At 68.3% G+C, this 228,067-nt stretch carries 219 protein-coding genes (1 of these 219 only partly in view); 119 read left to right on the top strand and 100 right to left on the bottom strand.

Annotation, left to right across the window (positions count from 1 at the left end):
• Positions 1-962, top strand: partial view of a DNA-3-methyladenine glycosylase family protein gene (locus DFR69_RS13550; RefSeq protein WP_373867026.1) — the 3' portion only. 25 nt of this gene lie to the left of the window's left edge; only the last 962 of its 987 coding nucleotides appear in the window; its start codon lies off the left edge, out of view; the stop codon is at positions 960-962.
• Here DFR69_RS13550 and DFR69_RS33985 read toward each other — a convergent pair.
• The gene (locus tag DFR69_RS33985) at positions 959-1,096 is read right to left on the bottom strand and encodes a hypothetical protein (RefSeq protein WP_167456259.1); all 138 of its coding nucleotides are present in this window, start codon (positions 1,094-1,096) and stop codon (positions 959-961) included. The genes DFR69_RS13550 and DFR69_RS33985 overlap by 4 nt on opposite strands.
• Before the next feature lie 250 nt (positions 1,097-1,346).
• On the opposite strand from DFR69_RS33985, the gene DFR69_RS13545 reads away from it, so the two are divergent.
• The 4 genes from DFR69_RS13545 (at position 1,347) to DFR69_RS13530 (ending at position 2,925) form a co-directional block, all read left to right on the top strand.
• Positions 1,347-2,261, top strand: a complete 915-nt coding sequence (locus tag DFR69_RS13545) for a helix-turn-helix domain-containing protein (protein WP_244198235.1) — start codon at positions 1,347-1,349, stop codon at positions 2,259-2,261.
• The gene (locus DFR69_RS13540; RefSeq protein ID WP_110037869.1) at positions 2,258-2,476 is read left to right on the top strand and encodes a DUF397 domain-containing protein; all 219 of its coding nucleotides are present in this window, start codon (positions 2,258-2,260) and stop codon (positions 2,474-2,476) included. The genes DFR69_RS13545 and DFR69_RS13540 overlap by 4 nt, the downstream gene beginning before the upstream one ends.
• Positions 2,473-2,688: a DUF397 domain-containing protein gene (locus tag DFR69_RS13535; protein ID WP_110037868.1), complete on the top strand. Its 216-nt coding sequence runs from the start codon at positions 2,473-2,475 to the stop codon at positions 2,686-2,688. Before DFR69_RS13540 ends, DFR69_RS13535 begins: the two co-directional genes overlap by 4 nt.
• A gap of 99 nt (positions 2,689-2,787) precedes the next feature.
• Entirely contained in the window at positions 2,788-2,925 is a 138-nt protein-coding gene (locus DFR69_RS13530; protein ID WP_232995859.1) for a hypothetical protein, read from the top strand.
• 42 nt (positions 2,926-2,967) lie between these two features.
• On the opposite strand, the gene DFR69_RS13525 is transcribed toward DFR69_RS13530, so the two are convergent.
• Genes DFR69_RS13525 through DFR69_RS13515 form a run of 3 tightly spaced genes read right to left on the bottom strand, consistent with a single transcriptional unit; the run spans position 2,968 to position 6,512 of the window.
• On the bottom strand, positions 2,968-3,714 hold the full coding sequence (locus DFR69_RS13525) for a succinate dehydrogenase/fumarate reductase iron-sulfur subunit (RefSeq protein ID WP_110037866.1): 747 nt from the start codon (positions 3,712-3,714) through the stop codon (positions 2,968-2,970).
• Positions 3,715-3,716: 2 nt separating this feature from the next.
• Positions 3,717-5,651, bottom strand: a complete 1,935-nt coding sequence (locus DFR69_RS13520) for a fumarate reductase/succinate dehydrogenase flavoprotein subunit (protein WP_110037865.1) — start codon at positions 5,649-5,651, stop codon at positions 3,717-3,719.
• A gap of 30 nt (positions 5,652-5,681) precedes the next feature.
• Positions 5,682-6,512, bottom strand: coding sequence for a hypothetical protein (locus DFR69_RS13515; RefSeq protein ID WP_110037864.1), 831 nt, complete (start codon positions 6,510-6,512; stop codon positions 5,682-5,684).
• A gap of 209 nt (positions 6,513-6,721) precedes the next feature.
• On the opposite strand from DFR69_RS13515, the gene DFR69_RS13510 reads away from it, so the two are divergent.
• On the top strand, positions 6,722-7,903 hold the full coding sequence (locus DFR69_RS13510; protein ID WP_110038271.1) for a thiolase family protein: 1,182 nt from the start codon (positions 6,722-6,724) through the stop codon (positions 7,901-7,903).
• 57 nt (positions 7,904-7,960) lie between these two features.
• Here DFR69_RS13510 and DFR69_RS13505 read toward each other — a convergent pair whose 3' ends face one another.
• From DFR69_RS13505 to DFR69_RS13495, 3 genes are all read right to left on the bottom strand, one after another.
• Positions 7,961-8,251: a hypothetical protein gene (locus DFR69_RS13505; protein WP_110037863.1), complete on the bottom strand. Its 291-nt coding sequence runs from the start codon at positions 8,249-8,251 to the stop codon at positions 7,961-7,963.
• Positions 8,252-8,444: 193 nt separating this feature from the next.
• A complete protein-coding gene (locus DFR69_RS13500) occupies positions 8,445-9,377 on the bottom strand; it encodes an alpha/beta fold hydrolase (protein ID WP_110037862.1) in 933 nt (310 codons plus the stop codon).
• Between the two features lie 237 nt (positions 9,378-9,614).
• Positions 9,615-10,796 (bottom strand): AAA family ATPase, encoded by a 1,182-nt coding sequence (locus tag DFR69_RS13495; RefSeq protein ID WP_110037861.1) that lies wholly within the window; start codon positions 10,794-10,796, stop codon positions 9,615-9,617.
• A 109-nt stretch (positions 10,797-10,905) separates the two neighbouring features.
• On the opposite strand from DFR69_RS13495, the gene DFR69_RS13490 reads away from it, so the two are divergent.
• From DFR69_RS13490 to DFR69_RS13480, 3 genes are all read left to right on the top strand, one after another.
• Complete coding sequence (locus DFR69_RS13490) at positions 10,906-11,190, top strand: hypothetical protein (RefSeq protein WP_110037860.1); 285 nt, start codon at positions 10,906-10,908, stop codon at positions 11,188-11,190.
• 329 nt (positions 11,191-11,519) lie between these two features.
• Complete coding sequence (locus DFR69_RS13485) at positions 11,520-12,080, top strand: C40 family peptidase (protein ID WP_110037859.1); 561 nt, start codon at positions 11,520-11,522, stop codon at positions 12,078-12,080.
• A 3-nt stretch (positions 12,081-12,083) separates the two neighbouring features.
• Positions 12,084-12,476, top strand: coding sequence for an RNA-binding S4 domain-containing protein (locus DFR69_RS13480; RefSeq protein WP_110037858.1), 393 nt, complete (start codon positions 12,084-12,086; stop codon positions 12,474-12,476).
• On the opposite strand, the gene DFR69_RS13475 is transcribed toward DFR69_RS13480, so the two are convergent.
• Together DFR69_RS13475 and DFR69_RS13470 are read right to left on the bottom strand one after the other, a co-directional pair.
• Positions 12,473-13,603: a cation:proton antiporter gene (locus DFR69_RS13475; RefSeq protein ID WP_110037857.1), complete on the bottom strand. Its 1,131-nt coding sequence runs from the start codon at positions 13,601-13,603 to the stop codon at positions 12,473-12,475. The genes DFR69_RS13480 and DFR69_RS13475 overlap by 4 nt on opposite strands.
• Positions 13,600-13,977, bottom strand: coding sequence for a hypothetical protein (locus DFR69_RS13470; protein ID WP_110038270.1), 378 nt, complete (start codon positions 13,975-13,977; stop codon positions 13,600-13,602). Before DFR69_RS13470 ends, DFR69_RS13475 begins: the two co-directional genes overlap by 4 nt.
• A 169-nt stretch (positions 13,978-14,146) precedes the next feature.
• Between DFR69_RS13470 and DFR69_RS13465 the strand changes: the two genes are divergently transcribed.
• Entirely contained in the window at positions 14,147-15,070 is a 924-nt protein-coding gene (locus tag DFR69_RS13465) for an MBL fold metallo-hydrolase (protein ID WP_110037856.1), read from the top strand.
• A gap of 142 nt (positions 15,071-15,212) precedes the next feature.
• On the opposite strand, the gene DFR69_RS13460 is transcribed toward DFR69_RS13465, so the two are convergent.
• The gene (locus DFR69_RS13460) at positions 15,213-16,142 is read right to left on the bottom strand and encodes an NAD-dependent epimerase/dehydratase family protein (RefSeq protein ID WP_110037855.1); all 930 of its coding nucleotides are present in this window, start codon (positions 16,140-16,142) and stop codon (positions 15,213-15,215) included.
• A gap of 160 nt (positions 16,143-16,302) precedes the next feature.
• Here DFR69_RS13460 and DFR69_RS13455 point away from each other — a divergent pair, with 160 nt between their 5' ends.
• Complete coding sequence (locus tag DFR69_RS13455) at positions 16,303-18,678, top strand: lysylphosphatidylglycerol synthase transmembrane domain-containing protein (RefSeq protein ID WP_110038269.1); 2,376 nt, start codon at positions 16,303-16,305, stop codon at positions 18,676-18,678.
• Between the two features lie 8 nt (positions 18,679-18,686).
• On the opposite strand, the gene DFR69_RS13450 is transcribed toward DFR69_RS13455, so the two are convergent.
• On the bottom strand, positions 18,687-19,214 hold the full coding sequence (locus DFR69_RS13450) for a hypothetical protein (protein ID WP_110037854.1): 528 nt from the start codon (positions 19,212-19,214) through the stop codon (positions 18,687-18,689).
• A gap of 291 nt (positions 19,215-19,505) precedes the next feature.
• Here DFR69_RS13450 and DFR69_RS13445 point away from each other — a divergent pair, with 291 nt between their 5' ends.
• Entirely contained in the window at positions 19,506-20,273 is a 768-nt protein-coding gene (locus DFR69_RS13445) for a GntR family transcriptional regulator (protein WP_110037853.1), read from the top strand.
• 7 nt (positions 20,274-20,280) lie between these two features.
• On the opposite strand, the gene DFR69_RS13440 is transcribed toward DFR69_RS13445, so the two are convergent.
• The 5 genes from DFR69_RS13440 to DFR69_RS13420 all read right to left on the bottom strand — a co-directional run bounded on the left by DFR69_RS13440 (position 20,281) and on the right by DFR69_RS13420 (position 25,828).
• Positions 20,281-21,678 carry a threonine/serine exporter family protein gene (locus tag DFR69_RS13440; RefSeq protein WP_110037852.1) on the bottom strand — a complete coding sequence of 466 codons (1,398 nt, stop codon included), beginning with the start codon at positions 21,676-21,678 and terminating at the stop codon, positions 20,281-20,283.
• 137 nt (positions 21,679-21,815) lie between these two features.
• A complete protein-coding gene (locus DFR69_RS13435; RefSeq protein WP_110037851.1) occupies positions 21,816-22,934 on the bottom strand; it encodes an NAD(P)H-dependent flavin oxidoreductase in 1,119 nt (372 codons plus the stop codon).
• Between the two features lie 42 nt (positions 22,935-22,976).
• The gene (locus DFR69_RS13430; RefSeq protein ID WP_110037850.1) at positions 22,977-24,323 is read right to left on the bottom strand and encodes a WS/DGAT/MGAT family O-acyltransferase; all 1,347 of its coding nucleotides are present in this window, start codon (positions 24,321-24,323) and stop codon (positions 22,977-22,979) included.
• A gap of 151 nt (positions 24,324-24,474) precedes the next feature.
• A complete protein-coding gene (locus tag DFR69_RS13425) occupies positions 24,475-25,299 on the bottom strand; it encodes a hypothetical protein (RefSeq protein ID WP_110037849.1) in 825 nt (274 codons plus the stop codon).
• Positions 25,300-25,378: 79 nt separating this feature from the next.
• A complete protein-coding gene (locus DFR69_RS13420; RefSeq protein ID WP_110037848.1) occupies positions 25,379-25,828 on the bottom strand; it encodes a MarR family winged helix-turn-helix transcriptional regulator in 450 nt (149 codons plus the stop codon).
• A gap of 106 nt (positions 25,829-25,934) precedes the next feature.
• Between DFR69_RS13420 and DFR69_RS13415 the strand changes: the two genes are divergently transcribed.
• Both DFR69_RS13415 and DFR69_RS13410 read left to right on the top strand, forming a co-directional pair.
• Entirely contained in the window at positions 25,935-27,116 is a 1,182-nt protein-coding gene (locus DFR69_RS13415; RefSeq protein WP_110037847.1) for an MFS transporter, read from the top strand.
• A 124-nt stretch (positions 27,117-27,240) separates the two neighbouring features.
• Complete coding sequence (locus DFR69_RS13410) at positions 27,241-28,122, top strand: DMT family transporter (RefSeq protein WP_110037846.1); 882 nt, start codon at positions 27,241-27,243, stop codon at positions 28,120-28,122.
• A gap of 52 nt (positions 28,123-28,174) precedes the next feature.
• On the opposite strand, the gene DFR69_RS13405 is transcribed toward DFR69_RS13410, so the two are convergent.
• Positions 28,175-29,857, bottom strand: coding sequence for a cutinase family protein (locus tag DFR69_RS13405; protein ID WP_110037845.1), 1,683 nt, complete (start codon positions 29,855-29,857; stop codon positions 28,175-28,177).
• A gap of 305 nt (positions 29,858-30,162) precedes the next feature.
• Between DFR69_RS13405 and DFR69_RS13400 the strand changes: the two genes are divergently transcribed.
• Together DFR69_RS13400 and DFR69_RS13395 are read left to right on the top strand one after the other, a co-directional pair.
• Complete coding sequence (locus tag DFR69_RS13400) at positions 30,163-31,404, top strand: serine hydrolase domain-containing protein (protein ID WP_110037844.1); 1,242 nt, start codon at positions 30,163-30,165, stop codon at positions 31,402-31,404.
• Between the two features lie 3 nt (positions 31,405-31,407).
• Entirely contained in the window at positions 31,408-32,178 is a 771-nt protein-coding gene (locus DFR69_RS13395) for a class I SAM-dependent methyltransferase (protein ID WP_110037843.1), read from the top strand.
• 23 nt (positions 32,179-32,201) lie between these two features.
• On the opposite strand, the gene DFR69_RS13390 is transcribed toward DFR69_RS13395, so the two are convergent.
• The 3 genes from DFR69_RS13390 to DFR69_RS13380 all read right to left on the bottom strand — a co-directional run bounded on the left by DFR69_RS13390 (position 32,202) and on the right by DFR69_RS13380 (position 34,057).
• Positions 32,202-33,014, bottom strand: a complete 813-nt coding sequence (locus DFR69_RS13390; protein ID WP_110037842.1) for an alpha/beta fold hydrolase — start codon at positions 33,012-33,014, stop codon at positions 32,202-32,204.
• 106 nt (positions 33,015-33,120) lie between these two features.
• On the bottom strand, positions 33,121-33,645 hold the full coding sequence (locus DFR69_RS13385; RefSeq protein WP_146229282.1) for a hypothetical protein: 525 nt from the start codon (positions 33,643-33,645) through the stop codon (positions 33,121-33,123).
• Positions 33,646-33,688: 43 nt separating this feature from the next.
• Entirely contained in the window at positions 33,689-34,057 is a 369-nt protein-coding gene (locus tag DFR69_RS13380) for a winged helix-turn-helix transcriptional regulator (protein WP_110037840.1), read from the bottom strand.
• A 78-nt stretch (positions 34,058-34,135) separates the two neighbouring features.
• Here DFR69_RS13380 and DFR69_RS13375 point away from each other — a divergent pair, with 78 nt between their 5' ends.
• The gene (locus tag DFR69_RS13375) at positions 34,136-34,546 is read left to right on the top strand and encodes a Rid family hydrolase (protein ID WP_110038268.1); all 411 of its coding nucleotides are present in this window, start codon (positions 34,136-34,138) and stop codon (positions 34,544-34,546) included.
• A gap of 38 nt (positions 34,547-34,584) precedes the next feature.
• Here DFR69_RS13375 and DFR69_RS13370 read toward each other — a convergent pair whose 3' ends face one another.
• From DFR69_RS13370 to DFR69_RS13360, 3 genes are read right to left on the bottom strand one after another with little or no spacing between them, the layout of a single operon-like run.
• A complete protein-coding gene (locus DFR69_RS13370) occupies positions 34,585-36,081 on the bottom strand; it encodes a carboxylesterase/lipase family protein (protein ID WP_110037839.1) in 1,497 nt (498 codons plus the stop codon).
• Positions 36,082-36,121: 40 nt separating this feature from the next.
• On the bottom strand, positions 36,122-37,435 hold the full coding sequence (locus DFR69_RS13365) for an FtsX-like permease family protein (protein WP_110037838.1): 1,314 nt from the start codon (positions 37,433-37,435) through the stop codon (positions 36,122-36,124).
• Positions 37,432-38,205, bottom strand: coding sequence for an ABC transporter ATP-binding protein (locus tag DFR69_RS13360; RefSeq protein WP_110037837.1), 774 nt, complete (start codon positions 38,203-38,205; stop codon positions 37,432-37,434). The genes DFR69_RS13365 and DFR69_RS13360 overlap by 4 nt, the downstream gene beginning before the upstream one ends.
• 63 nt (positions 38,206-38,268) lie before the next feature.
• Between DFR69_RS13360 and DFR69_RS13355 the strand changes: the two genes are divergently transcribed.
• Complete coding sequence (locus DFR69_RS13355) at positions 38,269-38,829, top strand: TetR/AcrR family transcriptional regulator (RefSeq protein ID WP_110037836.1); 561 nt, start codon at positions 38,269-38,271, stop codon at positions 38,827-38,829.
• 27 nt (positions 38,830-38,856) lie between these two features.
• On the opposite strand, the gene DFR69_RS35550 is transcribed toward DFR69_RS13355, so the two are convergent.
• Entirely contained in the window at positions 38,857-39,285 is a 429-nt protein-coding gene (locus DFR69_RS35550) for an ATP-binding protein (protein ID WP_341867799.1), read from the bottom strand.
• Between the two features lie 734 nt (positions 39,286-40,019).
• On the opposite strand from DFR69_RS35550, the gene DFR69_RS13345 reads away from it, so the two are divergent.
• Both DFR69_RS13345 and DFR69_RS13340 read left to right on the top strand, forming a co-directional pair.
• Positions 40,020-40,976 carry an AAA family ATPase gene (locus DFR69_RS13345; RefSeq protein WP_110037835.1) on the top strand — a complete coding sequence of 319 codons (957 nt, stop codon included), beginning with the start codon at positions 40,020-40,022 and terminating at the stop codon, positions 40,974-40,976.
• The gene (locus DFR69_RS13340) at positions 40,973-43,588 is read left to right on the top strand and encodes a S8 family peptidase (protein ID WP_110037834.1); all 2,616 of its coding nucleotides are present in this window, start codon (positions 40,973-40,975) and stop codon (positions 43,586-43,588) included. Before DFR69_RS13345 ends, DFR69_RS13340 begins: the two co-directional genes overlap by 4 nt.
• A gap of 379 nt (positions 43,589-43,967) precedes the next feature.
• On the opposite strand, the gene DFR69_RS13335 is transcribed toward DFR69_RS13340, so the two are convergent.
• The 5 genes from DFR69_RS13335 to rpsF all read right to left on the bottom strand — a co-directional run bounded on the left by DFR69_RS13335 (position 43,968) and on the right by rpsF (position 49,350).
• Positions 43,968-47,063: a replicative DNA helicase gene (locus tag DFR69_RS13335; protein ID WP_167456258.1), complete on the bottom strand. Its 3,096-nt coding sequence runs from the start codon at positions 47,061-47,063 to the stop codon at positions 43,968-43,970.
• A 589-nt stretch (positions 47,064-47,652) separates the two neighbouring features.
• Positions 47,653-48,105, bottom strand: coding sequence for a 50S ribosomal protein L9 (gene rplI / locus DFR69_RS13330; protein WP_019050002.1), 453 nt, complete (start codon positions 48,103-48,105; stop codon positions 47,653-47,655).
• A gap of 17 nt (positions 48,106-48,122) precedes the next feature.
• A complete protein-coding gene (gene rpsR / locus DFR69_RS13325; protein WP_019050001.1) occupies positions 48,123-48,374 on the bottom strand; it encodes a 30S ribosomal protein S18 in 252 nt (83 codons plus the stop codon).
• Positions 48,375-48,405: 31 nt separating this feature from the next.
• Positions 48,406-48,963 (bottom strand): single-stranded DNA-binding protein, encoded by a 558-nt coding sequence (locus tag DFR69_RS13320; RefSeq protein ID WP_110037832.1) that lies wholly within the window; start codon positions 48,961-48,963, stop codon positions 48,406-48,408.
• A gap of 99 nt (positions 48,964-49,062) precedes the next feature.
• A complete protein-coding gene (gene rpsF, locus DFR69_RS13315) occupies positions 49,063-49,350 on the bottom strand; it encodes a 30S ribosomal protein S6 (RefSeq protein ID WP_110037831.1) in 288 nt (95 codons plus the stop codon).
• Between the two features lie 133 nt (positions 49,351-49,483).
• On the opposite strand from rpsF, the gene DFR69_RS13310 reads away from it, so the two are divergent.
• Complete coding sequence (locus tag DFR69_RS13310; RefSeq protein WP_110038267.1) at positions 49,484-50,854, top strand: glycosyltransferase family 87 protein; 1,371 nt, start codon at positions 49,484-49,486, stop codon at positions 50,852-50,854.
• 74 nt (positions 50,855-50,928) lie between these two features.
• On the opposite strand, the gene DFR69_RS13305 is transcribed toward DFR69_RS13310, so the two are convergent.
• Positions 50,929-52,035 carry a DUF475 domain-containing protein gene (locus DFR69_RS13305; protein ID WP_110037830.1) on the bottom strand — a complete coding sequence of 369 codons (1,107 nt, stop codon included), beginning with the start codon at positions 52,033-52,035 and terminating at the stop codon, positions 50,929-50,931.
• Between the two features lie 69 nt (positions 52,036-52,104).
• A complete protein-coding gene (locus tag DFR69_RS13300; RefSeq protein WP_019049996.1) occupies positions 52,105-52,680 on the bottom strand; it encodes a TerD family protein in 576 nt (191 codons plus the stop codon).
• 285 nt (positions 52,681-52,965) lie between these two features.
• Here DFR69_RS13300 and DFR69_RS13295 point away from each other — a divergent pair, with 285 nt between their 5' ends.
• The 4 genes from DFR69_RS13295 to DFR69_RS13280 are packed head-to-tail and all read left to right on the top strand — an operon-like array spanning position 52,966 to position 58,948.
• Positions 52,966-54,081 (top strand): hypothetical protein, encoded by a 1,116-nt coding sequence (locus DFR69_RS13295; RefSeq protein WP_110037829.1) that lies wholly within the window; start codon positions 52,966-52,968, stop codon positions 54,079-54,081.
• Between the two features lie 27 nt (positions 54,082-54,108).
• Positions 54,109-55,314 carry an HpcH/HpaI aldolase/citrate lyase family protein gene (locus DFR69_RS13290; RefSeq protein WP_110037828.1) on the top strand — a complete coding sequence of 402 codons (1,206 nt, stop codon included), beginning with the start codon at positions 54,109-54,111 and terminating at the stop codon, positions 55,312-55,314.
• Positions 55,311-58,112 (top strand): phosphoribosyltransferase, encoded by a 2,802-nt coding sequence (locus DFR69_RS13285; RefSeq protein ID WP_110037827.1) that lies wholly within the window; start codon positions 55,311-55,313, stop codon positions 58,110-58,112. The genes DFR69_RS13290 and DFR69_RS13285 overlap by 4 nt, the downstream gene beginning before the upstream one ends.
• 38 nt (positions 58,113-58,150) lie before the next feature.
• Complete coding sequence (locus DFR69_RS13280) at positions 58,151-58,948, top strand: HAD family hydrolase (RefSeq protein WP_110038266.1); 798 nt, start codon at positions 58,151-58,153, stop codon at positions 58,946-58,948.
• A 43-nt stretch (positions 58,949-58,991) separates the two neighbouring features.
• Here the strand turns inward: DFR69_RS13280 and DFR69_RS13275 are convergent, their stop codons facing one another.
• From DFR69_RS13275 to DFR69_RS13265, 3 genes are read right to left on the bottom strand one after another with little or no spacing between them, the layout of a single operon-like run.
• Entirely contained in the window at positions 58,992-59,756 is a 765-nt protein-coding gene (locus DFR69_RS13275) for an AIM24 family protein (protein ID WP_110037826.1), read from the bottom strand.
• Positions 59,757-59,760: 4 nt separating this feature from the next.
• Positions 59,761-60,465 (bottom strand): AIM24 family protein, encoded by a 705-nt coding sequence (locus DFR69_RS13270; protein WP_110037825.1) that lies wholly within the window; start codon positions 60,463-60,465, stop codon positions 59,761-59,763.
• A 9-nt stretch (positions 60,466-60,474) separates the two neighbouring features.
• Entirely contained in the window at positions 60,475-61,098 is a 624-nt protein-coding gene (locus DFR69_RS13265) for an AIM24 family protein (RefSeq protein ID WP_110037824.1), read from the bottom strand.
• A 168-nt stretch (positions 61,099-61,266) separates the two neighbouring features.
• On the opposite strand from DFR69_RS13265, the gene DFR69_RS13260 reads away from it, so the two are divergent.
• Both DFR69_RS13260 and DFR69_RS13255 read left to right on the top strand, forming a co-directional pair.
• Positions 61,267-62,628 (top strand): TerD family protein, encoded by a 1,362-nt coding sequence (locus DFR69_RS13260; RefSeq protein WP_110037823.1) that lies wholly within the window; start codon positions 61,267-61,269, stop codon positions 62,626-62,628.
• A gap of 28 nt (positions 62,629-62,656) precedes the next feature.
• Positions 62,657-64,213: a TerD family protein gene (locus DFR69_RS13255; RefSeq protein ID WP_110037822.1), complete on the top strand. Its 1,557-nt coding sequence runs from the start codon at positions 62,657-62,659 to the stop codon at positions 64,211-64,213.
• Here the strand turns inward: DFR69_RS13255 and DFR69_RS13250 are convergent, their stop codons facing one another.
• The 3 genes from DFR69_RS13250 to DFR69_RS13240 all read right to left on the bottom strand — a co-directional run bounded on the left by DFR69_RS13250 (position 64,214) and on the right by DFR69_RS13240 (position 69,400).
• Entirely contained in the window at positions 64,214-65,893 is a 1,680-nt protein-coding gene (locus DFR69_RS13250) for a glycosyltransferase family 87 protein (protein ID WP_110038265.1), read from the bottom strand.
• A gap of 81 nt (positions 65,894-65,974) precedes the next feature.
• Positions 65,975-68,185 (bottom strand): transglycosylase domain-containing protein, encoded by a 2,211-nt coding sequence (locus DFR69_RS13245; protein WP_110038264.1) that lies wholly within the window; start codon positions 68,183-68,185, stop codon positions 65,975-65,977.
• Positions 68,186-68,980: 795 nt separating this feature from the next.
• Positions 68,981-69,400, bottom strand: a complete 420-nt coding sequence (locus tag DFR69_RS13240; protein ID WP_186817370.1) for a DUF5318 domain-containing protein — start codon at positions 69,398-69,400, stop codon at positions 68,981-68,983.
• A 123-nt stretch (positions 69,401-69,523) separates the two neighbouring features.
• On the opposite strand from DFR69_RS13240, the gene DFR69_RS13235 reads away from it, so the two are divergent.
• Together DFR69_RS13235 and DFR69_RS13230 are read left to right on the top strand one after the other, a co-directional pair.
• On the top strand, positions 69,524-70,597 hold the full coding sequence (locus DFR69_RS13235; RefSeq protein ID WP_110037821.1) for a DUF1707 SHOCT-like domain-containing protein: 1,074 nt from the start codon (positions 69,524-69,526) through the stop codon (positions 70,595-70,597).
• Between the two features lie 7 nt (positions 70,598-70,604).
• The gene (locus DFR69_RS13230) at positions 70,605-71,396 is read left to right on the top strand and encodes a DUF1707 SHOCT-like domain-containing protein (protein WP_110037820.1); all 792 of its coding nucleotides are present in this window, start codon (positions 70,605-70,607) and stop codon (positions 71,394-71,396) included.
• Positions 71,397-71,481: 85 nt separating this feature from the next.
• On the opposite strand, the gene DFR69_RS33975 is transcribed toward DFR69_RS13230, so the two are convergent.
• The 6 genes from DFR69_RS33975 to DFR69_RS13220 form a co-directional block, all read right to left on the bottom strand.
• On the bottom strand, positions 71,482-71,955 hold the full coding sequence (locus DFR69_RS33975) for a hypothetical protein (protein ID WP_146229280.1): 474 nt from the start codon (positions 71,953-71,955) through the stop codon (positions 71,482-71,484).
• 13 nt (positions 71,956-71,968) lie between these two features.
• Positions 71,969-72,478 carry a hypothetical protein gene (locus DFR69_RS33970; protein ID WP_146229279.1) on the bottom strand — a complete coding sequence of 170 codons (510 nt, stop codon included), beginning with the start codon at positions 72,476-72,478 and terminating at the stop codon, positions 71,969-71,971.
• A 346-nt stretch (positions 72,479-72,824) separates the two neighbouring features.
• A complete protein-coding gene (locus DFR69_RS33965; RefSeq protein ID WP_146229278.1) occupies positions 72,825-73,277 on the bottom strand; it encodes a hypothetical protein in 453 nt (150 codons plus the stop codon).
• A gap of 32 nt (positions 73,278-73,309) precedes the next feature.
• A complete protein-coding gene (locus DFR69_RS33960; protein ID WP_146229277.1) occupies positions 73,310-75,784 on the bottom strand; it encodes a hypothetical protein in 2,475 nt (824 codons plus the stop codon).
• 586 nt (positions 75,785-76,370) lie between these two features.
• Positions 76,371-76,790: a hypothetical protein gene (locus DFR69_RS34835; protein ID WP_208643966.1), complete on the bottom strand. Its 420-nt coding sequence runs from the start codon at positions 76,788-76,790 to the stop codon at positions 76,371-76,373.
• On the bottom strand, positions 76,777-77,064 hold the full coding sequence (locus DFR69_RS13220) for a hypothetical protein (RefSeq protein ID WP_110037818.1): 288 nt from the start codon (positions 77,062-77,064) through the stop codon (positions 76,777-76,779). Before DFR69_RS13220 ends, DFR69_RS34835 begins: the two co-directional genes overlap by 14 nt.
• Positions 77,065-77,240: 176 nt before the next feature.
• Here DFR69_RS13220 and DFR69_RS13215 point away from each other — a divergent pair, with 176 nt between their 5' ends.
• The 4 genes from DFR69_RS13215 to DFR69_RS13200 all read left to right on the top strand — a co-directional run bounded on the left by DFR69_RS13215 (position 77,241) and on the right by DFR69_RS13200 (position 80,380).
• A complete protein-coding gene (locus DFR69_RS13215) occupies positions 77,241-77,984 on the top strand; it encodes a helix-turn-helix domain-containing protein (protein ID WP_110037817.1) in 744 nt (247 codons plus the stop codon).
• Positions 77,968-78,435 carry an NUDIX domain-containing protein gene (locus DFR69_RS13210; RefSeq protein ID WP_110037816.1) on the top strand — a complete coding sequence of 156 codons (468 nt, stop codon included), beginning with the start codon at positions 77,968-77,970 and terminating at the stop codon, positions 78,433-78,435. The genes DFR69_RS13215 and DFR69_RS13210 overlap by 17 nt, the downstream gene beginning before the upstream one ends.
• 285 nt (positions 78,436-78,720) lie before the next feature.
• A complete protein-coding gene (locus DFR69_RS13205; protein WP_110037815.1) occupies positions 78,721-79,278 on the top strand; it encodes a PadR family transcriptional regulator in 558 nt (185 codons plus the stop codon).
• Complete coding sequence (locus DFR69_RS13200; protein ID WP_110037814.1) at positions 79,271-80,380, top strand: inositol-3-phosphate synthase; 1,110 nt, start codon at positions 79,271-79,273, stop codon at positions 80,378-80,380. The genes DFR69_RS13205 and DFR69_RS13200 overlap by 8 nt, the downstream gene beginning before the upstream one ends.
• A gap of 67 nt (positions 80,381-80,447) precedes the next feature.
• On the opposite strand, the gene DFR69_RS13195 is transcribed toward DFR69_RS13200, so the two are convergent.
• The 8 genes from DFR69_RS13195 to DFR69_RS13160 form a co-directional block, all read right to left on the bottom strand.
• Positions 80,448-80,807, bottom strand: a complete 360-nt coding sequence (locus tag DFR69_RS13195) for a type II toxin-antitoxin system death-on-curing family toxin (RefSeq protein ID WP_167456257.1) — start codon at positions 80,805-80,807, stop codon at positions 80,448-80,450.
• On the bottom strand, positions 80,807-81,019 hold the full coding sequence (locus tag DFR69_RS13190) for a toxin-antitoxin system HicB family antitoxin (protein ID WP_110037812.1): 213 nt from the start codon (positions 81,017-81,019) through the stop codon (positions 80,807-80,809). Before DFR69_RS13190 ends, DFR69_RS13195 begins: the two co-directional genes overlap by 1 nt.
• 47 nt (positions 81,020-81,066) lie before the next feature.
• On the bottom strand, positions 81,067-81,498 hold the full coding sequence (locus DFR69_RS13185) for a GyrI-like domain-containing protein (protein WP_110037811.1): 432 nt from the start codon (positions 81,496-81,498) through the stop codon (positions 81,067-81,069).
• 2 nt (positions 81,499-81,500) lie between these two features.
• Positions 81,501-81,962, bottom strand: coding sequence for a GyrI-like domain-containing protein (locus tag DFR69_RS13180; RefSeq protein ID WP_110037810.1), 462 nt, complete (start codon positions 81,960-81,962; stop codon positions 81,501-81,503).
• A 169-nt stretch (positions 81,963-82,131) separates the two neighbouring features.
• Positions 82,132-84,435, bottom strand: a complete 2,304-nt coding sequence (locus DFR69_RS13175) for a transglycosylase domain-containing protein (RefSeq protein ID WP_110037809.1) — start codon at positions 84,433-84,435, stop codon at positions 82,132-82,134.
• A 119-nt stretch (positions 84,436-84,554) separates the two neighbouring features.
• Entirely contained in the window at positions 84,555-85,361 is an 807-nt protein-coding gene (locus DFR69_RS13170; protein WP_110038262.1) for a carbohydrate ABC transporter permease, read from the bottom strand.
• 92 nt (positions 85,362-85,453) lie between these two features.
• The gene (locus DFR69_RS13165; RefSeq protein WP_110037808.1) at positions 85,454-86,431 is read right to left on the bottom strand and encodes a carbohydrate ABC transporter permease; all 978 of its coding nucleotides are present in this window, start codon (positions 86,429-86,431) and stop codon (positions 85,454-85,456) included.
• Positions 86,432-86,476: 45 nt separating this feature from the next.
• Complete coding sequence (locus tag DFR69_RS13160) at positions 86,477-87,754, bottom strand: ABC transporter substrate-binding protein (protein ID WP_110037807.1); 1,278 nt, start codon at positions 87,752-87,754, stop codon at positions 86,477-86,479.
• Positions 87,755-87,952: 198 nt separating this feature from the next.
• On the opposite strand from DFR69_RS13160, the gene DFR69_RS13155 reads away from it, so the two are divergent.
• Positions 87,953-88,753 (top strand): DUF2786 domain-containing protein, encoded by an 801-nt coding sequence (locus DFR69_RS13155; protein ID WP_110038261.1) that lies wholly within the window; start codon positions 87,953-87,955, stop codon positions 88,751-88,753.
• 42 nt (positions 88,754-88,795) lie between these two features.
• Positions 88,796-89,320, top strand: a complete 525-nt coding sequence (locus tag DFR69_RS13150) for a TIGR04338 family metallohydrolase (RefSeq protein WP_110038260.1) — start codon at positions 88,796-88,798, stop codon at positions 89,318-89,320.
• Positions 89,321-89,470: 150 nt separating this feature from the next.
• Here DFR69_RS13150 and DFR69_RS13145 read toward each other — a convergent pair whose 3' ends face one another.
• Positions 89,471-89,893: an organic hydroperoxide resistance protein gene (locus DFR69_RS13145; protein WP_110037806.1), complete on the bottom strand. Its 423-nt coding sequence runs from the start codon at positions 89,891-89,893 to the stop codon at positions 89,471-89,473.
• Between the two features lie 8 nt (positions 89,894-89,901).
• Positions 89,902-90,333, bottom strand: a complete 432-nt coding sequence (locus DFR69_RS13140; protein ID WP_110037805.1) for a MarR family winged helix-turn-helix transcriptional regulator — start codon at positions 90,331-90,333, stop codon at positions 89,902-89,904.
• A 255-nt stretch (positions 90,334-90,588) separates the two neighbouring features.
• On the opposite strand from DFR69_RS13140, the gene DFR69_RS13135 reads away from it, so the two are divergent.
• Complete coding sequence (locus DFR69_RS13135) at positions 90,589-91,494, top strand: hypothetical protein (RefSeq protein ID WP_110037804.1); 906 nt, start codon at positions 90,589-90,591, stop codon at positions 91,492-91,494.
• On the opposite strand, the gene DFR69_RS13130 is transcribed toward DFR69_RS13135, so the two are convergent.
• The 3 genes from DFR69_RS13130 to DFR69_RS13120 all read right to left on the bottom strand — a co-directional run bounded on the left by DFR69_RS13130 (position 91,487) and on the right by DFR69_RS13120 (position 94,393).
• On the bottom strand, positions 91,487-92,452 hold the full coding sequence (locus DFR69_RS13130) for an o-succinylbenzoate synthase (RefSeq protein ID WP_110037803.1): 966 nt from the start codon (positions 92,450-92,452) through the stop codon (positions 91,487-91,489). The two genes, DFR69_RS13135 and DFR69_RS13130, sit on opposite strands and share 8 nt — an antisense overlap.
• Before the next feature lie 35 nt (positions 92,453-92,487).
• On the bottom strand, positions 92,488-93,126 hold the full coding sequence (locus DFR69_RS13125) for a Uma2 family endonuclease (RefSeq protein ID WP_110037802.1): 639 nt from the start codon (positions 93,124-93,126) through the stop codon (positions 92,488-92,490).
• 97 nt (positions 93,127-93,223) lie between these two features.
• Entirely contained in the window at positions 93,224-94,393 is a 1,170-nt protein-coding gene (locus DFR69_RS13120; RefSeq protein ID WP_110037801.1) for a thiolase family protein, read from the bottom strand.
• 93 nt (positions 94,394-94,486) lie between these two features.
• Here DFR69_RS13120 and DFR69_RS13115 point away from each other — a divergent pair, with 93 nt between their 5' ends.
• A complete protein-coding gene (locus tag DFR69_RS13115) occupies positions 94,487-94,999 on the top strand; it encodes a winged helix-turn-helix transcriptional regulator (RefSeq protein ID WP_373867027.1) in 513 nt (170 codons plus the stop codon).
• 97 nt (positions 95,000-95,096) lie between these two features.
• Here the strand turns inward: DFR69_RS13115 and DFR69_RS13110 are convergent, their stop codons facing one another.
• Positions 95,097-96,179 carry an ABC transporter ATP-binding protein gene (locus tag DFR69_RS13110; RefSeq protein ID WP_110037799.1) on the bottom strand — a complete coding sequence of 361 codons (1,083 nt, stop codon included), beginning with the start codon at positions 96,177-96,179 and terminating at the stop codon, positions 95,097-95,099.
• Positions 96,180-96,323: 144 nt separating this feature from the next.
• On the opposite strand from DFR69_RS13110, the gene DFR69_RS13105 reads away from it, so the two are divergent.
• From DFR69_RS13105 to DFR69_RS13090, 4 genes are all read left to right on the top strand, one after another.
• Positions 96,324-97,118, top strand: a complete 795-nt coding sequence (locus DFR69_RS13105) for an LLM class F420-dependent oxidoreductase (protein ID WP_110037798.1) — start codon at positions 96,324-96,326, stop codon at positions 97,116-97,118.
• Between the two features lie 68 nt (positions 97,119-97,186).
• The gene (locus DFR69_RS13100) at positions 97,187-98,983 is read left to right on the top strand and encodes an ABC transporter substrate-binding protein/permease (RefSeq protein WP_110037797.1); all 1,797 of its coding nucleotides are present in this window, start codon (positions 97,187-97,189) and stop codon (positions 98,981-98,983) included.
• A gap of 76 nt (positions 98,984-99,059) precedes the next feature.
• Complete coding sequence (locus tag DFR69_RS13095) at positions 99,060-99,785, top strand: amino acid ABC transporter ATP-binding protein (RefSeq protein ID WP_110037796.1); 726 nt, start codon at positions 99,060-99,062, stop codon at positions 99,783-99,785.
• A gap of 104 nt (positions 99,786-99,889) precedes the next feature.
• Positions 99,890-100,186 carry a hypothetical protein gene (locus DFR69_RS13090; RefSeq protein ID WP_110037795.1) on the top strand — a complete coding sequence of 99 codons (297 nt, stop codon included), beginning with the start codon at positions 99,890-99,892 and terminating at the stop codon, positions 100,184-100,186.
• A 16-nt stretch (positions 100,187-100,202) separates the two neighbouring features.
• Here DFR69_RS13090 and DFR69_RS13085 read toward each other — a convergent pair whose 3' ends face one another.
• From DFR69_RS13085 to DFR69_RS13070, 4 genes are all read right to left on the bottom strand, one after another.
• Entirely contained in the window at positions 100,203-101,453 is a 1,251-nt protein-coding gene (locus tag DFR69_RS13085; protein WP_110037794.1) for a CHAT domain-containing protein, read from the bottom strand.
• Between the two features lie 202 nt (positions 101,454-101,655).
• A complete protein-coding gene (locus DFR69_RS13080; RefSeq protein ID WP_110037793.1) occupies positions 101,656-103,170 on the bottom strand; it encodes a tetratricopeptide repeat protein in 1,515 nt (504 codons plus the stop codon).
• Between the two features lie 37 nt (positions 103,171-103,207).
• Positions 103,208-104,413, bottom strand: coding sequence for a hypothetical protein (locus DFR69_RS13075; protein WP_110037792.1), 1,206 nt, complete (start codon positions 104,411-104,413; stop codon positions 103,208-103,210).
• Positions 104,413-105,708 (bottom strand): hypothetical protein, encoded by a 1,296-nt coding sequence (locus DFR69_RS13070; RefSeq protein WP_110037791.1) that lies wholly within the window; start codon positions 105,706-105,708, stop codon positions 104,413-104,415. The genes DFR69_RS13075 and DFR69_RS13070 overlap by 1 nt, the downstream gene beginning before the upstream one ends.
• A 150-nt stretch (positions 105,709-105,858) precedes the next feature.
• Here DFR69_RS13070 and DFR69_RS13065 point away from each other — a divergent pair, with 150 nt between their 5' ends.
• The 3 genes from DFR69_RS13065 (at position 105,859) to DFR69_RS13055 (ending at position 109,413) form a co-directional block, all read left to right on the top strand.
• Positions 105,859-106,374 carry a lipoprotein LpqH gene (locus DFR69_RS13065; protein ID WP_110037790.1) on the top strand — a complete coding sequence of 172 codons (516 nt, stop codon included), beginning with the start codon at positions 105,859-105,861 and terminating at the stop codon, positions 106,372-106,374.
• A gap of 42 nt (positions 106,375-106,416) precedes the next feature.
• Positions 106,417-107,217 carry a hypothetical protein gene (locus DFR69_RS13060; RefSeq protein WP_110037789.1) on the top strand — a complete coding sequence of 267 codons (801 nt, stop codon included), beginning with the start codon at positions 106,417-106,419 and terminating at the stop codon, positions 107,215-107,217.
• Between the two features lie 132 nt (positions 107,218-107,349).
• Positions 107,350-109,413, top strand: coding sequence for a PhoX family protein (locus DFR69_RS13055; RefSeq protein WP_110037788.1), 2,064 nt, complete (start codon positions 107,350-107,352; stop codon positions 109,411-109,413).
• A gap of 54 nt (positions 109,414-109,467) precedes the next feature.
• Here the strand turns inward: DFR69_RS13055 and DFR69_RS13050 are convergent, their stop codons facing one another.
• Genes DFR69_RS13050 through DFR69_RS13040 form a run of 3 tightly spaced genes read right to left on the bottom strand, consistent with a single transcriptional unit; the run spans position 109,468 to position 110,795 of the window.
• Entirely contained in the window at positions 109,468-109,737 is a 270-nt protein-coding gene (locus tag DFR69_RS13050) for a type II toxin-antitoxin system RelE family toxin (protein WP_110037787.1), read from the bottom strand.
• The gene (locus tag DFR69_RS13045; protein ID WP_244198233.1) at positions 109,734-110,018 is read right to left on the bottom strand and encodes a type II toxin-antitoxin system Phd/YefM family antitoxin; all 285 of its coding nucleotides are present in this window, start codon (positions 110,016-110,018) and stop codon (positions 109,734-109,736) included. Before DFR69_RS13045 ends, DFR69_RS13050 begins: the two co-directional genes overlap by 4 nt.
• Before the next feature lie 33 nt (positions 110,019-110,051).
• The gene (locus tag DFR69_RS13040) at positions 110,052-110,795 is read right to left on the bottom strand and encodes a glycoside hydrolase family 25 protein (RefSeq protein ID WP_110037785.1); all 744 of its coding nucleotides are present in this window, start codon (positions 110,793-110,795) and stop codon (positions 110,052-110,054) included.
• 129 nt (positions 110,796-110,924) lie between these two features.
• Between DFR69_RS13040 and DFR69_RS13035 the strand changes: the two genes are divergently transcribed.
• The gene (locus tag DFR69_RS13035; RefSeq protein WP_110037784.1) at positions 110,925-111,608 is read left to right on the top strand and encodes a pentapeptide repeat-containing protein; all 684 of its coding nucleotides are present in this window, start codon (positions 110,925-110,927) and stop codon (positions 111,606-111,608) included.
• 1 nt (position 111,609) lies between these two features.
• Here the strand turns inward: DFR69_RS13035 and ggh are convergent, their stop codons facing one another.
• Both ggh and DFR69_RS13025 read right to left on the bottom strand, forming a co-directional pair.
• The gene (ggh, locus tag DFR69_RS13030; protein ID WP_110037783.1) at positions 111,610-112,950 is read right to left on the bottom strand and encodes a glucosylglycerate hydrolase; all 1,341 of its coding nucleotides are present in this window, start codon (positions 112,948-112,950) and stop codon (positions 111,610-111,612) included.
• Between the two features lie 54 nt (positions 112,951-113,004).
• Positions 113,005-113,508: a DUF6069 family protein gene (locus DFR69_RS13025; protein WP_110037782.1), complete on the bottom strand. Its 504-nt coding sequence runs from the start codon at positions 113,506-113,508 to the stop codon at positions 113,005-113,007.
• 256 nt (positions 113,509-113,764) lie between these two features.
• Between DFR69_RS13025 and DFR69_RS13020 the strand changes: the two genes are divergently transcribed.
• The 3 genes from DFR69_RS13020 (at position 113,765) to DFR69_RS13010 (ending at position 116,368) form a co-directional block, all read left to right on the top strand.
• Positions 113,765-114,454: an SDR family oxidoreductase gene (locus tag DFR69_RS13020; RefSeq protein ID WP_110037781.1), complete on the top strand. Its 690-nt coding sequence runs from the start codon at positions 113,765-113,767 to the stop codon at positions 114,452-114,454.
• Between the two features lie 398 nt (positions 114,455-114,852).
• Positions 114,853-115,650 (top strand): polysaccharide deacetylase family protein, encoded by a 798-nt coding sequence (locus DFR69_RS13015; RefSeq protein ID WP_110037780.1) that lies wholly within the window; start codon positions 114,853-114,855, stop codon positions 115,648-115,650.
• A 157-nt stretch (positions 115,651-115,807) separates the two neighbouring features.
• Positions 115,808-116,368 carry a hypothetical protein gene (locus DFR69_RS13010; protein ID WP_244198232.1) on the top strand — a complete coding sequence of 187 codons (561 nt, stop codon included), beginning with the start codon at positions 115,808-115,810 and terminating at the stop codon, positions 116,366-116,368.
• A gap of 187 nt (positions 116,369-116,555) precedes the next feature.
• On the opposite strand, the gene leuS is transcribed toward DFR69_RS13010, so the two are convergent.
• Positions 116,556-119,438, bottom strand: coding sequence for a leucine--tRNA ligase (gene leuS, locus DFR69_RS13005; protein WP_444980191.1), 2,883 nt, complete (start codon positions 119,436-119,438; stop codon positions 116,556-116,558).
• Positions 119,439-119,579: 141 nt separating this feature from the next.
• On the opposite strand from leuS, the gene DFR69_RS13000 reads away from it, so the two are divergent.
• The 5 genes from DFR69_RS13000 (at position 119,580) to DFR69_RS34820 (ending at position 121,529) form a co-directional block, all read left to right on the top strand.
• Positions 119,580-119,987, top strand: a complete 408-nt coding sequence (locus tag DFR69_RS13000) for an SdpI family protein (RefSeq protein ID WP_110037778.1) — start codon at positions 119,580-119,582, stop codon at positions 119,985-119,987.
• A gap of 82 nt (positions 119,988-120,069) precedes the next feature.
• Positions 120,070-120,369 (top strand): hypothetical protein, encoded by a 300-nt coding sequence (locus DFR69_RS35545; RefSeq protein ID WP_146229276.1) that lies wholly within the window; start codon positions 120,070-120,072, stop codon positions 120,367-120,369.
• A gap of 102 nt (positions 120,370-120,471) precedes the next feature.
• The gene (locus DFR69_RS34825) at positions 120,472-120,810 is read left to right on the top strand and encodes a hypothetical protein (RefSeq protein ID WP_186817496.1); all 339 of its coding nucleotides are present in this window, start codon (positions 120,472-120,474) and stop codon (positions 120,808-120,810) included.
• A gap of 33 nt (positions 120,811-120,843) precedes the next feature.
• A complete protein-coding gene (locus DFR69_RS12985; RefSeq protein WP_110037777.1) occupies positions 120,844-121,065 on the top strand; it encodes a hypothetical protein in 222 nt (73 codons plus the stop codon).
• Between the two features lie 95 nt (positions 121,066-121,160).
• Positions 121,161-121,529: a hypothetical protein gene (locus tag DFR69_RS34820; protein ID WP_110037776.1), complete on the top strand. Its 369-nt coding sequence runs from the start codon at positions 121,161-121,163 to the stop codon at positions 121,527-121,529.
• Here DFR69_RS34820 and DFR69_RS12975 read toward each other — a convergent pair whose 3' ends face one another.
• From DFR69_RS12975 to DFR69_RS12955, 5 genes are read right to left on the bottom strand one after another with little or no spacing between them, the layout of a single operon-like run.
• Positions 121,530-121,904, bottom strand: coding sequence for a cupin domain-containing protein (locus tag DFR69_RS12975; RefSeq protein WP_110037775.1), 375 nt, complete (start codon positions 121,902-121,904; stop codon positions 121,530-121,532).
• 22 nt (positions 121,905-121,926) lie between these two features.
• Positions 121,927-122,952, bottom strand: a complete 1,026-nt coding sequence (locus DFR69_RS12970; RefSeq protein WP_167456256.1) for a pyridoxal phosphate-dependent aminotransferase — start codon at positions 122,950-122,952, stop codon at positions 121,927-121,929.
• Positions 122,949-123,962 carry a 3-oxoacyl-ACP synthase III family protein gene (locus DFR69_RS12965; RefSeq protein WP_110037773.1) on the bottom strand — a complete coding sequence of 338 codons (1,014 nt, stop codon included), beginning with the start codon at positions 123,960-123,962 and terminating at the stop codon, positions 122,949-122,951. Before DFR69_RS12965 ends, DFR69_RS12970 begins: the two co-directional genes overlap by 4 nt.
• A 2-nt stretch (positions 123,963-123,964) precedes the next feature.
• Complete coding sequence (locus DFR69_RS12960; protein ID WP_110037772.1) at positions 123,965-124,624, bottom strand: SRPBCC family protein; 660 nt, start codon at positions 124,622-124,624, stop codon at positions 123,965-123,967.
• Positions 124,621-126,297 carry a thiamine pyrophosphate-binding protein gene (locus DFR69_RS12955; RefSeq protein WP_110037771.1) on the bottom strand — a complete coding sequence of 559 codons (1,677 nt, stop codon included), beginning with the start codon at positions 126,295-126,297 and terminating at the stop codon, positions 124,621-124,623. The genes DFR69_RS12960 and DFR69_RS12955 overlap by 4 nt, the downstream gene beginning before the upstream one ends.
• A gap of 152 nt (positions 126,298-126,449) precedes the next feature.
• Between DFR69_RS12955 and DFR69_RS12950 the strand changes: the two genes are divergently transcribed.
• The 3 genes from DFR69_RS12950 (at position 126,450) to DFR69_RS12940 (ending at position 128,829) form a co-directional block, all read left to right on the top strand.
• Complete coding sequence (locus DFR69_RS12950; RefSeq protein WP_110037770.1) at positions 126,450-126,977, top strand: EXLDI protein; 528 nt, start codon at positions 126,450-126,452, stop codon at positions 126,975-126,977.
• Positions 126,978-127,093: 116 nt separating this feature from the next.
• Positions 127,094-128,053, top strand: a complete 960-nt coding sequence (locus tag DFR69_RS12945) for an ATP-binding cassette domain-containing protein (protein WP_110037769.1) — start codon at positions 127,094-127,096, stop codon at positions 128,051-128,053.
• Entirely contained in the window at positions 128,050-128,829 is a 780-nt protein-coding gene (locus tag DFR69_RS12940; protein ID WP_110037768.1) for an ABC transporter permease, read from the top strand. The genes DFR69_RS12945 and DFR69_RS12940 overlap by 4 nt, the downstream gene beginning before the upstream one ends.
• Positions 128,830-128,883: 54 nt before the next feature.
• Here the strand turns inward: DFR69_RS12940 and DFR69_RS12935 are convergent, their stop codons facing one another.
• The 3 genes from DFR69_RS12935 to DFR69_RS12925 all read right to left on the bottom strand — a co-directional run bounded on the left by DFR69_RS12935 (position 128,884) and on the right by DFR69_RS12925 (position 130,793).
• Complete coding sequence (locus tag DFR69_RS12935; RefSeq protein WP_110037767.1) at positions 128,884-129,576, bottom strand: zf-HC2 domain-containing protein; 693 nt, start codon at positions 129,574-129,576, stop codon at positions 128,884-128,886.
• Entirely contained in the window at positions 129,573-130,082 is a 510-nt protein-coding gene (locus DFR69_RS12930; RefSeq protein ID WP_110037766.1) for a sigma-70 family RNA polymerase sigma factor, read from the bottom strand. Before DFR69_RS12930 ends, DFR69_RS12935 begins: the two co-directional genes overlap by 4 nt.
• Before the next feature lie 69 nt (positions 130,083-130,151).
• A complete protein-coding gene (locus DFR69_RS12925) occupies positions 130,152-130,793 on the bottom strand; it encodes a YqgE/AlgH family protein (RefSeq protein ID WP_110037765.1) in 642 nt (213 codons plus the stop codon).
• A 106-nt stretch (positions 130,794-130,899) separates the two neighbouring features.
• On the opposite strand from DFR69_RS12925, the gene DFR69_RS12920 reads away from it, so the two are divergent.
• Positions 130,900-131,649, top strand: coding sequence for a lysophospholipid acyltransferase family protein (locus tag DFR69_RS12920; protein ID WP_110037764.1), 750 nt, complete (start codon positions 130,900-130,902; stop codon positions 131,647-131,649).
• Here the strand turns inward: DFR69_RS12920 and DFR69_RS12915 are convergent.
• Positions 131,643-131,954 (bottom strand): GNAT family N-acetyltransferase, encoded by a 312-nt coding sequence (locus tag DFR69_RS12915; protein WP_110037763.1) that lies wholly within the window; start codon positions 131,952-131,954, stop codon positions 131,643-131,645. The two genes, DFR69_RS12920 and DFR69_RS12915, sit on opposite strands and share 7 nt — an antisense overlap.
• A 33-nt stretch (positions 131,955-131,987) precedes the next feature.
• On the opposite strand from DFR69_RS12915, the gene DFR69_RS12910 reads away from it, so the two are divergent.
• A complete protein-coding gene (locus DFR69_RS12910; protein WP_110037762.1) occupies positions 131,988-133,112 on the top strand; it encodes a glycerate kinase in 1,125 nt (374 codons plus the stop codon).
• 4 nt (positions 133,113-133,116) lie between these two features.
• On the opposite strand, the gene DFR69_RS12905 is transcribed toward DFR69_RS12910, so the two are convergent.
• Entirely contained in the window at positions 133,117-133,494 is a 378-nt protein-coding gene (locus tag DFR69_RS12905) for a winged helix-turn-helix transcriptional regulator (RefSeq protein WP_110037761.1), read from the bottom strand.
• Between the two features lie 144 nt (positions 133,495-133,638).
• Here DFR69_RS12905 and DFR69_RS12900 point away from each other — a divergent pair, with 144 nt between their 5' ends.
• Positions 133,639-134,520, top strand: a complete 882-nt coding sequence (locus DFR69_RS12900) for an NAD(P)-dependent oxidoreductase (RefSeq protein WP_110037760.1) — start codon at positions 133,639-133,641, stop codon at positions 134,518-134,520.
• A 99-nt stretch (positions 134,521-134,619) separates the two neighbouring features.
• Here DFR69_RS12900 and DFR69_RS12895 read toward each other — a convergent pair whose 3' ends face one another.
• Positions 134,620-135,264, bottom strand: coding sequence for a TetR/AcrR family transcriptional regulator (locus DFR69_RS12895; RefSeq protein WP_244198231.1), 645 nt, complete (start codon positions 135,262-135,264; stop codon positions 134,620-134,622).
• Between the two features lie 61 nt (positions 135,265-135,325).
• On the opposite strand from DFR69_RS12895, the gene DFR69_RS12890 reads away from it, so the two are divergent.
• Together DFR69_RS12890 and atpB are read left to right on the top strand one after the other, a co-directional pair.
• Positions 135,326-136,207: an alpha/beta fold hydrolase gene (locus tag DFR69_RS12890; RefSeq protein ID WP_110037758.1), complete on the top strand. Its 882-nt coding sequence runs from the start codon at positions 135,326-135,328 to the stop codon at positions 136,205-136,207.
• 165 nt (positions 136,208-136,372) lie between these two features.
• On the top strand, positions 136,373-137,164 hold the full coding sequence (gene atpB / locus DFR69_RS12880; protein WP_482805359.1) for a F0F1 ATP synthase subunit A: 792 nt from the start codon (positions 136,373-136,375) through the stop codon (positions 137,162-137,164).
• A gap of 258 nt (positions 137,165-137,422) precedes the next feature.
• On the opposite strand, the gene tnpB is transcribed toward atpB, so the two are convergent.
• Complete coding sequence (gene tnpB, locus DFR69_RS12875; RefSeq protein ID WP_110037755.1) at positions 137,423-138,895, bottom strand: IS607 family element RNA-guided endonuclease TnpB; 1,473 nt, start codon at positions 138,893-138,895, stop codon at positions 137,423-137,425.
• A gap of 240 nt (positions 138,896-139,135) precedes the next feature.
• Here tnpB and DFR69_RS12870 point away from each other — a divergent pair, with 240 nt between their 5' ends.
• A complete protein-coding gene (locus DFR69_RS12870) occupies positions 139,136-139,582 on the top strand; it encodes a nitroreductase/quinone reductase family protein (RefSeq protein ID WP_186817441.1) in 447 nt (148 codons plus the stop codon).
• Between the two features lie 53 nt (positions 139,583-139,635).
• Here DFR69_RS12870 and aroQ read toward each other — a convergent pair whose 3' ends face one another.
• Positions 139,636-140,082: a type II 3-dehydroquinate dehydratase gene (gene aroQ, locus DFR69_RS12865; RefSeq protein WP_110037754.1), complete on the bottom strand. Its 447-nt coding sequence runs from the start codon at positions 140,080-140,082 to the stop codon at positions 139,636-139,638.
• Between the two features lie 15 nt (positions 140,083-140,097).
• Positions 140,098-140,667 (bottom strand): hypothetical protein, encoded by a 570-nt coding sequence (locus DFR69_RS12860; RefSeq protein ID WP_110037753.1) that lies wholly within the window; start codon positions 140,665-140,667, stop codon positions 140,098-140,100.
• Between the two features lie 441 nt (positions 140,668-141,108).
• Here DFR69_RS12860 and DFR69_RS12855 point away from each other — a divergent pair, with 441 nt between their 5' ends.
• The gene (locus DFR69_RS12855) at positions 141,109-142,746 is read left to right on the top strand and encodes an NTF2-like N-terminal transpeptidase domain-containing protein (protein WP_110037752.1); all 1,638 of its coding nucleotides are present in this window, start codon (positions 141,109-141,111) and stop codon (positions 142,744-142,746) included.
• Between the two features lie 84 nt (positions 142,747-142,830).
• Positions 142,831-143,187: a DUF3054 domain-containing protein gene (locus DFR69_RS12850; protein ID WP_110037751.1), complete on the top strand. Its 357-nt coding sequence runs from the start codon at positions 142,831-142,833 to the stop codon at positions 143,185-143,187.
• Here DFR69_RS12850 and DFR69_RS12845 read toward each other — a convergent pair.
• A complete protein-coding gene (locus tag DFR69_RS12845) occupies positions 143,184-144,266 on the bottom strand; it encodes a lysylphosphatidylglycerol synthase transmembrane domain-containing protein (RefSeq protein WP_110037750.1) in 1,083 nt (360 codons plus the stop codon). The two genes, DFR69_RS12850 and DFR69_RS12845, sit on opposite strands and share 4 nt — an antisense overlap.
• A gap of 4 nt (positions 144,267-144,270) precedes the next feature.
• A complete protein-coding gene (locus DFR69_RS12840; protein WP_425271600.1) occupies positions 144,271-145,824 on the bottom strand; it encodes an adenylate/guanylate cyclase domain-containing protein in 1,554 nt (517 codons plus the stop codon).
• 39 nt (positions 145,825-145,863) lie between these two features.
• On the opposite strand from DFR69_RS12840, the gene DFR69_RS12835 reads away from it, so the two are divergent.
• From DFR69_RS12835 to DFR69_RS12810, 6 genes are all read left to right on the top strand, one after another.
• Positions 145,864-147,096, top strand: a complete 1,233-nt coding sequence (locus tag DFR69_RS12835; RefSeq protein WP_110037749.1) for an AI-2E family transporter — start codon at positions 145,864-145,866, stop codon at positions 147,094-147,096.
• Positions 147,077-148,255, top strand: coding sequence for a MacS family sensor histidine kinase (macS, locus tag DFR69_RS12830; RefSeq protein WP_110037748.1), 1,179 nt, complete (start codon positions 147,077-147,079; stop codon positions 148,253-148,255). Before DFR69_RS12835 ends, macS begins: the two co-directional genes overlap by 20 nt.
• A 14-nt stretch (positions 148,256-148,269) precedes the next feature.
• Positions 148,270-148,926 (top strand): response regulator, encoded by a 657-nt coding sequence (locus tag DFR69_RS12825; protein ID WP_110038256.1) that lies wholly within the window; start codon positions 148,270-148,272, stop codon positions 148,924-148,926.
• A gap of 59 nt (positions 148,927-148,985) precedes the next feature.
• Positions 148,986-149,651: a DUF1707 SHOCT-like domain-containing protein gene (locus DFR69_RS12820; protein ID WP_110037747.1), complete on the top strand. Its 666-nt coding sequence runs from the start codon at positions 148,986-148,988 to the stop codon at positions 149,649-149,651.
• Between the two features lie 636 nt (positions 149,652-150,287).
• Positions 150,288-150,863 (top strand): hypothetical protein, encoded by a 576-nt coding sequence (locus DFR69_RS35195; RefSeq protein WP_244198280.1) that lies wholly within the window; start codon positions 150,288-150,290, stop codon positions 150,861-150,863.
• Complete coding sequence (locus DFR69_RS12810; RefSeq protein ID WP_244198270.1) at positions 150,860-152,437, top strand: DUF2339 domain-containing protein; 1,578 nt, start codon at positions 150,860-150,862, stop codon at positions 152,435-152,437. Before DFR69_RS35195 ends, DFR69_RS12810 begins: the two co-directional genes overlap by 4 nt.
• A 75-nt stretch (positions 152,438-152,512) precedes the next feature.
• Here DFR69_RS12810 and DFR69_RS35190 read toward each other — a convergent pair whose 3' ends face one another.
• Genes DFR69_RS35190 through trmB form a run of 3 tightly spaced genes read right to left on the bottom strand, consistent with a single transcriptional unit; the run spans position 152,513 to position 159,441 of the window.
• Complete coding sequence (locus tag DFR69_RS35190; protein ID WP_244198230.1) at positions 152,513-157,900, bottom strand: MMPL family transporter; 5,388 nt, start codon at positions 157,898-157,900, stop codon at positions 152,513-152,515.
• Positions 157,901-158,596 carry an NYN domain-containing protein gene (locus DFR69_RS12795; protein WP_373867087.1) on the bottom strand — a complete coding sequence of 232 codons (696 nt, stop codon included), beginning with the start codon at positions 158,594-158,596 and terminating at the stop codon, positions 157,901-157,903.
• Positions 158,597-158,619: 23 nt separating this feature from the next.
• Positions 158,620-159,441, bottom strand: a complete 822-nt coding sequence (gene trmB / locus DFR69_RS12790; RefSeq protein WP_110037743.1) for a tRNA (guanosine(46)-N7)-methyltransferase TrmB — start codon at positions 159,439-159,441, stop codon at positions 158,620-158,622.
• A gap of 166 nt (positions 159,442-159,607) precedes the next feature.
• On the opposite strand from trmB, the gene DFR69_RS12785 reads away from it, so the two are divergent.
• The 3 genes from DFR69_RS12785 (at position 159,608) to DFR69_RS12775 (ending at position 164,309) form a co-directional block, all read left to right on the top strand.
• On the top strand, positions 159,608-160,717 hold the full coding sequence (locus DFR69_RS12785) for a hypothetical protein (RefSeq protein WP_110037742.1): 1,110 nt from the start codon (positions 159,608-159,610) through the stop codon (positions 160,715-160,717).
• Entirely contained in the window at positions 160,704-162,236 is a 1,533-nt protein-coding gene (locus DFR69_RS12780; protein ID WP_244198229.1) for a hypothetical protein, read from the top strand. Before DFR69_RS12785 ends, DFR69_RS12780 begins: the two co-directional genes overlap by 14 nt.
• A gap of 240 nt (positions 162,237-162,476) precedes the next feature.
• Positions 162,477-164,309, top strand: coding sequence for a phosphoenolpyruvate carboxykinase (GTP) (locus tag DFR69_RS12775; protein ID WP_110037741.1), 1,833 nt, complete (start codon positions 162,477-162,479; stop codon positions 164,307-164,309).
• 52 nt (positions 164,310-164,361) lie between these two features.
• Here the strand turns inward: DFR69_RS12775 and DFR69_RS12770 are convergent, their stop codons facing one another.
• Positions 164,362-165,117: an HD domain-containing protein gene (locus tag DFR69_RS12770; protein WP_110037740.1), complete on the bottom strand. Its 756-nt coding sequence runs from the start codon at positions 165,115-165,117 to the stop codon at positions 164,362-164,364.
• A gap of 115 nt (positions 165,118-165,232) precedes the next feature.
• Here DFR69_RS12770 and DFR69_RS12765 point away from each other — a divergent pair, with 115 nt between their 5' ends.
• Together DFR69_RS12765 and DFR69_RS12760 are read left to right on the top strand one after the other, a co-directional pair.
• Positions 165,233-166,183: a GlxA family transcriptional regulator gene (locus DFR69_RS12765; RefSeq protein WP_110037739.1), complete on the top strand. Its 951-nt coding sequence runs from the start codon at positions 165,233-165,235 to the stop codon at positions 166,181-166,183.
• Between the two features lie 276 nt (positions 166,184-166,459).
• Positions 166,460-166,639 carry a hypothetical protein gene (locus tag DFR69_RS12760; RefSeq protein WP_110037738.1) on the top strand — a complete coding sequence of 60 codons (180 nt, stop codon included), beginning with the start codon at positions 166,460-166,462 and terminating at the stop codon, positions 166,637-166,639.
• On the opposite strand, the gene DFR69_RS12755 is transcribed toward DFR69_RS12760, so the two are convergent.
• Complete coding sequence (locus tag DFR69_RS12755; protein ID WP_110037737.1) at positions 166,636-168,084, bottom strand: aldehyde dehydrogenase; 1,449 nt, start codon at positions 168,082-168,084, stop codon at positions 166,636-166,638. The two genes, DFR69_RS12760 and DFR69_RS12755, sit on opposite strands and share 4 nt — an antisense overlap.
• Before the next feature lie 211 nt (positions 168,085-168,295).
• Between DFR69_RS12755 and DFR69_RS12750 the strand changes: the two genes are divergently transcribed.
• Positions 168,296-168,592 carry a hypothetical protein gene (locus tag DFR69_RS12750; protein ID WP_110037736.1) on the top strand — a complete coding sequence of 99 codons (297 nt, stop codon included), beginning with the start codon at positions 168,296-168,298 and terminating at the stop codon, positions 168,590-168,592.
• Here DFR69_RS12750 and DFR69_RS12745 read toward each other — a convergent pair whose 3' ends face one another.
• On the bottom strand, positions 168,593-169,393 hold the full coding sequence (locus DFR69_RS12745; protein ID WP_110037735.1) for a class I SAM-dependent methyltransferase: 801 nt from the start codon (positions 169,391-169,393) through the stop codon (positions 168,593-168,595).
• Between the two features lie 99 nt (positions 169,394-169,492).
• On the opposite strand from DFR69_RS12745, the gene DFR69_RS12740 reads away from it, so the two are divergent.
• Positions 169,493-170,665 carry a glycosyltransferase family 4 protein gene (locus DFR69_RS12740; RefSeq protein WP_110037734.1) on the top strand — a complete coding sequence of 391 codons (1,173 nt, stop codon included), beginning with the start codon at positions 169,493-169,495 and terminating at the stop codon, positions 170,663-170,665.
• 3 nt (positions 170,666-170,668) lie between these two features.
• On the opposite strand, the gene DFR69_RS12735 is transcribed toward DFR69_RS12740, so the two are convergent.
• A complete protein-coding gene (locus DFR69_RS12735; protein WP_110037733.1) occupies positions 170,669-171,574 on the bottom strand; it encodes an RpnC/YadD family protein in 906 nt (301 codons plus the stop codon).
• Positions 171,575-171,610: 36 nt separating this feature from the next.
• Positions 171,611-173,572: an MmpA family trehalose lipid delivery protein gene (locus DFR69_RS12730; RefSeq protein ID WP_186817510.1), complete on the bottom strand. Its 1,962-nt coding sequence runs from the start codon at positions 173,570-173,572 to the stop codon at positions 171,611-171,613.
• A gap of 188 nt (positions 173,573-173,760) precedes the next feature.
• Here DFR69_RS12730 and DFR69_RS12725 point away from each other — a divergent pair, with 188 nt between their 5' ends.
• Positions 173,761-175,074 carry a polysaccharide biosynthesis protein gene (locus DFR69_RS12725; RefSeq protein WP_110037732.1) on the top strand — a complete coding sequence of 438 codons (1,314 nt, stop codon included), beginning with the start codon at positions 173,761-173,763 and terminating at the stop codon, positions 175,072-175,074.
• A 5-nt stretch (positions 175,075-175,079) separates the two neighbouring features.
• Here the strand turns inward: DFR69_RS12725 and DFR69_RS12720 are convergent, their stop codons facing one another.
• Entirely contained in the window at positions 175,080-175,661 is a 582-nt protein-coding gene (locus tag DFR69_RS12720; protein ID WP_110037731.1) for a TetR/AcrR family transcriptional regulator, read from the bottom strand.
• Positions 175,662-175,770: 109 nt separating this feature from the next.
• The gene (gene pgfA / locus DFR69_RS12715; protein ID WP_110037730.1) at positions 175,771-176,961 is read right to left on the bottom strand and encodes a cell envelope lipid trafficking protein PgfA; all 1,191 of its coding nucleotides are present in this window, start codon (positions 176,959-176,961) and stop codon (positions 175,771-175,773) included.
• 146 nt (positions 176,962-177,107) lie between these two features.
• Here pgfA and DFR69_RS12710 point away from each other — a divergent pair, with 146 nt between their 5' ends.
• Positions 177,108-178,304, top strand: coding sequence for an acyltransferase family protein (locus tag DFR69_RS12710; protein WP_208643965.1), 1,197 nt, complete (start codon positions 177,108-177,110; stop codon positions 178,302-178,304).
• Positions 178,305-178,356: 52 nt separating this feature from the next.
• Here DFR69_RS12710 and DFR69_RS12705 read toward each other — a convergent pair whose 3' ends face one another.
• From DFR69_RS12705 to DFR69_RS12690, 4 genes are all read right to left on the bottom strand, one after another.
• A complete protein-coding gene (locus DFR69_RS12705) occupies positions 178,357-182,571 on the bottom strand; it encodes an alpha-(1->3)-arabinofuranosyltransferase (protein WP_244198268.1) in 4,215 nt (1,404 codons plus the stop codon).
• On the bottom strand, positions 182,531-182,701 hold the full coding sequence (locus DFR69_RS12700) for a DUF2613 domain-containing protein (protein WP_022566695.1): 171 nt from the start codon (positions 182,699-182,701) through the stop codon (positions 182,531-182,533). Before DFR69_RS12700 ends, DFR69_RS12705 begins: the two co-directional genes overlap by 41 nt.
• A gap of 68 nt (positions 182,702-182,769) precedes the next feature.
• On the bottom strand, positions 182,770-183,879 hold the full coding sequence (locus DFR69_RS12695) for an isochorismate synthase (protein WP_110037729.1): 1,110 nt from the start codon (positions 183,877-183,879) through the stop codon (positions 182,770-182,772).
• A 124-nt stretch (positions 183,880-184,003) separates the two neighbouring features.
• Positions 184,004-184,471, bottom strand: coding sequence for a universal stress protein (locus DFR69_RS12690; protein ID WP_110037728.1), 468 nt, complete (start codon positions 184,469-184,471; stop codon positions 184,004-184,006).
• Positions 184,472-184,584: 113 nt separating this feature from the next.
• Here DFR69_RS12690 and DFR69_RS12685 point away from each other — a divergent pair, with 113 nt between their 5' ends.
• The 3 genes from DFR69_RS12685 to DFR69_RS34815 all read left to right on the top strand — a co-directional run bounded on the left by DFR69_RS12685 (position 184,585) and on the right by DFR69_RS34815 (position 187,892).
• Positions 184,585-185,760, top strand: coding sequence for a glycoside hydrolase family 3 N-terminal domain-containing protein (locus tag DFR69_RS12685; RefSeq protein WP_110038252.1), 1,176 nt, complete (start codon positions 184,585-184,587; stop codon positions 185,758-185,760).
• Positions 185,761-185,845: 85 nt separating this feature from the next.
• On the top strand, positions 185,846-186,445 hold the full coding sequence (locus DFR69_RS12680) for a TetR/AcrR family transcriptional regulator (RefSeq protein WP_110037727.1): 600 nt from the start codon (positions 185,846-185,848) through the stop codon (positions 186,443-186,445).
• Between the two features lie 118 nt (positions 186,446-186,563).
• Complete coding sequence (locus tag DFR69_RS34815) at positions 186,564-187,892, top strand: DUF5685 family protein (protein WP_186817349.1); 1,329 nt, start codon at positions 186,564-186,566, stop codon at positions 187,890-187,892.
• A gap of 7 nt (positions 187,893-187,899) precedes the next feature.
• On the opposite strand, the gene DFR69_RS12665 is transcribed toward DFR69_RS34815, so the two are convergent.
• Positions 187,900-189,774: a VanW family protein gene (locus DFR69_RS12665; RefSeq protein ID WP_110038251.1), complete on the bottom strand. Its 1,875-nt coding sequence runs from the start codon at positions 189,772-189,774 to the stop codon at positions 187,900-187,902.
• A gap of 335 nt (positions 189,775-190,109) precedes the next feature.
• On the opposite strand from DFR69_RS12665, the gene gnd reads away from it, so the two are divergent.
• The 7 genes from gnd (at position 190,110) to DFR69_RS12635 (ending at position 195,081) form a co-directional block, all read left to right on the top strand.
• Positions 190,110-191,141, top strand: a complete 1,032-nt coding sequence (gene gnd / locus DFR69_RS12660) for a phosphogluconate dehydrogenase (NAD(+)-dependent, decarboxylating) (RefSeq protein ID WP_110037726.1) — start codon at positions 190,110-190,112, stop codon at positions 191,139-191,141.
• Positions 191,142-191,399: 258 nt separating this feature from the next.
• Positions 191,400-192,101 carry a hypothetical protein gene (locus DFR69_RS12655; protein WP_110038250.1) on the top strand — a complete coding sequence of 234 codons (702 nt, stop codon included), beginning with the start codon at positions 191,400-191,402 and terminating at the stop codon, positions 192,099-192,101.
• 110 nt (positions 192,102-192,211) lie between these two features.
• The gene (locus DFR69_RS12650; protein ID WP_110037725.1) at positions 192,212-193,204 is read left to right on the top strand and encodes an alpha/beta hydrolase; all 993 of its coding nucleotides are present in this window, start codon (positions 192,212-192,214) and stop codon (positions 193,202-193,204) included.
• Positions 193,205-193,330: 126 nt separating this feature from the next.
• A complete protein-coding gene (locus DFR69_RS34440) occupies positions 193,331-193,567 on the top strand; it encodes a hypothetical protein (protein WP_167456254.1) in 237 nt (78 codons plus the stop codon).
• Positions 193,568-193,853: 286 nt separating this feature from the next.
• Entirely contained in the window at positions 193,854-194,054 is a 201-nt protein-coding gene (locus tag DFR69_RS35745; RefSeq protein WP_110037723.1) for a helix-turn-helix transcriptional regulator, read from the top strand.
• Positions 194,051-194,401, top strand: a complete 351-nt coding sequence (locus DFR69_RS35185; protein WP_244198228.1) for a HipA N-terminal domain-containing protein — start codon at positions 194,051-194,053, stop codon at positions 194,399-194,401. Before DFR69_RS35745 ends, DFR69_RS35185 begins: the two co-directional genes overlap by 4 nt.
• A gap of 2 nt (positions 194,402-194,403) precedes the next feature.
• A complete protein-coding gene (locus tag DFR69_RS12635) occupies positions 194,404-195,081 on the top strand; it encodes a type II toxin-antitoxin system HipA family toxin (RefSeq protein ID WP_244198227.1) in 678 nt (225 codons plus the stop codon).
• Between the two features lie 45 nt (positions 195,082-195,126).
• Here DFR69_RS12635 and DFR69_RS12630 read toward each other — a convergent pair whose 3' ends face one another.
• The gene (locus DFR69_RS12630) at positions 195,127-196,449 is read right to left on the bottom strand and encodes an acetyl-CoA C-acetyltransferase (protein WP_110037722.1); all 1,323 of its coding nucleotides are present in this window, start codon (positions 196,447-196,449) and stop codon (positions 195,127-195,129) included.
• A gap of 155 nt (positions 196,450-196,604) precedes the next feature.
• Between DFR69_RS12630 and DFR69_RS12625 the strand changes: the two genes are divergently transcribed.
• The 3 genes from DFR69_RS12625 (at position 196,605) to DFR69_RS12615 (ending at position 199,767) form a co-directional block, all read left to right on the top strand.
• The gene (locus tag DFR69_RS12625) at positions 196,605-197,963 is read left to right on the top strand and encodes a 3-oxoacyl-ACP reductase (protein ID WP_110037721.1); all 1,359 of its coding nucleotides are present in this window, start codon (positions 196,605-196,607) and stop codon (positions 197,961-197,963) included.
• Complete coding sequence (locus DFR69_RS12620; protein ID WP_110037720.1) at positions 197,963-198,832, top strand: MaoC/PaaZ C-terminal domain-containing protein; 870 nt, start codon at positions 197,963-197,965, stop codon at positions 198,830-198,832. The genes DFR69_RS12625 and DFR69_RS12620 overlap by 1 nt, the downstream gene beginning before the upstream one ends.
• 473 nt (positions 198,833-199,305) lie before the next feature.
• Positions 199,306-199,767, top strand: a complete 462-nt coding sequence (locus tag DFR69_RS12615; RefSeq protein WP_110037719.1) for a hypothetical protein — start codon at positions 199,306-199,308, stop codon at positions 199,765-199,767.
• A 70-nt stretch (positions 199,768-199,837) separates the two neighbouring features.
• Here the strand turns inward: DFR69_RS12615 and DFR69_RS12610 are convergent, their stop codons facing one another.
• Positions 199,838-200,227, bottom strand: coding sequence for a helix-turn-helix domain-containing protein (locus tag DFR69_RS12610; RefSeq protein WP_146229274.1), 390 nt, complete (start codon positions 200,225-200,227; stop codon positions 199,838-199,840).
• 326 nt (positions 200,228-200,553) lie between these two features.
• Here DFR69_RS12610 and DFR69_RS12605 point away from each other — a divergent pair, with 326 nt between their 5' ends.
• The 27 genes from DFR69_RS12605 (at position 200,554) to DFR69_RS12485 (ending at position 227,981) form a co-directional block, all read left to right on the top strand.
• Positions 200,554-201,300, top strand: a complete 747-nt coding sequence (locus DFR69_RS12605; RefSeq protein ID WP_110037717.1) for a hypothetical protein — start codon at positions 200,554-200,556, stop codon at positions 201,298-201,300.
• Positions 201,301-202,075: 775 nt separating this feature from the next.
• Positions 202,076-202,621, top strand: coding sequence for an ImmA/IrrE family metallo-endopeptidase (locus tag DFR69_RS12600; RefSeq protein WP_146229273.1), 546 nt, complete (start codon positions 202,076-202,078; stop codon positions 202,619-202,621).
• A 277-nt stretch (positions 202,622-202,898) separates the two neighbouring features.
• Positions 202,899-203,678: a PE-PPE domain-containing protein gene (locus tag DFR69_RS12595; RefSeq protein ID WP_110037715.1), complete on the top strand. Its 780-nt coding sequence runs from the start codon at positions 202,899-202,901 to the stop codon at positions 203,676-203,678.
• Between the two features lie 41 nt (positions 203,679-203,719).
• Positions 203,720-203,950, top strand: a complete 231-nt coding sequence (locus DFR69_RS12590; RefSeq protein ID WP_110037714.1) for a hypothetical protein — start codon at positions 203,720-203,722, stop codon at positions 203,948-203,950.
• A complete protein-coding gene (locus tag DFR69_RS12585; protein WP_167456253.1) occupies positions 203,940-204,224 on the top strand; it encodes a hypothetical protein in 285 nt (94 codons plus the stop codon). Before DFR69_RS12590 ends, DFR69_RS12585 begins: the two co-directional genes overlap by 11 nt.
• A gap of 234 nt (positions 204,225-204,458) precedes the next feature.
• A complete protein-coding gene (locus DFR69_RS12580) occupies positions 204,459-205,226 on the top strand; it encodes a peptidoglycan recognition protein family protein (RefSeq protein WP_110037712.1) in 768 nt (255 codons plus the stop codon).
• Positions 205,227-205,419: 193 nt separating this feature from the next.
• Positions 205,420-206,034 carry a hypothetical protein gene (locus DFR69_RS12575; RefSeq protein WP_110037711.1) on the top strand — a complete coding sequence of 205 codons (615 nt, stop codon included), beginning with the start codon at positions 205,420-205,422 and terminating at the stop codon, positions 206,032-206,034.
• Between the two features lie 98 nt (positions 206,035-206,132).
• The gene (locus tag DFR69_RS33950) at positions 206,133-209,111 is read left to right on the top strand and encodes a hypothetical protein (RefSeq protein ID WP_146229271.1); all 2,979 of its coding nucleotides are present in this window, start codon (positions 206,133-206,135) and stop codon (positions 209,109-209,111) included.
• A gap of 15 nt (positions 209,112-209,126) precedes the next feature.
• Entirely contained in the window at positions 209,127-209,954 is an 828-nt protein-coding gene (locus DFR69_RS33945) for a DUF6881 domain-containing protein (RefSeq protein ID WP_146229270.1), read from the top strand.
• A 380-nt stretch (positions 209,955-210,334) separates the two neighbouring features.
• Entirely contained in the window at positions 210,335-210,646 is a 312-nt protein-coding gene (locus tag DFR69_RS33940) for a hypothetical protein (protein ID WP_208643964.1), read from the top strand.
• A gap of 72 nt (positions 210,647-210,718) precedes the next feature.
• Complete coding sequence (locus DFR69_RS12570; protein ID WP_110037710.1) at positions 210,719-211,306, top strand: phage tail tube protein; 588 nt, start codon at positions 210,719-210,721, stop codon at positions 211,304-211,306.
• Positions 211,307-211,422: 116 nt separating this feature from the next.
• Positions 211,423-211,713, top strand: coding sequence for a hypothetical protein (locus DFR69_RS12565; RefSeq protein ID WP_146229268.1), 291 nt, complete (start codon positions 211,423-211,425; stop codon positions 211,711-211,713).
• Complete coding sequence (locus tag DFR69_RS12560; RefSeq protein WP_146229267.1) at positions 211,674-212,090, top strand: DUF5361 domain-containing protein; 417 nt, start codon at positions 211,674-211,676, stop codon at positions 212,088-212,090. The genes DFR69_RS12565 and DFR69_RS12560 overlap by 40 nt, the downstream gene beginning before the upstream one ends.
• Positions 212,078-214,345, top strand: a complete 2,268-nt coding sequence (locus DFR69_RS12555) for a hypothetical protein (RefSeq protein ID WP_146229266.1) — start codon at positions 212,078-212,080, stop codon at positions 214,343-214,345. The genes DFR69_RS12560 and DFR69_RS12555 overlap by 13 nt, the downstream gene beginning before the upstream one ends.
• A 35-nt stretch (positions 214,346-214,380) precedes the next feature.
• The gene (locus tag DFR69_RS12550; protein WP_244198226.1) at positions 214,381-215,241 is read left to right on the top strand and encodes a phage tail protein; all 861 of its coding nucleotides are present in this window, start codon (positions 214,381-214,383) and stop codon (positions 215,239-215,241) included.
• Positions 215,242-215,460: 219 nt separating this feature from the next.
• Positions 215,461-217,932 carry a hypothetical protein gene (locus DFR69_RS33935; RefSeq protein ID WP_146229265.1) on the top strand — a complete coding sequence of 824 codons (2,472 nt, stop codon included), beginning with the start codon at positions 215,461-215,463 and terminating at the stop codon, positions 217,930-217,932.
• A 23-nt stretch (positions 217,933-217,955) separates the two neighbouring features.
• A complete protein-coding gene (locus DFR69_RS33930; RefSeq protein ID WP_146229264.1) occupies positions 217,956-218,447 on the top strand; it encodes a hypothetical protein in 492 nt (163 codons plus the stop codon).
• 445 nt (positions 218,448-218,892) lie between these two features.
• Entirely contained in the window at positions 218,893-220,410 is a 1,518-nt protein-coding gene (locus tag DFR69_RS12535) for a Gp37-like protein (protein WP_110037704.1), read from the top strand.
• Positions 220,411-220,438: 28 nt separating this feature from the next.
• Entirely contained in the window at positions 220,439-221,494 is a 1,056-nt protein-coding gene (locus DFR69_RS12530; protein ID WP_110037703.1) for a hypothetical protein, read from the top strand.
• A gap of 6 nt (positions 221,495-221,500) precedes the next feature.
• Positions 221,501-222,577, top strand: coding sequence for a collagen-like domain-containing protein (locus DFR69_RS12525; protein WP_110037702.1), 1,077 nt, complete (start codon positions 221,501-221,503; stop codon positions 222,575-222,577).
• Positions 222,574-223,614 carry a hypothetical protein gene (locus DFR69_RS12520; protein WP_110037701.1) on the top strand — a complete coding sequence of 347 codons (1,041 nt, stop codon included), beginning with the start codon at positions 222,574-222,576 and terminating at the stop codon, positions 223,612-223,614. Before DFR69_RS12525 ends, DFR69_RS12520 begins: the two co-directional genes overlap by 4 nt.
• Positions 223,615-223,652: 38 nt before the next feature.
• Positions 223,653-224,936 carry a hypothetical protein gene (locus tag DFR69_RS12515; protein WP_110037700.1) on the top strand — a complete coding sequence of 428 codons (1,284 nt, stop codon included), beginning with the start codon at positions 223,653-223,655 and terminating at the stop codon, positions 224,934-224,936.
• Between the two features lie 248 nt (positions 224,937-225,184).
• On the top strand, positions 225,185-225,619 hold the full coding sequence (locus DFR69_RS12505) for a hypothetical protein (protein WP_110037698.1): 435 nt from the start codon (positions 225,185-225,187) through the stop codon (positions 225,617-225,619).
• 455 nt (positions 225,620-226,074) lie between these two features.
• On the top strand, positions 226,075-226,224 hold the full coding sequence (locus DFR69_RS34435) for a hypothetical protein (RefSeq protein WP_167456252.1): 150 nt from the start codon (positions 226,075-226,077) through the stop codon (positions 226,222-226,224).
• Positions 226,225-226,285: 61 nt separating this feature from the next.
• Complete coding sequence (locus DFR69_RS12495) at positions 226,286-226,720, top strand: helix-turn-helix domain-containing protein (RefSeq protein WP_244198225.1); 435 nt, start codon at positions 226,286-226,288, stop codon at positions 226,718-226,720.
• On the top strand, positions 226,717-227,082 hold the full coding sequence (locus DFR69_RS12490) for a HepT-like ribonuclease domain-containing protein (RefSeq protein WP_146229263.1): 366 nt from the start codon (positions 226,717-226,719) through the stop codon (positions 227,080-227,082). Before DFR69_RS12495 ends, DFR69_RS12490 begins: the two co-directional genes overlap by 4 nt.
• Before the next feature lie 362 nt (positions 227,083-227,444).
• Positions 227,445-227,981 carry a hypothetical protein gene (locus DFR69_RS12485; protein WP_146229262.1) on the top strand — a complete coding sequence of 179 codons (537 nt, stop codon included), beginning with the start codon at positions 227,445-227,447 and terminating at the stop codon, positions 227,979-227,981.
• The last annotated feature ends 86 nt before the right edge of the window (positions 227,982-228,067 follow it).

Genomic DNA, 228,067 nt, shown 5'->3' with positions numbered 1-228,067 from the left:
CGCAGAATGAGCGGGTGCGCGAACAGACCCTGGATGCCCACCCGGCCACGGCCGGGCTGTCCAGGACGGTTCGTTCGAGCAGGCCGTTCGATGTCGGGCTGACGATCATTCCGCTGCGGCGCGGGGGCGGCGACCCGTGCCACCACATCGACCGCGACGGCGCCCACTGGCGCGGCTCGCGGATGCCCAGCGGCGTGGTCACCTACCGGCTCGTCCAGGACGGCCGCGACGGCGCCCGTGCCGACGCGTGGGGCCCCGGCGCCGCGGAATTCCTCGACGGCCTCGACCGGATGCTGTGCCTCGAGGAAAACCTCGACGACTTCACGCCCGAGCATCCCAAGCTGGTCGAAGCCCATCGCGTGGTGCCGGGGCTGCGGATGCTGCGGACCGGGCTGGTGTTCGAATCGCTGGTACCCGCCATCCTCGAGCAGAAGGTGCACACCAAGTCCTCGTTCGCCGCGTACCGCACGCTGGTCCGCGAGTTCGGGACGAGGGCGCCGGGGCCCGCCCCGGCCGGGCTGATGGTCGCACCGGACGCCGAGACCTGGCGCCGCATCCCGTCCTGGAAGTACCACCGGGCCAATGTCGGGCCGCAGCGCGCGCAGACGATCGTGCGCGCCGCGCGGGTGGCCGACGCGATCGAGCGCACCGCGTCGGTCGCACCGGAGGAGGCCGCGCGCCGGTTGCGCAGCCTGCCCGGCATCGGTGTCTGGACGGTTGCCGAGACCGCGCAGCGCGCCTTCGGCGACGCCGACGCGCTCTCGGTGGGCGACTATCACCTCGCCGCGACGGTGGGCTGGAGCCTGCTCGGCCATCCGATCGACGACGACGCGATGGTCGAGTACCTGGAACCGCTACGCCCGCACCGCTATCGGGCCGTGCGGCTGCTGGCGCTCAGCGGCCAGGCGCACAAGCCGAAGTTCGGCCCGCGCACCCCGATCACCGACCACCGCCACCGCTAACGCAGAGCCCTTTGCTCGAGGACGCAGTGACCGGCGTCGACGAGGGTGGTGCGGGCCCGCCTGCGCACCCGGCACTCGTCCACCGTGCAGTCGAGGTGCAATTGCATTGCGGCGTGGGCCTGTTCGGCGTCCATGGGTCCCGGATCGGTACCGCAACCGAGTAGTGCAGCGGCAATATGCATGTTCACATCGCTCAATTGCATACGTCAAGAAGAGCACGCAACCACGCGGCTAACGGGGAGTACACGCCGATTCCGAGGTTTGGCGCCGAATTCCCAGCACAACATCCAACGGGGAGTGCAGGATTCCCCAGAGTGGACGAAACCGACCGCCGGACCGGGGCTGAGGACGCCGGCGGGTCGCGAATACGGGAGGAGTGGGGCTGTGGCAGCGAACGCATCGATCGGAGCCGGCGGACAGACGGGGGTCTCCTCGACCCTGCCGCGTCGTCAACTGGGCCGCTACCTACGGGATTGGCGTACCCAGGCCGGGATGACCATCGCCGAAGCGGCCAAGCTCATGGAGTGGGGAGCCAGCACCCTCCAGCGCCTGGAGAAGGGTCAGGCCGACCGCATCCGCACCATCGACATCCAGGAACTGTGCCGGATCTACGGCATCCCGGAGGCGATGTCGGAGGGCCTCACCGGCCTCGCCCAGCAAGCGGCGGTCAAGAGCTGGTGGCACGCGTACGGCGATCTGATTCCCGAAAACTTCGACATATACCTGGGATTGGAGGTCTCGGCGCAGCGACTCCGGCCCTATCAGTCCGAACTGGTCCTCGGTCTGCTGCAAACCGCCGAATACACGCGCGCATTGAATCAGCTGGCGTATCCCCGGGATTCGGACGACGAAATCGATCGTCGGGTCGCGCTGCGGCTGCAACGTCAGGCGCTGATCACCCGCAAGCAATCGCCCGCCGAAATCGATGTCGTTCTGCACGAATCGGTATTGCATCGGCTCGTCGGTAATGCGAAGGTGATGGCTGCGCAGTTGCGACACCTTGCCGACACGAGTACCCGAAGCAATGTGACACTGCGTATCCTGCCGTTTGCCGCCGGTGTTCCACTCGGAGTCTCCACCGGACCTTTCACGGTTCTCGAGTTCGGCGCCGACAGCAAAGGGCAACCGGTCGAACCGCCGGTGGTGTACGCCGAAGGCTTCACCGGCGACCTCTACCTGGAACGACGCGCTGATGTCAGCAGGTACGACCGGGCTCACGAGTGCCTCCAGCGTCATGCGCTGGATATTCAACCGAGCAGAGACCTGCTGCGGCGGGTCGCGAAGGAGTATGTGGCATGAGTTTCGATCTCGTCGACGCGCACTGGTTCAAGAGCACCCGCAGCGGTGCCGACAAGGACTGCGTCGAAGTCGCGTTCCTCTACGGCGGGCGCGTCGGGGTGCGCGACAGCAAGAACCCGGCCGGACCAGCGCTGGTCTTCGACGGCCCGAGTTGGGACGCGTTCACCGCCGGTATCGACAGCGGCGCGTTCGCCTGCGCGCTGGGCTCCCGGTGAACAGCAAGCGCGCCATCGACACCACCGGCGCCACCTGGGTGCGCGCCGGTACCGCGGGGGAGGGCAGCAGCGTCGAAGTGGCCATGCTCGACGACGGCTATGTGGCCCTGCGCGACGGCAAGAATCCCGATGGACCGGTGTTGATCTTCACCCCGAGTGAATGGTCGGCCTTCACCGCGGGCGTGCACGACGGCGAGTTCGATCGCCCTTGATCACGTTTGGATCAAGGTCCCACCGGGTAGCCCAGGTACATGGACCGAGGGTTGAAGAAGATGCCACCCCGGTACCGGAGGCTGGCGCCTGAGGACGGTGTGGAGCGCCTGATCGTGATACTGCTTTTCGCGGTGTCCGCGACGGGTATCTACGTGCTCACCGGCTCGTTTCTCGGCGCGCTGTTCATCGGATTACTGGTCGGATTAGTCGCGGTAGGGACTGTAGCTGTGTTGTAGTGGCGGTCGCTGCGGGGCCTCGCGCCCCGCAGCGTTTCCGTCTCACCGCCGGAACAGTTTGTTACCGAGCCACACAATGGGATCGTATTTACGGTCGACGACCCGTTCCTTCAACGGAATGAGCGCGTTGTCGGTGATCTTGATGTGTTCCGGGCAGACCTCGGTGCAGCATTTGGTGATATTGCAGTAACTCAGGCCCGCTTCCTCCTGGGCCATTTCGCGCCGATCCGCGGTGTCGAGCGGGTGCATCTCCAGCTCGGCGACGCGCATCAGGTAGCGCGGCCCGGCGAAGGCCTGCTTGTTGTCCTCGTGATCGCGGACCACGTGGCAGGTGTTCTGACACAGGAAGCACTCGATGCACTTGCGGAACTCCTGGGAGCGTTCCACATCGACCTGCTTCATCCGGTACGCGCCCGGTTCGAGCCCGGCCGGTGGGGTGAAAGACGGGATCTCCCTGGCCTTCTCGTAGTTGAACGAGACGTCGGTGACGAGATCCTTGATGATCGGGAAGGTGCGCATCGGCGTCACCGTGATCACCTCGTCGGCCGTGAAGGTCGACATCCGCGTCATGCACAGCAGCCGCGGTCTGCCGTTCACCTCGGCCGAGCACGAACCACATTTGCCCGCTTTGCAATTCCAGCGCACCGCGAGATCGGGCGCCTGGGTGGCCTGCAGGCGGTGGATGATGTCGAGCACCACTTCGCCCTCGTTCACCAGCACCGTGAAGTCCTCGAGACCACCGCCGTCGATGTCGCCGCGCCAGACCCGGAACCGGGCGTCGTATCCCATCGCTACGCCTCTCCTTCGACCGAGCCGGCGGCCGGATGATCGGCCAATTCCCGTTCGGTGTAGTACTTCTCGAGTTCGCTCAGTTCGAACAGGGCGAGCAGGTCCTCGCGCATCGGCGTCTGATCGGCCGGGGTGACGGTGATGCCGGGCACCCGCCGATCCGCGGTCGCCGGATCGAGCGCGCAGACCAGCAGCTTGTTGCGCCAGTCGGGGTTCATGCCGGGATGGTCGTCGCGGGTGTGCCCGCCGCGGCTCTCGGTGCGCAGCAGCGCGGCCTCGGCCACGCACTCGCTCACCAGCAGCATGTTCGCCAGGTCGAGGGCGAGATGCCAGCCCGGGTTGAACTGCCGCGAGCCGTCCACGGTCACGTCGGCGTACCTGGCGCGCAGCTGCGCCAGCTTCTCGATCGCCTCGCGCACCTCGTGTTCCTTGCGGATGATGCCGACCAGGTCGTTCATCGTCTGCTGCAGCTCGCTGTGCAGGGTGTAAGGGTTCTCGCCGGCTCCGGACGCGGGCGGATCGAACGGCGCCAGCGCGGTTTTCGTCGCCGCCTCGATGTCGGCGGGGGCGGGGGCCGGGCGCTCGGTGAGCTGCTGGACATAGGCCGACGCGCCGAGCCCGGCCCGCCTGCCGAACACCAGCAGGTCCGACAGCGAGTTGCCGCCGAGCCGGTTGGAGCCGTGCATGCCGCCGGAACATTCACCGGCGGCGAACAATCCGGGCACCACGGCCGCGCCGGTGTCGGGGTCGACCTCGATGCCGCCCATCACGTAGTGGCAGGTCGGCCCGACCTCCATCGGCTCGGCGGTGATGTCGACATCGGCCAGCTCCTTGAACTGGTGATGCATCGACGGCAGCCTGCGCACGATCTCCTCGGCGGGCATCCTGGAGGCGATGTCGAGGTACACGCCGCCGTGTTCGGTACCGCGCCCCGCCTTCACCTCCTCGTTGATGGCCCTGGCGACCTCGTCGCGGGGGAGCAGATCGGGCGTGCGGCGCGCGGAATCGTTGTCGCGCAACCACTGATCGGCCTCGGCCTCGGTCTCGGCGTACTGGCCCTTGAAGACCGGCGGGATGTAGTCGAACATGAACCGCTTGCCGTCGGAGTTCTTCAGCACGCCGCCGTCGCCGCGCACGCCCTCGGTGACCAGAATGCCCTTCACGCTGGGCGGCCAGACCATGCCGGTGGGATGGAACTGCAGGAATTCCATGTTGATCAGGGTCGCGCCCGATCGCAGGGCGAGCGCGTGGCCGTCGCCGGTGTACTCCCAGGAGTTCGACGTCACCTTGTAGGACTTGCCGATGCCGCCGGTGGCCAGCACTACCGCGGGCGTCTTGAACAACACGAGCCCGCCCGACTCGCGCCAATACCCGAAAGCGCCCGCGATGCGGCCGTTCTCGGTGAGCAGCTCGGTGATGGTGCACTCGGCGAAGACCTTGATCCTGGTCTCGTAGTCACCGGTGGCGGCGAAGTCCTCCTGCTGCAGCGACACGATCTTCTGCTGCATGGTGCGGATGAGCTCGAGGCCCGTGCGGTCGCCGACGTGCGCGAGGCGCGGGTAGGTGTGGCCGCCGAAGTTGCGCTGGCTGATCCGCCCGTCGGGCGTGCGATCGAACAGCGCGCCATAGGTTTCCAGCTCCCACACCCGATCGGGGGCCTCGCGGGCGTGCAGTTCGGCCATCCGCCAGTTGTTGAGGAACTTGCCACCACGCATGGTGTCCTTGAAATGGGTCTGCCAGTTGTCCTTCTCGTTGGCATTGCCCATCGACGCCGCGCAGCCGCCCTCGGCCATCACGGTGTGCGCCTTGCCGAACAAGGACTTACACACCACCGCGACCGAAAGCCCTTGCTCGCGTGCCTCGATCACGGCGCGCAGGCCCGCGCCGCCCGCCCCGATCACCACGACGTCGTAGTCGTGCTGTTCCAGCTCTGACATGGGTGAACAAGCTCCTCGAGTAGACGCGATTCAGTCGATGAACCGCAGGTCCGAAATGGTCTGGCTGGCAACCAACATCACGTAGAAGTCGGTGAGCACGAGGGTGCCGAGGGTGGTCCAGGCCAGCGCCATGTGGCGGGTGTTGAGCTTGGAGACCTGGGTCCAGAACCAGTACCGCACCGGATGCGCGGAGAAGTGCTTGAGCCTGCCGCCCGCGATGTGCCTGCACGAATGGCACGACAACGTGTACGCCCACAGCAGGATGACGTTGACCAGCAGCACGATGTTGCCGAGCCCGAAGCCGAAACCGCCGCTCTCGCCGTGGAACGCGGTGATCGCGTCCCAGGTGTTGATCAGCGAGACCACCACCGCCACATAGAAGAAGTACCGATGCGAGTTCTGGATGATCAGCGGCAGCCGTGATTCCCCGGTGTAGCGCGCGTGCGGCTCGGCGACCGCGCAGGCGGGCGGGGAGAACCACACCGACCGGTAGTAGGCCTTGCGGTAGTAGTAGCAGGTGAGGCGGAAGCCCAGCAGGAACGGCAATACCACGAACCCGAGCGGGATCCACATCGGCAGCTCGCCGAACGGAGTGCCGAAATGACTCGATCCCGGCACGCACGAATCGCTGAGGCAGGGGGAGTAGAACGGCGTCAGATAGTGGTACTGCGGCACCCAATAGGCCGTGCGCACAAACGATCTGACCGTCGCGTAGGCGACGAAGGCGCCGAGTCCGAGCGCGGTGAGCAGGGGTGGGAGCCACCAGCGGTCGGTGCGCAGCGTGCGCGCGGCGATGCGGGCGCGCGTCTTGCTGAAGACGCCCGTCCCGGTCGACGGGGTGGTTGTCGGTGCGGCACTCACGTGGATGCCTCGCTGATCGTCAGGTGGCGGCGGTTGATCATTCCCCACCGCGATGGATTGTGATGTGGAGCACCATACGCCTGTGTTCGCGCCGCTCGAGTCGGGTCCCGCGCAACCGCTCGCGACGCATGGCGGTGATCTCGGTCACAGCCGTCACGGCCGTGACGGGCGGTCACGCCGGTGCAACAAACGTGTGGTGCCCTGTGACCATGAGAAGAGCGGCGATCGTGGCGCCCGTTCGCACGCCGAGCGGGATCGAGGGCGGGGCACTGTCCGGGATGCCCGCGGAGTGGCTGGCCACGACCGTGGTGTCGGCGGTGCTCGAGCGGTCCGGCATCGACCCGCTACGGGTCGAGGATGTCGCGATGGCGTGCGTCGACGGCGGGCTCGCGGGGGTTCCCGCGCTCGGTGCGTTGGCCGCCCGTGGCGCCGGACTGCCGTTGTCGGTGCCGGGCTTCCTCACCGATCGGCACAGTGGCAGTGGGCTACAGGCCGTGATCACCGCGGCGATGATGGTGCAGACCGGCGCGGCCGACGTGGTCGTCGCCGGGGGCGTCGAATGCGCGGCGACCACCGCGGCACCGCCGGGCGGCGTCGCGGGACTGCACAACGCCGAGTGGCTGGCCAGGTACTACGGCATCGACCGCACCGCCGCCGACGAGTTCGCCGCCGCGAGCCACCGCAAGGCGTCGCGGGCGTGGCGACAGGGCGCGTTCGGGGCCGAGGTGGTGCCGGTCGCGGTCGCCGCCGGTTCGTTCGAACATCAGATCCGTCGCGACGAGGGCGTGCGCGAAGACCTGTCGACCCACACGCTTGCCGCCCTGCGGCCGCTGCTCGCCGACGGTGTGGTCACCGTCGGCAACATGAGCGCGCACCGGCTCGGCGCGTCGGCCTGCCTGGTGGTCGCCGAGGACCGGTTGATCGAATTGGGTCTCACGCCGATGGCGTTCCTCGCGGGCTGGGCCGCGGCGGGCTGCGACAGCGACGGCCCCACCCTCGGCGCCGCGCCTGCGGTGGCGAAACTGCTCGGCCGCACCGGGTGCGCGCTGGACGAGATCGACCTGCTCGAGATCAACGAGGGCTACGCGGTCGAGGTGCTGGCGCTGGCTACGGAGTGGGACCTGGACCCGCACGACCGGCTGAATGTGAACGGTTCCGACATCGCCCTCGGGCATCCGATCGGCGCGACCGGCCTGCGGATCATGACGACGATGCTGCACGAACTGGGCCGCACCGGCGGCCGCTACGGCTTGGAGGCCATCGCGCTCGGCCACGACCACGGCATCGCGGCACTGTTCGAGTCCGCCGAATTCGCGGAGCCGAGCGAAACCCCGCGCGGCGCGCGCTTCCACGGGGTTCGTGCCAAACGGCCCGGCAGGCATCGCGCCTGACAGGGGTCGGCGCGACGGCCCTGGGTGGCAGGACCGCCGCGCCGGTGAACAGGTCTGCTATTTGGTCCGCGGCCGCGAGTGGAAGCCGAGGCCCTCGTCCTGCGCGCCCATCCAGGCCGCCTCGTCGGACTTGCTGTCGGGGACGTAGATCGGTTCGGACCGCCGTGGCGTGGCGAGCTCCGGCGGTGGCGCCTGCTCGAACTCCTCGGCGTCGATGACCAGTCGCTCGAGGTCGTTCTCCAACCTGCGCACGGTGGCCGCGTCGCCGTAGTTGGTGCGCAGTGCGCCGATCGATTGCCGGAGTTGACCGACCGCGTAGCGCAGTTCCGCGATGTCGCTGCGTGTCATCGTTACCTCCTGTGTATACGGCGGGCGGACCGACTCATCGGATCACCTGGCACGCCCGTGAAACCCCGGGCCGCACTGCACCGAGTCGTGTGACTCACCACACAACGTGATCTCCACCACAATAACCGAGCTTTTCGGTTTGTGCCCGAAGTTGGCCAGGATTCCGCGGTTGCCGTCCGGTAACCATCGGGCCTCAGCCCGCGACCGCGTACTGCGTGCGCGCGCCCGCCCTCGCTCGCTCGACGAGGGCCGCGATCGAGGTCGCGACCTCCTCGGCCCGCTCGAGAATGACGCTGTGCCCGGCCCCTTCGATCCGCACCAGTTCGGCGCTCGCCAGTTGCGAGGCCAGGACGACGGAATGCGTGAACGGCACCATCAGATCGGCGGAACCGGCCAGCACCAGGGCCGGCAGCGTGCCGAGGCGCGGCAGCGTGCGCGCTTCGTCGAAGGTGAGCAGCGAGCTGAGGAAGCCCGCCATCGTGAGCAGCGGGGTCTCGCTGAGGATGGCGGTCGCGACCGCGGCGACGCGCCGGTTCACCCGGCCGGTGCCCGCGCTCGCCTCGCGCAGCAGCGGCCCGAAGACCCAGCGCGAGAAGCTCTTCGACGCCTGCATCACTCGAGGTGCGCGCACCACAGCCCGCTGCAGCGACGCGACGGTGTGCCGGTTCAGCAGTCGGCCGAGTCCCACCTCGGTGATGCCGCCCGCCGCGCCCGCGATCAGCCCGATCCCCGCGACGCGCTCGCCGATCGCGGCCGGGAACAGCCGGGCGTAGGCGAGCAGCACCATCGCGCCCATGGAATGCCCGACCAGCACGACCGGTCCGGTCGGTGCGACGGCGCGCAGGACAGCGTCGAGGTCGCCGGCGAGCTGGTCGATGGTGTAGGTCGCGTGGTCGGCGTGGCCGGATTCACCGTGGCCGCGGTGGTCGTAGAAGACCATCCGCACCTCGGCGCCCCAGTGCGGCAGCAGGTGCTCGCGCAGGATCGACCAGGATTCGGTGTGCAGGCAGTGGCCGTGCACGAAGACGACGGTCAGCGCGGCGGTGTCGGCGCCGTGCACGCGGACGGCGATGGGTGTGCCGTCGTCGGCGGTCACGGTGGCGCGGCGGCCCTCATGGTTCGACATCCCGCCTCCCTGCTGATCGTGTACCCGTGTTTCGGGACAGATTTCCGAGGCGTTAGCCCGTCAATCCTCGCGTTACGCAGCTGATGCGCAACCGAATCCGGAGGCGGCTCGACCGTTATGCAGGAAAGTATTCGGTTCTCTAGTGGAAAGGATAGAGAGCTGTAGATCATCATGAGGAAGGCGGTCGTCAGCTCTTTCTTCCTCTGTCTAGGGCGGACACTAGAACATTGCAGAGAGCTATACGCTCCGGAGATAGCGACCGAAATGGGGGACCGTGAACCCGATCGTGCCGCGCTCGGCCGAGTAGATCAGCCCCTTCTTGATCAGCCCGTCCCTGGCCGGTGAGACCGAGGCGGGCTTGCGGCCCAGCTCGGCGGCGACCGCCGCGGTGGCCACCGGACCGTCGTCGCCGGACAGGTCGGCCATCGCCCGCATGTACTCGCGCTCGGCGGGGGTGGCGCGCTCGTACCTGGACCCGAAGAAGCCCACCGCGAGTTCCTCCTCGGCGGTGGGCGAGGCCACCTCGACGTCCTCGGCGCTGATCGGGCTGTCGGGCGCCTGGTCCCAGGCCGCCTTGCCGTACGCCTGCACGAAATACGGGTAGCCGTCGGCCTTCTGGTACAGCGAGTCGAGCGCGTCCTCGGTGAACTTCACCTCCTCGCGTTCGGCAGGGACGATCAGCGCGAGATCGGCCGACTCCCGGTCCAGCCGATCGATGCGGTGATAACTGAACAGTCGCTCCGAGTAGCTCTTGGAGGCCGAGAGCACAGCGGGCAGATGCGGCAACCCGGCGCCGACGACGATCAGCGGCGCGCCGTCCTGGCTCAGCTCGTGGCAGGCGCCGCAGATCGCGGACACGTCGGCGGGGCCGAGATCCTGCATCTCGTCGATGAAGACGCCGATGCCGACGCCGATGTCGGCGGCCAGCGCCGCGGCCTCCTTGAACAGCTCGATCAGGTCGATCTCGATGTCACCGGAATCCGCGCGGCCGGTCACCGCGGGCACATCGATGCCGGGCTGCCAGCGTTCGCGCATGCCCTTGTCCGCGGTGGCGCGCAGGGCGAAGGCCTTGAGGATGCCGAGGAAGTCGTCGACGCGCTCGGGGTTGCGGTGCGCCATCGCGATCGCGCGCACCGCCATGTGCAGCGCCGAGGACATCGGGCGGCGCAGATCCTGGTCGGGCCGCGCCTCGATCTTGCCGGTGCCCCAGCCGCGCGAGATGGCGGCCGAGCGAAGCTGGTTGAGCAGCACGGTCTTTCCGACGCCGCGCAGACCGGTGAGCATCACGCTGCGTTCCGGGCGGCCGCGCGCGATCCGTTCCAGCACGATGTCGAAGGCGGCGAGTTGCTTGTCGCGCCCGGCCAGTTCGGGCGGACGTTGGCCGGCGCCGGGAGCGTATGGATTGCGCACGGGGTCCATGCCGGACAACCGTAGCGCGTTCGCACGGCAGAATCTCGGTAAGTCTGCGCTGTGTCCTAGATACTGCTAGCGAATCCCAGACGAGCGAATGGAACGAGAACGGAGCGGCATGTTCGACGAATCCCGCAACGGCGGTCACGACGCGACGCCTCCCTCCTTCGCGCAGATCGTGGCGGGCTGGGCGCTGCCGGAGAACGCGTATCTGGCCGACACGATCCGCCGGGACGTGCTGGCTCTCATCGCCTCCGGCTACGACGATCCGGAGGCGATCGCCGCCGTCGCGCTCGGGCCGCTGGTCATGGCGCTCGGCAGGCTCGAGGTCGACCTGGCCGACGCGCGCACCCGCATCGCCGAGCTGGAGCAGGCCGCCCAGCCGCGCAACAACCGCCATTGATAACGCACGGGGCGGCTCGGGAGATGTAGTCGTTACGCGCGCCGACACGCCGGGCGCGCGCCCGTGTTCAGGGCTTTCGCCGACGCGGGAAAAAGACTTGCGCGGTTGGCTGGACACCATGCATCACAGGCCGTAATCTTCTCGTGACTTAGTGGAGTCTGTCGCTTCGTCAGAGGAGCGGCGCCATTGAGTCACCGCCGAATCGTCGTAGTCGCCAAGCGATCCCGACACCGGTGGTGGAGTAGCAAGATCGGAGACTCGTCTCGGTGGGTAAACACAGCTTGCAGCGGGATTCTCGACTGCCGAATTCCGTCAAGGGTGCACTCGTCATGGGTGCGGTGGCCGCCACGACCGGTGCGATGCCCGCGATTTCGCAGGCTGCCACGATCAACATTCCCGGCCTCGGTAACTTCGATCTGCCGCCCGAGCTCGAGCAGCCGGCGCAGCAGGTGGAGAAGCAGCTCCAGGCCATGGTCGCTCCGCAGGGCCAGGCTGCTCCGCAGCTGCCCAGCGTGAACTTCGACAACCCGTTCCAGCAGCAGCAGTCCGCGGGCAACATCGCCCTGGACGCCGCGCGGACCAAGCTCGGCGCCGTCTACAGCTGGGGTGCCGCTGGCCCCTCGAGCTTCGACTGCTCCGGCCTCGTGCAGTGGGCCTACCGTCAGGCCGGCATCGAACTGCCGCGCACCAGCTTCGAGCAGTCGCACGTCGGCGCGCCGGTCTCGTTCGACAACCTGCAGGCCGGTGACATCGTCATCACCAACGGCGGCGGCCACGTCGGCATCTACGCCGGCAACGGTCAGCTGCTCAACGCTGTGCAGTCGGGCACCCCGGTGTCCTACACCCAGCTCAGCGCCGACGACGTCGTGACGGCTCGCCGTATCGTCTAAGGGGTGAGCCCCGCCGAACAACGCTCGGTCACCCAGGCCCGTGTCGATTCCTGGACCTGGGCGGTGCGGTTGTTCAAAACGCGCTCGGCCGCGGCGGAAGCCTGTCGCGGCGGGCATGTGCGTGTCAACGGTGTGACCGTGAAACCGGCCCACCAGGTGAAACTCGGCGACGAGGTCAGGATCCGGCACGCGGGGATCGAACGCATCGTCGTCGTCGAGCGGATCATCCACAAGCGCGTCGGACCACCGATCGCCGCGCAGTGCCTGATCGACCGCAGCCCGCCCCCGCCGCCGAAGGAAGTCCTGGCCTCCATTCCGCAGCGTGATCGCGGTGCGGGCAGGCCGACCAAACGTGAACGGCGCGAAACGGATCGGCTGATGGGTCGCGCGGACTAGGTCGTCGGCCGCGCCGCGAGCCTGCTCGCCGCCGCCGTCGCGACAGCGATCGTGCACAGCGTGGCCAGCATGATCGCCGAGCCCTCGCCGGGCACCAGGACGCCCAGCTGACTGCCCACCGTCACCGCCGCGACCGGCACCCCGATCTGTGCCGCCGCCAGTGCGCCGTACGCCACCGGCTGCCCGAGCACCCGCGCCGCGCAGTGCACCGCGACGGCGCCGAATCCGAGTACGAGCCCGAGCAGGATCAGCCGCGGATGCTCGCCGAGTTCGCGCAGATCCAGCCGGGCGCCGAGCCAGACGAAGAACAGCGGCGCCAGTAACCCGTCACTGATCGCGAACACCTGCTTGGCCACCCGCCGCGGCTCGCCCACCCCGGCCACCGCGAGTCCGGCCGCGAATCCGCCGAGCATGATCGACACGTGCAGCGCGCTCGCCACCCCGCACAGCGCGAACACCAGCACCAGGCTCACCCGCAGCTCGAGCGTGAACTTCCGTTCCTCCGAAACCTCGTGCACCTGACGCTGCGCACCGGTCTGCCGCAGATACCGCAGGATCAGGAACATCACCCCGGCACAGGCCGCGATCACCAGCGCGCCGACCGCGGCCCGCGCGGCGTTGCCCGGGTCGATCACCAGTGGCAGCGCCACGATGCAAGCGGTGTCGGCGATGGCGACCTGGGCGGTCAGCGCGAGCACGGGCGGGCCACTCAGGCCCAGCGAGTCGATGATCGGCAAGGCCATCGCCGCCGAGGACGACGCCAGCAGCACCGCGTAGATCGCCGCGTGTCCGGTGCCGAACGCCTGCGCCACCGCCCAGCCCGCGCCCGCGGCGACAACGCCGACGAGGGCGGCCCGTACGATCCCGGCGCCGAGCGCGCCGCGCACCGCCGGATCGCGAACCGGCACATGGGTGCCCGCCGCGAACATCACCAGCGCGAAACCCATGTCGGCCAGGAAGACGAAGACGGGGTCCTCGGCGTCGAGTATCCCGAAACCCGTGGTGCCGAAGACGATTCCGGCCAGCAGTTCGCCGAGGATGACGGGCAGATGCCACCGTTTCGGCAGGGCGAGCAGCGGACCGAGCAGCCCGAGCGCCACCACCAGCGCCAGGGTCGTGAAGGTCACGGCATCGAGGCGATCTTGGCCGGGATCTCGGCGTTCTCGTCGGCGAAGTACAGCGCGCACACGCGGTGGTAGCCGTCGGCGATCAGCATCGGCACGTTCCGGCGGCAGTCGCCGCGCACGAGCAGGATCGGCGACAGCTTCTTGCCCTCGTTGATCTTGAGCAGGTCCTTGCGCACGTGCGGGTTGTCGGGGGTGAGTGCGTCGAGCCGGGAGGCGCGCAGGATGTCCTTCGCCTTCTTCACGACCACCGGCGCACGGCGGAGTTGGGCCACGATCGCGTCGACGACCTGCGCGTCGCCGAGCAGATCGAGGTAGTCGGCGGCGGCCGGATAGTCGTGTTCCTCCGGCGCGTCCTTCCACTGCACCTGGATGATTTGCTCTGCCATCGGATCATCATCCGCCGCCCACGCGGCGTTAGCGGGTCGGTCGCTGGATGTTGTCGATTGTTTGCGCGATCGGTATGCGCGGGCAGGCCGGGAGAACTGCGGTGGTCGCCCCGGGCGCGGATCGCCTACGGTGGCAGATATGGGTGAGTGCGGGCCGATGTTATCGACGCTTCTCGCCTGCTGTGTCGCCACCGCCGCGACGGTCCCGCGCATGCTGCGCCCGCGCCCGGTCGATACCGCGTTCCTGGCCGGGCTCGAGTCCGCGCCCGCGCCGGCGGCCGGCGCGACCGTCGAACTGGTCGCGCTCATGCAGGCCGAGCTGTCCGCGCCGACGGCGTTGGTCGCCGAGGGCGTGCGGACGCTGCGCAGCACGCCGTTGACCATGTCGAGCTTCCTGGTGCGTCACCCATCGGCCACCTTCCTCGTCGACGCCGCGGTCTGCGCGGGCGTGCACGATCGGGTGCTGCCCGAGCTGCCGTTCCCGGTGCCGGTGTTCGTCGCGCCGGACGGGCCGGTGCACGGGCTGAGCGAGCTGCTCGCCGCGCACGAGCTGACCGGCGCCGACATCGACTTCGTTCTGCCTACCCACCTGCACTGGGACCACGTGTCCGGCCTGTACGAACTGCCGGGCTGGGTGCCGATCCGCGTGCCCGAGGTCGAATACCGCTGGGCGATGGGCGGATCGCACGCGCCGATCGGCGTCGCCCGCGGCCCGCTGCGCGGCCGGGTCTTCGACCTGTACGAGCTCGACGGTCCGCCGGTGCTCACCTTCGCCCGCAGCCACGACCTGTTCGGCGACGGCTCGGTCGTGCTGGTCGACCTGGCCGGGCACACGCCGGGCAGCGTCGGCATCCTGCTCGCCGTCGACGACGGGACCCGTGTGCTGCTGGCGGGCGACGCGGTGTGGAGCAAGCTCCAGGTGGAGCTGCTGCGGGAGAAGGCGCCGATGCCCGGCCAGCTCGTCGACACCGACCGCGAAACCGCCTTTGAGACGGTGCACCGCCTGCATGCCCTGCCCGCTGACATCGAGCTCATCCCCGGGCATGACCGCGCCGCTGTAGCTGCTCGCGCTCCACACTGAGCGCCCACCGATGGCGGTGCTGTCGTGTCGTGCGCGCGGTTCGGCCCGCCGCGCCGGATCTGCCTCGTCGGCGGCTGCCCCGGTCCCCTCGGGGTCGCGACAAACCCGCGACCGGGGTGGTGGTCACCTTCGGCGGGCTCGCTCAGTGCGCCGCCAGCCCCGACGCCACGCTCGCGTAGCGCGGCCGCCAGCCCAGCTCCTCGTGCGCCAGCTCGCTCGAGATCCGCATCGAGGTATCGGACATGAGCGCCCCGATATAGGGCACGGCGAGCCGGATCATCCACGCGGGCAGCTTGATCGGACGGGGCGTGTCGAGGTGGCGGTGCACCTCGGCGAAGAATTCGCGCCAGGTGATCGGGTTGTCGTCGGCGATGTTGTAGGCGCGCCCGGCGACTCCGCGTTCGAGCGCGGCGACCGTCGCGGCGGCCGCGTCCTCGACATGGATCCAGGTGTTCACCCCGCCGGAGCCGAGCGGGCCGACCGGGGCGTGCTTGCGCATCATGTCGGCGAACAGGTCGCTGAACGCGCTGGGACCGTAGAACAGCCCGTACCGCAACGCGATTCCGTCGACGCCCGGCGCGTCGAACACCTGCTGCTCCCCGGCGACGCAGGCGCGCACCACCTCGTCGGCCACGCCACCGTCGTAGACGCCGAACTCGTCGCGTTCGGTCACCGGCCGCGCGCCGTGGTCGTGGTAGCCGTAACCGAGGACGAGCGATTGGGCGATGAAGCGTCGGGCGCCGACCAGGTCGGTCGCGGCGAGCAGGTTGGCCGTGCCGACGGTGCGCAGCAGCCCCGTCGGATCGTCGGCGGGGATCCGGCGCTGCACCTTCGCGTCGCGCAGGGCGGTCGCCTCGTGGATGACCGCGTCGGCCGCCACACCGTCGAGCGCGCGCAGCAGGCTGTCGCGGTCGAGCACGTCGGCGGTGATCGGCTCGGCGCCGAGTTCGCGGACCAGGGGATGCGAGTCCGGCTTGCGGACGAGGGCCGACACGTCGTGACCGTTGGCGGTCAGCGCGCGGATCAGGGGGCGACCGATGGCGCCGGTGGCGCCTGCGAGCAGAACCTGCATGAGAGTTCCCTTCGGCGAGATGAGTGTTTCCCTGCTCCCTGGACGTGCGCGGCCGCGCCGATGTGACGGGCTGTGACGGGCTTCACCAGGCTCGACACGACCGTGTCATTGTCCGATGTCACGGCGGTTCGGCGGCGTGTCGGTGTGTATCGTGCGGCTCATGCGAGTCGACGGTCGGGAGATTCCGGTCACGGGAAGCCTCCTGCAGCCGCGGATCCGGCGTACCAGCGACATCGTCCGGGTGGTGCTGGCGGCGATCGGTGTCGGGGTGGTGATCGCGGGTTCGCTGATCACCCGGCCGGAGTGGCTGGCGCTGGAGGAGTCGGTGTCCGGGATCATCGGCTTCCTCAGCCCGGACCAGTCGAATCTGGTGTACCTGGTCTACGGAATGCTGATCCTGGCACTGCCGTTCGCGATCCTGATCGAGCTGGTGCTGCGCAGGCAGTGGAAGCTGCTCGCCGGGTACGCGGCCGCCGGGCTGCTCGCGGTGCTGGCGCTCTCGATCACCGGCTCCGGCATCTCGACACCGAAATGGCACATGCCGGTGCCGGACCGCTTCGACTCCTTCCTGTCGCAGTTCCTCGACGACCCGCGCTGGATCGCGATGCTGGCGGCCATGCTCACGGTGTCGAGCCCGTGGCTGCCGGTGCGGCCGCGGCGCTGGATGTGGTTCCTGCTGTTGATGTTCGCGCCGATCCACCTGGTGGTGAGTTCGGTGGTCCCGGCGCGGGCCATGCTCGGGTTGGTGGTCGGCTGGCTGGTCGGCGCGGTGATCGTCTGGCTCGTCGGCACGCCGGCGCTCGAGGTGCCGCTGGACGCGGCGGTGCGGGTGCTGGCCCGGCGCGGCTACACCGTGAAGAACTTCCGGGTCGACCGGCCTGCGGGCCGCGGCCCGCTGGTGCTGGCGACCGAGGTCGACGGGCCCGAATCCGAACTGATCGTCGAGATGTACGGCAAGAACCAGCGCAGCTTCGGCGCGATCAAGCAGGTGTGGCGCTGGATCACCTTCCGCTCCAGCGAAACCGCGCCGTTGCACGGCTCGATGCACCGGGCCGTGGAACACCGCGCGCTGCTCGGCATCGCGATCGGCGACCTCGGCATGGCCGATTCGCACCAGATCGCGGTCGCGAGCCTGGACCGCGGCTGGACGCTCTACGCGCACACCCTGCCCCGTGGCACCCCGATCAAGACGCTCTCGGCGCAGGTGCTGCCGGGAGTGTGGCGGTCGCTGCTGCGGCTGCACGAGAACCAGATCAGCATGGGCGACCTGCAGCCCGGCTATCTGCGAGTCTGCCAGGGCGACACCCTGTTCGGCGGTTTCGCGGCCGCCGAGTTCGGCGCCACCGACGCGCAGCGTCAGACCGACATCGCCCAGCTGCTGGTCACCACGACCTCGCTCTACGGCAAGCACGAGGCCGTCTCGGCCGCGATCGAGGCGCTCGGCGAGACCGCGGTCGTCACCGCGGCCCGGCGCCTCACCAAATCGGCCATGCCGAACGGCATCCGCAAGACCGTGCCGCAGTGGACCAAGGTGGTGGCCACCGCGCGCGAGGAGATCCGCGAGCAGACCGGGCACGACCGCATCCAGGCCGCCCAGCTCACCCGGTTCACGCGCAACCAGATCATCCAGCTGGTGCTGCTGTTCGCGCTGGTCTACGTGGCGTACCCGTTCTTCAGCCAGGTGCCGACCTTCTTCAGCCAGCTGCGCACACTGAACTGGTGGTGGGCCCTGCTCGGGCTGGTGATCTCGGCGATCACCTATGTCGGCGCGGCCGCCGCGCTCGGCGCGTGCGCGGGCTGGGTGGTGCGGTTCCGCGATCTGTTCCTGGAACAGCTGGCCAACACCTTCGTCGCCACCACCACACCCGCCGGCGTGGGTGGTTTGGCGCTGAGCGTGCGTTTCCTGACCCAGGCCGGGGGCATGACGGCGATCAGCGCGACCGCGGCGGTGGCGCTGCAGCAGTCCTCGCAGGTGATCACCCACCTGGTGCTGCTGGTGATCTTCAGCGTGGTGGCGGGCACGTCCACCAATCTCGCGCACATCGTGCCCGACGCGACCGTGCTCTATCTGGCGGCCGGCGTCGGTGTCGGGCTGATCGGCGCGTTCATGTTCGTGCCGAAACTGCGCAAGTGGGTCAATCATTCGGTGCGGCCGCAGTTGCGCGAGGTGCTCGGCGAACTGGCGGGCCTGGTGCGCGATCCGGTCCGGTTCTCGATGATCATCGGCGGCTGCGGCGCCATCACCCTAGGCCAGGCGCTGACGCTGTGGGTGAGCGTCGAAGCCTTCGGCGGCGGAACCGATTTCGTCGCCGTCACCATCGTCACCATGATCGGCGGCACGCTGGCCTCGGCCGCGCCGACACCCGGTGGCGTCGGCGCGGTCGAGGCGGCGCTGATCGGTGGTCTGGCCGCCTTCGGTGTCCCGGCCGAGATCGCGGTGCCCGCCGTCCTGCTCTATCGCGTGCTGACCTGCTGGATCCCGGTCCTGCTCGGCTGGCCGGTGATGCGCTGGATGGGCGAGAAGAACATGATCTGAGGCAGGAATCAGCTGGCGCGCAAGGCGATCAACAGCCCGTCCTTCTCGCACACCGACGGCGTCTCGGCCGACTGCTGCGCGTGGCACTGCCACCCGTCGACGGTCATCGCGTCCGAGGGGCTGATCGTGGTGACATAGGTGGTCGCCACCGTGATCGCCTCGGTACAGCCCGGCCGTCCTGCCGCATTGCCCACCGCGATGACGGTGCGCGAACCGCCGCCCGCGTCGGTGACCGGCCCACAGTTGACGTCCTCCGGATACGGCGGCGGCACGGGTGGCACGTCGCTGGTGGGCGTGACCGGCGGCGCTTCGCTGGTGGTGGTGACCGGGGACGGTTCGGGGGCGGGCGGATGGGTCGGGCTCGGCGAGGGCAGGGGAGCGGTGCCGGTGAGGTTCGCCCTTGTCGTCGTGGCGGCCTTCGTGGTGCTGGACGCGTGCGCGGAGTGGTCGTCCTTGGTGTCGTTGCCGCAACCGGACACGCCGGCGAGTACCGCGAGCGCGGCTACGGAGCCGGCAGCGAGCCGAATGGTCTGCACAGAACCTCCAGGAGTTGTAAATGCTGTCCAGTTGCCGTTCGCATTCAATCACGGTGGCGCACAAGGCTGTCTGATCCACGCGGCGGCGAAGTCCGGGAAGTTTCCCGCCGCTCACGGCGCGCAGTGAATGTTGCCTCTCGGTTGCCTAGCGGGCCGGTCGGTCGGTTCCACGGGGTGATCGGCGGCTCGACGTGAACCATCCCACAGCGCGGTCAGGCGCGTGCGGGGTGCCGTTCCAGCGCATAAACTGTCTGGGACGTGACCGGATGATGACCGAGAGGTGTTGTTTCGATGGGATCCCGGACGGTGGTCGCCGACGTCGCCGACGAGTTGGCGCGCCGGGTCGCCACCGGCGAATACCGGCCCGGCGAACTCATGCCATCGGTCCGCCAGGTCGCCGATGAATTCGGGATGAACCGGGCCACCGCGCAACTCACCCTCGGCAGGCTCGAGTCCTACGGATTCGTCGAGGCGCGCCGCGGCAAGGGCTTCACCATCCGGGACGTCAGGGAAGAGGGCGGCATGGACGCCTACCGGCATCTGTTCCGGTTCTCCGTCACCGCGCCCGCCGTCGCCGCCGAGATGTTCACCGACATCGTCGAGGTGGAGCGTGGCATCGTGCTCGAGGCACTGCTCGGCTACACCGAGGCGGAGAAGGTACTCGACCCGGCCGGGCTGGCCGCCGCCGTCGACGAGCTGGAGGCGCTGGCGCGCCAGAGCGTGCCCGATCACGTGCGCATCATCGAGGCCGAGATCGCCCTCGTGCGCAGACTGCTCGGCGTGCTCGGGATGAGCATGCAACGCGCCGTGCTGAATTCGGTTGCCGACATGGTCGTCGAGGTGCCGGAGGCGGTCGCCGCCTACTTCGCCGTCGCCCCCGATCTGCACGTGCTCGTCTGGCGCGCGCTGCTCGCGGTGTGGGACGCGGGCTCGGCGCCGACGGAGGCGCAGCTCGCCCTGTTCGAGGATCTGTTCGCGCTGTACCACGAGAAGGTCATCGCCCGGTTCGACGAACTCGTCGGCGTCGAGCCCGCCGAAACCACGGCCGCGACCGCCTGACCTGCGCTCAGCTGTCTGGGTCGGGCCGGTGGTGATGTCCGTGCGGCAGCATCGAGCCGATGAGCGTGCTCACCGGTAGCGGCCGGGTGGAGGTGAGCCCGGAGCCGACCATCACGCCCAGCGCGATCGACATCACCGAAAGCAGCGCCGACACCACCACTTCCAGCCCACTCGCGGCCGTGGTCCCGGTGGTGTGCAGGACCATTTCGGAGACCCCGGTGAGGCTGATGCCGCCGGGCACGAGCATCCAGAACGCGGGCAGGAACGCGACCTGCCGGGGCGGGGCGTTGGTCCGGCTCTGGATCAGATAGGCGGCGGGCACCGCGACGAGTCCACCGAGGAACGTGCCGGTCAGCGGGCCGGAGATCGTCTTGCCGAGGAATTGCGCCGCGTAGGTGACGTAGAGGACCAGCAGCAGCCAGCCCACCGAATTCTGCGGCGCGCTCGAGCGCCAGGAATGGCCGTACCCGATCAGCAGCACGCCGGCCAGCGGCGCCCACCAGCCCAGCTGCGCGGTGCTCACCGGCGCGTCGCTGAGCGGGCCGAGCAGGCTGATCCCCACGTAGAGGCCGAACGCGAGCAGGAACAGCATGTTGATCCCGTAGACCACCCGGCTGGCCCCGGCGACCAGCGAGCCGTTCGCCAGCTCGATGGTGCCGTTGGTGAGCATCGCCCCCGGCAGCAGGGTGGCGATGGCCGGAATCAGCAACTGGTTGGGCTGTCCGCCCGCGAGCGTGCCGGGAAAACCGAAGGCCAGCACCGCGACCACCGCCGCGGCCACCACCGGCAGGGCCAGCGAGACCAGCCGGATCTTGGCAGCGAGCTGGGTGAGCGTGCCGACGACGAGGCCGAGCACCACGTACCCGACCAGGGCCCGCGCTCCTGGATTCAGCATCATCCCGAGGCCGACGGTCAGCACCACCTGTCCGAGCAGGATCAGCCACGGCGGGCTGCCCGGCTTCGCCGACAGGATCGCGTCGAGCTCCTTCGACGCCTGCGCGGGCGGCGGGGCGTCCCTGTCGATCTTGTCGATGAGGCGGTAGAGCCCGGCGATCTGGTCCAGCGGCAGCGTGTCGACGGTGGTGTCGAGCATGTCGACGGTCGGGCCATCCTCGGTGCGGGTGCGGACGAACACCGCGGTGGGCAGCACCATGAAGTGGATGTTGTCGGTGCCGTAGCGCCGGGACAGCCGATCCAGGATCTCCTGCACCCGCGCCGAGGTCTCGCTGGCGCCAACCAGCGCGACGCCGATGCGGCACAGCAGGTTCAGCAGATCGGCGGGCACCGGCGGGTCCACCGGGCGCGGCGGCGGTGCGGCCGCGTACTCGGCGCGGGCCTTGGCGATGGCCGCGGCCACCCGGCGACTCGTCGCCGCCCAGGCGCTGTTCCTGCGCTCCGAAGCCATGTCACCGCCGTCCGCAACCGTGGGGCAATGATGCTCCACCCGGCACCCGGGTGAGATACCGCGAGTGTAGGGCAGGTACGGCGAGATTGCGCTCGATGACGGGTGCGGCCGGGGTTACCGGCCGGCACCCGATCCGCTCAGCTGTTGAGCTTGCTCAGCCGATCACAGGCGGTGACGTATTCCTCGACCAGCCGGTTGACGACGTCGGCGCTGCGCTCGATCTTGTTCATCATGCCGACCACCTGGCCGACCGGATTGAAGTTCACGTCCTTGGCGGCCTCGGGGTAGCGGTGGCCGCGCTTGACGCCGTCGAGGGCGACCATCATCTGCAGCGGCATCGGCAGCGGGTCGGGGGTGTCGGCCGACTCCCAGGCGTCGGTCCAGTCGTTCTTCAGCATGCGGCACGGCTTGCCGGTCCAGGACCGCGAGCGGACGGTGTCGTGGCTGGTGGCGTCGAGGTAGGTGTCCATCTGCGCGGGCGGCACATTGGCCTCCTCGACGGTCAGCCACAGCGAACCGGTCCACGCGCCCTGGGCGCCCATGGCCAGCGCGGAGGCCACCTGCGCGCCGTTGCCGATGCCGCCCGCCGCGAGCACCGGGGTGTCGCCGATCGCCTCGATGACCTGCGGCCACAGCACCAGCGAGGACACCTCACCGCAGTGCCCGCCACCCTCGGTGCCCTGACACACCACGAAGTCCAGCCCGGCCGCCTTGTGGTTCATCGCGTGCTTGACCGAACCGCAGAGCGCGCCGATGACCCGGCCGGAGTCCTGGATCTTCTTGACGACGTCCTCGGGCGGGGTGCCGAGCGCGTTGGCGACCAGCTTGGCCTTCGGGTGGTTCAGGATCACGTCGACCTGCGGGCCGGCGGTGGTCGCGGTCCAGCCGAGCAGCTCGTTGTGGTGCTCGCCGTCGGGCAGCGCGGGCACGTTGTGATCGGTGAGGATCTGCTGGGCGAAGTCGCGATGGCCCTGGGGAACCATCTGCGCCAGCTGCTTTTCCAGCTGTTCGGGGCTCAGGCCCTCGACGCCCTTGCCCTCGTACTTCGACGGGATCACCAGGTCGACGCCGTAGATGCCGTTCACGTGCTCGTCGAGCCAGGCCAGCTCCACTTCGAGCTGTTCGGCGGTGAAGCCGACGGCGCCGAGCACGCCGAGTCCGCCCGCGTTGCTCACCGCTGCGACGACATCGCGGCAGTGGGTGAAGGCGAAGATGGGGAACTCGATGCCGAGTTGTTCGCAGAAATCGGTACGCATACCGAACTGTAACACGTTCTAGTTTCCGCGAAAGGGGCAATTTCAGGCGGCAGCGTCCTCCATCGCCGCGAGCGAATCCTCCAGGTGGTCGAGCAGTCGATGCAGGTCCGGCAGGGTGCGGCGGCAGCCGACCAGGCCGAAATCGAGGTTGTCGCCGTTGGAGGTGAGGGTGATGTTCACGGCCTGGCCGTCCAGGGGGATCGACAGCGGGTAGCTCGCGTCCAGGCGCGAGCCGTTCCAGTACAGCGATTCCCGCGCGCCGGGCACATTCGAGATGACGATGTTGAACGGCGGCGTGCCCATCGACGCGAACCCGGGCAGCAACATCGCCGCCATCGGGCTCAGCATCAGCCCGGCCACGGCCAGGGTCTGCGCGGGCGTCAGCGAGCGGTAGACCTCCTTGTTGCGCCGCGTCGACTCGCTGACCGTCTGCAACCGCGCCAGCGGATCGGCGATGTCGGTGCCCAGATTGCACAGCAGCGCGGCGATCTTCACGCCCTGGGTGTCGGTGTCGTCGGCGTCCCGCAGCGACATCGGGACCAGCGCGATCATCGGCTTGTCCGGCAGGGCGTCGCGCTCGAGCAGGTAGCCGCGCAGCGCGCCCGCCGACATCGCGAGGACCACATCGTTGACCGTGGTGCCCGTCGCCTTCTTCACCTGCTTGATCCGGTCCATCGACCAGCTGCGCACCGCGCAGGTCCGCGCGCCGCCGATCGGCACGTTGAACAGCGTGCGCGGCGCCTCGAACGGCAGCGTCAACTGCTGCTGCAGCAGGCCGGTGCGGGTGGCCTTCATCAGCGCCGCCGTCGACGAGCTCGCCGCGGCCAGCCCGCCGAGCAGACCGCCGCGGTCCTTGCGCGGCGCCCGCGCGCGTTCCTTGCGGGGCAGGTTCCACGGTGGCATCGGCGCGTTCGACGGTTCGGTCGTGAGGGTGCGACGCAGCAACCGCTGCGCGGAGACGCCGTCGATCAACGCGTGGTGCATCTTCGAATACAGCGCGAACCGGCCGTCGGCCAGGCCCTCGACGAAGTGCAGCTCCCACAGCGGGCGGTGCCGGTCGAGCAGGGCGCTGTGCAGCGTGGAGGCGTGATCGAGCAGCTGCCCCATCCGGCCCGGCGCCGGTAGGGCGCTGCGCTTGACGTGGTAGTCGAGGTCGACCTCGGCGTCCTGGGTCCAGGCCAGCTGCGGTGCGCCGAGCCAGGTGGCCGGACGCTTGCGGAAGGTAGGCCTGCAGGTCTGGTCGGCGAGCAAGGTGTCGCGGAACTCGCGCAGATAGTTCGGCCCCGCGTCCTCGGGCGGCTCGAACAGCTGCAACGAGCCGACGTGCATCGGGTGCTCACGGGATTCCGCGAGCAGGAACAGCGCATCCAACGGTGCGATGAACTCCATGACAGATCGCCCCCTGACGAGAGTGGTTCGTGCATGTCTTCAGACGATCGACCACGCTGTCGGGTCGGCATGGTGACGCATCACATGCCGAGTTCCAAGTTACCCGGATCACCCGCTTCGCGTCAGGTGAACAGGGGCAACCGCGCGGCGCTCACACCTTGGCGGGTTCGGCCTGACGCGGGTCGGCGGGGTCCTCGGCCGCGTCGGCGAGGCGCAGCTGCGCGGTCTGCTCGGCCGCGGGTACCTCGGGCTGTTCGACCTGCTCGGGCTGTTCGGGCTCGTCGACGGCGGGCTCCGCCGCCGCGGCCTCGGCCGGCGGTTCGGCGACCGGCGGCGCGGGGGCCGGGACCGGCTGCACCGCAGTGCCTTTCGTGGGGATATCGATACCGAGCTCGCCGCGGGTCGTCTCCACCAGTGCCCGCTCCTGCTCGGCCGCGTGCCGCATCGCCTTCTGCCACAGCGAGGCCATCTCCTCGAGCTCCTCGACCGTGGCCTCGGGGTCGATGTGCAGCTTGAGCCGCTGCATCGTGATGTGCTGGGCGGCGGTGAGGGTGCGCAGCAGGTCTTCGCATTTGTTCGGGATGCGGCGGTGCGCGACGACCCGCAGCCTGGTGAGCATGGCGGTCGGGCGGTCCCAGATGACCTTGTGGATCTGCGCGCCGACCCCGTCGATCTCCTCCACGGTGACCAGGTCCCACTCGCCGCAGCTGGTCAGATCGGCGCGCACCGACGCCGAGGTCTCCAGGATCGAGGCGACCGCGGCCAGCACCGCTTCGCGGCGCCACGCCTCGTGATCACGTTGGTCGCCAACCATGTTCGACAGCTCGACGTGGCGCTGCGCGGCGTCCAGCGCCTGCCTGCCGCGCTCGTCGGCGGCCGCGATGCCCTCGCGGTGCGTGCGGTTGTTGACGATGACGCCGGCGAGAACTGCGGCGGCGACGGGGAGCGAGCCGAGGAGGGGGAGCCACTGAGTCACCCGCCGATCATTGCATCGAGGCACCGCGCAGTCACCATGATCGGCGCGTTGCCCGGGGATGTCACACGGAGTGTCGTGCTCAGCGCGGCGCGGGAACGCGGTGCAGAAAGTCCACGAGCGGGGCCAGTTCGGGGATCTCCTCGGCGTCGGCGAGCGCCTGCTCGAGGGTTCGGTCGTGCGTCGGGCGCGCCTTTTCGTAAGCGGCCCTTCCGGTTTCGGTGAGCTCGGTGTAGATGCCGCGGCGATCGTCGGCGCACAGCACCCGGACGAGGAAGCCGCGGTCCTCGAGCCGGTTCACCAATCGTGTTGTCGCGCTCGCCGACAGCGCGGCGGCGCGGGCGAGCTGGGAGATCCGCATGTGCCAGCCGTCCTGGCGGGCCAGCGCGTCGAGCACGGTGTATTCGACGACCGAGAGTTCGTGCTCGCGCACCAGCTCGCGCTCGAGCGCGGTCTCGATGTGTCCGTGCAGTGCGGCCAGGGTGCGCCAGCCGGTCGCCCGCACCTCGACGGCGTCATCAGCAATACCCATGTGCCGAGTATAGCTGGCGGTTGCAATAGAGCGCGTGTGCAACTATCGTCGCCTGCAGTTAGTTGCACACGCGGGTTATCGGCTTTTGATGAAAGGAAGCGTTCACATGCCACTCGGCCTCATCGCTCTCGCGCTCGGGGGCTTCGGCATCGGACTCACCGAGTTCGTGATCGCCGGGCTGCTGTCGCCGGTCGCCGCCGACCTCGGCGTCTCGGTGCCGACCGCGGGCTATCTCATCTCCGGCTACGCGCTCGCCGTCGTCGTCGGCGCGCTCGCGCTCACCCCGGTGGTCAACCGCTGGCAGCCCAAGCGGGCCTTGCAGCTGCTCATGGTGCTGTTCACGGTCGGCAACGCGGCCTCGGCGCTCGCGCCCGGCTATGCCGCCCTGCTCGGCGGCCGTGTGCTCGCGGCGCTCGCGCACGGTGCCTTCTTCGGTATCGGCGCCGTGCTCGCCGCGACACTGGTGGCACCGGAGAAGAAGGCGGGCGCCATCTCGATCATGTTCGGCGGGCTCACGATCGCCAATGTGCTCGGGGTTCCGCTCGGCACGTTCATCGGCCAGCAGTGGGGCTGGCGCGCGACCTTCGCCGTGATCACCGTCGTCGGCCTGCTCGCCCTGGCCGGTATCACCGCGCTGGTCCCCGACGCGCCCGCGAGCGCCACGCGCCCGGACCTGCGTGCCGAGCTGTCGGTCTTCCGCAACACCCAGGTCTGGTATTCGCTGGTCATGACCGTGCTGGTGTTCGGTGGCATGTTCGGCGCGTTCATGTACATCGAACCCCTGCTCACGCGCGTCACCGGCTTCTCCGATGAACTGGTGCCGTGGTTGCTCGTGCTGTTCGGGCTCGGCCTGTTCCTCGGCAACCTGTTCGGTGGCCGCTGGGCCGACCGCGCGCTGACGCGCACACTGATCGGACTCGCCCTCGCGCTCGCGGTCGCCCTGGCCGCCTTCGCGCTGCTGGCCGACAGCAAGATCGCGGCGCTGCTGTTGCTGCCGGCCATGGGCTTCTTCGGCTTCGGCGCAACGCCCGGCTTGCAGATGCGGGTGCTCGATCACGCGGGCGCCGCGCCGACACTCGCGTCCTCGGCCAATATCGCCGCCTTCAATGTCGGCAACTTCCTCGGCGTGTGGCTCTCGGGCCTGGCGATCAGCGCGGGGTTCGGCTGGGTCTCGCCGCTGTGGGTCGGTGTGGGCTTCGCGGTGACCGGGCTGGCGGTGTTGCTCGTGGCCACCAGGTCGCGGGCGGAATCGCCGACGGTCGCGGAACCCATTGCGGTCCAGGGGTAGTGGCGGGATATTGACGAAAGTTGTCATATCAGCCACTAGCGTGTGAGCCTCCTCGCCGAAATCATAGGATGAAATGGGTGAGTGCCGTGCTCCCCACGGGATTCGGAAATGGTGGGTGAGCCGGGTGAGTAGGCGCGGGTGGGTCCTGTTCCTCGCCCTCGGAGTGATCTGGGGTGTGCCGTACGCGATGATCCGCATCGCGGTCGAGAGCATCGACCCGGTGGTCGTCGCGTTCGGTCGCACCGCGATCGGCGGCCTGCTCCTCTTACCGATCGCCCTGTACACCAACGCCTTCCGCGGCGTCCTCGCGCGCTGGCGGATGCTGCTGGCCTACACCGCCGTCGAGATCATCGGCCCGTGGGTGCTGCTCGGCTACGCCGAACAGACCCTGCACAGCTCCACCGTCGGCATCCTGCTCGCCGCGGTGCCGCTGATCGCCGTCGTCCTGGTGACGACGCTCGGCCACGACCGCTTCGACGGCCGCCGCACGCTCGGCCTCGCCGTCGGCTTCGCCGGCGTCGCGGCCCTGGTCGGCCTCGACATCGACCTCACCGCGCCGGCTGCGCTGGGCGCGGTGGCCGTGGTGACCATCGGCTACGCCATCGGCCCGATCATCTACGACCGCACCCTCGCCGATCTGCCCGCGCTCGGCGTGGTCACGGCGTCGCTGCTGCTCGCGGCGCTGGTCTACACCCCGTTCACCGCGGCGTCCTGGCCAGAGCGCATCCCCGCCGACGCGGCCTGGTCGGTGCTCGGGCTCGCCGTGATCTGCACGGCCGCCGCGTTTCTCGTGTTCTTCGCGCTCATCGCCGAGGTCGGCCCGGCGCGGGCCACCGTGGTCACCTACATCAATCCCGCCGTGGCGATCGTCCTCGGCATCGCGGCGCTCGGCGAACCGTTGACCATCGGCATGGCGATCGGCTTCCCGCTCGTCATCATCGGGTCGATCATCGGCACCCGCAGCGCCACCGCTCCCGTGCGCGACGCGGTGCCCGTTCGTACCTGAACACACGAAAACCCCGGCGGGCAGTGCGCCCGCCGGGGTTTCGCGTCGGTGCCTAGTTCGTCGGGGCCGGCGTGGTGGTCGTCGGCGCGACGGTGGTGGTCGGCGCCACCGTGGTGGTGGGCGCCGGGGTGGTCGTCGTCGGGACGGGCGCTCCGGCCTGGTTGGTCGCGGGCTCCTGCACCACCGGCGCCTGCGTCGTGGTCGACGGGGTGGTCGTCGACGGGGCGACCGTGGTCGACGGAGCGGTCGTGCTCGTGCCCGTCTGCGAGGTCGACGACGGGGCCGTGGTCTTGGCCGTCGTCGTGCTCGACTTCGCGGTCGTGGTGCTCGGCGCGGCCGAGGTGGTGGTCGTCGCGGGCTTGGTCGGCGCCGCCAGCGCGGCGGTCACGTCGGCGTCCTCCGGCGCGGACTTGGTGTTCACCTGCTCGCCCGCCTGCGCCTGCTTGGCGAGGTGGGTCAGCCACGCCGCGGCGTACTCGGCCGAGGTGAGCGGCTTGCCGTTGGCGGCGTCGGAATCACGCCAGTAGTCGAAGTGGTGGCCGGTGCCGTTCGGGCCGAGGGTGAGCTGGTACGGATCGCTCAGCGCCACCGGGATCGTGTTCTGGTTCGTCACGATCAGCCCGACGATCTCGTTGAACACCTTCTGCGGCAGGTACGCCAGCGGCGAGATCTGCTCGGCCGCGATGGTGTCGGCCTTGGCGGGCGCCTTGGTCTCGCCCGGCTTGTAGTCCGGATCCGAGACCTTCAGCAGCACCTCGAGGAAGGTCTCGTCGCTGGCCATCCAGTTCGGGTTGGCGGCGATGTCGGCGAAGGCCGCCATCGCGATCCGGCCGAGCGTGAACGCCATGTCCTGGCCGGTGGCCGGGGTGAGGCCGTCGCGCTGCAGGTCGTCGACGTTGATCTGCCTGCCCACGTTCGCGGCCAGCTGCAGCAGGGAGATGTTCTCCGGCGCGGCGCAGGTGAGGTCGCCCTCGGAGCAGAACGAGGCGATCTTGCCGTTGAGCGCGCCGAAGCCGCCGCCGGTGGTCGCGCCCTGACCGGAGATCGGCTTGGTGCCGTTCTGGTACTTCTGGTCGAAGCCGTCGGGGTTGGCGAACGGGTCCTCGGCGCCGATGAACGGGCCGTCTCCGGCCTTACGGCCCGGGTCGGCGAACATCACGACGCCGAGCACGTCATCGGGGTCGACGGTGGCGTAGCCGTCGGCCGGGTCGTCGTTGCCGATGCCCTCGGCGACGCGGCGCACCACATCGGCGCCCTCGCTGTAGCCGACGATGGAGAACTTGGTGTCCGGGCAGGCCGCCGAGATCTCCCGCATCACCCGCTGGGTGTTGGCGACGCCGGCGTTCACCGCGTCCTCGTAGGTCGACATGTCGGCCGGGTAGGCGATGTACACGGCCGCGTACTCGCCCTCGGCGAGGTCGTCACGCGGCGCGTTCACCACCGGATCGACCCACACGCTGGAGTGATCGCCCGAGAGCGCGGCGGGCAGCGGATTGCCGTTGGCGTCGAGCAGCATCGCGGTGGTGCCCTCGACCGGGGTGTCGTTGCGGCCGGCGACGGAGATGGTCACCATCTCGCGGCACTCGGTGACCGAGGTGGTGAGCTCGTAAGTCGGAGACTCGGGTCCCGATGTCACCGCGAACGACGCGGCGACGATGGCCGCGACGCCCAGCGCGGCGGGCGCGGCGACAGCCGAGGCGATGCGATGTTTCGCAAGGAACTCGCGCAGATTCATAGTCTGATCCCGTTCGGAAAACCTACAGGTGGGCAGGCCCCCCGACGGGCCGTTTGTCACGGGGATTGTCGCGGCACCCCGCGAGATCGTTACTGGGGCGAACAGGAGTCGTCGTCGGGTCGCCCGCGCGATCGCGAGCGCGCCGGGAGCGACCGGCCCCGGGTCGCCCCGAGGTTGCTCGCTCGTCGGGTATCGACTGATCGACCGGCGGCACCATAGAATTGTCTATCGCTGTGCCGCGTTTTCCGGGTCCTCGGGACGATCGAATCTCCGCCTGTTCGAATTGGTATCCAAGAAGGTGACCGATGTCCGTTTCCCGGAATGTTCTGGCATTGATCTGCACGCTGGGAGTGCTTGCCGCGGCGTGCTCCTCGGACGAGAGTGCCCAGACACACGAAGACCCCGCACGGGCCGAGGCGATCATGCAGATCGTCGACGACTACATGCGCGAAGCGCACCTGAAATCGGTGATCGTGCGCGTGACGATCGACGGCGAGGAGATCGTCACCGAGGCGCGTGGCGAATCCATGACCGGTGTCCCCGCCACCACCGACATGCATTTCCGCAACGGCGCCGTCGCCATCTCCTATGTCTCGACGCTGTTGCTGATCCTGGCCGACGAGAAGAAATTGAGCCTCGACGACAAACTCTCGAAATACCTGCCCGACATTCCCAACGCCGACCGCGTGAACCTGCGTCAACTCGCCCAGATGACCTCGGGCTACCACGATTTCGTGCTGGGTAACGAGAAGTTCGCCGAGATCGCCTATGCCGACCCGTACAAGGCGTGGACCACCCGCGACCAGCTGGCACTGGCGATCGACGATCCGCTGTGGTTCGAGCCGGGCACCAACTGGGCCTACGCGCACACCAATTACGTACTCCTCGGGCTGGCGCTCGAGCGGGTCACCGGCAAGTCGCTCGCCGACGCCCTCCAGGAGAAGGTCCTCGACCCGCTCGACCTGAAGAACACCACCCCGAACCTCACCCCCTACATTCCCGAGCCGGTGCTGCATTCGTTCACCTCCGAACGCCGCGAATATTTCGGCATCGCGGCCGACGTCCCGTTCTACGAGGAGGCGACGTACTGGAATCCGTCGTGGACCCTCAGCCACGGCGCCATCCAGACCAGCGATATCCGGGATCTGGAGCGCAGCGCCGTCGCCATCGGCAGCGGCGAATTGCTCTCCGAGGAGTCGTATCGGGCGATGACGACCACCGATCTGCGCGGCAAGACGACGGCGGTCCCCGGCTGCGTGAATTGCCGACCGCTCGACGATTTCCAGACCTATGGCCTCGGCCTGTGGCTCACCGGTGACTGGTCGTATCAGAACCCGCTGTTCTACGGTTGCGCCGCGGTGAACGCCTATCTGCCGTCGAAGAAGATCGCGATCGCGGTCGCCGTCACCTATCTGCCCGAGGCGTTCAGTGCCTCGGGCGGCTACTCCAACGGCGGCGACGCGCTGTTCCGCAAGATCGGCGCGTACCTCGCCCCCGACGACGCGCCACCGGTCAAGCGCGAGGCCCCACCGCAGGGCGGGTCGTAGCCGATGGCCGATTGGGACGGCGCCGGCTATGCCCACATCAGCGGGCTCCAGCGCGCGATGGCCACCGCCGCGATGGAGTCGGTCTCGGTGACGGGTTCCGAGCGGGTGCTCGACATCGGGTGTGGCGACGGCTATGTGACGCGCCTGATCGCGGCGCGAACACCAGGCGGTTCCGTGCTCGGCCTCGACCCGTCACCGCGGATGATCGAGGTCGCGCGCTCCGCCGACGACCAGCTCACCAACGTCGACTTCCAGGTCGGCGATGTCACGACCATGACCTTCCCGCCCGAATTCGACCTCGTCGTCTCCTTCAACGCCCTGCACTGGGTCGCCGACCAGGAGACCGCGTACCGCGATATCGCGGCGGCGCTCGCGCCGGGCGGCCGGGTGCTCGTGCAGTACGTCTGCGACGGCGCGCGGCCCAGCGTCGAGGACGTCGCGACGGCGGTCACCGGCGAACCCCGCTGGTCGGCGGCGTTTGCCGGCTTCCCCCGTCCGTACGTCCACATCGACCCCGCTGCCCTGCCCGCGATCGTGACGCCCGCCGGCCTCGCGGTCACCGAACAGTCCGTCACCGACCGGGAATGGGACTTCGGTTCCCGCGCCGCCTTCGTCGGCTGGTGCACGGTCGGCTTCACGGACTGGACCGCCCGCCTGCCCGCCGCCGAGGTGCCCGCCTTCGTGGACGAGGTGGTCGACCGCTACGAAGCGGTGGTCGGCCGTCCGGGGCTGTTCCGGTTCCTGCAGTTGCGGGCCGAACTGGCGCGGGCATAGGGGTGCTCGCGGACCCGCTTCGCCTACCCGGCGTCCAGCCCGGCGACTTCCCGGACCGAATCGGCGATGGCACGAAAGTCCTTGCGCAGGATGGCGCCGTGGTTGCTCGGAACCTTCGCGCCGATCCGGATGTTCGGATTGCGCGTGGTCGCCGCGTCCAGGCCGCTCCGAATCTTCTCCTGCTCGTCCTTCTTGCTGCCGAACGAGGTGCCCGAGGCCACCACGTACCGCACCGGGACGGTGATCGCGTCGAGCACGGGACCGAGCGCGCTCTCCCGCGAGAGCTCGCCGAGCTCGATATTGCTCTCGGCCTGCTGCGCGGCGTTCATGCGCGGGACGAGCCCGGTCGGGCGCAGCAGCGGCATGAGCGGGCTCAGCCGCTTGAACAGCGTGCGGATCCGCTGCTCCATCGCGTCGTCGAGCCAGTCGTAGGGGAACGCGCCGTCGACGAGGACCGCGCCGATCGCGCGCTCCGGATTCCTGCGCGCCCAGTGCGCCCCGACGACAGCCCCGTAGGACCAGCCGACGACCAGCGCCCGATCGACGCCGCGGGCGGCGAGCACCGCGTCGACATCCCGCACGGCGGCCTCGAACGAATAATCGGCCGAGGTCCCGGACTTGCGGCCGCGCGCCCGCTCGTCGAAGGTGATGTGCCGGAACCCGGGACCGAGTTCGGCGATGGTCTTGCGCCAGTACCCCTGCGTCGCGAACTGGCCGTTGAGGTAGACCACCGGGATCCCGTCGCCGCCGGTGTCGGTGACGGCCAGCGCGGTGTCGTCCACGGCGACCGTGCCGGTCCAGGTGGTGTGGTCGGAAGCGGTGTGCAGTGCGGACATTCGCGATCAGCTCCTCGGTTCGTACTCGGTGAATGCGAGTACTCTCACGCCCCGCGCTGACACGGACCTGACACGTCCCTGACGCCCGCGCTGACACCGCGCCCGCTCACCAGATGTCGGCCCATCGCGGCCGTTCCGGCACGTCGTACCCGGCCGCGCGGCCGCGCACGAGCAGCGGCAGCTCCGCACCCACCGGCGAGCGCTCCACCAGGCGTTCGGCCGTTCGCCGGCGGAACTGGTTGAACGCGAACTCCTTGCTCATCGAGCGCGTGACTCCCGTTGCGGGATGGACGAATTCCACCGCGATCTTCACGTGGTGGAAGGAGATGACGTTGTTGGTCGGGTGGACGACGCGGTGCCGGAGCTCGGTCACCCGCGCGGTCACCGGGGTCGCGTACCGGCGCAGATACGCCCGCCGTGCCCACCAACCGAGCGCGAGCACGAAGGGCCACGTGATCAGCCCGAACAGCAGGCTGCCCAGCAGGGCGAACACCACGGCGGCATCGTTGCCGGACCACCGCGCCAGCCGGAACGCGATGTCCATCGTCACGGTGAAATAGGCGACCACCGCGGCCGTCGAGACCAGCCAGTACAGCGGCACCATCGAACTGAACAACGGCCTGCTACTCATCCCCACCCTCTTCCGATCTCACCGGCGATGGTAGCGAGGGCGCCTACGCGAGTTGCGATTCGTCGAACCTGGCCCTGGCCAGCTCGACCTCCGGAAGCGTGTCGGCGGTCCACAGCAGCAGCGCGTCGATGAGCCCCTGCAGGGTCCGGCCGACAGGCGAGATCCGGTATTCGACGGCGACCGGGCGGGTCTGGATCACCACCCGCTCGACCATCCCGTTGCGCTCGAGCCGCCGCAGCGCCGTGGTGAGCGACTTCTGCGTCACCACCGGGACAGCCCGGCGCAGCTCGTTGAACCGCAGCGGCTGATCGCACAGCGCCTCCATGATCTGCAGCGACCACTTGTCGAGCATCTGATCCAGCAGCTCACGGTGCCGTGCGGTGAGCTGCGGGGTGTCCTCGGTTTCCTGCATGACACCTAGTCTCGTTGAAGTGCCCTTCGAATACCACGTATACATCGGATACCTAGTCCGACAGTGAAGGGAACCCCCTTGTCCGTGCAGCTCATGACCCCGCCGAACATGTTCGGTCCCGTTCCGTACCACCATGTCTCGATCAGCACCGGTGCCCGGCACGTGCACGTCGCCGGGCAGATCGCGCGCGACGCGGAAGGCAACCCCGTCGCACCGGGCGACCTCGCCGGTCAGCTGGCATGCGCCCTCCGCAACACCGCCCGCGGCCTGGCCGGCGCCGGCGCGTCCTTCGCCGACGTCGTCCGGCTCCGCTTCTTCGTCACGAACTGGACCCCCGACAAGTACCCCGAGTTCCTCGACGGCATCAACCAGGTGGCCGAGGAACTCGCGCTGCCCGATCCGCTCCCACCCCTGTCCGCCATCGGCGTCGACTACCTCTTCGAGCCCGACGTCCTCGTGGAAGTGGAGGCCTACGCGGTTCTCGACTGACCGGCGCGGCACACGGACTCAGCGGCCAGCGCGGGGTTCTACCCGGACAGCAGGTCCAACGTGCCGAACCGGTGGGCGCTCCAGATTCTCCTGGAACGTTCCTCCGGGTAGGGGCTGACGGTGGCGGTCGCGTCGTAGATCTGCGTGCTGCGACCCTGTGGCGTGTAGGGATCCCAGCCGGGTTCGCCCGTCGTGGCGAATTCCACCCAGTCGGCGCGCAGAGCCCGGGACACGCCGCTGACCTCGTCGGCGGCGCCCGGGTGCGCGGCGCGGTGGCGGCGGATCTCTTCGGCGCCGAGGGTGCCGAAGAGGAGCAGGAAATCGAGGCAGTGGGAGGCGCCCTGCTCGGAGCTGAAACTCCAGCGCAGTTCATACATCCACGCGCGTCCGCCGCCCGCCCGCGCGGACTCGGCCAGATGCACGCTCGGCATGCGGAAGAGCCAGTCCGCGTTGAGGATTTCCCGCCGCTGTGCGGTGGAGGCGTCGGGATAGGCCGCCGCGTAGGCATCGCGAAGATCCGCGCCGGGCGAGAGATGGTCGAAGGGGTCGACTGTTTCGGTGCCCGGCCGCGAGGTGTAGAGCCGGAACTCGTCACGGGTGTGCCCGACGAGCAGGTCGATACCGCGGGCCGCCCCGCCCGCCAGCGCGCGCCACGGTGCGTCCGGGAGCACGAGTCCGTCGACGACCGGCGAGAATGGTGTCGGCGTCAACGCCATCGGTCCCCAGGACTCGGCGAATCGCGGCATCTTCGCCAGGACGGCCGCGGTCGCCGCGGTCAGCGCGCGGGGCGAGTGCCGCGCGAGGTCATCGAGATCGGCTCGCGCGCCGACCTCGCCGGCGATCGCCGCGGTGACGGCGGCGGCGAGCCGCTGGGAGAAGTAGGTGCCCGGCATGCTCTGGCAGATCGCCCGCCCGAACAGTCCGCGCGCGCTCGGCATCGTGAGCAGCGCGGCCACGCAGGCTCCGCCGGCTGACTGACCGAAGACGGTCACCCTGGCGGGATCGCCGCCGAACGCGGCGATGTTGTCCCTGACCCATCGCAGGGCGGCGATCTGGTCCAGAATCCCTCGGTTGTCCGGCGCGCCGGCGATATGTCCGAACCCATCGAGGCCGACCCGGTAGTTCATGCTCACCACCACGACGCCGGACCGAGCGAGCAGCGCGCCGTCGTAATGCGGGTTCGAGGTGTGGTTTTCGAGATAGGTCCCGCCCTGAATCCACACCATCACCGGCAGTGCGGCGGAGCCGAGGTCGGGCGTCCAGACATTGAGTGTCAGACACTCCGCCGACCCGTCTGTCGGTACCCGGGTGGTCGACGTCATCACCGAACCCGTCTGTCCCGCTTGCGGAACCGACGGCCCGAACGCCAGCGCGTCGCGGGTGCCCGACCACGGAAGAACTGCCACGGGAGCCCGGAAGCGGAGCGACCCGACCGGTGGTTGCGCGAACGGAATGCCGCGAAAGACGGCGACGCCGCCTTCCCAGCTGCCCCGCACCGTTCCGGGGACAGTGCGTATCTCGGTGAACTGGCTCATCGAAACAGCTTGCCCCCGAAAGGTTCGCGGCGTGCGCCGATCAGGTGGCGGCCGCCGTGATCACGCGGCCGCCCGTCAGCGTCGTTACGCCGAGGGTGATGGCGGCACCCGCGACGATGACGAGTACGTACGGCAGCGGTGCCAGGGCAGCCAGGGGATCGCCGGTCTTGGTGACCGCGAACGGCACGGTGCTCGCGAAGGCGCCGAGACTGCCGACGACGGCGCTCACGGCCACCGCCGCGGCGGTTTCACCGATGAGCATGCGCCGCGACTGCCCGGCCGTGGACCCGATGAGGTGCAAAGCGGCGAATTCGGCGTGGCGACGCGTGATAGAGGCGATCAGGTTGTTGGACAGGGCGATTGCCATGAACGCCGCGATGAGAGCGACCACCAGATAGTTGATCGCGGCCATGAGCTGCCCTTCGCCACCCGCGGCACCGTACTGATTCTCGATGCCCTGCATGGACAGGGTCCCCGCGGCGACGCCGATGAACAGCGTCAGGAAGGTGACCGCGGGCCGCACCCGCTCCGGGGCCGCGGCGAGATTCAGTGCGGCGAGGTGTCCCGCGGCGCCCGCACGCAAGGCCGGCACCTTCCCGAAAACCCACTCCGCCACCGAGATCAGCTCGGGAGCCAGCAGACTCAGCCCGACGGCCACGAGCACGCACCCGGGCCCGGTGAGCGCGGTCGTCAAGATATCGGCCGGATCGATGGCGAGGACGGTGAACGACGACGCGAGCCCGGCGACGAGGAGCGCCGCCGCCGCGATCGGTCGGGCGCGGCCCGGGCGAGCACGCGTCCGCGATGGTTCCCCGACCGGGCTGCGCGAGGCGACGGCGCGACTGCCGATCCAGGCCGCGGCGATGCCGGCGACGAGCATCAGCGCGGCCCCGACCAGCGGCAAGGTCACTCCGGGCGAATACCCCGTCGAATCCTCGACGAGGCCGCCCGCGCGGATACCCGCCAGCAGTCCCGCGCCGAGCAGTTGCCCGCCGCCGAGGCCGGGCAGCGCCGCGACGAGCCCCACCACGGCGGTCTCGGCGACAACCATCCGCCGCACCTGCGACGGCGTCGCGCCGACGAGCCGCAGTCCCGCGATCTCCCCGGCGCGCCCCTGCATGGCTACCCCGATCGTCGAGACCATGGCGAACAGGACGATCGCCAGCACCCACCCGCCGAGGATGAGCGGGAACAGCACGAGAAAGTCCCGATCGGCCGGGGTGTCCGCGGCGAGACCGGTGCCGAGCAGTCCCGCCATGGCGGTGACCAGTGCCGTCCCGGCCGCCGCGACGACCCCGGTGGTGATCACGGAAGCGCGATGATGCGCGAACGAGCGCAGAACCAGGCCGATCATCGCGTCCGCACCTCCGCGGCCCGCTCGGCCGATTCGACCAGCACGGCCATCCGATTCGCGACCTCCCGCGCCGAGGGCCGCGCGACCCGGTCGACCAGGGCGCCGTCGGCGAGGAACAGGACCTCGTCGGAATAGGAGGCCGCGACCGGGTCGTGGGTGACCATGATGATAGTCTGCCCCTGATCGGCGAGGCTCCGCAGCAGCGTGAGAACCTCACGGGCACTGCGGATATCGAGCGCTCCGGTCGGCTCGTCCGCGAACACCACCTCGGGGTCCGTGATCAGTGCCCGCGCGATGGCGACGCGCTGGCGCTGACCACCGGAGAGCTGATCGGGGCGGTGTCCGGCCCGCTCGCGGAGGCCGACCCCCGCGAGCAGCGCCAAGGTGCGGTCGCGGTCGGGTCGTCGCCCGTCCAGGCGCACCGGCAGTTCGACATTGTCGACCGTCGACAGTGCGGGCAGCAGATTGAACGACTGGAAGACGAAGCCGATCCGGCGCCTGCGCAGCTTCGCCAGCTCGGTCTGGTCCATCGCCTCCAGCGGCTGCCCGTCGAAGGCGATGTGGCCGGAGGTCGGCGTCTGGAGCCCGGCGGCGCAGTGCAGCAACGTGGTCTTGCCGGAGCCCGACGGGCCCATGATCGCGGTGAACGATCCCGCGGCCACGTCCAGGTCGACGCCACGCAGCGCGTGCACCGATCCGCTCTCGCCGGGATATTCGCAACGCAGCCCGCGCAGCCGCAGGACCGGCGGGCTCGAAGTGGTGGTGTGCATGGGCTTCCCCTTCGGTTGGGTAAACGATCGTTGTAAACGAACGTTTATCTATACTATAGCCGCATGAGCAACCGGGACAAGCTGCTGCAAGCGGCGCGCGACTGCCTCCTCACGCTGGGGTACGCCAAGACGACCGTGCGCGAGCTGGTCAAGGCCTCCGGGGCCAACCAGGCGTCGATCAACTACCACTTCGGATCGAAGGAACGGCTGCTCACCGACACGCTGCACGAGCTCAACCGCGAATGGGGCGACGTGCTCTTCGCCGCCATCGGCGACGACCCGCCGGGCCCCGCCGGCAACGAGGCTCGCTGGGAACGGATCGTCGCCTCGATCCGCGAGCACCGCGCCCTCTGGTACGTGAACTTCGAATCGGTCTCCGCCGCACGCGACGACGAGGAGATCCAGGCGATGCTCGCCGAAGGCCAGCGCGCCGCGCGCCGCTCCCTGGCCCACGCCTTCGGCGGCCTCGACCCCGACGCCGACGACCCCGACACCGTCGACGCCGTCGGCTCCCACTACTTCGCGCTGCTCGTCGGCGTCGCGAGCCAATGGCTGGCCGACCCCGACCACGCCCCCACCGCCGCCCGCATCGTCACGGCCGACTCGGGCGGCGCCGCTCGATGACGTCGCCGGGGCGCGGCGGTCGGTAGGTCAGGCCGGATGCCGGGGCTCGAGGTCCAGCTCTGCCCATACGGTCTTGCGGTCGCGCCCGGCGGTGCATGCCCACGCGGTGGCGAGCCGGTCGACCAGGATCAGTCCGCGCCCTCCGGTGCCCTGCGGCGCACGCGGCCGCGGCCTCCCGGGATCGGTGTCGTCGACTTCGACCCGGACCCGCTGCGGGCGGAGCCGGACGCGGCATCGCCGGGGTGCGGCTCCGTGCAGTCGGGCGTTGCTGGTGAGCTCGTCCATCACCTGGACCACATCGGCCACCACGGTCGGGGGCAGATCCTCCAGCAGCTCGCGTACCCGTGCCCGCGCCGATCCCGCCGCGACCGCATCCAGATCCAGGTCCAGCCCGGCGGAGCCGACCGGATACCAGTACCCGTTGGTCAGCGACCCGCCGAAGCGCTCACACAGCACCTTCAACGCGTATCCATAGGCCCATCCCTCGGTGCCACTGTCGGCTCCCCAAAGAACAACTCCCGCAACGCGGTGCGCGTCTCCGGGGAATCCAGCGCGGACGCATGCACCTCGAGCATCCACGCGAAGAAGTCCGCAGGGTCCGCCGTGAACGTCGAGGGCGCCCGCACAGCTCCTTGAGTTGCGCGCGGTGGAACCTGACTGCGACGAGTGAGCCTCGTCGGCCACGACTGCACATCGCCTCCCCCGAAGTTCCTTGATGGGCTTTATAACCTCGGGGAACGTCTGCAGTGTGCTGGTGACGATGTGGTCGCCCTCAAGAAGCGCCTTCTGCAGCTGCGGTGACTTTGCCCCGGACCTCTTGAGAGCGCACGAGACACGCTGACAGGCCTTGGAAGCGCGGATCGCGCCGCCGCGCGTAGCTCAGAACAGCACGACGGAGGTTGGCCGGGAGCTGAGGTATCCACATCGACAAATGCGCATTTGTCGAGGTGTGGCTGCGTCGTCAGCGAGGGCGAAGCGGTGAGCACCAGCAACTCAATCCGGACAAGATTGGACCGGCGGGTGCAGTGCGTGGGATGGGCGGGCTGTACCCTCAAGCCCTGCATGATCCTCCCGCTTCGGACGGCAGTACTGAGGCTGGGTCGTCGTTAACGTCTGCCGCTACTTCGAGTGTTACATGGCTTGCGGGTAGTCTCTGATTGAGTTTGGTCTAGGAAGGCGGTGGGGAGAAGATGGCTCGTTCTGACCTTCTGCTGGACTTGGTAGAGGCTGAACGTCGCGGTGATCGTGACCGGTTTCGGCTGCTGGTTGAGGCGTTGATCGCCGAGGAACGAGCCAATCAGCACCATCTGCTTGCTGACCGGTTGTCTGAGCTGATTACCACCACGGGGCACAGCAAGCCCCGCGACGATCACGCGGCCTCGGTCCGTGATCTTGTGCAGGAGATCGTTCCACAGCGACGCTTAACCGAACTTGAGCTCGAACCCACCACGCGACGTGTGTTAGGTGAGTTGGTAGAGGAACAGAAGCGGTCGGACCTGCTACGAAGTTTCGGAATCGAGCCCCGCAATCGCCTACTGCTAGCTGGACCGCCGGGTAACGGCAAGACCAGCGTCGCGGAAGCCATAGCCGCCGAACTGATGCTGCCGTTCTACGTCATTCGGTATGAGGGAGTAGTCTCAAGCTTCCTCGGTGAGACAGCTGCGCGGCTCGACAACGCCTTCGAGTTCGTACGCACCCGTCGATGCGTATTGTTCTTCGACGAACTCGATACGATTGCCAAAGAACGAGCCGACGAACACGAAACCGGTGAGATCAAACGCGTGGTCTCCACACTGTTGCTACAGGTCGATCGCTTGCCGCCGCACGTCATCCTGATCGGTGCGACCAACCATGGGGAATTGCTGGACCGAGCGGCGTGGCGGCGATTCCAGGTTCGCGCCGAACTGCGTTCTCCGAGCCGAGCACAAGCAACGAAGTATCTTGAGGTACTAGCTGGGAGGCTCGGTGGAGACCTCGGATATACACCCCGGACCATCGCCGACAAGCTCGCCGGATCGAGTTTCGCCGAGCTGGAAGAGTTCGCACTCGACGTCCGTCGCCGCGCCATCTTGGAGCTTCCGGACGCCGACCTCCGCCGGATCGTGCAAGAGCGACTTGAATACCGCCGCACACAGGCAACAGAGTGAGCACTGACTCGCGCCCGTTGCTGGCCTTACCGGTTCCAGAGGTCGGTCCTCGGGCGAAAGGATCACCAAGCGCAGGCCCACGGCTGAAGAAGCCCGGCGCCGAGCGCCAGGGCAACAAATTGACGCCCCAGTTCAACGCGCTCGTCCAAGCCTTCGAGAATCGGCGTGCTCAATTGTCTGACGGGCCTGTTGAGGAACTGGATCCTGAGCTCGTCGTCGTTTTTGATCTCGCGGGCAGCGTCAAAGACTTCCGCAATGCGGTGGCGAAAATCGACGGACTTGAGTTCCTTTCGGAGTATCTGGACGAAGACACTGACCCGGATGAAGATTTCTTCCTAGAAGATCGCGACGGACCCACTGATGGTGCTGTAGCCCACTCGTTATATCTGGTCATGTCCAACGCAGCCGCGGTGGCGCAGCTGCTCAACTTGTTCGAGCGTTGGAAGCTTGACCCGGGCGCCGCATTTGACCGTGGCTTGGCGAAGTTCAAATCCGTTTTCGCGCAGTTGCATTCGATACGCCGATGGGATGTGTCGGACCGTATTCGTGATACCGGCCTTATCGACGACTGGACACAGCGGCTGGCGCTGGTTGGCCAGTCTTACAGCCCTGCTGCGGTGGAGATCGAACTGTGGTTCCGACGTGACCGCGACCAGCGGGCAAGCTCGCAAGGACACGTCGAGGCGCTCATATCCTCAGCGGGCGGCACAGTAGTCTCCACTGCACAGATCACCGAGATTGGCTACCACGCCATACTCGCCGAAATACCGATACAACAAGTTCAAGCGGTCGTAGACACCGGCGCCGAAGCGATTCAGTTGCTCACCGCCGAAGAGATCATGTTCGTCAGCCCGTACACTCCGATGAGTGTGTCCGAACCCACTGTCGAATCCGTGCCGACACCGGACCTTCCCCGGCTCCCCGTCGGCGAGCGGATCGATGGTAAGCCGCGGATCGCTTTGCTGGACGGACTGCCTTTTGTAAATCACGATGCATTGGTCGGCCGTCTCAGTGTGGACGATCCGGACGATATCGGTTCGGGATACTCGGTAATGAGCCGCCGCCATGGCACCCATATGGCATCACTTATAGCTCATGGCGACCTGTCCAGCCCTGGCCCGGCTCTGGACCGACCACTCTACGTTCGTCCTATCATGGAGCCCAACGACTTCGGTGGCGAACAGGTTATCGCGACGGTACTTTTCCCCGACCTGCTTCACCGGGTGATACGGCGGATGTATGACGGAGAGGGTGGACAAGCCCCCACCGCGCCCAGCGTACGCATAGTCAACCTGTCTATCGGCTCAACCTCCCGAGCGCTCGTTCGCCATATGAGTCCAATTGGGCGACTGCTCGATTGGCTCGCAGTTGAGTACAATCTGCTGTTCATTGTCAGCGCGGGCAACCACGTAAAGAGCCCGGTCACGGTCCCGTCGGCGGCCATCGGCGACGTTCAACAAGTGCGCGAAGAGGCGCTCCGCGCCGCACGACAGACCGTGCGCAGCCGTGGGATTCTGCCTCCTGGCGACGCGCTCAATTGCTTGACCGTCGGCGCAACGCATGCCGATGCCGCAGGTGACGTTCAAATACCCGACACTGTTTTGGACATTGTCGAGCCTGGGATGCCGGCGTTGTACGGCGGGGTAGGACCCGGTGTCGGGAGATCGATCAAGCCGGAGATCTACCACACCGGAGGCCGCGCCCTTTATCTGCGACCGCCCAGCTCGTGTGACGGCGAGGGCGACATCCGCATGCAACTAGCCCCCACGGAGCAAACTGGACCCGGGAACCGCGTCGCCGCGCCGGCTCCGTTCGGTGCGTCCAACACAACCATATTCACCCACGGAACTAGTAACGCAACGGCGCTGGTCACCAGGGAAGCCAGCAAACTGTTCGATCTACTTGAAGCCGGGCCAGCAGACATCGACGACTTGCCGTTCCCGGATCCGCTCTATCACCCCGTGCTCGTAAAAGCGTTGCTTGTCCACAGTGGAAGCTGGGACCATCTTGAGCCGCGCCTACGCAGCGTCCTAGGCCTCGCCCCGCAAAGCGCGCGAAAGGCTCTGACGACATTGCTCGGGTACGGTCCAATCAACCCTGACCGGTTGGGTGTCGCTGCGGGGAATCGCGCGATGCTCGTTGCGGCCGGTTCTATCAGTCGCGACGAGCGCCATACTCACCAAATCCCGCTGCCCTCGTCGCTTCATGCACAAGCTCAGTGGCGCCGGCTAACCGTCACGCTCGCCTACACGACACCTACTCAGGTTCAGATCAGCCGTTACCGCGGCGCGAAGGTGTACGCCGAAGTTGAGCTCAACGCAGCAGTGGGCGCACGTGCCCAAGCCGATTACTGGGCTGTACGGCGCGGCAGCTGCCAACACGAGATAATTGACGGGAAGAAGCCGATGGCGATCGGCGCAGACAGCAGCCTGCCCATCCATGTCGAGTGCATGAACGACGCGCAGCGCCTGCATAGGTCTGACCGCATACGTTACGGGTTGGTGGTATCCGTAGAAACTGCGGCTTCCACGTCAACAACCATCCATGACGAGGTCAGGGCAAGGCTCCAGGCGCAATCCACGGTGCACGTCCCCGCCCGTTTGCGTTCCTGATCGACTGCGTATTTCATGTCAGATCTGGCCAGATGGGCGATGCCCCGCGCGATACGAGTCGCACTCGCCTCAATGATCTGACCGACTACACATCATCGCACTGCCTAATCACACCGGACGGACCTGTTGGCCTTTCAGCATGACCTGTCATCGTCGATGCCGCCTGCCTGGTCTAGAAGTAGTAGGCGGTAAGGCAGGTGTTGGGTTGGTCGGATCGCGTGGCCATACACGCTTGCTGGTTGGTTTCGTGCATGTTGGCGTGTCGGAACGGCCCGGCACGCTGCCCGTTCGTCCCAACAAATGCAAAACCGCAGGTCGCTGTCCCAAGATCCCAACGTGTTGCGCGTCTGTCCCAACATTTGCCGCGAGCGGCAAGCGGTCAGCCCCTGGCCATGTCCACGAAGCGGCTCAGGTGCAGCTGGTGGGCAACGGTGATGGTCGCGGTGGGGCCGTTACGGTGCTTGCCGACGATGAGGTCGGCCTCGCCGCCGCGGGGGTCGTCGCGTTCGAAAGCGTCGGGACGGTGCAACAGGATGACCATGTCGGCGTCCTGCTCGAGGCTGTTGTGAGCTGAAATGCCCTGCGCCACGAAGTTGTGCGTGCCGGGAACGGTTCCGTCGTAGACGTCCTGTTCGCCGAGGCTGGTGATTTCGACGATCTTGTCCCAGAACACATCGTTCGTGGCAAGCATGTCGATGTCGGCGTCGTCGAGGACGGCCGCGACACGGGCCAGCCGGGACCGACTGGGCGAGCGCTTCCACATCGTGCTGCCGCAGAAGCGAGAGCCCATTGCCGCGGAGAACTCGCGGTGCGTCATCTCCTTGTCGGCGAGCAGCGTTCGGACACGGTTCCACACCTCGCTCGGGACGGTGTCGACGTTCGTATTCCGGGTCATCGGTGCCAATTCGGCGAGCGCGGCCTCTGCGGACGAGCCCCGGGCGCCGTGTACGCCGACATCGCGCAGGAATTTCGTCTGGTTCTCGCCACCGTCGATCGTCAGGTGGAAGCACGGGCGGTAATCGCCCTTCCGAACGGTCTTGATGCGACCATGAACACCGAGGCGTAGCAGCAATTGGTTCACGTCGTCGACGAGACGACGGCTTGTCGACGCGTAGTACACGCGGGCCTGCCCGGCTTTGGCGTCCCAGCGCACCGACCCATCTGTCGCCCACAGATGTCGCAGAAACAGCGCGACTTGGTCGTTCGGCAGCGCGAATACCGGTTCGGGGATGAACTTCTCGTAGCTGCGAAGACCGAACAGACCGAGCGAGTCGAGCCACGCCGCGATCGGGTTCCGTTTGCCGTGGGTGAGCCGATAGGGCGCCGGCAGTCGCAGCGTGGTGACTCGGGCAGCCGCGTACTCGTCACGGACCGCCGTGACGCCGAAGTGCTCAGCAGCGCTGCTGACGGCGGCGAGGTTCTCCTCGTCGACACTGGCATAACGGACCGGCTGTCGCTTGACGCAGGAGCCGTCCCCGATCATGTGCGCGAGCATCACGATTTCCGCTTCGGGAAGGCGGGTCGTGTGTACGGGCTCGGGGACCAGCCGTGGCGTCGCGAGCCGATCACCAGGTTTCAGCTGATCGAGCGCGATCCAGCCGTCCACGGTGAGGAATGGGTGGTTGCCGGTGGCTTCGACCTCACGACCGGATGCCAGGCGGAGCCGGAACACCTCTTTGCGCCCGCTGGGGAAAACCTTCACCATCGGGCGGGCGACCATCCGCATGCGTTCGTCGAGCGACCACACGAGCGGCTGTTCTCCGCTGGACAACAACTCACCCAGGGTTACTTCCGCTCCGGTGTCGGCGCGCAAGATACGGGTCGACGCTGGCATGCAGCCTGATTCGCGAAGGTCGGAGACCATCGGCCGCTTATCGGTTCGTTGCTCGGGACCACGGTTCAGCTGGGAGATCGCGATCACCGGAACTTCGAGTTCCTTGGCGAGCAGCTTCAGATTTCGCGAGAAATCCGAGACTTCCTGCTGACGCGATTCGACCTTCTTGCCGGAGGTCATCAGCTGGAGGTAGTCGACAACCACGAGTTTCAGATCGTGACGCTGCTTGAGCCGCCGCGCCTTCGCCCTGATCTCCATCATGGTCAGGTTCGGCGAATCGTCGACGAACAGCGGCGCCTCGCTGATCTCACTCATGCGGCGTGCCAGCTTGGTCCAGTCGTCGTCACTCATCCGACCGGAACGCATATCGCCGAGTTTGATCTTCGCCTCAGCGGAGAGCAGGCGCATGACGATCTCGGTGCGGCTCATCTCGAGCGAGAAGATGACGCTGGCCAGTCCGTGCTTGATCGAGCAGCTGCGCATGAAGTCCATGCCCAGCGTCGAATTGTGTGTCGGCACCAGCGAGCGGCCGGCGAGGTACATGTGGTCGGCATTGTCGACCTCGACGCAGCGAACCGGCAGCGGGTCGATCTTGCGGACGTCGACGATCTGGCGGGCCCTGGAACGGGCGGTGCTCGGCACCGCATGGGTGTAGTTGTCCCGAGGCGTGCGCAGGCTGTGCGCGATCTCGCCGGTCGTTCGAACTGCGGGGTGGGGGGCCAGCGTGGGGGCCAGTGTCGTCCACTGGTGCTCCTCGTCGGCGACGATCACGGTGCCGTCCGAGAATTCGACCTCGTAGCAGGGGCGGTCGGACATCACTTCGGTGGTGGCGACGATGCGGGTGGGGCGCCCGTCGGGGCCGAGCAGTTCGTCCCCGACCCGAACCTCACCCATCGTGGTCCAGCCGGTCGGCGTCGGTAGTGGAGTGTCCAGCGCGAGCGCCTTACCCACACCGGGTCGCGCCGCCACGATGATCATCTGGCCCGGATGGAGGCCGTTGGTGAGTTCGTCGAGTTCGGTGAAGCCGGTGGGGACGCCGAGGGAGATGCCGCCGCGGGAGGCGATGGAGTCGATCTCGTCCATGGTGGGCTGGAGGAGTTCTTCCAGCGGCATGAAGTCTTCGGTGGTGCGGCGTTCGGTGACCTCGTATACCTCGGCTTGGGCGCGGTCGACGACCTCGGCGATGTCCTGGCCGTCGGCGCCCGCGTAGCCGAACTGGACGATGCGGGTGCCCGCTTCGACGAGGCGGCGCAGGATGGCCTTCTCGGCGACGATCTCGGCGTAGAACCCGGCATTGGCGGCCGTGGGGACGGTCTGGGTGAGGGTCACCAGGTAGGGGGCGCCGCCGATGCGCTTGAGCTCGCCGCGGCGGTCGAGACCGGCGGCGACGGTGACGGGGTCGGCGGGTTCGCCGCGGCCGTACAGGTCGAGGATCGTGTCGTAGACGGCCTGGTGGGCGGGGCGGTAGAAATCGCCGGGGCGCAGCACCTCGACCACGTCGGCGATGGCGTCCTTGCTGAGCAGCATGCCGCCCAGGACCGACTGTTCGGCGGCCATGTCGTGCGGGGGCTGACGCCCGAAGTCCTCGCCGGGCGGCTCGGGCGGAAAGTCGGTATGCGCGCGGTCACCGGTGGTAGTCACCAGAATCGACCGTCCTCTCTGCCCGCAGAACCGGGGGTTTCACATCGATGAACTCGTTGTACTCCCGGGCACCGACACGAATGTCAGCTATCGGTTGCCTGCGCGCTTCCCGGGGCCGTGCGCAGGGCGATGCGACGAACCTAGGCGACGATTTCGGGCGGCGCCAACCCGATATGTGCACACAACTGTGGATAACTTGGGGGTAGTTCACCCGGTGTTGTGCAGCTTCTGTGGAAAACGTGGGGAAAACCCAGGTCAGTGCGATGGAACGCCCTGCTAGCGCCCGTTTTACCCAACTTGTCGCCTGTGGATGAAAGAAGTTTCGGCGTGTCGGTCAAGGTGAACAGCCGGGCGTGTTGGGTAAACAGCGGAGGTGCACGCTATGACCGGAGTCACAAATCTGCCGGTTGGTTTCGGCAATCATCCACAGGCTGAATAACGGGAGGTCAGCGAGTTGCCGACCATCGGCCGCTACCGCCGACCTGCACGGGAAAGATCGCCGGTTACCGAGCAGCTATCGCCATTCGTCCCTGAAAAAGGCAATGAGAAACCACCCCCATGCGGAACAAGGGGGTGGTTCTCAGCGAACTCAGTTCGCGGCAACCTCGAGGTTGAACTTGGCAGCCACGTCGGGGTGCAGGTGCACCACGATGCCGTGCTTGCCGGTCGCCTTGATGTGCGACTTCGGCAGCTCGATGCTGCGCTTGTCCACCACGGGGCCACCGGCGGCCTTGATGGCGCCGGCCACGTCGGCGGTGGTGACCGAACCGAACAGCTTGCCGCTGTCGGCGGTCTTCACGGCCAGCGAGACCGACTCCAGGCCCTCGATGGCCTGCTTCAGCTCGTTGGCGTGATCGAGGTCGCGCACCTTGCGGGCGTCCTGCGCCCGGCGGATGCCCTCGACCTGCTTCTGGGCGCCACGGGTGGCCACGATGGCCAGGCCGCGGGGCAGCAGGTAGTTGCGGCCGTAGCCGTCCTTGACCTCGACGAGATCGCCCGGGGCACCGAGGTTGTCGACATCAGCGGTGAGGATGAGCTTCATCTGTCTGACTCCCTTTCTCAGCGAGCGGTCGACACGTAAGGCAGCAGGGCCACCTCACGCGAGTTCTTGACGGCCACAGCGATGTCACGCTGGTGCTGCACGCAGTTGCCGGTGACGCGGCGAGCGCGGATCTTGCCGCGGTCGCTGACGTACTTACGCAGGAGCGTGGTGTCCTTGTAATCGATATTGACGATGCCGGACTTGCTCTCCTTGCAGAAAGTGCAAGCCTTCTTCTTCAGCACCTTTTCGCGCGCGGGCGCTTTAGGCATGGTGTTCTCTCCGTACTATGAGTGCCGTTCCTCAGAACGGCGGTTCGTCATCCATGCGGCCGCCGCCCCCGAAGGAGCCGGCCGCGGGCGCGCTACCCCACGGATCGTCGTTGCCGGCGTTGCCGCCGCCCGACTGTCCGCCGCCACTGTTGGCGTTGTAGCCGCCTGCGCTACCACCACCGGCGTTACCGGAACCACCACCGAAGCCGCCGCCTCCGCCGCCGCGACCGGCCTTGGAGACCTTCGCCGTCGCATAGCGCAGCGAGGGGCCGACCTCGTCGACCTCGAGTTCGACGACCGTGCGCTTCTCGCCCTCGCGGGTTTCGTAGGAGCGCTGCTTGAGCCGTCCGCTCACGATGACGCGAGCGCCTCGGGTCAGGCTCTCGGCGACGTTCTCCGCTGCTTCACGCCAGATGTTGCAGCGCAGGAACAGGGCCTCGCCGTCTTTCCATTCGTTCGTGTTGCGATCGAATACGCGGGGAGTCGAAGCGACGGTGAAATTCGCCACCGCTGCGCCCGCGGGCGTGAAACGAAGCTCCGGGTCTGCCGTCAAGTTTCCGATGACGGTGATGACCGTGTCGCCTGCCATGTGGGGTTCCTCCTGCTCGGGGGTGCAGTCCGCGTCTCGGGATTTCGTGCTCGAGCCTAAAGCTAGGCTCTGACACGGAATTCGAGAAGAGGGTGCGGACTACTTGTCGTTGCGCAGAACCTTGGTGCGCAGCACCGTCTCGTTCAGGCCCAGCTGGCGGTCGAGCTCGCTCACGGTGGCCGGGGTCGCGGTCAGTTCGACGACCGCGTAGATGCCTTCGGCCTGCTTGCGGATCTCGTAGGCGAGCCGGCGGCGGCCCCAGATGTCGACCTTGTCGACTTTGCCGCCCTCGGTCTTGACGACGTTGAGCAGGGTATCCAGGGACTGCCCGACGATGCGCTCGTCCAGGCTCGGGTCGAGGATGACCATCACTTCATAATGACGCACGGACCAATCACCTCCTGTGGACTAGGAAACGGCCACGGACTTTCCGTGGCAGGAGGGTTCGTTGCGTCAGCAACCCGACAAGGCTACATGAGCGGGTCGTGAGCAGCGAAATCGATCGAATACTGTGGTCGCCATGACCAAGGCCGACACGTCGCAGCGGGCAACCCGCGGCGTGGCCACGGCCTCGGCGCTGACCTTCCTGATCGTGCTGCTGTGCGGGCTCACCTTGGCCCTGGCCTACGCCAACAAGGCGCGCTGCGCGGGCGGCGCGATCGACGAGATCGGCCGCAGCCTGGTGTTCGACGTCCGCAAGGACGCCGATGTCTGCTACTCGGACATCCAGTTCCTCTGGAGCGGCCGCGAGATCGACAATCACGTATTCCCGTACGTGCACGGCGGGATCACCGAGGAGGGCGCGCTCGTCGGCGGCGCCGTGGAGTACCCGGTGCTCAGCGGCCTGCTGATGTGGGCGGCGGCGATCGGCGTCGACAACGACGCCGACTTCCTGTGGCGCTCGGCCCTGCTGCTCACCCCGTTCGCGCTGCTCACGGCCTGGATGCTGGCGCGGATGGCGGGTCCGGCGGCGCTGCTGTGGGCGATCGGCCCGCCGCTGGTGCTCTACGCCTTCCACAACTGGGAACTGCCGGTGGTGTGCGCGGCGGTGGGCGCGGTCTACGTGATGACCGCGCTGACCGGCCTGACGGTGCGCACCCGCGGCATCATCGCCGCGGTGCTGCTCGCGGTGGGTTTCTGCTTCAAGATCTATCCGGGCATCTTCGTGCTCCCGCTGGCGCTGTACGTGCTCACCGAGGGCCGTCCGCGCGACGGGCGGCGGCTCGGCGAGCTCGACCTCGCGGGCGCCGCCCAGACCGTGCTCGCGGCGATGGGCACGGTCGCGGCGGTGAATCTGCCGTTCGTGCTGGCCGGGGTGGAGGGGTGGCGGGCCTCGATCGTCTTCCAGCGGCTGCGCCAGGCCGACATCACCACCAATTCGATCTGGTACTGGGGTCATCAGCTGATCTTCGGCCGCGCCGCCGAGACCTCGAACGACTGGCACGACATGGTCGCCGCCGCGTCCCCCACCCTGATCCTGGCCTCGTTCGCGCTGGCGATGTGGCTCGGATACCGCCGCTGGACGCCCACGTCGGCCTTCCCGTGGGTGGGTGTGAGCGGCGCGATGCTGTGCGGATTCATGCTGTTCCACAAGGTGCACTCACCCCAGTACACCCTGTGGATAATTCCGTTCCTGGTGCTGCTGGAGGTGCCGTGGTCGCTGGTCGCGGCCTATCTGGTGGCCGACGCGGCGGTGGGGATCGGCGTGTTCCGGTACTTCGCCGCCATGGGCGCGGGCGAGGACTACGACCTGCTGGAGGGGGTCGTCCAGTTCGGCGTGTGGACGCGTTCGGTGCTGCTCTGCATCCTGTTCTTCCTGTTCATCCGGGGCCGACGACGGGGCGCGACCGAACAGCTGGAACCGGTCCGGCTGCCGCAACCGGTGGTGTAGCGAGAAACGACAGCGGCGGCGAATCCCGAGGGACTCGCCGCCGCTGTGGCATTTCCGGCTTACTCCAACGCCTGTCAGCCGACCGGCGCGGTTTCCTTCGACTCGTCGACCGCGTCGGGCTCGCCCTTGCGGTTGCGCAGGATGGACGAGATCAGCGCGGCGCCGATGAACGCGACACCGACCAGACCGGTGATCAGCTCGTTGACGTGCACACCGATCGAGACCAGCAGGATCGTCGCCAGCGCGCCGATCGCCCAGTGGGCGCCGTGCTCGAGGTACACGTACTCCGAGAGGGTGCCCTGGCGGACCAGGTACACCGTGATCGAGCGGACGAACATCGCGCCGATGAGGCCGAGGCCGAGGGCGATGATGATCGGGTCCGAGGTGATCGCGAACGCGCCGATGACACCGTCGAACGAGAACGACGCGTCGAGCACCTCGAGGTACAGGAACAGGAAGAACGCGGCCTTACCGGTCGCCTTGACCAGCCCGGACGGACCGTGCGGGCCTTCTTCGAGCTCCTCGGTGTGGAACATCGAACCGAGGCCGTCGACCAGGATGTAGACGATCATGCCGAGCAGGCCGGCGACCAGCACGGTCGAGCGATCGTCGTCCTTGGCCAGGAACTCCGCGGTCAGCACCAGACCGGTGCCTGCGATGACGACCGAGAGCATGTCGAGCTTGCCCGCCTTGGCCAACGGCTTCTCCAGCCAGCTCAGCCAGGTGATCTCACGGTCCTCGAAGATGAAGTTCAGGAACAGCAGCGCGAGGAACATGCCGCCGAACGCCGCGATCTGCGGGTGCGCGTCGGTCAGCAGGGTTTCGTAGCTGGGGCTGCCGTCGGGGAAGTACGGCGCGTCGTTCTCCGGCGGGTTGAGGGCCAGATCGAAGGCCTGCACCGGATTCAGTCCGGCGGTGACCCACACGATGGCCAGCGGGAACACCAGTCGCATACCGAACACGGCGATGACGACACCGATGGTCAGGAAGATCCGCTGCCAGAACTCGCTCATCCGTTCCAGGACGGTGGCGTTGATGACGGCGTTGTCGAACGACAGCGACACCTCGAGGATGCCGAGGATCGCGCACAGCGCGAGGGCGGTCAGACCACCGTAGAGGTAGGCGACGACCAGCGACAGCACCGTGATGACGATGGACAGGCCGAAAATGCGCGTTATCACGCGGAGGGACCTTTCTGTGTCACGCGGACAGGGGGCCCGAGTCGACGAACCCCCCGTCCGAGATGGTGACTAGACGTTGACGCCGTAGTCGCGGGCGATACCGGCCAGGCCGGAGGCGTAGCCCTGCCCGATGGCGCGGAACTTCCATTCGGCACCGTTGCGGTACAGCTCGCCGAAGACCATAGCGGTCTCGGTCGAGGCGTCCTCGGACAGGTCGTAGCGCGCGAGCTCGGTGCCGTTGGCCCGGTCGACGACGCGGATGTAGGCGTTGCGCACCTGGCCGAACGACTGCGAGCGGGTCTCCGCGTCGTAGATCGAGACCGGGAAGAAGATGCTCTCGATGGTCGGCGGGGTGTTGGCCAGGTCGACGTTGATGACCTCGTCGTCGCCCTCGCCCTCACCGGTGGTGTTGTCGCCGGCGTGCTCGATGGCACCCTCGGGGGACTTCAGGTTGTTGAAGAACACGAAGTGCTTGTCCGAGACGACCTTCTTGTCCGCGCCGGTGGCGATCGCGCTGGCATCGAGGTCGAAGTCGGTGCCGGTGGTGGTGCGCACGTCCCAGCCGAGGCCGACCGCGACCGCGGTCAGGTTCGGGGCCTCTTTGGTCAGCGAGACATTGCCGCCCTTGGACAGACTGACACCCATGCGGGAATCCCTTCGGTTAGTCCGTTGTGTCGTTTCCCAGCATGTCCGAATCGCCGGGTACGGCTACGACAGTAATAGGTTTCGCGAAACTTGCGTAGGAACAAGCTGCAGCCCTGGTGAAGGCTGCGAATCTCCTACCATCGGGACTGTGCGTGGTCGGGTCGCCGCGCGGTTCGGAAAGGGGACGTGACGGTGACACCTCGCAGACGCGGATGGTTCAGGTCGGGGGCGGATCATGACTGGATCAGCGGAGCGCGGGCCGCGACATCGGCCGCTTTCCTCGACATGGATCAGCGGCAGACGGCGGCGGAGGCGGGTGTGCTTGCCAGCGAACAGGTTTTCCCCGACCGCGCGATCGGCGCGGTGTGGGAGCCGGTGCGTGCGCGCTGCTACGCGGCGGCGGGCGCGTACCTGGGTTTCACCGATGAGCTCGATGCCGCCGAGGCCGCGGGCACGTCGGTCGCCGACGGTCCGGCCAGGGCCGACGCGCTGGTGCGCCAGCTGACCGACGCGGCCCGCGGGGTCGACGAGTTCTATCACGCGCACAGCGCCGGACTGGCCGAGGCGGCCCGGGTACGCGGGGCCGTACCGCAGCTACTGGCGCAGGTGCGGACGGAGGCGGAGCGGGCGCTGGCCGCGGCGGAGTCGTCGGGGTACGGCTCGTATCCGTCGGTGGCCGCCGGCGTAAGGCGGCTGAATGACGATCTGATCACAGCGTCCGCGGTGGATCCGAGCACCTCCGTCGCCGCCGCGCGCACCGCCGCGGCGGCGGTGCAACAGGCCACCAAGGAATTGTCGGATGCGTTGGCGCAGGCCCCTTCTCGGGCCGGCGCGGCCACCAACGCGATCTCCTCCGTGACCACCAGACTGGCCGCGGTGCGCAACCGCGCGGACGCGCTCGGTCCCGCCTACTCGGCGCTGTTGCGCGAGTTCAACGCTGCGAGTTCGGCGGACTTGACCAACAATGAGCGAGAAAGCCGCCGCGATATCGACGCCGCGGACGCCGCGCTGGTCCGCGCGCGTGTCGCGGCGGCCGAGCACGACCCGGAGACCGCCCTTGATTTGACCGCGACCGCGCGCCAGCACCTCGCCGAGGCCGAGCAGTTGGTCGACGCCGTGACCCGGCGCCTCGAACTGTTGCGTGGCGTGCGGGCCGACCCCGATGCGCAGGCGCGCACCGTACGATTCCGGCTACGGGACGCGCAGATGCTCGCGGTCGATCGAGGACTGGTCGACGAGTGGGGCTCGGTCCTCGATGCGCAGGCCGAGCGGCTGGAGCGCATAACATCTGGACTGACGGGTCGTCATCCAGACTATTGGGCGTATGTTTCCGAACTGGATACCGTCGCGACATTCATCGCCGGCGTAGTCGAACGCATGAGAAAGCACGAGAAGAAGTGAGATGGCCCGACAGATGAGGTGGGGGGTATGACCGCGGGATACGCCGTCGCTACAGAGATCTGCCTGCGCAAACAGGTCCCGCTCCGTCACTTCCGGCAGCTGCACGGGCCGCGCGCCCGTGAGCTGTTCCTCGTCGAACCCGAGCCGATCGTCGACGATCGGGAACTGCTCGCGACCGCGCTCGGGGCCACCCTCTACGTGCCGGCGACCCGTCCCGATCTGGCCGCCACCATTCAGCGCCGGGCCGCGCGCGGGGTGTGCTCGATGGTGATCGACCTCGAGGACGCCGTCGCCGATCACCAGGTGGAGGCCGCCAAGGAACACGCGGTCGACACCCTCGACCTGCTCGCCCGCAGCGAGGATCCGAACCCGATGCTGTTCATCCGGGTGCGCGACCCGCAGACGGTCACCGAGGTCGTGGACCGGCTCGGGCGCGGCGCCGAGGTGCTCACCGGGTTCGTCTTCCCCAAGTTCGACACCGTCACCGGCCCCGCCTACCTGGCCGCGCTGGCCGACGCGCGGCGCAGGCTGGATCGGCCGATCTACGGCATGCCGGTGCTCGAGTCGGCGAACCTGGTGCACCGGCAGACCCGCGACGAACAGCTGTCCCGGATCGCCGAGCTGCTCGACGAATACCGCGATCACCTGCTCGCGGTGCGCATCGGCGCGACCGACATGTGCGCCACCTTCGGCATCCGTCGCGACCGCGACCTGACGATCTACGACGTGCGCGTGGTCGCCGACGTGATCGCCGACATCGTCAACTACCTCGGCCGCGCCGACGGCACCGGCTTCATCATCACCGGGCCGGTGTGGGAGTACTTCGCCGATCACGAGCGGATGTTCCGTCCGCTGCTGCGGACCGCGCCGTTCGAGGAATCCGACGCCGTCCCGTTCCGGCAGTACCTGGTGAGCCGCGACCTCGACGGGCTGCTGCGCGAGATCACCCTGGACCGGGCCAACGGGATACAGGGCAAGACCGTCATCCACCCCTCGCACGTGGCCGCCGTGCACGCGCTGTCGGTGGTGACGCACGAGGAGTACGCCGACGCACTGCACATCATGGAGGCCGATGTCGGCGGGGTCGCGGCCTCGGAGTACCGCAACAAGATGAACGAGATGCGCCCGCATCGCAGTTGGGCCCGCCAGACCCTGGTCCGGGCCCGCGCGTTCGGGGTCGCGAACAAGGGAGTGTCCTTCGTGGATCTGCTGACAGCGATGATCGCCGAATGAACGTGATCGAGAAGCCCTGGGCGACAGAGCATCTGGGGATCGAGCTGCATCACGGGGAGTCGTTCGCCGAGTTCACCATCGACGAGCTGGTCCAGCCCGGCCTGCGCCGCAACCCCCGCCGCGCGCACCTGCTGGTGTCGACGGTGCTCGGCAAACATCTGCCCACCGATCCGCGCGTGGTGATCGGCGCGGGCGATCAGCTGGGCGATCTCGTCCGCGACAAACTCGGTGACCGCGATGCCGTCGTGCTCGGATTCGCCGAGACGGCAACGGGTCTGGGTCACTGTGTGGCCGCGCGCCTCGACGCGGCGTGCTATCTGCACTCCACCCGCAGGCACGAACCGCGCGCCAGCACGCTGGCCGGTTTCGAGGAGGGGCATTCGCATGCCACCTCGCACCTGCTGCAACCGGCGCCGGCAGGCATCTTCGCCAACGACCTGCCCCTGGTGCTGGTCGACGACGAGATCTCCACCGGCGACACCGCGATCGACGCCGTGCGCGCCCTGCACGAGTTCGCGCCGCGCTCGCACTATGTGCTGGCCTCGCTGGTCGACATGCGGACCGCCGCCGATCGCGCCAAGTTCGAGGCGTTCGCCGCCGAGCTCGGGGCGCGGATCGACACCGTCTGCCTGGCCACGGGGCGTGTCGATCTGCCGGCCGGGTTGATCGAGAAGGTCACCGCGTTGCCCGACCCCGAGCTCAATCCGGTCGCAGCGCAGCGAGGTTCGTTCCGCAAGCTCGAATTGTCGTGGCCGAGCGATGTTCCCGAAGGCGGCAGGCACGGCATCCTCGGCGCGGACGCGGCGAACTTCGACATCGCGTTGAAAGTGGCCACCGGCGAGGTGCAGTCGGTGCTCGACGCGGAATTCGCGGGCCGTCCCGTCATCGTTCTCGGCCACGAGGAACTGATGTACCTGCCGGTGCGGATGGCTGCCGCACTCGCGGATTCGGGGACTCCCGCCCGCTTCCAGACCACAACGCGTTCACCGGCCTACGTCCTGGACGAACCCGGCTACCCCCTGCGCAGGGGCTTCCGCTTCACCGCGCCCGAGCCGGACCCGACCGCCGACCGCTACCTCTACAACGCCCAGTGGACCGACGGCGAGGCCGCCCCGGTCCTGCTGATCGTCCTCGACCCACCCGCCGACACAACGGAACTCGTCGCCACGGGTGGACTGGTGGATGTGCTGACGGCGGCAGGCGCCGATGTCCTGGCCGCGGTCGTACCAGGTGCCGACCCCCGCGCGCTGCACGCGGCCCGCTCCACGAGCACGGCGCTGTCGGCCGACGGTGGGCCGGCGGATGGGCGCACGGCCGTGGGCGCGGATGTGCCCGCCGCTGTCGTGCCGGGCGCCGACCCCCGTGCGCTGCGCACCGATCGCGCCGCGAGCCCGGTTCAGGCTGCCGGGACGACCGCAGGCTCCGGATCGAGCCCCGTTGGCGCGCCGAGTTGTTCGGCTGCTGTCGCCGAGCGGACAGGCCACGTCTCGGCGCCGACCACTGTGATCAGCTCCCCGCCGCCCACCGATGCGGAATCGGCCGCAGAGCGTGCCACGTCAACCATGGCGCCCGACGACAGCGGTGCTCCGGACTCGGCCGGGCGGTCGCGGCCGTCAGGTGCTCAGACGAACGGGGCGACGAGCGTGTCGGCGCCGAGCGGTGTCGACGCGGCGGCATTGCCCGACCCGCTGCACGGCCCCGAATTCGGTTCCTATGCGGCCGAAGATGTCTCGTGGTTGCTGAAGGATCTCTCCCACGCCGATCTCGAGGCCGATGTGGCCGAACGCGAGCGGCGGATCCAGGCCGGGGTCGCGCACTACGCCGAGTCGCTGCCGGTGGAGTACCAGCCCGACGCGCATTACCGCGAGTTGTTCGATCGGGTGCTCGCCGAGAGCGCCGAGCGGCTGGCGCTCGCGGTGGCGACCGTGGCCGAGCTGGTGGTGGCCGAGCGCGGCGAGGACGTGGTGCTGGTGTCGCTGGCCAGGGCGGGAACGCCGGTCGGCGTGCTGATGCGGCGCTGGTTGGCCAGTGGTGTCGGCAGGCCGCCGCTGACCGTGCCGCACTACGCGGTGTCGATCGTGCGCGACCGGGGGATCGACGCGGTGGCGCTGGATTATCTGGCGCACCACCATGATCCGGCGAAGATCGTGTTCGTGGACGGGTGGACCGGCAAGGGCGCGATCACCCACGAACTCACCGCCGCGCTCGACGCCTACCACGCGGCGGGTGGGGCGCGTTTCAACGACGAGCTCGTCGTCCTCGCCGATCCCGCCAACTGCGTGCGCACCTACGGCACTCGTGACGACTTCCTCATCGCCTCGGCCTGCCTGAATTCCACGGTGTCCGGGCTGGTTTCGCGCACCGTGCTCAACGACACCCTGATCGGGCCCGGCGACTTCCACGGCGCGAAGTTCTATCGCGAACTGGCCGGCGAGGACGTCTCGAACCAGCTGCTCGACACGGTCACCGCCGCCTTCGAGAAGGTGCGTGACCGGGTCCCCGCCGCGGTCGCCGAGATCCAGGCCTCCGATCGCACGCCGAACTGGTCCGGCTGGGCTTCGGTCGAACGGGTGAAGGCCGAATACGGCGTCACCACAGTCAATTTCGTCAAGCCCGGCGTGGGTGAGACGACGCGTGTGCTGCTGCGCCGCGTACCGTGGCGGGTGCTGGTGCGTGAAGCCGACGCCCCCGAACACGCACACATCCGGCTGCTCGCCGCCGCCAGGAATGTGCCAGTGGAGGTGGTACCCGATCTCGCGTACTCCTGCATGGGGCTGATCAAGGAGCTGGACCAGTGACCCCGACGGCGCTCGTCGCGACCGACCTCGACCGCACGATGATCTACTCCCGCAATGCCTTCGGCGGCGCGGAGGCGGTGGCGAAGGTGTGCGTCGAACACTACGAGGGCGAGCCGCTGTCGTACATGACCGTGACCGCCGTCGAACGCCTGCGGGCGCTCACGGAGGCCGCGGCGGTGGTCCCGACGACCACCCGCACGATCGAGCAGTTCCAGCGGATCGCGCTGCCCGGCGCGCCCTGGCGCTACGCGATCACCAGCAACGGCGGCAACATCCTGGTCGACGGTGTCGCCGATCCGCTGTGGCGGGCGGGGATCGACGCGCAGGTGCGCGCGAGCGGCGCGACGCTCGCCGAGGTCGGCGCCGAATTGCGCGCGCGGATCGACGAGTCCTGGGTGACGAAGTACCGCGAGGCCGACGAGCTGTTCTGCTACCTGGTGGTGCGCCCCGAGGCGGTGCCCACCGGTTTCCTGGCCGAGTGGGACGCGTGGTGCCGGGCCAACGGTTGGTCGGCTTCCCAGCAGGGCCGCAAGATCTACGCGATGCCCGACGCGGTGTGCAAGAGCATCGCCGTCGCCGAGGTCCGTGCCCGTCTGCTCGAAGCGGGTGAATTGGCCACGGGTGCGGGCACTTTCGCGGCCGGTGACGGGGCGCTGGACGCCGAGATGCTGCGCGCCGCCGACACCGCCGTCCGCCCGCGCCACGGTGAACTCGAAGAACTCGCCTTCACCGCGCCGAACCTCACCGTCACCACGGCCGCGGGCATCCTGGCGGGCGAGGAGATCCTCGAGTGGTTCCATGCCGCGGCGGCGCGGCCCGTCACCGCGTCGGCGTAGTCCGACAGGGGCCGGCCCCGCGAAGGGTGCGGCCCCTGTCGGCTCAGTAATGCTGCTGCTGGCCCGCCAGCTGCTGGGCCACCACACCTTGGATGCGCTGCAGCCCGCCCACGGTGATCCCGCTCTGGAGCTGGCCCTCGATGGTGCGGACCAGGGCGTTGTCGCTCATGACCTTTTCCGAGGACTGGATGAGCACGGTGCCCGCGCCGGTGAAGTCGAACTGGCGCTCCTCACCCGAGTTCGCGCCCATCCTGGCCGCGCCCGCCGCCAGGAAGCTGCCGATCCAGCCCTGGTCGTAGTGATGGCTGGGGGAGGGGCAGTCGGCCCAGCCGACCAGTGCCTCGGGATCGACGCGCAGCGGCGGCTCGGCGAACATCACCGGCCCGTTGGACGAGGCGAGGAACTTGCCGGTGCCGATCAGGGTGAGGAAGCCGGGCACGATCGACTGCTTGAGCGCCAGGCCCGGCTCGAAGGCGAGCAGGTTGGCGCCGCGGATGGTGAGGTTGCCGTCCTCGAGATCATAGGAATTGATGTCGTAGCCACGGTCGCCGATGATCAGCTTGCCGTGGCCCTCGGCCACCACGTAGTCGCCGGCGAACAGCGGCGCGGAGAACTGGCTGCTCACCATGTGCATGAGGTTGCCCTGCAGGCCGTGGGTGAGCATCTGGAACTGGATCTGCCCGTAGTAGGCGATCATCGCGCCCTTGCGCATGAACCACGGTGCGGTCAGGTCGATGCAGTAGGCGTAGCTGTTGCCCGGGATGTTGTCGCTGGCACCGAGAGTCATCGGCGAATGGATCTGGGTCATCGGCTCACAACTTCTCTTCGGAGGCCTGCACGTACACGACACCCTGTCCGTGGCAATGCAGCTGCATCGCCTCGCCCGCACCGCGGCCGACGGCGTCGCGCCAGCCCATGGCCGACTTGAGCTCGGTCTGCACATTGCCGTACGCGGCGACGAACGCCTGCGGGTCGACCACCACCGGATTCGGTCCGCCCACTTGCAGTTCCAGGAATCCGCCGTGCGCGAGCAGCACCGCGGCGCCCTGGCCGCTGAGCTGCGTGGTGAACATGCCCTGCCCGGTCACGACACCGGCGGCCGCGCCGCGCAGCGCGCCCATCAGACCGCCGCCGCCGCCACCGCCGCCGCCACCGGAACTCGCCACCGAGACCACCGAGGCCTGCAGGCCCGCGGTGTTGGCGAGCAGCCGAGACGCCTCGACGCGCAACACCGCGCCCGGCTGCATCTGCACCACGTGCACCTCGAGCCCGGCGAATCCGTAATGGACGGTGCCGTTTCCGCGCGCCAGCATGGTGCGCTCGTGCTCGCCCGCCATCATCGCGCCCGCCATGCGCATCAGTCCGCCGCCGCCCATGCCGGGCCCGGCGCCGGGGATCTGGTGCGGCGCGAAACCGACCTGACCCTGATAGAAGAGCATCGCGCCGGTCCTGGCGACGACGCCGCCCGCCTGGCCGACGTCGACCTTGACGACCTTGCTGTTGACCTTCTCGAACATCGCCGTCCCCTACCGTTCCGCCGGCTGGATCAGCACGACACCCTGGCCGTCCCACCGCAGTGAGAACGCCTCGCCCGCGTCCTGGCCGACCATCGTGCGCCAGGAGACATCGGTGACGAAGGACTGGTTGAGGTTGCCACGGGCCGCGACGAACGCGTCCGGGTCCACGATCAGCGGGAACTGCGGCGAGACCTCGAGATGGATCAGCGGACCGCCGGCCGACAGCAGCGCCACCTGGCCCTGCCCGGACACCGTGGTGGTGAACAGGCCGTTGCCCGCCGACATGCCGCCGACCCCGGCGAACCGCACATCGGTGCGCAGATTCCCGGCGAAGGCGAGCAGTTGCTGCGACTCGACCTGCAACGTCTCGTTGTTCAGGTCGACCACGGTGACGTTCTGGCCGTTCACGGCGAAGAACACCCGCCCGTTGCCGGTGCACTCCATCAGCGAGAGCTTCTCGCCGGTGGCGCGGCGCTTGAGCCCGGACAGCACGCCCTCGCCGCCACCGAAGCCGGCCGACTTGAACTGCACATTGCCTTCGTAGGCGACCATCGAGCCGGAGATCGCGCGGATGCTTGTCCCCGCGAGATGGGCCTCGATCACCTTCTTCGATTGTTCGAACAGCTGCGCCATGATCGGCCCTGGTGTCCCCTCTGCACAGGCGGGTGAAATGCCCGATACCTAACTGCGCGTCACCCTAGCGGATCGATCGGGTACACGCGCCGCCCGCGGAGCGCGGACGCTCGTCGCCGCTTTCTCGTAGAGTGGCAGACGACCGCACCGACAAGCGAAGGGTCGAACTTGTCTGCAACACTCGCCAAGGGCCAGAACGGTCCACTGGCCGTCAGTGACGTGGTGATCTCGCTCCAGCTCACCGCCCCTGCCGATCTGTCCGCACTATTGGTGACCGAGCAGGGCAAGGTCCGCACGGATGCCGACTTCGTCTTCTACAACCAGCCGAGTGGGCCCGGCGTCGATCTGCGCCCCGGCCCGGCGGGTCAAGCGGCCTCCCTTGCCGTTTCGCTGCCCGCGGTGCCCGCCGAGATCGACCAGATCCGCGCGGTGATCACCCTCGACGACGCGAACAGCAACTTCGGCCGCTTCGCCCCGCCCACCGCGATCGTCTCCGACGCGGCGGGCAATCAGCTGTTCGAGTACCGCATCGAGGGCCTCAACAGCGAGTCGATCGTGATCGCGCTCGAGCTCTACCGCCGCCAGGGCGGCTGGAAGGTGCGCGCCGTCGGTCAGGGCTACGCGGGCGGCTTCGCCGCGCTGGTCACCGATCACGGTGTGCAGGTGGATGATTCGCCGGCCCCGGCCGCCGCGCCGCAGCAGGCCGCGCCGCAGCAGGCTCCGCCCCCGCCGCCGCCCGCCTACCCCGCGCAGGCCGCGCCGAGCTACCCGCAGCAGGCCGCGCCCGCCTACGCGCCGCCCGGTGGCGGCTACCCGCCGCCGCCCGCGCCCGCGCAGCAGCCGCCCGCCGGTGGCTACCCGCCGCCGCCCGGTCAGGGCTACCCGCCGCCCGGCCAGCCGCAGCAGGCGCCGCCGCAGCCGACCGGAGAGGTGAGCCTGAGCAAGGATCGCCCGGTCAGCCTGCAGAAGGGGCAGCGCGTCACGCTCCGCAAGGAGGGTGGTGTCGCGCTGACCTTCGTGAAGATGGGTCTCGGCTGGGACCCGGTGCGCACGCGCGGCATGTTCGGCAACCGCACGGTCGACATCGACCTGGACGCGTCGGTCTGCCTGTTCGCCGACAACAACCTGGTCGATGTGGCCTATTACGGCCAGCTGTCCTCCAAGGACGGCTCGGTGCGGCACCAGGGTGACAACCTCACCGGTGAGGGCGACGGCGATGACGAGATGATCCTGGTCGACCTCACCAGGATCCCCGCGCACATCAACTCGCTGCTGTTCATCGTCACCTCCTACAAGGGGCACACGTTCGAGCAGGTGCAGAACGCCTTCTGCCGCCTGATCGACGGCAGCAACAACGGCGAACTCGCCCGCTACACCCTCGCCGGCGGCATGCCGTTCACCGCGATGGCCATGGCCAAGGTGTACCGGGTCGGCGCGGACTGGAAGATGCAGGCGCTGGGCGAGGGTTTCCAGGCCAAGCATCCCGGTGAGGCCGTGCCCCAGCTGGGCCGGTTCCTCGGCGGGAACTAGACCGCACCAACAGAGCAGGGCATACGACGTGATTCACCTGAAGGCGGGCCAGAACACCGCGCTGACCGCCGACACCGTGCGGTTCACCGCACAGACCACCGGCGCGATCGACCTCGGCGCGCTGGTGGTCGGCGAGGATCTGCGGGTCCGCGACGAGCATGATCACGTGTGCGCGTCGCGGCCCGGCGCACCCGGCGTGCGGCTGGCAGGCGGGGCGATCGAGCTCTCGCTCTCGCAGGTCAGGTCGGACGCGAACGCCGTGCTGCTGTTCGTCGCCGCGAGTCACGTGCTCGGTACCGTCACGGCGATGCTGGCCGAGAACGGCACGCCCGCCGCGGAATTCGTGATCGCCCCGAGCTCGGGGGAGAGCGCGCTGATCTGTCTCGAGGTGTACCGCCGCGGCGGCGCCTGGAAGCTGCGCGCGCTGGGGCAGGGCTACGACGGCGGCGCGGCGCGGCTGCTCACCGCGCACGGCGTCCCCGCGGCCGCCGCGCTGGCGGACGCGCCGACCGCGCACGGCGTTCCGGCCGCGTCGTCGCAGCCGACGGAGACGCTCGCGCAGCAGCCCGTCGGCGCGCCGGGCATCCCGCTCGAGGTCGACCACGGCCTGCAGCGGATGTGGATGATCTTCGAGGACGCCGCCCGCTCGGCCGCCGCGATGATCTCCGCGCGCGAGTACGCCACCAAGCGGCTCGATCAGGAGATGTCGGAAGCGGTCTCGAACCCGGCGACCCGCAACACCCCGGCCGCCGACGCGGCCAGGGCCGCGGCGCAGCGCCGTCACGACGAATTGGTCGCCGTCGCCGATGCCGACCACCGGCGCGACAGCGACCAGCTCGCGCGCGAGATCGCCGAGGCCGACGCCGTGATGCCCGCCGCGCTCGCGTCCTGGCTCGCCCCGGCGTGGACGACCAAAGCCGTACGCAGCGACGGCATCCGGCTCGGCGAGCTGTACGCGCTCGACCGGGGAACGCTGCGCGTGCCGTATTGCGTTCCGGTGCCGTTGAACCGGCCGCTGTGGGTCGACACCGAGTCCAGCGCCGCCGCCTCGCGGGTGGTCGGCGCGCTGGTGGCCCGGCTCGTCGCCGCGCTACCGGACAAGCCGACCAAGGTCGATCTCATCGACCTCACCGGCGGCCTGCGCGGACTCGCCGCTCCGCTGGCGCCGCTGCTCGCCGGTCCCGTGGTCAGCGACCACACCGAGATCGCGGCCCGTGTCGGCGAACTGGCGCACGCGGCCGAACTCGCCGAAATCGCTTACAACAGTGGGCAGGCCGTGCCGCCGTCGGAGCACCGCATCCTGGTGGCCGCCGATTTCCCGCACGGCTACCAGCCCGCCGACATCGTGCGGCTCGGTCAGCTCATGGTGCGCGGTGATCTCATCGGGCTGTCGCTGGTGATCGTCGGCAGCGGTGGCGTCGACTTCGGTGACGGGCCGCTGTCGCTGCTGGCCCAGTCGTGCCGTCATCTGCCGACGGTGCCGGGCACCCCGCTGTTCGATCCGTGGACCGGCAACGCCTGGGAGCTCGATCTCGACATGCTGCCCGCCGAGCCGGAACTCCAGGCCCGCTACCTGCGGATGTAGTCAGTCCGCGACGGTGGCTGGTCGCGCGGCCGCGTGCGCTTGGCGCGGTCGCAGGAATTCCGGCAGCCACGGCAGCAGCGGGTCGGGCGCCCGGTCGAGGATGCCGCCCGCCGGATCGTCGACGTAGTCGCGGCGCACCAGGTCGTCCTGCGGACGCAGGATCTGGTGGATGATCAGCGCGCACAGGCCGACGACGGCGAGATCGCGCAGCACGACGGTGCCGGTGAACCACTGCTCCGGCAGGCCCTTGGCGTCCTCGCCGAGGTAGTAGAACATCCGCGGCACCCAGACCAGGGCGTCGATCGTCATCCACGCCAACAGGATTCGGCGATGGGGCAGGGCGAGCACGGCCAGCGGCACCAGCCACAGCGAGTACTGCGGGCTCCAGACCTTGTTCGTCAGCAGGAACGCGGCCACCACGAGGAAGCACAGCTGGGCGAGGCGGGGGCGCCGCGCAGCGGTCAACGCCACGTAGGCGATGCCCGCGCAGGCGAGCACGAACAGCAGCAGCGAGACCGTGTTCAGGATGGTCGGCGGTTCGCCGTGCGCGAGTTCGCCGTCGAATCCGCTCCAGCCGGTGAACGAGGTGATCACGTTGTAGATCGAGTCCGGGTCGGCGTGCCTGGTGGTGTTGAGCCGGAAGAATTCGCGCCAGCCGTCCGGGTACAGCGCCGCGATCGGCAGGTTCACCGCGATCCAGGTACCCGCGGCGGCGACGATGGCGAGGGTGGCGGCGCCGAGCGGGCGCAGCGCGAAGAACTGTGTCCTGGCAGGGGTTTCGCGCAGCCAGGTGCGCGCGGAGGCGATGCTGTCGACATCGCGTAGTCGCAGGCCCGCACGGGCCGCGGGTAGTCGCTGCATCGGGTCCGCGCGTAGGCACAACACCAGGATCGGGCCGAGCAGCAGCAGCGGATACAGCTTCGCCGCACCGCCGAGGCCGAGCAGCACGCCGGCGAGCACCGGCTTGCGGCGGGCCCAGGCCAGCAGGCCGGTGGCCGCGAAAGCCGTTGCCAGCGCGTCGAAATTGGTGAACGCGTGCACGATCACCAGCGGCGAGACCGCGATGAGCGCCGCGTCCCACACCCGGCGCCCGGCCAGTCGCGAGGACGCCCAGATGGTGATCAGCCAGCCCACCGCCAGCCCGAGCGCGACGACGTTGAAGTAGACCACCACCGACAGCGCGCCGGGCAGCGGCAGGTGGTCCCAGACATTGCCGATCTGCATGGCCGCGTACTGATAGAGACCCGAAAGGACCGGATACTCCATGTATCTGACCTCGGTGCCGCCGTCGGGCGTGTCCTCGATCCACGACTTCTTGTACGGGAACGCGCCCTCGTTGAGCCGTTCCGCGCCGTAGAGCGGGACCGTGTCGGAGTAGCACATGGCCACGTACTGACGGCCGTCGGTCCAGTCCAGCATCAGGCCGCCCGCACCGTCGCTGGTCTGCTGGATGCAGGGCGCCTTCGCGAACCAGCCCAGCGCCAGGAAGATCACCGTGAAGGCGAACATCACCCGCAGCGGCGTCCAGAACCGCACCCGGCCGATCAGCGCGTGATCGCCGACCGGCCCGCCGATCACCGTCGACAGCTGTGCGGTCAGCGAGTCGTTGCGGCTGGGCCGATCGCGCGCGTCGACCGACCGCAGGTCGGGGGCCAGTTGGGCGGGCGCGACGTAGTGCACCGCGCGACCCTGCCGGGTATCACTCGACGCAGGCAGGTCCGCGAGTTGCTGATCGGTCACGACTTCCGAGGCTACCGGTGGTTACCGGGATCTCGTCGGCGTGGTTCCGGCGCCGCCCTCGTCGTCGTCGTTCCCGGCGCGTCCGCCGGGGCGCGAGCCCCCGCCGTTGCCGGTACCCGGCGTGGTGCCTTCCGGGCTCGCCGTCGGCTGACCCGGCAGCGGGCCGGTGGTGGTCTCCGGGGTCTGCTGCGAGGGCTGCTGCCCGGCGGGCTGCTGCACGCCGGGCACGGGGATCCGGATGCCGGGCAGGATCTCGACCTGCGACGGCACGATCGTCGGGACCTCGATCGTGGGTGCGGTGGTGGACGGGGGCGTGTAAGGCGCCGACCACTCCGGCACACCCGCCTGGCCCTTGATCGGAGCGGGCTTGGGGAACGACTCGTTCGGCGTGCCGGACAGCGCGCCGTCCATCGTCGCCTTCCAGATGTCGGACGGCAGTCCCGAACCGTAGATGCTGCCGCCGCCGTAGTTGCGCAGCGGCTCGCCCTGCTCGGTGCCGACCCACACCGCGGTCGACAGCGACGGCGTGTAGCCGACCATCCAGGCGTCGCGGTTGTTGCCGGTGTCGCCCAGCTGGTGGGTACCGGTCTTGGCGGCCGACTCGCGGCCACCGGCCAGGTTGTGGTTGCGCGAGTACGCCGCGATCGGCTTCATCGCCGCGGTGGCGTTGTCGGCCACGGCCGCGCTGACCCGCTGCTCACCGGCGGGCTCGCCACGATCGAGCAGCACCTGGCCGTCGGCGGTGACGACCCGCTGCACGAAGTGCGGCGCGTGGTACATGCCGGAGGCGGCCAGCGTCGCGTACGCCGACGCCATGTCGAGCGGACGGGTCTGGTACTGGCCCAGCACGATGCCGTTGTTGGGGCCGGCGCCGTTCGGCTCCGTCAGCGTCTCGCCGATGCCGGGCAACTCCTCGGGGATGCCGAGCTTGTAGGCCATCTCCCTGATCTTCTGCGGGCCGTTCTGCATGTCCAGCTGCATGCGGTAGAAGCTGGTGTTCAGCGACCGCTTGAGCGCCTCGGCGATGGTGCACATGCCGCAGGACTCGCCCTCGACATTGCCGATCTGGATGCCGTTGACGGTGATCGGCGAGCTGTCGTACAGCTGCGAGAGCGGAACGCCCTGCTCGAGGTTGGCGGCCAGACCGATCACCTTGAACGAGGACCCCGTCGGCAGGCCGGCGTTGGCGAAGTCGTAGCCCTGGCCGTCGTTGCCGCCGTAGTAGGCGCGCACGGCGCCGGTGCGCGGGTCGATCGAGACGACCGCGGTCCGCAGGTTCTCCGGCTCGCCCTCCAGCTTGGACTGCGCGGCGTTGACCGCGGCCGCCTGCGCCTTCGGGTCGATCGTCGTGGTGATCTGCAGGCCCTCGGTGTTGAGCTGCTGCTCGCTGATGCCCGCCGCGGACAGCTCCTTGAGCACCTGGTTCTTGATCAGGCCCTCCGGACCCGAGTTCTGGGTCTCGTCATCGTTGTCGGCCAGCGAGACCACCTGCGGGTACTGCATCGAGGCGCGTTCGGCCGCGGGCAGGTTGTTGCCCGCGACCATGCCGTCGAGCACGTAGTTCCAGCGCGACTTCGCGCCATCGGGGTTCTTCTCCGGGTCGAGCAGCGAGGGCAGCTGGATGGTCGCGGCGAGGACGGCGCCCTCGGCCACGGTCAGCTCCTGCACGGGCTTGCCGAAGTAGGCCTTGGCGGCGGCGTCGATGCCGTACGCGCCGCGGCCGAAGTAGATGGTGTTCAGATACGCGGCGAGGATGTCCTCCTTGCTCCACTGGCGGGCCATCTTGGCCGAGATCACCAGCTCGTGCATCTTGCGCTGCATCGAGCGCTCGTCACCGACCAGCGCGTTCTTCACGTACTGCTGGGTGATCGTGGAGCCACCACCGGCGCTTTCCTTGCCGAGGATGTTGTCGCGGGCCGCGCGGGCGAAGCCCGAGACCGAGAAGCCGGGGTTGGTGTAGAAGTCACGGTCCTCGGCGGCGATCACGGCATTGCGCACGTGCGGCGGGATCTGGTCGATCGAGACCTCGGTGCGGTTGCCCTGCGGCGGGACCACCCTGCTGATCTCGGTGGTGCCGTCGCTGGCCAGGATCGTCGCCACCTGGTTGGTCTCCAGGTCGCCCGGCTTGGGCACCGAGACCGCCGTGTAGGCGACGAGGAACACCGCGCTCGGCACGACGATGGCGAGCGCCATCAGCACATACATGGTCCGGCGAATGGCCCGCCACGGCATCTTCCTCACCGAACCACCATTACCGGAGCCGTCGTCGCCCCCGCCACCGTCGCGGCGGTTGCGCGGTCCGGTCGGCGGTGGGGTGCCGCCCGCGCCGGTGGCGCGTCGCTCACCGGTCGTCGGCCCGCCGGGACGACGACCCGCGCCGGGCCGGGCGGCCGCGCCTGCCCCGGCCGCGACGCGCGCGTTGCGGCCGGAATCGGGTCCGCCGGCGCGCACGGTCGACTCGTCGGGGCCGCCGGGACGCGGCAGCTTCTGGGTGGCGTTCGCGGCGGGCGCAGGACGACCCGGCTGACCCGGCCTGCCCTGCGGCGGCCTGCCCGCGCCGGGCGGGTTCTGCGCGGGCCCGCTCTGCGGCCCGCCGGGACGCTGCGGCGGCTGACCCGGCCTGCGCGGCGGCATGCCACCCGGCGGCGGACCCTGCCGGTTCGGCGGTGGACCGCCCTGCGGACCGCGTCCACCGGGGGCCGGACCGCGACCCTGCGCGGGCCCGCCCGGCTGACGCGGCCCGGGACCACCCGGCTGACGCGGACCGTCCTGCGGACCTGGCCTGCGCGGCGGCTGACCGCCGGAACGGGGAGGGAGACCTGGTTGCGCACCCCTGGCCGGACGGCCTTGCGGATCGTCACCGTAGGGGGAGGGCTCGTAGGGCGAACTCACTGACCAGATCTCCATAACTTGTAAGGTTCAACCGACACACGACATCCGCGCCGGACAACCGGCGCGGATACCTTGCACCTCGAACAGTGGCGCATCACACGCGGCCCGTTCGGCAGCGCGTCATTCGGCGGCGCGTCATTCGGCGGCAGAGCGCCGCCCCGCTCGCGGGCTCGACCGACGGCGGGCTGGTGCGGGTGCCTTCCCGAGCACATACGACTGCACCAGGTGGTTCCAGCTGCACGAGCGGCATACCTCCACCACGTGCACCGAGAACTCCTCGTTCGACTCTGCCATCCTGACCAGTTCCTCCGGCGTCCGCGCCGAACCGGCCGCTTGGCCGAGCCCGTCGCCGTACACCCAGGAAACCAACGTCAGCTGCTCTTTTCGGCAGATCGGGCAGGTCACCTCGCTGCCCCGGCCATGGAACTTGGCGGCCCGGAGCAGGTAGGGATTCGCGTCGCACACTTCGGCGACGCCGACCCGGCCCGCGTAGACGTCAGCCAGCAGCGACCTGCGCCGGAGCGCATAGTCGACCACCTGCCGCTGAATTCGCACGATCACCAGAGTAGCCGGGATTGATTTGCGGTGCCGGTGGCACCGCGTCTTCGGTGCTCTCGCCGTAAACTCCCGATACCGGGGTCGGCCCGGGTGTTTCCGCAGGTGAGGCGAGCCGTAACGATGGCTGATTCCGGGCAGGCTCGCAGAGCCGCCGATTCCGTGACGAGGGCGCGTGATATCGATCGCGCGCAGGTGTCGACCGTGCTTGACGCGGCCTACGCAGAGGGCCAGCTCGGCGCCGACGAGTACCACGACAGGTCAGCGCGAGCAGGGACCGCGCGGACGCTCGGCGAACTGGCGGCGCTCACCGCGGACCTGCAATCACCTGCGGTTTTCGGTGAACAAGCGTCGACCGAACGGAAACGCTTCGGCCGCAGGCACTCCGGCGAATACCCGGCGCGGACCCGCGCCCGCGACGCGGATCGCGCCCGCACCGTGGCGGCTCTCGACGCCGCCCGCGCCGACGGTCAGCTCGACGCCGAGGAGCATTCGGCGTCCACCGAGCTGGCCGAGCAGGCCCGCACCCTCGGCGATCTGTCCACTCTGGTCGCGGAGTTGCAGCAGCGACCGGTGGCGCCGACGAAACCGAAGGCCCGCAACACCTTCCGCATCGCCACCGTGGCGGCGGCGGTCGTCTTCGCGATCGGTGGCTTCGTGTGGACGGTCCGCGACGACAAACCGTCACCGGCGGCCAGGGAGGCCGCCGCCGTCAACTACAACGCGGCGGCGCCCCTGGTGATCCAGACGCCGAAGCTGACCACCCAGGCCGGCTTCGTCCAGTTCCGCGACGACTACCGCACCAAGTTCGGCGACACCCGCGTCGACGAGGCGGTCCTGCACGAGGAACACGCCTCGGCGGTGCGCCGCGCGGCGCCCGACGCCGACTGGACCGCCGACTGGACCTACCGTGGCGGCTTCGACCGCTCGAACGGGCAGGTCAGCACCCGTCAACGCGAGACCGTCGAGATCGACCTCGCCCAGATCGACGCCGACGCGCTCGGCGCGGCGCTGACCACCGCGGCGGCCACCCTGCTGGTGCGCGACGGGGTGGTCACCCACTTCCGGATCGCGAACGACAGCTGGGTCGGCAGACCCGCCATCACGATCTTCGTGCGCAACGAGGTCGCCCAGTCGGGGCACATGACCCTCGCGCTCACGGGCGAAGTGCTGCAGACCTACCCGTACAAAGGATGACCCGGCGATGAAGACCCCGTCCCCCGCGAAGAACCTGCGGGCCCGCGACGCCGACCGCGCCGACGTGTGCGCCCTGCTCGACGCGGCCCTGGCCGACGGCCAGCTGACCGAACGCGAGCACGAGAAGCGCACCGCGACCGCCATGCAGGCCGAGACCTTCGGCGCGCTCGACCGCCTCGTCGACGACCTGCAGATCCCCGGCAGCCTCGCCGCCACCCCGGTCGCGCGCGGCGTCCCCCGGATGCCCCGGCGCTGGTGGATCCCGGCGGGCGCGATCGTGCTCGCCGGTCTGCTCGGCGCGGGCGCCGGGCTGCTCGGCCGCACGGTGGGCGACGCGGTGCTCGACGACCCGCTGCCCGACCTCACCACCGGCAACGGTTTCGCGTACTTCCTGGCCGACTACCGCGCGAAGTACGGTTCTACCGAGGTCGACGAGGTGACTCTCTACCCCGACTACGTCGTCGTCGAACGCAAGTCCGACAAGCCAGGCAAGCAGGACGACCAGATCTATCGGGGTTCGTTCAAGGCGTGGGGTTCGCAGGGTTCGCGCACGCCCGACACGAAGTCCTTCGACCTAGCGGCCGTCGACATCGCCCGCTACGCCCGGCTCATGTCCGGCGCCCCGGTGACCACGAAGGTGCCCGGCGGCTGGGTCTCGCACGTGATCCTGCGCTTCGAGCCCGGCGGCGGCAAGGACGCCGAGCCCGAGATCAACATCTACGTCAAGAACGAGGCCGAGGTGAGCGGATACCTGAAGATCCGCCTCGACGGCGAACCGATCGCGGTGCACCCCGCCTAGCCCAGGCCCATCCGCACCCGTCCACACTCGGCCGCGCCCCGGTGCCAGTTCTTATCCCGCGCATTTGGACTACCTTCAGTCGGGCTCAACCGTCCGTATTCGCCCACTCGAGCACCACATCGCGGACGGGCAGCTTCCCCATGTCCCGGAGCCTTTTGAAGCGCTCCTCGAAACTGAGGTGTAACCACACTTCATTGTTGCCCGATTCCCACGATAATTCATCGAGTTGATCACCCGATTGAGTCACCGGAACATTTCGCAGTACGATAGTTTCACGAATCCCGACGGCATCATAAATTCGCCGGAGCGTTCCGGCGGCAAGCCACCTGATTTCGCCGTACCGATACGGAATCTGTGTCTTGCACGGTGTCCTGTTGTCGAGTAGGGCCTTGACGTATGGAATCAAGCGTGCATCTGGATTCGTTGATTTCTTTAGCGTTCGCAGCGTTATGGAGACATCGTCTGTGAAGCCATCGAAAGTTTCGGCAAGATACTTGAAATCCTCATCTCGTTGCGCTTTTGAATCATTCGTTGCCATTTCCTCTACTTCCATATCCATTGGTGATTTATTCCTATCTCCAGCTATCAACTCGAAGGAATTTGACACGCTGCAAGAGCTCGCTCTGGTGTGAGTGCGCCGTAGTGTACGCTCCATTGAAATTCGTTTGGTCGGACATTCCATCCCATCGTCTGCCCATGAAGTCGAACCCAGTTTGTCGCTCGAATGCCTTTAATGCTTTCACCTCAGATGCCTCGTGCACTAGGTAGCGAACGTCACCAATAGTGGCGTTTCCATTTCCGAGACGTGTCCACGCATTGTAGTTCTCGGGGCTGAACTGCAGGCCGCGACTGTTGAAGTTGTACTCCTTGATCTCCTGCAGCGTTCTGGTGTCAATATCGACACCACCCGCGCGCATCGACCGTCGGATTCGATCGATGTCATTCCGATTGATCACTTCTTGTCGCAGCCGCTCCACCGTATGATCGAGCCGTGGACCCGGGCCGACCGCGCCGACGTGTGCGCCCTGCTCGACGCCGCCCTGGCCGACGGCCAGCTGACCGAACGCGCGTTGTGGACACACATCGTCCGTGGAGCCATCGCCTGCCTGAGCCCGCCCGAAGAGGTCTACTCGCCCAAAGGCTCCCCGTCATCTCCCGGTGGATACAGCCTGTCGATGAGCAGATCCAACTTCATCAACTCATCGCCCTTGCCCTCATTTATCGGACCTTGGGCATACTGTCGAACCAATCGCCGTGTACGGCACTAGTGCAGGCACATCCGCACCCGTCTAAACTGGTTCGACCGCTGCAAGCTCCTATCTTGCGAACCTCGGAGGAAGTCGTCGGCTGATCCACCCCAAATCGTACGGCCGGGCGTCGGATCGGCGACCTCCTCGACTGCCGACGTCCGGTCGTCTGCAGTCGGACTCAACCGTCCACATTCGCCCACTCGAGCACCATATCGTGGACGGGCAGCTTACCCATGTCCCGAAGTCTTACATAGAGTTCCTCGGAGTCAAGATGAATCCATTCATCATGCATGCCAAGTTCCCACACGAGCTCACCGAGTTGATCGCTCGATTGTGTCATCGGAACATCTCGCAGCACAATAGTTTCACGAATTTCTAGAGCATCATATACTCGTCGGAGTGCTCCGGCGGCTAGCCACCTGACCTCACCGTATCGGTACGGGATGCCCGTTACGCACGGTGACCTGTCGTCGAGCGCAGCTTCGATATATGGGATTATCCGGACTTCGGGATATGGCGACTTCTTGAGTGTTCGCAGGGCAATGACTGTATCATGTTTCGACCCATTGAATGCATCGACAAAGTAGTTAAACTCCTCGTCTCGTTGCTCTTGCGAATTGCTTACGTTCATTTCTGATTACTTCCACTCCAAGGATGATATTTCTATCTCCAGCTGCCAACCCGGAGGAACTTGACGCGCTGTAGAAGTTCGCTCTGGCTGAGTTGAGTACCGCGCGGCAGGCCGAGCCTGCTTGCTCCGGAGCCTGTCAGCGTCACCAACTGGCTCCCCGCCATCTTCCACGCTGCGAACTGCGCGCTCTGCCCCAGCGGCACTTCGCCGACAAACATACGCTCTCGAGCCTCAGGGCGCCTGTCAATTGAAGCAGCGACTTCTGGTCTCATGCGAATGTTTCCGTTGGTCACATCGTTGATGGTATCGGTGAGGAACCGATACTCTTCGGCCAGTGCTTGTGAGTGTGCGGCGGTGTATGCCTCGTCAAAAGTGGCTTCCCAGCCTTTTCGCTGCGCGGGGGACATGCGATCCCATTCAGCACCCATGTAGTCGAATCCGGTTTGCTGTTGGTGCTTCTGCAGCGCTTTGACCTCCGATGCCTCGTGCACGATGTAGCGAACATCGCCGACGGTGGCCGATCCGTTTCCCAATCTGGTCCATGCATTGTAGTTCTCGGTGCTGAACTGTAACCCTCGGCTGTTGAAGTTATAATGCTTGATTTCCCGCAATACACTGGCATCGATATCGAAGCCAGCTGACCGAGCCGACTGGCGGATACGATCGATATCATTCCGATTCATAACCTCGAGTCGGAGCCGCTCCACGGCGTGATCGAGTCGCGGACCTGACAGGCTCGGAAACACGCTCTGCCAACCATTCTCGTCGATGCCCGATAGACCGCCTCGGTGCAGGCCCGTTCCGGGAGTTCTCACCTCCGCACGGGTTGAGATATCGGCGTGTGGCGCATCCGAGGGAATATCAGTGCTGGTGCGTTCGGCCTGAGGTCCAGGATCAGTGGGGCGTTCAGTCCTTCCGCTAACCGGTGACGGAACTTCCGATGGCCACCCTGCTGTTTCTGCGTGTGCGTCAGGCGAATGCGAACCTTCGGGCCGTGATGCCGGGGACGTGCTTGGTGTTCCAGGCAGCCCATCCTCGTGGACGGTTCGCTGCCGATAGTTGTCGACAGCGTCGGTGAGTTCGCGTTGCTGTGTGGTTCTGCCGATTCGTACCGCGTCGACAGCGTTGTCGGCCGCAGCAAGGGCTTCCCAGGTCTTGGGGGCTATTCTGCGGAGGCCGGCTTTTGCCGCTGCCCCGGTCAGGGTGACCAGACCGGGGATGATCGAGGCGGTGTTGATGCCGAGTTCGGCCGCTGCCCACGCGATTTCCGCGCCGCTGTAGTCGCCACGGTCGTGGGCGGCGTCCCACAGGATGAGCGCCGGTCCCACGGTCGCACCGACCAGGAAGCCATTGAGCCCTTGTTTCAGGTCGCCGGCGGTGAGTTCGGTGCGGCTTGCTTCGAGCGCTTGCCTGCGGAGCTCGGCCGGGCTGTACATCGACGGGCGGGTGTTGTCGACGGTGCTGTATGGGTCCTCGGCAACGGTGATCTGCTGCTGGTCGGTGACCCATGCGGCGATGGCCGGATCCAGCCACGGGATCCCGGCCTGGTTGAGGCGGGTGACTGCGGCGAATCGTTCTTCTATCTCCGCCTGGTTGCGGGGGACATGATTGGCCCAGACCAGATCGTTGAACTGTTCGCCCGGTGTGTACATGGCCGCGGTCAGCCGTGCTCGGGCTACGTCGTAGGCGGTCGGACCGTTCGGGCCTACCCACACGAGTTGCCCCGCTTCGAAGGCCTTCAGGTCGGCCTCGAGTTGCTCGCGGGAGTAGTTCGAGCCTGTTTGGAAGATTGTTTGTGGGTTGGTGATCGATGGTGGCAGGACCCCGGGCTGCGCGAGCGGGACCGGCACGGTGCATTCCACGGTGGCAGCGACCACCGGTTCTTCGGTGATCTTGGTCGTCGTGACTGGCGCCAGCCCGGGCGTCGTCACGGTTGTTTCCGTGACGCGGACACCGTTCGCTGCAGTGGATGTCTGCTGTATCGAGCTGCCTTCCGGCAGTGCTGTTGCCACCACAACGGGAAGCTCTGAATCCGGGGCGACGGCCGGGTAGTTCGGCACCGTCACCGGTTCTGTCCCACCTGGGAGAACGCCGAGCTGCTGCAGGACCATCGGTGCACCGGTCGTGGGTTCGCTGGTTGCCGGGGGCGGAGCGTCGGGGGTGGAGGCCGGTGTCGATGGCACAGTCGCCGGAGGCGGTGGCGTGTCGGCGCCTTTGGGGACGGCGACCTTCGGCGTCGCGGCCTTGTTCGCGCCCTTCTCTCCGCCGGTGGGGGTATCGAGTGGGGCGTCGATGGGATCGGCCTGCACGGGTGATTGCCGGGCATTGTCGAAGAGCCTGCGGCTGTTGTAGATCCGGTTCATTTGCCTGGCTGCATCAGCTGGGGATGACACCGAGATGTTGAATACGCGCGGCTCCCGATCGCTGGGTGTGGGGCTGTCCGCTGTTGCCGGTGTCAGCGAGTCGCGCCACTCGATGCCCCGGGTTGCCCAGTCCGGTGTCGTCACCGCGCGGCCTGTGCGGTGAGACGGCATCGGTAGTGCTGCGCAGCGGTGGCGTGGTGGTCGAGATGGGGGCTGAGGTGGTCCGTTTCGGACACGGGATCCTCCTGGATGCAGGCACGAAAAAGCCCCGGCCGATCGGCCGGGGCTTAGTGCTGTGAACGTTGCGATTGCCAGGGGCTCAGGATCGAAGCAGCAGCGCTGCGAGTTCGCGGTCGGCGATGGATCCGATTCCCTGGTGTCGGCGCAGGGCTACTTCCGTCGACTGCACCGGCTCGATAGCCGGTTCAAGAGGAGGCCTCTGCAAGGGCCGAACCGCGCATGCCACCAGCTGCACCACTGCAACCGGAGGAAGACAAATCCCCGACCGTCGAGAAAAGTTGAGGGGCAGGAGAATTGGGCACAGCGCAGCCCGACTGGTCAATTTAAGATCAAGTTGCGGCGTTGGTCAATGGTTGGGCATGTTTCCCCTGCTCAGGGATGAATGCGTCCGGATACCGGACCTGAAACCTCCGAATATTGCTGCGGCGTAAGCACACCCGCTCCTGCCTTCGCGGAGAATCAACATTTCGCGCGGGCGGAGCTCGTTTCACTACTGCATTGGGCCGCCGGGCGATTCCTCACCTCCCGCCGGGGTCCCGTGAGTGCTTGCTCGACGTCGACGGTAGTAGCGCCGCTGTCGCGGGCGATGCGCCCCGACCTCTAGAAGACGTTGTAGTGCAGGCGAATACAGTGGATCAACGTCGATGACCACGGGCTCACCGAGTGTGCCGAGTGCGGCAGCGGCGTCTGTGAGTACGTCGCCGTCGTTCTGGCCCTCGTCGACCGGGCCGACGGCGAACACAGGCCCGACCTTGCCGCGGTCATCGACTGGCGCCCACGATCCGTCCTCGCGGTGCAGCCAGCCCGCCACCTGGCGTGTGTGGGCGCCGACGATGCGCGAGGCGGCGTGTGCTTCGCGCATCGCCTCGGTGACGGCGTGGCGGGCGCGGTCGAGTTCAGTACCCGGCACGACGGTCCAACCGCATCACGCCCGCACCGACGAGCACGTTGACGGCGGCCATCTTGCGCGGGCAGATGGTGCGGTCGCATTCCCGGTGTACCTGCATCATCCGGTGCGCCTGGTCTAGCGTGAATCGCTTCTCCGGTGCAGAGTGCACTATCACCGTGGTCCGGCCGGTCTGCTCGTCGTCGCGAGCGATGGCTTCGCGGGTGTCCTCGCCGGCGATCCGCGCAACGATGGCGTCAACCGTCAGCTCGCTACGTTTGGGCTTCTTTCTCCACATCGTGAACTCCCCTCGTCGGTGGCTGCCCCGCCGCCGGGGATTCATGGTCGACCCGGCGGCGCGGCCGACACACAGATTCGCGCCGAAGACCGGGACGGTGGAACAGTCGCGAGGACGTTTCTGTGGACATCCGGGAACGTCTGATATGTCCCGTAAACGTCCCGTATCGTTCGGACATGGCGCAGCGGTTGGAATCGGCGATGCTGCGAGCTGGGCTCGACTCAGCTGGTCTCGCCGCTACGGTCGGCGTTGACGCGAAAACGGTCTCTCGGTGGTTGTCGGGCCGGGTTCCGCACCGGCGGAGCCGGATCGCGGTCGCGGAAGCGCTCGGCGAGACCGAGGACAGCCTGTGGCCGCAAGCCAGGCCCGACATGGCCGCAGGTAGTCCGGCAACATCGGAAGTGCTCGCCGCCTACGCACACCGTGCGGACATCCCCAACGACGTGTGGACCGGGCTGTTGCTCAACGCTTCCCAGCAGATCGACCTCGTGGGCTACGCCTACCCGTTCGTGTTCGAACTCCTGCCCAACGCCGCCGAGATCATTGCCAAGAAATGCACTGCCGGCGCAACAGCCCGGCTGGCGTTCGCCGACCCTGAATGCGCCCATGCCGCCGAACGCGACCAACTCGAACAGATGCAAGGCACCCTCCCAGGTCGCATCCGCAACGCGCTCTCGATGCTCGGGCCGCTGGCCTCGACGCCCGGATGTACGGTCGGGCTGCACCGCACACATCTCTACAACTCGGTGTTCCGGTTCGACGACATGATGCTGGTTACTCCGTACTTGGTGCGCGCGCGTGGATACCAGCATCCCGCGCTGCTGCTGCGCCGCCTATCGGCGCACGGCATATTCGAGTCCTACGCCGACCAGTTCGAACAGATTTGGGGGACGGTGAGTCGCTATGGGCCGCAGGACTGACTACTACCGCGATCCGGCCGCACCACAACCGAACTCGCTGGTGCCCGGCGGTTCCGCGCTTGTGGTTGACGATGCCGGGCGAATTCTGCTGCAACGTCGGGCCGACTCGGGCAACTGGTCATTCCCCGGCGGGACCATGAATCTCGGTGAAACCCTGGAACAGTGCGTGGTCCGCGAGACCCGCGAGGAAACCGGTCTGGAGGTGACGATCACCGGACTGCTCGGCATCTACACCGACCCGGCCCACGTCATCGCCTACGCCGATGGCGAGGTCCGCCAGGAGTTCAACATCACCTTCTACGCCGCGGTGACCGGCGGCCGCCTCGCTGTCTCGAATGAGTCCACCGCAGTGGAATGGATTGATCCCAACGACCTCGATGCGATGCCGATGCACGACACGATGCGGCTGCGAATCGCGCACCACTTAGCGGGCCGGACTTGGTTGGGGTAGTCGGTCGACTGCCCACAATGCCCCTCCTAGCGCACAGACCCGCCCGCGCCCTACCTCGGCTGACGTAGAGAGCGTGAAGCAAGCCGTCCGGCGTGTTCCGGGCGGCCTGTTGTGTGTTCGGCCGCCGAGATCGCCGTCGGCTAGCGGATGAGCGTCACGCCCCATCGCAGGGAAAATGCCCGCGCCTAGCCACCTGATGTATCGCTCCGATATAGTGGGAAGTCGCATCCATCGGTTAGGTCCATTCGGTCTGTCGGGCCGACACAGTCAGGGAGTGAGGTCGCGGTGCTCGAATTGGCGATTCTCGGCCTGCTCCTCGACGCGCCCATGCACGGTTACGAGCTGCGCAAGCGGCTGACGGGCCTGCTCGGTGCGTTCCGGGCCTTCTCCTACGGTTCGCTCTACCCGACGCTGCGCAGGATGCAGACCGACGGGTTGATCGCGGAGGAGATTCCGGAGGGCGCGACCGCGCGCCGTGCGCGCCGCGTCTACCGGCTCACGCCGGTCGGGCGGGAACGGTTCAACGAACTCCTCGCCGACACCGGTCCGCAGAACTACACCGATGACGGCTTCGGCGTTCACCTCGCCTTCTTCAGCCGCACCCCCGCCGAGGCGAGGATGCGGATCCTGGAGGGCAGGCGGCGCCAGGTCGAGGAGCGCCGAGAAGGGCTGCGCGAAGCGATCAAGAAGGCCAGCGGCTCGCTGGATCGCTACACCCGCCAGCTCCACCAGCTCGGATTGGAATCAAGCGAGCGCGAAGTGCGCTGGCTCAACGAGTTGATTGCGGCGGAGCAATCGACGAAGGCGGCACCACAGAAAGAGGGAAAGAGCGGCCATGAGTGATGTCAACAAGGTTGGGTCCGGCGAGGTTCGCGTCGCGATCGTCGGTGTGGGCAACTGCGCATCGTCGCTGGTGCAGGGCGTGCAGTACTACAAGGATGCCGATGAGAACTCCACGGTTCCCGGCCTCATGCACGTCAAGTTCGGTCCCTATCACGTCAAGGACGTGAAGTTCGTCGCCGCGTTCGATGTCGACGCCAAGAAGGTCGGCTTCGACCTGGCCGAGGCGATCTTCGCCAGCGAGAACAACACGATCAAGATCTCCGACGTGCCGCCCACCGACGTGACGGTCCTGCGTGGCCCGACCCTCGACGGCATCGGCAAGTACTACGCCCAGACCATCGAGCAGTCCGAGGCGCCCGCGGTCGACGTGGTCAAGGCGCTCAAGGACGCCCAGGTCGACGTCCTGGTCTCCTACCTGCCGGTCGGCTCCGAAGAGGCCGACAAGTTCTACGCCCAGTGCGCCATCGACGCGAACGTCGCCTTCGTCAACGCGCTGCCGGTGTTCATCGCCTCCGACCCGGAGTGGGCCAAGAAGTTCACCGACGCCGGTGTTCCGATCGTCGGTGACGACATCAAGTCCCAGGTCGGCGCGACCATCACCCACCGCGTGATGGCCAAGCTGTTCGAGGACCGCGGCGTGGTGCTCGACCGCACCTACCAGCTCAACGTCGGCGGCAACATGGACTTCAAGAATATGCTCGAGCGCGACCGGCTGGAGTCGAAGAAGGTCTCCAAGACCCAGGCCGTCACCTCGAACCTCACCGGTTCGCTGGCGGGCAAGGTGCACGACCGCAACGTCCACATCGGCCCCTCGGACTACGTGGAGTGGCTCGACGACCGCAAGTGGGCCTACGTGCGCCTCGAGGGCCGTGCCTTCGGTGACGCCCCGCTGAACCTGGAGTACAAGCTCGAGGTGTGGGACTCGCCGAACTCGGCGGGCATCATCATCGACGCCGTCCGCGCGGCCAAGATCGCCAAGGACCGCGGCATCGGCGGCCCCGTCATCCCGGCCTCGGCCTACCTGATGAAGTCCCCGCCGGAGCAGATCGCCGACGACGTCGCGCGCACCCAGCTCGAGGCGTTCATCATCGGCGCGGAGTAAGAGCAGCGAAAAGAGCCGGTGCGCACGAACTTTCGTGCGCACCGGCTCTTTCGGGTGGTACGTCCGTTCAGCGGGGACGGACCAGAAGCTGGTCCGCGATCCAAGCCACCTCGGTTCGTTCCGTAGCGATCGTGTCGATCAGTGTGACGACTGCGGCGGGTTCGATGGTGGGGACCAGACCGTAGCAATTGAGGAGGAGCCGGACGGCAACCCACGCCGTCATCTTGTTGCCCTCGGTGAACGGCTGGTCACGGATGACCGACTGAAAGACCGCTGCCGCCTTCAGTTCCGGTGTCGGGTAGGCCTCGCGACCGAGCGCGATCTGATCGGGTCGGGTGGCGGCCGCGGCTGCCAGACCCAGATCCCTGATCGCGCCCTTGCCCTCGGTGACTCGCTGATTGCACTTGATGAGGGCTTCGGGCCGCACTACTCGGACTCTCGGATCAGGGCGAGGAGTGCGGCGTCCTCCTGCATCACCTGATCGAGAATCGCATCTTCTCTGCGGCTCAGTGCGCGCACGGCCACCCACTCCCGCAGGGCATCACAAATCACACTGTTGAGCGACGTGTGCGCTGCCTCGGCCTCGGCGGTGGCAGCGCCGTGAAGGTCGTCGGGCAACCGCAGATTCAGATTCGGCATAGCACCAATCTAGCACCACTTGGTGGGTCCGACTTTTTTCGTGGATCTCAGTCGAGCGAGACATAGACCTCGACGCTGGTCGGGCCGGTGTAGCGCTCCAGTTCGGCGGTGTGCGAGCGGGTGATGGTGCCGGCGTTCTCGGCCTTGATCACCTGGGCCCACGCGGTGCGCAGCAGGTCGTAGGGCTTGTCGGAGACGACGAACTTGGCGTAGCGGCCCGCGGGGATGCGGGTGAGCACGTCGCCGGAGTCGATGTCGTCCAGGCCGGATACCTCGTAGCCGAGCACCGCGACCGCGTGGTCGTTCTGCCCGATGTAGGCCGCGGCGCGCGGCACCGTCTTCTCCCTGGCCAGGTAGCGGTCCCAGGTGAAGTTCACCAGGTCGAGGTCGTGCGCTGTCACCTCGCGACCGGCCAACGGGACGGTGAGTCCCGCGATCAGCCCGTCGTCGAGAGTCACGATCTCGAAATCGACAGTCATGGCTACTCGCCCCCCTTCTCGTCGATCAGCGAAACGAAGATCTCCACCGTGCGGTCGTCCGGGTACTGCTCGTAGTCGCCCGCGTAGGCGCGTTCGAACTCCCCGGCGGCCTCGGCGTCCCAGATCTGGCGCCACAGGCCGACGATGGTGTCGCCACGGTTCTCGCCGGTGGCGGTGAATCGGGCGTAGCGGCCCGCCGGGATGCGCGCGAGGACGTCACCGACCGCGAGATCGGCGAGGGTCTTGCACTCGTATCCGACGATGTGGGTCAGGTAGGAGTTGATCTCCGTCGCGAAATCGACGTATCCCGTCGCGATCGGTCCCGGTAACGAGGGTCTCGCCAGCAGGTGCTGCCACGCCTCCACCACCTTGGCACGGCGTGGCCCCTCCACGGCGAGCGCCGGACTGCGGAGCACTGTGCCCGCGATCAGCGTCTCGGGACGGTCAACGACATTGAAATCCACCTGCGTAGCCCCTATGTCTAGTCTCGTCGTCGCTCGAGCGCATATCTTCCCGCATCGATATGACAGGTTTCGCGCCGGGACTCCTCGACGCCGGTCGGGCGGCTCGCGCTCTGGCCAACGATGTTGCCATGAACGCGGGGGTGCCGGGTCGGGGTGGCCAATCCGTGATCTATCCACCGCCGAGACCGGGGAACAATTCGCCCGGCGAGCTGGACGGTCGCGGCGCAGGCGGCGGGATGATGATCAGCGGCGCGGGATTGCGTGAGGTCGCGGTCGGCGGGGTGAAGATGTCCGGCGGCGGCGTGCGCGGTGAGTTCCGCGGCGGGTTCAGAATGTCGTACGGACCGCCCGGCGCGGCGGGCGCGGGCGCAGGTCCCGGGATCGGCGAGCCGCCCCCGGGCAGCGCCGGGGTGGGGAACTGCTCGATCGGTGTGCCGGCCAGCGCGGTGTCCATCACCTGCTTCCAGATGTCGGACGGCAGCCCGGAGCCCCAGATCGCGCCACCGCCGCCGCCACGCAACGGCTGCGGTTGCTCGGTGCCGATCCACACCGCCGTCGACAGCGAGGGCGTGTAGCCGATCATCCAGGCGTCCTTGTTGTCGTTGCTCTCGCCGAGCTGGGTGGTGCCGGTCTTGGCGGCCGATGGCCTGCCGTCGGCCAGGCCGTGCCCGTTGGAGTAGTTGGCGATCGGGGCCATGGCCTGGGTGGTCGCATCGGCGATGGCGGCGGTGATCCGCTGTTCGGGCTCGGCGGGCTGCGCGCCGACCCGGTGCTCCGGGGCGCCGCGGTCGAGCAGCACGTGGCCGTCCCCGGTCGTGACGCGCTGCACGAAGTACGGCTCGTGGTACACGCCGGAGGCGGCCAGCGTCGCGTAGGCCGAGGCCATGTCGAGCGGCCGTACCAGGTACTGGCCGAGCACGATGCCGTTGAGCGGCGGTTCGCCCGCCTCGGTGAGGGTTTCGACGTCGAGGCCCGGGATCCGCTCGGGAATGCCTGCCAGGTGCGCGGCCTCGGCGATCGAGCGCGGCCCGTCGGCCATGGTCATGGTGAGCCGGTAGAAGCTGGTGTTGAGCGAGCGCTTGAGCGCTTCGGTGAGCGGGCAGCGTCCGCAGGAATCACCGTCGACGTTGGTGATCGTGGTGCCGCGGTCCTGCACCGGCGAGCTGTCGATGGCCCGCGTCGTCGGAATACCTTGGCGCTGCGCGGCGACGAGGGCGAACGGTTTGAACGAGGACCCGGTCTGCAGCGGCGCCTGCGCGAAATCGAAACCGGTGCCGTCCTCGCCGCCGTAATAGGCGCGCACCGCCCCACTGCGCGGATCGACGGACACGACCGCGGCCCGCAGCTCCGGCGGCTGCCAGCGCAGCCGCTGGCGCACCGTGTCGACGGCGCCCGCCTGCGCCACGGGGTCGATGGTCGTGGTGATCTGCAGTGCGCCGGTGTTGATGTCGGCGTCGGTCAGCCCGGCGTCGCGCAGCTCGCGCATCACCTGCGTTCGGATGTGGCCCTCCGGGCCGAGCGCGACGGGCTCGGTCGGGATGTCGGCGAGCGGGATGATCTCCGGGAACACCGTCGCGTCCCGCTCGCCAGGGGCGAGCACCCCCATCTCGATCATGCCGTCGAGCACGTACCGCCAGCGCGCCTTCAGCTGGTCGAGGTGCTTCTCCGGATCCAGCACCGAGGGTGAGCGGATCACCGCGGCGAGCACGGCGCCCTCGGCCAGGGTCAGCTCCGGCACCGGCTTGTTGAAGTACGCCTTGGCGCCCGCCGCGATCCCGTACGCGCCGCGCCCGTAGTAGATGGTGTTGAGGTAGGCGGCCAGGATCTCGTCCTTGCTCCACTGCCGCGCCATCTTCGCCGCGATGATCAGCTCGCGCATCTTGCGGGTGACGGTGCGTTCGGAGCTCAGGAAGGCGTTCTTCACGTACTGCTGGGTGATCGTCGAGCCGCCGCCCGCGTTCTCGTGGCCGAGCAGGTTGTCGCGGGCGGCGCGCAGGAACCCGCTCGTCGAATAGCCGGGGTTGGTGTAGAAGTTGCGGTCCTCGGCGGCCAGCACGGCGTCACGGACCGGCAGCGGCACGTCGGTGAGCGGGATCGGGATCCGATTGCCCTGTGGCGGGATGAATTTCGTCAGCACCGTGGTGCCGTCGGCGGCCAGCACCGTGGCAGGCTGTTCGACGGCGACCTCGGCGGGCTCGGGGATCTCCGAGCTCCAGTAGATCGCCACGAACAGCAGCACGGGCACGCAGACGAAGATCACGAACAGCGCGAGCAGCAGCCGCCGGATCTTCTGGCCCCTGGTGCGCGGCGGTCGCGGATCCTCGCCGTCGGCCGCCAGCCGGGCGGCCTGGGCTCGCCGGGCCGCCCCCTTGCGCGGCTCGTCCCGGCCGAGTGGGTCCTTGAAGCCGGCGATCGAGGAGTACGGCGCGTCCGCATCGGACCGCCGACGCCTACCCTCGGAGGCCACGACCATCTCCTTCCGGACCGACGGAAGAACACCTGCGCCGACGCGCGCATCGACGCAGGCGACTCTACCCGCGGTTGGTCACGGAATCGGGGAGGAGCGGCTGGGGGCGGCGGACGCGCCGTCCGTCAGCTCTTCACGCCGCCCGCGGTCAGACCCGAGATGATCCTGCGCTGGAAGATCAGCACCATGATCACCAGCGGCACCGTGACGATCACGCCGGCCGCCATGATCGCCGCGTACGGCTGCACCAGCGGATCGTTGCCGGAGAACTGGGCGATCGCCACCGTCACCGGCCTGGTCTGCTCACCGGAGAGCAGGCGGGCCAGCAGGTATTCGTTGATCGAGGCGATGAACGCCAGGATCGCGGTGGTGAACACCGCGGGCGCCGCCAGCGGCAGCATGATCAGCCGGAACGCCTGCCCCTTGGTGGCGCCGTCGATCCGCGCGGCCTCTTCCAGCTCCCACGGCAGTTCGGCGAAGAACGAGGCCAGGATGTAGACCGTCATCGGCAGCACGAACGAGATGTTCGGGATGATCATCGCCTGGTATTCGCCGATCCAGCCGAGATCGGTGAACAGCTGGAACAGCGGCGTCACCAGCACCACGGCGGGGAACATCGAGGCCGCCAGGATCAGCCCGGACACCAGGTACTTGCCCGCGAACGTCATCCGCGCCAGCGCGTACGCGGCGAGCACGCCGAGCACCAGCGCGATCGCGGTCGTCACCGACCCGATGATCACGCTGTTGAGCAGGGCCTGCCCGAAGTTGTTGCCGCGACTGGTGTCGAAGGCGTTGCGGAAGTTGTCCAGCGTCACGTGGGTGGGCCACGGGGTGCTGTCGAAGGTGTAGGCCTGGTCGCGGAACGCGACGACCGTCATCCAGTAGAACGGGCCGAGGCCCCACACCAGCACGATCAGCACGCCGAGGTACATCCGCACGGTGCCGAGGCGCTTGCGCCACGAGATCGGCTGCACCGGAGCGGCTTCGCGGGTCGCGGGCGACTCTTTCGTCGTCGAGATGCTCATCAGTTCGCCTTCCGCTGTTCTTCCTGCGTGCGAACGGCGTTGGCGCCCAGCACCTTCACCAGCACGAACGCGATCGCGAAGACGAGCAGGAAGGTGATCGTCGAGAGCGCGGCGGCGCTGTTGGGGCCCTGGCGCACCTGCTCGACCACCAGGATCGACAGGGTGTTCGTCGACGGGTTGCCCAGCGTCATGATCGCGGGCAGGTCGTAGATGCGCAGCGTGTCCATGGTGCGGAACAGCACGGCCACCAGCAGCGCGGGCTTGAGCAGCGGCAGCGTGATGTGCACGAACCGCTGCCACGCCGACGCGCCGTCGACCTTGGCCGCCTCGTACACGTCGGCCGGAATCACCTGCAGCCCGGCCAGGATCAGCAGCGCCATGAACGGGGTGGTCTTCCACACGTCGGCCACGACCACCGCGAACCGCGAGGCCCACATGTCCGAGGTCCACAGGATGTGGGTGCCGAGCACGCGGTTCACGACGCCGTCGTACTGGAACATGAACTCCCACAGCCGCGCGGTGACGGCGGTGGGGATCGCCCACGGAATCAGCACCGCGGCGCGCAGCAGCGCGCGGCCGCGGAAGGTCTTGCCCATCACGATGGCCATGCCGAGGCCGAGCACGGCCTCGATCGACACCATCACCACCGTGAAGAACAGGGTGACCCCGACCGCGGACCAGAACTGGGAACCGAGCGTGCCGGTGGGGCAGTCGATGACCCCGCCGAGCGAATTGCACTGCTGCAGCAGCCAGTGCGTGTAGTTGCTCAGCCCGGCGTTGCCGCCCTCGATGAACATCCCGGTGGCCGGGTCGATCCCCGAGTCCTTCTGGAAGGACATGACGACCGCCTCGACCACCGGATATCCGATGACCACGGCCAGCGCGACGAGCACGGGCGTGACGAAGAGCCACGCCTTGCCGGATCGTCGCAGTTCCAGCGCTAGCCCGCGCTGCTTGGCTCCCGAAGGATCCGACACCGTTTCTACTCTCCTACGGTCTGGTCGGGTCCGCTGCGCGCTCCGCTACGAACCGGCGGTCTCGATGCCCTTTTGCATGCCGGCGACGGCGTCGTCGACGGACTTCGTGCCGTTCAGGGCAGCATAGGCGTTGTCCTGGATGGCCTTCGACACCGCGGGATAGAACGGGGTCACCGGGCGCGGCACGGCGCTGGCGATGGACTCCTTCAGCGCGGGCAGGTACGGCATCTTCGCGATCAGGGCCGGGTCGTCGTAGAGCGAGGCGCGCACCGAGGGCAGGGCGCCCGAGGCGATGATCTGCTGGGCCTCCTCGCTGATCAGGAAGCGCACGAAGTCGGCAGCGGTGGCCTTGTTCTTGGAGAACGCGCTGATGGCGGCGTTGTAGCCACCCAGGGTCGAGGCGCCGACGCCGGTGTTGCCGGGCAGCGGGGCCACGCCGAACTTGTCCTTCACCGAGGAGGTGTCGGCGTTGGCCTGGGCGTAGAGGTAGGGCCAGTTGCGCAGGAACAGCAGCTTGCCGGACTCGAACGCGCTGGCGCTCTCGCCTTCCTTGAAGGTGATGGCTTCCTTGGGGATGTCACCGTTCTTGTAGGCGTCGACGAGGACCTTCAGGCCCGCCTTCGACTCCGGGCTGTTCACGGTGGGGGTCTTGCCGTCGGCGCCGACGAAGCTGCCGCCGAAGGCGTTGATGACCTCGGAGGTGTTCACGGTCAGGCCCTCGTAGGGGGCGAGCTGACCGGCGTAGCAGCCGATGTTGTTGTCGCGGGCCACCTGGCACTGGCCGATCATCTCCGACCAGGTGCGCGGCGGGTTGGGCACCAGATCCTTGCGGTAGTACAGCAGGCCGCCGTTGGTGTTGCGCGGGGCCGCGTACAGGGTGCCGTTGTAGGTGGCGCTGGCGACGGTGGGCGCGAGCAGCGGCGCCGTGTCGATGGCGAAGGTGTCCTTGAGCGGCTGGATCCAGCCCTTCGCGGCGAATTCCGCGGTCCACGGCACGTCGAGGGCGACGACGTCGTAGCCGTCCTGCTTGGCGCGGAAGTGCTCGGCGAGGTCGTCGTGCTGCTGGTTCGCGTCGGCCGACTGCTCCTTGAACGTCACCTGCTCGTTCGGGTGGGCGGCATTCCAGCGGTCGATGAGCTGCTTGACGACACCGGTCTCGGTGGTGTCCTTGCCTTCGACGTAGGTGATCGGGCCGCGGCCCGACAGGTTCTGGTCGAGTGCGTTGCCTCCGTTGTCACTGGAGCAGGCACTGGCGAACGATGCGGTAAGCAACGCAATCGAGGCAGCAGCCATCGTCGCTCTCGGGACAAACTTCAAGGCCATCGCAGACACTCCAGGGTCGAGACGTGAGCAGCAGCACACCCGTGCGGTGCACGGGTCAACATACATGGTGGCCGGTCCGCGCGCCCGATCGTCCTGCCACATCGCCTACTTTCGGGTCAGTTCCGCGCGGGCCCGTTGTCGGTGCGGTGTCCTACGCTCGAGTCCGTGACCAGTCCCTCGCCGCAGACGCCCGACCGGATGCTCACCCGCATCGGCGGTTTGCTGCGCAAGGCCGAGGCCACCGACAACGAGCACGAGGCCGAGGCGTTTCTCGCCGCGGCGCAGCGCCTGGCCACGAAGTCCTCGATCGATCTGGCGGTCGCGCGGTCCCATGTCGCCGACCGCGAGCGCAGGTCGACGCCGGTGCAGCGGATCATCCCGATCGGTGAACCGGGACGAAAAGGACTGCGCACCTACGTCCAGCTGTTCGTCGCGATCGCCTCGGCCAACGACGTGCGCTGTGATGTCGCCCGCAGTTCCGCCCAGGTCTACGCCTACGGCTTCGCCGCCGACATCGACACCTGCGAGGCGCTGTACGCGAGCCTGCTGATCCAGATGGTGCGCGCCTCCGACCACTACATCAAGTCCGGCGCCTACCGCGAGGCCACCGTGGTCAAGACCGTCGCCGAGAAGCGTTTCGGGCGCACGGTGCGCCGCAAAGTGGAGGCTCCCGTCGCGGGCGTCACAGCCCGCCTGAACTTCCAGATGGCCTTCGCCGCCCGCGTCGGCGCCCGCCTCGCGGAGGTGAAGGCGGAGGTCGTCGCCGAGGAGACGCCGTCGGAGTCCACCGGGACCGCGCTGGCCCTGCGCGACAAGGAAGTGGCGCTCACCGACTTTTACACGGCCACCTCCGAGGCTCGCGGCACCTGGCGTGGTCCCCAGACTTCCACCGGCCACTCCGCGGCGGCCCGGCGCGCGGGGGACCGGGCCGGTCGCGCCGCCCGCCTCGGCACGTCACCCGAATTGCCCGCGGCGCGAGGCAAGCTCACGGGCCGATGAGCGGCCCGGACAGTGGGACCCTGTCGGTCGGGGGCGGTGGCCGTGGCGTCCGATGAGACGGGGCGGCGCCGGGACGGGCAGCGCGCCAAGGTCTATGACGCCGAGCACCTGGTGCGTGGGGTGTTCGATCGCGCGGAGGAGTTCGGGCATCGGACCGTCGATGTGTACGGGTCGCAACTCACGCTGCCGGTCGAGCGGCGGTTCGGCTCGGTGGAGTCGGTGCAGTCCTATGTGGACAAGGTCCTGGCACTGAATTGGGTACGCGCGCAGTGGGAAAGGGCCGCGTTGCCGGTGCGTGTGCGCGCGCGGGCCGGTGGATCGGCCGCCCACTACGAACCGGCGGCGGGAGTGCTGGCGGTGCCGTTGCACACCGGGGCGACCGCGTGGGCGCTGCGCGAGCTGGTGGTGCTGCACGAGCTCGCCCATCATCTCGCCGACGATGCCGAGGCGGCACACGGACCCGAATTCTGTTCGCGCTACATCGAACTCGTCGACGGCGTGATCGGGCCCGAGGCGGCGCTGCTGATCAGGGCCACGTTCGCGGGGTGCGGTGTCGTAGTCGGCTGAGGCGGTGTGGGCCGCGCCAATCGTGATGCGGGTGCGACGGCAGTTTCGCCGTGTGGGTCGGCGGCGGTTCTGTGTCGCGCCCTGCCGGGCCGGTCCTGAACGCGCCGAATCCCGCCGGTGCGCGACCGGCGGGATTCGGGCGATCGGCGCTCAGTCCTCGGCGACCTGCACGTCGACGGCGATATTGCCGCGGGTCGCGTTGGAGTACGGGCACACCTGGTGGGCCTGATCGGCCAGGGCCTGCGCGTCCTCGCGGGACAGGTGCGGCAGGGTCACCTCGAGGGTGACGGCGAGCTCGAAGCCGCCGTTGTCGTTCGGGCCGATCGAAACCCGCGCGCCCACAGCGGAATCGGCGATGTTCGCGCCGGCCTTCTTGCCGACCAGGCGCAGCGCCGAGTGGAAGCAGGCCGCGTAGCCTGCCGCGAACAGCTGCTCGGGGTTGGTGCCCGCGCCGTCGCCGCCCATCTCCTTCGGCGGGGCGAGCACGACCTCGAGCTTGCCGTCGGTGGTGCGCGCGGTGCCGGTGCGGCCTTCGCCGCTGGCCAGGGCTTCGGCGGTGTAGAGGACCTGCATGGGAGCTCTCATTTCTCTGTGAGGGTGTCGGTGAGTTTGCGCAGCATCGAGCGCAGCGCGACGAATTCATCGGTGGACAGGCCGACGAGCTCGGCCATCTCGGCCGGGATCGCGCAGGCGTGGGCCCGCATCGCCCTGCCGTGTTCGGTGAGCACGATGTCGACGCGGCGTTCGTCGTCGGCGGCTCGCCTGCGCTCGAGGTATCCGGTCGCCTCCAGCCGCTTGAGCAGCGGTGACAGTGTTCCGGAGTCCAGATCGAGTGCCTTGCCGAGCTCGCCGACGCTGCGTTCGTCGCGTTCCCACAGTGCCAGCATCACCAGGTATTGCGGATAGGTGAGCCCGAGCCGTTCCAGCTTCGGGCGATAGACCGCCGTCATCGCCCGCGAAGCCGAGTAGATCGAGAAGCACAGCTGCTCGTCGAGGGTGAGTCCGTCGGTCATGCCATGAACTGTAGCGCACAATTAAGTTGTGCACAACCTATCCGAGTCGCGGGGTGCGCATCGGCTGCGGGTGGCCGCTCCGGCGTCGCCACCGGAGATCTGCTTAGGCAGCGAAATCATCGGTGACACAACGATGTCAGGGGCGCACAATCGATGTGTTGATCATCGGTCCCCGCAATTGGACGAAGGTGGCCGCTGCCGAGTGGTACGGGCGACGGCAGGGAAAAGCTGTGTCGACGATCGAAGGTGTGGCGGATGGAAATCAACTATGGCGACAACGTGCCGGACGACGTGCGCGGCGTCATCGAGAAATCGGTCGAGACTCTCGTCGGGCGCGCGGCGGAGCGAATGGAGAAGCAGCGCGGGCTGAGATCTCGGCACGCGGAATTCCGGGCGGCGGAAAAGGAGCACTACCGCCGTCAGATCGAGGCCGATCCGGAGTCCGCGCGCGCGTTCGACGCGGCACGCAAGCGGCTGAGCTCGGTCGAGCTGAACAATGGTCTCGCCGACGCGGAGCCGATGGACGCGCAGCTGGTGCGCACGGCGGGCATGTTCAAGTTCGGCAATGCCACGAAGATCTTCTGGGCGCCGTTCCATTACACGTGGCACTGGTCGAATCATGAAGGGACGTATTCGCTGTCGGACGGGATGGCCGTCGGCAGTCCCGGCAACAACGGATACGCCGGTATCAGCGGGGCGGTCAGCACGGATGTCGCCTGGCTCGACGCGCACGCGGGAGTGGGTGTCGCTTTCACTGTGGCCGATGTCAATTCGACGACACCGGTGTTCGTGATGGGGCGCTCGCTGCGCTGGGTGCGGAAGGAATACTCCGTGCTGGCGGCGCCGGGAAACGGCGATGCCACGACCGAGGGTGGTGTCGAGCTGACCGTCTTGGAGAACGGAAACCTCGTGACCGTCGCCTCGAACAAGATGTGGCGGCAGCGGCGCAGCAACGGAGAGGTCGCCCAGGGCGGCGGACTGGCGGAGGGCTTCCAGCTGGATCCGACGCTCGAGGTGCTGTGGACGATGCAACCCGGCCGCGTCTACACGATGAACCTGGGTGTCTGGACGACCGTCGATTGTGACGACGGCACGTTCGGCGACAGCGGCGCCTACGGATACATCGACTCCAATATCGGCGCGCTCAGCCTGTTCAAGTAGCGGTTTCGAGCAGCGCGCTGACCCGCTCGTACCGCCGCAACCACCACTCGGTCCGCGCGGGGTCGGGATGCCGGTAGCGGTCGAGCAGCGCGGGATCCGGTTCGGGTGCGCTGGTGGGGACCCTCAGCCACCCGTTCTCGGGCAGCAGCGAATCACGGACGAGATCACCCTCGAAGAGAGCGAGAGTGCCCAACCCACAGGCGAAGTCGAGCCGAGGCAGTGCCCCCGCGAGGGCGATCTGCGCGGCCAGCCCGACGCTGGTCTCCAGCGCCGACGACACCACCGCGGGCAGTCCGGCCGCGTCCGCGACCGCCAGCGCCCGCCGGACCCCGCCCAGCGGCGTGCATTTGAGCACCGCCACGTCGGCGGCCCCCGCGACCGCGACGCGCAGCGGGTCGTCGGCGCGCCGAATCGATTCGTCCGCCGCGATCGGCACATCGATCAGCTGACGCACCTCGGCCAATTCCTCGACCGTCCGGCACGGCTGTTCCACGTATTCGAGACCGCCGGCGGCGCGGTCGATTTCCTCGATGTGCCGGACGGCGGTCGCCACATCCCACACCGCATTGGCATCCACCCGGATCGCACCCGGCCCGATCGCCTCGCGCACGGCCGCCACCCTGGCCAGGTCCTCCGGCAGCGACTCCGGGTGATCGGCCACCTTCACCTTCGCCGTCGCACACCCGGATTCCCGGACGATCCGCCGGGCTCGCTCCGGATCAACGGCAGGCACAATGCAATTCACCGGAACCCGATCCCGCACCGGCGCAGGCCATCCCACCGTCGCCTGCTCGACCGCGGTACCGAGCCACCCAGCCGCCTCCCGATCGTCGTACTCGGGAAACGCGCAGAACTCCCCCCACCCCGCGGCCCCCCGGATCAACATCCCCTCACGCACAGTGATCCCCCGAAACCGCGTCCGCAGCGGAATCGCATACACGAAAGTCTCGAAGTCCACCCCCCGATCGTAGGGGGCGTCGTCTCGAACGAAGGTCAGTCGATCCCCTCGTCCAACTGTTGCCAGGTGAGGATGATCGGGAACGGTGTCAGCGTATCGATCGCCGCCGCATAGTCGTCGGTCCGATTGCGGAAGCCGTTGGAGACGTACCGGCCTTCGGAATTGAGCGTCAGCATTTCGATCGACACCGCGGGCCCGTCGTCGTTGGCCATCCTGACGATCCAGTAGTGCTGAATGCCGTAGCGCGCGTACTCGGAGCGTTTGTCGATCGTGTCCGCGGTGACGGTGGTCGGCGACACCACCTCCACCACGAGGATCGTGTCCCCGACGGTCGGCTTGGTCTTCCACCGACTGCGCGGAGTTTCGATGCACCGATAGACGATCGCGTCCGGTCGCTTGTAGTGGAATGGGACCTCGGAAACGAGCATGTCGATATCGCGATTGACACGCAGGCACGGCTCCCGTTGAACGCGTTTCGCCTCGCCGTCGGCCAGTGCGCGCTCGATCGCCCGCGACACCGCGTTGTGGTTGGGCGAAGGCGATTCGCAGAAGACGATCATTCCGTCTTTGACCTCGACGGAGCGCGCGACATCCTCCGGCATGGCCAGATAGTTGTCCATGTCGACGGGCTGGCTGTAGGTCTTCGGAACGGACCAGTCGAACGCTTCGGACACGATGCGACCCTTCGGCTCGGGGCAAGCATCGCCATCGTACGACGCCGCGGCCGGGAACCATCCGTGGCGGCGCCCTGGTGGACGCCGCCGGCGGGAGTTACAGCCTTTCGATGATGGTGGCGTTGGCGAGGCCGCCCGCTTCGCACATGGTCTGCAGGCCGTAGCGGGCGCCGCGCTGGTGCAGGGCGTGGACGAGGGTGGTCGTCAGGCGGGCGCCGGAGGCGCCGAGGGGGTGGCCGAGGGCGATGGCGCCGCCGTTGACGTTCACCTTGCTCAGGTCGGCGCCGGTCTCCTGGGCCCAGGCCAGGACGACGGGGGAGAAAGCCTCGTTGATCTCGATCAGGTCGATGTCGGACAGGTCGAGGCCCGCTCGGCGCAGCACCTTCTCGGTCGCGGGGATCACCGCGGTGAGCATGAGCAGCGGGTCGTCGCCCGCGACGGCGAAGCTGTGCAGCCGGGCCAGCGGGCGCAGGCCGAGCTGGGCGGCCCGCTCGCCCGACATGATGAGCACGGCCGAACTGCCGTCGCTGACCTGGCTGGCGGAGGCGGCGGTGATCTCCCAGCCGATCTGTGGGAAGCGGGCCGCCATGGCGGGGTCGTAGTAGGCGGGCTTCAGCTTCGCCAGCGTCTCGAGCGTGGAGCCGACGCGAATTCCCTCGTCGGCGGCCAGTCCGTTGAGTGGGGCGAGTTCGTCCGCGAAGAGCCCGTCCTTGGTTGCGCGAGCGGCTTTTTCGTGGCTGCCCAGCGCGAATTCGTCGAGCTGGGTGCGGGTCAGCCCCCATTTCGCGGCGATCAGTTCGGCGCTGATGCCCTGCGGAACGAGCTCGTCCGGATACCGTTCGGCGAAGGCGACGCCGGACAGGTCGGTGGCGCCGATCAGGTTGGCGCCCATCGGAACTCGGCCCATGGATTCGACGCCCGCCGCGACGACGATGTCGTACGCGCCCGCGATCACGCCCTGTGCGGCGAAGTGGATGGCCTGCTGGCTGCTGCCACACTGCCGGTCGACGGTCGTCGCGGGCACCGACTCGGGGTAGCCGGCGGCCAGTGCCGCCCGCCGGGTCATGTTCGAGCCCTGCTCGCCGACCTGGGTGACGATGCCGCCGATCACGTCGTCGACCAGGGCCGGGTCGATGCCGCTGCGCTCGATCACCGCGCGCAGGCTGTGCGCGAGCAGGTCGACGGGGTGGACGTCGTGGAGTGCGCCGTTCGGCTTGCCCCGCCCGATGGGGGTGCGTACCGCTTCGACGATGACCGCGTCTCGCATGGGAGTCCTCTTTCGGTCTGGCTATATCAGGCAATAGCCAGAGTAGGCGCTAACTATCATCTACTCAAGTCAGGGACGGGTATGATGTCGGTCATGGCAGCCGTGATGGAAGGACCCTTGGCCGATCTGAGCAGGTGGGAGACCGAGGGCTGTTCGATCGCCAGAGCCATGGATCTCATCGGCACCCGCTCGGCGGTCCTCATCCTGCGCGAGGCCTACTACGGCACCACCCGCTTCGACGGCTTCGCCCGTCGCGTCGGCATCACCGACGCCGCCGCCGCGAGCCAGCTCCGCAAACTCACTGCGGCGGGCCTCCTGGAAAAGCGCCCCTACCGGGAAGAAGGCAAGCGCACCCGCAACGAGTACGTCCTCACCCAGATGGGCCGCGACCTGCTCCCCGCCGTCGTGGCCCTCTGGCAATGGGGCGACACCTACCTCCAGCCCGGCCCGGCCCCCCTGCTCCGCGTCGACACCGACACCGGCGAACCGGTCCGCGCCCAGCTCACCACCCCCACCGGCACCCCGGTCGAACTCGAACAACTCACCGTCCGCGTCAACCCCGACTACCTCCGCGCCCGCAAGAAAGCCGACCGCGCCCAGACCTGAGAAGATCCGGAGTGGTCGAGCGGTGAAGAACGCCGAGGGTCACTACGGGGGCAGTTGAATCGGGCCCGCGGCGCTCACCGCGGGCCCGGCCGCGCACTCAGCGCAGGCGGCTGCCGTCCACCGCGCTGAAGAAGTAGATGTGCTCGGGGTCGGCGGTCAGCGTGAGCTGTTCGCCCTTGGCCGGGGGACGGCGCCAATCCACCCGCGCCACCACGGTTTCGCCGGTCTGGCCGCTGGCGTCGTCGGAGAGGGCGCGCCCGTAGACGTAGGCGTCGGAGCCGAGCTCCTCGACCACGTCGACCTCCATGCGCAGCCCGCCGTCGCCCACCTCGAGGTGCTCGGGGCGGATGCCGAGCACGACCGTGCCCTCGCCCGCGTCGACCACCGCGCGCGGCACCCGCACCGGGAACCCGCCGATGGTGACGTTGCCGTCGGCGACGGGCAGCGTGAACAGGTTCATCGCGGGCGAGCCCATGAACCCGGCGACGAACATGTTGGCGGGATCGCGGTAGAGGTCACGCGGGGACGCGCACTGCTGCAGCAGCCCGTCCTTGAGCACCGCGACGCGGTCGCCCATCGTCATCGCCTCGACCTGGTCGTGGGTGACGTACACCGTGGTGGTGCCGAGCCTGCGCTGCAGCTGGGCGATCTGGGTGCGGGTCTGCACGCGCAGTTTGGCGTCGAGGTTCGACAGCGGCTCGTCCATGAGGAACACCTGCGGCTGCCGCACGATCGCGCGGCCCATCGCCACGCGCTGGCGCTGACCGCCGGAGAGCGCCTTGGGCTTGCGGTCCAGGTACTGCTCGAGGTCGAGCAGCTGGGCCGCCTCGCGCACGCGCCGGTCCCGCTCGTCCTTGGACACCTTCGCCAGCTTCAGCGCGAAGCCCATGTTCTCGGCCACCGACATGTGCGGGTAGAGCGCGTAGTTCTGGAACACCATCGCGATGTCGCGATCCTTGGGCTCGGCGTGGGTGACGTCGTTGTCGCCGATCAGGATCCGCCCGCCGTTGACTTCCTCGAGCCCGGCCAGCATGCGCAGCGAGGTCGACTTGCCACAGCCGGAGGGCCCGACCAGGACCAGGAACTCGCCTGCGGCGATCTCCAGATCGAGGGCGTCGACGGCGGGTTTGGTCGCGCCGGGGTAGAGGCGGGTGGCGCGATCGAAGGTCACGGTAGCCATGCGTAAATCAGTCATCCCATCCCGGCAGGAACGTGCCGGACGATCCGAGAACAGGGTCGCCGAGGATCGTAGCGGCCACGCTGAAGCGCCGCCCGATTCCGGGTAGCCTCGCTGACGGTGCCCACCGAGACAGAGGAGCGCGGTATGAGTCGTCCCGTCCGTATCGGAGTCCAGCTTCAGCCCCAGCACGCGCCCGACTACGGGCTCATCCGCGACGCGGTGCTGCGCGCCGAGGACGCCGGGGTCGACATCGTCTTCAACTGGGATCACTTCTATCCACTCACCGGCGATCCGGGCGGGGCGCATTTCGAGTGCTGGACCATGCTCGGCGCCTGGGCCGAGCAGACCGAGCGGGTGGAGATCGGCGCGCTGGTCACCGGCGGCGGCTACCGCAACCCCGATCTGCTCGCCGACATGGCCCGCACGGTCGACCACATCAGCGGCGGCAGGCTCATCCTCGGCATCGGCGGCGGCTGGTTCCAGCGCGACTACGACGAGTACGGCTACGAATTCGGCACGCCAGGCAGCAGGCTGAACCTGTTGAAGGACAACATGGCCCGGATCAGGGCCAGGCTCGGCAAGCTCACCCCGCAGCCGACCCGCCAGATCCCGATCCTGATCGGCGGCGGCGGTGAGCGCAAGACGCTGCGCCTGGTCGCCGAGTACGCCGACATCTGGCACTCCTTCGCCGATCTCGATGCGCTGAACCGCAAGAACGAGATCCTGGCCGAGCACGCGGCCGCTGTCGGCACCGACGCGAACCGGATCGAGCGGTCGGTGCAGTGGCAGGGCCGCGCTTCGGCCGACGCGTTGCGCGCGGCAGGCGTCACCCTGTTCACCGTCGGCGTCTCCGGCCCCGACTACGACTTCTCCACCCTGAAGCAGGCGATCGACTGGCGCGACGAGGTGAACCCCGAGCTGCTGGAGGGGCTTGCCTGAGTGTTGCCGATCACCGCACAGGCGCGGGTAGCCTGCCCGGTGCGAGGTTGCGGCTAGGGTTTATCGCCATGGCTGGTGTGCGTGCTGTGCGAACCCGGGCGCGGATCGCCGCGCTGCTGCTCCTCGTCGGCGTGGTCGCGACCGGGTGCGGCGGCGGCTCCGGTGGTGACCAGACGGCGCGCGATCTGTGTTCCCCGCCGGGGCAGAGCGCGGCCGCGGCGGCGCCGAAGAACCTCGCGTCCTCGGCGACCGCGGGCACCGACCGCTACACCACGGCGACCACGGCCCCGATCGAGTCGATCGACACCGGCAAACTCGGGCTGCTGACCCCGGGCACGCTGAGCGTCGGCACCCTCTCGGACGCGCCGCCGAGCACCTGCGTGAACGGGCAGGGCTCGTTCACCGGCTTCGACAACGAGTTGCTGCGCGCGATCGGCGCGAAACTCGGACTGCGCGTCGAATTCTCCGGCACCGAGTTCGCCGGTCTGCTCGCGCAGGTCTCGGGCAAGCGCTTCGACGTGGGCTCGTCGAACATCACCACCACCGACGCCCGCCGCGAGCTGGTCGGGTTCACCAACGGCTACGACTTCGGCTACTTCTCGCTGGTGGTGCCGCAGGGCAGCGGCATCAAGAGCTTCGCGGACCTGAACACCGGCTCGCGCATCGCGGTCGTGCAGGGCACGGTCCAGGACGAGTTCGTGGTGAACCAGCTGAAGCTGGACCCGGTGAAGTTCCCCGACTACAACACCGCCTACGCGAATCTGAAGTCCGGTCAGGTCGACGCGTGGGTCGCGCCGTCGGCGCAGGCCGAGGGCGCGATCTCACCCGGCGACGGAATCGTCATCTCGGAGAACACCTTCAGCCTCGACAACTTCGTCGGCTACGCGGTGGCCAAGAACAACCAGCCGCTGATCGACGCGCTGAACTCCGGCCTGGACGCGGTGATCGCCGACGGCACCTACGCCCGCCTCTACGCCGACTGGGTGCCGCGCGAACTCCCGCCGGGCTGGAAGCCGGGCTCCAAAGCCGCACCGGCGCCGCAACTCCCGGACTTCGCCGCCATCGCGGCCGAACGCGCGCCGGGCGAAGCCGAGCAGGCGGTGCAGAAGTCGACGCTGGAGCAGCTGAAGGACACGTTCTTCGACTGGTCGTTGTACCGCAAGGCCTTTCCCGACCTGATCAAGACCGGCCTGCCGAACACCCTGATCCTGGCGGTGGTCTCGGGCGTGCTCGGCACCGTCCTCGGCATGATCCTCGCGGTGATGGGCATCTCGCGCACCCGTTGGCTGCGCTGGCCCGCCCGGATCTACACCGACATCTTCCGCGGCCTGCCCGCGGTGGTGATCATCCTGCTGATCGGTCTCGGCATCGGCCCGGTGACCAGAGGAATCACCGGCGGCAACCCGTACTGGCTCGGCGCGGTCGCGCTGGCGCTGCTGGCGGCCGCCTACATCGGGGAGATCTTCCGCTCGGGCATCCAGTCGGTGGAGGCCGGTCAGCTCGAGGCGGCGCGGGCCATCGGCTTCGGCTACCGGCAGGCGATGACGCTGGTGGTGATCCCGCAGGGTGTGCGCCGGGTGCTGCCCGCGCTGATGAACCAGTTCATCGCGCTGATCAAGGACTCCTCGCTGATCTACTTCCTCGGCCTGCTCGCCTCCCAGCGCGAGCTGTTCGCCGTCGGCCGCGACCTCAACGCCCAGACCGGCAACCTGTCGCCGCTGGTCGCGGCGGGCCTGATGTACCTGGTGCTGACCATCCCGCTCACCCACCTGGTGAACTACATCGACGGGCGGATGCGCACCGGCAAGCCGACCCCGGCCGACCCGATCGAGCAGGCCGTCATCACGGAAGGACGTGGCGCATGAGCGAGCGAAGCGAGCGGCAGACCGACACAGCCGCCCCGGCGGTCATGCCGGAACCGAGCGCCAGCGAGGTGCAGGCATGAGCGCATCGCTCACCGGCACCGGGTTGCAGCTGACCCTGGGCAACAACCACATCCTGCGCGGCGTCGACATCCATGTGGAGGCCGGGCACGCGACCACCGTCATCGGCCCGTCCGGTTCGGGCAAGTCGACCCTGTTGCGGGTGCTGAACCGCCTGCACGAACCCGATGCCGGTGACATCCTGCTCGACGGCGAGTCGGTGCTGCGCGAAGACCCCGACAAGTTGCGCCAGCGCATCGGGATGGTGTTCCAGCAGTTCAATCTGTTCCCGCACAAGACCGTCGCCGACAACATCGCGCTCGGTCCGCGCAAGCTGCGCGGCCTGTCCGCCGAGCAGGCGCGGGCGCTGGCGCTGGAACAGCTCGAGATCGTCGGCCTCGCGGGCAAGGCCGACGCCAGGCCGTCCGCGCTCTCGGGCGGTCAGCAGCAGCGCGTCGCGATCGCTCGCGCGCTGGCCATGAAGCCGGAGCTGATGTTCTTCGACGAGGCCACCTCGGCGCTGGATCCCGAGCTGGTCAAGGGCGTGCTGGCGCTGATGGCCGACCTCGCCTCCGGCGGGATGTCGATGATCGTGGTGACCCACGAGATGGGCTTCGCCCGCAGTGTCTCCGACAGCGTCGTGTTCATGGATCAGGGCGTCGTCGTGGAGACCGGCACCCCGGACGAACTGTTCGACGACGCCAAGACCCCGCGCCTCCGCCGCTTCCTCGACCAGGTCCTCTGACCAGGTTTTTCGGCCGGGGCGGGGGTCGCAGCAACGCATGCGCAACTGTTAATGTCGGAGGTGTTCCAGCTGCAATCGACCGGTCCGAGTACAGGGAGATAGGCATGACAACGGCACACGTAGAGCACCCAGAACACACCCACGTCCACGGCCCGACCTGCGGGCATGTCGCCGTCCCGCACGGCGATCACGTCGACTACGTGCACGACGGTCACCTGCATCGCGAGCACGACGGCCACTTCGACGAGTGCGAGCCGTCAGCGCATGTCGAGCACACGACCCACGAGCACGTCCACGGCCCCGACTGCGGCCATGTCGCGGTGCCCCACGGTGACCACACCGACTACATCCACGACGGGCACCGCCACGCCGCGCACGACGGTCACTACGACGAACACTGACCCGGCCTGAGGCGCGTCAGCCGGCCACGGTCGCGAAAGCCGACCAAAGCAGCGGCGCGTTCGCGGGGACGGGATCGTCGCGCCAGGCCGACAGCCGCGCGCGCTGCCACGCCAGCAGCGCCGGGATCGGCTCGGCGACGTCGTGGGCCGCGTCCACCGCGCAGATCGCCGCTTGCAGCGGGTGCGCGGTGGTGGGGGTGAGGGTGTGGAAGGCGTGGTCGGTGGGGAGCGGCCATCGGGTGGCGGTGACCAGTTCGGCGCCCGCGGACAGTGCCGCGGTGGTGAGGCCGAGCGCCTCGGTGAAGCGCAGGTCGCCGCCGCTCTCACAGGCGATCAGGGCGACCCTGCTCGGCATCGGCCACAGGTCACGGCCCGCGACGGGCAGTGGATCGATGGTGTGGGTGCCGAGCAGGAGGTCCTTGGCCGACAGCGGGCGGTGCGAGCGCGTCGGGGCGGCCAGGCCGCGCATGTCGGCGGTGCAGCTCAGATGGAGTTCGGCGTGTTCGCTCTCGCCGGTCTCCGGCGGCGGCGCGGTGACATGGCCGACGTAGACGAGCCTGCTCGCGCCCGCCTGCAGCACGTCGGAGAGCCAGGTGCGGTCGGTGTCGGTGCGGCGGAACAGGTCGACCGGGTCGGCGACCCGCGGCACCAGCCGACCGTTGTACCGGCCGAAATGCTGCGCCACCACTGTTTCCGAGGCGGGACGACCGAGTACCGAGCCGAGTTCGGAGTCCGCGCGATAGCCGGGTACTCGCGGGTCCAGCACGGCGACGACGGGGAGCTCGCTGGTCTCCGTCCAGCGCCGCACGGTCCGCTCCGGCGCGTGCACGACCGAGGCGGGCGCGAGCAGGCTGACATCGGCGATGTCGAGCAGCCGCAGGTCGGGATCCGGCGCGATGATCTCCCACGGCACCTGGGCCAGCCGCGGCGACGGCTGGATCCGCAGGTGCGGGCGGAGGCCGCGCTGGTACAGCTCGTGCAGCTGGACGGCCAGCCCGTAAGGTAGCAGGGTCCGCGAAAGTGCCTGGGCGAGGGCCAGTTCGGCATCCGGTTCGGCGAGTGCGCCCTCGTTCATCACCCGGCGCAGTTCGTCGGGCCGCGCGGGATCAGGTACCGCGTCGCCCAGAAGTTCCAGCACCGCGCGCACCTGGTCACGCGGCAGCACACTCACGCCGCGCGCCGCGAAGTCGTCGACCCAGCGCCACGACACGTACACGTCCCCGGCGTCGGCCATCCGGATCACGGCGGTGGGAGTGTTCGCGTTCATCGCCTGACTCCCGGGACGGCGGGGCCGGTCAGTGCTCGGGACGAGTGGGCGCGGATATGGGCGAGACTCGACCACGCGGCCCGCGAGCGGCGTCGACGGCACGCGTCCACTGGCGCGGCGACGGCACGAGCCTTGGTGCAGCGCGGTCGACGGCGCCACTCAGTGCGGGTGAGGTTGCGTGACATCGGGCCCGGACGGAAGCTCATAGCGAGACCACCCGCTCGTCGCGTACGCGCACCCCGTAGCGCTCCTCGGCGTGGGTGATGAAGTCGGACAGCACTATTCGGCCGTTATCGCGGAGCCTGGGCGGTGCGGACACGGGAATGCCCGCCGCGGCCGCCACCTCGGCCAGGGCGTTGCCGAGCTGTAGCGCCGGTGTGCCCGCGGGCGCCGCGGATGGGGGATCGAGCAGCTGGAAATCGAGGGTGGGCGCCATCGGCTCGGCGAAGGCGGCGGGGTCGAGAGTTGTCCCCGCGCACTGGGTGTCGACGAGATCGCTGACGAGCTGGGCGTTGCCGGACAGGGCCGCGAAGCGGAAGGCCAGGCGCATGGCCGGCTCGGCGATCGCGCGATGCCAGTGTTCGCGCTGGTTGCCGTTGGGCAGCGTGTGGCGAACGGCGTCGATGGCGAGGGCGGAGGGCACCGCGAGGCCGACGGCGCGCGCGAGCAGGGTCGGATCGGGCCGGTCGGCCTGCTCGATCACGGCGTGCAGCAGTTCGGCGTGCCAGTAGTCGAGCTGGGCGCACCGCAGGCCGAGCCCGTGCGCGGAGTACACCGCGAAGGCATCGGCGAGCAGGGTCTCGCTCTCCATCGCTGCGCCGACCGCGAAAGCGACTGTGGCGAGCCGCAATCGGACATCGGCGGCGTCGAGGACGACGCCGGTGCTGTCGAAGCGTTCCAGTGCGCGCAAGTACTGGGCGCGCGCCTCGGCGTAGTCTCCCCGTCCTTCGGTGAGGAATCCCAGTGTCTTGTAACCGATTCCCGACCAGTGCCCCAGTTCCGCGGTCTCGAAGAACTTCTGGCTCGACCGCAGCGGCTCTTCGGCCTCGTCGTAGCGCCCCGCGCGCACCAGCATGATCGCCAGGTTCTGCGCGGCCTCGGCGACGGCGGCCTCGTCACCGGTCGCGGTGAAGGCGGTCATCGCCTGCCTGGCGAAATCGAAGGCGATGTCCTGCCTGCCGGTCTCGAAGGAACTCGTAGCCAGGTTCATCAGCGGATGCCCGGCCAGTTCTGGCGCGAAACGTTCGGTGACGCCGAGGGATTCGCGGGCCAGTTCGGCGGCATGGGCCCACTGCTGACGATGCAGTGCGACGGCGGTGAGCGAGAGCAGGCAGGCCACCCGCACCATGCCCTGCTCGGTGGTGTCGGCCAGGAGCTCGCGCGCCTCCTCCAGCACGCGCTGTGCTTCGTCCAGGTCGCCGAGATGCTGCAACGCCTGCGAGAGGTTCACGAGCGCGGCGGGCCGCTGGTGCTCCCCGTCGGCGGGGAGCACCGCCAGCGCCGTCCGGAACAGCTCGACCGACCGCCGATGCTCGCCGAGTTCGTCGGCCATGCTGGCGGCGTTGATCAGCGCCGCGCTGCGCAGGCGTGGCGCGGCGCCCTCGGCCGCCCGCTCGAAGATCGCCATCGCGCCCGCGATGTCGCCGCGCTGGTAGGCCGCGTATCCCGCCGTGAGCTGGGTGTCGTCCTGATCGGAGGTCTTCCCTACCGCCGCCATGGTGCTGCTCCGTTTCCGAAGGGGTTGGCCGTTCGCATCAGAAGTCCGAATCATCCTCGGCGGCAGCGAGTTCTGCCGCGAGCATGTCGTCCGCCTGTGGTGCGTCCAGCCGGTGTCTGACGAAGTCGCGAATCGACGTGCGCGTCGCGGACTCATCGGGCAGTGGGCCCTCCGGGCCGACGCCCGGCACGAGAACCGCCACCGACGCCACGTTCTCGACGACCTCGGCCGTTCGCAGTTCGCCGAACCACGCGTCGCCGCGTCGCACCAGCGGAACCTCGGCGAGCGTGTCCCCGGCGCGCAACCGCGCCAGGGGGCGGAGATGCGCGGACACGTCACGCGGGCAATCCGGGGCCGCGAGCGCGGTGACCTCCACCGTCGTCACCCCGCCACCCCGTCGCACCTGCCACGACACCGACCGCGCCCCCGCGTCCACGAGCCCCGGTGGGCAGCATCGCCAATCCCAGTCCCCGTCGCCACGAGCCAGCGCCAACCCGGTGCCGCCCGCCTCTCCGCCCGCCGCGAGCGCGTAGTCCTCCGCCCGGCCCCGGCGCGGAACCGTGGACTGCCCGTCAGCCGGGGTGTGATCGCGTCCGAGTCGGGAGTCCGACGGTTCGGTCGTGGGCGCGCTGTCGGTTGTCTGGTCGTCGCTCAGCGACGGCGGACTTCCCTCGGAAAGCGCGTTGTCCCTCGCACGTTCGGTCTGGCGGAGCTCGTCCAGCGCGAGCGCAAGGTCGCCGGCCTCCACGTCGGTCGTGCGGCCGATCGCAAGGGCCGCGGAGTCGGGGTCGTCGGCGCCGGCGACCACGGATTCGCAGACAGCCGACAATTCGGCGATCTCCTTCGCGAGGACGGCGCGGTCCAGCGCGGGAATGCTGTCGATGGTCGACGCGGGCCACCAGCGGGAGGCCCAGTGCGCGTAGGCGAGTCGGCGCAGCGCGGTGACCAGTTCCGGACGGGCCGGGGTGGCGGTGAGCTCGCGGTGGTGGCCTTCGTCGTCGGCGATCGCGAGGGCGATATTCTCGCCGTAGACGGCCCACAGCCAGTCCTGGGCGGCCTCGGTGTCGTCGAGAGTGGCGGCCGGAAGCTGCTGTCCGGCAAGGAGACTCCAGGTCAGGTGGCCGCCGGTCACCTCCAGCACCAAGGTGTCGAGGGCAGCGGCGGCGTCGAGGGCGGTCGGCGCGCCGTCTGGTCGCAGCGTCACGATTCCCGCGGCGGGGTGGTCGAGGCGGATCGTCGTCATCAGCTCGCCCTCGATTCCGGCACGGCCGACGCGGCCGCCACCGTGAGTGCCTGCTTCACCCTGGCCCGATGATCGAGCATCACCGACCGCGCGACCCCGTCGAGCAGATCCCACAGCTCACCGGGCTCGAAGACCGGCATGTCACGCACGTCCCGCCCGTGCAATCGCACCCACAACCGGCGCAGATAGGGTCGCCACGGCGTACGCAACTCATCGGCGACCGCCGCCAGCGGCCCGCTCGCCCCCGCGCCCACCGCGAACCGCCGCGCCTGCAGCACGTAGGCCTCCCGCCGCCAGCGGCCGTTCACCACCTCGTGCGCCCGCGCCTGCTCGACCTCGATGACCGAGCCCAGCGGCGAGAGGCCCAGTGCCAGTTCACAACCCACCGCGGCGGTGAGGCGCAGCGATTCGTCGAGCAGTCCCCACGGCGAACAGCTGCGGGTGATCTCGGTGGTCACCAGCTCCGGGATGGCGGGCAGGTCGCTGCGGTCGATGCTGCCCTGGAGGACGGTGAACACGCGCTCGTACACGGTGCGGTCGAAGGGCAGTGCGAGGGTGGCGGTCGACGCGGTGGCGCCGAGGTCGGGGCGCTGTGGATGGGTGTGCACGGTCAGGCCGAGGTCGTCGGCGCCGTAGGCCGGGTGGTGGCGCCACAGGGCGACCCCGCGGTGGGTGCCCGCCTTGTCGTCGAGCAGTTCGTCCAGCAGGGGGCCCGCGTCTGCCGGGTCGCCCTCGTGGGCGAGGGTGCTCGCCTCGAGCAGTTCGGTCAGCGCCGGGGCGTGATCGCGGGCGCCGAAATCGGCGAGTGGGCGGCGACGCCAGGCGAGGTCGACCAGTGCGGACAGTTCGGCGCGCCGATCCGGTTCGGTCACATGGTCTTTCAACGCGGCCGTGGTGCGGCCGCCGGTACTGTCGTGCACTTCGCGCAGCACCGCCTCGGCGCGCGTGCGCGCATCGGGGCCCGGCGCACCGTGCATCGTCGCCAGCTCGAAGCAGCGCTGGAAGTACAGGTCCTGGGCATTGCCCTCGGTGATCCGCAGCGCGCGGCGCGCCTGTTTGAGCTCGGTGAACCACGCCGCGCACGCGCGCAACGTGTCGGAGCGGGCCAGTACCAGCGAGGTCAGCAGGGCGACGCCGTCGGGCGAGAGCACGGTGCCCGCGCACAGCGGATGCTGCACCGGCCGGATGACCAGCGGATCCAGGATCAGCTTCACCGTGCGCCGCAGTGGCCCGCCCTGCGGTCCGCTCAGCGCCTCGACATCGGTGAGCCCACGCCACACCTCGTCGAGCACCATGGCGCGCGGTCTTCGCATTCGACCAGGTTAACGGCATTTAGGGCGCTCGGCGCCGCGAAAAGTTGGGATCGGTAGGGCCGTCGCGATTTCTACCTTTCTCTCAACGGGTCAACCACCACCGACCCGCACGACCGAGAGAACGGAAACACCATGAACACCAAGCTGATCGCCGCCCTCGCCGCTTCCGCCGCCGCCACCGCCCTGTTCGTCACCGGCTGCAGCGACGACTCCGGCAGCACCGCCACCCCGAGCAGCACCGGCTCGGCCGCGCCGGCACCGGCCGCGGGCAAGTCCGCCGCCAGCGTCGACGGCAAGGCGTTCGACGCCAAGTTCGAGACCACCTGCGCCAAGCAGGGCAACACGCTGGCGCTGGCGCTCACCGACCTGGCCAACGCCACCTACGGCAACCTCTCGGTGAGCGCCTCGATCGAGGGCGACACCGTCCAGGCGGTCGCCATCGCCGGCTCCCAGGGCGGCTCCAACGGCCTGCCCTACGCGGTCGGCTACGGCAACGGCCAGCCCGGCGGCTCGGCGACGCTCACCAAGGACGGCAACACCTTCAAGGTCACCGGCGAGGGCGTGAGCGCCCCCGACATGACCAACCCGCTGGCCGGCCCGGCCACCGCGAAGTTCGACATCACCTTCGCCTGCACCACCATCGCCTGACCCTGTCCGCGACCCGGTCGCACCACTTCCCGAGGAGGAACCATGAAATCCAAGCTGCGTGCGGCCGCGGTCGCGTTCGGAATCCTGGCCATCGGCTACTACCTGTACTACGGCCTCACCTACACCCCCGACGAGTTCACCGGCGGCATGCTCGGCTGGGTCGGCCCGCAGATGGCGCTGCCGATCATCGCCCTCACGATCGTCCCGATGGTGTTCGCCTTCACCGGCGACGGCATCATCGAGGCCTTCACCGGCCGCAACAGTGGTGAGTTCCGCCAGGGCGAGGTGGGCATCGGCACCATCGTCTCCTTCCGCCAGACCGGGGTCTCGGTCAATGACCAGCCGCAGGTCAAGATCGAATTCCGGGTCGAGGGCGCCGACGGCAAGGTCTTCGATTCGCAGGCCAAGATGATCGTGCCGCTCACCGAGCTCGCCCTGCTGCAGCCCGGCGTCGTCCTGCCGGTGCGCTACCTGCCCGGCCGCACCGACAAGGTCGAGGTCGACCGCTCCGGCGACCAGGGTGCCGCGCAGCGGGCGATGAACGAATCGCTCATCCGCAAGGGCATCACCACCCGCGCCAAGCTCGACATCGCCGAACGCGGCATCGCCGCCCAGGCCGTCGTCCGCAGCCTGGACGTGCCCGGCCGCACCCGCGGCGGCTACACCGAGGTGGTGCTCGGCCTGGTGGTCACCCGGCCCGACGGCTCCACCTTCGAGACCAGCGTCGACAAGTACCTGCCGCCGACGGCCATCGGATCGGTGCAGGTCGGGCGCATCGTGCAGGCCCACTACCTGCCCGGCGACGAACGGGAGGTGGTGATCGCGCTGCCGATCAACGCCTGATGACACCCAACTTTCCTGAACTCGGCGAGTACACCACTCGCCGAGTTTTGGTCGTGTGTTCATCTACGCGTTCCCGAGGGCTCGCCTGCGGTGCCTACCGTGCGGCGAAGTCCGACCTACACAGGAGTCACCGTGAGTCTGAAACCGCTCGCACTGTTCGTCAAGCACGACGGTCAGTCGTCACGAGCCGCCCTGACTTGTGAATACAAGTGCGGCAACGCGTGCTTCCACGAGCCGCCGAACACCTCCGCCGGCGCCTACTTCGGTGACATCGTCAGCGGGCTCAACCGCCGCGGCCTGATCAAGGGCGGCGCGGCCGCGGTGCTGGCCTTCGGCGCGGCGGGCGCGCTGGCCGCCTGTGGTGACGACGCGGCCGAGTCCTCCTCGACTCCGGCGCCGACCCCGGCCGGCGCCCCCGGCACCGGCACGAACTTCACCGCCGTGGCGCCCAACAAGGAAGACGCGCTGGTCATCCCCGAGGGCTACGAGCAGCAGATCGTGCTGCGCTGGGGCGATCCGATCTTCGCCGACGCCCCCGCGTTCGACTTCGACAAGCAGAGCGCGGCCGCGCAGCTGAAGCAGTTCGGCTACAACAACGACTTCGCCGCGCTGCTGCCCATCGAGGGCCAGGCCAACAGCTACCTGCTCGTGGTCAACCACGAGTACACGACCGGCCCGATGATGTTCCGCGGCTACAACAAGGACGCCCCGACCGACGAGCAGATCGCCATCACCAAGGCCGCGCACGGGCTCTCGGTCGTCGAGGTCAAGGGCGAGGCCGGCACCGGCAAGCTCACCCCGGTCTTCGGCAAGTACAACCGCCGCATCACCGCCGACACCGAGTTCACCCTCACCGGACCGGCCGCGGGCAGCGCCTTCACCGTCACCGGCGCCGACTCCTCCGGCACCAAGGTGCTCGGCACCTTCGCCAACTGCGCGGGCGGCGTGACCCCCTGGGGCACCGTGCTCTCCGGCGAGGAGAACTTCAACGGCTATTTCGCCAACGGCGACAAGGCTTCCGATCCGCAGGGCCGGGTGAAGCGCTACGGCTTCCCCAAGGGCGGCACGCCGAACCAGTGGGAGCGCGTCGACAAGCGCTTCGACCTGAGTCAGGAGCCCAACGAGGCCAACCGCTTCGGGTACGTCATCGAGGTGAACCCGTGGGATGCCACCTCCACCCCGATCAAGCACTCGGCGATGGGTCGGCTCAAGCACGAGGGCGCCAACATCTACGTCACGAACAACGGTGACGTCGTCTCCTATACCGGCGACGACGAGAAGTTCGACTACATGTACAAGTTCGTGTCCAAGCGCAAGATGCAGTCGGGCACCGGCGCCGCGGCCATGCGGCACAACCTGACCATCCTGGACGCGGGCACCCTCTACGTCGCCAAGCTCACCGGCGACCACGCCGACAAGATCGACGGCAGCGGCGCCGTGCCCTCCGACAAGGGCTTCACCGGTAAGGGCCAGTGGATTCCGCTGCTGGAGACCGGCGAGGACGGCAAGGGCAAGTCGCTGGTCGACGGCATGTCGGCCGCCGAGGTCGCGGTGTTCACCCGGCTGGCCGCCGACAAGGTCGGCGCCACCAAGATGGACCGCCCCGAGGACTTCGAGGCCAACCCGTACACCGGCAAGGTCTACGTGGCGCTGACCAACAACGACAACCGTGCCAAGGACGACAAGCCGGGCGTCGACGAGGCCAACCCGCGCAAGCTGAACAAGAACGGCCAGGTCCTCGAGATCGACGACAACCACACCGGCACCGACTTCACCTGGTCGCTGCTGCTGGTCTGTGGTGATCCGGCCGCCGCCGACACCTACTTCGCCGGCTTCGACAAGACCAAGGTCAGCCCGATCTCCTGCCCGGACAACCTGGCCTTCGACCCCTACGGCAACCTGTGGATCTCCACCGACGGCAACGCCCTCAAGACCAACGACGGCCTGTTCTCGGTGGTCCTCGACGGCCCCAACCGCGGCGAGACCAAGCAGTTCCTGACCGTCCCCAAGGGCGGCGAGACCTGCGGCCCGATCGTCACCGAGCAGCGCGTGATCGTCTCGGTCCAGCACCCGGGCGAGGCCGACGACGCGACACCCGAGAACCCGCAGTCGCACTGGCCCGACGGCGGCACCTCCCAGCCCCGGCCCGCGGTGGCCGTGGTGTGGAAGAAGAACGGCGGACGCATCGGCGTGTAACCCGCCGACGAAACCGGTACTCGACTGGGCGAGTACCGGTTTCGTCGTTTCCGGCTAGCTGCGATAGATATCGCGACGGTGGTTCACATCGACCACGGTCACCACCTTGCGCTTGTCGTCGACGCGATAGATCACTCGATAGGTGCCACGTCGTGCGGAGAAGCGGTCGTCCAAGGGCGGTTGCAGCCGCTTACCGACCCGGTACGGACTGTCCAGTAGCGGTCCGGTCATGAATTCGAACGCAGCCGCGGCCACGGTCTCGGGGAGCCGTTCGGTCAGCATCCGCCGGACGGTCGGCGTCGTCTCGAGCGCATATTCCGTCATGCGCTGCGATGTGACATCGCAGCGCGGACGGCCATCGCCTGAGCGAGCTCATCGGCGGTCACGGTCTCGCCGCGCGCCAGTTCGGCATCGGACGAGATCAGGCGACCGACTGTCTCGGGGTCGGACAGGATCGCGATGGTCTCCTCCATCGACTCCAGGTCCTCGACGGCCACCAGCACCGCGGCGGGCTCGCCGTGCACGGTGATCGTCACCCGTTCGTGCTGGCCGCGGACGCGAGCGACCAGCTCGGAGAGCGTGGCTTTCGCCTCAGCGAGTTTCATAGTCACAAGTATGACCATATTTGGCCGGACGCGCTAGCTGCTGCCGAACAACCCCGACATGTTGGCGAAGCGGGCGAAATCGGTGTGGGTGGCGTTGAAGCGGTTGACGTCGGTGGCGCCGCCGATGCCGGGGACGCTGCCGCGGTCGGTGGTCTGCCAGAAGGTCCAGGTGGGCCAGTTGCCGGGGACGTCGGGTTCGGGGTTGCCGCTGTAGTCGGCGATCCACAGGGGGTGGTGGGTGAACAGGCTGGTGTCGGCCATGGCCGTCTTCCAGAAGTGGGGGTAGGTGTAGATGATCGCGGTGCGCCCGGTCAGGGCCCGCACGGTGGCGAGGTAGCGCTCGGTCCAGTTGATCAGGTCGGCGGGGGCCAGGCCGCCGGAGGTCTCCAGGTCGAGCACAGGCGGCAGGTCGAGCGGGCCGTTCTGGCCGAGGACCGTGGCCGCGTACATCGCCGCCTGCGGTTCGGGCGGCAGCTCCGGCCTGGCGAAATGGTAGGTGCCCCTGGCCACGCCCGCCGTGCGCATCAGGATGCTGTCGGGCACGAAGTACGGATTGACGTAGTGCAGCCCCTCGGTGGCCTTCACCATCGCGAACTGATGACCGGCGGCGCGCACGGCGTGCCAATCGATCATCCGCCCGTCCACGTGCTGCCACGACGACACATCGGGACCACTCGGCTCGGCGTGGGCGAGCGCGGGCGAGAGCCCGGCCAGCGCCATCACCGACAGCGCGGTGCAACCTCGGCGAACCGTCGAACTCCAGCGCTTGGTGTCCATGGCCCTCGACCGTAGTGCCCGCTACGCCCTGTGACCAGTGGTGTTGATGGGGTGTCTGTGAATAGTTACCGAGGACCGGTCGGTGCGGGTCCGTATCTTGGTGCCGACACACAGACGACGGGAGTTGGCATGGCGCGTAAGCGTGAGGTGCGGTTCGAACCCGCGGTGACGGCGCCGCGTGCGCTGCGGCCGGCGGAGTCGCCCGGTGACGACCCGGTCGACGACCGGACCGTCACCGATCGCGAATACTCGGGGGCCGATTTCGCGGAGTCGCGGGTGTACGGCTTCGGCGCCGAGGGCTGCCTGTTCGACAGCGTCCGCTTTCCGAGCACCCTGCACCAGGCCAGGATCACCGAATCCGAGTTGCGCGTGTGCGACCTCGCCAATGTGCAGGCCGACGACTCGTCGATGTTCGAATCCGTGGTCGCGCACGGCAGGCTCACCGGATTGTCCTGGACCGCGGGCGTCCTGCGCGACGTGCTGGTCGAATCCTCCCGCGCGGACATGGCCTCGTTCGCCGAATCCCGGTTGCGCACAGTGGTGTTCCGTGACTGCGATCTGCGTCAGGCCGATTTTCAGCGCACCGAGTTCCGCAATGTCCGCTTCGAACGCTGCAATCTCGCCGGCGCCCGCTTCGCCGACGCCAGGATCCAGCAGAATCTGCGCTTCGAGGAGTGCGATCTCACCGGCGTCTCCGGGCTGACCGCGTTGCGCGGCGCCACCATTCAGGGCGGTGACCTGGAATCGCTGGCCGCGACGTTGGCCCGCGAACTCGGCATCACCGTCGAAATGCCCGTCGCGAGCGACTACTGACTCAGCCGAGCCAGTCCAGCACCGAGGCCGCGGTCCAGGACTGCTGCATACTGCCCAGCGGCGCGCCGGTGAACGGCTCGTAGTACTCGGCGAAACTCCCGTCGGCCGCCTGGCGCAGGCCCTCGGCGCGCAGCATGTGCGCGCGTTCGGCCCAGCCGCGCCGGGCGAAGGCCCAGGAGAACAGCCAGCTCATCACCGGCCAGACCGGTCCGCGCCAGTACTCGCGGGGGCGGAAGTCCTTGGAGACCGGCGAGGTCGAGGGCGGCAGGGCGTAGCGCAGATCGGGGTGCCCGCAGAAACGCGGTCCCTCGAAGGTGTTGAGCAGGGCGCGTTCGGCGTGCCGCGGCAGCCCGCCCGCCAGCAACGGCGCGAACATCGCCAGCGTCTCGGTGTTGATCCAGCGCTGCAGGCGCACGTCGTAATCCCGTGCGGCGCCGGTACGTTCGTCGGCGGTGGCGACCACGCCGTTGCGGAAGCGTTCGGCCCAGCCGTGCAGTTCGCGGACGTCGGCGTGCGGTTGCTTGTACTCCTCGCCGATATCGGCGAGCACCTCGCAGGCCAGCGCGAAGATCGCCGAGACGAACACGTCCTCCACGGCGAAGCTCATCACCGAGGTGAGCTGGTAGTCGTCATAGGCCGCGCGCCGCATCTGCTCGACCAGCCACAGGTAGCGGTCGTATTCGCGGTCGCTCGGGCGCTGGGTGGGGTCGGAGATGATCGCGGTGTCGGCGCGGCGGTAGGGCGGCAGGTCGGCGCCGGGCACCACATTGGCGTAGGCGCGATCCCAGCGGGGCGAGTTGTCCATGCCGGACTCCCAGCCGTGGTACAGCGTCACCCGCCCGGTCTCCTTGGGGTCGCGGGCGTGCGCGAGCCAGCGGTGCCAGCGCACCAGGTCGGGCCAGCGCCGGTTCAGGAATTCCTCGGCGACCGCCCTGGTGGAGCGGCCGTGCCTGCGGGAATGGTCGAGAATGCGCTGCACCGCGATGGCGTGCACCGGCGGCTGGGTGATGCCGGAGGTGTCGGGACCGTCAGGGGCGTTGGCCGCGAGCTTGCGGCATTCCCAGCGCGCGGGGCCGGGGAAGTACCCGTCCACGCCGTTGGCGAAGACGATGTGCGGGATCATCCCGTTCTTCCACTGTGCCGAGAGCAGCGTGTCGAGTTCGACGACCGCGCGCTCCACGCTCAACGGCGCCAGGCCGACCGCGACGAACGCCGCGTCCCAGCTCCACATGTGCGGATAGAGGCGGGGCGCGGCGCTCGTCATCGTGCCCAGGTCGTTGCCGCGCAGGAGATAGGCGGCGCGGGCCGCGAGCTGCGTGGGGGTGAACCCGGGATCGGACATCCCTCTATTCTGCGGCTGCCCTGGCCCGATGGCATCTCGGCGCGGCTGTGACGATCAGTACCCGCCTTGACGCGCCTCGTTCTGCGCGGCGGTGCCGACCGAGTTCAGCATGGTGGTGATCGCCAGGCCGATGACCAGGTTGAGCGAGGCGGTCGCGATCTTGGCGTCCAGGTCGGCGATGAGGGTGAACGGCAGGATCACCGCGACGGCGGTACACAGCAGGCAGATCCAGGTGAAGAAGGTCATCGGACTCGGCATGGCCAGCAGCAGCACCATCAGCAGCGCCGTCGCCAGCAGGGCCGCGCCCGCGGCGGCCACGGCGTAGGACGTGGTCGACACCGAGCCGTAGGTGCCCGCCCCTTCCGGCGCGAGGATCGCGATGCCGAGCACGCCCCGGATCAGCATGATCGCCACCACGACGAGCAGGGCGGCGACGACCGCGGTGCCGATACCACCCGCCCACAACTTGCCCACGTTGACCTTGGGCTGCGGGGGCTGTCCCTGGTTCGGTGGATACTGCGGGTTCGCTGGATCGTAGTTGTACCGGGGATCGGTCATGCCTCGACGGTACAAGCGCGGGCCGCTGATCTGCGGGGAAATGGGCGTGGTGTCGGAACAGGTCCGGCCGTACGCCGGATTTGCCGGAATTCCGCACCGGTGAGCCGCCGTACCCGTTGCCACGGGGCGACTTCACGGTGACGGCCGCGCACGTCGCCGCCGCGCCGCTCGTGTTCCGCAGATTGCTGGTTCGCGGACTCGCAGGTGCCGCCCGGCCCACGGCGGAGCCGACAGCGGCGGCCGTTAGCGTGGGCGCATGACGGTGACCAGTACTCCCGCCCCGACCGCCTTGATCACCGGCGCCAGCCGTGGACTCGGCGCGGCGATCGCCCGTGAGCTCGCGCCGACCCACGACCTACTGCTCGGCGCGCGTTCCGCCGATGCCCTCGCTCCGATCCTGGCCGAACTGCCCGGTGCCACCGGGTGGCCGGTCGCCCTCACCGACTATCCGGCCGTCGCCGCGGCGGCGGAATCGATCGAGCGGCTCGACGTGCTCGTCCACAACGCGGGAGTGGCCGACCTCGGCACCGTCGCGGAGTCCTCGGTGGACCAGTGGCGCACCACGCTCGAGGTCAACCTGATCGCCGTCGCCGAACTCACCAAAATCCTGCTGCCCGCCCTGCGCGCCGCGAACGGTCATGTGGTGCTGATCAATTCGGGAGCGGGCCTGCGCGCCAACGCGGGCTGGGGTTCGTACGCGGCGAGCAAGTTCGGCCTGCGCGCCTTCGCCGACGCGCTGCGCCTCGAGGAACCGGCCCTGCGCGTCACCTCGATCTTCCCCGGCCGCATCGATACCGACATGCAGCGCGCGATCGTCGCCGACGAGGGCCGCGAGTACCGCCCGGAGGAATTCCTGACCGCGGAGACGGTGGCCGGTGCGGTGCGCGCCGCCGTCGACACCCCGCGTGACGGTCACCCGACCGAGATCGTGCTGAGGCCGCGCTGAGGCTCGTCGGAGCCGACGGCGGCGAGGCAGCCGTCGACGTCGGATGCGACCGGCGCGCTCCTGGATTTCGGCCTGAGCCTCGGCCCCTGGGCCGACCGTGTCCCGCGCGCTGAGTAGCCGCTCGAGACCCCGGCGGAGATGCGACCGCGGCAACGCGCAGTGTCGGCGTCACGGTCGTGTGCGCCAGACGCTGTGACTGTCCGCCGAGGCGGGTGCCCGCGGCGATCTGTTCGGTATGGTCGCCGTCGTGCGAACGTCGCGGTGTTCGCGCACGCGTGCCCGCCGGTTCAGCTGGTCGACGGATTCGGTGGGTACGGTCCCGCTGTTTTGATCCGTGCCCTGGTCGGATGGCGCAGGTGCACCCGTCGAAGAGGGGTTCGTCCGTGGACAGACGTCGAATGCTGGCCTTGCTCGCCGCGGGCGGCGCGGTGGCGCTGACCGGGTGCGCGACCGCGGAGGGCGAGACGGCGGGATCGGCCGGCGAGATCCCCACTCCGCCCGCGCCCGCGCCCGCCCCCGCTCCGGCCCCGGTCGCGCCGCTGCTCCCGCCGCCGCCCGGCGGGCCGAAGTCGGTGATCGCGGCCGAGACGATCACCGCGCTGCCCGGTCCAGGCACCAGCATGGCGCTCACCGTCGACGACGGCGCCAGCCCCGAGGTCGTCGGCGCCTACGTGCGGTGGGCGAAGGACACCGGCGCCCGCTTCACCTTCTTCGTCACCGGGTACTACGAGTCGTGGACGATCCACCGCGACGCCCTGCGCCCCCTCGTCGATTCGGGCCAGATCCAGCTCGGCAACCACACCTGGGACCACCCCGCCCTCACCAAGCTCGGCGCGAGTGGCATCGCCGACCAGCTCGGCCGCACGAAAGCCTTCCTGCGCAACACCTTCGGCGTCGACGGCACCCCGTTCTACCGCCCACCCTTCGGCTACCACAACGCCACCGTCGACCGCGTCGCCGCCGACCTCGGCTACACCGTCCCGACCATGTGGGAAGGCTCCCTCTCCGACTCCGGCCTGATCACCGAGGAATACCTGATGGAATGCGCGCGAAAGTATTTCGCCGCCCAGAAGATCATCATCGGCCACGCCAACTTCCCCCCGGTCACCCACTGCTACGGCCAGCTGGTCGACATCATCCGCGACCGCAACCTCTCCCTCGTCACCCTGAACGACGTCCTCGAGGTCCGGGCCTGACCAGCCGACACCCGGGTTTGCCACGCAGGCAATAGCTTTGAGCTATGATCGCTACCGCTGCTCAAGGGGGGCCAGAAAATGGCGTAGCCCCGGCGATGTGACCGAGTCAGTGATCGTTCCGGGGCCTTCGCCAACAAGTGTAGGGGGGTATCGCCGCATGTCAAGCCCGTCCACGTCAGCATGGAGCGAGGACGCGATCGCCGATCTGCTGACACATCAGCGGTTGGCCTCGTATCTGCAGGCGGCGAACAGTCAGCTGACCGATGCCCTCGGCCTCTACGACTGGAACACCGATGCGGCAGGCTCCGCACTCTCGCTGATAGCGATGACCGAGGTCGTCTCCCGCAATGCGATCGACCAGGCTCTCCGCGACTGGTCGAGGCGGCGATATGGCAAGGACACCTGGTTCGACACTGTGCGGCTGGATACGCGCGGGCAAGCCGATCTTCAGGTTGCCCGCGCGAGAGCAGGCACGCGCACCTCCGGTGAGATTCACGGAAAGGTCATTGCCGAGCTCTCCTTCGGCTTCTGGCGCTATCTCACGGCATCCAGGTACTTGACCCTGTTGTGGACGCCCGCACTGCATCGCGCTTTTCCCTTCGGCCCACCCGGACATCACGACGCGGCGTCGGTGCGTGGAGCAACGGATGCAGCGATTGCTGTTCGTGCGCAATCGCGCGGCGCATCACGAACCGCTGCATCAGCGGAACATGGATGAGGTCGTTGCTGATGCCGTCGACCTGGCCGGTTGGATCTCGCCCGATGCCGCCGCGTGGATTCACGCGAGGGAGAGGCTGAGTCAGGTCTATCGGGGCAAACCAGTGGTGCCCCGGCCGCCCGTCAACTGAACAGACGGCGCCGCGCTGTAGGGCGTGAACCTCACAGCGCGGCGGTCGACTGATCCGTTACGGGACGATGTTTACCATCTTGCCCGGGACGACGATGACCTTGCGGGGAGCGGCGCCCTCGAGGAGGGCGACGATCTTCTCGTCGGCCAGGGCGGCGGCCTCGATGGTGGCGGGGTCGGCGTCGGCGGGGACCTGGATGCGGCTGCGGACCTTGCCCTTCACCTGGATCGGGTACTCCACCGAGTCGGCGACCAGCAGGGCGGGGTCGGCGGTGGGGAAGGGGCCGTGGGCCAGGGACGTGGTGTGGCCCAGGCGTTCCCACAGTTCCTCGGCGATGTGCGGGGCGAGCGGGGCCAGCATCAGCACCAGGGGTTCCACGGCGGCACGCGGGGCGCCGTCGGGGTAGTTCTTGGTGAGGTGGTTGGTCAGCTCGATCAGCTTGGCGCCCGCGGTGTTGTCGCGCAGCGCGGCCAGATCCTCGTCGACGCCGGCGATGGTGCGGTGCACCAGGCGCAGGGTCTCGTCGGAGGGCGCGGCGTCGGTGGCCTTCACCGCGCCGGTCTCCTCGTCGATCGCCAGGCGCCACACCCGCTGCAGGAACCGGTGCGCGCCGACGACGTCCTTGGTCGCCCACGGCCGCGAGGTGTCCAGCGGACCCATCGACATCTCGTAGAAGCGGAAGGTGTCGGCGCCGTACAGATCGCACATCTCGTCGGGCGAGATGGCGTTCTTCAGCGACTTGCCGATCTTGCCGTACTCCTGGTTGACCTCGATCTCGACGCCGTCGGCGCCGGTCCAGAAGAACTTGTCGTCGCGCTCGACCACCTCGGCGGCGGGCACATAGGCGCCACGCGCGTCGGTGTAGGCGTAGCCCTGCACGTAGCCCTGGTTGAACAGGCGCCGGTAGGGCTCGCTGCCGGTCACGTCACCCAGGTCGAACAGCACCTTCTGCCAGAAGCGCGCGTACAGCAGGTGCAGCACCGCGTGCTCCACGCCGCCCACGTACAGATCGACGCCGCCCGGATCGTTCGGGCCGTGCTCGGCGGTGCGCGGACCCAGCCAGTACTGCTCGTTCTCCGGGGCGCAGAACGCCTCGGTGTTGGTGGGGTCGGCGTAGCGCAGCTGGTACCAGGAGCTGCCCGCCCAGTTGGGCATGACGTTGGTGTCGCGGCGGTACTTCTTGGGACCGTCGCCCAGATCCAGTTCCACGGTGACCCAGTCGGTGGCCTTGGCCAGCGGCGGGGACGGCTCGGAATTCGCGTCGTCCGGGTCGAAGGTGACCGGCGCGAAGTCCTCCATCTCCGGAAGTTCCACGGGCAGCATGGATTCCGGCAGCGCGTGCGCGACACCCTGCTCGTCGTAGACGATCGGGAACGGCTCGCCCCAGTACCGCTGCCGCGCGAACAGCCAGTCGCGCAGCTTGTACTGGACCTTGCCGGTGCCGTGGCCGTCGGCCTCCAGGTGCCCGATCATCACGGCTTTGGCCTCGTCGACCGAAAGTCCGTTCAGGAAGTCGGAATTCACCAGTTCGCCGTCACCGGACCAGGCGCCCTCGGTGATGTCGCCGCCGGAGATCACCTCGACGATCGGCAGGCCGAGCGCGGTGGCGAAGTCCCAGTCGCGGCCGTCGTGGCCGGGCACGGCCATGATCGCGCCGGTGCCGTACCCGCTCAGCACGTAGTCGGCGATGAAGATCGGCACCTGCTTGCCGTTGGCCGGGTTGGTGGCATAGGAGCCCAGGAAGACGCCGGTCTTCTCCTTGTTCTCCTGCCGCTCCAGATCCGACTTGGCCGCGATCGACTCACGGTACGCCGCGACGGCTTGCGCGGGCGTGGCGGCGCCGCCGTTGGTCCAGCCCGGCTCGGTGCCGTCCGGCCAGACCGTCGCGGTCAGCTTGTCGACCAGCTCGTGCTCCGGTGCCAGCACCACGTAGGTGGCGCCGAACAGGGTGTCGGGACGGGTGGTGAACACCTCGAGCGTCTCGCCGTCGGCCTCGAAGCGCACCTGCGCGCCGCGCGAGCGGCCGATCCAGTTGCGCTGCATGGACTTCACGTTGTCCGGCCAGTCCAGCTCGTCCAGGTCGTCGACCAGGCGATCGGCGTAGGCGGTGATCCGCATCATCCACTGCCACATGCGCTTACGGAACACCGGGAAGTTCCCGCGCTCGCTGCGGCCGTCGGCGGTGACCTCTTCGTTGGACAGCACGGTGCCCAGACCCGGGCACCAGTTGACGATCGAATCCGACTGGTACACCAGGCGATACGAGTCCAGCAGCGCGCCGCGCTCGGCGCCGCTCATGCTGTTCCAGTCCCCCTCGGGGACGGCGCGCGCACCGGTCGCGAACTGCTCCTCCAGCTCGGCGATCGGGCGGGCCCGGCCTGCCTCCTGGTCGTACCAGGCGTTGTAGATGCGCAGGAAGATCCACTGCGTCCAGCGGTAGTACTCGGGATCGGTGGTGGCGAAGGAACGCCGCGAGTCGTGGCCGAGGCCCAGCCGGTCCAGCTGACGCTGCATCGTCGCGATGTTGGACTCGGTGGTCACCCGGGGATGCGCGCCGGTCGCCACGGCATACTGCTCGGCGGGCAGGCCGAACGCGTCGTAGCCCAGCGCGTGCAGCACGTTGCGCCCGCGCATGCGGTGGTAGCGGCCGAAGACATCGGTGGCGATGTAGCCCAGCGGGTGGCCGACGTGCAGGCCTGCGCCCGAGGGGAACGGGAACATGTCCTGGATGAACAGCTTGTCGGCCGGCGTGTCACCGGCGAGCGGCCCGACCGGGTTGGGCGCGTGGAAGGTGCCACGCTCGGCCCAGTTCTGCTGCCAGCGTCGTTCGATCCGCCCAGCCAGCTCGGCGTTGTACCGGTGCTGAGGTACGTCACTCTCGGTTGCACGAGTGTCCTGCACGGTCCTGCCTTCTTGTTCTCGCCGATCCCCGGTAAACATCGTCTAACAGGGTAGAACGTCGGTGCCAGCCGATTTCCACGGGCCGAGACCGGGCGGCGCGCCGCTACGCCGCTGTGTGGGCGGTCACCTTCGCGGGGAGCGCGCGATCGGGGCCCGGCGCGGGTGCGCTAGCCTGCAAGAATGGTCGTCGTCGCTTCCCTGCTGTTCGCGCTGGCCGCGGTCGCCATCGTGACCGGTGTGCTCGGACTGCTCGGCAAACTGCCCCGCAACCGCTTCCTCGGTGTCACCACCGAAGCCGCCCTGCACAGCGACGACAACTTCCGCATCGCCAATCGCATCGCCGCGCCCACCTCGGTCGGCGCGGGCGCGCTGCTGTTCGCCGGTGGTCTGGTGGCCCTGGTCGCTGGCGGTTTCGCCGGTCTCGGTGTCGCGGTCGCGGTGGCCGTGATCGCCGTCTTCACTCTCGGCGCCGGCGCCAATGCCGCGGCCCGCACGGTCGAGCCGCTCCTGCCGCCCGCCCCGGTCGGTGGCTGCGGTTCCTCGTGCGGCGGGTGCTCGCTGCGCGACACCTGCGCGCCCGCCAACTGAGCGGTTCCGTTCCTCCACAATTCGGTGGCCCACGGCCCGTTGCTTCGGTACAACGGAAGTAGGAACTGAGCCGGGGGGATTCATGAAGTATTTCGGTTCGGCGGCGCTGCTCGCGCTCGTCGGAATCATCGTGGCGAACCTGTGGCCCGTGGCCGGGATCGCCGTCCTCGTGGTCGCCATCGGCGTGGCCGTCGCAGGCGCGGTCCGGATCAGGCGCGAAGACAAGTTGGTCACGGCCAGGAAGTCCGATCGCCGCTGGTGGGCGTCCGGCGGCGCGGCCGCAGGCGGCGGCGGATACATCTACGGCGGCGACAGCGGCAGTGACGGTGGCGGCGGATGCGGTGGCGGTGGCTGCGGTGGCGGCTGCGGCGGCGGCAGCTGACCGTCGTTTGACCTGAACCACGCTCGGGTACCCCGAAAGCAGCCGGGTGGGGGCCGCGGGGGCGGAATCCGCCCCGACGGCCGTATCGACAGAGGGGGAAATATGTGGGCTATCGGGTTGGGGCTGTTCGTCACGGTGGTGGGGGTGATCTCGTTCGCGTTCGCGCCCATACTGGGGTTCGTACTGTTGTGCGTCGCCGTCGGGCTCTACGCCACGGGCTTCGCCCTGCTCTCCCAGAACTCGAACTCCGGGCGCACCGGTAGGCGGGGCGGGGGAGGTGGGTGGGGCGCGGGCTCCTCGGGCTCGACCTCCAGCTGGGGTTTCGGTGACGGCGGCGGTTCGAGCGGTGACGGTGGTGGCTCCAGCGGCTGCGGCGGCGGCAGCAGCAGTGGTGGGGGTGGCGGCTGCGGCGGTGGTGGCGGAGGCGGCGGCGGAGGCTGATCGCCTGAGGTAGGACTCGAACAGGGGTGTGACATGAAACTGTTCAGTGGATCCGGCGACCTGATCATGGCCTTCGCGGCGGCGGTGCTCCTGGCCGTCATCGGCGCGACGGTGATCGACAAATCGGCCATGGCGGCCATACCCCTGTTCGTGATCGCGGCGCTGGTCACGGCCGACGCCTTCCGCGATCTCTCCCGCGCGAACCGCCTGCCCTGGCGTTCGTCCGCGCCCGCCACGTCCCGTCAGCCCGGCTGACAGACCGGGGCGACCGGTGCCAGCCGGTCGAAAGGGGTTGTTAAGGGCGCGGGAATACCTTCGGCCGTGAGAGTCGAACCGGCTGGGGAGGTTTCATGGATATCGCCGAAGTGATCGGCACGATCGTCGCCTTCTTCATCGCGGGCGTCGGGGTGGTGATCGTGACCCTGGTCCCGGTCATGATCATCGTCGCGATCGTCCGGGCCACCGATACCCCGGCGGCCCGGACCAGGCGGGCGCATCGCGCGGCCGAGGTACAGCGGGCCAGGGCGCAGATGCGGCACCGCCGCGGGTCGAGTTCGAACAGCTGGTCCTACGCCGACAGTGGCTTCAGCAGTGGATACAGCGGTGGCTGGTTCGGCGGTGACAGCGGCTCGTCGAGCAGCTGCGACAGCGGCAGCTCGAGCAGCAGCAGCTGCGGCGGTGGGAGTTCGAGCAGCTGTGGTGGAGGCAGCAGCTGCTGATCAGGGCGCCGAGACCTGACGCGACAGCGGACTTCCCGCCGGGTTCAGGTAGAGGACCAGGATGCGCACCTCGGTGGCACCGAGATTGCGGGCGACGTGCGCGTTCGCCGGTCCACTCGGTTCACGGAAGACGTGGCCTCGCGGATACACCGCGGGGCCGCGTCGCACGTATGGATGGTCGAGCACACCCCGGGTGACCAGCACGAACAGCGTGCCGTCGTGATAGTGCCACCCACTGCTGCCGCCGGGCGCGATGCGCGTCCGGCGGACCACGATGTCGCGCCGGCCCAGCCGCACGCGCAGCAGCGTCCGGCTGGCGGTGCCGACCGCGGGCGCCGGGTTCGGCTGGAACGAGCTGGTTCGCCACCAGGTCATCCCGCCATCGAACCACGTCCCCTCAGCCGCGTAGACCGGCGAGGGCCGTGTGCACGGCGAGCCCGGCGGTCGGGTCACCGACGGTGATGCGGGCGCTGCCGTCGGGATAGGGCTTGGCCTTGATCCCCGCCCGCCGCAGGGCAGTGGCCACGCCAGGACCTGGGAGGTAGAGGAAGTTGGCCTGGCTGACGGGAGCGTCGATCCAGCAGGCGCGCAGCGACATGCGCAGTTCCTCGCGCTCCCGCCGGATATGGCCCACCCTGGCGCGGAGTTCGTCGTCGGCCGCGTAGCAGGCCCGGACGGCCGCGGCCGCCGCAGCGGGTGTTCCGAAGGGCAGCTGCTGCCCGCGCACCCTGGCGATCAGCTCACCGCGTCCCACGCAATACCCGATACGCAACCCCGCCAGCCCGTACGCCTTCGAAAAGGTGCGCAGCACGAGCAGATTCGCGTGCCGACGCAGCAGTCCGTCGACATCGAGGCGATCGGCCGGGTCGAGGAACTCGGCGTAGGCCTCGTCGAGCAGCACCGGCACCCGCCGCGGAATCGCGGCGAGGAAGCCGCGCACCGCCGCCGCGTCGAGCACCGTTCCGGTCGGGTTGTGCGGACGGCACAGCACGACCAGCGCGGTCCGCCGGTGCACCGCGCGGCGGAGGGCGGCCAGGTCCTGCTGGCCCGCGGGGTCGAGCGGCACCGACACCAGCGGCATTCCCGCCATCTCCGCCATGATCGGATATCCGTCGAACGTCGGTGTGCTGCTGACGATCTCGCCGCCGGCAAGCGCACGCAGGATCTGCATCGCGACGCCGGTGGCCCCGGCGCCGACCACCACCTCGTCGGCGAGCACGCCGAGCCGCTCGGCGATGAGCCGTGGCAGCCGCTCCGGCAGGAATTCCGGATACCTGTTCGCCGAGGCGAGCGTGTCCCGTACGGCCGCGACCACGGAAGGCAAAGGCGGAAAGGGGTTCTCGCTGAGGGACAGGTCGAACAGGGCGGCCGTGCCGTGGAACCGCCGGGAGGGGACCGACGGTTCCGCCAACCGCACGGTCATCGCGCCGCGCCCCAGCGCACGGCGGCGGCGCCGGCGAAATCACCCGCGTGCGCGAACGCCGACAGCAGCACCACCGACCCGTTGCGCAGCCGCCCGGCCCGGTTCTCCACATCCAGGGTGACGGGAATGCCCGCGGCGAACAGGTTTCCGCACCGGTCGAAGGTGTCGGGATGCCGTTCGGCGGGCAGTTCGAGCGCGTCGTGCCAGTTGCGCAGGAACAGCCGGTTGGGCTGGTTGGTGACGAAGGTGTCGATGTCGCGCCCCTTCACCCCGATGTGGTCGCACACCGCCAGCGCCACCTCGGGCACGAGGCGGTTGCCGCGCGCGAACACCTTGGTGATCTTCGATTCGGTGAAGCTCACGCAGCCCTGGCCCTCGCCCGGTTCCCAGTACTTGCGCGGACCGTTGGTGGAGAAGTCCATGTCACCGGCGAATTCGGGGTAGGTGCGGCATTCGATGTCGAGGATCGGCGCCGAGTCGTCCCTGCGCAGCAGGCCGATTCCGCAACCGTCGCCGGGCACCGGCGCCTGCGCGAGCTTGCGGATCTCGGGCTGGGTGAACACCGGGCCCGCGCAGTTCTGGGCGGCGACGATCAGCGCCGTGCGGGCGTCGCTGGTGGCCATGATCATCCGCGCCAGCGACATCATGTGCACGAACGCCGCGCAGCCGCCGTTGTGCACGTCGAGCACGTGCGCGGGCTTCGCGCCGAGCCTGCGCGCCAGCTCCGGCCCGGCGCCGAGCACCGGATTGTCGGGGAGCTGGGTGTGGGTGATGATGATGTCGATCTCGCCGGCGAGGCCGTCGCCGTGCCGTTCCCGCAGCGGCGCGAACGCGCGTTCGGCCATGTCGACGGCCGTTTCGTCGCGGGAGATGTGATGACGGCCGGTGGGGGACCGGAACATCACGTTCTTGGCCATCCGGTCGGAACGGGAGAACTGGGTGAAGTACTCGGTCGGGACGGGATCGCCGGGCAGGTAGCTCGCGACATCGATGAGGCTGACGGTCGGCATGTTCATCGCATCCACTCCGGCTTGATCGGCAGCCCGTTCGCCGCGCGGTATTCACAGATGGCCTTGAGGTTGTCCAGCTCGAGCTGGTGTCCGGCGGAGAACATCTCCCAGAAGTCGCCCACCCACACCGGCCGCTTGGGCGGCGCGGTCTCCGGATACCCGTTCTCGTCGTAGAAGGGGTGCTTGCAGTTCACCCACAGCACCACCGAGCCGGGCTTGTCGAACACCAGCTTCGCGTCGACCACACGCATCAGGTAGATCATCCACAGGTGCTCGGACTGGTCCCAGGCGCAGTGATAGTCCACGGTCATGGCGTCGGCGTTGGCGACGGTTCTGGTGTAGCACTTGGTCGTATCGCCGAGCCGGTCGTAGGACAGCCACAGCCCCGGCTCCTCGGTCTCGGTGAATCCGCGCAGGCTGTAGGTCCACTCCTCGAGCGAGCGGGTGTCGGCGAGGTACTCGAAGACCTCGCGCGGCGGCGCGGCGATGTAGGTCTGCACCGGGCAGTAGTCGCCGTAGATCTGATCGTGCGGGTACACCGACCGCAGCATGTCCATGATGATCGGTGTCGTGGCCTCCCTGTCGGAGTTCTCGATCCGCAGGACGCCGGGAATCACCTCGTCGGGGATGTCGCTGAGGGCGGGCAGGGCACTGGTTGTCACGGTGTACTCCTCGAGGCGTCGATGGTCGACAGAAAGGGCAGGAACGGCGGGATCTCGTCGGGGTCGCACAGGATTTCGAGAAACGCCGGGCCGGTGGCGGCGACGCTGTCGCGCAGGGCTTCGGCGAGTTCGGCGGGTTCGGCGACGGTGCGCGAGGGCAGGCCGGGGAACATGGCGGCGATGCCGGGGCCGAGCCGCGCGGTGCGGAACCTGTTGAAGCTGTATCGGTCTCGGTAGTAGAGCTGTTCTCTGGTGACGCACATGGCGTGCGCGTTGTTGTTGAACACCACGAAGGTGACGGGCAGGTCGTGTTCGACCGCGGTGTGCAGCTCCATCCCGTGCATGTAGAACGAACCGTCGCCGGCGATCACGATCGTGCGATGCGGACCGTCGGCGGCGTGCCTGCGGGCGAACGCGGACCCGATGCCCGCGCCGAAGGCGTATCCCATGCCGCCCATCCCGAGGGCGACGACGAATCGTCCGCCCTCGGGCACCCGTAGGTAATGCACCACGGCCGCTCCGGTGTTACCCGCGTCGGCGAAAATATCCGCGCCGCTGGGAAGTTCGCGTTGAATGGCCTCGACGACCGCGCGGTACCGCAGGCCGGGACCGTCGGCCGGCGGCACCGGCATCGGCGTGAGGTGGGCCGCCGCCTCGCCGCGGGCCGGGGCGGTGTCGATCCGCGTGAGCAGGTCGGCGATGGACGCGGCGAGGTCGGGCCCGTCGACGTGGCGGGCCGCGGGATACGGCGGCAGCACCCCGATACTGAGCACCGGCAGCTCGGTGAGCAGCGCGTCGAGGCCGGCGCGGGCGGTGACCGGCAGCCGGGTGCCGACCAGCAGGCAGGCGCTGGCCGAGCGCAGCGCCTCGATCAGTTCGGCATGGCCCATGCTGCCCGCGACACCGCAGTAGCCGGGCCCGGTGTTCGGGTACACGTCCTTGGCGTCGGGTGCGAGGCCGATCGAGGCGTCGAGCGCGGCGACGAGTTCGGCCAGTTCGGCGCGGGCGTCGTCGCGCGCGACCTGGTCACCGGCGATGATCACGATCTTGCCGGTGCGCCGGGCGGCGGTGAGCTCGTCGCCGAGCGCACCGGTCGACGGAGGTCTGTCGGTGGTGCGGGCCGAGGCTGTCCGCGGGACAAGATCGGCCGGCATGGATCGCTGCTGAACGTCTTTGGGCAGCAGCAGAACGGCCGGTCCGCCTTCCTTCGCGGCGGCCACGGCGGCCGCGAACCGCTCCGGCAGCTCGGCGGGGTCCTCGACCCGCGCGCAGTACCGGCTGACGGTCGCGAACAGCGCTGTCGCGTCGATGGATTCGGCGAGCCCGCTCGAATCCTGAAACGCGCCATGTCCTTCCAGGCCGGTCGGCGGCTGCCCGATCAACGCGAGGACGGGTACCCGTGAGGTGTACGACTCGGCGAGCCCGGCCACCAGGTTCATCGCCCCGCCGCCGGAGGTGGCGACGACGACGCCCACCCCACCGGTGCTGCGGGCGTATCCGTCGGCCATGGTGGCCGCGGAGAACTCGTGTTTGGCGACGATGCCCACCGGCCCGTTCGCGTCGAAGATCGCGTCGTAGACGTCTTCGATATTGGCGCCGTCGACCCCGAAGAGATGGGTGATCCCCAGCTCGGCGATCATGTCCACCAGATAGTCGACCACTCGGCCCGGCATCGGCCCTCCTCCTGACACGTCCGCCGTGTCCAGCGGACACCGACGGACGGATCGTCCGTACACGAGTGATACGGGGACGCGCCGAGGACGGTTCACCGGTCCGGTGAAGATCCCCTCTTGCTTGTACGTATACATCTACGTATAGTGAGTTCATGCCGAACAAGACGATCTACGTTTCCGACGACGACCTGTCGCTGTTCCAGCGCGCACAGGAACTCGTCGGCGGGAATCTGTCCGGCGCGGTCGTCACCGCGCTGCGTCGCTTCATCGACCTGGAGGAAGGCCGCCAGGCGGGGTTCGACGAGATCGTCCTGCAGGTGGGGCGCGACGGTGTGCGGCAGGTGCGCTTCCAGGGCTCCCTGCTGGGCGAGTGGCGCGATGTCGGCGACGAGCGCGTTCTCGACCAGAAGGTCTACCGCAGCCGCAAGGGCAAGCTCGTGCTGCATACGCACACGGCGCTGTGGAAGGACTACCCGACCGGCGAGGCCGCCGGTGACATGAAGGACTGGAAGTACTGGCGCCGGATGTTCGGCATCGGCGACCGGCCCTGGGACTGGGGCGACTACGAGTACGAGATCCTCGACGACGTCGCGGCACTGAAGGGCCGCGTCCCGGACAAGCTGTACCGCAAGGTCGAAGACATCTACTCGCATCCGCAGATCGAGGAGCTCGACATCTAGCTCCTCACGCGACAACCACACACCGACAACCGAGCACCGCGGCCCCGGAGGGGCCGTGTGGGTAACTCATGCACTTATTCGCAGCTATGAATGCAATTCTCTGGAAAGGGACGACCATGGTCAACTCGGCCATCACCGCACGCGGCCTGCGCAAGGCCTACGGCGAACACACGGTCCTCGACGGCATCGACCTCACCGTCGCCGAGGGCACGATCTTCTCCCTCCTCGGCCCCAACGGCGCGGGCAAGACCACCACCGTGCAGATCCTCACCACGCTGATCGGCGCCGATGGCGGGGAGATCACCGTCGGCGGGCACGATGTGGTGACCGCCCGGGACGGGGTGCGCGAGCTGATCGGCGTCACCGGGCAGTTCGCCGCCGTCGACGAACTGCTGACCGGCCGCGAGAACCTGCACCTGATGGGCGATCTCAACCATCTGCCCCGGCGCGAGACCAGCCGCCTGGCAGCCGAACTGCTCGACCGCTTCGACCTGATCGAGGCGGCCGACAAGCCCGCGAGCACCTACTCCGGCGGCATGACCCGACGGCTCGACCTGGCCATGACCCTGGTCGGCGACCCGCGGGTGATCTTCCTCGACGAGCCGACCACCGGCCTCGACCCGCGCAGCCGCCGCGCCATCTGGGACATCATCCGCACCCTGGTCGACGACCGCGGCGTCACCGTCTTCCTCACCACCCAGTACCTCGAGGAGGCCGACCAGCTGGCCGACCGCATCGCGGTGCTCGACCACGGCAGCATCGTCGCCGAGGGCACCGCCGCCGAGCTCAAGCGCCTGATCCCCGGCGGGCACATCCGCATCGACTTCGCCGATCAGCAGGCCATGGCCGCCGCGCAGTACGCATTCGGCTCGGCCGCGCGCGTACTCGACGGCGGCGACGGGCTCACCCTCGCCGTGCCGAGCGACGGCGGCGTGCGCTCGCTGCGCGCGGTGCTCGACCTGCTCGATGCCGAGCACATCGAAGCCGGCGGCATCTCCGTGCACACCCCGAACCTCGACGACGTCTTCCTCACCCTCACCGGCCGCGCCACCACCGAGCAGGAGTCCCTGGCATGAGCACTCTGACCGCTTCCAATCACGCGCTCGCGGACACGATGACGATGTTGCGGCGCAACATCATCCACGCCAAGCGCTACCCCAGCATGGTGTTCGGCATCCTCATCATGCCGACCGTTCTGCTGCTGGTGTTCAACTTCGTTTTCGGTGGGGCACTGGAGAAGTCCTCCGGCGGCGAGTACATCGATTATCTGGCGCCGGGCATGCTGCTGTTGCTGCCCGCGTACATGACGGTCTCGGTGGCGGTCTCCATCGCCACCGACAAGAGCAAGGGCATCGTGAATCGCTTTCGGGTGATGGCGATCTCGCAGTCCTCGATGCTCACCGGGCACGTCATCGGCACGCTCATCCAGGCGCTCGGCGGCATGGCCGTGATGACCGGTGTCGCGCTGCTGATCGGCTTCCGGCCGAGTGCCAACGTGGTCGAGTGGGTGGCCGCGCTCGGCCTGCTCATGCTGGTGACCTTCGCCTTCGCCTGGCTGGCCATCGCGCTCGGCCTGCTCTCGCCGAACCCCGAAAGTGCCAGCAACGCACCGTTTCCGATCGTGATGATGCCGTTCCTCGGCAGCGGCCTCGTCGCCACCGACACCATGCCGATCGGCCTGCGCCAGTTCGCCGAGTACCAGCCCTTCACCCCCATCACCGAGACGCTGCGCGGGCTGCTGATGGGCACCGAGATCGGCGTCAACGGCTGGGTCTCGCTGGCCTGGTGCGCGGTGATCGCGGGCGGCGGCTACCTGTGGTCCAAGTCCATCTTCCGCAAGCAAGCCGACTGATCACCCGGCACAGCGATCCGGTCACCCCGCGCGGGGTGACCGGATCGTCGGCGTTCAGACCTGCGCGACCAGGACGGTGCGCCCGGAATCCACCGACGTGATCTCGACCGCGTCGATCGATTCCGGTGCGGCATCGATCGTGCGGTCGACGGTGAGTTCGGTGCCCGGCCCTGCGGGCCACTGGTCCAACGGCATTCGCTGCCCGTCCACGGTGACGACGAGGCCGTAGTCGTACGCGGCGCCGTAGCCGTAGTCGACGCCGCCGTAGCGGCAGGTCATCACCAGGCGGGTGCGGTCGCCGTCGCGGACCAGTTTCACCTCGGCGGTGATGGGGGTCTGCTCGACCGCGCGCATCTGCTGCTGGGCGACAACCTGTTCGGCGGGGGAATCGGACCTGGCGACCGTCATCGTCACCGGCACGGCGATCGCCACCGTCGCCGCGACCGCGGCCACCGCGCTGCCGATGCCGAGCCAGCGGGTGCGCCGCCTGCGTTTCGCGGCCGCCGCGGCCAGGGACGGAAGCAGATCGGGGGGCGGCCCTTGCTCCGTGGATTCGATCATCGACAGCGCCGTGTCGCGGTCGACCAGCGCGAGCATGCCGGGCAGCCCGGCCAGCTCCGCGACGGCGTTCTGGCAGTGCGGGCAGTCGCGCAGATGGGCTTCGAATTCGCGGCGCTCGGCGGCGCCGAGGGAACCGAGCACGTAGGCGGCGTCCCAGGTGCTGTACTCGTCGGCGAGATCGGTCATCTGTTGGTCACCCCCATCTCCTGTAAGGCCAGGCGCATCGCGCGCATGCCGTAGTGCAGCCGGGATTTCACGGTGCCCGGCGGAATGCCGAGCTCGTCGGCGATCTGCTGCATGCCGAGCCCGCGATAGTAGGCGCGCACGATCACCTCGCGGTGATCCGGGCTCAGCGTGCTGAGCGCGTCGGCGACCAGCCAGCCGTCCAGCGCCCGGTCGGACTGATCGGGACTCACCTGCTCCGGTGGCGTGTCGGTGCCGAACTCGCGGCGGTGGCGGGCGCTGCGGTGTTCGTCGACGGCGAGGTTACGCGCCACGGTGAACAGCCATGCGCGCGGCGAGGTCTCGGTCTGTTCCAGTACCGCGGGCCGCTGCCAGGCCCGCAGCAGCGTCTCCTGGACGATGTCCTCGGCCCGGCCCGGATCGTGGGTGATGCCGAGGGTGAAACGCCACAGGGCGGGCGCGTGCTCGGCGTAGAGTGCGCGCATCAGTTCGTCGCGACCGTCGTCCATCGGCGGCCGTGCTCACTGCTCGTCGATATTCATGGGTGTCACTCCTGCCTGTTCGAAGGAGTAACGGGGTCAGTTGCGCTCGAGTTCAATCGGATGCGTGGCGAGGAGGGCCAGCGGCAGCGGCTGACGGCGCAGCACGGCCGCCCACAGATCGTGCTGGTCGGTGGCGAGCGGGTCCGAGGGCAGCGCCGAGACCACGACCCAGTCGTCGTTGTCGAGTTCGCCGTCGAGCTGACCCATCGACCAGCCCGCGTACCCGGCGAAGATCCGGATGCCCTCCACGAGCGGCCCGATCTCGGCCGGATCGGCGTCCAGGTCGACGAGCACCACCCGGCCGTCGACCCGCCGCAGCCCGCGGACGCCGGAGATGTCGGCCCCGGTGCGCAGCGTGCCGAGGCACAGCGCGGCGTCGCGTTTGACCGGTCCGCCGATGTACAGGTCGGTCGGCGCGGCGGCCAGCGCGCTCCACGCGGGCAGCACATCGTGCACCGGCGTCTCGCTCGGCCGGTTCAGGACCACGCCGAGACTGCCCGCGTCGTTGTGCTCGATGACGTACACCACGGTTCGCCGGAAGGTCGGTTCCACCAGGTCGATCGCCGACACCAGCAGGTTGCCGGCGCGCACGCCCACCGCGGGTTGCCCGCGCCGCCGGTCATCGCCGTGCCCGTCGCGAGTCCGGCGCTCGTCCGGGTCGTCTCCGCGTGGTGCCACCGAGCCATCATCGCACTGGACAGGCGTCGCGCGCTCCCCGGCGAGGGCTCGGAACCGGAAAATTTCTCCTCCGACCGGCCGCGGGCGCGCCCGGTAGGGTCGCGGCATGCACTCGCCCGAGGTTCTGCTCGAAGACAGCGACGCCGTGTACGACTACTACCTGCGACATCAGCAGAATCGCTGGAAGGCGCTGGCGTCCTATGCCGTGCTGGCCCGCCGTTTCCGGCCGCGCGTGAGCTTCGCCGAGGGTGCGAAACAGCAGTTGAAGGCCCTGCTCCGCAGCGGCCGCCCGGTGATCTACGCCATCAACCACCTCTCCACCAGCGACCCGTACACCGTCGCGGCGACGGCATGGCGCTCCCCGCTGCGCACGAAGATCGGGCGGGTGCGGGTGCTGGCCAAGGACGAACTGTTCCTCGACGTGGAGCAGCGCCGCAAGGTCGACATGATGGGCGGGATCCCGGTCTTCCGCGGCAAGGACCACGGCATTCGAGCGGTCAACGCCGCCGGTCAGCGCATGATGGACGTGTGCGCGCAGCGGCTGGCCGCCGGTGACCACCTGGCGATCTTCCCCGAGGGCACCTGCAACGACGCCGATCCGACGAAGGTGCAGGCCGTCGGCAGCGGCATCGGGCACATCGCCTTCCGCGCGGCCAAGCTGGACGCGCCGCCCGCGCTGGTGGCGCTGGCGATGAGCTACGGCCCGCACCTGGAACCCACCGCCGAGCAGGTGCGCTCGGCGCTCTTCCACTTCCGCGCGCCGGTGCTCGAGCTGCCGCAGCGGCCCGGCGACATCGCCCGCCTCGTCAAGGAGGAACTACAGCTCGCCGTCGACGCCGCCGTCGCCGGCTACTGAGGCAATCCGAACAGGGCCCTGGCCCGTTGCGGCACCAGTGCGATGTAATCGGGGTGGGTCGTGATGAAGTGCAGGACCACCGGACACAGCGGCAGCACCTCGAATCCTTCGCCGCGGCTGGCGTCCAAGGCATGCTTGACCAGCACGTTCGCCAGGCCCTTGCCCTCGAATCGGGGAAAGACCTCGGTGTGCACGAGGGCGCGTTCGGCCCCGGTGTCCTGATACTCGATGTAACCGGCGGGCACCCCGTCGGCCGTGAGTTCGAACCGCTCGAGCGCGGCATTTTTCCGGACCTCGGTCGCCATGCGTCGAAACTACTGGAAGGGGACAATGTCGGGATGACCGATGGACCACGTGTGGTGCTCGCCCCGGACAAGTTCAAGGGTTCCCTCACCGCGCCCGAGGTCGCCACGGCCCTGGCGGCCGGGATCCGGCGCGCCGATCCCGCCGCCGACGTGCGCTGCGTGCCGGTCGCCGACGGCGGCGACGGAATGGTCGACGCGTTCGTCGCGGCCGGCTGGCGGCGGGTGGAGGTGGCGGCCCCCGGCCCGGTGGGCGAGCCGTCGCGCGCGGTGTACGCCGTGCACGAGCGGACCGCTGTCGTCGAGCTGGCCGCCGCTGTCGGCGCGGCGAAACTGCGCGGCAGGCTCGACCCGCTGCGCGCGAACACCTACGGCCTCGGCGTCGTCATCGCGCACGCGCTCGACAACGGGGCCGAGGAGATCGTGCTCGGACTCGGCGGCAGCGCCTCCACCGACGGCGGTTCCGGCTTGCTGCGCGCCCTCGGGCTGCGGCTGCTCGATCACGACGGTGCCGAATTGGACGGCGCGACCAGCGATGTCGTGACCCTGCTCGGCAGGGTGGCCTCGGTCGATCGGGCGGGGCTGCATCCGGCGATTGCGCGGACCAGCTTCACCCTCGCCTGCGATGTGGACAATCCGCTGCTCGGGCCCGCGGGCGCCGTCGCGGTGTTCGCGCCGCAGAAGGGTGCGGGGCCCAAGCAGATGCTCGCGCTGGAAGCCGCGCTCACCAACTGGGCGGCCGTGCTCGGCACCGGCTACGCCGAGATCGGCGGCGCTGGCGCGGCGGGCGGCACCGGCTTCGGCGTGCTGGCCGTGCTCGGCGCCCAGGTGCGCAGCGGCATCGACGTGCTGCTCGAGCTGCTGGAATTCCCCGATCTGGTGGGCGGCGCCGCGCTGGTGGTGACCGGGGAGGGCTCGCTGGATCACCAGAGCATGCACGGCAAGGCGCCGGTCGGCGTCGCCGCGGCGGCCAAGGCGGCCGGTGTCCCGGTGGTCGCGGCGGTGGGGCGGACGCTGTTGTCGCCCGGGGAGATCCGGGCCGCGGGGTTCGCCGGGTGCTACGCCCTGAGCGACCTCGAACCCGACCCCGGCCTGTCGATCGCGCACGCGGCCGCGCTGCTCGAGCGCGTCGGTGAGCGCATCGCGGCGGAACGCTGGTAGCGGCTCAGATCGCGATGCTGGTGGCCGGGCGCGGCGGCGCGGGCACCGGGGCCGGGGCGGACAGTTCCGCGCGGTGGGCGTCACCCCACTGTTCGAGCGGGACCAGCGCCTGGCGCAGGGTCTCGCCGAGCGGCGTCAGCGAGTACTCGACGCGCGGCGGGATCTCGGGATAGATCTCGCGGTGCACCACGCCGGTGCTCTCCAGGTGCCGCAGGTTCTCGGCGAGCACCTTCTCGCTGACGCCGTCGAGCATCCGCCGGATCTGCCCGAACCGCTGCGGGCCGTCGCCGAGCACCCACATCAGGTGCAGTCGCCACTTGCCGCCGACGACGTCGATGGCCAAACTCATGCCGCACACATCGTGATCTACGTCACTGCTCATCTTCGGGGCACCCTTCTGACCGCATTTCGAACCTCTGGGTAAGCAACCGCACGTCGACGTTCGGTCTTCCCCGACGATACCGACGCGACCACCATGGATCTCGGCGCCGAACCAGCAAAGCAACGAGAACCGAAGGGACACCCCATGTCCGAGCAGAACACCCCCCGCTCCGTCTCCGTGCTCGGCCTCGGCCCGATGGGCCAGGCCATGGTGCGCGCCTTCCTGGACGCCGGCGTCGAGGTGACGGTGTGGAACCGCAGCACCGCCAAGGTCGACGCCATGGTGGCGCTCGGCGCCAAGCGCGCCGAAACGGTCGCCGAGGCGCTGGCCGCCAACGAGGTGTCGGTGCTGAGCCTGACCCACTACGCCGCCATGTACGACGTCCTCGGCCAGGCGCCGGAAGCGTTGGCGGGCAAGGTGATCGCCAACCTGTCCTCCGATTCGCCGGAGAAGGCGCGGGCGGGCGCGGCCTGGGTCCGCGAGCGCGGCGCCGAGTTCCTCTCCGGCGGCGTGATGTCGGCGGGCGACAACCTCGTGCACCCCGCCTCCTACATCTTCTACAGCGGCCCGAAGGCGGTGTTCGACGCGCACGCCGAGCTGCTGCGCCCGCTGAGCCCACAGGAGTACCTGGGCGAGGACGACGGCCTGGCTCAGATCTACTACCAGGCCCTGCTGACCATCTTCCACCCCTGGCTGCTCGCCTTCGACCAGGCCACGGCGGTCATCGCGAAGTCCGGTCACGACGTCACCGGGTTCGTCCCGTTCGCGATCCGCGCGAGCGAAGCCTTCCCGCACTTCATGACCGAGTTCTCCAAGGCCAACGCGGCGGGCGGCTGGGCCGACCTGGCCAGCCTCAAGATGATGGACGCGGGCGCGCAGCACATCATCGACGCCAGCGAGGAAGTCGGCGTCGACGCGGGTTTCTCGCACCTGGCCCAGTCGTACTGGCGCAAGGCCATCGCCGCCAGCGAGGCCGGCGGCAAGGCGGTCTCCACCTTCGAGCTGATCCGCGACGGGCAGCGCTGACGACACGAACGAAACCGCCCGGCATCGGCTGCCGGGCGGTTCGTCCTCGGGCATCTCGGTGTCATGTTGGCCCGTTGTCGACAACGACCAGGGTGGACGTCAGCGTTGTTTTCCGAGGATGAGGTCGAGTTGCTGGTCAACGAGTTCGAGTGCCTGGTCGGGCGTCCCGTGGCCTTGGATTATGCCCTGGGATATCCCAGCTATGGCGGCCGCGATGAGCTCGGCGACGAGGTCGATCCGGGTCACCGACGGTTCGAGGCGCGGCGCCCGCTCGAGTTGGTCTGCGAGGATGGAGACCAGAAGTCGTGAGGCTGTGAGTGTTTCTTCGGGCGTGATGCCCTGGCCGGTGACCGATGCCGTGCCGAAGACTCCGAGAACGATGGTTTCCTCCTGACGTTGGTCGTCGAGAGGTAGGAGTTCGGTCAGTACTGCGCGGATGGCTTCTCGGGGCGTCAGGTCCTCGCCTATTTCTGCCCGTCGCTGCGCGAATCGGGTGCCGACGTTCTCCATGACCGATCGGTGGGTCGCGAGCAGGAGGTCCTTCTTCGTTCCGCAGTAGTACTGCACCAGGCTCACCGAAAAGCCCGCTTCGGCAGCGACCGATTGGAAGGTGACCACGTCCAGGCCGCCGCGGACGATGAGTCTTCGGACCGCGTCGGTGATCTGCCGCCGCCGCAATTCGTGGTCGACCAATCGTGGCACCGGCTCGCTCCTTGGTGTGGTGGGCAGAACTTCCGGATCCATAGTATGCCTGTACTATCTAAGGTAGTATGCTCATACTATAAAAACTTGGAGGAGCGAGCTCATGCCGAAGATCGGGCGATTCACCAACGACGAGGCGAAAGCCGAGTTCCTACGTCTCTACGACTCGTGGGCGCAGCGGTGGCCGATCCCTTCGACCGTCGTCGACGTAGAGACGTCGTTCGGGACGACACGTGTGCGCAGGTCCGGAAGTGGGAGTGGTGTCCCGGTCCTGCTGCTGCCCGGGATCTCGGGCAACGGCTTGGTGTGGCAGCGGTTCATCCAGGATTTCGCGCGTGAGCGTGTGGTGTACACGCCGGACGTCATTGGATGGCCGGGACGCTGCGTGCAGACCGCTCCCGTGCGCGACGGTGCCGACGTGGCGAAGTGGGTGGTCGAGACCCTCGACGGACTCGGAGAGGACCGAGTCCACTTGGCCGGGAACTCGCTGGGCGCGTGGATGGCCATCATGGTCGGGGTCTATCACTCGGACCGTCTGGCGAGCCTCACCATGTTCGAACCCGGCGGGGCCACCTTCGCCAAACCGAAATGGAGCCTGCTGCTCAAATTCCTCGCCGCCGGCCTGCGTCCGACCCCTGAACGGATGCGCAAGCTCAATGCCTGGTTGACACCCCGCGCCGAGCTCACAGACGAGGAGTTCGCGATGGCGATGGCGGCCTTGAAATTTCGGCCAGGCATGCCATGGGATCGAGTGGTCACCGACGAAGAACTGGCAGCCATCGCCGCACCGACCCTGGTGCTGTTCGGCGCCGAGACTGTCGTCAACGACCCCGAGCTGGGCGCCGTCCGCGCCCGGCAACACATCCCGTCGGCAGACGTGCAGATCTACCCCGGGATCGGACACGACCTGCTGTGGGCGAACCAGGAAGTCGTGATCCCTCGCTTCCTGGACTTCGCCGACAAGCACGATCAAGTTCGGAACTGAGCACGGGATATCCGAGGGCGGCGCTGTCGTCCTGCGTCCGGGGCGCGGAACGTCGGCGTCATCTCCCCCCTCGGATCCGCGCCGCACGATCGAAACGGCTGAGCCGTGAACTGGCCGGCACCTGCCAACGAAAGAACGCCTAGCGGCTCGTCACAGGAGAGAGCACTGAACGTCGTCACCACGGCCGCGGAATTCCACGCGCCATCATTGACCGACTTCTTCCCACCCGCAGTGCTGTTCGAGGGAACCCCGTTCGAACTCGACCGGCTGATACTCATCCGGCTGTTGATGACCGCGCTGCTCGTCGTGTTCTTGCTGGCGGCCTTCCGTGCGCCGCGCATCGTGCCGGGCAAGCTGCAGAACATCGCGGAGATTGCGCTGCTGTTCGTCAAGGAACAGATCGCCGACGAGGTCTTGGGCAAAGAAGCCGGTCGGAAGTTCTTTCCGCTGCTCGCCACGATCTTCTTCACGGTTCTCTTCCTGAACTTCTCCGGCATCGTCCCCGGTCTCAACATCTCATCCAACGCTCGCATCGGCATGCCGATCGTCCTCGCCGTGATCGCCTATATCACCTTCAACTACGTGGGCATCCGCAAATACGGATTTCTGAAGTACATGCGCGGAAATATCGTCAAGCCCGACGTGCCGCCCGTCCTGCACGTCCTGCTTATCCCGATCGAATTCGTTTCGACGTTCATCCTGCGTCCGTTCACCCTGACCGTCCGACTCATGGCCAACATGCTGGCCGGCCATATCATGCTGGTCCTGTTCTTCAGCGCGACCTGGTTCTTTCTTTTCGACGCCACAGCCTGGATGAAGGTGTTCGCACCGTTCTCACTCCTCGCAGGACTGGCCTTCACTCTGTTCGAACTGCTGGTCACCTTCTTGCAGGCCTACGTGTTCGCGCTGCTGACCGCCGTGTACATCAGCGAAGCAAAGCACATCGACTCGCACTGACCGCCAAACCGACACGAACTCCATCGGCCCGTGAACTCACTCATCGGCACTACAGGATATCTATGAGAGGCGATCAGCTACGTGTACGCCATATCCGTTGGTTTTCGTCGGTTACAACCGGTACCCCGATGGCCGACGGTTTGACGAAACACCCGAGCGTTCGGTGAAATTGGCACCTGGCTGGCTGGCCGACCTCCTGCGGAACCGTTGCCCGAATTATGAGTGTCTGTGGCGACTCATTTTTCAGGCAGCATCTCCTTACGGAGAGGCGGTCCCCGTCTGACCCACCGGCTGGTGGTGCGGGGTAGACGCTTCGACGCCTCCTGCCTTCCCCACCGTATCGGTGAGACGGGTCTTACGGCTGGCTCCACGTCCTTGTCCGACCCGATGGTCGGCGGCCGGGCCACTCCCGGTACCGGTCCCCGATCCGCGGCCCTGGTGGGCCGTGGCGCCGAGGCGGGCGAGATTGATCGCGGCATTGAGGTCCCGATCGACCTGCATGCCACACATGTCACACGAGTAGGTGCGCGCAGCGAGTGGCAGGTTTGGCTTTCGCCCACCACAACCCGAACACGTCTTGCTGGAGGGAAACCATCGATCCGCTACCACCAGTTCCGACCCGTACCAGCGAGTCTTGTAGGCCAGTAGACGCCGGATTCTGGCCAACGCGGTATCAGCGATCGCCCGATTCAACCCCCGCTTACGGGCGCCACCGGCACGAGTCAACCCGGCCACATTCAAATCTTCCACCACGATCACCGCGTGCTCACGCGCCAGTCGAGTGGTGATCGCATGCAGGTGCTCGGCCCGCAAGTTCGCCACCCGCGCATGCGTTTTCCCGATCTGTGCCTGAGTTCGCAGCCACCGCTTGGACGGGGTCTGGCGCTGCCGGGTATGCGGCTTCCAGCGGCCCTGCCGCCGTGCAGCACGACGCTGCAACACCGACAAGCGAGTGCTCGCCGCAGTCAACGGTTTCAATGCCCCGACCCTGGCCACCTCCACACCATCGCCAGTCGCTGCCACGATCAGATCCTTGACTCCGACATCGACCCCGACGGTCGAACATCGTGGACTGGCCCGGCGGACATGGGCGGGTCGCTGTTTACCGGCCACGATCACCGCGAACGCGCACCACCAGCGGCGGCCGTCGAACCGGGCAGTCGCCGACAGGACCCGCGCCGTCCCGGCTTCGATACGGCGTGCGAGTTTGCGGGTGGACTCGAGGGTGTGCAGGGTACCGAGCCGGGGCAGGGTGATGTGATGGCGGTCGGGTTCGATCCGGATGGTGCCGGTGGTGAACCGCACCGACAACCCTGTGCGGGCCTTGCGTTTATGCCGGGGGAACCCGACCCGCGCACCCGCCCGAGTCCCGGCCCGCGATGTTGTCCAGGCGTGCAGGGCACGTGCCAGCTCGTCCAGGCCCGTGTTGTAGGCCTCCTTGCTGTTTTCCGGCCACCACGGTGCACACCCACCCTTACGCTGGTTCCACGTTTTCCGCAACGCGGCCAGCGACCACCCTTGCAACGGGGTTAGCTGACCCTCGCCGAGACCGTAGGAACGTTCCGCGATCCGCTGCTCCATGACCGCTCGCACGTGTTCGAGCATGTGATTGAACGTGAACCGTGCGGCCCCGCAGTGCGACCGCAACGCCGTGTCCTGGGACGGGGTCGGGTCCAGCGCAAACCGATATGCCTGCGCTACCCACCCATCAGGAACCTCGAACCGAGCCACGACCCCCCGCTCTGGCGATGTTCGGTGTCGAACGTTCGCGTGCGCTCGGGTCGACACCCTGCCCGACATTCAAACATATATTCGAACGACTGGCTCAGAAATTCGCTTCGCCAATCCCATGGCAATACTTCGGAATGGCCGGTCGTAGCGAACTGAGAGCACTGCTCTTGACAGGCTGACCGCGAGCGCGCATGCTTGTGTCAAATAGAGAGCAGTGCTCACAGTTCGGGAGAGATCAAGATGGACAACGCGACTCGCTACCTCCGCCCCACCGGCTTCGATCCGATCATGAACAAGATCGCCAACCTGCTGCCCAAGCTGGGCGTCAGCGTCGCCGGCTCACGGCTGCTCGCTGTGCGCGGCCGCAAGAGTGGGGAATGGCGCACCACGATGGTCAACGTGCTGACCGGCGCCGACGGCGCGCGCTACCTGGTGGCCCCGCGCGGGCACACCCAGTGGGTGCGCAACCTGCGCGTCGCGGGCGAGGGGGAACTGCGGCTGGGCCGCAAAGCCGAAACCTTCACCGCCACCGAGGTCGCCGACGCGGCGAAGGTCCCGCTGCTGCGCCTCTACCTGGAGAAGTGGGGCTGGGAGGTAGGCAAGTTCTTCGAGGGCGTCGACAAGAACGCGACCGATGACGAGCTCGCGGCCATCGCTCCCGGATTCCCGGTCTTCCGGATCGCCTAGGACTGCGCGCAACGCACACTCTTTCGAGCGATGTGTGAAGGCTCAGCGCAGCACTAGCGGGTGCTGAGGAACTCGATGGCGGCCGCGTAGCCCTGGATGCCGAGGCCCGCGATCACTGCGGTCGCGATGGGGGAGACGAACGAATGGTGCCGGAACTCCTCGCGCGCGTGCACATTGCTGATGTGCACCTCCACGATCGGCACCTCGGGGATGACGAGCGCGTCGCGCAGCGCCACGGACGTGTGCGTGAGCCCGCCGGGATTGATCACGATGGCCGAGACCCGGCCGCGCGCCTCGTGGATCCGATCGATCAGCGCGCCTTCGTGATTGGACTGGAACGCCACCACTTCGCGCCCGAACCGGACGGCCGTCCGCTCGCACAGGGCGACCACGTCGTCGAGGGTGTCGGCGCCGTAGATCTGCGGCTGACGGGTGCCGAGCATGTTCAGGTTCGGCCCGTTGAGCACCAGGATCGGACCGGTGGCCCGCACGTTCTCCATGCGGGCCACCTTAATTCACAGCCCGGTCGGGCCCTCTGAGCGCAGGTCGTCGACCTTGCGCATGGCCTCGCGCAGTTCGGCGAGCCAGCTCTCGGCGTGCTTGCCCGCCAGCTTCACCGTCCAGGCCAGCGCGTCGGCGCGGGATCGGGCGACGCCCGCGTCGATCAGGGTGTCGAGGACCTGCCGTTCGGGCTGGCGCAGCCGCGTCATCACCGGAACCGCGAGGTGGGTGAACAGGATTCGCTCCCCGTCGAGCCGCACGCCCCAGGCGACACTGCGGCGATAACGGCGCTGGGCCTCGTCGGCGATCTGCATCCGGGCGGGCCGGGTCGACTCGCGCCAGCGCGCGAGCGCGCCCTCCTTCGTGGCGGCCGAGGGCGGCGCGCCGTCGGTGCTCTTGGGCGGTGGCAGTTCGCCGACGACCACGATCTCGTCGCGGTCGATCTCGATCTCGGGCGGGCCGGTGAACCAGTCGGCGGGCAATCGCCCGGCGAACCAGTCGGGCGCGTCGGAGGGATCGGGGAGGTCTGCTTGCTGCCAGCCGCCGGGGCGGCCGAATCCGCGTTCGCGATGAGCGTTCCGCATGGCAATCACCTGCTGTCTGTGTAGCGCACGTTGCGTTGATTACAAGATTACGCCGACATATGCGTGCTGATTTATGCTCTGCGAGAACGTGGCTTTCGGGTGGGTTCCGATCGGCGGTCGCCGGGGTTGAGCGGGGACGGGCCTGGGTATCCTCGCGTTGAATCGCCGGGACGATGCGAGATGCGCACAACCGGGCGGGCCTGCCGGTACGGTTAGCGCGCCAGTTGTTGCCACTGGCTGGGCGAGGTTCGAAATCGGCCCCTCGGCAGGGGGAGATATCGGGCACAATCGAGGTGCTGTGGTCGGGTAGTGGTCCCGTGTTACCGGGGCATCGGAGACGGGTCAACTTCCGGTACGGTGGATTTGTTACCGGAGTGGCAAGAGTGAAGAGTGGGCGATATGGATGTGTGGGGATCCCGCCGCTTTCGGGTCCGGGGCGCAATGGCGATCGCGGGGGTCGCGACCCTCGCCATCGCGCTGTGCTCGTGCGGGGTGGGGGACACACCCAGTGAGTCCGAGTCGGTTGTCCAGCGGTTCACCGACCTGCTCGACGAACAGGACTACACCAAGGCCGCCGAGCTGACCTCCTACCCCGCCGCCGCTTCGGCAACCATGAAGCAAATGTTCGAGGGCCTGGCGACCGGCACCGTCGACTACGAGAAGACCCAGGTCATCGATCTCGATCCGCAGTCGGCCATCTTCAGCATGGATGTCGCCTGGAACTTCGGTGAGCGCAAGGACTGGACCTATACCCTGCAGGGCACCGTCCGCAAGCTCGCCATCGGTTGGCGCATCACCTGGGAGCCCCAGGTCGTGATGCCGCAGCTCACCGACAATCGCACCGTCAAGCTCGTGCGCACCACCGCGAAGCCGCCGCCGCGGGTCGTCGACCTCGCTGGTGAGCCGCTGATGACCGAGCAGACGATCAATGTCATCAAGCTCGATCCGAGCCGCACCGGTGACCTCGTCGGCTCGACCAACGCGCTCGCCGAGGCCATCGAACCGGTCGCGCCACTGATCACCGGGCCCTCGTTGATGCAGCAACTGGCCGCCTCGCAGGGGCAGCCGGTGGTCGCGGTGAACCTGCGCGAGGGCGATTTCGCGATCCTGGAACCGCGGATGGCCAAGGTACCCGGCGTGGTGATGGAGAAGCAGCCCAAGCTGATCTCGGCCGACCGGCGCACCTGGTCGCCCATGCTGGACGCGCTGCGCGAGGTGTGGTTCGACAGCCAGGAGGCCACCGCGGGCTGGGGCGTGCAGATCTTCGAGGCCGACGGCCGGTTCGTCAACCAGGTCGCCGGCTACCAGGGCCCGGCGGGGCCGGACATCTCCGCGACGATGGACCAGCGGTTGCAGCGTGCGGCCGAGGACGCGGTGGTCAGCGTCGGCACGCCTGCCTCGGTGGTCGCGATCCAGCCGTCCACCGGCGCGGTCGTCGCGGTCGCGCAGAACAGCTACGCCACCGAGAAGGGGCCGATCGCGTTCACCGGTCTGTACCCGGCGGGCGGCACCATGGAACTGTTCCGCGCCGTCGCCGCCGCGACGAAGAACAAAGCGCCGCAGGATGTCTCGGAGCAGGAGGCGGCCGAGGCGGCCACCGCGCTCGGCGTCGGCGTCGACTTCAAGGTGCAGGGCCTCGACGAGGTGACCGGCCGGATCGCCGCGCCGGGACGCAGTACCGAACAGGTGCGGCAGGGGGCCGGTTCGGACGCTGTCCTGGCCAGTCCGTTCGGCATGGCGATCGCCGCCGCCGCGATCACCCGCGGCTCGGTGGTGCCGCCGATGATCGAGAACGGCAAGCCGAGCACCACCGAGACCCCGGTGCCCGCGCTCCCGCAGGCCGCGGTCGACCGGTTGCGGGCCATGATGCACGAGGGCATCGGCAAGCCGGAGACCGCCGCCCTGCGCGGCTTCCGCGACGTCACCGCCTTCACCGCGATCGGCGGATCCGACGGCTGGCTGCTCGCGGCCATGGGCGACCTGGTCTTCGCGGTGCACATCGCCGACGCCGACAGCGGCGACGCCACCTCGCGACTGGCCTCGGTCCTGCTGAAGTCGTTGGCAACGCCCGAGCCGTAAGCGCGGATGTGCGTGCAGATCGCGCACTGGTCAGGGGCGGTGGGGCCGCGCTCGATGTCGATCTTCACCGGATAGGCTCCAGGCGTGAGGAGATTTGCGCCGTTGCTGGTCGATGCCCTGCTGGTGATCGTTTTCTGTGCGATCGGTAGGCGCAGTCACGACGAGGCGGTGCTGGCCGGTCTCCTGAAAACGGTGTGGCCGTTCGGGATCGGGCTGCTCGTCGGGTGGGCGATAGCGGTGTTCATCGCGCGCGGTGCCCGTTTCGACGGGACCGCGCTGTGGCCGAGCGGCCTGGTCATCTGGGCGTGCACCCTCGTCGGCGGCATGCTCCTGCGCGCCGTCAGCGGCCAGGGTGTGGCCGTGAGCTTCGTCATCGTCGCGGCCAGTGTGCTCGCGCTGTTCCTGCTCGGCTGGCGCGCGGCGATCCGGGCCCTGCGCTAGATCCGGCGCTGCTGCTTGAACTCCTGCTCGTATTCGTCGTCGTCGGCGTGCGGGGTGCGGTACAGGAACGCGAAGACGATCCAGCCGACGATCGCGACGAGGATGAAGCTCACGAACCGGTAGACGAACGCCGCCGCCACCGCCTGCGAGGCGGGCAGACCGGCGCCGGCGGTGAGGCCGTAGATGAGAGTCGCGTCCACGTAGACGATGCCGCCCGGCGCGAACGGGATGGAGCCGACGGCCTTGCCCGCGGTGAACGCGATGAGCAGGCCGGACAGTTTGGGATCGGCGCAGACCGCGTAACAGGCCGCGCCGAGACAGGCCACGTCGGCGAAGCGGTGCACCAGTGCCCACACCCCGACCAGCGCCGCGTCCTTCTTGCCCAGGTCCACCGACTCGAGCTGGGCCCTGATCTCGGCCAGCTTCGCGATGCCGTTGCCCGCGGGCTTCTTCCTGATCCGGTTCACCACGGCGAGGACCCGCTTCAGGATCGCCTCCAGCGTGCCGGGGTGTCTGGCCAGGTAGTTCCCCGCGATCAGCACCACGGCGAGGATCACCACCGAGGCGATGAGCTTGCCGCCGATCTGTGTGCCGACCAGCAGGGCGCCGCCGATGCCGAGCAGCGCCAGCCCGGCCGCGGCCACGACGCCGGAGAACACCAGCTGCCAGGACGCCACGATCGGGCTCGCCCCCCAGCGCCGGGTCTGGCGGTAGGTGAACGCGGTGGAGAACACCTGGCCGGCCGGCAGCGTCACCGACATGGCGGTCGCGCCGTACACCACCGACACCGACTTGCGCTGGCTGACATCCACCCCGCCCGCGTGCAGCAGCTGCTTCTGCACGCGCCCGAACCCGCTCATCGACATCGCCTGCAACACGATGCAGAGGAACAGCCACCCCCAATGGATCTCGGTGAGCGTGCGCCAGGATTCGTGCAGCCGCGGCCACAGGTAGACGCCCTCGCCGACGAGCAGGGCGAGCAGCACCGCACCGAGCACCCACTTGACCCACCGGAACCGGCGGCGGCGCTCGGTCGGTGGCGAGGCGGGTTCGCCTGCTAGGTCGCCGTCGGCCGTCACGGTCTCAGCCTAACGAACGCAGCTGTTCGCCCTGCTCCTCGTCGGGCGTGGCTGCCGCCGGCTTCGGCCAGGCCAGGCGGGTTTTCCTGCGTCTGCCACGCAGTTGGACCTCGTCGCCGGTTTCCCAATGGTCTTGCTCGCTTTCGTCGGCGAAGTAGAGCGCGCTGCCCGAAGCGAGAACGCGGCCGGGTTGATCTTTGGCCAATTCGGTGAGCCGCGACGCCTCGTTGACGGGGTCGCCGATCACGGTGTATTCGAAACGATTTGCGGCGCCGATGTTTCCGGCGACGGCGAGACCCGCCGAGACGCCGATGCCGACGTCGAGGCTGGTCACCTCGCGCAGCGCCTCCCGCAGATCGCGGGCGGCGGCCAGCGCGGCGCTCGGGGCGTCGGGGCGGTCGAGCGGCGCGCCGAAGATGGCGAGCGCGGCATCGCCGACGAACTTGTTGACGAAACCGTGGTGGCGGTCGATCACGTCGACCACCACCCGGAAGAACTCGTTGAGCAGGCTGACGACCTCGGTCGGCGGTCGCTCGGCCGCCGCGGCCGTCGAGCCGACCATGTCGACGAACAGCACCGCGACGAACCTGGTCTCACCGCCGAGCTCGGTGCCGTAGTCCAGCGCGCGCTGGGCCACCTCCTCGCCGACGTGCTGGCCGAACAGCTCCTGCAGCTTGCGTCGTTTGGCGGCCTCTTCCATCATCCGGTTGAAACCGACCTGCAGCAGGCCGATCTCGCTGCCGTCGTACACCTCCACCTGCACGTCGCGCGCGCCCGCCTGCACCCGGTCGATGGCCTGGGACAGCTGGCGCACCGGGTCGGAGATCGACGAACCGGTCAGCATCGACAGCGCCAGCGCCTGCATGATCACCACGCCGCACAGCAGCAGGATCGAGATCGCCAGCGAGTTCGCCGAGAACTTCACGTCGGAGGAGATCTGGGTGACGCACAGCAGCACGATCGCGATGGTCGGCGCGAAGGTGCCCATGCCCCAGGTCATGGCCATGCGCGTGCCGACACCGGGGGTGAGGGTGTGGTCGAAGGTGCCCTCGGTGAGCGCCTCGGCGGCCACGGGGCGCAGGATGCGTTCGCCGAGCATGTAGGTGAAGCCGAACACGATGGTGGCGGCCATGCACTCGGTGATGATCACCGCGCCCGCCAGCTGGGGCGATTCGACGATGATCAGCGCGGCCAGGATGCCGCCGCCGATGATCCAGAGCACCAGGTGCACGATCGACTGGCGCAGCGGCACATGCAGGGCCGCCATCTGCTCACGCCTGCTCGGCGGGCCGCCACGCATCTGCCAGCGCATCACCGGCCGCAGCATCAGGGCCGCGGCGAGGATGCTGAGCACCGCGGCGGCGCCGAAGACCAGCACCGGCGCGAGCAGCCCCGTCTGGCGCACCGCACCGGCCTCCCCCTCGGGGACCGGCAGACCGTACTGGATGAACGCCCACACCAGTACGGCGCCGAAGGCGTTGGCCAGCAGCACCGACGTCAGATACAGCGGCCAGCGCGTTCGCATGGTCTGTTTGACCGCTTCCAGTGGCGCCGACACGACCACCAATCTAGCGTTCGGACCGATAGGCTCTCTCGGGTGACCGACCAGAAGGTAGATTCCGTGCCGCCGTCCACGCCGTGGCGCGCGGACGCGGAGTCCGTCCATCCCCTGGTCCGTAAAGCGGCGGCGTGGAGCTGGCGGCTGCTGATCATCTTCGCCGCCCTCATCGCCGTCGGCATGCTGGTACAGAAATTCGCCACCGTGGTGATCCCGCTGGCGATCGCGCTGCTCGCCGCCGCGCTGCTCGCGCCGCTGGTCGACTGGATGCAGCGGGTGGGGATCCCGCGCTCGCTCGGCGTGTTCGTCGCCCTGGTGGGGTCGATCGGGCTGCTCGCCGGGATCATGACCTTCGTCGTCGAGCAGTTCGTCGACGGTGTGCCCGGCCTGTCCAACGAGGTCACCAACAGCGTGCACAAGGTGCAGGACTGGCTGATCAACGGCCCGGCGCACCTGAGCGATCAGCAGATCCGCAGCGCGGGCGACACCATCGTGCGCACCATCCAGGACAACCGCGAGGCCCTGACCAGCGGCGCGCTCACCACCGCGACCACGATCGGGCACATCCTCACCGGCGCGTTCCTGATCCTGTTCATCCTGATCTTCTTCCTCTACGGCGGCGATCAGATCTGGCACTTCGTCACCAGGATCATTCCCACCGCGCATCGGGAAAAGGTCCGCACGGCCGGTGAACTGGGCTTCGGCACCCTGGTCGGGTTCGTGCGCGCCACCGTCGTGGTGGCCGCGGTCGACGCGATCGGCATCGGCGCGGGCCTGGCGATCCTGCACGTGCCGCTGGCCCTGCCGCTGGCCTCGCTGGTGTTCATCAGCGCGTTCATCCCGATCATCGGCGCGTTCTTCGCCGGATTCGTCGCGGTGTTCATCGCGCTGGTCACCAAGGGCCTGGTGACGGCGCTGATCGTGCTCGGCATCATCATCGCGGTGATGCAACTGGAAGGCCATGTGCTGCAGCCGCTGCTGCTCGGGCGCGCGGTGAGCATCCATCCGCTGGCCGTGGTGCTGGCGATCGCCGCGGGCCTGGTGGTCGGCGGGATCGCGGGCGCGCTGCTGGCCGTGCCGTTGATCGCGGTCGGCAACACCGCGATCCGGTACCTGCTGGCCGACAGTCCCGATGAGGTCTACGGCGAACTCGCGGGCGGCGAGGACCGCAGGCTCTTCTCCGCCGAGCCGGACAAGCCGGAACCCGGCCGATTCGACATCACGCGCACGCTGCGCAAGGCGGAGTCCGGCGATGCGGACCCACACAGCTGAGCTGAGCTCGACCGACGCGGCGACCGCGCCCCTGTGGCGGGCCGCCCAGGCCTTCCGGCTGGTCACCCTGCTGTACGCGATCGGCCAGCAGATCGCCTCGGCGCCCTACTATCAGCATCCGCGCCTGAGCTGGGTGCTGATCGCGGTGATGGCCATCTGGTCCGGCACCTCCGCGCTGTTGCTCTCGCAGTGGTATTTCCCCGCCGCGACCGGGCGGATCCGCGGCTGGGTGGTCTTCGGTGACCAAGTGGTGACGGTGCTGCTGATCGCCTCGACCCGCCTCGTCGCCGATTACGGCTGGTACCACGGGCATCAGACCCTGCCGACCACGCTGTGGATCGCGAATTCGGTGATCTCCATGGCGATCCTGCGCGGTCCGGTGGCGGGGGTGGTCGCGGGGCTGGCGATGTCGGCGGTCGTGGTGACCGTGCGCGACCAGTGGGGGCAGGACGTGTGGGGCGATGCGACCGCGCCGGTGCTCGTCTCCGTCGGCCTCGCGCTCGGTCTGGCCGCCAACACCGCGCGCCGCGCCCAGGTGCAGGTCGAGCGGGCGCTGCGGATCACCGCGGCCGCACAGGAGCGGGAACGGCTCGCGCGCGAGGTGCACGACGGCGTGCTGCAGGTGCTGGCCTTCATCAAGCGGCGCGGTTCCGAGATCGGCGGTCCCGCGACCGAACTCGCCCAGCGCGCCGGGGAACAGGAAGTGGCGTTGCGGGTGCTGCTCTCGGAGCAGGCCGAACTGCCCGATGCCGGCGAGGCGGAGGTGGATCTGCGTCCGCTGCTGACCGCGCAGGCGACACCGAAGGTGACGGTGGCGACGCCCGGCGACCCGGTGCACGTCGGCCGTTCCGCCGCGCACGAGATCGCCGCGGCCGTCGCCACCGCGCTGTCGAACGTCGACCTGCACGCGGGACCGGACGCGAAAGCCTATGTGCTGCTGGAGGACACCGATGACATGCTGGTGGTGAGCGTGCGCGACGACGGCGTCGGTATCCCCGCGGGCCGGCTGGCGGCGGCGGAAGCCGAAGGGCGGATGGGAGTTTCGCGCTCCATCGTCGGCCGGATCACCGAGCTCGGCGGCACGGTCGAACTGCTGAGCGAGGGCGACGACCTCGGCACCGAATGGGAATTCCGGATTCCGCGCCGGCCGGCGCGCTGAGCGAAGGAGCGGCGATGACAGACGACGCGATCTCGGTGATGGTGGTCGACGATCACCCGATGTGGCGCGAGGGCGTCTCCCGCGACCTCACCGAGGCGGGCTTCGCCGTGCCCGCCACCGCCGACGGCGTCGGCACCGCCACCCGGCGCGCCGCGGCCGTCCAGCCCGACGTGGTCCTGATGGACATGCAGCTCACCGACGGCAACGGGGCCACCGCCACCGCCGAGGTGCTGCGGGTGTCCCCGCACAGCCGGGTGCTCGTGCTGTCGGCCTCGGCCGAACGCGACGACGTGCTCGACGCGATCAAGGCCGGGGCCAGCGGTTACCTGGTGAAGAGCGCGTCGGCGGCCGAGCTGATCGAGGCCGTGCGCGCCACCGCCGCCGGGCAGCCGGTGTTCACGCCGGGCCTGGCCGGGCTGGTCCTCGGCGAGTACCGGCGGATGGCGACCGCGCCGGCGGCCGCCGACCAGCCGCACCGCCCGTCGCTGACCGAGCGGGAGACCGAGGTGCTGCGCATGGTGGCCAAGGGCCTGTCGGCCAAGCAGATCGCCTCGCGGCTGAGCCTGTCGCATCGCACAGTGGAGAACCATGTGCAGGCCACGCTGCGGAAACTGCAGCTCGCCAACCGGGTCGAACTCACCAGATACGCCATCGAGCAGGGCCTCGAGTGATCGGAATTGGGGGTTTGCCCTGATGTGGCGACCCTGATCCGCTGGCTACCCTCGATCACATGGGCGGTCCCGAATCTCTCTCCGCACCCGGCGCCACGGCCTACGGGCCGGTCGGCGACCGCGAGCTGCGCGTATCCGACGCCGAACGTGAACACGTCGGCCAGCTGCTGCAACGCGCGGTCGGGCTCGGCATGCTCTCGCTCGGCGAGTTCACCGAACGCATGGACACCGCGCTCGCCGCGAAGACCCGCGGCGAACTCAACGCGGTGCTCGTCGACCTGCCCGGCATGCGCGTCGCCGGCGCGCCGCAACCCGCCGCGATGCCGAGGCCGCGCCCGGTGCCGCCCGGCGGGTCGACCCCCGGTCTCATCCGCAGCCGCCTCTCCGGCGTGCATCGGCGCGGACCGTGGCAGGTGCCGCCGGTGCTGCACCTCAACAATCTCATGTCGGGGGTGACCCTCGACTTCACCGAGGCCGTCATGCAGACGCAGATCGTCGAGATCAAGGTCGACGACTACTGCACCGGCATCACCCTGATCGTGCCCGCCGCCGCCACCGTCGACCTCAACGGCCTCGACCTCGTCGGCTCCAGCGTGAACAACAAGGTGCGCACCGGCCCGCCCATCGGCCCGCTGCACCTGGTGGTGCACGGCCGCGTCCGCTTCGGCTCGGTCACCGCGAAGTACCCGCTGATGGTGCAGTGGCGCCGCTTCCTCGGCGCCTGACCGTTTTCGGGTAGGACCCCCACGCCCCACCGGGTGTTTCTACTCATGCCCTGAGCTGGCGTTTCGCCGACCATGAGGACATGAGTACCGCCATCGATCCCACCCTGGTCGCCCGCCTCGCCGGCGAGTTCACCACCCTCGGCGTCCAGATGGGCCGCCTCGGGGTGGACCTGGACATGCTGCGTGCGCAGTTGGAGAGTGGTTCACCGGGCGCCGCGGACAAGCGGCACGCACAGGCCGCTGTGGATGCTTGGGGACAGCGGGCCCACCCTGGTCCACCGCCGGGTCCGGACACGTCCACGGGCGGCACCGCGAGTTCGGGACACGGGGGCCATGCGGGTGAGTCCGGTGCGTTGCCCGCATCGCAGTCCGCCCAGGACGGCGGCGCCGGTGAACGTCGCCGATCCCTCGGTGCCGGCGACGACACGGCTGTGGAGAACTCGAGCACGGCGGATTCGCATCCGCGCCCCGGCCCGGCAGGGGACCAGGAAGCGTCGGCGTCACACGACCCCGGCTCCGAGGCTCCCCGTGGAACTGCGGGCCGGATCGCCGGTTCGGCCTCGGCCACATCGGCCGGAATGAGCGGCATGGAATCGGAGAGCAGGCCGGCCGTCGTCCCGGCGGATACGACTTCGCGTGCGGGCGTTGATTTTTCGGATCACCGCGACGAAGCGCGCGAAGCGCAGGACACCCGCAGCGGTGCAAGGACAGTCGCTCCAGAAGCGGAACCTGTTGCATCAGAAGGCAATCCGTGGCCCAGTGGCGCTGCTGGCGCTGCTGGCGCTGCTGGTGGTGTGGGTGCTGCTGGTGGTGTGGGTGCTGCTGGTGGTGTGGGTGCTGCTGGCGGTGGTGGTGTTGGCGCTGGTAGCGGTGCTGGCGCTGGTGACGGTGTGGGCGCTGCTGGCGTGCCTGGAACGGCGGCGGGTTCGGCTGGGGCGTGGGGGCAGGGCGTGCCTGTTGGGCCGGGTGGGGTTCCGGGGAACGCCGGGTGGGGGCGAGGGGGATGGCCGGGGTCTGCCGTTCCGCCGCAAGGTGTTGCGGCGCAGGCGCAGTCGCGGCCGTACCCGGGGGTGCCGATGGTGCAGGGTGCGCGGCCGGGGCCGGGATGGCAGGGTGCGCCGGGCTATGCGCGCGGCGGATCGGGCGTTGGGCAGGGCGGCGGTTGGGTCGCGCGGCCGCCGCGGACTCCGTGGTGGCAGCGGGAAGGGGTGATCTCGCGGGCGCTCGCGGTGGCGGGGGTCGGGGTGACGCTCGTCGGTGTGTTGATGCTGCTGGTGTTGGCGGCGCAGGCCGGGTTCTTCGGGCCGGTCGCGAGGGTTGTTGCCGGTGGGGTCTTTTCGGCTGCGCTGGTCGGCGCCGGGTTGCGGGTGTTCGGGCGGCCGGGCGGTCGGGTCGGCGGGATCGCGTTGGTGGCCACCGGGATCGCCGGTGGGTACCTCGACGTTGTCGCGGTGACCGGGTACTACCACTGGGTTCCCGCCGGAGTCGGGTTGGTGGCGGCGCTGGCCGTGGCACTGTTCGGGCTCGGGGTGGCGATGCGGTGGCAGTCGCAGCCCTTGGCGGTGGGTGTCGTGCTCGGCGCCGCGCTGTTGTCGCCCGCGTTGACGGTCGACCTGATGCTGCTCGGCTTCCTGCTGGTGCTCCAGGCGGTCGGCGTCCCGGTGCAGATGCGCAGGAACTGGCCGGTCCTGCACGTGGTGCGGACCCTGCCGATCGTGTTCGCGTCGCTCTGCATGGTCGCGCTGAACGGCCTCGCCGGCGCGACCTCGACCAGTGAGGTGGTGCGCCGCGGTGGGCTCACCGCCGCCGTGATCGCCTGCGCGGCGATCGGTGTGGTCGGGACCGTGCTGGTGACTCGCCGGCGGCCCGCCGATATCACCGCGAGCATCGCCATGGCCGTCACCGCGCTGCCGGTGCTCGCCGTCTCCGTCCTGTTCGACCGCGTACCCGCGTCGGCCATCACGGGCGCGCTGGCGGCCGTCCTGCTTGGACTCGCGGCGGCCACACTGGTCCCCGCGCTCACGAGCACCCTGCGGATTCCCGCGCACACCGCCCTGGTCTCGGCCCTCACCGGTGCCGTCGCCCTGCTCCAGACCTGTGCCAGGGCCACCGGAGCCGAACCGGATCTGCTGCCGACCGCGCTGTTCGCCGTCGCACTGGCCTTCCTCGCCGTCGCCGCGACCACCCGCACCCGCGTCGCTGCAAGCATCGGCCTCGCCTTCGCGGTGCTCAGCGGTCTCATCCTCTTCGCGACAGCGAACCCGGAAACCCTTGCCCTGCAACGCCTCGCCGAACAGCGACTCGATCTCGCGACCGCGGTATCCGCACTGCTCGGACTCGGCGTCGCGGCCATGGTGGTCTGGACGGTGCCCCGGCTCCCGGGGTGGCGTGAGCAGGTGCTCGTCACCGGTATGTGGATCGCGGTGAGCATCGGCGGACTGTACTTCGTGCTGGTCGCCGCGGTTTCGCTCGGTGTGACCCTCGGCGGCGGTGACGGTTTCGTCGTCGGGCACAGTCTCGCGACGATCGTCTGGATGGCCGCCGCGACCGCGTCCCTGTTCTACGGGCTGCGCAGGATCACCCGCTCGCCTTCGGTGGCGAAGGTCTGCCTGGCCTCCGGCCTGCTGGTGGCGGCCGCCGCGCTGGCCAAGCTCTTCCTGTTCGACTTGGCGACACTGTCCGGACTGGTGCGCGTCGCGGCGTTCCTGGTGGTCGGAATCCTGTTGCTGCTCACCGGAACCCGGTATGCCCGCGCCTTCGCCGACTCCGAAAGCTCGCAGACATAGCGTGGTGCGGCCCGCAACGACGAAACCCACGGCGGATGTCACCGTGGGTTTCGTCGTATCAGTTGATCGGCACGGTCAGTCGGCGTCGCCCTCGCGGCGACGCAGGAGCTCGTTCACGCTCACGGTGCGTCCGTCGCCTGCCTGGTGACGGCCCTCGTCCGGGGTCGTGCTGCCACGCCGCGAGGACCGCAACTGGGCCATCCAGTTCTCGATCTCGTTCCGGTTGTTCTGCGGCGCATCGGCTTCCGGCTCCGCCGTGTCGTCGCCGGAACGTTCCTGCTCGGCGCTCGGCGTCGGCACCGCGGTGAATCCGGCGGGAGCCTGCCACTGACCGGCCGACTCTGCGGCGACGTTCCGGGAGTCCGCCGCGCCGCGGCGGTCGTCTTCGTCCCCGGATCGCGGCTGCTCGGCGTCACCGGTGGGCACCGCCGTGAACCCCGGCGGCGCGACCTGCGGCCGAACCTCACCGCGCGCCGAATCCCGCTCCGCCGCAGCCTCACCCGGAGCGAAACCCGACCCATTGTCGACCTGCGGCACCTGGAACCCGCCGGGCGCACCCACGGAACCACGGAGCGACCCGGCCGCACCGTTCTCCCGACCCGGCACCGACTCAGCCGCCCCGAACCCACCGCGCGGCGGTGTCGCGCTGCCTTCGGACCCCGCCGCAGCCTGATCGTCGGCGTATCCAGGCCTGGGCAGAGCAGAACCGGTCGCGTTGTCGCCCCGATCCGGATCGGCCACACCGCCTTCGCGGCCCGTCGCGCGCGGTTCCGCGGCACCGAATCGTCGATCGCTCGATGCCTCCCCGGTTGGGCTGTTGCCACGACCGGGATCGGCGAGGTTTCCGTAACCGGGCGCGCTCGGTTCTGCTGTCCCGAACCCGCGATCGCTGGGCCCTGCGCCGGTGGTGCTGCCACCGCCAGGCGCTGCAGGGTCTTCACGACCCGGAGCGCTCTGTTCTGCGGTGCCATAGCCGCGATCGGCGGGTGCCGTGCCGCCGCTGCCATGACCCGGCGTCGTGGGGTTGGGGGCGCTGTTGCCGTGATCTGGCGTCACCGGGCCGGCGATGCCGTCGGCGCGGCTCGCCGCATCCGGCTGCACGCCTTCGAAGTTCGGCTCGGCGCCGCGACGGGGCAGCGGCGGGTTGGCTGTGCTGCTGTCGCGGCTGCTGAGCGGGGCGGCCCCCGGCGGGTCGGCCGGGTCGTTCCCCGCACCGAATCCGCCATAGGCTGCTCCGGAATCAGGGACGCGGAATTCGTTCGCGGCCGTGGGGGCACCGGCGTCGCGCCACGACGGCGGGGGCGACTGGGGCTCCACCGGGACCGGTGTGCCGAAGACCCCCCGTGCGGCGGGCTGCTCGGCCTCGGGCTCATTGCCCGCAGGTGCGCGGTGGGTACCCGGCGCTGCTTGACCCGGCGGCGGGAAGGAACGCGAATCCTGTTCGGGCGCGGATCCTTCCGTCTCCTGCGCGGCCTCGCGACCGACCGGTGTGAATCCACCGAACGTGCCACCGGCGGGCGGGTCGACCGGCCGCGGCGTCGGCGAGACGATGCTCGGCGGCTGCGGGTTGGCGATCCTCGGCACCGGCGGAACGAGCCCCGGCGGCGGATTCACGATGCTCGGCGCTGGGGGCGGCACGATGCCCGGCGGCGGGCTCACGCTCGGCCGCGACTGGTTGACGATCGGTCGCGCCGAGTCCTCGGCGGGCGCACCGAATCCGGGGGCCTCGTCCGGCGTGGACACGCGCGGAACGGACGGCCGGTCGACCGAGGGCGGAGTGAAACCGGCGGGCGGCTGCACTCGCTCCGCACCACGTGGCGGCGTCGCTTCACGAGAACCACGACTGGGCAGCCCGCCGCCGATCACACCCGGTGTGCCGCCGTCGACGAATCCGCCACCGATGACGCCGCTCTCGTCGAGCGCGGAACCCGAAGCGCCGTCGGCACTCTCAGTCTCACCGGCCGACCCGAAACGTCCTCGACCCGCGACATTACCCGGCATGCTGAGCCGAGGCCCACCCGCCGAGTCGCCGGTCGCATCGGTATCGGCGCCGCCGATGCGTGCTGCACCCGCCGCATCGGTCGGCGCGTCGCCGGAAGATCCGAAGGGCGAGCCCGGACCAGCGTCGCCGCGGATACCGAAGCGTGCCGCACCTGACAGTCCGGCCGGCGAGTCGCCCGCCGTGCGGAAGGGCGAGCCCGGGGCGAAGTCGCTTCGCGCACCGAAGCGTTCACCCTCGATGGTGCTACCGCTGTCGCCGCGGGCATTCGGGGACTCGGGCCCGTTCGCGGAGCCGAGGGATGCGCCCGGCTCGCCCGGCAGATTCAGGCGGGGTTCGCCCGGCGCTGCGGAGTGGGCACCGCCCTGCGGGCCGAAACTCCGCGCGTCCGGAGCTTCCGGAGCCGAGGCATCACGCGGTCCGAAACGGGATTCGTCGGCCGCGCCGAAGCGCGGTCCGGCCGTGTGGTTCGTGCTGCCGGGCAGGTCCGATCGGGATTCACGGGGAACCGGGGCGTGCGCGCCGCTCGTCGAGCCGAGCGCGAATCCGCCAGGGGCGTCGATGTTTTGGCTGCCCGAGTCGTCCGGACTCGACGCATCGCGCGAGCCGAGCCGGGGTTCCGCCGTCGTGCCGGAGCCCGGCTCGTCGGATGCGCCGAAACGGGGCTCGGCGGTGGTGCCGAAGCTCGGGCCGGACGGGGCCCCGAAGCTGGGTCCGCCGGTCGTACCGGAGTCCGCCGTACCGGTGGCCGGGTCGCCGAACGCGTTGAAGCTCGAGCGGCCAGGGCCGGAATCGCCGCCCGTGGTCCCGCGGCCGGTATCGCCGAGGCGCGGCCCGAAGTCGCCGCGCGGGGACTGCGGGTCGGTGCCGTGTTCGGGCGAATCCGCCTGGCCGCGACCGGTTTCGGGCGGGGCGGCGTCGGGCTTGATGATCGGCAGGATCTGGGTGGGGTCGCCGCTGCTCGGCGGATTCGCCTGGCCCTGATCGGGTTTGGGCGTCTCGGTGCCCGGCTTGCGGGTCGGCCCGCCCGAGAGCATGGGCGCGCGTGGACGTGTCGGATCCGGCGACATCGGCGGACGCGGGCGCGCGGGCTCCGCGGGGTCGGTGTGTTCGGTGATCTTGTCCAGGTGCGCCGTCGGCGCCTCGGCCTCGATCTCGGCGACGGTGCGCGGGCGGCGCGGGGTCTTGGCCAGCTTGCTGTCGGGGACCGAGGCCAGCTGCATCGTCGGCGGGTCGGTGATCGGGGTGGTCTTCACCAGGTCGACCACGCTGCCCTTCTGCGGACGCTCGTCGTCGAGAATGGGCTCGCCGAGACCGATCTTCTCCTGAATCCGCTTCATCCACTTGGGCGCCCACCAGCAGTCGTCGCCGAGGAGCTTCATGATCGCGGGGACGAGCAGCATGCGCAGCACGGTGGCGTCGATGAACAGCGCCGCGATCATGCCGTAGGCGATGTACTGCATCATCACCATGTCGGAGAACGCGAACGCGCCGGTCACCACGAGCAGGATCAGGGCCGCGGCGGTGATGATCCGGCCGGTCTGCGCGGTGCCGATCCGTACGGCCTCGGTCGTCGACGCGCCCTGGGCGCGCGCTTCCACCATGCGGGAGAGCAGGAAGACCTCGTAGTCGGTCGACAGGCCGTAGATGATCGCGATGATCAGCATCAGCACCGGCGCGCTGATCGGCTGCGGCGTGAAGTTCAGCAGCCCGGCGCCGTTGCCGTCGATGAAGATCCAGGTCAGGATGCCCAGCGTCGAGCCGAGGCCGAGCGCGCTCATCAACGCGGCCTTGATCGGCAGCACCAGCGAGCCGAAGGTCAGGAACATCAGCACGAAGGTGGAGAACAGGACGATCAGGATCATCCACGGCATCAGTTCGAGCAGCGTGTCGATACTGTCGGCCATGAGGGTGGGCTGACCCGTGACGTACATCGTCACGCCCTCGGGGACCTCGATCTCCCGCAGGTAGTCGATGGTCGGTTCGGCGTTGCCGGTGGGATCGACCAGCGTCGCCGAGGTGCGGTAGACGGTGCGGTCGTCCGGCGGGTTCGACGGCACCGCGAACGGCTCGACCAGCCCGGGCGCCCGATTCGCCTGCTTCCAGACCTGTCCGATGGCGTCGGTGTCGGCCTTGTCGCCGGACTCGACGACGAAGACCAGCTGGATCGGGTCGGTCTTCTTCTGCGGGAAGACCTCGTAGAAGTGCTCGAGCGCGGCCCGGGTCGGGTTGTCCGGCGGCAGGTACTTCTCGTTGATGCCGCCGAAGGCCAGGTTCTTCACCGGGATGATCAGCAGCAGCAGACCGACGGTGACCGGGATCGCGATCTTGAGCGGATGCCGCATCACCCAGCGGGTGAGCCTGCCCCAGAAACCGTTCTCGATCTCCTCGGCGGTCTTGTTCTTGCGGAACCGCTTGAGGCCCAGCATGTCGACCCGCGGGCCGAGCACCGCCAGCATGGCGGGCAGGATCGTCACCGCGGTGAGCGCGGCGAGGGAGACGGTCGCGATGGTGCCGTAGGCGACCGAGCGCAGGAAGCCCTGCGGGAACAGCAGGACGCCGCCGAGGCTGGCGATGATCATGGTCGCGGAGAAGACGACGGTGCGTCCGGCCGTCACGACCGATCTTCGGATGGCCGCCGGGGTGTCGTAGCCCTCGGCCAATTCCTCGCGGAAACGACTGACTATGAAAAGGCCGTAGTCGATCGCGAGACCGAGACCGATCATCGAGACGACGCCGGTGACGAACGAGTTGACCTCGGTGAAGTTGGTCAGCGTCATCACGATGCCGGTGGCGCCGATGATCGTCAGACCGCCGATGATCAGCGGCAGCGCGGCCGCGACGATGCCACCGAAGATGAAGAAGAGCAGGACGGCCACCGCGGGCAGCGCCAGCACTTCCATGCGCTTGGTGTCGTGCGCGATGGTGTCGTTGAGCGTGACGCCGAGCGGCTGCAGGCCCGAGACCTCCACGTCGACACCGGGAATGTAGAAGACATCAGCCACGACCCGGTAGTTGGCCATGATCGTGGTGTCGTTGTCGCCGACGATGGCGATCGAGGCGAACGCGTGCTTCTTGTCCTTCGACCCGAACGCCGACGGCACCGCGGGCGCGTCGCCGACCTTCCAATAGGTGCCGTTGATCTTGTCGATCTGGTCCGGGTGGTCGTTGACCGCCGAGGTCAGGTTGCTGACGATCTTCTGCTGGAACTCCGGGTCATCGATCGTCTTGCCCTCGGGGGCGTTGTACATGACGATGACGTCGGCAGTGTGGTCTCGCCCGAAGGCGACGTCGGCGATCTCCGCACCCTGCACCGACTCCGAGCCGGGATCGAACCACCCACTCTGTGTCAGGCGGTCGCCGAGTCCGGTGCCATAGGCACCCAGCGCCAGCATGGCAGCACCGACAACACCGATGACGGCGAATCGGAACCGATAGACCAGATCGCCCCAGCGGGTGAACACTTAAGCGACTCCTTGACCAGGGCGAGACGTGAGCAGTGCCGACAGCGGCCGGAACGGCTGCAGCCAGGCACCCTCGTCGGGCAGCGAATCGAGGCTCACCCGCGGTAGCGGTTCCCGGAATACGCCGGGGATGTCCTCGAGATCGACGAACTCGAGAGTATCGGAAGTGACAGCCCAACTCGCGTGCTCACGGAATCCCAGAACCTGAGCTGGGATTCCCTTGGCGGCGATCGCTTCCAGCGGTTCACGGAACGCCTGACCGTCGGCCGAGGCGACCATGATGCCCGCCAGTCCGCCGGTGCGCTCGCGCAGCGCGATGTGGGCGAGCATGTCGGCGTCGACGTCGGAGTCCTCGTCGATCTTCGGTTTGGCGAAGACGGCGAAACCCACATTGCGTAAGGCCTCCACCCACGGCCGGACCACATCGGCGGTGCCGGGCGCGATATTGGTGAACACCGTGGCCTCGGGTTCGACGCGGCCCTTCGCGCCGACCGACAGCTCGGCCGTGCGCGCGAGCAGCCAGCGGCCGAGCGCGTCGAAACGGGGACGATAAGCGGCGGTGGGACGTCCACCGAGGATGGCGCCGAGTCCCATGTCGAGGTTCGGCGCGTCCCAGACGAGCAGGACGCGCCGGACGTCGGAGCCGGAACTACCCAGCGCCTCGCTGCCGGCTGCTCCCTGGGCGATATCCGGCATCTCGGTGGCGATCTCACTCACGCTCATCTGTCGATCTTCCCCCATATGAACTCGTTGATGGCGCTACCGGCACGCAGGCCTTTGCCCTCGAACTTGGTGACGGGCCGTTCGAAACCGATCGGCGCGGTGATCCGGTTGGCCGCGCTGTCGCCACCGGTGGTGTCGTTCAGGCCGGTCAACAGTGGTTCCGCCGAGCCTACTTCGAGGATGTGCTCGGCGTAGTCGGCGTGGTCGGTGGCGACGTGCAACACGCCGCCGGGCTTCAGTCTGCTGGCGATCAGCGCGAAGGTGGGCGCCTGCAGCAGCCTGCGCTTGTGGTGGCGAGCCTTGGGCCACGGGTCGGGGAAGAACACGCGGACGCCGGTCAGCGACTCCGGGGCAACCATGTTCTCGAGCACGTCGACGGCGTCGCCGCGCAGCAGCCGGATGTTGCCGATCTCCTCGCGCTCGATCTGCTGCACGAGCTGGGCCAATCCCGGCTGGTAGACCTCGATGCCGATCAGGTTCAGGTGCGGTTCGGCCTGCGCCATGGCGGCCGTCGCGGTGCCGGTGCCGCAGCCGATCTCGATGACCAGCGGCGCGCTGCGGCCGAACCAGGCGTCGGCGTCGAGCGCCTCGTTGGCGACGTCGCGGCCGATCACCGGCCAGGTGCGCTCCCAGGAGACCTGCTGATTCGGCGTCAGCGCGCCGCGACGCGAGCGGAAGCTCGTGACGCGGGGGTACAGGCGCGATCCGGTGGTCGAGCGACGGCCCGCCTCGTGCGGGATCTCGGAAAGCTTCGGGTGGGACGGCTGCCCCGGCACCGACTCGACTGGTTGGTTGGCGGCGTCGTTCACATCGCCCATTGTCCAGCATGCGCCGAGCTACGTCGCAGCCGCGTGCGTCGGGTCGGACGGCGCGGGTGCGGGCCCCGTCGTGTTGCGGCGGTGTTGCCGCAGGTCGGCAGACGGTTCGCGACGGCCGCCGGGCCGCCGATCTGACAGAATGCCCACCGAAAAGGGGGTGTGCAGCATGTCGACAGCCACCGAATCCGCGCAGACACGGGCATCCGACCAGCTCGATCAGCTGATCTCGACTCTCGCGGCCGGGCGGGGCGGTGATCCGGCGATCGCCGACCGGCTGGCCGCCGCGGTCACTCGCCGTCGGCGTCCGTTGCGGATCCAGGTCGCCGGGCGGGCGTCGAGCGGGCGCAGCACGGTGCTGCGCGCGCTGGCCCTGCTGTCGGCGGAGGAGACCGCGCCGGTGGATCAGCCGGGGGAGCCCGATCCGGTGCTCGACGGTGATCTCGTCATCTATGTCCTGGCCGGTGCGCCGCAGGCGGCCGATCAGCGGGTGCTCGCCACGCTGCCGCCTGGTCGCGGCGTCGTCGTGTTGAACAAGGCCGACGCGGTGGGCGCGCGCTGGGGCGAGGCGGTGGCCGCCGCCGACCGGTACGCGCGCGAACTGGGCCTGCCGGTCGTGCCGGTGGTCGCCTCGCTGGCCGCCAGGACCAGGGCGGGCGCGGTGGACCCCGCCGACCGCACCGACCTGCGCAGGCTCGCCGTCGGCCCGGATGTGCCGTCGGTGCTGGCCGCCGACCTGTTCATCGGCAGCGGCTCCGACCAGGACGCGCGCCGACGGCTGCTCGCCAACTGGGATCTCTACGGCGTCGACTGCGCGCTCACCGCGTTGCGCGCCGACGCCGAGCTGAGTTCGGCCGCGCTGATCCAGATCCTGCACTCGGCCAGCGGCGTCGACCCGCTGCACCGGCTGGTGCATCGCCGCTACGAGCAGGTGGAGGCCGTGCGCGGCGGCGAACTGCTCGACGAGCTGATCCGCCTCGCCGCCAGGGCGGTCCCCGGCGACGGCGGCCGCGCCCGCGAACTCATCGAGCACTACCTCACCGGCGACGACGCGCTGTGGGCCGGGCTCTGCGCCGGCCTGGCCTGCCCCCAGGTCTCCCACCTCGCCGCCGGCTACCCCTCCCCGGCGCCCGCCGACGCCGACGAGGCCCTCGCCCGCGCCACCCGCTGGCGCGCCGTCGTCTCCAGCGACATGCCCCCCGCCGCCCGCCGCGCGGCCCTGCGCGTCCACAACGGCTACATCCGAGCCTGGGAACGGATGAGCAGTGCCGGACTCTGACAGACCGGACGGCCACCTGGAGACGCCGCGCGCGCCCGGGCCGTCCAGCCAGGCGGCGGACGATCCCGCCGACCCGGCAGTCGACGCCGAACTGATCGCCGTGATCGAGCGGTGGAATCCGCAGGGTGTCGCCCTGTTGCGGGCGGTCGGGCAGGTCGGCCCAGGCACCGGATCCGGGGTCGCGCTCTACGCCGTCGACGACGCAAACACCACCCTCTTGCGCACCGAACTCGCTCGCTTCGAACCGCGCATCGACCTGGTCGACCCCGCGGCGCCGGACCCGGCGGCCGCACTGGTCCTCTTCGACGCGGGCAGCGTCATCGGCGCCGACATGCTCGCCCTCATCGAGCGCCTACGCGCCGCGAACCGGCCGCTCGTGCTCGCCATGAACGGCTTCCACGCCTACGCCGACTGGCAGGCGATCCGCGAGCGCAGCCTGGCCCTGCTGGCCGACCGCGGGTGCGCCGACCTCGAGATCATCGCGGTCTCGGCGCGCCTGGCCGCCGCGGCCCGCGCCGCCGACGACTCCGCCCTGCTCGACCGCTCCGGCCTCGCCGGCCTGCATGCCACCCTCGCCGCGGCGACCGCACAGCTCCCCGCCGACAGCCCGCAGCGCCGCGCCGCCGTGCTGACCAGGGCGATCGCCGACACCAGGGCCCGCGTCACCGAACAGATCACCGCACTGCGCTCCGGCGCGGAAGCGGCCAGGATCAGGGAGGAACGGGTCGCCCAGCTCGCCGAACGCGACGGCGGCCGCCAGACCGGGCTGGCCTCGGTGCGCAGCCAGGTGCAGCTGGCGCGCGTCGACCTGACCACCGAGGTCGGCGCGATGGTGCGGTCCCTGCACACCCGCTCGCGCGCCGAACTCGACCGCTGCGACCGCGCCGCGCTGCGCGAATATCCGCGCCGCCTGCAGCAGGCGACGACGGAACTGGCCACCGCCGTCGACCTCTCGATCGACGACCGCGTGCTCGAGACGGCCCGCCGGATCGGCACCGCCGCGCCCGCCGCACGCAGGCACGATCCGGCCCCGCGGCTCGGCCCCGACCCCGACCCCCGACACCGTGGTGTCGAAGATCACCTCATGATCGCGGTCGGCGCGTCGGTTGGCGTCGGCCTCGGTCGTCTGGTTGTCGCGCCGCTGTCGCTGGTGCCCGCGCTGGACGTCGCGACGGTCCCCGTGACGCTGCTGCTCGGCGCGGGCGCGGCCTACTGGGTGGTGCGCGCCCGCGGCCAGCTCGCCGAGCGCAATCACATGGCGCAGTGGGTGGCCGAAGCGCTGGTGAATACAAAGGCCCAGCTCGAGCAGCGTGTCGCGGCGGTTCTGGTGGATGTGGAGGCAGAATTGGCCGAGCACGTCGTCCGCGAATCGACGGCGCGGGCGGTCGCCGTCGACCGGCGCGTGGCCGAACTCGACGCGCTCGCCAGGCGGTTAGCCGCCGAGCGCCCGGCACAGCTGGCCGCGTGCGAACGCGACCTCGCCGTCCTCGACCGTGCCGCCGCGGCCACGATTGTTTGATCGACCTGTGGGTAAGTATCAGGGAACCCGATTCCGTATCGATCGTCATATCGCGTTAACCTTTAACCAGGAACCTGGGCGTCCGCTCCGTGCCAGTCGATGCGCGGCCTCCGTCCGTGGACGGCGCTGTACGCCGTCCATTTGGGGTTGTGCGGTGGTTGGTTCGCTGCGGACGCCTTCCCGCCCGGTGGCGATCGATGGACCTCGCATCGAAGAACCGCCCATCTCAGGAGAGTTTTCATGACCTCAGCGACCATTCCTGGTCTTCGTGGATCCGACGGCACCGCGCCGACCGAGCACAGTGAACTGCTCGCCTGGGTACAGGAAGTCGCAGAGCTCACTCAGCCGGACCGTGTGGTCTGGGCCGACGGCTCCGATGCGGAATGGGATCGCCTGACCACCCAGCTGGTCGAGGCGGGCACCTTCAAGAAGCTCGACGAGAAGAAGAAGCCGAACTCGTTCCTGGCGCTGTCGGACCCGTCCGACGTCGCCCGCGTCGAGTCGCGCACCTACATCTGCTCCAAGACCGAGGCCGACGCAGGCCCGACCAACAACTGGGTCGACCCCGCCGAGATGCGCGCCACCATGACCGAGCTGTACCGCGGCTCGATGAAGGGCCGCACCATGTACGTGGTGCCGTTCTGCATGGGCCCGCTCGGCGCCGAGGACCCCAAGCTGGGCGTGGAGATCACCGACTCCGAGTACGTCGTCGTCTCCATGCGCGTGATGACCCGCATGGGCCAGGCCGCGCTGGACAAACTGGGCAGCGACAAGCCGTTCGTGAAGGCGCTGCACTCCGTCGGCGCCCCGCTGGCCGAGGGCCAGGCCGACGTGCCGTGGCCGTGCAGCGACACCAAGTACATCACCCACTTCCCCGAGGACCGCGAGATCTGGTCCTACGGTTCCGGCTACGGCGGCAACGCCCTGCTCGGCAAGAAGTGCTACTCGCTGCGGATCGCCTCGGCGATGGCGCACGACGAGGGCTGGCTGGCCGAGCACATGCTGATCCTCAAGCTGATCTCGCCCGAGGGCAAGAACTACTACGTCGCCGCCGCGTTCCCGAGCGCCTGCGGTAAGACCAACCTCGCGATGATCCAGCCGACCATCCCGGGCTGGCGCGCGGAGACCCTGGGCGACGACATCGCCTGGATGCGTTTCGGCAAGGACGGCCGCCTGTACGCGGTGAACCCGGAGTTCGGCTTCTTCGGCGTCGCGCCGGGCACCAACCACAGCTCCAACCCCAACGCGATGGCCACCATCGACGCGGGCAACACCGTATACACCAACGTCGCCCTGACCGACGACAACGATGTGTGGTGGGAGGGCCTGGAAGGCGAGCCCGAGCACCTGATCGACTGGAAGGGCAACGACTGGGTCCGTCGCGAGACCGAGACCCTGGCCGCGCACCCGAACTCGCGCTACTGCACCCCGATGTCGCAGTGCCCGATCCTGGCCCCCGAGTGGGACGACCCGCAGGGTGTGCCGATCTCGGCGATCCTGTTCGGCGGTCGCCGCAAGACCACCGTCCCGCTGGTCACCGAGTCCTTCGGCTGGGAGCACGGCGTGTTCATGGGCGCCACCATGGGCTCCGAGCAGACCGCCGCCGCCGAGGGCAAGGTGGGCACCGTCCGCCGCGACCCGATGGCGATGCTGCCGTTCCTCGGCTACCACGTGGGCGACTACCTCAACCACTGGATCACCCTCGGCAAGAACGCCGACGCGAACAAGCTGCCGAAGATCTTCTACGTCAACTGGTTCCGTCGCGGCGAGGACGGCCGCTTCCTGTGGCCCGGCTTCGGTGAGAACTCCCGCGTGCTGGAGTGGATCGTCGGCCGCATCGAGGGTCGCTCGGGCGCCGAGGCCACCCCGGTGGGCAACGTGCCCTCGGCCGCCGACCTCGACCTGGAAGGCCTCGACGTGGTCGTCGCCGATGTCGACGAGGCCCTCGCGGTGAACGTCGACGAGTGGCGCAAGGAGATCCCCTCGATCGAGGAGTGGTTCGAGTTCGTCGGCGACAAGCTGCCCTCCGGCGTGCGCGACGAGTTCGAGGCCCTCAAGGAGCGCCTGGGCTGACCGCCCCCGAACAGCGAACCGCCCGTACCGAATTCGGTACGGGCGGTTTCGTCTATTCGGCGAACGGCGCGAGTTTGATCAGCTGCAGGAATCCCGTGCTGTTGAGCCAGTGGATCCGGCCGTCCGGGACCGCGGCCGCCTCGGCGGTGAAGCGCGCGACCAGCTGACGTTTGAAGTCCTGGCGCGGGTGGCGGACGAGCAGGTCCTCGACCCAGTCGGGCGCCAGGTCGGCCAACCGCCGCCCGAGGACGTCCACCGAAGCGCCCGCGGAGACGAAACCGCCGGGGTCGCCCAGGTTTTCGGCGGCATCGGGATTGAGATGCGCGGCGATCGCGGCGCCGATGGCCTCGGCCCGCTTGGCGGGCGCGCCGTGCCGCAGCGCGAAACCGTGCGCGGACTCGCCCCCGACGACAGCGAAACACCTTCCAGGCGTCGGTGTTTCGAGCTTCAGGTCGTGCAGCAAGCTCGCGACGTAGGCGATCTCGTCGTCGTAGGCGACCCCGTCCAGCTCGGCCAGCGCACGCGCGAAGAAGTAGGTACGGAACGAGTGCGCCAGGAGCGTGTCCGAAAGGTGTTCGCGTGCTTCGATTTCGGCTGCCCGGGCCAGCGCCGTGTCGGGCAGGCGTACCTCGTTCAGGTCGAGCCTGCCCGCGCCGCGGCGACCGAGTGCCTGGCGGATGCGGCCCGGCACCAGTGCGGGGACGACGCGCACGAGGCCGACGGTGAGCGCGCGTCGCTCGGCGGCGGTGAGATTGCCGCCGGACCGGGTGGCCCAGTCCCAGTCGAGGGTGGGTGTCGCGATGGGCATGGTCGGTCTCCTCGGGCGCCGCGGTTCACTGTCTCTTCGAGTCTCGCGAGGCGAGCGGCTCCGGTGAAGTGGCGCGAATGCCAGTGATGCGCGGATTCATGCCAAACTGGGAGGCATGATCGAGGTCGCCGCGCTCGCCCTGGACGGGGTGATGACCTTCGACCTGGCCTGCGCGGTCCAGGCGTTCCGGCACGGTCCCGGTGTCACCGGCGAGCCGGTGGGCTTCCGGATGCGCACCTGCGGTGTCCGGCCGGGTCCGGTGTGGACGCCGAACGGTTTCGACCTGCATGTCGAACACGGTCTGGAGCTGCTGGCCGAGGCCGATCTGATCGTCGTCCCCGGCATCGGCCTGCCGACACTGCCCACCCCGGAGCCGGCGCTCGACGCTCTGCGCGCCGCCGCCGAGCGCGGGGCCACCATCGCCTCCATCTGCATCGGCGCGTTCGTCCTCGCCCAGGCGGGCCTGCTCGACGACCGCCCGGCCACCACCCACTGGGGCTACTGCGATCAGTTCGCCGCGCTCTATCCGGCCGTGAAGCTCGACCCGGCCGCCCTGTACATCGATGACGGCGACATCCTCACCTCGGCGGGCCTGTCCGCGGGGTTGGACCTGTGCCTGCACATCGCGCGCCGGGAACTCGGCGCGGCCGCGGCCGCCGACCTGGCCCGCTGGAACGTGGTGCCGCCGCATCGCGAGGGCGGCCAGGCGCAGTACATCCCGCGGCCGATGGGTGGCGCCGATCCGCACGGCGGACTCGCGGCCACGCTCACCTGGGCGGTGGCCAATCCCGAAGCCGCCCACGATGTTCCCGCGCTCGCCGCGCACGCGCTGATGAGCGAGCGGACCTTCATCCGCCGCTTCAAGGCCGAAGTCGGGACGACACCGCGCGCGTGGCTGGACGCGCAACGGCTCGGCCGGGCGCGCGAACTGCTCGAGCGCACGGATCTGGCGGTCGAGACGGTCGCGCAGCGTGCAGGATTCGGCAGCGTGACGGCGCTGCGTGATCATCTGCGCGCCGTGACGGGACTCACACCTTCGGCGTATCGGCGCTCACTCCGGCAGTAAGCCTGCGTGGCACCGCATTTACGGGGCGCGAGCAGCTGTGAAGGGCACCAAGCGAACTCGGGGTTTCCTGTCAGCTTCGCGCTCGGACGATTTCCCCGGCCCGAAACGGGGTATATCTATCCATGTCAGAGAGTCGCTGGCTGGGAAGAGGCGCCGTCACCTATATTCCTGGGCAGGCTCCCCTGTACGTCGCACCATCCGAGCTAACTCCCCTTCGACACCCCGGCCGCACCGTCGCGGCCGGCGATGAGATCGACGCTGAGAGGTGGTTGACGCATGACCGATCTGGTGACCGGATACGAGTCCGACACCTACTCGAGCACGCCCATGCAACGGGTGGCGGGCCGCTTGCAGCGCGCCCTGCCACCGGGATGGCGAGTCGACGTGGTCGACCTGCCACCCCGGGGCCAGGTTGCCGGACAGCCGGTGCTCCGGGTCCAGATGCCGGAGAACTAGCTGGGCGTCCAGCCCATCGGCATCAGTACGGACTTCTGCTCACAGAACGCGTCGAGCCCTTCCGGCCCGTTCTCGCGGCCGATGCCCGAGTTCTTGTACCCACCGAACGGCGCGGTGGGATCGAAGGCGTACCAGTTGATCGCGTAGGTGCCCGTGCGCACCTTCGCGGCGATCTCCGCGCCGTGTTCGATGTCGGTCGTCCACACCGAGCCCGCCAGGCCGTAGTCCGAGTCGTTGGCGATGGCGATGGCCTCGTCCTCGGTCTCGTAGGCGATCACCGAGAGCACCGGGCCGAAGATCTCCTCCTGCGCGATGGTGCTGGAGTTGTCCACGTCGGCGAAGATCGTCGGCTCGACGAACCAGCCACGCTCCACGCCCTCGGGCCGACCGCCGCCGAGGACCAGTCGCGCGCCCTCTTCCTTGCCCTTGGCGATGTAGCCCTCCACCCGCTCGCGCTGCTTCTCGCTGATCAGCGGGCCGAGCTGGGTGGCGGGATCGGTCGGGTCGCCGGTCTGCATGGTCTTCACGTGGGCCACCAGCGCGTCGACGATCTCGTCGTAGCGGCTGCGCGGTGCCAGGATGCGGGTCTGCGCGACACAGCCCTGTCCGCTGTTCATCAGGCCGGAGAACGCGAGGACCGGGATGGCGGTCTCGAGGTCGACGTCGGGCAGGACGATGGCGGCCGACTTGCCACCCAGCTCCAGCGAGACGGTCTTGAGCTGCTCGCCAGCGATCGCGGCCAGCTTGCGGCCGACCGCGGTGCTGCCGGTGAAGGTCACCTTGTCCACGCCGGGGTGGCTCGCGAGGTATTCGCTCTCGGCGGCGTCGGCCGGCAGTACGGACAGCACGCCGTCGGGCAGGCCGGCCTCGGTGAAGATGTCGGCGATCAGGTTGGCGGTGAGCGGGGTCAGCGGCGACGGCTTGAGCACCACCGTGCAGCCGGCCAGCAGGGCCGGGCCGAGCTTGTTGGCCGCGAGGAACAGCGGCACGTTCCACGCCGTGATCGCCGCGACGACGCCGCGCGGTTCCCGTGAGACACGCGATGTTCCGAACAGGCCAGTGCGAGTCTCGTTCCACTGGAACGTCTCAGCCAAGGCTGCCCATGCATCGAGAGCCGCGACGGCCGGAATCTGGTTGAGTGTCAAGGCGGCTAACGAAGGTGCGCCCATCTCCGCGGTGAGCGCGGCGAGCAACTCGGGGGAGCGCTGCTCGATGAGCCGAGCGGCCTTTGTGAGCACCTCGGCTCGTTCCAGTGGAGGCGTCGATGGCCACGGCCCGCTGTCGAAGGCGTCGCGGGCTGCGGCGACCGCGGCGTCGACATCGGCCTTGGTTACCGCTGGCACGCTGCCGACGGTCTCCTCGGTCGCGGGCGAGACCACGGAAATGCGGTCACTACCGGCAGGGGTGGTCCACTTCCCGCCGATGAACAGACTGTCGTAGTGCATAAGAACACGTTACAGTTTTGCCGCCGGATTGTCTGCAACATGTTCTAATCTGCCTGCGCTTCAGCACTGTGAACAGGGTGAATTCCAACCTGTCGGTTCGCTTCCCGGGTAAACGCACTATTGCGTTCTGTTGTTGAAAAGGGGATGCTTTAGCTACTGATCAGCTCGCTCGATTCATCGGACCTTTACAGCGAATTGGGGAGATCGACTCATGGCTGTGCAAGTGATCGGCCGATCGTTGATGACCAGCGACCAGACCGACCATCAAGCGAAGAGTGTGGGCAGCGGGGGATGGGTTGTGTCATTCCTGCCGGGCCGCACGCTCACGATCGAGCAGGCAACTGCCGCCATCCAGGCCGCTGAGGCGGTCGCCATGGTCGGGGCGTTAGCCGATCAGGTCGGGCTGACCACCTTGGAGACCGTCGGGTTGGCGATTCAGGAATCGCCTTGGGCCAGCACGCTACCCGCGCCGGTGCGCAGGTCGCGTCGATTGAGCTGGCTGGCCTGATCAGCCCTTGGTGGCCACGACCACCAGGTTGCTCACCAGTAGCTCGCGGATCACCGGAACTCGAACAAGCCACCAGGCCCACCGCGGGTGATAGCGGGGGAACACCGTCCGTACGTCGGCTGATGTCGTTGCCGCCCAGCGCAGCCCGTCGGCCGCGGTCACGGCGAACAGCGATCGGCCGAACCTGTTCTTCGGTTCGTGACCGTGCTTGCGGCGATACCGGCGCGCGGCGTACTCGCCACCGAGGTAGTGCCACAGGCCGGTCTCGTGCCCGCCGAACGGTCCGTGCCACACCGTGTACGAGAACACGATGAGGCCGCCGGGCTTGGTCACCCGCACCATCTCCTCCGCCATCACCCACGGGTGCGGCACGTGCTCGGCCACGTTCGAGGAGAAGCAGACGTCGAAAGCGTTGTCGCGGAACGGCAATGCCATGCCGGACCCGCGCACCGAACCCGACACCCGCAGGCCCGCCGCGTGCATCTCCGACGGATCGGGCTCGACCGAGACGTAGCGCGCGCCCGCCGTGGTGAACTCGTCGGCGAAGTAGCCGGGACCGCCGCCGACGTCGAGGACCACCGTGCCGGTGAGGTCGGTGCCGGTGATGTCGGCGTAGAAGTCGCCGATCAGGTCGGCGCTGTCGGTCGCGATGCCGCCGTAGAACCTGGCCGGGTCGGACTGCTCGAACCGGAAGCTGGTGAGCAGGCGCAGGGAGCGGCGCAGGGAGGCGCGGCGCGCGAACCTGGGCTGGTCGCGACGCTGGACGGGCCGCTCGGTCGTCGGCGGGGATGCGGTCGGCACGGCGAGGAGTTTATGGGCAGTGCGCTGTGTAGCGCAGACCACACCCGCTAGTGTGGTGCCCGACCTTTGTCCTCGACCGAACCGATTGCGAGCCCGACCGTGCGTGAAGTCCTCCTGCTGTGCTGGCGTGACACAGGGCACCCGCAGGGCGGCGGCAGCGAACGGTATCTGGAGCAGGTCGGCGCCCAGCTGGCCGCGCGCGGCATCAAGGTCACCCTGCGCACGGCCGGTTATCCGGGCGCGCCGCGCCGGGAGCGCATCGATGGGATCGACATCAGCCGCGCGGGCGGGCGCTTCACCGTCTACCCGCGCGCTCTCGCCGCCATCGTCGCAGGTCGGCTCGGTTTCGGGCCGCTGCGCGGGGTACGGCCCGACGTCGTGATCGACACCCAGAACGGCATCCCCTTCTTCGCCGCGGCCACTGGCGTGCCGTCGGTGGTGCTGGTGCACCACGGGCACCGTGAGCAGTGGCCGGTGGCGGGCAAGCTGGTCGGGCGGGTCGGCTGGTGGATCGAGTCGCGCCTGTCGCCGCGGGTGCACCGCGACAACCAGTACCTCACCGTGTCGCTGCCTTCGGCCGAGGAACTGGCCGTGCTCGGGGTGGATCGCGAGCGCATCGCCGTCGTGCGCAACGGCGCCGAGCCGGTACCCGCCGGCGTGGTCCCCGGCGGCGACGACACCCGCGCCACCCACCCCCGCCTCGCCGTGCTGTCGCGGCTGGTTCCGCACAAGCAGATCGAGGACGCGCTGACCGCCGTCGCCGCCCTGCGCACCCGCTTCCCCGACGTGCACCTCGACGTCATCGGCGACGGCTGGTGGGCGCCCAACCTGCGGGCCTGCGCCGACGGGCTCGGCATCGCCGACGCGGTGACCTTCCACGGGCACGTCGACGAGCGTCGCAAGCACGAGATCCTGTCCACCGCGTGGGTGCACGTGATGCCCTCGCGCAAGGAAGGCTGGGGTCTGGCCGTCATCGAGGCGGCCCAGCACGGCGTCCCCACCATCGGCTACCGCAGCTCCCGCGGCCTCACCGACTCCATCGTCGACGGCGTCACCGGACTGCTCGTCGACGACGCCCCCGCCCTGGCCGCCGCCGCGGGCGACCTGCTCGCCGACCCCGAGACCCGCCACATGATGGGCGAGAAGGCCCGCGCCCGCGCCCACGAGTTCTCCTGGGAACAAACAGGTTCCGGCGTCCACGAGGTGTTGGCCGCCGCCGCCACCGGCCGCTTCGTCACCGGCCTGGTAACCCAGACGTCGACACAGCCCTGACCGTCAGTCGGCGAACATCTCCTCGACAGTCCCCACCGTGATCGCCCGATCCAGCCAGTCCGTCAGCTGATCCCTGTCATGGCACGAAATAATCCTGGCCTCGGCAGCCACTGACACGGTGATCCCGCGCCTGGTGAGAATCCGCAGGATGCTGTCGGCAATGCCCCGATCCCGGCCTTCTGCCAGACCCTTCTCGAGCCCCTGCTCGCGACCCTCGGCGCGCAGACGTCGCGAGGTCTCGGAGCGGAAGAACGACAGATCCACAGACATCAGTTTCCTCCAGATCTCGGCGCCTCGCGTGCGATCGAGGCCAAGTTCGACAAGCTCGGCGTAAATCTGGGCATCATCGCGATCACCGACGAGGTGCAGCGCCTCTGCCAGCGCTTCCAGTATCGCACCGATGCTCGGACGGGTGGCATGCGTGATCGCGGACAGAACGGCTAGGGGCAGGTCGTCGACGGCGACTGCGACCTCTGTGACCGCGGGGACGTTGTGCGGGCCGAGAACGAGTGGCCGCAGAGTCAGGCAGGGCCATAGCGGGTGGCCGAGCTGTAGTGGGCCGGCCGCCCATTCGGCGGTGGCGGCGCCCCGGCAGACCACGACCAGGACGACAGGGAGGTCGTACTTCGCCTGCAAGAAGGTCAGGTAGTACGACCATGCTGCCGGTCGGGTGTCGTCGCGTCGGCCCTGTGACTCGACTACGAGCAGAAAGGTGGAATCCGCGGTGACGATACGTAGGACGGCGTCAGCGCGGCGTTCGATCGGTTGGATTTCGGTGAGGTCGACGGAGAGCTGCTCGACTTCTGTCGGTTCGCCGAACGGCAGGCCAAGCGTGCGGAACGCGCGGGCGAAGGTGCCCGCGTCGTGCCGGAAGATCCGGTGCGTCGCCTCGTGCTGTGAGCTGACCATAGCGAGAGAACATAGATCGGTTCTCGCACTGGTGTTCTATTCGGTCGGCGTGTTCGGGGACATGCGGGCGGCGCGCCGGGGGACACTCCGGGGGAGGGCGGCGGTGATGAGGCCGGCGAGGAGGGTGGTGGCCCAGAGGAGGTGGGCGGCGGTGGAGATTCGGCGTTGGGCGGGGGTGGCGGTGTCGCGGAGGGTGGGGGAGGGGATTCGGTAGAGGGCCAGGTCGGGGTCCTCGTAGACGAGTTCTGTTGTGGACAGGGTTTTTTCGGAATCGCCGCGCGGACCGGGGGTGGTGCGTTCAACGAGGATCCAGCCGACGCCCAGGTCGGCGAGGGTGCCGGAGGGGGCGCCTTGGATCAGGGCTTCCTCGACGGTGCGGGCGCGGTTGCCTTCGCCGGTGACGGCGTGGCCACGGACGAGGAGTTCGCCGGTCTGGAGGACGTCGTTGGGGAGAATGCGCGGGGCAGGGTCGAGGACGGGTGCTGTTCCGCTGTAGGGGAATACGCGGAACATTCCCGTGGGAAGGACTGCGACATCGCCGGGAGAATCGATGCGCTCGGCGACCTCTTCCCATCCGCCCGGGTAGTGCACCGGCCGCATCGCGCCGCCGATTCCCCAGGCCAGGTCGGCCAGCGGAAGAATCAGCAGGACGATGAAAAGTGCCGCGACGCCGGACATTCCGGCCGCGGTACGCTGCGTCGGCGCGACGCTCGGCTCGCCGGTGCCGGGACGAGTTTCCTCGTGGCCCTTGCTGTTCTCCATCGCGCTCGTCGTACGCGCGTCGTCGGCTCGGGTGAATTCGCTACCGGCGTTAGTCATACGTTCGATGCCGTTGTGATGTGCTGTGTTGTCGCGGACTTCGGGATCACGAACGGGGACAGCAGGTTCGCTGGAGAATCGGCGGATCCAGGTGAGGACGGTCTGACCGGCTGCGGCCGCGCACAGGGCGTAGGCGGGCATCGCGAGGGCGACGTACTTCTGGGTGTCGCGCAGGAGTCCGGCGCCGGGGACGTGGACCACGAGCCACTTGCCGAGCGCGAGTCCGGGGCCGGTCGCGCCGAGGGCGGGCAGCAGGATCGCCGCGGCCGCGATGATCAGCAGGGTGCGGCCGTCGCGCTCGAGCGCCCACACCGCGCGCACACCCAGGGCCACGATCGCGAGCAGGAGCACGGTGCCGAGGAAGGCCAGCGGCGTCGTGCGCGTGGTCGGGACGGCCTCGCTGTTCCAGATCCCGCCCAGCCCCGCCAGGCTGCCCAGCGTTCCGAGCCACGGCTCCGCCCGCGCCGCGAATGCCGACACCCCCGCCGGATCCGACGGCTCCGCCCCCGACCCCAGCGCCGTAGCGGTGAGCCAGGGCGCGCACGTGACGATCCACAACCCGGCAGCAGGCAGAAACGCCCGCCGCCCGACCAGCGCCAACCCCACCACGGCGGCCAGCAACGACCCGGTCGGCGTCAACCCGGCCGCAGCGAAACCCGCCACGAGCGCCGCCCACCCGCCCACCGCCCCACGGAATCCCTCCCCAGCCGCCCGCGCCGTGGACCGGCGGATGCGGGAGGCGGCGACAGCGGTCCAGGGGAGGGCGGCGTAGCCGGCGAGCAGGCTCCAGTGGCCCTGGAGGAGGCGCTCGGCGACGAAGGGGTTCCAGAGGGCGAGGGTGGCGGCGACCAGTTGGGCGGGGGTGGGGGCGGCGAGGAACTCGCGGGTGAGGACGGCGGCGCCGTAGCCCGCCGCCCAGAGGGCGGTGATCAGGATGGCTTTGACGAGGAGGCCGCCGTCGACCAGGGGCGACAGGGTCGCGAGCAGCGCGTCCTGGGGGACGGCGCGGGGTGCGGCGGCGCCGAGGCCGAGGGCGGAGTCGGTGAGATGGGAGCGGGGGGTGCTCACGGCGTCGCGGAGCAGCAGATATCCCGAGCCGGCCAGCGGACCGACGATCATCAGCGCGAGCACGGCGCAGTACCCGGCCACCCAGGCCCTCGCTCGCCCACTTCTCGTCACGTCACTGCACCTTACGTTCTGGTGTGCACGGGTGGGGGTGGCGCCCGTCGGCGCCAAGGTGAGTCCGGTCGGACTCACATTTTTGGGGTTGTGCTGATGCGCGGCGGAGCGAGGTGCGACGATGAGGCGTGTCCTCGGTCCGTCGCCCCCCTGTCGTTGCTGACCTGACCTGGGTGACGGCTGGCGCGATGACCGCCAACGTCGCCGGGTATCTGCTGCAGCTGCTCGCCAGTCGCTGGCTCGGCGTCGCCGGATTCAGCGAGTTCGCGAGCCTGCTCGCCGTGCAGCTGCTGTGCGCGGTGCCCGCGCTGGCCATGCAGAACGTGGTGGCGCGCGAGGTGGTGCACGGCGCGGACATCCGCGCGGTCCGCGCGATGCAGTGGCGGTGCGCCGCGCTGGTCGCCGCCGTCGCGGTGGTGCTCGTCCCGGTCGTCGCCGGGGTGCTACACGTGGGCGTATGGGCCGCGGCCGCTGCCCTCGGCGCCGCGCCTGCCCTGGTGGTGCTCTCCGGTGAACAGGGAATTCTGCAGGGCGGCAACCATTTCCGAGCGCTGGCCGCCGTCCTGGCGCTCGCGGGGACGGCCCGCGTCGCCCCCGCGCTGATCGCCCTCGTCCTCGGCGGCGGCGCGGCGGGCGCGCTCTGGGCCGCCGCGGCGGGCATCGTCTGCGCCGCGTTCGTCGCTGGTCGCATCGCCCGCACGACTCGCGCGACCTCTTCGCCGGGCCGCACGTCCGGGCCCAATGCGGGGGCGGACTCGACGGGCCGCGGGAGCGAGACGGCCGCGAACTCGAGGGGGGATGGAGCCGATCCAGCCATGGCCTCGAGGCGGCGCGGCGGCGATCCGACCACGAATCCGGCAGGGGAACCGAAGCACAGGATCGGTGTCCTGCCCGTGTTGCGCGCGGTCCAGGTCCAGGCCGCGCTGATGGCGCTGTCCTCGGCGGACCTGATCGTCGTCCGCATCGTCCTCGACGACACCGAGGCGAGCCAGTACTCCCTCGGCACCGTCGCGACCAAGATCGCCTTCTGGCTTCCGCAGGCCGTGGGCGTCGTCCTGTATCCGCGGATGGCGCAGGCCGCGCATTCGGGACGGGCGATCCGGGACGCGCTCTCGGTGCTGTCGCTGATCGGCGTCGTCGCGGTGCTCGGCGCCGCGGTGGCCGCACCGCTCGCGCCGCTGTTCGCGGGCCGGGACTACGCGCCCATCCAGAGCATGCTGTGGGTGTTCGCCCTGCACGGCGCGATTCTCGCGGTCCTCCAGGGCGCGCTGCTGTCCGCGATCGCGGTCGAGCGCACCGCGCTGGCCACCCTGACCTGGCTCGGCTTGGCGGTGGAAGTGGCCCTGATGCTCACCCTCGCCGATTCGATCGGCACTCTCATCACCACCGCGGTCTCGGTGGCCGCCGTGACCACCGTGCTCGTCGCGCTCGTGGTCTTACGAACCGCCGGGCGCGGCACGCCCGCCGCCGACCCCGCGATATCTGACCGATCGTTCTCGTAAACGATTCAGACGAGGACGGACTTCGCCACGCGCGCCGCATCACGAAGTCGCGCCGCGGAATCGGGCGCGCGCTCGAGCACCCACACGCCCTGGAAGAACACCAGCAGGAACCGTGCCATGGCGCGCGGGTCGGCATCGGGTCGCAGTTCTCTCTGTGCCACGGCGCGGGCGAGCGCCGAGGCGAACGCGGATTCGGTTCTGGCCCAGCTGGATTCGACCAGCCGGGCGACGTCGGGGTCGCGGGCGGCCAACTCGACCGCCGCGGTGGTCACCAGGCAGCCGAGAAACCGGTCCGGCGTGCACGAATCCCGCACGAACTCGTCGATCAGCGCGGTGACCGCGGGCAGGGCCGGACCCGGCCTCGACAGCGCCACGGTGATCCGCGCGTCGACGATCTCCAGATGTCGTTGCAGCGCCTTCATGAACAGATCGTGCTTGTTGCCGTAGGTCGCGTAGATGCAGCCCCTGGCGATCCCGAGATGCTCGGTGAGATCCGCGAGCGAGGTGGTCTCGTAGCCACGCTGCCAGAACAGATCGAGAGCGCGGTCGAGCACCACCTCGGGATCGAATTCTTTGGTGCGCGGCATTTTTCGAGGATACCAAGCACTATTTCGACCGATTGGTCACGTATGTGCGACTACTGGCCGACGAGAACGGCCCCGGTCGATGACCGGGGCCGTTCGCTGATCGGCGTCGTCAGGGACGCTTGTTCACGTCGATCTGCTCGGTCGGCGCGTCGTAGTCACCGCGGGTGAACTGCGTGGTCGGCGCGTCGTCGCCCTCGTAGCGCGAGCTGCCCTCGGCGGCGGTGGGCGCCGGCGTCGGACGGCCACCGCGCGGGCCCCCCGCGTGCGCGGGCGCACTCCCGCCGCGCAGGCCGAAGAACAGGCCGGCCAGCAGCGCGATCACACCGAGCACGCCGAGCACGATCGGCACCACGCGGCCGAACAGCGACAGCTTGTCGGTGTTCTCCTTGGCGATCGCGATCTGCGACTCCACGGTGGCCTCGTCGAACACGATGTGCGACTTGAGCGCCGTCACCTCGGGCTTGTCGGCCGCGCGGCCGTAGAACAGGTGGATCGACTCGCCACCCTTGATGACGGTGCCGGTCTGCGGCTCGACCCACAGGTCACGCACGTTGGTGTAGAAGCGGGTCATGGTGACCGGGGTGTCGGCGGGCACGTCGGTGACGCCCCACTTCGCGGCGGGCAGGGTCAGCCGGTTGGTCGGCGACTGCACGACGTCCCAGGTGCTCGTGACCGGCGCGGTCATCTGGAAGTGGTAGACCTTCGTGCTGTTGATCTCGGTCTCTTCGATGAAGTTGGCGTCGAAGGACTTTCGCACGTTGATGTCGAAGTACGGGTAGGTCTTCTTCTCGGTGCCGATCGGGAAGCGGTAGCCGATGCCGGTGTGCTGCACCGGCTCCATGACGCTGCCGTCCTTGTTCACGGTGACCGCGATCGACCCGTTGGGATCGGTGTCGACCGGCATGCCGGTCTTGCGGTCGATGGTGACGCGGTCGATGCTCGCGGTGAGCAGGCCGGTGTCGCCCTGCACGTCGGTGCGGCGCAGCGTCTGGCCCGCCTGCAGCGTCATCTGGTCGGCGTCGGAGGGCTCCTCGACGGTGACGAAGCGCTGCGAGATCAGCGGCACGTCCTTGTTCACGACGGCGGGACCATCACCGGTGGTCAGCGACTTGGAATCGAGCACGAGGCTGTCTTCGCCCGGCTGATTCTGCGCGATGGTGGTGATCTCGAGGTCGAGCGGAGTCTTGGCGACTTTGCTCACCGTGTAGGTGGGGATCATCAGCGCGGCGACGAGTAATGCCGCGCCCAGACCCACGAGCACGCAGGCGACCGTCCTTCTGGTACCGGCACTCAGTGCCATGCAAACTCTCCTCGTCGTTCGAACACGGATCCTCCGGTGGTCTGGTATTGCACCCTAGGCCCTCGTGAGCCCCGACACTAACAGCCCGACCGCGCCGAGTGCCGTGGTGAGCCCCGTAAATCGCCGACAGGGCAGACTGGACCCCGATGACGACCGTGACCGCCCCCGTGACGCCACCGCGCACCTTCATTCCCGCCCTGGAGGGCATGCGCGGAATGGCGGCGCTCGGTGTCGTCGTGACCCACGTCGCCTTCCAGACCGGCACCGGCCGGATCCCGGTGCTCGGACCGATCCTGGAACGCTTCGACATGGCCGTCGCGGTGTTCTTCGCGCTGTCGGGTTTCCTGCTGTGGCGGCCGCACGCCGCGGTGGCGCGTGGGCTCGGGTCCGCGCCGTCGACCGCTCGCTATCTGCTGCATCGCCTGATGCGGATCATGCCCGCGTACTGGGTCGTCGTGGTGTTCGTGCTGGTGCTGCTGCCCAGCGCGGCCCAGCACGCGAACCTGCGCGTGTGGGTGTCGAATCTGCTGTTGCTGCAGGTCTTCGTGCCGCTGACGCTCACCGACGGCCTCACCCAGATGTGGAGCCTGTCGGTGGAGGTTGCCTTCTACCTGGTGCTGCCGCTGCTGGCCTGGCTGGTCGTGCGGCTGCGTGGGCGCGCGGCGCGCCGGCGGGTGCCCGCGCTCGGCGCGCTGATCGCGGTGAGCCTGACCTGGAACCTGTGGCCGGTGCCGACCCCGGACGCGATCCACGCCGACAACTGGCTGCCCGGATATCTGCCGTGGTTCGCGGCGGGCATGGTGCTCGCCGAGTTGATCTATCAGATCCGGCCCGGCGCCTGGTGGGTGCGGCTGTGCTCGTCCCAGCCGCTGATGTGGGCGCTGGCCGCGCTCGCGTTCCTGCTCTCGGCGACCGAGTTCGGCGGTCCCGGCGGACTCGAACGCGCCCAGCCGTGGCAGTACGCGGTGAAGATGCTGCTCGGCATGATCATCGGGTTCGGCCTGCTCGCCCCGCTGGTCCTGCGTCCCGCCGACGCCCCGCCGCACCGCTGGCTGGAATCCGCGACCGCGCTGACCATCGGCCGCTGGTCCTACGGCATCTTCCTGTGGCACCTGGTCGTGCTCACCATGGTCTTCCCGGTGTTCAGCCTGCTCCCGTTCAGCGGCCATTTCGTCTACGTTCTCGTGCTCACCGTCGGCCTGACCATGCCGCTGGCCGCCGCGAGCTTCGCGCTGATCGAGGACCCGGCACGGCGCCTGGCCCGTCGCTGGGACAAGGCCGCGGCCGCCCGCCGCTCCCGCCGGAGCGTGGAGGCGGCGGCACTGGAGGCGTCCGCGCCGTAAGGCTGCCCGGTGGGCCGGGATGGGCCGCTCGGCCCGGCGCCGGTCGAAGGCGTCAGCGTCGACGCGGCAATGCCGCGACCCCCACCGCGACGACCGCGATGACCGCGGGCGCCTGCGCCCACAGCGACCCGCCCATATAGGGCACCCCCGACCGCCACGGCCCCGTCGACAGCGCCGCGGCGGAGATCAACGTCCCGAGCCCGGCAACCCACGGCAGCACCCGCGCCGTGACAACCGGCCGGAAGTGCGCGCAGCCCAGCGTGATCAGCGTGAGCACGGCCCCGATCGGCCCGGAGACGACGGCGATCACGCCGGTGAGACCGACCGCACCGGCCCATCGAACACCCCAGGTCACCGGTGCCGGGCCCAGGTCGTGCTCCTTGCCGCGTCGCGGAATCGCCAGCAGCACCAGCGGGATCAGCAGGAGCAGCCCGCCGAAGATGGCCAGCCGGTACCACCGGTCGGCGGGGAACGACACGGTGACCTCACCCTGCGCGTTCGCGGGCAGGATCCACCCCTGCTGCCATCCGTCGACGACGATCGGCGCCAGTTCCCGTCCGTCGGCGGTGTGCGCCTGCCAGCCGACATTCGTGCTGAGCGGCAGCACCAGCAGCCGCGTGCCGGGATCGGTGACGGCGGGGACAGGCGCGATCGGGTCGGTGCGGATCAGCCGCAGCCGGTCGACCGTGAACAGTTCGGTGGGCGCGACGGTGAGGTCGGGATGCCCGGGCAGCAGTTCGATGTCGGCCGCGTCCTCGGCGCAGGGGCGCGCGGAAACCGGTGCGCCGGAGCGGAGTTCGTCGGCGGTGGCGGTGATGGTGGTGTGGACGGTGCGGCCGCCGATCGCCAGTACCGGACCGGCCTCGCAGCCGATGGTGACCAGCCGGTCGCCCGGCGCGGGCGCCGGGTACCCGGGCCCGAGCACCTCCACCTCGGCGAGCCCGGCGGGCTGGGTGAGCACGAAGCCGAGCGCGGTGCGGTCGAGCACCTCGTTCCAGGTCTGGATGCTGATCTCGACGCGATCGGTGACGGTGGGGTGCAACGAGATCCGCGCCGGCTCACCGTGCTCGCGCTCGGGCAGTTCGCGCACCTGCGGACCGTTGCCCAGGTTCACCGCGACGGAGGTGGCGGTGGCCGGGAGGCCGCCGAGCGCGGTGGTGAGGTCGAGCCCGTTCACCTCGGTGGGCTCCGGAAGCTCCAGCACCAGTGTCGGTTTGGCGCCCGCGAGACCGCGGACGGTCTCCTCCGGCGCGGTCCACGTGGTCTTCGGATCGCCGTCGGTGGCGGCGAACGCGGCGCCGCGCAGGTCGGCGACATCGGCCTTGCCGCGCGCGACGGGGCGGGCGTGGTCGGTGAGCAGCGCCTCCAGCGCGGGGCCCGGCCTGGTGCGGACGGTCAGGTCGGCCGCGGCCGTGAGCGGCTCGGGGACGGCGAGGGTCCGGTTGAAGACGCCGGGCTCCTCGGCGGGCAGTCCCAGCCCCTTGCTGCAGTGCACGCGGATCGGGCCGTCGAAACAGGCGCTGCGACCGGGGAATTCCTGGCCCAGATCCCATCCGGTGATGGTGGTGCCCGCCGGGAGGTCGGGCAGGACCACGCGGTGCCGGATGTCGACCCTGGTCGGCGCGTCGCGCACGGTGTAGTCGTCCAGGGTGAGTTCGCTGATCCCGAATTGCCCACCGGCGGTACCTGTTTCGGTGCGCGCTGCGGTGATCATCACCCAGTCGGTCTTGCCTGCGGGCAGCGCGACGTTCACGGGCGCGCCGGGTTCGGTGATCCGCGCCGACACCGTGCCGCGCGAGGTCCGCACCTCCACCCATTTCACCGGGTCGCCCAGCGCGGCGGCCGTGGTGGTGAACCGCAAGGAGCCGGAGTTGATCGGCTCGTCGAGGTCGAGCCGGATCCATTGCCCGAGCGCGGGTTCGGCGCCGTTGCTGATCCACGCGGTGCTCGGATCGCCGTCGACGGCGGCGGCGGTGGAACTGCCGGGCGCGGCGCCACCGATCTGCGTCGCGTCGGCGGCCGAACTCGACGCGGTGACCTTCGCCCCCGACCACTCGCCGCGCACCAGCGGGGTGCCCTCGACCGGGTAGTCGGGCACCAGGTTGTGCGTGCGGCGCGCGTCGTCGGCGGCGCGCACGGCGGAGTTGTGGTTGTCGACCCGGCCGAAGTCGGACTCGCGGTCCATCGGCGTATCGGTGACGAGAACGGGCTCGGTGGGCAGCCCGGCGCGCGCGGCGTCGGCCGTGAGAAGCACGGGCGCCGTGGGGTTTCCGGCGTCGCGGCGTACCCGCTCCAGCACCTCGGGGCCACCGTGGACGACGGGAACGGTGGCGAGGGGAACGGTGTAGGCGCCGGGGAATCCGGGCGGGGCGCCGGTGCCGGAGCGCACCTGTGTCGGCGTCCCGGGTGACGGCACCTCGACCCGATAGATCTCGATCGCCGGATACGACGGCTGCAGATCGTTGTCGACGACCAGCCCCGTATCGGCCGCGCGCGGCCCGATCAGGTCGCCGAACTCGGCCACCTTGGTCAGCCCCGGCGAGCCCTCGATCGCCCGGTGCGCCAGCATCGGCCGGGTGGAGCGCGAGGTCTCGGGGTCGAGGTCGTTGCGCAGCACCAGCACCCCGATGCCCTGGTCGGCCAGGGTGGCGGCGAGGCCGGTCGACGGCCTGCCGTCGGCGATGAGCCGCTGCACCGAGTCCATCGCGCGGATGGTGCCCGGCGGATTCAGCGGCACCGAGTCGCGCACCGCCCACGGCGTGCTCGCCAGGGCCTGGAGTGGTTCGTCGCGGGTGAGTCCCCAGATCTGGCTGCCGAACGGCGCGCCGGGCACCACGAGCGCGCGGGTGTCGGCGGCGTTGTCGGCGAGCCAGTCGGCGGTGTCGGTCCAGTACGCGGGCACCCGGTCGTAGGCGCCGCGCGGCGCGAGTCGACCGGTCCACGCCAGCGAGGTGGCCAGGGTGAGCGCGGCCAGGATCAGCGCGGCCACGGCGACGAGCCGGTCCCGTTCGGGATGGGCGAAGCTGTTGCGCCACTCCCGCATCGGTACCGAGGCGGGCAGCGCCACCCGGCCGAGCAGGTGGGCGAGGCCGAGCACCAGCGGCAGCCGGATCAGCGGTTCGAGTTTGTGCACGTTGCGCAGCGGCGCGCCCGCGGCATCGAGGAACACCCGCACCGTGTCGGCGAAGGGCCCGCCGAGTGTGCCGACGTAACCGGCGCAGATCCCGGCCAGCCCCACGCACAGGATCAGCGTGAAGCGGCCGCGATACGGCATGGACGATTTCGCCAGCCCGGCCATCCCCGCCGCCGCGAGCAGCCCGGTCGCGAGGACGGCCGCGGGCTGGGTCACCAGCACCGCGCCGGCGATGCGCTCGGGGGAGACGAACGGCGTCCAGGAATCGGTGCCGCGCAGCACCTCGGCCAGCGAGGCCCACTGCGTCGTCACCCCGGACGACTCGATGTAGTCCAGGAACGGCGGACTCACCTTGCCGAGCAGCAGCAGCGGCACCACCCACCAGAAGGTGGCCAGCACCAGCAGCGGAATCCAGGCCGCGGTGAACCGCCACCACCGCCGATTCGGCCGGTACGAGGCCCACCACAGCGCGGCGGGCAGGAACGCGGCCACGGTCGCGACGGCGTTCACCGACCCCATCAGCGCCAGCGCGAGCGCGCTGCCCGCCGGCGAATGCGCGCCACCCCGTCGACCCGGCTGGGTGCCATTTCGCAGGGCGACACCGAGTGCGGCGGGCGCGAGGAGCACCCACGGCGCCAGCATCATCGGCAGCGTCTCGGAGGAGATCGAACCGAGCGTGGTGAGCACCCGGGGCGACAACGCGAACGCGATGCCCGCGACCACTCGCGATCCACGCGAGCCGATTCCCAGCGTCTCGCAGAGTTTGACGATGCCCCAGAACCCGGCGAGCAGCAGCAGCGCCCACCAGACGCGCTGGGTCACCCAGGCGGGGACGTGCAGGAGGTCACCGGCGGCGAAGAACGCGCCGTGCGGGAAGAAGTAGCCGTAGGCCTGATTCTGCACCTGGCCCATCGGGGCCTGGCTGCTCCACAGGTGGGAGGCGCGCGCGAGGAAGCCGAGCGGATTCTCCGCGAGGTCGTACTTGGTGTCCGCGACCGTCAGGCCGGGGGCCTGCGCGAACGTGAGAACGAAAGCGGTGACGACCGAGCCGACGAACCAGCGCCAACCCAGTGGAGCCGCGCGGCCCTTCGGCTCAGCGGCTGCCGTATTCAGGAGCGTTGAGCAGCGAGGAATCCTTGTCACCGCTGCGGTCGATCGAGGGTGCGGTGTTCTGCTGTACCGCCGCCGTGATCGCGAAGACGGCGATAGCGCTCAGCAGGGCGCCGCCGACCGCGCTGGCAACAGCCGGAACAGCAAACTTCATCGCGCACTCCAATTCGGCTCGACGTGGGGGTGGTACTCGGGCCAACCTAGCAGGTCCGAGCCCGCGGGTCAGTCTTCGGGCAGTCGGCAGCCCAGCGCGCCGAGCAGCGTGCGGAACTTGGCGGTCGTCTCGGCCAGTTCGGCCCGCGGCTCGGAGGCCGCGACGATCCCGCCACCCGCGGTCGCGCGCAGGGTCCGCAGGTCGGCCGACAGCTCGGCGCCGCGGATGGCGACGACCCATTCGCCGTCACCGTCCTCGGCGCACCAGCCCACCGCGCCACCGTAGAAACCGCGCCGCTCGGCGGTGGTGATCGCGGTCAGCGCGGCGGCGAAGGGCGTGCCGTTGACGGCGGGTGTCGGGTGCAGCAGCAACGCCAGGTCCAGCGCGGTCGTCGAGGGATCGCGCAGCACGCCGTGGATCGGCGTGGCCAGGTGCCAGACCTGTTCGGTGCCGAGCAGTTCGGGCCCGTCCGGGATGTTCAGCTCGGCGCAGACCGGCGTCAACCGCTCGCGGATCCAGTCGATCACGTACGCGTGCTCGTCGTGGTTCTTGGTGCTGGCCAGCAGCTCCTTCGCCTGCGCCGCGTCGGCGGCCGGGTCGGCGAGCCTGGGCAGGGTGCCCGCCAACGGATGCAGGCCGACGCGATCACCGTGCCGGGTGACCAGCACCTCCGGCGTCGCCCCGAGCAGCGTCTCGCCTGGCCGTCCCGCCGCCGTCAGGTCGACGGCGTAGACGCTCGCGCTCGGATGGCGGGTCAGCAGCTGGCCTGCCACCACCTCCGGTTCCAGCGGCTGCGCGGCTTCGACCACCACCGATCGCGCGGCCACCACCTTGCGCAACTCGTCGGCCGGATCACCGAGCCGCTCGACCAGTGCGGCCACCCTGGCCATGTGCTCGGCCGGGCTCGGCTGCTGCGCGACCACGCGTACCTCGGGCAGCGGGGGCAGCGCCGCGGGCCGCCACGGGCCCGCCGTGTGCAGCGCCGACTCGGGTTGCCAGAGCGCGGCGGGCTCGCCGGGGTCGAACGGCAGCGCCCCGACGATCAGCTTCGGGCCGACCTCGGGACCCGTCGGCCATTTGCGCAGCGCCGCGGCGGCCCGGCGTGGATCGGGGAAGCTCGCGCGCATCCCCGAGGCGCGCAGGACGCCGTCGGGGCGGGCCAGCAGGAAACGGTTCATGCGGCACCGACCGATGCCGAGCCGACGCTGTTCGCGCGCGGTCCCGGGTTCGCGGGTGCGAGACGGTCCATGTCCCGACCATATCGCCGCCGACGGCGCCGACGGCCGGACAGCGACCGAACTCTCAGTGTTCGGGCGGAACCAGGAACACCGGCCGGTGCCCGTGCTTGAGCACCGCCTCGGCGACGCTGCTGTGCAGCAGCGCGCGAAGCCCGGTGGCGCCGCGCGTTCCGGCGACGATGATGTCGACGTCGAGTTCGTCGGCGCAGTCGACGATCGCGTTCCAGATCGTGGTCGTGCACTCGACGGTCCGCGCCTCGGCGGTGATCCCGGCGAGCTTGGCCAGGTGCACGCCCTCGGCGTTGATCTTGCGGGCATCGGTGTAGGCGATGTCCTCGATCTCCTCGTCGGGCACCCAGTCCGGTTGCATCACCCCGGCCAGCCCGGAGATGCGGGCGGCCTGGCGCACCATCGGTTCCCATGCGGTGAGCAGGATCGCGCGCTCGGCGGTGAGGAAGCGGCCCGCGTACTCGATGGCGCGCTTGGCGTGTTCGGAACCGTCGTAGGCGATGAGCATCCGATCGCAAGCCATGACGACCTCCTGCGCTGGTACAGCGTCTTTGTGGACAGGGTACCCCCATGGGGGTCCCGTCAATCGGTAACCGGTTCGGCGGTTCGGATCGCGACGGGGCTACCGTGGAGCACATGCGGAAATCGCCTGTGGTCGTGTTCGCAGTCCTGGCAGCCGTCGCCACCGCCTGCTCGGGAGGTTCGTCCACCGAGACGACCCCCGCGGCGAGCAGCACCGGCGCCCCCACCTCGGTCGCGGGCGAACAGGGGTCGCCCGCGACCGCCACCCCGGTCCAAAGCCCTTGCGGCACGGACTATCTCGCCAAGTTCACGCAGCGGGAGAAGCTCGCGCAGCTGTTGACCGTCGGCATCACCGGCGCGGCCGACGCGTCGAACGTGGTGAGCACCGAGCAGGTCGGCGGCATCTTCGTCGGCAGCTGGACCGACCCGAGCCTGCTGGACAAGTCCGCGCTGGACGCGGTCAAGGCGCAGGCCAAGGCGCCGTTGATGGTGACCATCGACGAGGAGGGCGGCCGCGTCTCGCGGGCGAAGAACGTCATCGGCGCCGCGCCGTCGGCCCGCGTCGTCGCCGAGACGCAGACGCCGGAGCAGCACTACCAGAACACGTTGGTCAGGTCGAAGGCGCTGAAGGACCTCGGCATCACCGTCGATTTCGCGCCGGACACCGACGTGAGCAGCCAGCCCGACGACAGCGTCATCGGCGACCGCTCCTACAGCGACGACCCGCAGGTCGTCACCGACTACGCCGCCGCCTACATCCGCGCGTCCAACGAGGTCGGCCTCGGGTCGGTCATCAAGCATTTCCCGGGCCACGGCTCGGGTTCGGGTGACTCGCACACCGGCGCGGTCCGCACGCCTCCGCTGTCGGAGCTGCAGGATAAGGACCTGGTCCCGTTCCGGAACCTGGTGGGCTCGGGCGCCGCGGTGATGGTGGGCCACCTGGACGTGCCCGGCCTGACCGAGCCCGACGTGCCGGCCAGCATCAGTCCCGCGGTGATGTCGCTGCTGCGCGAGGGCACCGGCTACGGCGCCGCGCCGTACAACGGCCCGATCTTCACCGACGATCTCGGCGGCATGGCGGCGATCACCGCCCGCATGTCGATCGAGGAGGCGGTGGAGGCCGCCCTCGTCGCCGGGGCCGACAATGCCCTGTGGATCAGCACCGACGCGGTGCCGCAGGTGCTCGACCGTTTGGAACAGTCGGTGGCTGGTGGCAAACTGCCCGCCGACCGGGTCGACGCCTCGGTCTTGCGGATGGCGCGCTACAAGGGCGTGCCGCTGGGCTGCTGAGCCCGTCCGGCGACTGTGCGGCAAATGGGCACGGGTGAACTTACCTTGGAGTAAGATAGGAGTTCACCCTGCGGTAGGAGAGTGGATGGCGGGCGGGACGAAGCGACTTCCCCGGGCGGTTCGCGAGCAGCAGATGCTCGATGCCGCCGTCGAGGTGTTCGCGCGCAAGGGCTTCCACGACACCTCGATGGACGCGATCGCGGCCGAGGCCAAGATCTCCAAGCCCATGCTCTACCTGTACTACGGCTCCAAGGACGAGCTGTTCCGCGCCTGCATCCAGCGCGAGGGCCTGCGCTTCATCGAAGCCGTCGCGCCCGCGGGCAACCCGCAGCTGACTCCACACGAGCAGGTCCGCACCGCGCTGGAGGGATTTCTCGACTTCGTCGACCGCAATCGCCAGTCCTGGCAGGTGCTCTACCGGCAGGCAATCGGCCAGCAAGCGTTCGCCTCCGAAATCGACAACGCCCGCGAGCGCGTCATCGAGCTCACCGCGAAACTGCTGGAATCCAGTGCCAAGCACGCCGATCCCGGCACCAATTTCGAGGTCGTCGCGGCCGCGGTGATCGGGGCGGGCGAGGCGATCGCCGACCGGGTCGCCGGCGGCCGGATCGAGGTGGCCGAGGCCGTCGACCTGCTCGACGATCTGGCCTGGCGCGGTCTGGCCGGGCGCAAGAAGACCGAATAGCCCGCCAGCGCTTGCTCGCGCTCGTCCGACCTGCCATCGTGCTCGACAGCGGGCGCGCAGGCGCGGCTGTCGTCGGACCGGACGGGCGCCCCGGAGTTCCACGACAGACGGGGTGGCAATGTTCGGTGTGTTGAAGCCGTGTGCGCACGGTGCGACGAAATACGGCATCGATCCGCAGCAGTGGCAGGCGCACATGTGCGGGCTGTGCCTGGGTCTGCGCGACGGGCAGGGTCAGCTGGCCCGCGCCGCGACCAACACCGACGCGATCGTGCTCAGCGTGCTCACCGAGGCGCAGTCCGGCGCCGCCGTCTCGCGCACCGCCGCCGGGCCGTGTCCGCTGCGCGGCATGCGCAGGGCCTCCGTGGTGGCGGCGAACGCACCCGGCGTGCAGCTGGCCGCCACGGCCTCATTGTTGTTGGGGGCAGCCAAGATCGGCGATCACGTCGACGACGGCGACACCGGACGGCTGGCCCGTCGGCCGATGCGCCGGGTGTCCGCCAACTGGTCTGCCGCCGCGCGGGCACAGGCCGACCGGATCGGTCTCGACGTGCGCCCGCTCCTCGCCGCCATCGCGTCCCAGTCCGCACTGGAAGCGCTTGCGGCTCATGGTGACTCGGTTGTGCCGCGACCGCAGCCCGGGCTGACGGGACGGACTCCGGTCGAGCCCGGTGTCGACGCGTCGTCGGCGGGGCTGGATCGCGATGATCGGTCCGCCGCGAGCGACGCGGCCGGTGGTCGGTGGCGGGGCGCCGGAGTGGCTCGGCCGGTGACGCTCGATGAACTCACCGGCCCGACTCAGCTCTGCGCGGCAACGCTTTTCGGCCACACCGCCACGCTCGCCGGTCGTCCGGAGAACGTCGCGGCGCTGACGGAGATCGGCCGCCACGTCGGCCGGATCGCGCACCTTGCCGACGCCATCGACGACCTGGAGCGCGATCGGCTGCGTGGCCGGTTCAACCCGCTGGAGGCCACCGGCACCGACCTGCCTCGCGCCTATGATCTGTTGCGCGAGAGCGAGTCCCGCATTCGCGCTGCCGCCGCCGAGGCGAAGCTGGACCAGCTGCCCACGGTCCGCTGGGCCCTGCTCGACCCGCTGTCCGCGCTGCTGCGCCGCCTGGGGCAAGGTCTCGGACTCGCTGTCGGCCATGTCTGCCGCACGTCGCCCGCGGCGCAACAGCATGCGCCGTACCAGTTCCCGTCCCCGCCCGGGCGCAGGCCGACCAGGAGGCCCGGCCCGCTCAAGGCGGGTGGGCTGATCCTGGGCGTCTACTGCACGGGCGTGGCGTGCTGTGTCGACCACACCAGCCCGTGCACCGGCGAGCAGAAGGACGCCTGGGCCAAGCACTGCGACTGCGGCGACTGCTGCGATTGCGGTGACTGCTGTAGCAACTGCTGCGGCGAGGACTGCGGGTGCGGCGACTGCTGCAGCTGCGACTGCAACTGCTAGGAAACCCTCACTCGCACTTCACGATCGGGATCGGGTCGTACTTCACGGTCCTGGTGTGCCGCGACACCTGCGCACCGGTCTTGCGATCGGTGATCACCCTGGTGTCGGAGATGGTGAAGCCGGGCGCGCCCTCGGAGGCGATGCAGTCCTTGCCCTTGGGCAGGGTGATCTCCTGCGGCTCGGTCGGTTTCGACTTCTCGCCGGTGATCGACTCCACGTCGACGGTCTTGGTGCCCCACAGCCGGACGGTGATGTCCGAGCCGGTCGCGACGGTCTGGATGTAGACGCCGGTCGCGGCGGTGTTGCGGAAGGCCAGGTCGATCGCGCCGTCGAAGACGGTGGCTTCGCGCGCCGCCGGGTACCGCGAGATGTAGTAGCTGTGCTCGGTGTGGCCCGCGTCCTCCATCCCGGCGAAGTAGGCGGCGTTGTACAGCGTGGTGGCGAACTGGCTGATGCCGCCGCCGACCGCGGTGCTCGGCCTGCCCTTGTCGATGATGCCCGACTCCACGTATCCCTCGGCCGCGGTGCGCGGACCGGTGAACTCGTTGAGCGAGAACGTGTCTCCCGGCTTCACCACGGCGCCGTTCACCTTCGCGGCGACGGTGCGGATGTTCACCCCGGAGGGGCCGCTGAAGCCACCGGTGGTGAATTCACCGATCATCTCGTTGATGCCGAGGCCGTTGGCGGCCTCGGTGGTGAGCTTCGGCTCGACCCGCTGGTACACCGCCTCGGCGGTCCGGTTGCCCGGCTGGGTCAGCAGCGCGGGCAGCTTCTCCAGCGTCTTCGGCCAGTCGATCTTGTTGCCGACCACGGCGGGCACCACGGTGGGCTTACCCGCGCCGACGGTGAAGGTGGCGTCCTTGGGTTCCACCTCGGACGCCGCGAGTTGTGGCGCGAGCGCGGCCACGGCGGCGGCCTCGTCGATCTTGGGCGCGAGGCCCCCGTTGCCGTCCGGCACGAAGCCGAGCACCCCGGCGATCTGCTCGGGGCTGAGCACGCCCTGGACGTTCTTGCCCTCGGCGTCCTTGCCCGTGACGGTGATGGGGGAGGCGACGGCCGGGGTGGCGATGTCGCGCAGCGCGGCCTGTACCGCTTCGGTACGCACGGCCACCGGCGCCGCGATCACCGGAAGCTCCAGCTCGTTGCTCGCGGCCCAGCGGTCGATGATCGTGGCGCGGGCGGTGGCGGTGTCGAGCACGCGGCCCGGGACCGGCGGCACCGCGACGGGTGTGCCGTTCTCGAAGCGCACCGTGCCCTCGACGGTGGGGTTGTCGTGCGCCTGGAAGTCGGCCACCTTGCGGTCGAGCGCGGCCGCGTCGACGGTGCTCACGACGGGCACGTCGCGGGTGCCGAACAGGGAGATCAGGCGGCGGAACGGGTTCATCGGCTGGTCGCCGACGGCGGCCCAGGTGCCGTTCCAGTCCACCTGCAGGCCCGACTCGGCGGGCACCATGGTGTCGCGGACGTCGCCGATGCGCACGGCCAGCGGGCGCTCGGCCTTCGGCCCGAGCTGCGCACGCAGTAAGTTGTCGGCCTCGGCCTTGTCCATCCCGCCGACCTCGACCCCGGCGACGACGACGCCGCGCGGCACCTCGCCGCTGCTGAGCGCCAGATCGGCCAGGTAGGCGGCGGTACCGAGGGCGAACACGGCGCCGACGGCGATACCGATCCGCTTGGCCAGTTGGTTGTTGCCCGGTCCGGTCGGCGGCTGCTGGGTGCTCGGCGCGGGCGACCAGCGGTCCCGGGTCACGGTGCTGATCGGCTGGGTGGGCAGGGCGGTGGTGTCGGCATCGAAAGTGCGATTTGCTTCGAGCAGCTTGCGTAGTCCGACCTCGCCCTGGTGTCGGTCTGCCGGTCCGCCGGCGTTCGACTGGCTGGGCACGGAGGTCCTTCCGTTGGGTGTCATGGCGACGTCTGGGAATCAGGTGCGCCTGGCCCCGATGTTTGTGGGCCCCGGGCCAAGGGTAATGGTGTTCGTCGCCCTCGGCAGCCTGGCAACAGCGTATGGACAGCAGGAAGGCTCCGCGTAGTTGCCGGGTCGGGGGTCTGGCAACTACACGGAGCCGATCTGTTTATCGGCCCTCGATCCAGGGCGTTACAGGCCGTTTCGGGAAAGTTTTTCCGGCCGAGGTGACGCCGCCCCGCACCCCCGCGCGGCGACGCGGGACAATCTGACGTGAGACTCGACACCAGGCACCGGACAACGAGGGAGAACTGATGCAGCTGGGAATGATCGGCCTGGGCCGGATGGGCGCCAATATCGTGCGCCGCATCGTGCGGGACGGGAACACCGCCGTCGGTCACGAACGCCATCAGGGCCACATCGACGAGCTGTCGGCCGAGCTCGGCGACAGCTTCAAGGGCAGCACCGACCTGAAGGAATTCGTCGCCATGCTCGACGCGCCGCGTGTGGTCTGGGTGATGATCCCGGCGGGCGCGACCGGTGCCGCGATCGACGAGCTGTCGGAACTGCTCGAGCCGGGCGACATCATCATCGACGGCGGCAACAGCCGCTACCACGAGGACATCAAGCGCGCGAAGGCGTTGGCGCCCAAGGGCATCCACTACCTCGACATCGGCACCTCCGGCGGCGTGTTCGGCCTGAAGCGCGGCTTCTGCCTGATGATCGGCGGCGAGGCCGAGCAGGTGAAGTACCTCGAGCCGCTGTTCCGGTCGATCGCCCCCGGTGTCGACGCGGCGCCGCGCACTCCCGGCCGCACCGGCGAGCCGACCCCCGCCGAGCAGGGCTGGCTGCACTGCGGCCCCGCGGGCGCGGGCCACTTCGTGAAGATGGTGCACAACGGCATCGAGTACGGCGCGATGGCCGCCTACGCCGAGGGCCTGAACATCCTCCAGCACGCGAACATGGGCGCCGCGCACGACGGCGGTGAGCACTCCGCCGAGGAGACCCCGCTCGAGAACCCCGAGTACTACCAGTACGACCTGGACATCCCGGACATCACCGAGGTGTGGCGGCGCGGCTCGGTCGTCGCCTCCTGGTTGCTCGACCTCACCGCGGGCGCCCTCTACGCCGACCCGAACCTGGACAGCTTCAGCGGCCGCGTCTCCGACTCCGGCGAGGGCCGCTGGACCATCGACGCGGCGATCGACACCGCGGTCCCGGTCCCGGTGCTCTCGGCGGCGCTGTTCCAGCGCTTCTCCTCGCGCGGTGAGGCCCTGTACGCCGACAAGATGCTCTCGGCCATGCGCAAGGCGTTCGGCGGCCACAACGAGCTGCCCGAGAAGTAGCCCCCTTGACGCCCGCGACCGGTCTTCCCTCGCCCGAGGGGAGGCCGGTTCGTCGTTTTCGGGTCGGATCGGGATGGGGCGAAATCTTCGGATGCTACGCGGAAAGTCCCCTGGAAAATAGTAAAACGTCAATGTTCCACAACGTTCGTATTTTTCAGGACAACCGTCCAGTCCGGCGGATACCTTCAGGTCAGAGGGGGTGTACCACTCGATGAGGATTCATCCCGGCTGCTGTTCGCCGGGGCTTTGGAGGAAATCATGTTCCGGACTTCGCGCATCGCCGCAGGCGTCGCCACCACCGCACTGGTCGTCGCCGGTGTCGGTGTCGGGCTCGGCTCCGGCGTCGCCGCCGCCGACACCGGCTGTGCGGTGAGCAGCCACGCCCAGAAGAAGGATGCGAGCACCGTCGGCGTCACCCACGTCTACGACAAGATCGCCAGCGCGGAGCAGATCGGTGTCGGCACCTCGGTCACCTACAAGGTGATCGTCGGCACCACCGGCATCGGCAACCCCTACGTCAACACCATCACCGACTTCCCGCCGGTCGGCTTCGGCGCGCCCACCAAGACCACCATCACCGCCTATCACGCCATCGGCGGCCAGGTCACCGAGGACGTCACCGCCGAGCCCAACGCCGGCGGCTGGAAGGTCACCAGCACCGGCTGGTTCGTCAACTCCGGCAACCCGGTCACCTTGACCATCACCTACCCGGTGCCCGACAGCGTCAAGGTCGGCCAGCAGGTCACCAGCGGTGGCGTCGGCGTCGCGGGCACCGTGGGCGTCAGCAACGAAATGCCCGGGCTCACCGCCTGTTTCACCGCGCGCGGCGCCAACGCGGGCGAGACCGTGATCGGCAGCCTCGGCGACAACGGTCTCGGTTCCTCCGACGGCCAGCTCAGCTCCACCGGTTCGCTGAGCGAGATCCTCTCCGACGTGCTGGGCAATCTGATCGGTAGCTGATCGCCCGGCACCTGGTCGCCGGGGCGGTCTCGCGCTGCCGCCCCGGCGTTCCCGGTCCATGAAACTCGTTCGGCCGCAGCCGGCCCGGCTGCCAGCTCGGTGAAGGAAGCATGTTCGTGTTCACTCTGCGAGCCGCCGTGGTGGCGGCACTGACCCTGGTGCTCTCGGCGACCTCGATCGGCGCCGCGGGCGCCGACGGCTCGCGGCTGGACCGGATCGAGCGGCCGGGCCAGCGGCAGCAGATGCTGCACGTCTACTCGGCGGCGATGGACCGGGTGATCCCGCTGCAGGTCATCACCCCGCACGACACCAGCGCGCCACGCCCCACCCTGTACCTGCTCAACGGCGCGGGCGGCGGCGAGGATGTCGCCAACTGGTACAACCAGACCGACATCGTGCAGTTCTTCGGCGACAAGAACGTCAACGTCGTCACCCCGGCCGCGGGCAAGTTCTCCTACTACACCGACTGGCTGCGCGACGATCCCGAACTGGGCCGCAACAAGTGGCAGACCTTCCTCACCGAGGAACTCCCGCCGATCATCGACGCGACGCTGAACACCACCGGCGTCAATGCCATCGCCGGACTGTCGATGTCGGCCACGGCCGTGCTGAATCTGGCCATCGCCGCGCCCGACCGCTACCGCGCCGTCGGCGCCTACAGCGGCTGCGCTTCGGTCGACGATCCGCTCGGCCGCACCGCCGTCGAACTCGTCCTGGCGCGCGCCGGCGCCGACCCGGCCAACATGTGGGGCGCCCCCGGCGACCCGGCCTGGCGCGCCAACGACCCGTATCTCAACGCGGAACGCCTGCGCGGCAAGACGATCTACCTCTCGAGCGCCACCGGCCTCCCCGGCGCGGCCGAGGCGCTGCCGCCCGGCGCGACCCCCGGCAAGGTCATCGGCATGACCGACCAGATCCTGCTCGGCGGCGCCATCGAGGTCGCGGCCAACCAGTGCACCCAGCGGCTGGCCGCCCGCCTGGCCGACCTGAACATCCCCGCCCACACCGAATTCCGCCCGGCGGGCACGCACACCTGGAAGTACTGGGAACAGGATCTGCACAAGTCCTGGCCGCTCTTCGCCGAAGCCATCGGCACGGAGTAAACCCTTCTGGCGCAAAGGGTTTCAGATAATAAAGTTCAGAAAGTGTTGGTAACGAACAGGTTGAGCCGCCCGATCTTCTGATCAGCTCCACCCAGTGTTATCGAAAGGCACCTCATGCACCGTCGAATGATCCGAGTCCTGGTCGCCACCGCCACTGTCGCCGGCATCGCCACCGCGGGCGCCGCCCCCGCCCTCGCCGCGCCCACCGCGGCCCCGGCCGTCATCGCCGAATCCGGCTCCGCCGGCACCGGCTCCGCCGGCACCGGCTCCGCCCTCATCGACTTCCCCCTCGGCATCATGAAGCTCATCATCTGCGGCCCCTGGGGCGCCGCCGAGCCCCACCCGAACCCCATGTGCCGCTGACGAGCACGCGCGCGCCGACGCCATCGGCGCGCGCCGAGCGCCTGTAGCTCCAGCTGATTCGTCCTTCGGTCGCCACCGCGGCTGTCGCTGGTACCGCCGCGGGCGCGCTCCGGGCGTCGCGGCCCGGCTTTCAATCGGCAGAATATTGCCGAATAAGTCCTGGTGAATCACTCACATGCGCCACTTCCGGCAGAAGCGGCAGAATATTGCCGAACTACTCTGTTGTGCCGTACTCTTTTAAGTTGGCGACCATATCGGCAGAATTCTGCCGCTGAAGGGTGGGCTGGTGGAGGCCTTGAGTGAGATAGGCGCCCGAATCCGTGCTGAGCGGCGGCGTCACCAACTGACACAGGAGCAGCTCGCGGAGATGGTGGGCGCGTCGACGCGCACTGTGCGAGACATCGAGCACGGAACCGGTTCGACCAGCATCGGCACCGTCGCCGCTGTGGCGGGTGCGGTCGGGCTGACCTTACAGGTCATGCCATGACGGACCTCGAGGCACTGCGCAGAGTGCGCGGTGCGGATGTCTACAAGGCGGGGTGTCTAGCTGCCTCGATCACCAGAGCGAAAGGGGGCGGAACGGAGTTCGCCTATTTGCCCGGATACTCCGGTGACCCTGTCGCATCGACCCTCCCCGTGGATGCCGCGCCGGTTATCAGCGCATCGGGTTCTGTGCCGGCGTTCTTCGCGGGCCTACTCCCAGAAGGCCACCGCTTGACGGTATTGCGTCGGGCGGTGAAGACGAGTGTGAATGATGAACTCAGTCTGCTGCTGGCCGTCGGAGCGGATGCGCCAGGTGATGTTCAGGTATATCCATCGGCCGATTCATCCTGAAATTGTCGCAGCCGAGTTACCCCTACCTGATCGAGAACGAGGCGGCGCACCTCAGTGCGGCGCACGTGATGAAGCTCCTGGTTTCCGAGGCGGATCTCGTGTACGACAAGGACGGGCTGCCCGGTCTCCTCGTCCGTCGATTCGATCGCGTCTTCGAGAGCGGGTCATGGCAGCGCCTGGCGTTCGAAGACGCCACCCAAATCCTCGGTCTGCCGCCGTCTGCCAAATACGGCGTCGATGCCGTCGATGCCGTCGCGGCGTTGGCTGGCGTGGTCGGCGCGCCGCTGGTAGCTGTGCGAAATCTCTACTTGCAGTTCGTATTCGCTTGGCTGACGGGAAACGGTGACCTGCACGGAAAGAATGTCGGGGCACTGCGCGACAGTGCGGGCCGATGGGCAGTCGCGCCGATCTACGACATACCTTGCACCCTCGTCTACGGTGATGATTCGATGGCGCTGCCCATCGCCGGACGCACAAAGAACCTGCGGGCGAACCACTGGATGGATTTCGCTGGGGAGATCGGCTTGCCGCGAAAGGCCGCGGTCTCGGCGCAGCGACTGGCGCTGCGAGCCGCGGCCGCAGTCGATTTCGAGCGGATACCGATCATTGGGTCGCCGAGAAACCACACCTTGCGCGAGCTTCGGCTACGCAGGGGCGAGTTGGCGAAGCTCGCCGAATAGCGGCGACACCCGGGTCGGGCGCCGCCGCTATCCGTTCAGCGAAGACTACCGCTCGATGATGGCGACGACGCCCTGGCCGCCCGCGGCGCAGATGGAGATCAGCGCGCGGCCGGATCCCTTCTCCGCCAGCATCTTCGCGGTCGAGGCGACGATGCGGCCGCCGGTCGCGGCGAACGGGTGGCCCGCGGCGAGCGAGGAACCGTTGACGTTGAGCTTGCTGCGGTCGATCGAACCCAGCGCGCCGTCCAGGCCGAGGCGCTCCTTGCAGTAGGCGTCGGACTCCCACGCGGCCAGCGTGCACAGCACCACGGAGGCGAAGGCCTCGTGGATCTCGTAGTAGTCGAAGTCCTGCAGGGTCAGGCCGTTGCGGGCCAGCATGCGCGGCACCGCGTAGGTGGGCGCCATCAGCAGGCCGTCGGGGCCGTGGATGTAGTCGACCGAGGCCACCTCGGAGTCGACCAGGTGCGCCAGCACCGGCAGGTTGCGCTCGGCGGCCCATTCGTCACTGGACAGCAGCACCGCCGACGCGCCGTCGGTGAGCGGGGTGGAGTTGCCCGCGGTCATGGTGGCGTCGCCCAGCTTGGTGCCGAACACCGGCTTGAGGGTGGCCAGCTTCTCCACGGTCGAGCCGGGACGCAGGTTGTCGTCGCGGGTCAGGCCGAGGAACGGGGTGATCAGGTCGTCGAAGAAGCCACGGTCGTAGGCGGCGGCCATGTTCTTGTGCGAGAGGTAGGCCAGCTCGTCCTGCGCCTCGCGGGCGATGCCGAACTCCTTGGCGGTGATGGCGGCGTGCTCACCCATCGACAGCCCGGTGCGCGGCTCGGCGTTGCGCGGGATCTCGATGCCCAGCATCGAGGGGCGCAGCTGGCCGACCAGCTTGAGCCGGTCCTTGTTGGTCTTGGCCCGGTTGGCGGTGAGCATCCACTCGCGCATGTCCTCGCTGACGCCGATCGGCGCGTCGGAGGTGGTGTCCGCGCCGCCGCCGATGCCGGACTCGATGCGCCCCATGGCGATCGCGTCACCGACGGTGACCACCGACTGCAGGCCGGTGCCACAGGCGAGCTGCAGGTCGTGGGCAGGGGTGTAGGGCGAGAGCTTGGAGCCGAGCACGCTCTCGCGGATCAGGCTGTGCTCGCCGACGCGCTTGAGCACCGCGCCGCCGACGACCATGCCCAGGCGCTCACCCTGCAGGCCGAACCGGCTGACCAGCCCGTCCAGGGTGGCCGTGAACATGTCCTGGTTCGACGCCTTCGCGTAGGCCTTGTCGGAGCGAGCGAACGGAATACGGTTACCGCCAACGATCGCGACCGGGCGCTGGGTCTTCGCGGTCTTGGCCGGGGTCTTCGCCGAGCGGGCTTTGCTTGTCACTCGAGTTCTCCATGGTCTCGTCGGGTGATCGGTTGTCATCCAACTTACTCTGGAGTAAGTTCGTTGTCGACACCGTACCCGCAAATGTGAGCTCACACGGGGGACACTGGGCGAGCACGGTCACATACACGTCGAGCACAGAGAAGGTAGGAACAGTGGCAGCCAAGAGCAAGGGCGCACCCAACCTCTACGGATCCTTCATCCACTCCGCCCCCGGCGCGTTCCTGGCGAGCAAGCTGGGTCTGCCCCAGCCGGCCGAGCTGCGCCGTTACAAGGCGGGCGAGCCCGCCCTGCCCGGCCCGGTGCTGCTTGGCGGCAAGGGCCGGTTGGCCGAGCCGGTCCGCGCGCTGCTCTCGGCGGACTACACCGTCGCGGACTCGCTCGACGCGGGCACCAAGTACGGCGCCCTGGTGTTCGACGCCACCGGCATCGACTCCATCGACAAGCTCTCGCAGCTGTTCGAATTCTTCCAGCCCGCCATGCGCAACCTCGCACCTTCGGGGCGTGTCGTGGTTCTGGGTACCACGCCGGAGCTGGTCGGCTCGGTCGACGAGCAGATCGCCCAGCGCGCGCTCGAGGGCTTCACCCGCTCGGTCGCCAAGGAGCTGCTGCGCGGCGCCACCGGTCAGCTGGTCTACGTGCACCCCGAGGCGGGCGCCGCCGCGACCGGCCTGGAGTCCACCCTGCGCTTCCTGCTCTCGGGCAAGTCGGCCTTCGTCGACGGCCAGGTCATCCGGGTCGGCAAGGCCGAGTCCGTGGCGCCGGCCAGCTGGGACAAGCCGCTCGCGGGCAAGGTCGCCGTCGTCACCGGCGCGGCCCGTGGCATCGGCGCCACCATCGCCGAGGTCTTCGCGCGTGACGGCGCCACCGTCATCGTCGCCGACATCCCCGCCGCGGGCGAGGCCCTGTCCGAGACCGCGAACAAGGTCGGCGGCACCGCCCTGGCCCTGGACGTCACCGCGCCCGACGCCGCCGAGCGTCTCGCCGAGTTCGCCACCGAGCGTTTCGGCGGCATCGACATCGTCGTGCACAACGCCGGCATCACCCGCGACAAGCTGCTCGCCAATATGGACGAGGGCCGCTGGAACTCGGTCATCAACGTCAACCTCGCCGCTCCGCACCGCATCACCACCGGGCTGGTGGCCAAGGGCGTGCTCAAGGAGGGCGGCCGCGTGATCGACGTGTCCTCCATCGCCGGCATCGCGGGCAACCGCGGCCAGACCAACTACGGCGCTTCCAAGGCCGGCGTCATCGGCATGGTCGACGCCGAGGCCCCGCTGCTGTCGGAGAAGGGCATCACCATCAACGCGGTGGCCCCCGGCTTCATCGAGACCGCGATGACCGCCGCCATCCCGCTCGGCACCCGCGAGGCAGGCCGCCTGATGAGCTCGCTGCTGCAGGGCGGTCAGACCGTCGACGTCGCCGAGACCATCGCCTACTTCGCCAGCCCGGCGTCGAACGCGGTGAGCGGCAACGTGGTTCGCGTCTGCGGGCAGAGCCTGATCGGCGCCTGATGACCCAGACGATCACCCTCACCGAGGTACCGAAGAACGGCGGGCTGTACGCGAAGGCGGCGCTGGGCGCCGTCCCGCTGCCCGGCCCGCTCTCGGGCCGCAAGCCGGCCCTGCCCGACCGCCGCGTCGTCCTCGACGGGTTCCAGGTCGACCCCGATCACCTGGCCGCGTACTGCCACGCGACCGGTCTGCGCTTCAGCGACACCCTGCCGCTGACGTACCCGTTCATCCTGTCGTTCCCGCTGATGATGGAACTGCTGGTGGCGCGGGACTTCCCGTTCACCGCGGTGGGTTCGGTGCACCTGGGCAACGTCATCGAGCGCACCAGGGAGATCTCGGTCGCCGAGCCGCTCGATTTCACCGCCCACATCGAGAACCTCCGGGAGCACCCGAAGGGTCTGCTGATCGACGCGGTGACCGAGATCCGGGTCGGCCGCGAACTCGTCTGGCGCCAGGTCTCGACCATGCTGCACCAGCAGCGCACGTCGCTGTCCGGCGGTCCGAAGCCCGAGCCGCCGGTGGAGGAGGTGCCGCCGCCCCCGCTGCGCGTGCAGCGCGTCGATCAGAAGATGATCAACCGCTACGCCGCCGCGTCCGGCGACCGCAACCCCATCCACGTCTCCGGCCTCGGCGCCAAGGCGATGGGTTTCCCGAAGACCATCGCCCACGGCATGTGGTCGGCCGCGAACATTCTCAGCACCATCGAGGGTCGCGTTCCTGAAAAGACCACGTACTCGGTGAAATTCGGTAAGCCGATCTTCCTGCCGTCCGCAGTGAACATCTACGCCGAACAGGTCGGCGGCGGCTGGGATCTCTCCATGCTGCACCCCAAGAAGGGCTACCCCCACCTCACCGCGACTTTGCGCTGATCGCAGGGGAATTCGACGGGCCGCACATCCGAAAGGGTGTGCGGCCCGTAGTATTTTCTGAACAGCGTTGCGGCGCAATCGTTCATAGTCTGGCACTTGTTACAGTGAGATCAATCATGGCATGAACCGATGGTTAGCTGGGTATTACTCGGAGTTAGCCATCGGGATGCTACTCACCGTTTTCGAAACACCCCTCGTTCGCATTTTGTTCGCCTCTCATTTGATCGATTGCGCAGCGGAAACGATTCTCTGTCACCGAATCGGACGCGGTGCGAATTCCCGCGACTCGAGGAATCGATCTGAAACCCTCGCGACGAGTCGATTACCACCCTCGCCGCCAGCAACATTCCGGCATCCGCCCAGAGCCTGCCCCGAAAACCACGGGCTGGGGCCATCGATCAGCACCGTGTTAGAACTTCGTGGACCGGCGATGACGTCGGCATTCATGCTTTCAATCGAGGGGTTCCAGTTTCATGAAGAAGTTCCGCACGCTCGGGTTCGGCATCGTCGTCGCGGCGGGTCTGGCCATGTTCGGTACCGGTGTGGCAACCGCTGAGGACACCACCCCGCCGGCGACCGGCGGCGGCACCGAGACCGAGGCGGGCACCGGCTCGGCCGACGGCCTGGCCGCCATCCTGGAATCCCTGAGCTCCGGTTCCGCGGGCACCGAGACCGCCGACAAGGCCAAGAAGGTCATCGCGGACGAGACCGACCCCGAGGCCGACACCGGCTCCGCCACCGGCCTCGCCGCCCTCCTCGAGGCCCTGACCACCGGCTCCGCCGGCGCCGAAGAGACCGAGACCACCGACGCCGCCGCCATCAACGAGGAAGAGCCCGTCGAGACCGGCTCCGCCGAGGGCCTGGCCGCCGTCCTCGAGGGCCTGCTCGCCGGCTCCTCCGCCGCCGAAGAGCCGGAGACCGAAGCCACCGAGTGATCCACTCCCACAACGCCGAATGCCCCACCTCTTCAGGTGGGGCATTCGGCGTTTTTAGGCTGAAGATGGATCAATTACGCCGAGCAGCCCGAATTCCATTCACGTAGGCCGCCACGATCCGCAGATCACCCTCCGACAACCCGGAGAGGTCGACGATCCCATTAGCGGGTGCCGCCGCGGGTTCCACTGCCTCGACCGGATCGAGTCCAGCCTGCTGCAACAAGGGCTCGGCATCGAGGCCCACGGCCGCCGCCATCGCCTGCAGAGTCTCGGCGGTCGTGCTGGCGGGCACCTTGCGGCCCCGCTTGTATTGGGTTCCGTTCTCCACCTGTGTCCACAAGCTGGTGCTGATTCGTGCTGCCTTGGCGGCGCGGTCCATCGACATCTCGCGCTCCTTGCGAGCAAGCCGCAGGGTGGCGCTGACCTCGGGCGGGACCACCGCGCTCCGTTGTCTCACCATGTACTCAGGGTAGCAGATTGTTTGCACTGATGCATGAAGTGCATGCACCGCTGAGCTGCGAACTTGCGAATACGGCCTGGTCGATGATTGTCAATCCTAACAGTACACAGCGAATTTGTTTGTGGCGCCAGGTAACTGGGTAAGCGGATCTGCCGTCCCCGCTTGACACGCGCCTTCTAACAACGTTGCATACAACGAGTGTTGGATTGTGGGTCTCACTGGGAGTCGCTCCCTGACACCGCCCAGGCGCGCATCCATCTTCGGCCGCGCTACGCCAGGGTGCGACCTGGGCCGTGGGGCCCGCTCTCGACTGAAGGGGAAAGTACATGGCCACAGGCGATGCCGTGACGGCGTCGAACCGCACGCGGGAGGATTCGTGCGGTGTGACCCCGCTGGACAGATGGGTGGACGACACGCATCTGTACCTGGATCGGGCTGTTGCCAGGGAGCTGGCGCGCACCCTCGGCGACATTCCCGATCTGGCTGAGGATTTGGCGGATGCGCGCACACGTCAGACCCGGCTCGGTGCTGTGGACTACCGCACGCGCGACGGCGCGCGGGAACAGCGACTCCCGTTCAATCCGGCGGCAGCCCGCGCCGAGGACGACCTGCAAGCCGTGCTGGTGTCCTGGATCCGGTTGGTCTGCGAAGAGCGTGGAATCACCTACAACGGTGACGTGAGCATCGCCGGTATGGCGGAGTGGCTGCAGCGCAACATCATTGCTCTGGCGATGACGGAGGGGGTCGAGGCCGCTCCCGGCGAAATCGCGGCCGCAGTGGCCGCCGCAGAGGCGATCGTCTGCCCGCCCATTGGCGCGGATGCCGTCGATGCGGACCTCGTGGCGCGCGCCAGGGCGGTCCGGCTCAACGCCGCCGGGATCGGCAAGCTGGCTGAGCAACTCGGCGACGAGTACCGCGGCCTGACGGTGCGGCGCATGCGGACGCTGCGTGCGGCCGGGCTGATTCGGCCGGTCCCCGGACCTTGGTCGCGCGACTGGCCCGAACTGTACGTCGTCGGTGAGGTCTTGGACGCGCACCTGGCCTTGCCGGTGCGCAGACGAACAGAGGCATAGCGAACGGAAAGACCCAGCGGGGCGTCGGCACAGTGTTGCCGGCGCCCCGCTGGCGTTGTGTGGACACATCTCGAACCGATCTCACGACGGTCGTTAAACCCTTAGGCCACCGTGGATTTCGGTGCGGTACGCGCGGTGGTGGCAGGCGGCGCAGGTACTTCTACCTGCAATTTCGGGCAGATCCTCAGGGGGAGTTGACAATCGAAGAGTGGCGGTGCAAACTAGTCGCAGCGGGAATTCGCATGCCCAAAAGTAGTTTGGGCCAACAGAACTCGCCCTTCTCGAACGCCTCCCCCTCAGATCCTGATCGAGGTCCACGTCTTCGTCGACGTTAGAATGGGACGCGTGCTCTCAACCGAGAGCCTCCTGTATTTCGGCTGCTGGGTGAGGTCTTCTTGTGTCAGGTGCATACGATGCGTTCACGCCCGACGACTCGGGCAAGCCCACAGAAGAACGGTCTGTCCACGACAGTGGTGGAACGGTACGGCGTGGGGACGAATCGATCGCGTCGCGGTGGAACCGGTCCGGGCACATCGACCTCTCCGAAATCTGCGTAGAGGACCTGCAAGTCGTCGCCGGTGCCGTCGAGCGTTGGCGGTCGTTACGACCGGCGCGGACGGCGGGCCGTCACTCAGCTCGGTGACCTGATTCCCGCGCTGTCCAGGTGGTGACGGTGCGGCTGGGTCGAGATCGGTGCCGAGACGTGAGAGTTGTGTGTCCCATGGGTGTTGAAGGTGAGTCGGAGTCCGCACGGTACGACCGACAAGATATCGCGGTGCAGCGCAACGGGTTCAATGCCCAGGAAGTGGCTTTCAGCCAAGGAATCCGGGTGGATTCGGCCGTGGTGTACGACTTCGTGTCCTACTGGTCGGTCGCCGATCGCGCTGTGTTGATCCAAGCTGACCTGTCCGGTCATGTGCGGAACGAAGTCATCGCGCATTCGGTCGCCCACATCGAGATGGCCGAGTCGCCGGAGCTGGCCGCGGCGCTGGACGGCGAGCGCTGGCGCGGCCGTATCGAGATGCAGGTCCACGATGTCGTAGCGCATCGGCTGATCCCAGTGAGCAGCCTGCGCGACGCACTGGAGATCGCCAACAACCTGGCCGATGTCGCGGCCATCCTCGGCGTCACCGAGTTCCTCCTCGGCTGGCGTCTGCAACATCTGGCGAACGACGAATTCGCTGTGATTCCGGTACACCTGCTCAACCGCCTCGGGTGGCTTCCCGGCATGACGACGCCGTACCCCTACCGCTGTCTGTGGCCGGCTGCCAGCTCCGGGGAGATGTTGCGCCAGCTGGCTCCTGGCCGACATCACCGATAGCCGGTTCGGCCACCACACCACGCCCTCGATTCCGTCCTCGGATCGGGGGCTTTGTCATCGGCGCCTCAGCGCCGACCTACCAGCTCATGCGGCAGGCCCCCGGACAACAAGCGTGATCCAGCGGGTTCAGAGCCCGCCGCATGCCCGCCCCTGACGCGCCCGTCTCCCGCAGTGGATCTGTGGTCGCAGGCGTTGTCGCAGCGCAGGGGCGAATCGGTCCCGCTCCGGACACGTGAGTCGTCCGGAGCGGGACCTCCCCTTCCAGAGAGGTATCAACATGTCCCTGTGGTCTCCGAAAGGTCGGCCGAGTAAGGACGCCCGCACCATCGATGTCCTCGTGGTCGGCGGCACCTGGAATCCCGGTGGTGACGGCGTCACGGGCGCGTTCATCGATGCGCTGAACCGATCGATGTTCACCCCGCGGATGGTCGCCTATCCCGCCGACTACGGCACCGATGTGAGCTACGCCGAAAGTGTCGCCGAAGGCAAACGGGCACTGCTCGCCGCGATCGACAGAACGCCCAATCCAGTAGTTCTCGCGGGCTACTCGCAGGGTGCGGCGGTCGCCGGCGACGTGGCAGCGGAGATCGGACGCGGTGAACATCCCGGCCGCGAGGTGATCGCGTGCGCCCTGATCGCGGATCCACGGCGACCCGCCGGTCAGTACCTCGGCGAGGTCGACCCCGGCGGCTACGGCGTGGTGGGCGAACGGCCGATCGAAGGTGTTCCGGCGTATTGGGCAGCGGCTCCCGGCGATCCCATCACGGCGCTCCCCGCCGGCAATCCGTTGCGGACCATCGCGGACCTGAGTGCGTTCTTCAGCTTCGCGAGTCCGCACGCGGCGGTCCGCTGGGCGCAACGGATGCTCGACACCGCGACCCGAAACCAGTTGCAGCGCTGGTGGTCACCGGCGAACTGGCGCCAGTGGTCAGGTGCTGTCGCCTATGCCCGCGGATATCTGTTCGACGGCAGGCACACCACCGACTACGTGCGCCACGGACACGCCCGCGCTTTGGCCCAGGCGCTGAACCGCGATGTCGCCGAGGGCCGCATCTGATCACCGCCCTCGCGCTCGAACCTTCTGGAAAGGAACACATCATGCGTATCAGCAAGGTGCCGGAGCCCGCGCTGATCCGGTCGATACTCGTCGCGGTGACCGGTGTGGTCGCGTACCTCATCGGCCGTGAAGTCGACATAGCGTGGGTGGAAACCCTGCTCACTCTCTACGGTTTGGCCACGCCGGTGATCGCCGGAGCGATCATCAGGCCCGCGGTGACGCCGGTGACCGGATCGGCGGGTGAAGCACATGGCGTCGTGGTTGAGCCCTGAGTTCGTCCAGGCGACAGGAGTCGCCGTAGCCACGGTGATCGGCGCCGTGACCGCCTGGCAGGCCCGAGAAGTCGCCAAACTGCGTGAACGCGTGGTGGCGCTCGAGGAGCAGGCCGCTGACGACAAGCTGCGATTCCGTGACGCGATCCGCCTGATCCGCGCACTGCAGCGGCACATCGACGAACTGCTCGGTTTCCTGCGCCTGCACGTCCCCGGTCAGGAACCACCGGTGGCCCAGTACAAGATCCCGGCCACCCTCCAAGAGGAAATCTGACGGAGCCACCAGGCTCCGGTCCTGAAACCGCATGCGGCACGCCCCCGGAGAACACTCGATACGGTGCGGGATTCGAGCCCGCCGCATGCCGCGCCCCTGATACGCCCGTCTCCCGTAGGTGGTCTGCGGTCGAGATGCCGTCGCTGCATCAGGTGCGCACGTCCCGCCCTCGGCACTTCCCCCTCATCGCCGAGGGCGGGACCACAAACCTTCACCCTGACAAGGAGAAAGTCCATGACCTGGACAGGAGACCCGGTCTGGCTCGCCGATGTGCTGCGCGACGCCGGGCTGGACGTCATCGAACACGAGGGCTGGCGCGACCGCGGCCACGGCGATTTCCGTGACCTCCGAGGAGTCCTCTGCCACCACACCGCCGGCGGCGGCAAGAACGACTGGCGCATCGTCCAGGACGGACGCGCCGACCTCCCCGGCCCGCTCGCCCAGCTCGTCCTCGAACGCGACGGCACCTACCGCGTGATCGCTGCGGGTGTCTGCTGGCACGCGGGCCGCGGCTCCTGGCCCGGCTGGCCCACCGACAACGCCAACTACCACGTGATCGGCATCGAAGCCGTCTCCCGAGGCGACGGAACCGACTGGACCCCAGCACAACTCGACGCCTACAAACGCGGCTGCGCGGCCATTCTGGCCCGCATCGGCCGCTCCGCCGAGGACTGCGTGGCCCACCGCGAGTACTCGCACGAAGGAAAAATCGACCCCGCCGGTATCGACATGGACGAATTCCGCCGTGACGTACAGGCTTTCATCGACGGAGAGGACGCTCCGATGAGCGCAGCCGAAGTAGCCCAGATCCAAGACTTCATCACCGCTTTCTGCGGCCCGATCGGCAGCGATGTGAAGGACATCCGCGAACAGCTGTGCGGTAGCCAGCAGCGTGATGTGGGCATGTTCGGCGGCTGGGAACAGCTCGACGGCATGACCGTCGTCGATGCCCTGGCCGACGTTCTCGAGCGCCTGAAAGCCCTCGAGACACCTCCCGCCTGACGCGCCAGACCATCACGTCGATGGGAGGAGGTGATTTCCATGCTTCCTGTCGTACTCGAACTGCTCGAGCTCGCACTGCTGCTCGCCCCGGTAGTCCTGCCGCTCCTCGGCCTCTAACTGAACACCATCCCACCCCCAAGCCCGGCCCGTCGGCCCGGGCTTTTCTCATGCCCAAGCTCGGGAGGCACATCCTATGTCCGGCAAGGAAATCATCGGCTCGGTCGACTTCAGCACCACTGCTACGTCGTCCACCGAATACGTACAAACCGAATCCGGTCAACTGGTCACTCCCGAGTTCTTGGCGCTGCTGCAGCAAACCCTGTCCGGCAAGCTCGCCGAGCCGGACCACACCGATGAGCTCGACCCGCAGGTCCGCCTGCTGGCTGAAGAACTCTCGGTCATCCACCTCCCGGAATGGAAGAGCGCGGTCGGCCGCAAACTTGCCGAACCCACGGTCACCTCGATCAAACAAGCCACCCGTGTCGCCGAATACCTGGTCAAGCGCGGCGTGCGCGTCCATCCCGAACTCGAGGAGATCAGGTGGGTCCCCACCCCCGCCGGCGTCCCCGGCGCCTTCGACACCGGCACCCACATCACGCCCGATGCCGAAGGCAACTGGCCGACTCCTGACGTCGAGGAGTTCTACGACTTCGACCAGATCTCGGTGAAGCAGATCGAGGGAAGCGCTTGGCATGCCACGCATCCCCGGGGCATCGCGGTCGAGGGGAAGACCAAGTCGGAGGCGTACGCGGCGATGGTGGCCGAGCTACGTCGGCGAATCGACGATGCGTCGGCGGCTTCGCGGTGAGCGTCGCCGCCGATTGGGTGAATGCTGGTGCGGCTTGGCGTGCATCACTGACACCGATCGGAGCCAAATCAACAAGCGCCCGGTCTGATCAACCCCGGGTGATCAATGTCGAGGGCCTGACCCCCGCCGCGGCCGCGCGAGCGTATAACCGGGTCCTCGCGCAACGGGACCTGAACAACCAAGCGGTCGACATCGCAAGGCCGGCGACGCGTTTCGTCAACGATCAGGGCCCATTCGCTGGTACACCCGGTGCTCCGGTGCAGGTCGCGGATCCGATCGCCGACGAGCCCAAAATCGACTACGGCGGGCACAACTACGCCGGTGGCATGCCACCGCCGAAACCACAGCCGGAGGTTCCAGCCCAAACCACTCCGCCTCCCGCGGTCACGCAGCCGCAACAGTCGACGACTCCTCCACCTCGGACCGGCGCCCAACCCGGCGAGGTCCCTGCGGAATCCTCGCCGATTACCGCACAGCCGTCTGATCCGAAAAACACCAAGCCGCTCTTCGACCGTCCCGATATTTCCGGGAAGAAGGAAGGCGATCGCTGGACCGAAGTACGCGACGGCTTCACTCACACATACACGATCCCGGTAGGCAATGGGAACAAGAGCGTCGACCATGAAGTAAGCCGCGACGGCGTCCTTGTCGGGACATCCCGAGTGGCGTACGGCGAGAACGGAGGCGCGCAGCAATGGGTTGATGTCGTCGGCAGCGCTTCCCTCTATGCGGAACAGGCAAGTTCAGCATCGAATCAGTATACGCAAGTATATAATGCCGGTACTTCTACCGCGGGCAACCCCGACAGTGTCTTCGGAACCCTTCCAGACCTAGCGACGACATTTCCGCTTGTAGAGAATGGGGTAGCTGTAGGGAGCCTCCAGTCGGTCGAAATACCTGGTAGCGGACCCGGCCTCTATGGAAACAAATATGTCGATCACCATGGCAACGTTTCTATATGGCGCACCAACGAATCTGAACATGGTCCACTCATTACAAACCAGATCGGCAACGTAGATAGTCGCGGTTACGGCTGGTATACCCCATCTCCGGCATATGGCCGTCGATGGGAGATCGCCCCCAAGCCCGACGGCACGAGCCTTTTTACCAATATTGAGACGACGTCGCAGGGCCAGCACTTTACAGTTTGGGACCCGGCCGCAAACACTCGAACAGAGCGTTTTCACTCGTCGACTCCAGGTGTTTCAGGGTATTTGCTGTCACAGCATGCGGACGGTACGAAATCGATAGTTGGCGATGATGGCTCACGGCTGGTAGTAGACGAGCTCGGAAGGATCGTATCGTCGCAACCGGCAACCGTGCGGCCCGCCCCGGAGCAGAGTCCCAAGCAGCCCGAAATCAAGAGCAACTGGCAGAAGTTCACTGGATTCGCCGATAACATCAGAACGGGATTCGGTTTAGCTTATGACGACACCAAAACGGGGATTGCGGGCCTCCTGGGCCAGAATGGCAGCCTGAAAGAGGCGTGGCTGGGGCTAGCGACAAGCGGAGTCGGAATCGGCATCGGCTTGGCGATTACGGCCATCGATGTTGGAGAAATCGCCATCGGGCGCGGCAGTTGGAGTCGTTTAGGCAACGACGTGCTCGGGACAGGGAACGAGCTGTCGATATTCGCCATCGGGGCCGACTGGACCCAATTCGATAAGGAACCAGGCGAAACCATCGGCCGTGCGCTATTCGGCACGATGCTGCTATTCGGCCCCAAGGTGCTAAACAACGCCGCAGGAAAGCTACCGCCTCCGGCCGCGGTGAGCACCGCGATCAACAATGCAACTACTGCGTTCGGAAGAAGCGGCCTGTCGCTTGGTGCCCCAGCCCTCGCTGCAACTAACGGCAGCAGTTTCCCAGGGGCGGCCCGTACGGTGGGTCCCTCGAACTTCGCTTCAGATACCGGGAGACCATCGGCGGGCAGCGGTATTCCTCGTTCATTTGGGTCCGGACCCAATGCGTCGGTTCCGGCCGCGCCTACGAGCCGGCGTACGAATGCCGCGCCTCTGCTGCCGGCCGAAGTTGTCAACGCTGGAGCCAGAAATTCCGTCGATCAACCGAATAGAAATGGTCCGGGCATTCCCTCGCATGCTGGTATAGGTCGGGACGCTCGAACAGCCTCGGTCAGCGAATTCGCTGAAGTCACAACCGCTGTAACAGCTAGAACTGAAACCATTAGCGAGCCTACTCCCATGCCGGGCGTGCTGCCGGCTCGGCTCCAGACTACGGCACCGACCACCCCCAGTGCTGATCGAACTGCCAGTGCGCACTATTCGGACGTTCATCGGGAACTGGCCAGCTACTCGTTGCCGAGCCATGCCGGCGGGACCGCAACCTTGTCAAATGCCCAGCGCCGCCAGTTGAGGAACCCTTACGGTCGCAACGGACAATATCGACCATTTCAACTGGAACCACATACGCGCTATGAATACACCGAAGGGGGGAATAATACTGTTGTGATCACTGATGCCAGCGGTTCCCCCACGTACATTGAAACCTGGGGATCGAGGAATGCTTCTGGAACGACTTCCGGCGATGTCCGTGCGAACCCGATACTTCGTGACCTTTTGCCCAATGTTGTATACCGAGTCAACGGTGACTTTTGGCTTCGGGCTGATGCGTACGGTAGGGTCGTGGAGGGATATAATCCCGCAGTTAGAATTGTCCCGGCGGAAATCAGGACGAGAAATCAGGATTATCAGTCATCGTTCAACCAACGGCGAGGCGAGGTATCAGGAAGTTTTCTCGAAGCTGGGCACACGTTTCGGGTGCAGTGGGGTTCCCCGTTTGAGCATGCTTTCTACACGCCACAGCGAAAATCTGTCAACCAATCTCCAGGTGCGTACTACCGATTAGAGGAGGAAATCTCGCAATTGCTGGCTTCTAGCCCGCCCGGAACCCAGGCCGAGGTCTCTGTATATATCGAGTACGGCGCGCCACCGACGGGCATGCCACGCCTTGGGTGGCGGCCGCGAGGTGACGAACGAGTGCCGTGGATCTATCATACGAGATATCGTCTCGTTGGCTCACCGGCCTGGAGCGATATCAACTCCATTATCAACAGATAGTGACGGTGCAGTAGCATGGACGTTGCGAAGCAGCAGGAACTCATACGGATCATCTCCGAAGGTCTGGTCGAAAATATAGAGGCAACTCGCGCTGAGGTTGTCGGAGTATTTACGTTGCTAGGCGATCTGGCCTTTCATAAGATATCCTACCAAGCCGACGGCGAATGGCGTTCCGATAGCAAACTACCTGAAGCCATCCGTGGGGCAGTTGCAGAACTCAAACGGGAGATGTATGCCGTGGGTTCCGGAACGTGGCTGTCGATGCAGATATCTGTTTTGAATGGTGATGTTTCAACCACATTTGAGTATGACGAAATGCCGCAGGTCGTTGAGTCGATCACGTCCCATCTTGGCATTGAGCTTCGCCGGTATCCGCGGGCACGCGTTCCGCAATGGATGCTGGAGGAGCTGGACGAATCCTGGTCACCTGACCGAGAACCGGACTCGCGTAACGAAACACGGGATTTGTCGCGCATCCAGGGGCCCAGTAGCGGCTACCTTCCAAAGATGCCACGCGAGGAAGCAGAAGCTTCTGCGCGAGGATATCTTCCGGAAGAAGACGGTTACATCTATTTGAAGATCAGTCACGAATACGTCTCAGAGAGAGACGTGTTGGAGTCCTTCTTGGAGGTCGATGGCGACTGCTATGAGGTCCGAAAAGTATGCTACTTTCCGAACGGTAGCGCAGACTGGGCTTCCCTCGCTTCAGATGGTGCATACGTGCAACTTTCGGAAGAACCAGTTGTATATGAATCGCGGTCTGCCGAATCCGCACCCCGGTGCGTCGAGATCCTTCCCGAAGAGTTTCAGGCCGAATGGCTTCACGTAACTGGTCTGCATTGACATGGTCATCGGCTATTACGAGGAGTGCGCTAATCTGGTCGTAGGTTTCGCGCAGCCAGTGCCGCTGGGGAACTATTTCGCAAGACGTCGTAGCGCCAACCAAATCGCTAGGTGTTTTCCGTAGCTTATTTCGGATATGCGTTAATTGCGAACCTGTATCACCATTGCTGGCTGCGGGCCTGGTCGATTATTGTCGTGTGGTGGCCAGATTGATCGGCCCCAATCGTATCAATGTATTATGGTAAGGATTCGACGTGAATGAAAGAATACTGCTTCCTGATATAGAACTAACTCTGGTTGATTATCTCGCTCTGGAGCTTACTGCAGTGTCAGATACGGCTGCTGTGGTCAGCCGGGTCCCAGATCCTCGGCCCAGCCGCATGGTTCGAATCACCAGAAACGACCGAAAAGCCCGAGTCGACGTCGAGGATCGGGAGGGCCGCCGAAGCGCCCACCTGATCCTGGATCGTCCTCGCGTCGTTCTCGAATGCACCGACGACGCAGGCGGAGCAGCAACCCTTGCCGCCCTTGTGCGTTCGATCCTGAGTGCAGCCGCCCCCGGCTATCTGGGCACCGTCTGGTGCGACCAGGTCGAAGACGCCGGCATGGAGAACGACACCGATCCGGCGACCGCCGCACCGCGGTACACACTGGTCGCCGACCTGATTGTGCGAGGCACCGTCCTCGCCTGACTCCCTACGGAGTCGAACAACTGAAGTACCAATCCCGAGGGCCTGCGCAACAATCCCAAGGGAGTAAACACAATGGCTCTGCCTTCCAGCAACTACATCGGCGCCGGTACCCCGAACCTGGCCGTTTCCGGCGGTGTCCTGGTGGCGCCGCTCAACACCACCCTGCCGACCACCGCGGCCGGCACCATCGCTCCCGCCTTCAAGGCGCTGGGCTACGTTTCCGAGGACGGCATCGAGTCGCTCGGCGAGCGCAAGGTGGAGACCGTCAAGGACTGGAACGCCGATATCATCGCCCAGCTGCAGACCGAGCACTCGGTTCGCTTCGGCCTCACCCTGTACGCGGTGTGGGACCAGGACGTGCTCAGCGAGATCTTCGGTGAGAACAACGTGACCGCCACCGCGGCCACCACCACCTCCGGCAAGCTGATCAACGTCAAGGAAACCGGCATGGTGCTGCCGCGTCGCTCGTGGATCTTCGACATGAAGACCGAGGACAAGAAGCTGCGCATCGTGCTGCCGAACGCCAAGATCTCCTCGATCACCGAGAAGAAGTTCGTGTCGAACGAACTGGCCGGTTTCACCATCAATGTCGAGGCCTTCAAGGACGACTCCGGCGTCAAGGCCTACCGCTACCTGGACGACGGCATCAAGACTGCCTGATCCCCTCTAGACCCCCAACGGCGGCGGGTCAATACACCTATGCGCAGGCCCGCCCGCCGCCGCTGGGCCCCTATTTCGCACGTATCGCATCTCAACAACGAAAGGGTCTGCTACCCATGACTTCTCCCGCGACCGCAGGCAAGTACGCTCAGCCCGCACCAGTGAAAGACGACTTCACCTATACGGTCGACGGCACCGACATCGTGCTGCCGTCGCTGTCCTACCTCAAGCCCGGCCTGGTGCGTCGGATCCGGCGGCTCGGCGATGTCGATGCGATGTACACCCTGCTCGAACTGAGCCTCACTGCCGACGCGCTCGACGCGCTCGACGAGATGGAGCCCGACGCCTACCACGAGTTCCTCGAGGCATGGCGCGCGCACTCGGGGCTGAGCCTGGGGGAATCCTAGGCCTCGATGCTCTCCTCGAAGAGCATGGCGAGGCAATCGAATTCGATCTGATCGCTCTGGGTCTGCGCAGGCGGATGCTCGGCACCGCGGAGCTCGGCTGGGCCGAGCTCCGAGTGATCGTGAAGCACCTGCCGACGGATTCGGCGCTGCATCGGGCCATGTACCCGGAAGCCAGCCGCTGGCAGGTCGCAGAGCACCTCTTGGCCGAAGTCGCCGACAGCCTCCGATGGTTGATGTGGGCGCGCACCGATGATGGTCGGCGCGGGCGTAACCGACCCGAGCCGATCGCTCGTCCGGGACTGCGATCCGATCGCGAAAAGGTCGGGACTGCAACGGAACTCGATCAGATGAACGACTTCCTCGGTTGGTCCGGCTAGGTGGCTGCGGTCCCGGAGCGGTCGAACGCAGAAAGTGGATACCAATTGTGAAGAAGAAACGCCCAACGGCGATGACCTTGCCGGACGTTCTCGCGATGACCACGAGCGGCCAGCCGACTCCGGGAAAGCGGGTCAGGTTGCCCAGTGGAGCAATCTGGGAGGGCGGCTCCGGCGCCGGGACCATTACCCTCCCGGACGAGGACCCGATCACGCTCGGCGAGGATGGTCGTATCCCGCCCAACACGCTGATCGGGTCCGGCGTCTTCGGCCTGCTCGACAGTGTGCTCGGCACACAGCCAGGCGCGATCGCCGAACGCGTGGCCGGGCAAGCCATGGATCTGCTTCGTCCCGACGGCGACGCCGCCGACAGCAAGACGCGGCTGGTCAAGTTCTCCTCGAGAACAACTCTGCTCAACCCAGCGAAGCCCGCTGCCGAACACGCCGTGGTGGATTCCGACGTGGCGGCCTACGCGCAAGGCGGAACCGTTCACGGCCCCGGCACCGGGACCAGCGACTCGATTCTGGCGCGGTTGTCCAAAGGCGAGTTCGTCGTCAATGCTGCCGCGACAGCCAACGCGTTGCCGCTGTTGGAAGCGATCAACGCGGGCTGGGTACCGTCGCCGGGCTATCTGGCCGGCATGCTGCCGGGATTCGCCACGGGCGGACTGGTCGGCGACTCCGCGGCGGGTGATCCGGAGCGTTGGCGGTCGCTGCTCGGCACCGGCCTGGCTGCCGATGTTATCGGCGGCGTCGCGGGCGCCGCGCTGGATGCCGCGGGCGCCGCCGGCGCGGCGCTCGGTGGGGTTCTAGCTCCGATCTTCGGTACTGGTGGGGCCTACAGCCGCCGGACGAACGATCCGGTGAAAGTCGATCTCGGACAGCAAGGCTCGGTATTCGCCCAGAGCGGCCCCGCGATGTCTGCGCGGCTGCAGGTAGAACCGCAGGGCGTGATGAATGTGGCGCCGGCGTTCGCCGATCCGTCCACCACTTCCGCCGACGGGTCCGCCGCACCGCTGGTAGCACTGTCAGATGCTCTGACCGCAGGGATCATGTCCTCGGCCACCGAGGCGGGTGGCCGCGTCGGTTTGGCGTTGGGGAACGCCATCGCACCCGCGCTCGGTCCCGCAGGACCGATGGCGCCGGTGATCGGCGAGTCACTCGGCGAGGCGCTGGGCTCACGCTTCGGTGGCGGCTTCACGGCCGCCATGTCGCTGAAGACCGAAATCGGGCCGACGGGCGCACCGACGTTCACCGATGGTGGCGCAGGCGGAGCCGTCGCACCCGGAGGCGCCGCACCCGCCGGAGCCACGTCATGGGACGGCGTGGGTGGAGGAACCACAACCGGCGGTGGCGTCACCACTACCGGGGGTGGCGGCAGCAGCATTGTCGTCGGCGGTGGCAACGAAGGCACTGGCGGCGGCACCTGGGTCTGGTATCCGGGCGGGGGTGCGACCGCGACCGAGACCGGTCCCGCGACCACCCCGCGCACACCGGCTCTCAGCGGCAAGTCGCTCGTCGACGAGAAATACTGGACCACCTACAGCGGTGCCGACAGTATCGACCGAGGTGCCGTCGTCGGCAGCTCGATGGCGAACAAGCTGGCCGAATCTTTCGGCCTCAGCGGCAACCCGGCTGTCAGCGACTTCGGTGCCGACCTCGGCGCGCTGGCGGGTGCGCTGAACATCCCGCAGATCACCTCCGCGCTCGGCGTCGACAGTCCGCTGCTGGCTCAGCTCGGTATCGATCCCGAGGGCTCGTATTTCGTTCCTGGTGAGCAGCAGAAGCAATTCCAGATGAGCGAAGCCGACAACCTGACCGCGGGTATCCAGGGATTCCTCTCCGGCACTTCCTCCGGCGGGTTGGTCAAGGGCATCACCGGCGCCGCGAAGGGCGTCGCGGAAACCGCTGCTGGTCAGCTGGGCAACTTCATCGGCGCGGGGATCGGCACCGCGATCGCCGGCCCCGCGGGTGCGGCCGTCGGCGGCGTGATCGGCTCGCTGGTCGGTTCGATCGGGGCGGGCAAGGCAGTCGACCTGGTGGCCAAGCCCATCGAATGGGTGGCGAGCACGGCCAAGGAACTCGTCGGCACCGGCTTCGGCCTGACCGACCTGGCCGAAGGAGTCGGCGGGCACACCGCCCGCGGCGACATCTTCAACTTCAACGGTATGGATCCCAAGAGCGTCGCGATGTCGATCGCCCGTGTCCAGCGCCGTCAATCGTTTGCTCAGCAACGCGGAGGAGGGCTCGGGCGATGACCCACCAACTGCTCACTACCCAGGACACCAAGATCGTGGTCTGGGACATCAACGGCCGGGTCTGGCACCTGGCAGGCCCCAACGCAGGTCGTGAGGGCGTAAGACTCTCGGCCCAAACAGGTTTCATGTTCGCGCCGGTCCAGCTACTGACAACCGAGGGCGCCAGGCAGGACGGTGCCACCTTCGCGCGGTCTGTCCGCTGGAAGAAGGAATGGGACTTCCTCGCCATCATCTCCACCGCGACCGGCGCGCGCGAATCCAACCCGGTCCGTGAGTTCCTCGCCGTGCACGACGCGTGGTTCCGTGGATGGTCCACCGACAAGCCGGTCACTGTCGGCTACTTCACCCGGCATCAGGGCTGGCGGTTTCAGCAGTTTCAACTCGACGGCGCACCCGAACCAGCGGGCGACATCGATCCGGCCCGCAACGGATTCGCTATGTACAAGATTTCGGCGACCGCCATGGATCCGCTCGCGCGTCACTTCGACGAAACGCAGGTCTGGACCAACGCGGCCGGCGCCAGCGAAGGCGTCCTGCGGCTGCGCAATGCGGCCGACCAGCCAGCGTGGCCGCGCTACACCATGAACGGTCCAGGACGCTGGTCGATCCTCGACCCGATGCCCAGCGATACCGGCCAGCCGCGCATGGTGCAGACCCCGCGCCTGACTGCGGGCCAGACGCTGCGCATCGATACGCATCCACGTCATCGGACGGCTCGGATCTACACCAAGGGCAGTTCCGTGGTGGTGAATGTGTGGGGTCAGCTCGCAGGCCGTCGCTGGTTGGCATCGCTCGACCCCTGGGCGAGCACCGACATCGTGGTGCGCGTGGACGAAGGTACGACCGAGTCCAGCATCGTCGGGGCCGTGACACCGAGGTCGTCCCGGCCGTTCTGACCGGTTCCGCCAACTGAACAGCTAGCGCGAGAGAGCCCAATCCCTTTGCAGGGGTTGGGCTCTCTCATACTCGAAGGAGGTATCGCGATGGCGGTACCAAGGGGTCAGGCTGCGTATGACCCTTCTGGGTATCGGCGATGGACGAACTCGCTGACGCCGTCGGGCGCTGACTCCGGAGCAAGCAGCCCGCCGGCACCTCGCATACACGACGTCAACGGTATGACCGCTTCGTCAGCGGCTCGGGCATACGAACGTCTTCTCGGCGTGCGCAATATGACCGGGCGCGCGAACGACGATGTTCAATCCGCTCAGCCGATCAATGGCCCGGGGCCTATGAAGGTCGACTTCATCGACGGACCGTTGCCGAGCCAGCCGCAGCCCGGGGGTGCCAACGATCACCAGTCCAAGTTGGCCGCCGAACAGGAAAAGCGGCGGCAGGCGCAGGAGCGCGAACAGCAAAAGCCGTCGGCGCCCGCGGTCGAACAGCCTCCTGCTGAAGTTCCAGGTAACCAGACGCCACCTCCGATTGCGACCCAACCGCAGGGTTCGCCCGCCACCACGGTCCCCGTCGAGGAACATGATCCGCTGCTCGATGCGAAAGGCCCGAACCAGGACGCGCTCCCGATGCCGTCGACCGACGGCCGGGAGGTGGGCAAGACCTGGACGGAAGTGCGCCCAAACGGGCAAGTCGTCGAGTACACGATCCCAGAGGGCAACGGCAAGAACACAGTAGACGCGGTGGTCAAGGACGCTGCCGGAAACGTGCTGTCGACGGCGCGGATCGTTTCGATCGAAGGCACGGCGAACTACATCCGGTGGCAGGACGACGTCGGCGGCGGGTCGTCCTACTTCGAGTCGGGCGGGCCGAACGGCCTGGGCTACGGCCAGCACTTCGCACCCGGTACATCCACCTCGGGTATCCCTACCCACGCCTTCGAGACCTCACCCGATGCGTCGCAGTCGCGAACGCTGTCGCTCGACTCGGCCGGCCGCGTAGTCGGTGTCGATATCGGAGTCCGGAACTCGCAGGGCCTTTACGACAACATCCACGTAGACAATTTCGGCAATGCCACTATGTCGTCCACCAAGCTCGGTCCCGGTGGTGAACTCCAGTCCAAATTCACCGGTCAGATGTTCGCGAATCGTTCCGGGTGGATGATCGATGAACTCGATAACCGTTGGGAAGGGGAGCCCGACAAAGACGGAAACCAGGCGTGGTTCCGGGTTCAGAACGGTCATACATACCGGATGAACCACCTCGGTGTGATTACCGATTTTTCGCTCGACAAAGACGGCCGGCCGCGTCTGGACACGATCTTTCCCGATGGTTCACAAACAGTGAAATCGGGCAGGGCCACTGTTCATTTCGATGCAAATGGGAAAGAGGTCTGGAAGAACGAAATTCCCGCTCCTGTGCAGCCTTGGGATGTACGTGCGTGGGAGGGAACGAAGCGCGGACTAATCGGCCTTGCGTCTGTTGTCTCCGATACCGTTGGAGCTCCATTTCACATGATGCAGGACGGCGTCCGAGGTATGTCGTCGATCCGTGTCGACCAGTACGGAACATTCCACGTCACCTACGGATCCCCGAATAGGTTCGCGAACGCGGGAACGGCAGTGGTCGGCCTGGCCAAGGGCGCTGCCATGTTCTACCTCGCGCTCCCCAAATACGCGGTAATGACGGGTTACGACGCGCTACGCGGCTCGGACTTCGTCCGCGGATCCACAACCTACCAACCGCCCGACCGCGAAGACGAATTGGTCAAGGACCTCACCGGAATTCCGCTCGAGAAGTGGAAAAACGACACCTTAGCAACTACTTTCGAATTCGGATCTGCCACGGCGGCTGGTCTGGCACTTTTCAGAAGCGCTGGTATTAGGCCACGACCTCGGCTCGGCGGAACCAGTCTGTCGGAGGTGGCGTCAGGTATAGGGCGCCGTGCAAACAGCTATTTGACTACTCGATCGCGATCGGCACTGGTTGTTGCAGGCGGATTCGCTTCCAGGGCGGCCGGATACGGACGCATACAGATGGAACGAGCGCGCGACTGGGGTAACCAACCGGTCGAATCCTTCAAAGTAATCAACGAGTCGATCGCAGAAATACGCACGGCTTTTGGGCCGAGAGTAGCGACGGTGGGAGTCCCGAACAGTCTGCGACCGCACACATCGGAATCGGCCCTCCTACCCGCCGTCTTCGCGGCTGTGCGACGTCCCGGATCAAGTAGCGGAAATGGCTCTCCGAGGAAATCGCCGCCTCCTTTTGTGCTCAGACAGATGGAGGTAGGAAACGCATTCAATCGGATGAGGGAGCCGTATTATGCAGCACGCGGCGGCGCTAATGAAGTACACGTCGGACCAAAGAGGAAGAGCGGGAAATATGTCAGAGTGGATTCGTATCTTCCAGGTAGAGAGATTGTCTCGAGGAAGTATACTCAACTAGCGGATATCAAGTTTCGTACTGTGCAAAACTATCTACGCGAATTGGCTCGAAAATACCCGCCGGGAACAATAATCGCCGACACCCCCTCTAATCGGAGTCAGCTTCCGTCCTATGCCATCGGTAGGCCGATGTCGGGTACTATGATCCTGGAAGTCCCGATCCAGAATAAGGCGGTGCCGGCAAACGTAAAGGCGGAGGCTGGAAGGTTGGGAATTATACTCCGTGACGAAAGCGGAAATGTGCTGTGAACGCAGTTCGAAAGGTGGTTGACGTGTCCGGGGAAGTGCGCTATGGAAAATCTTGGAACTTCGGATCGGGGCTCCCGATTGACGAAGTATCAAGAGATCAAGCCTACTCGCGAAATGGTCGAGGTCAGCCGTACAGTGTCGGGTTCGTTGATACCCCTGGTCTTGCGCAGGTTTTGCAGGTAAATTGGGGGCAGGGCAACCTGAGTGCTAATTTCTTGGATGAGTTCGGTCGAGTGTCGTCGAAATACACATTCTATATGTCAAAGCAAAATGTCCTGTTTCTCGGTGACGTTGTGATGTTCGAGTATTCGACTTCTGGGTATGTCGACCCTGCGTACTCCGACGCTATCGTAAGCTATCTCTATACCAGCGATGGATCCATGACGGAGGTTGTTTCCCCGCAGGGCGGAGGACTTGACAAGGTAACGGAGTTCTTTGACGTCGACTTGAGTGCGAACTTCGAGCCTATCCCGGATTTCGGAGATTGGGACTCTATCCGTAGGTACGATAGATAGCGCACATATCGGGCTCAACTGGTGGGGTCTTCTCGGCTATCTGAAGGCCTCGCTTGGCCTGCTCCTTACTCCGTGCAGGTCTTGATCCGCGCAGAATGATAGTTGCTTTGGATTGTGGATGATTATCGGTGAAAAGTGGCGGAAATTCCGCTGCCTGGCACGGAGAGCGCCTGTGCCTGATCGACGCACACCTGACAATTTCGAGTGATTGCATGATCACGGGTGGTGTGCTGGTCAGTCCGGAGAAGTATGCCGAGCTTTCGGAGAGTGAGTAGGACTGATCCTCGCGAGCTGCTTTCGGCCTGGTGGCTGAAGGTGCTGTTCGGTATCTGGCAGAGCTTTGGCTTCAAACCTCAACTCGAATGAGTTGAGGTTTTTTTATGCCCAAAACAAGGAAAGGTGGTGGAGGATGGGTGTTTGGGACCCGCATGCGGAATCGCGGCGGATGGATGAGATGTTCCGGGTCGAGCAGGAAGATGCTCGGGATCAAGAGGTTCTGGTCCGGTACTGGGACAAGGACATGCAGGAGGTGGGGGAGGAGCGGAGCTACCTGTCGTTGCAGGTGAGCTTTCCGCGGAACTCGGCCGGCGGGTTGAAGATGATCTGTCCGCGGGACATGGTGCACTTCGACCACCTGTTCGGCAGCCATGCCGACGCGACCCTGCCGATCACTGTGAACACCAGGGGTTTCCGGTGGGACGGCTACATCACCAAGGCCTCGATCGTCCGGGACGACAACGGGGTCGAGACGGTGGACATCGAGGCGATTCATGCCTGGAACCACATCTCCACCATCTGCTGCTGGGCGAGCCCGTTCGCACCGGTCTTGGCCCAGTTCCCGCGCCACCACATCCTGTTCGGTCCGGTGCGGACGTTGGTGACGACCTATCTCACGATGAACCTGATGCGGCTGCAGGGTAATACGACTTTCCCGATCGCTGTCGTCCCGGTCGATCCCCGTACCGACACGAGCCGGTGGAGCGCCGCTTCGGCGCGGTTCGACATGGCAGACAAGCTGTTCCAGCCGATGCTCGAGGATTCGGGCGTCATGCTGACGGCCCGGTTCTTCCTACCTGGCGAGGACGAGCAGCCGGCGCCCGAGTGGTTCTACCTCGACAAACCGACCGTCGTCCTCGAGACTGTGGACAAATCGGGAGTCACCGGGCCCACCGGCACGTTGCTGGACGGGATCATCTCCTGGTTCGAGGAATTCGCCGACGACGGCACCACGCCCATGCGGTACCCGAAGTTCGATTCGACCACGGAGTACGAAGCGGTCTACGGGACACCGGGCAAGTTCGGCACGATGCGAAATCTGCCGTGGGTGTGGTACTTCGAAGGTGAGTACTCCGGGATCGGCGCCTCCGAGGTGGCGCTGCACAAGCCCACCGCGACCGACATCATCGTGGGCGGTCGATCGCCGGGCTGGGTCAATGCCGGCATCGAGATGGCGATCAAGGCGCTGTTGTCCTTGATCGGCATGGACTGGCTGTACCGCGGCCAGCTCGACGATGTATTCCTGGCGTGGATGGTCTACCGGGATATGGAGCGTGTCCGCAAGGCGGGACCGTATGCCTTCCGCGAGCTGTACATCACCGGCAGTGACAAGGCCTTCACCCTCGACGGTTTCGTCGCCGCGCGGCAGGGCCTGCACCTGACCCGTGGCTACACCAGTCACAAGGTGACGATTCAGGACAACGCTCCCTATCTGATCGGCCGAGATTTCGGCGTCGGTGACCAGATCGGCTTCGCCATGGGGGAGAAGGTCTTCACAGATTTCGTCACCGAACTCACCTTCACGGACGACCGCGAGACCCCGGCGTCCTGGCAGATCACCGTCGGCGACGGTTCCGACGAAGAGGACTCGGTGGTGAAGGCGTGGCAGCGGCTGGGCCGCGTGGCCTCGGCGATCAAGGACCTGTCGACGGACGTGGGCGCGGACCTGGACCTGCTCATCTTCTGAGGCAGTCCGAAACTTAAAGGAGAATTCAATGGGAGACATCAGTTTTCCCGCGCGACTGCGTGCCTATCGGCAGCCGGATATCGACGGGCTGCCGCTGCTGACCGCGGAGGTCGAGCTGGCGCCCGAGGTGGCGGAGCTGCCGCTGCCCGGCGGCCCTGCGGGTGCGCCGGGATCGGGAGGACGGCCGCGCACGTCGTTCCGCAAGATGGGCGTGTTGACGAACAGCGCCGCGCGACCGTCAGGCCTCGGCCTCGAGGACCGGGGTAAGTGGTGGCACCGCCTCGATGACAACGGGATGGACGTGTGGATCGGCGACGGCTGGGTGCACTCGGTCGATGCCGTAGGGCCGGCCGGCCCCATGGCGGCTGCCAACGTCCTCACCGTCCTGGAAACAATGAACGAACCGGCCTTGACAGAGTCCGCACTGGAGCTCGTCGGAACTGCCGCGGAGCAGGAGATTCGTGCCACGGTGCCCGCTGGTTTGCGGGGGCCGGTCGGCCCGCCTGGTGATTCGGGGACGATCACCGAGGCAGAGGACTACGAGGAAGCGAACGGTCCGAGCCACGGTGGTGTGTTCGCGTACGACCGCGCGTCCCGGCGCTTCCGGTCGGTTCCGGCGCCCTTGGGGGCTGGTCCGTGGGGCTGGTACCAGGAAGATTTCGCCGAGGAACAGATCGTCGCGGCGAGCAGGGTCGGTGGTGGCACGTTCACCATTCCGGCCCAGCCGTTCCGGTGGCGTCCGCACGTATACGGGCATATCTATGTGCACTCGAACACGACCAGCCAGGCTGCGGAACTGACGGTTCGCCTCGGCAGTTCACAGGGCCCGATCGTCGCAACCGGGACCGCCTTCGCGGTCGGATCCCCGGGCGCGTGGATGTACGTACCGGTGTTCCCGTGCCTGCGAGACGGCACCACTGCCCGGGTGCTGTCGCCGGCCTCTGATTTCGCGACCGTACCAGCCGGTCAGCCAGGAAGTCTGGTCGTCTCGGTCGAGCGGATCGGCACCGGGCCCAGTTCCGACAAGATCGGAATCAGCCCGACGCGTGCCTCGCTCATCGCCTTCGCCGAGCCCACGGAATGAGTTGAAATGACTTCGGTAGGAAACTATTTCGACGCGACGGTGATCCGAGCGCTGGACGAGGGGATCGGTGCGCCCGGCCTCGTCCAGGCGCTCCATGGAACACCGCGCGACGGCAGTCTCGAACTGGCGACCGGCGCCGTCGGACCACAGGGCCCGGAAGGTGAGCCGGCCAGACCGTTTCGTTGGGAAGGCGATATCGCCGACCAGGCGGCGCTGACAGCGCTGGTCGAGAAGTTGGGCAGAGCCCACGCCGGCAAGGCATGGCGGGTCGTGTCTACAGGTGCGCTCGCGTACTGGAACGGGACGGGCTTGGACACGTTCCCCGAGGCGTTCGGTGCCCTCGGCCCGGATGGAGAGTCGTGCTCCGTTTCGATCGGAAGCGTGACCACGGGTCCGGTTGGTTCGGACCTGCAAGTGACCGTCAGCGGCCCGGCGCCCGATCTGGTGCTGGATATCGTCGTGCCACGCGGGGTCAAAGGCCTGAAAGGGCCCGACGGCGGGCCCGGCCCGATCCGTCAGGCCGAGGACTATGCCGACGGCGCGCACCCCGACAAGGCCGTTCCTGTGTGGAGCGCCACGACCGGCAAATGGTCGGGGCAACCCTATCCGGGTCTGCGCGGGCCCTGGACCATCGTCGGGGACCGGGCATGGGACGGCGGTCCCGGGTTCGCACCTTCGCAGTCGGGGGTATCGGCCGCCTCGATCGTGGTGGCTCAGTTGCAAGTCCCCGCGCAGGACTGCGCGTGGCGACCCATGATCACCGGTGGTGTCGTCGTTCGGCCGATCGAAGGCTCCAGCGAGTTCACCACGCGGATCGACGCCGAGGTCCGGATCGGATCCGCATCGGGGCAGATCGTCGCTCTCGGTAGCGGTTTCGTCACCGGCGTCCACACGAGGGCGCGGTTTCAACCGCATCTGGCCGCCCGGAACGTCACTCCGGGTAGCACGGTGGGCGTCATTCCGGCAGGTCAGGCGGTCACCTTGTTCGTCGTTGTGCGCCGCGGCGCGGGCTCGGCGAACTACGACTACCAGATGGCCGACGCGCAGATCGTGTGCACGGCCCGACCCGTGGGGGTGCTGTGAGCAACGAGGAAACAACCACCGTGTACGACCAGGATGTCATGATCACCATGCGTGGGGTGGCCGACTCGGTCGGGCTGCCCTACACGGTGAATCCGGTCGAGGTCGTCGACCGTGAGGTCCTGATCGAACTGCGCGAAGGCCCCGCCGGCGTCACCGGGCCTGAGGGCGCGGCGGCATGGCCGTGGGCGTGGCAGGGCGATATCGCCGACGCTGCGGCGCTGGCCGGCCTCGGTTTGACCACCGCAGATGCGCGCAAGGCTTGGCGTGTGGTGGCCGAGAACGCGATCTACTACTGGACCGGCACCGAATTCATCGCCTTCGCCGATGCCTTCCGTCGACCGGGACGCCGCGGTCCGGTGAATATCCTGACCGGCATCGGACTCGCCGGCGCCACGGGATCGACTGCTTCGGCCAGGGTTCTGGGCTCGGCGCCGAATCAACAGCTGGAGATCACCTTTCCCCGTGGCGAGCAGGGTGAGCAAGGAGATCCTGGTGCTGCGGGACGAATCGCGGATGCTTCCGATGTCTCGGTCACTGTGGAGAATCCGCTAGGCCAGGGATATGTGCTCGGTTTCGACACCGCCACCGAGAAGTTCCGGCCGATCCCTTCGCCGCGCCTGCGCGGCCCGTGGACGATCGGCAACAATCAGTTTCTCACCGCGCAGAATCTGAAGGAAGACCCGAAAGTGCTGGCGGCGATCACGATTCCGGCGCAGCCTACGACCTGGCGGCCGTGGATCGAAGGCGCCGTGGGGGTTTCTTCCAGTTCTCCGACACGCTGCGACGTGACCGTGCGTATCGGCGCGCCCGACGGTGAGGTGGTTGCCCAGGGGTGGGGACATTGGGAGGCGCGGATGGCCCATGTCCTGATCTCGCCGGGATTCGACTACCCCGTCAAGCCAGGGGCGCCTTTCGGCACCGTTCCGGCCAACCAGACCGTCACCCTGTACGTCGTGGCGTCTCGCGCGGCGGGTAGCGGCAGCTACACGGTGAACGGCAACTACTCCCATCTGCAGGTTCGTGCGCTGCCGGCCTGATACGGCCCCGCCACCCACCATTCGAAAGGTATTGAGCCATGGCTGATCTGCCCCCGCTCGAGTACGGCAAGGTCGTCGGGCGATTCCTCGCCAACGTGATCGACGGCCCCGACCTCGGTGACTTGCCCGAGTTCCCGCCGCTCAGCGGCACCATCACGTTCATCGCCGATGCACCCAAGATCCTGGTTCGCAACGCGCAGCCGGCGCCCGCGACGTATGTCCAGCTACCGCAGCACTACGAATGCCAGCTCGACGAGTTCGGTTACCTGACCTGGCGCGGCAAGCGCGGTGTGCGTCTGGTCGCGCCCGGTCCGGCTACCAACCCGGCGGAGTGGACCTGGCGGGTTTCGTTCGATCTCTCCTACGACGGCGAGCGAATCCCGCTGGATCCGTTCAGCTTCCACGTGACGAAGTATCTCGCCGGACCCGATCCGGAAAACCCCGACCTCGGCTCCACCGGCCTGGTCGATCTGACGCTCGCGGCACCGGTGCCTGCCTCGGCGGGCAATGCCGTCGTCGTCGGCCCGCCGGGCCAGGGGATCCAGATCGACGGACAGGCTGAAACGTATGCGCAGCTACCGGCGTCGCCGCCGGATGGCAGCCAGTACATCGTCAAATCCGATGGCCTGCTCTACCTCTACCGGGCCGTAGGAGGTTGGACACCGAACGGTCAGGGCGTTGTCGTGCGGGGCCCCGCCGGTACGACGTTGTGGAGCGGCATCTCGGGCAAGCCCGCGGCGTTCCCCCCGATCATCGGTGATACGGCGACGACCGCCGTCGCTGGTGACGACCCGCGACTGACCAACGCCCGTACGCCTACTTCGCATACCCACCCGATCGGCCAGCTGACCGGGACGAGTGCGACGGTCGGCACCTTGCTGGCCGCCGCGGATGACAGCGCGGTTCGCGCCGCGATCCACGCGGTCGCCGACACCGACCCTCGGCTGACGAACGCGCGCACACCCACGGCGGCAGGTCAGGCCTACGACATCGCCTTCAAGTCGCACATGGGAGTTCGCGCTGTCGGAGCGGGAAACACTGTTCCGGAGGGTATTCGGATCGAGCGTTCGATCACCGTGTCGAAGGTGACCTATCGCGGCGAGACAGCAGGTACCGGCAATCTCGTCGTCGAACTGAGGAAGAACGGCGTCGCAGTCCCCGGCACCGCGGCGACGATCGCCGCCGCCAACCACGCGGTCGACACCAGTGTCACCGGGTCATGGAATTTCGCGGCCGGCGACCGGGTGGTCGTGCAGGTCACCACCGCTGACAGCCCGGCGGGCCGTGGTCTGCAGGCGAGCCTTGCCGGGGTGACCGCGTAATGCCGACGATGATCATCGGCGGGCCCGTCCTGGTGTGGGAGCCCCTTGAATCTCAGCCGGAGCCGGAAAGCCCCGATGGGACCCCCTACTGGAAGAGCCCGGCATCCGGCTATCCGGGCGCGATTGTCGAACCGCCGACGGATCCCGAGCCTGTTCCTGAGACGCCGACCGAGTCGGACCCCGAGCCGGAGACCCCGATCGAGTCCGAGTCTGGGGATGGCCCCGATCCGACTGGCGAGGAGTAGACCATGCCACACATCTTCGCGGGCGCCGGCGCTGTCCTGCCGTCCGGCATGACCAAGAACGGCAACAGCCCGATGGGCGCCACGAACACCTGGGCAGCCGTCCCTGGTTGGCTCGCCGACACGGCGAACTACCCGGGTTCGGTGGTCTCCGGGGACGGATTGCGTCCGCAGTCGAGCGATGTCGCAGCCAACCTCTCCGCCGCGGTGGCCTTCGCCGGTGGGACGGTCTCGGGCAACTATCAGGCAAGGATCCTCGTCACCGGCACCGTGGTGGCCACCAGCTCGGTGGTGGCCGGGACCAGCGGCACGATGACTGTGACGGGCACTGCGTCCGTGAGCGCCGGTGACACCGTCACGCTCGAGGTCTTCACCAGCGTGCAGGGAACCTGGCAGGCGACGGTTTCCGGTGGTGCGGGAACTTACGTACGAATCACCTGATCTCGTCGGTGAGAGAGCCCAACCTTCTCCGGAAGGTTGGGCTCTTCTTGCGTTTTGGCGCAGGTGAAGTCGCCAATTGTGCTCTGTCACAGAAATTTTGGCGGAACAGGTTTAGTTTCCGGGTGGTAGGGTACGCGCCGGGGCGGAGTTCCGATCGGTGGCCGTGTGTGCACCGCCCTGTGTGCGCGGCGGGCGGGTGCCTTCACGTTGCCTCGCTTGATGTTGGCGGCAGTGGAGAAGAATCCGGATGGGCTCGCGCTCGTCTTCGCCGATGGCACACGAGAGCACCCTCCATGCGGCACTCGCCACCGAGATCGACGGCCTCTCAGCGGAACTCGTAGACCGCATGTTCAGCACCGCAATGCGTACCGCCTCGCTGGAAGTGGACTACGTGCCGCAGATCTTCACCGGAACCCTGAAGTTTCTTCCATGCCTCGGCAGACCCGGGTAACCAGATGGCCGGACGCGTCGCGGCAGCATGGCGGCCTTATGTCGACGGGCAGATCGAGAATTGGAGTCTGCCGGTGGACCACGATGGAATGCTGAGCGGTTCCGCGCTGCTCGATATCGGCGAAGTGGTGGGTGGTGCACTGATCGAGTCGTGAGCATGAGTAACCGACCTTGGCCGAGGGATATATCATCCGATATCATCAAGGCATGGAAACTGTGCGTGACCTGCGCCGCGCCGCTGGCCTGACCCAGGCTGAGCTGGCGCGACGGTCGGGTGTCGCCCAGTCCAACATCGCCGCCTATGAGAGCGGGACCCGGCGGCCTTCGCCGACGATGTTGCGCCGGCTGAGGGAGGCGGCCAAGCCGCGCCCCTCCCGCGTAATCGCTGAGCACCGGGACCAGATCCTCGCACTGGCCTTGCGGCACAAGGCGAACCGTGTGCGTGTCTTCGGATCGGTGTCGCGTGGTGACGATGTCTCGGGCAGTGACATCGACCTGCTCGTGCGGTTCGACGCTGATGCGGATCTGCTCGACATGGCCGAATTGATGCTCGACCTGGAGGAGCTCACCGGCCTCCATGTCGACCTGGTGTCCGAAGGCGGTCTTCCTGCCGGACCACACCCGATTCGGGACGAGGCCAAGCCGCTGTGAGCGGCCGGGACACCAGCGAACGCACAGCCAGAAGCCTGCGAGACTTTCTCGCGTTCAGTGAGATGGGGGCGCGAATCGTCAGCGGCGGTAAGTCGGCTTACGACTCCGACGAGATCACCAGGCTCGCGGCCGAGGCAGTGCTGCACCGGTTGGGTGAATCGGTCGCGCGGCTGCCCGAGGAGTTCATCGCCGCGCACCCCGAGGTTTCGTGGCGTGGGGTCAAGGCAACCAGGAATCTGGTCGCGCACAATTACGATGCCGTCGACCACAACATCCTTTGGAACCTTCTCGCGAACAGGCTGCCCGCCGAGGCTGCGACCGTGCGCGCGATTCTCGGCGAACTCGAAACTGCCGAAGACTAGGGGCCCGAGTCAGAAGGCGTCGGCACGACGTCCAGCTCGCCGCGCCTCCGTTCTGTACCGCGGTTGGTGGCGGTCGACAGATGGCTACGCCAGAAGGGACTGGCGGCCTACCGGACCGATTCGAAAAGCGTCCTGCTGCAAGCAAGTCAACGCATTAGCTAAACGCATCGGTGCTACTCTGCTCGGTTGCCCGCGAGCGAGCGGGCTCGAGCGAGACTGGGGGTAGGTGTGTCGACGCCAGGCGGGATTCGGTCGGTGCGGGCCGACTGGGCTACCGAGTTCATCTATATCACAGACGATTTCACGCTGCGCCTGGCCAGGTCATGAGGAAAGCGTGGCCCGTGTGGTGGCAGGTGGGCGTCATGATGATGACTGCCTGGGTGACTGCGTGCTGTGGGTGGGCACTATGGGCAGACGCGACGGTATTCGAGGATGTGAATACCTCGTTCTCCGCCGGAATCGCCCTGGTGATACCTGTTGCGGTGTGGTTGGTATTGGCCGCGATCGGCCTGGCGAGGTATGCGCGGTCATGGCGGCTGACGCTTTTGGTCCCGCTGGCCGTGACTTCGACGATAGCGCTGACCTGGGCTGATATTCCGGGCCGAATCGGGTGGGCGATGTCGCGAGAGGCCATGGACCAGGCCGCCTCAGTGTGCGAGAAGTTCGAGGCATCGCCGGCGGGGCAAGGCCCCACTGAAAAGAGAATCGGCTTTTACGCGTTCCGCACCATCGACAAACGGACGGACGGCGGGTGCCGATTCACCCTTGCCCGCGACTATCCGGTGTCGCGGAATGGTTTTCACTACCGCCCGGGCGTTGAGAACCCAGAGGTAGGCGTCGGCTACATGCGATACGACTCTCTCGGTGACTGGTGGTACTACTACCAATGGGCCGAGTGAAACGTGAACGGACCGCGAGAACTTATACCGACCGGACGTCGACAAGGTCTTCCAGCCCACGGAAGTCGTCGGCGTTGCGGGTGTAC

The sequence above is a fragment of the Nocardia neocaledoniensis genome (genome assembly GCF_003182135.1).
Taxonomy (GTDB): Bacteria; Actinomycetota; Actinomycetes; order Mycobacteriales; family Mycobacteriaceae; genus Nocardia; species Nocardia neocaledoniensis.
The sequence above is the reverse complement of the archived record's forward strand: the minus strand, read 5'-3'. Positions and strand labels throughout refer to the sequence as shown.

Coding starts and splice junctions, on each gene's coding strand:
- DFR69_RS12590 (WP_110037714.1), top strand. CDS start 203,720: ATGCGTATCAGCAAGGTGCCGGAGCCCGCGCTGATCCGGTCGATACTC.
- DFR69_RS12530 (WP_110037703.1), top strand. CDS start 220,439: ATGGGAGACATCAGTTTTCCCGCGCGACTGCGTGCCTATCGGCAGCCG.
- DFR69_RS13070 (WP_110037791.1), bottom strand. CDS start 105,708: ATGGTGCTCGACGAGGTGTGGCGTGGGCTCACCGATGTCGAGGCGCTG.
- DFR69_RS12760 (WP_110037738.1), top strand. CDS start 166,460: ATGACCGATCTGGTGACCGGATACGAGTCCGACACCTACTCGAGCACG.
- DFR69_RS13445 (WP_110037853.1), top strand. CDS start 19,506: ATGGGATCCCGGACGGTGGTCGCCGACGTCGCCGACGAGTTGGCGCGC.
- DFR69_RS13160 (WP_110037807.1), bottom strand. CDS start 87,754: ATGGCCTTGAAGTTTGTCCCGAGAGCGACGATGGCTGCTGCCTCGATT.
- DFR69_RS13360 (WP_110037837.1), bottom strand. CDS start 38,205: ATGCACACCACCACTTCGAGCCCGCCGGTCCTGCGGCTGCGCGGGCTG.
- DFR69_RS12965 (WP_110037773.1), bottom strand. CDS start 123,962: ATGCCGACCGTCAGCCTCATCGATGTCGCGAGCTACCTGCCCGGCGAT.
- DFR69_RS12795 (WP_373867087.1), bottom strand. CDS start 158,596: ATGCCGGATATCGCCCAGGGAGCAGCCGGCAGCGAGGCGCTGGGTAGT.
- DFR69_RS12905 (WP_110037761.1), bottom strand. CDS start 133,494: ATGAGCAGTGACGTAGATCACGATGTGTGCGGCATGAGTTTGGCCATC.
- DFR69_RS12900 (WP_110037760.1), top strand. CDS start 133,639: ATGTCCGAGCAGAACACCCCCCGCTCCGTCTCCGTGCTCGGCCTCGGC.
- DFR69_RS13110 (WP_110037799.1), bottom strand. CDS start 96,179: ATGGCTACCGTGACCTTCGATCGCGCCACCCGCCTCTACCCCGGCGCG.
- macS (WP_110037748.1), top strand. CDS start 147,077: ATGCGGACCCACACAGCTGAGCTGAGCTCGACCGACGCGGCGACCGCG.
- DFR69_RS33985 (WP_167456259.1), bottom strand. CDS start 1,096: ATGGACGCCGAACAGGCCCACGCCGCAATGCAATTGCACCTCGACTGC.
- DFR69_RS12700 (WP_022566695.1), bottom strand. CDS start 182,701: ATGAAGTTTGCTGTTCCGGCTGTTGCCAGCGCGGTCGGCGGCGCCCTG.
- DFR69_RS12750 (WP_110037736.1), top strand. CDS start 168,296: ATGGCTGTGCAAGTGATCGGCCGATCGTTGATGACCAGCGACCAGACC.
- DFR69_RS13115 (WP_373867027.1), top strand. CDS start 94,487: ATGGCAGCCGTGATGGAAGGACCCTTGGCCGATCTGAGCAGGTGGGAG.
- DFR69_RS12755 (WP_110037737.1), bottom strand. CDS start 168,084: ATGCACTACGACAGTCTGTTCATCGGCGGGAAGTGGACCACCCCTGCC.
- leuS (WP_444980191.1), bottom strand. CDS start 119,438: ATGTTTACCGGGGATCGGCGAGAACAAGAAGGCAGGACCGTGCAGGAC.
- DFR69_RS33965 (WP_146229278.1), bottom strand. CDS start 73,277: ATGAACGTAAGCAATTCGCAAGAGCAACGAGACGAGGAGTTTAACTAC.
- DFR69_RS13000 (WP_110037778.1), top strand. CDS start 119,580: ATGGTCGTCGTCGCTTCCCTGCTGTTCGCGCTGGCCGCGGTCGCCATC.
- DFR69_RS13045 (WP_244198233.1), bottom strand. CDS start 110,018: ATGAAACTCGCTGAGGCGAAAGCCACGCTCTCCGAGCTGGTCGCTCGC.
- DFR69_RS13090 (WP_110037795.1), top strand. CDS start 99,890: ATGACAACGGCACACGTAGAGCACCCAGAACACACCCACGTCCACGGC.
- DFR69_RS12655 (WP_110038250.1), top strand. CDS start 191,400: ATGTTCCGGACTTCGCGCATCGCCGCAGGCGTCGCCACCACCGCACTG.
- DFR69_RS12565 (WP_146229268.1), top strand. CDS start 211,423: ATGACTTCTCCCGCGACCGCAGGCAAGTACGCTCAGCCCGCACCAGTG.
- DFR69_RS12485 (WP_146229262.1), top strand. CDS start 227,445: ATGATGATGACTGCCTGGGTGACTGCGTGCTGTGGGTGGGCACTATGG.
- DFR69_RS12955 (WP_110037771.1), bottom strand. CDS start 126,297: ATGCCGGGCCGAGTGGTCGACTATCTGGTGGACATGATCGCCGAGCTG.
- DFR69_RS13140 (WP_110037805.1), bottom strand. CDS start 90,333: ATGACCGACGGACTCACCCTCGACGAGCAGCTGTGCTTCTCGATCTAC.
- DFR69_RS13275 (WP_110037826.1), bottom strand. CDS start 59,756: ATGACCCAGATCCATTCGCCGATGACTCTCGGTGCCAGCGACAACATC.
- DFR69_RS12930 (WP_110037766.1), bottom strand. CDS start 130,082: ATGGACGACGGTCGCGACGAACTGATGCGCGCACTCTACGCCGAGCAC.
- DFR69_RS13495 (WP_110037861.1), bottom strand. CDS start 10,796: ATGGACCCCGTGCGCAATCCATACGCTCCCGGCGCCGGCCAACGTCCG.
- DFR69_RS12610 (WP_146229274.1), bottom strand. CDS start 200,227: ATGGTGAGACAACGGAGCGCGGTGGTCCCGCCCGAGGTCAGCGCCACC.
- DFR69_RS12505 (WP_110037698.1), top strand. CDS start 225,185: ATGCCACACATCTTCGCGGGCGCCGGCGCTGTCCTGCCGTCCGGCATG.
- DFR69_RS13395 (WP_110037843.1), top strand. CDS start 31,408: ATGGCCGATTGGGACGGCGCCGGCTATGCCCACATCAGCGGGCTCCAG.
- DFR69_RS13525 (WP_110037866.1), bottom strand. CDS start 3,714: ATGGGATACGACGCCCGGTTCCGGGTCTGGCGCGGCGACATCGACGGC.
- DFR69_RS34815 (WP_186817349.1), top strand. CDS start 186,564: ATGTTCGGTGTGTTGAAGCCGTGTGCGCACGGTGCGACGAAATACGGC.
- DFR69_RS12620 (WP_110037720.1), top strand. CDS start 197,963: ATGACCCAGACGATCACCCTCACCGAGGTACCGAAGAACGGCGGGCTG.
- trmB (WP_110037743.1), bottom strand. CDS start 159,441: ATGGGCGATGTGAACGACGCCGCCAACCAACCAGTCGAGTCGGTGCCG.
- DFR69_RS13430 (WP_110037850.1), bottom strand. CDS start 24,323: ATGGAGTTCATCGCACCGTTGGATGCGCTGTTCCTGCTCGCGGAATCC.
- DFR69_RS12920 (WP_110037764.1), top strand. CDS start 130,900: ATGCACTCGCCCGAGGTTCTGCTCGAAGACAGCGACGCCGTGTACGAC.
- DFR69_RS12695 (WP_110037729.1), bottom strand. CDS start 183,879: ATGAACCGTTTCCTGCTGGCCCGCCCCGACGGCGTCCTGCGCGCCTCG.
- DFR69_RS13175 (WP_110037809.1), bottom strand. CDS start 84,435: ATGGTCGTGGCCTCCGAGGGTAGGCGTCGGCGGTCCGATGCGGACGCG.
- DFR69_RS13500 (WP_110037862.1), bottom strand. CDS start 9,377: ATGTCGAACCATGAGGGCCGCCGCGCCACCGTGACCGCCGACGACGGC.
- DFR69_RS13060 (WP_110037789.1), top strand. CDS start 106,417: ATGAAATCCAAGCTGCGTGCGGCCGCGGTCGCGTTCGGAATCCTGGCC.
- DFR69_RS13355 (WP_110037836.1), top strand. CDS start 38,269: ATGAGCAACCGGGACAAGCTGCTGCAAGCGGCGCGCGACTGCCTCCTC.
- DFR69_RS12895 (WP_244198231.1), bottom strand. CDS start 135,264: ATGGATCCGGAAGTTCTGCCCACCACACCAAGGAGCGAGCCGGTGCCA.
- DFR69_RS13220 (WP_110037818.1), bottom strand. CDS start 77,064: ATGTGGAGAAAGAAGCCCAAACGTAGCGAGCTGACGGTTGACGCCATC.
- DFR69_RS12770 (WP_110037740.1), bottom strand. CDS start 165,117: ATGCCCATCGCGACACCCACCCTCGACTGGGACTGGGCCACCCGGTCC.
- DFR69_RS13405 (WP_110037845.1), bottom strand. CDS start 29,857: ATGAATCTGCGCGAGTTCCTTGCGAAACATCGCATCGCCTCGGCTGTC.
- DFR69_RS12515 (WP_110037700.1), top strand. CDS start 223,653: ATGGCTGATCTGCCCCCGCTCGAGTACGGCAAGGTCGTCGGGCGATTC.
- DFR69_RS12910 (WP_110037762.1), top strand. CDS start 131,988: ATGACCGATGGACCACGTGTGGTGCTCGCCCCGGACAAGTTCAAGGGT.
- DFR69_RS13505 (WP_110037863.1), bottom strand. CDS start 8,251: ATGACACGCAGCGACATCGCGGAACTGCGCTACGCGGTCGGTCAACTC.
- DFR69_RS13390 (WP_110037842.1), bottom strand. CDS start 33,014: ATGTCCGCACTGCACACCGCTTCCGACCACACCACCTGGACCGGCACG.
- DFR69_RS34820 (WP_110037776.1), top strand. CDS start 121,161: ATGGATATCGCCGAAGTGATCGGCACGATCGTCGCCTTCTTCATCGCG.
- DFR69_RS34440 (WP_167456254.1), top strand. CDS start 193,331: ATGATCCGAGTCCTGGTCGCCACCGCCACTGTCGCCGGCATCGCCACC.
- DFR69_RS12725 (WP_110037732.1), top strand. CDS start 173,761: ATGACCGCCAACGTCGCCGGGTATCTGCTGCAGCTGCTCGCCAGTCGC.
- DFR69_RS12605 (WP_110037717.1), top strand. CDS start 200,554: ATGGCCACAGGCGATGCCGTGACGGCGTCGAACCGCACGCGGGAGGAT.
- DFR69_RS13465 (WP_110037856.1), top strand. CDS start 14,147: ATGTTATCGACGCTTCTCGCCTGCTGTGTCGCCACCGCCGCGACGGTC.
- DFR69_RS13230 (WP_110037820.1), top strand. CDS start 70,605: ATGAAGACCCCGTCCCCCGCGAAGAACCTGCGGGCCCGCGACGCCGAC.
- DFR69_RS13420 (WP_110037848.1), bottom strand. CDS start 25,828: ATGGGTATTGCTGATGACGCCGTCGAGGTGCGGGCGACCGGCTGGCGC.
- DFR69_RS13105 (WP_110037798.1), top strand. CDS start 96,324: ATGAGTCGTCCCGTCCGTATCGGAGTCCAGCTTCAGCCCCAGCACGCG.
- DFR69_RS13510 (WP_110038271.1), top strand. CDS start 6,722: ATGAGAAGAGCGGCGATCGTGGCGCCCGTTCGCACGCCGAGCGGGATC.
- DFR69_RS13100 (WP_110037797.1), top strand. CDS start 97,187: ATGGCTGGTGTGCGTGCTGTGCGAACCCGGGCGCGGATCGCCGCGCTG.
- DFR69_RS13455 (WP_110038269.1), top strand. CDS start 16,303: ATGCGAGTCGACGGTCGGGAGATTCCGGTCACGGGAAGCCTCCTGCAG.
- DFR69_RS13385 (WP_146229282.1), bottom strand. CDS start 33,645: ATGAGTAGCAGGCCGTTGTTCAGTTCGATGGTGCCGCTGTACTGGCTG.
- DFR69_RS13245 (WP_110038264.1), bottom strand. CDS start 68,185: ATGCCGTGGCGGGCCATTCGCCGGACCATGTATGTGCTGATGGCGCTC.
- DFR69_RS12970 (WP_167456256.1), bottom strand. CDS start 122,952: ATGACCGTGCGGTTGGCGGAACCGTCGGTCCCCTCCCGGCGGTTCCAC.
- DFR69_RS12775 (WP_110037741.1), top strand. CDS start 162,477: ATGACCTCAGCGACCATTCCTGGTCTTCGTGGATCCGACGGCACCGCG.
- DFR69_RS13095 (WP_110037796.1), top strand. CDS start 99,060: ATGAGCGCATCGCTCACCGGCACCGGGTTGCAGCTGACCCTGGGCAAC.
- DFR69_RS12575 (WP_110037711.1), top strand. CDS start 205,420: ATGTCCGGCAAGGAAATCATCGGCTCGGTCGACTTCAGCACCACTGCT.
- DFR69_RS13265 (WP_110037824.1), bottom strand. CDS start 61,098: ATGGCGCAGCTGTTCGAACAATCGAAGAAGGTGATCGAGGCCCATCTC.
- DFR69_RS12870 (WP_186817441.1), top strand. CDS start 139,136: ATGGACAACGCGACTCGCTACCTCCGCCCCACCGGCTTCGATCCGATC.
- DFR69_RS12720 (WP_110037731.1), bottom strand. CDS start 175,661: ATGCCGCGCACCAAAGAATTCGATCCCGAGGTGGTGCTCGACCGCGCT.
- DFR69_RS12680 (WP_110037727.1), top strand. CDS start 185,846: ATGGCGGGCGGGACGAAGCGACTTCCCCGGGCGGTTCGCGAGCAGCAG.
- DFR69_RS12595 (WP_110037715.1), top strand. CDS start 202,899: ATGTCCCTGTGGTCTCCGAAAGGTCGGCCGAGTAAGGACGCCCGCACC.
- DFR69_RS13170 (WP_110038262.1), bottom strand. CDS start 85,361: ATGTACCTCGGCGTGCTGATCGTGCTGGTGTGGGGCCTCGGCCCGTTC.
- DFR69_RS13145 (WP_110037806.1), bottom strand. CDS start 89,893: ATGCAGGTCCTCTACACCGCCGAAGCCCTGGCCAGCGGCGAAGGCCGC.
- DFR69_RS13020 (WP_110037781.1), top strand. CDS start 113,765: ATGACGGTGACCAGTACTCCCGCCCCGACCGCCTTGATCACCGGCGCC.
- DFR69_RS13400 (WP_110037844.1), top strand. CDS start 30,163: ATGTCCGTTTCCCGGAATGTTCTGGCATTGATCTGCACGCTGGGAGTG.
- DFR69_RS13345 (WP_110037835.1), top strand. CDS start 40,020: ATGGCTCGTTCTGACCTTCTGCTGGACTTGGTAGAGGCTGAACGTCGC.
- DFR69_RS12785 (WP_110037742.1), top strand. CDS start 159,608: ATGTCGACAGCCACCGAATCCGCGCAGACACGGGCATCCGACCAGCTC.
- DFR69_RS13200 (WP_110037814.1), top strand. CDS start 79,271: ATGAGTGATGTCAACAAGGTTGGGTCCGGCGAGGTTCGCGTCGCGATC.
- DFR69_RS12825 (WP_110038256.1), top strand. CDS start 148,270: ATGACAGACGACGCGATCTCGGTGATGGTGGTCGACGATCACCCGATG.
- DFR69_RS13050 (WP_110037787.1), bottom strand. CDS start 109,737: ATGACGGAATATGCGCTCGAGACGACGCCGACCGTCCGGCGGATGCTG.
- DFR69_RS13365 (WP_110037838.1), bottom strand. CDS start 37,435: ATGATCGGCCTGGTTCTGCGCTCGTTCGCGCATCATCGCGCTTCCGTG.
- DFR69_RS12915 (WP_110037763.1), bottom strand. CDS start 131,954: ATGGCGACCGAGGTCCGGAAAAATGCCGCGCTCGAGCGGTTCGAACTC.
- DFR69_RS12710 (WP_208643965.1), top strand. CDS start 177,108: ATGACGACCGTGACCGCCCCCGTGACGCCACCGCGCACCTTCATTCCC.
- gnd (WP_110037726.1), top strand. CDS start 190,110: ATGCAGCTGGGAATGATCGGCCTGGGCCGGATGGGCGCCAATATCGTG.
- DFR69_RS33940 (WP_208643964.1), top strand. CDS start 210,335: ATGGTTCGAATCACCAGAAACGACCGAAAAGCCCGAGTCGACGTCGAG.
- DFR69_RS13135 (WP_110037804.1), top strand. CDS start 90,589: ATGGAAATCAACTATGGCGACAACGTGCCGGACGACGTGCGCGGCGTC.
- DFR69_RS12570 (WP_110037710.1), top strand. CDS start 210,719: ATGGCTCTGCCTTCCAGCAACTACATCGGCGCCGGTACCCCGAACCTG.
- DFR69_RS35185 (WP_244198228.1), top strand. CDS start 194,051: ATGACGGACCTCGAGGCACTGCGCAGAGTGCGCGGTGCGGATGTCTAC.
- DFR69_RS12860 (WP_110037753.1), bottom strand. CDS start 140,667: ATGCGGAACGCTCATCGCGAACGCGGATTCGGCCGCCCCGGCGGCTGG.
- DFR69_RS12650 (WP_110037725.1), top strand. CDS start 192,212: ATGTTCGTGTTCACTCTGCGAGCCGCCGTGGTGGCGGCACTGACCCTG.
- DFR69_RS35545 (WP_146229276.1), top strand. CDS start 120,070: ATGAAGTATTTCGGTTCGGCGGCGCTGCTCGCGCTCGTCGGAATCATC.
- DFR69_RS12855 (WP_110037752.1), top strand. CDS start 141,109: ATGGCGATCGCGGGGGTCGCGACCCTCGCCATCGCGCTGTGCTCGTGC.
- DFR69_RS13155 (WP_110038261.1), top strand. CDS start 87,953: ATGCTCACCCGCATCGGCGGTTTGCTGCGCAAGGCCGAGGCCACCGAC.
- DFR69_RS13440 (WP_110037852.1), bottom strand. CDS start 21,678: ATGGCTTCGGAGCGCAGGAACAGCGCCTGGGCGGCGACGAGTCGCCGG.
- DFR69_RS12935 (WP_110037767.1), bottom strand. CDS start 129,576: ATGACCGATCTCGCCGACGAGTACAGCACCTGGGACGCCGCCTACGTG.
- DFR69_RS12765 (WP_110037739.1), top strand. CDS start 165,233: ATGATCGAGGTCGCCGCGCTCGCCCTGGACGGGGTGATGACCTTCGAC.
- DFR69_RS12525 (WP_110037702.1), top strand. CDS start 221,501: ATGACTTCGGTAGGAAACTATTTCGACGCGACGGTGATCCGAGCGCTG.
- DFR69_RS13285 (WP_110037827.1), top strand. CDS start 55,311: ATGAACGTGATCGAGAAGCCCTGGGCGACAGAGCATCTGGGGATCGAG.
- DFR69_RS12615 (WP_110037719.1), top strand. CDS start 199,306: ATGAAGAAGTTCCGCACGCTCGGGTTCGGCATCGTCGTCGCGGCGGGT.
- DFR69_RS12690 (WP_110037728.1), bottom strand. CDS start 184,471: ATGGCTTGCGATCGGATGCTCATCGCCTACGACGGTTCCGAACACGCC.
- DFR69_RS13380 (WP_110037840.1), bottom strand. CDS start 34,057: ATGCAGGAAACCGAGGACACCCCGCAGCTCACCGCACGGCACCGTGAG.
- DFR69_RS13270 (WP_110037825.1), bottom strand. CDS start 60,465: ATGTTCGAGAAGGTCAACAGCAAGGTCGTCAAGGTCGACGTCGGCCAG.
- DFR69_RS13310 (WP_110038267.1), top strand. CDS start 49,484: ATGACCAAGGCCGACACGTCGCAGCGGGCAACCCGCGGCGTGGCCACG.
- DFR69_RS12940 (WP_110037768.1), top strand. CDS start 128,050: ATGAGCACTCTGACCGCTTCCAATCACGCGCTCGCGGACACGATGACG.
- DFR69_RS12560 (WP_146229267.1), top strand. CDS start 211,674: ATGGCGCGCGCACTCGGGGCTGAGCCTGGGGGAATCCTAGGCCTCGAT.
- DFR69_RS13215 (WP_110037817.1), top strand. CDS start 77,241: ATGGCGCAGCGGTTGGAATCGGCGATGCTGCGAGCTGGGCTCGACTCA.
- DFR69_RS12685 (WP_110038252.1), top strand. CDS start 184,585: ATGCGGAAATCGCCTGTGGTCGTGTTCGCAGTCCTGGCAGCCGTCGCC.
- DFR69_RS12950 (WP_110037770.1), top strand. CDS start 126,450: ATGCCGAACAAGACGATCTACGTTTCCGACGACGACCTGTCGCTGTTC.
- DFR69_RS13120 (WP_110037801.1), bottom strand. CDS start 94,393: ATGCGAGACGCGGTCATCGTCGAAGCGGTACGCACCCCCATCGGGCGG.
- DFR69_RS13300 (WP_019049996.1), bottom strand. CDS start 52,680: ATGGGTGTCAGTCTGTCCAAGGGCGGCAATGTCTCGCTGACCAAAGAG.
- DFR69_RS12580 (WP_110037712.1), top strand. CDS start 204,459: ATGACCTGGACAGGAGACCCGGTCTGGCTCGCCGATGTGCTGCGCGAC.
- ggh (WP_110037783.1), bottom strand. CDS start 112,950: ATGTCCGATCCCGGGTTCACCCCCACGCAGCTCGCGGCCCGCGCCGCC.
- DFR69_RS13460 (WP_110037855.1), bottom strand. CDS start 16,142: ATGCAGGTTCTGCTCGCAGGCGCCACCGGCGCCATCGGTCGCCCCCTG.
- DFR69_RS13210 (WP_110037816.1), top strand. CDS start 77,968: ATGGGCCGCAGGACTGACTACTACCGCGATCCGGCCGCACCACAACCG.
- DFR69_RS13015 (WP_110037780.1), top strand. CDS start 114,853: ATGCTGGCCTTGCTCGCCGCGGGCGGCGCGGTGGCGCTGACCGGGTGC.
- DFR69_RS33935 (WP_146229265.1), top strand. CDS start 215,461: ATGACCGCTTCGTCAGCGGCTCGGGCATACGAACGTCTTCTCGGCGTG.
- rpsR (WP_019050001.1), bottom strand. CDS start 48,374: ATGCCTAAAGCGCCCGCGCGCGAAAAGGTGCTGAAGAAGAAGGCTTGC.
- DFR69_RS12890 (WP_110037758.1), top strand. CDS start 135,326: ATGCCGAAGATCGGGCGATTCACCAACGACGAGGCGAAAGCCGAGTTC.
- DFR69_RS13075 (WP_110037792.1), bottom strand. CDS start 104,413: ATGACGACGATCCGCCTCGACCACCCCGCCGCGGGAATCGTGACGCTG.
- DFR69_RS13190 (WP_110037812.1), bottom strand. CDS start 81,019: ATGCCGAATCTGAATCTGCGGTTGCCCGACGACCTTCACGGCGCTGCC.
- DFR69_RS13415 (WP_110037847.1), top strand. CDS start 25,935: ATGCCACTCGGCCTCATCGCTCTCGCGCTCGGGGGCTTCGGCATCGGA.
- DFR69_RS12735 (WP_110037733.1), bottom strand. CDS start 171,574: ATGGTCAGCTCACAGCACGAGGCGACGCACCGGATCTTCCGGCACGAC.
- DFR69_RS13025 (WP_110037782.1), bottom strand. CDS start 113,508: ATGACCGATCCCCGGTACAACTACGATCCAGCGAACCCGCAGTATCCA.
- DFR69_RS13185 (WP_110037811.1), bottom strand. CDS start 81,498: ATGACTGTCGATTTCGAGATCGTGACTCTCGACGACGGGCTGATCGCG.
- DFR69_RS13035 (WP_110037784.1), top strand. CDS start 110,925: ATGGCGCGTAAGCGTGAGGTGCGGTTCGAACCCGCGGTGACGGCGCCG.
- DFR69_RS34825 (WP_186817496.1), top strand. CDS start 120,472: ATGTGGGCTATCGGGTTGGGGCTGTTCGTCACGGTGGTGGGGGTGATC.
- DFR69_RS13080 (WP_110037793.1), bottom strand. CDS start 103,170: ATGGCGGCGGTAGGGAAGACCTCCGATCAGGACGACACCCAGCTCACG.
- pgfA (WP_110037730.1), bottom strand. CDS start 176,961: ATGGCACTGAGTGCCGGTACCAGAAGGACGGTCGCCTGCGTGCTCGTG.
- DFR69_RS13370 (WP_110037839.1), bottom strand. CDS start 36,081: ATGAGCCAGTTCACCGAGATACGCACTGTCCCCGGAACGGTGCGGGGC.
- DFR69_RS13235 (WP_110037821.1), top strand. CDS start 69,524: ATGGCTGATTCCGGGCAGGCTCGCAGAGCCGCCGATTCCGTGACGAGG.
- DFR69_RS13280 (WP_110038266.1), top strand. CDS start 58,151: ATGATCTACTCCCGCAATGCCTTCGGCGGCGCGGAGGCGGTGGCGAAG.
- DFR69_RS13040 (WP_110037785.1), bottom strand. CDS start 110,795: ATGGACACCAAGCGCTGGAGTTCGACGGTTCGCCGAGGTTGCACCGCG.
- DFR69_RS13490 (WP_110037860.1), top strand. CDS start 10,906: ATGTTCGACGAATCCCGCAACGGCGGTCACGACGCGACGCCTCCCTCC.
- DFR69_RS13065 (WP_110037790.1), top strand. CDS start 105,859: ATGAACACCAAGCTGATCGCCGCCCTCGCCGCTTCCGCCGCCGCCACC.
- rplI (WP_019050002.1), bottom strand. CDS start 48,105: ATGAAGCTCATCCTCACCGCTGATGTCGACAACCTCGGTGCCCCGGGC.
- DFR69_RS13435 (WP_110037851.1), bottom strand. CDS start 22,934: ATGCGTACCGATTTCTGCGAACAACTCGGCATCGAGTTCCCCATCTTC.
- DFR69_RS12535 (WP_110037704.1), top strand. CDS start 218,893: ATGGATGAGATGTTCCGGGTCGAGCAGGAAGATGCTCGGGATCAAGAG.
- DFR69_RS33945 (WP_146229270.1), top strand. CDS start 209,127: ATGGACGTTGCGAAGCAGCAGGAACTCATACGGATCATCTCCGAAGGT.
- DFR69_RS33975 (WP_146229280.1), bottom strand. CDS start 71,955: ATGGATATGGAAGTAGAGGAAATGGCAACGAATGATTCAAAAGCGCAA.
- DFR69_RS34435 (WP_167456252.1), top strand. CDS start 226,075: ATGGCCGGACGCGTCGCGGCAGCATGGCGGCCTTATGTCGACGGGCAG.
- DFR69_RS13085 (WP_110037794.1), bottom strand. CDS start 101,453: ATGAACGCGAACACTCCCACCGCCGTGATCCGGATGGCCGACGCCGGG.
- DFR69_RS12985 (WP_110037777.1), top strand. CDS start 120,844: ATGAAACTGTTCAGTGGATCCGGCGACCTGATCATGGCCTTCGCGGCG.
- DFR69_RS13540 (WP_110037869.1), top strand. CDS start 2,258: ATGAGTTTCGATCTCGTCGACGCGCACTGGTTCAAGAGCACCCGCAGC.
- aroQ (WP_110037754.1), bottom strand. CDS start 140,082: ATGGAGAACGTGCGGGCCACCGGTCCGATCCTGGTGCTCAACGGGCCG.
- DFR69_RS12945 (WP_110037769.1), top strand. CDS start 127,094: ATGGTCAACTCGGCCATCACCGCACGCGGCCTGCGCAAGGCCTACGGC.
- DFR69_RS13295 (WP_110037829.1), top strand. CDS start 52,966: ATGGATCAGCGGCAGACGGCGGCGGAGGCGGGTGTGCTTGCCAGCGAA.
- DFR69_RS12975 (WP_110037775.1), bottom strand. CDS start 121,904: ATGACCTGGTGGCGAACCAGCTCGTTCCAGCCGAACCCGGCGCCCGCG.
- DFR69_RS13320 (WP_110037832.1), bottom strand. CDS start 48,963: ATGGCAGGCGACACGGTCATCACCGTCATCGGAAACTTGACGGCAGAC.
- DFR69_RS13290 (WP_110037828.1), top strand. CDS start 54,109: ATGACCGCGGGATACGCCGTCGCTACAGAGATCTGCCTGCGCAAACAG.
- DFR69_RS13520 (WP_110037865.1), bottom strand. CDS start 5,651: ATGTCAGAGCTGGAACAGCACGACTACGACGTCGTGGTGATCGGGGCG.
- DFR69_RS13485 (WP_110037859.1), top strand. CDS start 11,520: ATGGGTGCGGTGGCCGCCACGACCGGTGCGATGCCCGCGATTTCGCAG.
- DFR69_RS12820 (WP_110037747.1), top strand. CDS start 148,986: ATGGGCGGTCCCGAATCTCTCTCCGCACCCGGCGCCACGGCCTACGGG.
- DFR69_RS13010 (WP_244198232.1), top strand. CDS start 115,808: ATGTCAAGCCCGTCCACGTCAGCATGGAGCGAGGACGCGATCGCCGAT.